Origin of the sequence: Streptomyces sp. MMBL 11-1 (assembly GCF_028622875.1) — a bacterium.
Lineage (GTDB): Bacteria > Actinomycetota > Actinomycetes > Streptomycetales > Streptomycetaceae > Streptomyces.
Window position 1 is genome coordinate 2,219,847 of the sequence record NZ_CP117709.1, and the last position, 230,686, is coordinate 2,450,532.

General features: G+C 71.8%; 177 protein-coding genes, 5 tRNA genes and 2 pseudogenes (2 of these 184 only partly in view). 67 read left to right on the forward strand and 117 right to left on the reverse strand.

What is annotated here, in order from left to right:
- Positions 1 to 772, reverse strand: the 5' portion of a protein-coding gene (gene holA / locus PSQ21_RS09575) for a DNA polymerase III subunit delta (protein ID WP_274030014.1). The gene continues 215 nt to the left of window position 1, outside the view; only the first 772 of its 987 coding nucleotides appear in the window; the start codon lies at positions 770 to 772; its stop codon lies beyond the left edge, outside the window.
- A 101-nt stretch (positions 773 to 873) separates the two neighbouring features.
- Between holA and PSQ21_RS09580 the strand changes: the two genes are divergently transcribed.
- The gene (locus PSQ21_RS09580; protein ID WP_032791316.1) at positions 874 to 1,119 is read left to right on the forward strand and encodes a hypothetical protein; all 246 of its coding nucleotides are present in this window, start codon (positions 874 to 876) and stop codon (positions 1,117 to 1,119) included.
- A 63-nt stretch (positions 1,120 to 1,182) separates the two neighbouring features.
- Here the strand turns inward: PSQ21_RS09580 and PSQ21_RS09585 are convergent, their stop codons facing one another.
- Together PSQ21_RS09585 and PSQ21_RS09590 are read right to left on the reverse strand one after the other, a co-directional pair.
- Positions 1,183 to 2,064, reverse strand: a complete 882-nt coding sequence (locus PSQ21_RS09585) for a YceI family protein (RefSeq protein WP_274030015.1) — start codon at positions 2,062 to 2,064, stop codon at positions 1,183 to 1,185.
- Between the two features lie 294 nt (positions 2,065 to 2,358).
- Positions 2,359 to 3,222, reverse strand: coding sequence for an arylamine N-acetyltransferase family protein (locus PSQ21_RS09590; protein ID WP_274030016.1), 864 nt, complete (start codon positions 3,220 to 3,222; stop codon positions 2,359 to 2,361).
- A 122-nt stretch (positions 3,223 to 3,344) separates the two neighbouring features.
- Between PSQ21_RS09590 and PSQ21_RS09595 the strand changes: the two genes are divergently transcribed.
- Positions 3,345 to 3,803: a pyridoxamine 5'-phosphate oxidase family protein gene (locus PSQ21_RS09595; protein WP_274030017.1), complete on the forward strand. Its 459-nt coding sequence runs from the start codon at positions 3,345 to 3,347 to the stop codon at positions 3,801 to 3,803.
- A gap of 11 nt (positions 3,804 to 3,814) precedes the next feature.
- On the opposite strand, the gene PSQ21_RS09600 is transcribed toward PSQ21_RS09595, so the two are convergent.
- The 15 genes from PSQ21_RS09600 to PSQ21_RS09670 form a co-directional block, all read right to left on the reverse strand.
- Complete coding sequence (locus PSQ21_RS09600) at positions 3,815 to 6,271, reverse strand: ComEC/Rec2 family competence protein (protein ID WP_274035690.1); 2,457 nt, start codon at positions 6,269 to 6,271, stop codon at positions 3,815 to 3,817.
- Positions 6,272 to 6,444: 173 nt separating this feature from the next.
- On the reverse strand, positions 6,445 to 7,134 hold the full coding sequence (locus PSQ21_RS09605; RefSeq protein ID WP_337961669.1) for a ComEA family DNA-binding protein: 690 nt from the start codon (positions 7,132 to 7,134) through the stop codon (positions 6,445 to 6,447).
- Positions 7,135 to 7,987: 853 nt separating this feature from the next.
- On the reverse strand, positions 7,988 to 8,833 hold the full coding sequence (locus PSQ21_RS09610; RefSeq protein WP_274030019.1) for a DegV family protein: 846 nt from the start codon (positions 8,831 to 8,833) through the stop codon (positions 7,988 to 7,990).
- 185 nt (positions 8,834 to 9,018) lie between these two features.
- Positions 9,019 to 9,816, reverse strand: coding sequence for a hypothetical protein (locus PSQ21_RS09615; protein ID WP_274030020.1), 798 nt, complete (start codon positions 9,814 to 9,816; stop codon positions 9,019 to 9,021).
- Between the two features lie 178 nt (positions 9,817 to 9,994).
- Positions 9,995 to 12,868 (reverse strand): leucine--tRNA ligase, encoded by a 2,874-nt coding sequence (gene leuS / locus PSQ21_RS09620; RefSeq protein ID WP_274030021.1) that lies wholly within the window; start codon positions 12,866 to 12,868, stop codon positions 9,995 to 9,997.
- A 396-nt stretch (positions 12,869 to 13,264) separates the two neighbouring features.
- Positions 13,265 to 13,337: transfer RNA gene (locus PSQ21_RS09625), tRNA-Ala, on the reverse strand.
- A gap of 131 nt (positions 13,338 to 13,468) precedes the next feature.
- Positions 13,469 to 13,702, reverse strand: coding sequence for a hypothetical protein (locus tag PSQ21_RS09630; RefSeq protein WP_097866779.1), 234 nt, complete (start codon positions 13,700 to 13,702; stop codon positions 13,469 to 13,471).
- Positions 13,703 to 13,705: 3 nt separating this feature from the next.
- On the reverse strand, positions 13,706 to 13,894 hold the full coding sequence (locus PSQ21_RS09635) for a hypothetical protein (protein WP_274030022.1): 189 nt from the start codon (positions 13,892 to 13,894) through the stop codon (positions 13,706 to 13,708).
- Between the two features lie 132 nt (positions 13,895 to 14,026).
- Positions 14,027 to 14,099: transfer RNA gene (locus PSQ21_RS09640), tRNA-Ala, on the reverse strand.
- Positions 14,100 to 14,260: 161 nt separating this feature from the next.
- A complete protein-coding gene (locus PSQ21_RS09645) occupies positions 14,261 to 14,914 on the reverse strand; it encodes a histidine phosphatase family protein (RefSeq protein WP_274035691.1) in 654 nt (217 codons plus the stop codon).
- Positions 14,911 to 15,342, reverse strand: a complete 432-nt coding sequence (gene rsfS / locus PSQ21_RS09650; RefSeq protein ID WP_007449662.1) for a ribosome silencing factor — start codon at positions 15,340 to 15,342, stop codon at positions 14,911 to 14,913. The genes PSQ21_RS09645 and rsfS overlap by 4 nt, the downstream gene beginning before the upstream one ends.
- Positions 15,343 to 15,545: 203 nt before the next feature.
- Entirely contained in the window at positions 15,546 to 17,324 is a 1,779-nt protein-coding gene (locus PSQ21_RS09655) for an LCP family protein (RefSeq protein ID WP_274030023.1), read from the reverse strand.
- A gap of 19 nt (positions 17,325 to 17,343) precedes the next feature.
- Positions 17,344 to 17,961, reverse strand: a complete 618-nt coding sequence (gene nadD, locus PSQ21_RS09660; protein ID WP_274030024.1) for a nicotinate-nucleotide adenylyltransferase — start codon at positions 17,959 to 17,961, stop codon at positions 17,344 to 17,346.
- Positions 17,962 to 17,999: 38 nt separating this feature from the next.
- Positions 18,000 to 18,161 carry a hypothetical protein gene (locus PSQ21_RS09665; RefSeq protein ID WP_274030025.1) on the reverse strand — a complete coding sequence of 54 codons (162 nt, stop codon included), beginning with the start codon at positions 18,159 to 18,161 and terminating at the stop codon, positions 18,000 to 18,002.
- 84 nt (positions 18,162 to 18,245) lie between these two features.
- On the reverse strand, positions 18,246 to 18,398 hold the full coding sequence (locus PSQ21_RS09670; protein WP_003969217.1) for a hypothetical protein: 153 nt from the start codon (positions 18,396 to 18,398) through the stop codon (positions 18,246 to 18,248).
- A 111-nt stretch (positions 18,399 to 18,509) separates the two neighbouring features.
- On the opposite strand from PSQ21_RS09670, the gene PSQ21_RS09675 reads away from it, so the two are divergent.
- Positions 18,510 to 19,658, forward strand: a complete 1,149-nt coding sequence (locus PSQ21_RS09675; RefSeq protein ID WP_274030026.1) for a M48 family metallopeptidase — start codon at positions 18,510 to 18,512, stop codon at positions 19,656 to 19,658.
- Here the strand turns inward: PSQ21_RS09675 and PSQ21_RS09680 are convergent.
- The 14 genes from PSQ21_RS09680 to PSQ21_RS09745 form a co-directional block, all read right to left on the reverse strand.
- Complete coding sequence (locus tag PSQ21_RS09680) at positions 19,573 to 20,721, reverse strand: SCO2583 family membrane protein (RefSeq protein ID WP_274030027.1); 1,149 nt, start codon at positions 20,719 to 20,721, stop codon at positions 19,573 to 19,575. The genes PSQ21_RS09675 and PSQ21_RS09680 overlap by 86 nt on opposite strands.
- Before the next feature lie 209 nt (positions 20,722 to 20,930).
- Positions 20,931 to 21,536 (reverse strand): SCO2584 family spore wall biosynthesis protein, encoded by a 606-nt coding sequence (locus tag PSQ21_RS09685; protein WP_274030028.1) that lies wholly within the window; start codon positions 21,534 to 21,536, stop codon positions 20,931 to 20,933.
- A 112-nt stretch (positions 21,537 to 21,648) separates the two neighbouring features.
- Entirely contained in the window at positions 21,649 to 22,932 is a 1,284-nt protein-coding gene (locus PSQ21_RS09690; RefSeq protein WP_274030029.1) for a glutamate-5-semialdehyde dehydrogenase, read from the reverse strand.
- Between the two features lie 189 nt (positions 22,933 to 23,121).
- The gene (locus tag PSQ21_RS09695; RefSeq protein WP_274030030.1) at positions 23,122 to 23,613 is read right to left on the reverse strand and encodes a hypothetical protein; all 492 of its coding nucleotides are present in this window, start codon (positions 23,611 to 23,613) and stop codon (positions 23,122 to 23,124) included.
- A gap of 127 nt (positions 23,614 to 23,740) precedes the next feature.
- Positions 23,741 to 24,895, reverse strand: a complete 1,155-nt coding sequence (gene proB, locus PSQ21_RS09700; RefSeq protein ID WP_274030031.1) for a glutamate 5-kinase — start codon at positions 24,893 to 24,895, stop codon at positions 23,741 to 23,743.
- 175 nt (positions 24,896 to 25,070) lie between these two features.
- Entirely contained in the window at positions 25,071 to 27,839 is a 2,769-nt protein-coding gene (locus PSQ21_RS09705) for a CDP-glycerol glycerophosphotransferase family protein (protein WP_274030032.1), read from the reverse strand.
- A gap of 183 nt (positions 27,840 to 28,022) precedes the next feature.
- A complete protein-coding gene (locus PSQ21_RS09710; protein ID WP_274030033.1) occupies positions 28,023 to 29,261 on the reverse strand; it encodes a glycosyltransferase family 2 protein in 1,239 nt (412 codons plus the stop codon).
- Positions 29,262 to 29,503: 242 nt separating this feature from the next.
- Complete coding sequence (locus tag PSQ21_RS09715; protein ID WP_274030034.1) at positions 29,504 to 31,699, reverse strand: hypothetical protein; 2,196 nt, start codon at positions 31,697 to 31,699, stop codon at positions 29,504 to 29,506.
- A 135-nt stretch (positions 31,700 to 31,834) separates the two neighbouring features.
- Positions 31,835 to 33,334: a bifunctional cytidylyltransferase/SDR family oxidoreductase gene (locus tag PSQ21_RS09720; RefSeq protein ID WP_274030035.1), complete on the reverse strand. Its 1,500-nt coding sequence runs from the start codon at positions 33,332 to 33,334 to the stop codon at positions 31,835 to 31,837.
- 320 nt (positions 33,335 to 33,654) lie between these two features.
- On the reverse strand, positions 33,655 to 35,091 hold the full coding sequence (gene obgE, locus PSQ21_RS09725; protein WP_274030036.1) for a GTPase ObgE: 1,437 nt from the start codon (positions 35,089 to 35,091) through the stop codon (positions 33,655 to 33,657).
- Positions 35,092 to 35,236: 145 nt separating this feature from the next.
- Positions 35,237 to 35,494, reverse strand: coding sequence for a 50S ribosomal protein L27 (rpmA, locus tag PSQ21_RS09730; protein WP_026291105.1), 258 nt, complete (start codon positions 35,492 to 35,494; stop codon positions 35,237 to 35,239).
- A gap of 14 nt (positions 35,495 to 35,508) precedes the next feature.
- A complete protein-coding gene (gene rplU / locus PSQ21_RS09735) occupies positions 35,509 to 35,829 on the reverse strand; it encodes a 50S ribosomal protein L21 (RefSeq protein ID WP_097869286.1) in 321 nt (106 codons plus the stop codon).
- Between the two features lie 411 nt (positions 35,830 to 36,240).
- Entirely contained in the window at positions 36,241 to 36,582 is a 342-nt protein-coding gene (locus PSQ21_RS09740) for a hypothetical protein (RefSeq protein ID WP_274030037.1), read from the reverse strand.
- Positions 36,579 to 40,478: a polymorphic toxin-type HINT domain-containing protein gene (locus PSQ21_RS09745; protein WP_274030038.1), complete on the reverse strand. Its 3,900-nt coding sequence runs from the start codon at positions 40,476 to 40,478 to the stop codon at positions 36,579 to 36,581. The genes PSQ21_RS09740 and PSQ21_RS09745 overlap by 4 nt, the downstream gene beginning before the upstream one ends.
- A 506-nt stretch (positions 40,479 to 40,984) precedes the next feature.
- On the opposite strand from PSQ21_RS09745, the gene PSQ21_RS09750 reads away from it, so the two are divergent.
- Together PSQ21_RS09750 and PSQ21_RS09755 are read left to right on the forward strand one after the other, a co-directional pair.
- Positions 40,985 to 41,500, forward strand: coding sequence for a hypothetical protein (locus tag PSQ21_RS09750; protein WP_274030039.1), 516 nt, complete (start codon positions 40,985 to 40,987; stop codon positions 41,498 to 41,500).
- A 128-nt stretch (positions 41,501 to 41,628) separates the two neighbouring features.
- Positions 41,629 to 43,446, forward strand: a complete 1,818-nt coding sequence (locus PSQ21_RS09755) for an FG-GAP-like repeat-containing protein (RefSeq protein ID WP_274030040.1) — start codon at positions 41,629 to 41,631, stop codon at positions 43,444 to 43,446.
- A gap of 118 nt (positions 43,447 to 43,564) precedes the next feature.
- On the opposite strand, the gene PSQ21_RS09760 is transcribed toward PSQ21_RS09755, so the two are convergent.
- Positions 43,565 to 43,939, reverse strand: a complete 375-nt coding sequence (locus PSQ21_RS09760) for a transposase (protein ID WP_337961670.1) — start codon at positions 43,937 to 43,939, stop codon at positions 43,565 to 43,567.
- A gap of 233 nt (positions 43,940 to 44,172) precedes the next feature.
- Here PSQ21_RS09760 and PSQ21_RS09765 point away from each other — a divergent pair, with 233 nt between their 5' ends.
- The 5 genes from PSQ21_RS09765 (at position 44,173) to PSQ21_RS09785 (ending at position 50,788) form a co-directional block, all read left to right on the forward strand.
- Positions 44,173 to 44,775 carry an acyltransferase gene (locus tag PSQ21_RS09765; protein WP_274030041.1) on the forward strand — a complete coding sequence of 201 codons (603 nt, stop codon included), beginning with the start codon at positions 44,173 to 44,175 and terminating at the stop codon, positions 44,773 to 44,775.
- 90 nt (positions 44,776 to 44,865) lie between these two features.
- On the forward strand, positions 44,866 to 46,080 hold the full coding sequence (locus PSQ21_RS09770) for an acyltransferase family protein (RefSeq protein WP_274030042.1): 1,215 nt from the start codon (positions 44,866 to 44,868) through the stop codon (positions 46,078 to 46,080).
- Positions 46,077 to 47,180 carry a non-hydrolyzing UDP-N-acetylglucosamine 2-epimerase gene (wecB, locus tag PSQ21_RS09775; RefSeq protein ID WP_274030043.1) on the forward strand — a complete coding sequence of 368 codons (1,104 nt, stop codon included), beginning with the start codon at positions 46,077 to 46,079 and terminating at the stop codon, positions 47,178 to 47,180. The genes PSQ21_RS09770 and wecB overlap by 4 nt, the downstream gene beginning before the upstream one ends.
- Before the next feature lie 165 nt (positions 47,181 to 47,345).
- On the forward strand, positions 47,346 to 48,671 hold the full coding sequence (locus PSQ21_RS09780; RefSeq protein WP_274030044.1) for a glycosyltransferase: 1,326 nt from the start codon (positions 47,346 to 47,348) through the stop codon (positions 48,669 to 48,671).
- Positions 48,668 to 50,788 carry a glycosyltransferase gene (locus tag PSQ21_RS09785; RefSeq protein ID WP_274030046.1) on the forward strand — a complete coding sequence of 707 codons (2,121 nt, stop codon included), beginning with the start codon at positions 48,668 to 48,670 and terminating at the stop codon, positions 50,786 to 50,788. Before PSQ21_RS09780 ends, PSQ21_RS09785 begins: the two co-directional genes overlap by 4 nt.
- Before the next feature lie 83 nt (positions 50,789 to 50,871).
- On the opposite strand, the gene galE is transcribed toward PSQ21_RS09785, so the two are convergent.
- The 19 genes from galE to PSQ21_RS09880 form a co-directional block, all read right to left on the reverse strand.
- Positions 50,872 to 51,849 (reverse strand): UDP-glucose 4-epimerase GalE, encoded by a 978-nt coding sequence (gene galE, locus PSQ21_RS09790; RefSeq protein WP_274030047.1) that lies wholly within the window; start codon positions 51,847 to 51,849, stop codon positions 50,872 to 50,874.
- A 2-nt stretch (positions 51,850 to 51,851) separates the two neighbouring features.
- Complete coding sequence (locus PSQ21_RS09795) at positions 51,852 to 53,138, reverse strand: nucleotide sugar dehydrogenase (RefSeq protein WP_274030048.1); 1,287 nt, start codon at positions 53,136 to 53,138, stop codon at positions 51,852 to 51,854.
- 4 nt (positions 53,139 to 53,142) lie between these two features.
- The gene (locus tag PSQ21_RS09800; protein ID WP_274030049.1) at positions 53,143 to 54,756 is read right to left on the reverse strand and encodes a glycosyltransferase family 2 protein; all 1,614 of its coding nucleotides are present in this window, start codon (positions 54,754 to 54,756) and stop codon (positions 53,143 to 53,145) included.
- Positions 54,753 to 55,772 carry a Gfo/Idh/MocA family protein gene (locus PSQ21_RS09805; protein WP_274030050.1) on the reverse strand — a complete coding sequence of 340 codons (1,020 nt, stop codon included), beginning with the start codon at positions 55,770 to 55,772 and terminating at the stop codon, positions 54,753 to 54,755. The genes PSQ21_RS09800 and PSQ21_RS09805 overlap by 4 nt, the downstream gene beginning before the upstream one ends.
- Positions 55,769 to 56,887 carry a DegT/DnrJ/EryC1/StrS family aminotransferase gene (locus tag PSQ21_RS09810; protein WP_274030051.1) on the reverse strand — a complete coding sequence of 373 codons (1,119 nt, stop codon included), beginning with the start codon at positions 56,885 to 56,887 and terminating at the stop codon, positions 55,769 to 55,771. The genes PSQ21_RS09805 and PSQ21_RS09810 overlap by 4 nt, the downstream gene beginning before the upstream one ends.
- Before the next feature lie 335 nt (positions 56,888 to 57,222).
- On the reverse strand, positions 57,223 to 61,662 hold the full coding sequence (locus PSQ21_RS09815; protein WP_274030052.1) for an Rne/Rng family ribonuclease: 4,440 nt from the start codon (positions 61,660 to 61,662) through the stop codon (positions 57,223 to 57,225).
- Positions 61,663 to 61,890: 228 nt separating this feature from the next.
- Positions 61,891 to 62,673 carry a TIGR03936 family radical SAM-associated protein gene (locus PSQ21_RS09820; protein WP_274030053.1) on the reverse strand — a complete coding sequence of 261 codons (783 nt, stop codon included), beginning with the start codon at positions 62,671 to 62,673 and terminating at the stop codon, positions 61,891 to 61,893.
- A 122-nt stretch (positions 62,674 to 62,795) separates the two neighbouring features.
- A complete protein-coding gene (locus PSQ21_RS09825; protein WP_274030054.1) occupies positions 62,796 to 63,998 on the reverse strand; it encodes a hypothetical protein in 1,203 nt (400 codons plus the stop codon).
- Between the two features lie 82 nt (positions 63,999 to 64,080).
- Entirely contained in the window at positions 64,081 to 66,009 is a 1,929-nt protein-coding gene (locus tag PSQ21_RS09830) for a TIGR03960 family B12-binding radical SAM protein (RefSeq protein WP_274030055.1), read from the reverse strand.
- Positions 66,010 to 66,061: 52 nt separating this feature from the next.
- Positions 66,062 to 67,588, reverse strand: a complete 1,527-nt coding sequence (locus PSQ21_RS09835; protein WP_274030056.1) for a CYTH and CHAD domain-containing protein — start codon at positions 67,586 to 67,588, stop codon at positions 66,062 to 66,064.
- Positions 67,589 to 67,617: 29 nt separating this feature from the next.
- Entirely contained in the window at positions 67,618 to 68,811 is a 1,194-nt protein-coding gene (rodA, locus tag PSQ21_RS09840) for a rod shape-determining protein RodA (protein ID WP_274030057.1), read from the reverse strand.
- Positions 68,811 to 71,033: a penicillin-binding protein 2 gene (mrdA, locus tag PSQ21_RS09845; RefSeq protein WP_274030058.1), complete on the reverse strand. Its 2,223-nt coding sequence runs from the start codon at positions 71,031 to 71,033 to the stop codon at positions 68,811 to 68,813. The genes rodA and mrdA overlap by 1 nt, the downstream gene beginning before the upstream one ends.
- A gap of 99 nt (positions 71,034 to 71,132) precedes the next feature.
- Positions 71,133 to 71,798 carry a rod shape-determining protein MreD gene (gene mreD / locus PSQ21_RS09850; RefSeq protein WP_274030059.1) on the reverse strand — a complete coding sequence of 222 codons (666 nt, stop codon included), beginning with the start codon at positions 71,796 to 71,798 and terminating at the stop codon, positions 71,133 to 71,135.
- Between the two features lie 11 nt (positions 71,799 to 71,809).
- Positions 71,810 to 72,859 (reverse strand): rod shape-determining protein MreC, encoded by a 1,050-nt coding sequence (mreC, locus tag PSQ21_RS09855; protein ID WP_274030060.1) that lies wholly within the window; start codon positions 72,857 to 72,859, stop codon positions 71,810 to 71,812.
- 195 nt (positions 72,860 to 73,054) lie between these two features.
- Positions 73,055 to 74,074 carry a rod shape-determining protein gene (locus PSQ21_RS09860; RefSeq protein ID WP_018959187.1) on the reverse strand — a complete coding sequence of 340 codons (1,020 nt, stop codon included), beginning with the start codon at positions 74,072 to 74,074 and terminating at the stop codon, positions 73,055 to 73,057.
- A 288-nt stretch (positions 74,075 to 74,362) separates the two neighbouring features.
- On the reverse strand, positions 74,363 to 74,776 hold the full coding sequence (gene ndk / locus PSQ21_RS09865; protein ID WP_097866914.1) for a nucleoside-diphosphate kinase: 414 nt from the start codon (positions 74,774 to 74,776) through the stop codon (positions 74,363 to 74,365).
- Between the two features lie 188 nt (positions 74,777 to 74,964).
- Entirely contained in the window at positions 74,965 to 75,318 is a 354-nt protein-coding gene (locus PSQ21_RS09870) for a DUF4233 domain-containing protein (protein WP_274030061.1), read from the reverse strand.
- 8 nt (positions 75,319 to 75,326) lie between these two features.
- The gene (folC, locus tag PSQ21_RS09875) at positions 75,327 to 76,850 is read right to left on the reverse strand and encodes a bifunctional tetrahydrofolate synthase/dihydrofolate synthase (RefSeq protein ID WP_274030062.1); all 1,524 of its coding nucleotides are present in this window, start codon (positions 76,848 to 76,850) and stop codon (positions 75,327 to 75,329) included.
- A gap of 136 nt (positions 76,851 to 76,986) precedes the next feature.
- Positions 76,987 to 79,608: a valine--tRNA ligase gene (locus PSQ21_RS09880; protein ID WP_274030063.1), complete on the reverse strand. Its 2,622-nt coding sequence runs from the start codon at positions 79,606 to 79,608 to the stop codon at positions 76,987 to 76,989.
- A gap of 299 nt (positions 79,609 to 79,907) precedes the next feature.
- On the opposite strand from PSQ21_RS09880, the gene PSQ21_RS09885 reads away from it, so the two are divergent.
- Entirely contained in the window at positions 79,908 to 80,912 is a 1,005-nt protein-coding gene (locus tag PSQ21_RS09885; protein WP_274030064.1) for a hypothetical protein, read from the forward strand.
- Between the two features lie 73 nt (positions 80,913 to 80,985).
- On the opposite strand, the gene clpX is transcribed toward PSQ21_RS09885, so the two are convergent.
- The 5 genes from clpX to PSQ21_RS09910 form a co-directional block, all read right to left on the reverse strand.
- Complete coding sequence (gene clpX / locus PSQ21_RS09890; protein ID WP_097866919.1) at positions 80,986 to 82,284, reverse strand: ATP-dependent Clp protease ATP-binding subunit ClpX; 1,299 nt, start codon at positions 82,282 to 82,284, stop codon at positions 80,986 to 80,988.
- A 156-nt stretch (positions 82,285 to 82,440) separates the two neighbouring features.
- Positions 82,441 to 83,124, reverse strand: a complete 684-nt coding sequence (locus PSQ21_RS09895; RefSeq protein WP_097866920.1) for an ATP-dependent Clp protease proteolytic subunit — start codon at positions 83,122 to 83,124, stop codon at positions 82,441 to 82,443.
- A gap of 82 nt (positions 83,125 to 83,206) precedes the next feature.
- The gene (locus tag PSQ21_RS09900) at positions 83,207 to 83,812 is read right to left on the reverse strand and encodes an ATP-dependent Clp protease proteolytic subunit (protein ID WP_274035695.1); all 606 of its coding nucleotides are present in this window, start codon (positions 83,810 to 83,812) and stop codon (positions 83,207 to 83,209) included.
- Between the two features lie 300 nt (positions 83,813 to 84,112).
- Positions 84,113 to 85,513, reverse strand: coding sequence for a trigger factor (tig, locus tag PSQ21_RS09905; protein ID WP_274030066.1), 1,401 nt, complete (start codon positions 85,511 to 85,513; stop codon positions 84,113 to 84,115).
- A 150-nt stretch (positions 85,514 to 85,663) separates the two neighbouring features.
- Positions 85,664 to 85,740, reverse strand: a tRNA-Pro gene (locus PSQ21_RS09910).
- Between the two features lie 143 nt (positions 85,741 to 85,883).
- On the opposite strand from PSQ21_RS09910, the gene PSQ21_RS09915 reads away from it, so the two are divergent.
- Positions 85,884 to 85,957: transfer RNA gene (locus tag PSQ21_RS09915), tRNA-Gly, on the forward strand.
- 61 nt (positions 85,958 to 86,018) lie between these two features.
- Here the strand turns inward: PSQ21_RS09915 and PSQ21_RS09920 are convergent.
- Positions 86,019 to 86,213 carry a hypothetical protein gene (locus PSQ21_RS09920; RefSeq protein ID WP_026290750.1) on the reverse strand — a complete coding sequence of 65 codons (195 nt, stop codon included), beginning with the start codon at positions 86,211 to 86,213 and terminating at the stop codon, positions 86,019 to 86,021.
- A gap of 521 nt (positions 86,214 to 86,734) precedes the next feature.
- On the opposite strand from PSQ21_RS09920, the gene PSQ21_RS09925 reads away from it, so the two are divergent.
- Complete coding sequence (locus PSQ21_RS09925) at positions 86,735 to 87,919, forward strand: acyltransferase family protein (RefSeq protein ID WP_274030067.1); 1,185 nt, start codon at positions 86,735 to 86,737, stop codon at positions 87,917 to 87,919.
- Positions 87,920 to 88,022: 103 nt separating this feature from the next.
- On the opposite strand, the gene PSQ21_RS09930 is transcribed toward PSQ21_RS09925, so the two are convergent.
- A complete protein-coding gene (locus PSQ21_RS09930; RefSeq protein WP_274030068.1) occupies positions 88,023 to 88,523 on the reverse strand; it encodes an HD domain-containing protein in 501 nt (166 codons plus the stop codon).
- 293 nt (positions 88,524 to 88,816) lie between these two features.
- Here PSQ21_RS09930 and PSQ21_RS09935 point away from each other — a divergent pair, with 293 nt between their 5' ends.
- Positions 88,817 to 90,001: a cation:proton antiporter gene (locus PSQ21_RS09935; protein ID WP_274030069.1), complete on the forward strand. Its 1,185-nt coding sequence runs from the start codon at positions 88,817 to 88,819 to the stop codon at positions 89,999 to 90,001.
- Between the two features lie 84 nt (positions 90,002 to 90,085).
- Here the strand turns inward: PSQ21_RS09935 and PSQ21_RS09940 are convergent, their stop codons facing one another.
- From PSQ21_RS09940 to PSQ21_RS09950, 3 genes are all read right to left on the reverse strand, one after another.
- Positions 90,086 to 91,231 (reverse strand): PP2C family protein-serine/threonine phosphatase, encoded by a 1,146-nt coding sequence (locus PSQ21_RS09940; RefSeq protein ID WP_274030070.1) that lies wholly within the window; start codon positions 91,229 to 91,231, stop codon positions 90,086 to 90,088.
- Positions 91,232 to 91,479: 248 nt separating this feature from the next.
- Complete coding sequence (locus PSQ21_RS09945; protein ID WP_274030072.1) at positions 91,480 to 92,304, reverse strand: Fpg/Nei family DNA glycosylase; 825 nt, start codon at positions 92,302 to 92,304, stop codon at positions 91,480 to 91,482.
- Positions 92,305 to 92,384: 80 nt separating this feature from the next.
- Positions 92,385 to 92,873 carry a ribose-5-phosphate isomerase gene (locus PSQ21_RS09950; RefSeq protein ID WP_274030073.1) on the reverse strand — a complete coding sequence of 163 codons (489 nt, stop codon included), beginning with the start codon at positions 92,871 to 92,873 and terminating at the stop codon, positions 92,385 to 92,387.
- Positions 92,874 to 93,098: 225 nt separating this feature from the next.
- On the opposite strand from PSQ21_RS09950, the gene PSQ21_RS09955 reads away from it, so the two are divergent.
- Together PSQ21_RS09955 and PSQ21_RS09960 are read left to right on the forward strand one after the other, a co-directional pair.
- Positions 93,099 to 94,541, forward strand: a complete 1,443-nt coding sequence (locus PSQ21_RS09955; RefSeq protein ID WP_274030074.1) for an amino acid permease — start codon at positions 93,099 to 93,101, stop codon at positions 94,539 to 94,541.
- Positions 94,542 to 94,639: 98 nt separating this feature from the next.
- On the forward strand, positions 94,640 to 95,941 hold the full coding sequence (locus PSQ21_RS09960) for an FAD-binding oxidoreductase (RefSeq protein WP_274030075.1): 1,302 nt from the start codon (positions 94,640 to 94,642) through the stop codon (positions 95,939 to 95,941).
- A gap of 1 nt (position 95,942) precedes the next feature.
- Here the strand turns inward: PSQ21_RS09960 and PSQ21_RS09965 are convergent, their stop codons facing one another.
- On the reverse strand, positions 95,943 to 96,536 hold the full coding sequence (locus PSQ21_RS09965) for a biotin transporter BioY (RefSeq protein ID WP_274030076.1): 594 nt from the start codon (positions 96,534 to 96,536) through the stop codon (positions 95,943 to 95,945).
- Positions 96,537 to 96,880: 344 nt separating this feature from the next.
- Here PSQ21_RS09965 and PSQ21_RS09970 point away from each other — a divergent pair, with 344 nt between their 5' ends.
- From PSQ21_RS09970 to PSQ21_RS09980, 3 genes are all read left to right on the forward strand, one after another.
- On the forward strand, positions 96,881 to 98,440 hold the full coding sequence (locus PSQ21_RS09970; protein ID WP_274030077.1) for an amino acid permease: 1,560 nt from the start codon (positions 96,881 to 96,883) through the stop codon (positions 98,438 to 98,440).
- Positions 98,441 to 98,562: 122 nt separating this feature from the next.
- Positions 98,563 to 100,086 carry an amino acid permease gene (locus PSQ21_RS09975; protein WP_274030079.1) on the forward strand — a complete coding sequence of 508 codons (1,524 nt, stop codon included), beginning with the start codon at positions 98,563 to 98,565 and terminating at the stop codon, positions 100,084 to 100,086.
- 280 nt (positions 100,087 to 100,366) lie between these two features.
- Positions 100,367 to 101,434 carry a glycerophosphodiester phosphodiesterase family protein gene (locus tag PSQ21_RS09980; RefSeq protein ID WP_274030080.1) on the forward strand — a complete coding sequence of 356 codons (1,068 nt, stop codon included), beginning with the start codon at positions 100,367 to 100,369 and terminating at the stop codon, positions 101,432 to 101,434.
- Between the two features lie 147 nt (positions 101,435 to 101,581).
- On the opposite strand, the gene PSQ21_RS09985 is transcribed toward PSQ21_RS09980, so the two are convergent.
- A complete protein-coding gene (locus PSQ21_RS09985) occupies positions 101,582 to 102,253 on the reverse strand; it encodes a Dps family protein (RefSeq protein WP_274030081.1) in 672 nt (223 codons plus the stop codon).
- 66 nt (positions 102,254 to 102,319) lie between these two features.
- Positions 102,320 to 104,539, reverse strand: a complete 2,220-nt coding sequence (tkt, locus tag PSQ21_RS09990; RefSeq protein WP_274030082.1) for a transketolase — start codon at positions 104,537 to 104,539, stop codon at positions 102,320 to 102,322.
- Positions 104,540 to 105,027: 488 nt separating this feature from the next.
- On the opposite strand from tkt, the gene PSQ21_RS09995 reads away from it, so the two are divergent.
- From PSQ21_RS09995 to PSQ21_RS10005, 3 genes are all read left to right on the forward strand, one after another.
- Positions 105,028 to 105,669 carry a superoxide dismutase gene (locus PSQ21_RS09995; protein ID WP_274030083.1) on the forward strand — a complete coding sequence of 214 codons (642 nt, stop codon included), beginning with the start codon at positions 105,028 to 105,030 and terminating at the stop codon, positions 105,667 to 105,669.
- A 200-nt stretch (positions 105,670 to 105,869) separates the two neighbouring features.
- Positions 105,870 to 106,211, forward strand: a complete 342-nt coding sequence (locus PSQ21_RS10000; RefSeq protein ID WP_274030084.1) for a metalloregulator ArsR/SmtB family transcription factor — start codon at positions 105,870 to 105,872, stop codon at positions 106,209 to 106,211.
- Positions 106,208 to 106,957, forward strand: coding sequence for a DUF2071 domain-containing protein (locus PSQ21_RS10005; protein WP_274030085.1), 750 nt, complete (start codon positions 106,208 to 106,210; stop codon positions 106,955 to 106,957). Before PSQ21_RS10000 ends, PSQ21_RS10005 begins: the two co-directional genes overlap by 4 nt.
- Positions 106,958 to 107,018: 61 nt before the next feature.
- On the opposite strand, the gene PSQ21_RS10010 is transcribed toward PSQ21_RS10005, so the two are convergent.
- Positions 107,019 to 107,759, reverse strand: a complete 741-nt coding sequence (locus tag PSQ21_RS10010; protein WP_274030086.1) for a hypothetical protein — start codon at positions 107,757 to 107,759, stop codon at positions 107,019 to 107,021.
- Between the two features lie 137 nt (positions 107,760 to 107,896).
- Here PSQ21_RS10010 and PSQ21_RS10015 point away from each other — a divergent pair, with 137 nt between their 5' ends.
- Positions 107,897 to 108,556: a CatB-related O-acetyltransferase gene (locus PSQ21_RS10015; protein ID WP_274030087.1), complete on the forward strand. Its 660-nt coding sequence runs from the start codon at positions 107,897 to 107,899 to the stop codon at positions 108,554 to 108,556.
- A 266-nt stretch (positions 108,557 to 108,822) separates the two neighbouring features.
- Here the strand turns inward: PSQ21_RS10015 and PSQ21_RS10020 are convergent, their stop codons facing one another.
- Both PSQ21_RS10020 and PSQ21_RS10025 read right to left on the reverse strand, forming a co-directional pair.
- Positions 108,823 to 109,512 carry a class I SAM-dependent methyltransferase gene (locus tag PSQ21_RS10020; RefSeq protein WP_274030088.1) on the reverse strand — a complete coding sequence of 230 codons (690 nt, stop codon included), beginning with the start codon at positions 109,510 to 109,512 and terminating at the stop codon, positions 108,823 to 108,825.
- Between the two features lie 122 nt (positions 109,513 to 109,634).
- On the reverse strand, positions 109,635 to 110,099 hold the full coding sequence (locus PSQ21_RS10025) for a glycine-rich domain-containing protein (protein ID WP_274030089.1): 465 nt from the start codon (positions 110,097 to 110,099) through the stop codon (positions 109,635 to 109,637).
- 210 nt (positions 110,100 to 110,309) lie between these two features.
- Between PSQ21_RS10025 and PSQ21_RS10030 the strand changes: the two genes are divergently transcribed.
- Positions 110,310 to 111,572 (forward strand): helix-turn-helix domain-containing protein, encoded by a 1,263-nt coding sequence (locus PSQ21_RS10030; RefSeq protein ID WP_274035696.1) that lies wholly within the window; start codon positions 110,310 to 110,312, stop codon positions 111,570 to 111,572.
- Between the two features lie 64 nt (positions 111,573 to 111,636).
- On the opposite strand, the gene PSQ21_RS10035 is transcribed toward PSQ21_RS10030, so the two are convergent.
- Positions 111,637 to 112,224, reverse strand: a complete 588-nt coding sequence (locus tag PSQ21_RS10035; protein WP_274030090.1) for an SMI1/KNR4 family protein — start codon at positions 112,222 to 112,224, stop codon at positions 111,637 to 111,639.
- A gap of 451 nt (positions 112,225 to 112,675) precedes the next feature.
- On the opposite strand from PSQ21_RS10035, the gene PSQ21_RS10040 reads away from it, so the two are divergent.
- The gene (locus PSQ21_RS10040) at positions 112,676 to 112,870 is read left to right on the forward strand and encodes a hypothetical protein (RefSeq protein WP_274030092.1); all 195 of its coding nucleotides are present in this window, start codon (positions 112,676 to 112,678) and stop codon (positions 112,868 to 112,870) included.
- 243 nt (positions 112,871 to 113,113) lie between these two features.
- Here the strand turns inward: PSQ21_RS10040 and PSQ21_RS10045 are convergent, their stop codons facing one another.
- On the reverse strand, positions 113,114 to 113,740 hold the full coding sequence (locus PSQ21_RS10045; RefSeq protein WP_274030093.1) for an XRE family transcriptional regulator: 627 nt from the start codon (positions 113,738 to 113,740) through the stop codon (positions 113,114 to 113,116).
- 335 nt (positions 113,741 to 114,075) lie between these two features.
- Between PSQ21_RS10045 and PSQ21_RS10050 the strand changes: the two genes are divergently transcribed.
- Positions 114,076 to 115,524, forward strand: coding sequence for an NCS2 family permease (locus tag PSQ21_RS10050; protein ID WP_274030094.1), 1,449 nt, complete (start codon positions 114,076 to 114,078; stop codon positions 115,522 to 115,524).
- A gap of 108 nt (positions 115,525 to 115,632) precedes the next feature.
- Here the strand turns inward: PSQ21_RS10050 and PSQ21_RS10055 are convergent, their stop codons facing one another.
- Together PSQ21_RS10055 and PSQ21_RS10060 are read right to left on the reverse strand one after the other, a co-directional pair.
- Entirely contained in the window at positions 115,633 to 115,980 is a 348-nt protein-coding gene (locus PSQ21_RS10055) for a VOC family protein (RefSeq protein WP_274030095.1), read from the reverse strand.
- 208 nt (positions 115,981 to 116,188) lie between these two features.
- A complete protein-coding gene (locus tag PSQ21_RS10060; RefSeq protein ID WP_274030096.1) occupies positions 116,189 to 116,839 on the reverse strand; it encodes a mycothiol-dependent nitroreductase Rv2466c family protein in 651 nt (216 codons plus the stop codon).
- 145 nt (positions 116,840 to 116,984) lie between these two features.
- Between PSQ21_RS10060 and pepN (PSQ21_RS10065) the strand changes: the two genes are divergently transcribed.
- From pepN (PSQ21_RS10065) to PSQ21_RS10080, 4 genes are all read left to right on the forward strand, one after another.
- Entirely contained in the window at positions 116,985 to 119,591 is a 2,607-nt protein-coding gene (pepN, locus tag PSQ21_RS10065) for an aminopeptidase N (protein ID WP_274030097.1), read from the forward strand.
- 212 nt (positions 119,592 to 119,803) lie between these two features.
- Positions 119,804 to 120,868, forward strand: a complete 1,065-nt coding sequence (locus tag PSQ21_RS10070; protein WP_274030098.1) for a hypothetical protein — start codon at positions 119,804 to 119,806, stop codon at positions 120,866 to 120,868.
- Between the two features lie 406 nt (positions 120,869 to 121,274).
- Positions 121,275 to 124,577: a S8 family serine peptidase gene (locus PSQ21_RS10075; protein ID WP_274030099.1), complete on the forward strand. Its 3,303-nt coding sequence runs from the start codon at positions 121,275 to 121,277 to the stop codon at positions 124,575 to 124,577.
- Positions 124,578 to 124,864: 287 nt separating this feature from the next.
- Complete coding sequence (locus tag PSQ21_RS10080; protein WP_274035698.1) at positions 124,865 to 125,893, forward strand: aspartate-semialdehyde dehydrogenase; 1,029 nt, start codon at positions 124,865 to 124,867, stop codon at positions 125,891 to 125,893.
- Positions 125,894 to 125,963: 70 nt separating this feature from the next.
- On the opposite strand, the gene PSQ21_RS10085 is transcribed toward PSQ21_RS10080, so the two are convergent.
- Both PSQ21_RS10085 and PSQ21_RS10090 read right to left on the reverse strand, forming a co-directional pair.
- Entirely contained in the window at positions 125,964 to 126,287 is a 324-nt protein-coding gene (locus PSQ21_RS10085; RefSeq protein WP_274030100.1) for a type II toxin-antitoxin system PemK/MazF family toxin, read from the reverse strand.
- Positions 126,288 to 126,303: 16 nt separating this feature from the next.
- The gene (locus PSQ21_RS10090; protein WP_274030101.1) at positions 126,304 to 126,528 is read right to left on the reverse strand and encodes a ribbon-helix-helix domain-containing protein; all 225 of its coding nucleotides are present in this window, start codon (positions 126,526 to 126,528) and stop codon (positions 126,304 to 126,306) included.
- Between the two features lie 103 nt (positions 126,529 to 126,631).
- On the opposite strand from PSQ21_RS10090, the gene pepN (PSQ21_RS10095) reads away from it, so the two are divergent.
- A complete protein-coding gene (pepN, locus tag PSQ21_RS10095) occupies positions 126,632 to 129,208 on the forward strand; it encodes an aminopeptidase N (protein ID WP_274030102.1) in 2,577 nt (858 codons plus the stop codon).
- 213 nt (positions 129,209 to 129,421) lie between these two features.
- Positions 129,422 to 129,955 carry a hypothetical protein gene (locus tag PSQ21_RS10100; RefSeq protein ID WP_274030103.1) on the forward strand — a complete coding sequence of 178 codons (534 nt, stop codon included), beginning with the start codon at positions 129,422 to 129,424 and terminating at the stop codon, positions 129,953 to 129,955.
- A 95-nt stretch (positions 129,956 to 130,050) separates the two neighbouring features.
- On the opposite strand, the gene alc is transcribed toward PSQ21_RS10100, so the two are convergent.
- From alc to PSQ21_RS10125, 5 genes are all read right to left on the reverse strand, one after another.
- Positions 130,051 to 131,205 (reverse strand): allantoicase, encoded by a 1,155-nt coding sequence (alc, locus tag PSQ21_RS10105; protein ID WP_274030104.1) that lies wholly within the window; start codon positions 131,203 to 131,205, stop codon positions 130,051 to 130,053.
- Positions 131,206 to 131,270: 65 nt separating this feature from the next.
- Positions 131,271 to 132,179: a LysR family transcriptional regulator gene (locus tag PSQ21_RS10110; RefSeq protein WP_274030105.1), complete on the reverse strand. Its 909-nt coding sequence runs from the start codon at positions 132,177 to 132,179 to the stop codon at positions 131,271 to 131,273.
- A gap of 142 nt (positions 132,180 to 132,321) precedes the next feature.
- Positions 132,322 to 132,534 (reverse strand): hypothetical protein, encoded by a 213-nt coding sequence (locus PSQ21_RS10115; protein ID WP_032793216.1) that lies wholly within the window; start codon positions 132,532 to 132,534, stop codon positions 132,322 to 132,324.
- Positions 132,535 to 132,611: 77 nt separating this feature from the next.
- On the reverse strand, positions 132,612 to 134,858 hold the full coding sequence (malQ, locus tag PSQ21_RS10120; RefSeq protein ID WP_274030106.1) for a 4-alpha-glucanotransferase: 2,247 nt from the start codon (positions 134,856 to 134,858) through the stop codon (positions 132,612 to 132,614).
- Entirely contained in the window at positions 134,859 to 135,170 is a 312-nt protein-coding gene (locus PSQ21_RS10125) for a hypothetical protein (protein WP_274030107.1), read from the reverse strand.
- Between the two features lie 353 nt (positions 135,171 to 135,523).
- Here PSQ21_RS10125 and PSQ21_RS10130 point away from each other — a divergent pair, with 353 nt between their 5' ends.
- Entirely contained in the window at positions 135,524 to 138,514 is a 2,991-nt protein-coding gene (locus PSQ21_RS10130) for a beta-N-acetylglucosaminidase domain-containing protein (RefSeq protein WP_274030108.1), read from the forward strand.
- A 25-nt stretch (positions 138,515 to 138,539) separates the two neighbouring features.
- On the opposite strand, the gene PSQ21_RS10135 is transcribed toward PSQ21_RS10130, so the two are convergent.
- Entirely contained in the window at positions 138,540 to 139,076 is a 537-nt protein-coding gene (locus PSQ21_RS10135; protein WP_003969129.1) for an HNH endonuclease, read from the reverse strand.
- 313 nt (positions 139,077 to 139,389) lie between these two features.
- Between PSQ21_RS10135 and PSQ21_RS10140 the strand changes: the two genes are divergently transcribed.
- From PSQ21_RS10140 to PSQ21_RS10205, 14 genes are all read left to right on the forward strand, one after another.
- Positions 139,390 to 140,451, forward strand: coding sequence for a mechanosensitive ion channel family protein (locus tag PSQ21_RS10140; protein WP_274030109.1), 1,062 nt, complete (start codon positions 139,390 to 139,392; stop codon positions 140,449 to 140,451).
- 213 nt (positions 140,452 to 140,664) lie between these two features.
- Complete coding sequence (locus tag PSQ21_RS10145; RefSeq protein WP_274030110.1) at positions 140,665 to 141,888, forward strand: ROK family transcriptional regulator; 1,224 nt, start codon at positions 140,665 to 140,667, stop codon at positions 141,886 to 141,888.
- 59 nt (positions 141,889 to 141,947) lie between these two features.
- Positions 141,948 to 143,279, forward strand: coding sequence for an ABC transporter substrate-binding protein (locus PSQ21_RS10150; RefSeq protein WP_274030111.1), 1,332 nt, complete (start codon positions 141,948 to 141,950; stop codon positions 143,277 to 143,279).
- 5 nt (positions 143,280 to 143,284) lie between these two features.
- A complete protein-coding gene (locus tag PSQ21_RS10155; RefSeq protein WP_274030112.1) occupies positions 143,285 to 144,226 on the forward strand; it encodes a carbohydrate ABC transporter permease in 942 nt (313 codons plus the stop codon).
- A gap of 3 nt (positions 144,227 to 144,229) precedes the next feature.
- Positions 144,230 to 145,138, forward strand: a complete 909-nt coding sequence (locus PSQ21_RS10160) for a carbohydrate ABC transporter permease (protein WP_274030113.1) — start codon at positions 144,230 to 144,232, stop codon at positions 145,136 to 145,138.
- Between the two features lies 1 nt (position 145,139).
- The gene (locus PSQ21_RS10165) at positions 145,140 to 146,405 is read left to right on the forward strand and encodes a 6-phospho-beta-glucosidase (RefSeq protein ID WP_274030114.1); all 1,266 of its coding nucleotides are present in this window, start codon (positions 145,140 to 145,142) and stop codon (positions 146,403 to 146,405) included.
- On the forward strand, positions 146,396 to 147,379 hold the full coding sequence (locus PSQ21_RS10170; protein ID WP_274030115.1) for an N-acetylglucosamine kinase: 984 nt from the start codon (positions 146,396 to 146,398) through the stop codon (positions 147,377 to 147,379). Before PSQ21_RS10165 ends, PSQ21_RS10170 begins: the two co-directional genes overlap by 10 nt.
- Before the next feature lie 378 nt (positions 147,380 to 147,757).
- Positions 147,758 to 149,146 (forward strand): hypothetical protein, encoded by a 1,389-nt coding sequence (locus tag PSQ21_RS10175; RefSeq protein ID WP_274030116.1) that lies wholly within the window; start codon positions 147,758 to 147,760, stop codon positions 149,144 to 149,146.
- An 11-nt stretch (positions 149,147 to 149,157) separates the two neighbouring features.
- The gene (locus PSQ21_RS10180) at positions 149,158 to 150,195 is read left to right on the forward strand and encodes a glutamate ABC transporter substrate-binding protein (protein ID WP_274030117.1); all 1,038 of its coding nucleotides are present in this window, start codon (positions 149,158 to 149,160) and stop codon (positions 150,193 to 150,195) included.
- Positions 150,196 to 150,309: 114 nt separating this feature from the next.
- A complete protein-coding gene (locus PSQ21_RS10185) occupies positions 150,310 to 151,680 on the forward strand; it encodes a hypothetical protein (protein ID WP_274030118.1) in 1,371 nt (456 codons plus the stop codon).
- Positions 151,677 to 154,523: a serine/threonine-protein kinase gene (locus PSQ21_RS10190; protein WP_274030119.1), complete on the forward strand. Its 2,847-nt coding sequence runs from the start codon at positions 151,677 to 151,679 to the stop codon at positions 154,521 to 154,523. The genes PSQ21_RS10185 and PSQ21_RS10190 overlap by 4 nt, the downstream gene beginning before the upstream one ends.
- A 2-nt stretch (positions 154,524 to 154,525) precedes the next feature.
- Complete coding sequence (locus PSQ21_RS10195) at positions 154,526 to 155,944, forward strand: PP2C family protein-serine/threonine phosphatase (protein WP_274030120.1); 1,419 nt, start codon at positions 154,526 to 154,528, stop codon at positions 155,942 to 155,944.
- A 90-nt stretch (positions 155,945 to 156,034) separates the two neighbouring features.
- Complete coding sequence (locus PSQ21_RS10200; protein WP_274030121.1) at positions 156,035 to 157,396, forward strand: vWA domain-containing protein; 1,362 nt, start codon at positions 156,035 to 156,037, stop codon at positions 157,394 to 157,396.
- 131 nt (positions 157,397 to 157,527) lie between these two features.
- Positions 157,528 to 158,937 carry an FHA domain-containing protein gene (locus tag PSQ21_RS10205; RefSeq protein WP_274030122.1) on the forward strand — a complete coding sequence of 470 codons (1,410 nt, stop codon included), beginning with the start codon at positions 157,528 to 157,530 and terminating at the stop codon, positions 158,935 to 158,937.
- Between the two features lie 15 nt (positions 158,938 to 158,952).
- On the opposite strand, the gene PSQ21_RS10210 is transcribed toward PSQ21_RS10205, so the two are convergent.
- Positions 158,953 to 159,948 (reverse strand): methyltransferase domain-containing protein, encoded by a 996-nt coding sequence (locus tag PSQ21_RS10210; protein WP_274030123.1) that lies wholly within the window; start codon positions 159,946 to 159,948, stop codon positions 158,953 to 158,955.
- A gap of 236 nt (positions 159,949 to 160,184) precedes the next feature.
- On the opposite strand from PSQ21_RS10210, the gene PSQ21_RS10215 reads away from it, so the two are divergent.
- The 4 genes from PSQ21_RS10215 (at position 160,185) to PSQ21_RS10230 (ending at position 168,136) form a co-directional block, all read left to right on the forward strand.
- Positions 160,185 to 160,589 carry a globin gene (locus PSQ21_RS10215; RefSeq protein WP_003969111.1) on the forward strand — a complete coding sequence of 135 codons (405 nt, stop codon included), beginning with the start codon at positions 160,185 to 160,187 and terminating at the stop codon, positions 160,587 to 160,589.
- Positions 160,590 to 160,906: 317 nt separating this feature from the next.
- Positions 160,907 to 164,212 (forward strand): FtsX-like permease family protein, encoded by a 3,306-nt coding sequence (locus PSQ21_RS10220; RefSeq protein ID WP_274030125.1) that lies wholly within the window; start codon positions 160,907 to 160,909, stop codon positions 164,210 to 164,212.
- A gap of 1 nt (position 164,213) precedes the next feature.
- On the forward strand, positions 164,214 to 167,084 hold the full coding sequence (locus tag PSQ21_RS10225) for an ABC transporter permease (protein WP_274030126.1): 2,871 nt from the start codon (positions 164,214 to 164,216) through the stop codon (positions 167,082 to 167,084).
- Positions 167,081 to 168,136 carry an ABC transporter ATP-binding protein gene (locus PSQ21_RS10230; RefSeq protein WP_274030127.1) on the forward strand — a complete coding sequence of 352 codons (1,056 nt, stop codon included), beginning with the start codon at positions 167,081 to 167,083 and terminating at the stop codon, positions 168,134 to 168,136. Before PSQ21_RS10225 ends, PSQ21_RS10230 begins: the two co-directional genes overlap by 4 nt.
- 61 nt (positions 168,137 to 168,197) lie before the next feature.
- Here the strand turns inward: PSQ21_RS10230 and PSQ21_RS10235 are convergent, their stop codons facing one another.
- From PSQ21_RS10235 to PSQ21_RS10265, 7 genes are all read right to left on the reverse strand, one after another.
- On the reverse strand, positions 168,198 to 168,908 hold the full coding sequence (locus tag PSQ21_RS10235; RefSeq protein ID WP_274030128.1) for a hypothetical protein: 711 nt from the start codon (positions 168,906 to 168,908) through the stop codon (positions 168,198 to 168,200).
- Entirely contained in the window at positions 168,905 to 169,327 is a 423-nt protein-coding gene (locus tag PSQ21_RS10240; RefSeq protein WP_097868618.1) for an acyl-CoA thioesterase, read from the reverse strand. Before PSQ21_RS10240 ends, PSQ21_RS10235 begins: the two co-directional genes overlap by 4 nt.
- 5 nt (positions 169,328 to 169,332) lie before the next feature.
- Complete coding sequence (gene ettA, locus PSQ21_RS10245) at positions 169,333 to 170,997, reverse strand: energy-dependent translational throttle protein EttA (RefSeq protein WP_274030129.1); 1,665 nt, start codon at positions 170,995 to 170,997, stop codon at positions 169,333 to 169,335.
- Positions 170,998 to 171,122: 125 nt separating this feature from the next.
- The gene (locus PSQ21_RS10250; RefSeq protein WP_274030130.1) at positions 171,123 to 172,616 is read right to left on the reverse strand and encodes a Cys-Gln thioester bond-forming surface protein; all 1,494 of its coding nucleotides are present in this window, start codon (positions 172,614 to 172,616) and stop codon (positions 171,123 to 171,125) included.
- A gap of 198 nt (positions 172,617 to 172,814) precedes the next feature.
- Positions 172,815 to 173,276 (reverse strand): single-stranded DNA-binding protein, encoded by a 462-nt coding sequence (locus PSQ21_RS10255; RefSeq protein WP_274030131.1) that lies wholly within the window; start codon positions 173,274 to 173,276, stop codon positions 172,815 to 172,817.
- 199 nt (positions 173,277 to 173,475) lie between these two features.
- Positions 173,476 to 175,407 carry a GTPase gene (locus PSQ21_RS10260; RefSeq protein ID WP_274030133.1) on the reverse strand — a complete coding sequence of 644 codons (1,932 nt, stop codon included), beginning with the start codon at positions 175,405 to 175,407 and terminating at the stop codon, positions 173,476 to 173,478.
- A complete protein-coding gene (locus PSQ21_RS10265) occupies positions 175,404 to 177,047 on the reverse strand; it encodes an ATP-binding protein (RefSeq protein WP_274030135.1) in 1,644 nt (547 codons plus the stop codon). The genes PSQ21_RS10260 and PSQ21_RS10265 overlap by 4 nt, the downstream gene beginning before the upstream one ends.
- A 306-nt stretch (positions 177,048 to 177,353) precedes the next feature.
- Between PSQ21_RS10265 and PSQ21_RS10270 the strand changes: the two genes are divergently transcribed.
- Positions 177,354 to 177,426 (forward strand) — tRNA-Arg (locus tag PSQ21_RS10270).
- A gap of 159 nt (positions 177,427 to 177,585) precedes the next feature.
- Here PSQ21_RS10270 and PSQ21_RS10275 read toward each other — a convergent pair.
- The 4 genes from PSQ21_RS10275 to PSQ21_RS10290 form a co-directional block, all read right to left on the reverse strand.
- Complete coding sequence (locus PSQ21_RS10275) at positions 177,586 to 178,362, reverse strand: ABC transporter permease subunit (protein ID WP_337961697.1); 777 nt, start codon at positions 178,360 to 178,362, stop codon at positions 177,586 to 177,588.
- 20 nt (positions 178,363 to 178,382) lie between these two features.
- Positions 178,383 to 179,327: an ATP-binding cassette domain-containing protein gene (locus PSQ21_RS10280; RefSeq protein WP_274030138.1), complete on the reverse strand. Its 945-nt coding sequence runs from the start codon at positions 179,325 to 179,327 to the stop codon at positions 178,383 to 178,385.
- A 74-nt stretch (positions 179,328 to 179,401) separates the two neighbouring features.
- Positions 179,402 to 180,148, reverse strand: a complete 747-nt coding sequence (locus PSQ21_RS10285) for a response regulator (protein ID WP_274030140.1) — start codon at positions 180,146 to 180,148, stop codon at positions 179,402 to 179,404.
- Positions 180,145 to 181,320 (reverse strand): sensor histidine kinase, encoded by a 1,176-nt coding sequence (locus PSQ21_RS10290; RefSeq protein ID WP_274030141.1) that lies wholly within the window; start codon positions 181,318 to 181,320, stop codon positions 180,145 to 180,147. The genes PSQ21_RS10285 and PSQ21_RS10290 overlap by 4 nt, the downstream gene beginning before the upstream one ends.
- A 474-nt stretch (positions 181,321 to 181,794) precedes the next feature.
- On the opposite strand from PSQ21_RS10290, the gene PSQ21_RS10295 reads away from it, so the two are divergent.
- Together PSQ21_RS10295 and PSQ21_RS10300 are read left to right on the forward strand one after the other, a co-directional pair.
- Positions 181,795 to 182,670 (forward strand): peptidoglycan-binding protein, encoded by an 876-nt coding sequence (locus PSQ21_RS10295; protein ID WP_274030142.1) that lies wholly within the window; start codon positions 181,795 to 181,797, stop codon positions 182,668 to 182,670.
- A gap of 214 nt (positions 182,671 to 182,884) precedes the next feature.
- The gene (locus PSQ21_RS10300; RefSeq protein WP_274030144.1) at positions 182,885 to 183,457 is read left to right on the forward strand and encodes a GNAT family N-acetyltransferase; all 573 of its coding nucleotides are present in this window, start codon (positions 182,885 to 182,887) and stop codon (positions 183,455 to 183,457) included.
- 112 nt (positions 183,458 to 183,569) lie between these two features.
- Here the strand turns inward: PSQ21_RS10300 and PSQ21_RS10305 are convergent, their stop codons facing one another.
- The 4 genes from PSQ21_RS10305 to PSQ21_RS10320 all read right to left on the reverse strand — a co-directional run bounded on the left by PSQ21_RS10305 (position 183,570) and on the right by PSQ21_RS10320 (position 189,728).
- Positions 183,570 to 184,037 carry an anthrone oxygenase family protein gene (locus PSQ21_RS10305; protein WP_274030145.1) on the reverse strand — a complete coding sequence of 156 codons (468 nt, stop codon included), beginning with the start codon at positions 184,035 to 184,037 and terminating at the stop codon, positions 183,570 to 183,572.
- 259 nt (positions 184,038 to 184,296) lie between these two features.
- The gene (locus PSQ21_RS10310; protein ID WP_274035699.1) at positions 184,297 to 185,874 is read right to left on the reverse strand and encodes a vWA domain-containing protein; all 1,578 of its coding nucleotides are present in this window, start codon (positions 185,872 to 185,874) and stop codon (positions 184,297 to 184,299) included.
- Positions 185,875 to 186,162: 288 nt separating this feature from the next.
- Positions 186,163 to 187,074: an ABC transporter permease gene (locus tag PSQ21_RS10315; protein WP_274030146.1), complete on the reverse strand. Its 912-nt coding sequence runs from the start codon at positions 187,072 to 187,074 to the stop codon at positions 186,163 to 186,165.
- The gene (locus PSQ21_RS10320) at positions 187,071 to 189,728 is read right to left on the reverse strand and encodes an alpha/beta fold hydrolase (protein WP_274030147.1); all 2,658 of its coding nucleotides are present in this window, start codon (positions 189,726 to 189,728) and stop codon (positions 187,071 to 187,073) included. The genes PSQ21_RS10315 and PSQ21_RS10320 overlap by 4 nt, the downstream gene beginning before the upstream one ends.
- Before the next feature lie 143 nt (positions 189,729 to 189,871).
- Between PSQ21_RS10320 and PSQ21_RS10325 the strand changes: the two genes are divergently transcribed.
- Both PSQ21_RS10325 and PSQ21_RS10330 read left to right on the forward strand, forming a co-directional pair.
- Positions 189,872 to 190,303 carry a GNAT family N-acetyltransferase gene (locus PSQ21_RS10325; RefSeq protein WP_274030148.1) on the forward strand — a complete coding sequence of 144 codons (432 nt, stop codon included), beginning with the start codon at positions 189,872 to 189,874 and terminating at the stop codon, positions 190,301 to 190,303.
- Between the two features lie 182 nt (positions 190,304 to 190,485).
- Positions 190,486 to 190,986 (forward strand): annotated as a pseudogene (locus PSQ21_RS10330) (phosphatase PAP2 family protein); the annotation flags it as partial.
- Between the two features lie 90 nt (positions 190,987 to 191,076).
- Here the strand turns inward: PSQ21_RS10330 and PSQ21_RS10335 are convergent.
- The 9 genes from PSQ21_RS10335 to iolC all read right to left on the reverse strand — a co-directional run bounded on the left by PSQ21_RS10335 (position 191,077) and on the right by iolC (position 202,757).
- Entirely contained in the window at positions 191,077 to 191,796 is a 720-nt protein-coding gene (locus tag PSQ21_RS10335) for a response regulator transcription factor (protein WP_274035700.1), read from the reverse strand.
- Between the two features lie 151 nt (positions 191,797 to 191,947).
- Entirely contained in the window at positions 191,948 to 193,402 is a 1,455-nt protein-coding gene (locus PSQ21_RS10340; protein WP_274030150.1) for a sensor histidine kinase, read from the reverse strand.
- Between the two features lie 64 nt (positions 193,403 to 193,466).
- Positions 193,467 to 194,087 (reverse strand): DUF4291 domain-containing protein, encoded by a 621-nt coding sequence (locus PSQ21_RS10345; RefSeq protein WP_274030151.1) that lies wholly within the window; start codon positions 194,085 to 194,087, stop codon positions 193,467 to 193,469.
- Positions 194,088 to 194,184: 97 nt separating this feature from the next.
- Positions 194,185 to 195,933, reverse strand: a complete 1,749-nt coding sequence (locus PSQ21_RS10350) for an eCIS core domain-containing protein (protein ID WP_443334379.1) — start codon at positions 195,931 to 195,933, stop codon at positions 194,185 to 194,187.
- Positions 195,934 to 196,161: 228 nt separating this feature from the next.
- The gene (locus PSQ21_RS10355) at positions 196,162 to 197,664 is read right to left on the reverse strand and encodes a CoA-acylating methylmalonate-semialdehyde dehydrogenase (protein ID WP_274030154.1); all 1,503 of its coding nucleotides are present in this window, start codon (positions 197,662 to 197,664) and stop codon (positions 196,162 to 196,164) included.
- 68 nt (positions 197,665 to 197,732) lie between these two features.
- Entirely contained in the window at positions 197,733 to 199,712 is a 1,980-nt protein-coding gene (iolD, locus tag PSQ21_RS10360) for a 3D-(3,5/4)-trihydroxycyclohexane-1,2-dione acylhydrolase (decyclizing) (RefSeq protein ID WP_274030155.1), read from the reverse strand.
- On the reverse strand, positions 199,709 to 200,620 hold the full coding sequence (iolB, locus tag PSQ21_RS10365; RefSeq protein WP_274030158.1) for a 5-deoxy-glucuronate isomerase: 912 nt from the start codon (positions 200,618 to 200,620) through the stop codon (positions 199,709 to 199,711). The genes iolD and iolB overlap by 4 nt, the downstream gene beginning before the upstream one ends.
- Positions 200,617 to 201,528 carry a Cgl0159 family (beta/alpha)8-fold protein gene (locus tag PSQ21_RS10370; RefSeq protein WP_274030160.1) on the reverse strand — a complete coding sequence of 304 codons (912 nt, stop codon included), beginning with the start codon at positions 201,526 to 201,528 and terminating at the stop codon, positions 200,617 to 200,619. The genes iolB and PSQ21_RS10370 overlap by 4 nt, the downstream gene beginning before the upstream one ends.
- On the reverse strand, positions 201,525 to 202,757 hold the full coding sequence (gene iolC / locus PSQ21_RS10375; protein WP_274030161.1) for a 5-dehydro-2-deoxygluconokinase: 1,233 nt from the start codon (positions 202,755 to 202,757) through the stop codon (positions 201,525 to 201,527). Before iolC ends, PSQ21_RS10370 begins: the two co-directional genes overlap by 4 nt.
- A 133-nt stretch (positions 202,758 to 202,890) precedes the next feature.
- On the opposite strand from iolC, the gene PSQ21_RS10380 reads away from it, so the two are divergent.
- Positions 202,891 to 203,817 (forward strand): sugar phosphate isomerase/epimerase family protein, encoded by a 927-nt coding sequence (locus PSQ21_RS10380; protein ID WP_274030163.1) that lies wholly within the window; start codon positions 202,891 to 202,893, stop codon positions 203,815 to 203,817.
- 48 nt (positions 203,818 to 203,865) lie between these two features.
- On the opposite strand, the gene PSQ21_RS10385 is transcribed toward PSQ21_RS10380, so the two are convergent.
- The gene (locus PSQ21_RS10385) at positions 203,866 to 204,390 is read right to left on the reverse strand and encodes a DinB family protein (protein ID WP_274030164.1); all 525 of its coding nucleotides are present in this window, start codon (positions 204,388 to 204,390) and stop codon (positions 203,866 to 203,868) included.
- Between the two features lie 247 nt (positions 204,391 to 204,637).
- Here PSQ21_RS10385 and PSQ21_RS10390 point away from each other — a divergent pair, with 247 nt between their 5' ends.
- Positions 204,638 to 204,829: a helix-turn-helix transcriptional regulator gene (locus PSQ21_RS10390; RefSeq protein WP_274030165.1), complete on the forward strand. Its 192-nt coding sequence runs from the start codon at positions 204,638 to 204,640 to the stop codon at positions 204,827 to 204,829.
- A gap of 43 nt (positions 204,830 to 204,872) precedes the next feature.
- On the opposite strand, the gene PSQ21_RS10395 is transcribed toward PSQ21_RS10390, so the two are convergent.
- Both PSQ21_RS10395 and PSQ21_RS10400 read right to left on the reverse strand, forming a co-directional pair.
- Complete coding sequence (locus PSQ21_RS10395) at positions 204,873 to 205,625, reverse strand: class I SAM-dependent methyltransferase (RefSeq protein WP_274030167.1); 753 nt, start codon at positions 205,623 to 205,625, stop codon at positions 204,873 to 204,875.
- Positions 205,626 to 205,894: 269 nt separating this feature from the next.
- Complete coding sequence (locus tag PSQ21_RS10400) at positions 205,895 to 208,195, reverse strand: MMPL family transporter (protein WP_274030169.1); 2,301 nt, start codon at positions 208,193 to 208,195, stop codon at positions 205,895 to 205,897.
- Positions 208,196 to 208,351: 156 nt separating this feature from the next.
- Here PSQ21_RS10400 and PSQ21_RS10405 point away from each other — a divergent pair, with 156 nt between their 5' ends.
- The 3 genes from PSQ21_RS10405 to PSQ21_RS10415 all read left to right on the forward strand — a co-directional run bounded on the left by PSQ21_RS10405 (position 208,352) and on the right by PSQ21_RS10415 (position 212,053).
- Entirely contained in the window at positions 208,352 to 209,074 is a 723-nt protein-coding gene (locus PSQ21_RS10405; RefSeq protein ID WP_274030171.1) for a TetR/AcrR family transcriptional regulator, read from the forward strand.
- A gap of 148 nt (positions 209,075 to 209,222) precedes the next feature.
- Entirely contained in the window at positions 209,223 to 209,540 is a 318-nt protein-coding gene (locus PSQ21_RS10410) for a heavy-metal-associated domain-containing protein (protein WP_274030173.1), read from the forward strand.
- Between the two features lie 101 nt (positions 209,541 to 209,641).
- Positions 209,642 to 212,053: a heavy metal translocating P-type ATPase gene (locus PSQ21_RS10415; protein WP_274030175.1), complete on the forward strand. Its 2,412-nt coding sequence runs from the start codon at positions 209,642 to 209,644 to the stop codon at positions 212,051 to 212,053.
- Positions 212,054 to 212,660: 607 nt separating this feature from the next.
- Here the strand turns inward: PSQ21_RS10415 and PSQ21_RS10420 are convergent.
- Together PSQ21_RS10420 and recD2 are read right to left on the reverse strand one after the other, a co-directional pair.
- Positions 212,661 to 213,959, reverse strand: coding sequence for a citrate synthase (locus PSQ21_RS10420; protein WP_274030177.1), 1,299 nt, complete (start codon positions 213,957 to 213,959; stop codon positions 212,661 to 212,663).
- A gap of 151 nt (positions 213,960 to 214,110) precedes the next feature.
- A pseudogene (gene recD2 / locus PSQ21_RS10425) lies at positions 214,111 to 216,400 on the reverse strand (SF1B family DNA helicase RecD2).
- Between the two features lie 121 nt (positions 216,401 to 216,521).
- Between recD2 and PSQ21_RS10430 the strand changes: the two are divergent.
- The 3 genes from PSQ21_RS10430 to PSQ21_RS10440 all read left to right on the forward strand — a co-directional run bounded on the left by PSQ21_RS10430 (position 216,522) and on the right by PSQ21_RS10440 (position 220,878).
- On the forward strand, positions 216,522 to 217,160 hold the full coding sequence (locus PSQ21_RS10430; protein ID WP_274030180.1) for a hypothetical protein: 639 nt from the start codon (positions 216,522 to 216,524) through the stop codon (positions 217,158 to 217,160).
- A 347-nt stretch (positions 217,161 to 217,507) separates the two neighbouring features.
- Positions 217,508 to 218,338 (forward strand): ABC transporter ATP-binding protein, encoded by an 831-nt coding sequence (locus PSQ21_RS10435; RefSeq protein ID WP_274030181.1) that lies wholly within the window; start codon positions 217,508 to 217,510, stop codon positions 218,336 to 218,338.
- Complete coding sequence (locus tag PSQ21_RS10440; protein WP_274035702.1) at positions 218,338 to 220,878, forward strand: FtsX-like permease family protein; 2,541 nt, start codon at positions 218,338 to 218,340, stop codon at positions 220,876 to 220,878. The genes PSQ21_RS10435 and PSQ21_RS10440 overlap by 1 nt, the downstream gene beginning before the upstream one ends.
- A 164-nt stretch (positions 220,879 to 221,042) precedes the next feature.
- Here the strand turns inward: PSQ21_RS10440 and PSQ21_RS10445 are convergent, their stop codons facing one another.
- Both PSQ21_RS10445 and PSQ21_RS10450 read right to left on the reverse strand, forming a co-directional pair.
- On the reverse strand, positions 221,043 to 221,699 hold the full coding sequence (locus tag PSQ21_RS10445) for a peptidoglycan recognition protein family protein (protein WP_274030183.1): 657 nt from the start codon (positions 221,697 to 221,699) through the stop codon (positions 221,043 to 221,045).
- Between the two features lie 194 nt (positions 221,700 to 221,893).
- Positions 221,894 to 222,775, reverse strand: a complete 882-nt coding sequence (locus PSQ21_RS10450; protein ID WP_274030185.1) for a lysozyme — start codon at positions 222,773 to 222,775, stop codon at positions 221,894 to 221,896.
- A gap of 248 nt (positions 222,776 to 223,023) precedes the next feature.
- Between PSQ21_RS10450 and PSQ21_RS10455 the strand changes: the two genes are divergently transcribed.
- A complete protein-coding gene (locus tag PSQ21_RS10455) occupies positions 223,024 to 223,731 on the forward strand; it encodes a bleomycin resistance protein (protein ID WP_274030186.1) in 708 nt (235 codons plus the stop codon).
- Positions 223,732 to 224,059: 328 nt separating this feature from the next.
- Here PSQ21_RS10455 and PSQ21_RS10460 read toward each other — a convergent pair whose 3' ends face one another.
- From PSQ21_RS10460 to PSQ21_RS10470, 3 genes are read right to left on the reverse strand one after another with little or no spacing between them, the layout of a single operon-like run.
- Positions 224,060 to 224,896, reverse strand: a complete 837-nt coding sequence (locus PSQ21_RS10460) for a sugar phosphate isomerase/epimerase family protein (RefSeq protein ID WP_274030187.1) — start codon at positions 224,894 to 224,896, stop codon at positions 224,060 to 224,062.
- Positions 224,893 to 226,041: a dihydrodipicolinate synthase family protein gene (locus PSQ21_RS10465; RefSeq protein ID WP_274030188.1), complete on the reverse strand. Its 1,149-nt coding sequence runs from the start codon at positions 226,039 to 226,041 to the stop codon at positions 224,893 to 224,895. Before PSQ21_RS10465 ends, PSQ21_RS10460 begins: the two co-directional genes overlap by 4 nt.
- Before the next feature lie 40 nt (positions 226,042 to 226,081).
- Positions 226,082 to 227,233, reverse strand: a complete 1,152-nt coding sequence (locus tag PSQ21_RS10470; protein WP_274030190.1) for a Gfo/Idh/MocA family protein — start codon at positions 227,231 to 227,233, stop codon at positions 226,082 to 226,084.
- Between the two features lie 109 nt (positions 227,234 to 227,342).
- On the opposite strand from PSQ21_RS10470, the gene PSQ21_RS10475 reads away from it, so the two are divergent.
- Positions 227,343 to 228,443 (forward strand): LacI family DNA-binding transcriptional regulator, encoded by a 1,101-nt coding sequence (locus PSQ21_RS10475; RefSeq protein WP_274030191.1) that lies wholly within the window; start codon positions 227,343 to 227,345, stop codon positions 228,441 to 228,443.
- 47 nt (positions 228,444 to 228,490) lie between these two features.
- Here the strand turns inward: PSQ21_RS10475 and PSQ21_RS10480 are convergent, their stop codons facing one another.
- Both PSQ21_RS10480 and PSQ21_RS10485 read right to left on the reverse strand, forming a co-directional pair.
- Positions 228,491 to 228,835: a hypothetical protein gene (locus PSQ21_RS10480; RefSeq protein ID WP_274030192.1), complete on the reverse strand. Its 345-nt coding sequence runs from the start codon at positions 228,833 to 228,835 to the stop codon at positions 228,491 to 228,493.
- A complete protein-coding gene (locus tag PSQ21_RS10485; protein ID WP_274030193.1) occupies positions 228,832 to 229,446 on the reverse strand; it encodes a DUF6232 family protein in 615 nt (204 codons plus the stop codon). The genes PSQ21_RS10480 and PSQ21_RS10485 overlap by 4 nt, the downstream gene beginning before the upstream one ends.
- Positions 229,447 to 229,694: 248 nt before the next feature.
- On the opposite strand from PSQ21_RS10485, the gene PSQ21_RS10490 reads away from it, so the two are divergent.
- Positions 229,695 to 230,686, forward strand: partial view of a type 2 lanthipeptide synthetase LanM family protein gene (locus tag PSQ21_RS10490; RefSeq protein WP_274030194.1) — the 5' portion only. 2,455 nt of this gene lie beyond the right edge of the window; only the first 992 of its 3,447 coding nucleotides appear in the window; the start codon lies at positions 229,695 to 229,697; its stop codon lies off the right edge, out of view.

A 230,686-nucleotide genomic window follows, 5' to 3' on the forward strand; every position in this document is an offset into this window, starting at 1 on the left:
GGCCGCCCCGGGCCGAGGACAGCTTCCCGATCGCCCGCACCCCCTGCGCCAGCGCGCTGGTGATCAGGACGGGCGGGACCCCGGTCGACAGCGACCAGCGCAGCGCCTCCAGCGCCTCCGCCGCCCGCCCCTCGACCGCCCGGTCGGCAACGGTGAACGAAGAGGCCTCCGCCCGCCCGGTGTAATAGCGCCCGACGACCGCCTCGTCGATCGTGCCCTCGACGTCCGCGACCAGCTGGGACACCGCGCTCGCCAGCTCCCGCAGATCGCTGCCGATGGAATCGACCAGCGCCTGGCAGGCCTCCGGCGTCGCGGCCCGCCCGAGCGCCCGGAACTCCGACCGTACGAAGGAGAGCCGCTCGGCGGGCTTGGTGGTCTTCGGGCAGGCGACCTCCCGCGCCCCGGCCTTGCGCGCCGCGTCCAGCAGCCCCTTGCCCTTGGCGCCGCCCGCGTGCAGCAGGACGAGCGTGATCTCCTCGACCGGCGCGCCGAGATACGCCTTGACGTCCTTGACCGTGTCGGCCGAGAGGTCCTGCGCGTTGCGCACGATCACGACCTTGCGCTCGGCGAAGAGCGAGGGGCTGGTGAGCTCGGCGAGCGTGCCGGGCTGCAACTGGTCGGACGCCAGATCACGTACGTCCGTGTCGGCGTCGGCGGCGCGGGCGGCCGCCACCACCTGCTGCACCGCACGGTCCAGGAGGAGGTCCTCCTGGCCCACGGCGAGGGTGAGGGGCGCGAGCGGATCGTCGGTGGAATTCTTCCTGGTGGCCATCGCGGTCCAGCATCCCACGCCCCACTGACAGCCCGGACGGCCCCGACGGCCCGGCCGCCCCGGGGCGCGGGGCACGGATGCCCGTACCGGAGAATGACCGGGTGAGCGATGTGAGACATGTACTGGTGCTGCCCGACCGCGACGCCGCGGAGGAGGTGGCCGGGGAGCTGGCGGACCGCTTCGGCGTCGCCGAGGAGCCTCAGCTCGTACGGGACGCGCTGGCCGGTGAGGACGACGCCGAGGACGCCCAGTGGCTGGTGGTCGTGGAGGACGCGGCCGGACGCCTGGACCCGGCCGCGCTGGACGCGTTCGCGGAGGAGTACGAGGGCTGGCTGGAGAAGCCGTGACGTCCGGCCGCCACCGCCTGGAGGACGGTCGGGCCGGCACGGCCCGGGGAACCTCCGGGCGGCTCAGCTCTTGGGGACGATCTGGATGTCCAGGTCGATGACGATGCTCGGGCCCACCACGGCGATCCCGCGCGCCACCATGGTCTGCCAGGTGAGGGTGAAGTCCTCGCGGTGCAGTTCGGTGGTGGCCCGGCAGGCGGCGCGCGTCTCGCCCTCGAGGCCGCTGCCGATGCCGAGGTACTGGGTGTCCAGCGTCACCGTACGGCTGACGCCGTGCAGGGTCAGCGCACCAGTGACGCCCCACCGGCTGCCGCCCCGGTGGACGAAGCGCTCACTGTAGAACTCCAGCGTCGGGTAGCGGCCGACGTCGAGGAAGTCGCCGGAGCGCAGGTGGTCGTCGCGCATCTGCACGTTGGTGTCGATCGAGGCCGCGTCGATGATCACGTGCATGGCGGAGTCCTCCATGCGGTCGGCGATCCGGACCGCCCCGGCGAAGGTGTTGAACCTGCCGTGGATGCGGGCCAGCCCGATGTGCCGGGCGGTGAAACCGATCTGCGAGTGGTTCGGCTCGATGTCCCAGTCGCCGGGGTCGGGCAGCTGCGGGGGCTGGGCCACCTGAAGGGTCACGTCGCCCAGGGTGGCGTGCGCCCCCTCGGCGACCGTCACCGCCCCGTGGAACGGGGTGAAGCCCTCGGCCGTGATCGCCAGCCGGTAGTCGCCCGCCGGAACCGTGCTGAGAACACTGCCGAAGGGGTCCGTCTCGCCGCCTGTCACCTTGCGGCCCGCGCTGTCGGTCACGACGAACTCGGCGTGCTGAACCGGTTCGTTGACCGGGTCCAGCACCCGGCAGTTGAGCACGCCCGCGGTACGGGGCACCTGGAATCCGGCGAGGCCCCCACCGCGCCCACCCGCCTGGCCTCTGTTTCCCAGCCAACGGCCGAACATCTCTACGTACCCCCAGGGGCGCTTCCTGCTTCGGGCCCCTGACAGGTGGACGTCCTTGTCGGATCAGCGGCCCGCCGACGAGCATGCATTCGATCACTATTGCGGCGTTCGAGGCAAACGGAGGAGCTCGGAGGGTCTTGTACTGAGCTGCTCGAAGGTGTAATGAGGTGTGCGCACGTAGGGCGAGGTGCGACGAACTGTGACGAGCTGTGCACAGGTGTTACCGAAGGTCCGAATCGCTGGTTCCGCTGGTGTGGATCAGTCGGACGCGACGTTCGCGGGTCCCGTCCGGCGTCACGCACCGGGCACGGCGCCCGCCTCCCGGAGCCCGGGAACCCGGGTGAGCCGCATCCCGAAGTGGTCCCGGTAGGCGGCGAGCACCTCCTCGTCCGTGACCAGATCCGTACGGTGCCGATCCCCGCCGACCGTGGTGACCAGGGTCCGTCCGCTCAGCGTCACCCGCCCGGTCTCCGTGTACCGGGAGCACACGAGCGACCGGGTGAAATACGAGTCCGGCGAGGTGCGGTGGTACCAGGCCCCGCCCCGGAACTCCGACAGCGTCCGTGGCCTCGGATCGAGCCGGAACTGCCGTGAGCCGCCGCGCAGCAGATCCAGGTCCCCCTGCGGCGCCCGGCGGAGCCGGAACACGCCCCGGGGGTCCTCCTGTTCCGTCCGGTCGTCGAGCGCCAGCGGCCACAGCGCGTGGTCACCGAACCCGACGTCCGCCAGCCAGGGCCCCGTACCGTCCTCGGTCTCCACCCGCAGCGCCATGTGGTCGTACGGGATGCCGAGCCGGCCGCCGTCGCCGAAGACCCGCGCCTGGAGCAGGGTCACACGGAAGCCGAGGGCACGCAGCAACGCCCCGAACGCGCCGTTCAGTTCATAGCAGAAGCCGCCGCGACCGCCGGTCACCTTGTCCATCAGCGCCCGTTCCTCCAGCACGATGTCCTCACCCAGGTGGATCGAGAGGTTCTCGAAGGGAACAGCGAGGAGGTGCCGGTGCTGCAGGCCGCGCAGCGCTTCGATGTCGGCCCGCACCGGACGGTCGGCGCCGATCCGGGCGAGATAGGCGTCAACCGCGGCGGCGGTGATGCCCTCATCGCCGTTGCCGGGTCCCGGGACGGAGGCACCGGACGCCATGGGTGTCTGCGAGGTCATGGGTCCAGTCTGCGCCCGCTCCCGCCCCCGAGGACCACCGGTCCCCCGACAGGGCCTAGGTCTCCTGGCCGAGGACTGTTGCCCGAGGCCGGGCACGGTGGCCGTCGTCTAGCGTGTCGGGCATGACCGAACACGCTCCCCCGCGCACCCGGGAACAGCGCAAGCAGGATGTCCTTGGCCACCTGCGCCAGGACGAAGACGCGTGGGTGGCCACGGCCTCCCCGGACGGGGTCCCCACTCTGGTGCCGCTGTCGTTCCTCTGGGAGGAGGACACCGGCACCCTGGTCATGGCCACCCGGCGGACCAATCCGACCGCCGTCAACGTGACGCCCGGCGGCCCGATCCGCGTCACCCTCGGCCCCACCCGCGATGTGGTGCTGATCGAGGGGGAGGCGAGGATCCTGGAGGGAAGGGACCTTCCCGCCGCGACGAGGGACGCTTTCGTCGCGAAGCTCCGGTGGGACCCGCGCAGCTCCCCCTGGGTGTTCCTGCGCATCACCCCCCACACCGTGCGCGCCTGGCGCGAGGTCAACGAACTCGCCGACCGCGACCTGATGCTCTCCGGCACCTGGCTGGTCTGACCCGCGCGAAGTCATGACCGGCCCACCGCCCGCAGCTCCTTCCCGGCGCGCGTCACCGCGATCGCGCCGTCGGTGTCGGTGCGCAGGACCCGGGCCCCGGCCGCCCTGAGGGCGCCCACCGTGCGGGCGGAGGGGTGACCGTACGGGTTGTCCGCGCCGCAGGAGATGAGCGCCAGTCCCGGTCGTACGCCGTGGAGCAGCCCGGCGTCCTGGAAGGCCGAGCCGTGGTGGGCCACCTTGAGGACGTCCACCGGGCCCAACGCTCCCGGGACGCGCGACAACTCCCGCTGGGCCAGGGGTTCGAGGTCGCCGAGGAGCAGCAGCGTCAGCCCGCCGGCCGCCCGTACGCGCAGGGTGACGCTGGAGTCGTTCGGCTCCCGCACCGCCGCCGCCCCCGCCGCCCCGGGATCCTGACGCGGCCAGAGGACCCTCCAGTCGACCGGGCCCGACCGGCGGTGCTCACCGGCCACGGCCCGCACCGTCCGGACCCGCGCCGCAGCCGCTGTCCGCCGTACGAACGCGGCCTGGTCCGGCGGCTCTTCGAGGTTCGTCGTCTGGATCGCACCCACCGCCCTGCCCCGGAGCACACCCGGCAGCCCGCGAACGTGGTCGGCGTGGAAGTGGGTGAGCACCACGAGCGGGACCCGGGTCACCGCGAGGTCGCGCAGGCACCGGTCGACCGCACGGGGGTCGGGTCCGGCGTCGACGACCACGCCCGTGCCGTCCCCCGCCCTGAGCACCATCGCGTCCCCCTGCCCCACGTCGCAGAGCGCGAACGCCCAGTCGGGCGGCGGCCATCCGGTCATGATCCGGGTCAGCGGAACCGGCCTCAGCACCGCCAGCACGAGAAGCAGCCCGACGGCCGCGCAGATCCAGGGGCGACCGGCCAGCCTCGGGGCGAGAAGCACGACCGCCACCGTGAGACCGGCCAGCAGTGCCGCGCCGGGCCACCCTCCGGGCCACTGCGCCTCCGCCCCGGGGAGACCCGCCCCCGTGCGGGCGACCGCGGCGATCCACTCGACCGGCCAGGCGGCGACCCTGGCCAGCAGCTCGGCCACCGGCGGGGCGACCGGGGCGACGGCGAGGGCCGCGAACCCGAGCACCGTCGCCGGTGCCACCGCGAACTCCGCCAGCAGATTGCAGGGCACCGCCACCAGGCTGACCCGCGACGCCAGGACCACCACCACGGGTGCGCACACGGCCTGCGCGGCAGCCGCGGCGGCCAGCACCTCGGCGAGCCTGCCCGGCACCCGCCGCGCCCGCAGGACGGCACTCCACCGTGGCGCGAGGGTCAGCAGCGCACCGGTGGCCAGCACCGACAGCAGAAAGCCGTAGCTCCGGGCCAGCCAGGGATCGTAGAGGACCAGGAGGACCACAGCCGCCGCCAGGGCGGGAATGAGCGACCTCCGACGGCCCGTTCCGATCGCGAGGAGCGTGATGAGACCGCAGGCCGCCGCGCGGAGCACGCTCGGTTCGGGACGGCAGACGACGATGAAGGCGAGGGTCAGCCCACCACCGATCAACGCGGTCCCCCGCAGGGACAGTCCCAACAGGGGTGCCAGACCACGCCGTTCGGCGCTCAGCGCCGACCCCGGCGGCCCGACGAGGAGAAAGAGCAGAATCGAGAGATTGGCCCCGGACACGCTCAAGAGGTGCGTCAGATCGGTCGCCTTGAAGGCGTCGTGGAGCTCGGACGGGACCCTGGAGGTGTCACCGACCACCAGCCCCGGCAACAGCGCACGCGCGTCCGCGTCCAGCTCGTCCGTCGCCTGCCGCAGGCCGGCGCGCAGTTCCCCGGCCGCGCGCTGGATCCACGTCGGCGGCCCGGTGATCCGGGGAGCCCGCTCGGCGTCCACCCGCAGGACCGCCGCCAGGCGTTCGCCCTCGTGGGCGGGGGGCGAGAGCCGCCCGCCGAGCCGGAGTCGGGTGGACGGCAGCAGCTTCTGCCAGTCCGCCCGGTGGTCGCCCGGCGCGACCATGAGCAGCACCGGTGTCCGGACCCGGGTGCCCGGGCCGTCCGGTGTCCGAACCTCCATGACCTCGGCGTCGATCAGGAGCAGGGCCGGGGCGCTGTGGTTGCCCCGCACCGCCGGACGGGTCGTCCGGGGATCCGAGGTCACCCGGATGTCGGCGTCGATCCGCGCGTACTCCCCTGCCAGCCCGGGGACAGGGCCGCGCCGCACATCGGCCCCGTGAAGTCCGGCCACGGCCGCGCCCGCCGCCGCGCACAGCAGGACGGCTCCCCCGGCGGCGACGACCCGGGACCACGCGGCGGGCCGCCCCTCCCGAGAGGTGCGCGCCGCCGCCACCAGCAGAACGACCGCCGGGACCAGACAGGCGGCGGCCACGGCGGCCACCCACCTCCCCGGCAGCCCCAGCGTCGACGCCGCAGCCGCCCAGACCGCCAGCGCGGGCGGAACGAGCCGCAGGTCCGCGGGCCCCTCCCCGCGCGAGCCGGCTCCACCCAGCGCACCCGCATCACCCGGAGGACGCGGAGGACCTGGGGCACGCGGGGGCCCCGGAGTGCGCGGCGCACATGTTGAACCGCCCGCGTCGCCGCCGCTCCCGCCGTCGGGCCGGTGGCCGCTTCCGAGGATGTCCGTGCCCGTGGCCCGGGAGTCGAGCCGGGCACCGCGGCTGCTCATGGGCGTACGAGCGGCTGGAGTTCGGCGAAACGGCGGTCGCCGATCCCGCGGACCTGGCGGAGCTCGCCGACGGACCGGAATCCGTTGTTCTCCGCGCGGTAGTCGATCATGTGCCGGGCCAGCACGGGCCCGACCCCGGGCAGCGTCTCAAGCTGCTCCGCGGTCGCCGTGTTCAGGCTCAGCGGCGCCGAGGGCCCGCCCGGTCCGGCACCCGACGCGTCGGCCCCGGGGGGCCCGCTACCGCCCGCCCCGGAGACCGGCGTGCCGGGCGGTAGACCCACGACGACCTGTTCACCGTCCATCAGGACCCGCGCCCGATTGAGCCCCGTCACATCCGTGCCCGCGCGCACACCGCCCGCCGCATCGAGCGCGTCCGCCACCCGAGATCCCGCCGGAAGCCGACGGACCCCCGGCCGACGCACCTTGCCGCTCACATCGACGACGATCTGCCCCCTCCCGCTCCCCTCCCCGACCGTGTCCGGCGCCTCCCCCGCCGCCGGGCGCGGGACCGGTCCGGGGCCCCCGGACCGTAACGGATCCGGTGGCCACGCGGGCGCCGCCGCTTCGTCCGCAACCGGTTCCGGCGCACGCACGGCCTGGGGGCGTACGGACCAGAAGTGGAAAGCGGCGACACCCACGGCGGCGAGCAGTACCAGGCCGAGCACCACCGGGGTGCGCGGTGCCATCCCGCACCGGAGCCGCACCCACAACGGCAGCCGCTCCCGGACGGCAGACAGGAGACGACGCACCCTCGGCGTGCCGCTGGGCACCTCCCCCGCGATATCGGATACGGGCGCGGGTTCGGGTGCGGGTGCCGCCTCGCGTACCGGTACGGGCTCCGGCTCACGTGCGGGTGCAGGCTCCGGCTCACGTGCGCGTACGGACCCCGGCTCGCTCACCGGTACGGGCTCGGCAACGCTCCCCAGCCCGGTGGCACCCGCCATCAGCGCATCCGCCCGGCGCCGCGCGGCCGCCACCGCAAGGGCGGAACGGCCTCGCGCGGACCGCCGTCCTCGGGGGCGTGCTCCTAAACGGGCGCCGGGGCCCGCACCTGCCCGGCCACTCGGGCGAGTGCCCGATCCGTGCCGCGCCCGGACGGGCAACGGGCCGGGCGGAGGCGGGAACGCCGAAACGGAAACGGAAGTGGAGGTAGAAGGGGAAGTGGAAGAGGCAGAGCCTCTGGGGGTGGAGGCTGAGAGGGAGATGGACGGGGAATCGGGCGACGGGGCAGGGGTGGGTGGAGCGTCGGGAGTCGACGCCCGAGGAGATCGAAGGGCCATGCCTCACGACGTTAGGCACATCCGCCCGACCTCGCTGAGCAGCGCCGATTCCTGTGGACAGTCCGGCAGTTGTGGACAACTCGGCCACCCCTCGGGGTGAAGCTCCGCACCTTCAGCCGCTCGACTCGACGCGACCCGCGCCTTCACCGGAGCCCGAGCCGGAGCCCGAGCCGGAGCCGGAGCCGGAGCCCGAGCCGGAGCCGGAGCCCGAGCCCGAGCCGGAGCCGGAGCCCGAGCCGGAGCCGGAGCCGGAGCCGGATCACCGCAGCGAGATCACCGCACCGAGCAGCCCCGGCCCCGTGTGCGCCCCGATGACCGCGCCGACCTCGCTGACGTGGAGGTCGACCAGGCCGGAGACGCGTTCGCGCAGCCGCTCGGCCAGGCGCTCCGCGCGCTCCGGTGCGGCGAGGTGGTGGACGGCGATGTCCACCGGGGCCGTACCCGCCCGCTCAGCGGCGATCTCTTCCAGGCGGGCAATGGCCCTGGACGCCGTCCGCACCTTCTCCAGCATCTCGATCCGTCCCCCGTCGAGCTCCAGGATCGGCTTCACCGCCAACGCCGATCCCAGCAAGGCCCGCGCCGTGCCGATGCGTCCGCCCCGGCGCAGATAGTCGAGAGTGTCGACATAGAAATACGCCGAGGTGCCGGCGGCGCGCTTCTCCGCGGCCGACACCGCTTCGTCCAGGCCGCCGCCCGCCTCGGCGGTCTCCGCCGCCGCCAGAGCGCAGAACCCCAGGGCCATGGCGACCATGCCGGTGTCCACGACGCGTACCGGAACGGGGGCGTCCTTCGCCGCCAGCAGCGCGGCGTCGTACGTGCCGGAGAACTCCGACGACAGGTGCAGCGACACCACCGCGTCCGCACCGCCCTCGGCCGCCGTCCGGTAGGCCGCGGCGAAGACCTCGGGGCTGGGACGGGAGGTGGTCACGGAGTGGCGTTTCTGCAGAGCCAGGGCGAGCGAGCGGGCCGAAATCTCCGTGCCCTCCTCCAGCGCCCGGTCGCCCAGCACGACGGTCAGCGGCACTGCGGTGATGCCGTGCCGTTCCATCGTCGGGCGCGGCAGGTAGGCCGTGGAATCGGTGACGATAGCGACATGGCGGGACATGAGCCGGAGGTTACCTGGCGTGCTGGGAGTGCGGCAGCCCGGCCCCGGCCCTCTGATCATTCATGGCCGCTTCGGAGCGTATCCGGTCGCGTCGCACCCGTTCCGGCGGAGTCGCGCACACAGGATCGCGCGGACGGGTCGCGCCAACGGAGTCAGGCGGACGGAGTCACGCGGACCGGTGTGCGTCAGTTCGTCGTTTCCGGCCGGGTGGACTTCTGCCAGGGGTAGGTCGTGCGCAGCCGGGGATCCGGTGCGGTGATCGCCTGCGGGCTCTCCTCGCGTGCCGGTCCGGACCACGCCTGGTCTGCCGTGCTGCTCTTCCCGGCCGAGGGGTCCACCGAGGGGTCCGCCGAGGCGGCCGGCTCGGGCCAGTCCGTCCCGGGGCCGTGGTCCCGTGTCGAGGCGGGGGCCCCGGCGCCGGATGCCCCCGACGGCTCCTCGACGGTCCAGTGCCGCAGCGCGCCGGCCTCGATGTCGATCTGCGCGTTCAGCGCGTCCAGGTCGTCGTCGGCGAACTGCCGCGCCCGGTCCCGCGCCGCCCAGCGCAGCGACTCCGCCGAGTGCGTGATCCGCTGCGTGCGTTCCTTGAGCTTGGGCAGCAGGCCCGCGACCGTCGCCCGGTCCGGCTCACGCTCCAGCCGCTTCAGCTCGTCGTCCAGTTCGAGACCGTGCTCGCTCAGCCTCCGGAACAGCGCCACCGACTCCGCCAGGGACGCGTCCTCGGCGACACCGGCGTGCAGCGCGTCCTGCGTGGCCCGCATCGAGGTGCGCAGGGCGAGCCGGAGCTGCGCCAGCTCGCCGGCGACACCCGTCTGCCCGAAGCTCTTGGCCCGGAGCGTGGTGTCCTCCACCGTGCGCCGGGCCTGCGTGATCGTGCGGTCCACACCGCGCTTGGCCGCGCCGACGGCCTTCACCGTCGCGTAGACACCCAGCGCGACGAACGCGACCAAGAACAACGTCAGGATCGTGATCGCGGCTTCCATGAATGCCCCTCGATGTCTCGATGCGGCCGCCGGTACCGGACGCCCCCTCCACCGTAAACGGAACGGGCAGGCCGAGGGTTCCTTCGGAACCCCCAACCTGCCCGTAGGGGATGGCCCTCACGACGCCCGGGGCCCGTCACCCGGCCGCCACCGCCCGGCCGTCGTCACGCGGCCGTGGTCACGCGGGGACGATGTTCACCAGCTTCGGCGCACGCACGATCACCTTGCGGATCCCGGCCCCTCCCAGCGCCGCGACGACCGCCTCGTCGGCCAGGGCCAGGGCCTCCAGCTCCGCGTCCGTGATGGCGGGCGAGATCTCCAGGCGGGCCCGGACCTTGCCCTTGATCTGGACGACGCAGGTGACGGTCTCGTCCACGACGTACGCCGGGTCGGCCACCGGGAAGTCCTGGTGCACGACCGACTCGGTGTGGCCCAGCCGCCGCCACAGCTCCTCCGCGATGTGCGGAGCCAGGGGGGCGATCAGCAGGACCAGCCGTTCGGCGACGGAGCGCGGCAGCGGGCCGCCGGCCTTCGTCAGGTGGTTGTTCAGCTCGGTGACCTTGGCGATGGCGGTGTTGAACCGCATCCCCGCCATGTCCTGGCCGACCCCGTCGATGGCCTTGTGCAGGGCGCGCAGCGTCTCCTCGCCGGGCTCCGTGTCGACGACGGTGATCTCACCGGTCACCTCGTCGACCACATTGCGCCACAGGCGCTGCAGCAGCCGGTACTGACCGACCACGGCCCGGGTGTCCCAGGGGCGCGACACGTCCAGGGGGCCCATCGCCATCTCGTACAGGCGCAGGGTGTCCGCACCGTACTCGGCGCAGATCTCGTCCGGCGTGACCGCGTTCTTCAGGGACTTGCCCATCTTGCCCAGGACGCGGCTGACCTTCTCGCCCTCGTAGTAGTACGCGCCGTCGCGCTCCTCCACCTCGGCGGCGGGAACCGCGATGCCCCGGCTGTCGCGGTAGACGAAGGCCTGGATCATGCCCTGGTTGTACAGCTTGTGGAACGGCTCGGCGGAGGAGATGTGCCCCAGGTCGTGCAGCACCTTGGACCAGAAGCGCGCGTACAGCAGGTGCAGTACGGCGTGCTCGGCGCCGCCGACGTACAGGTCGACACCGCCGGTGGGCTGACCTTCGCGCGGGCCCATCCAATACTGCTCGATGGCCGGGTCGACCAGCTGGCGGTCGTTGTTCGGGTCCAGGTAGCGCAGCTCGTACCAGCAGGAACCGGCCCAGTTGGGCATGGTGTTGGTCTCGCGGCGGTACTTACGGGGGCCGGCGCCGTCGCCCAGGTCCAGCGTGACGTTGACCCAGTCGGCGTTGCGCGACAGCGGGGTCTCGGGCTGGGCGCTCGCGTCCTCCGGGTCGAAGGTGCGCGGGGAGTAGTCCTCGACCTCGGGCAGCTCCAGCGGCAGCATCGACTCGGGCAGCGGGTGGGCGATGCCGTCCTCGTCGTACACGATCGGGAACGGCTCGCCCCAGTAGCGCTGCCGGCTGAACAGCCAGTCGCGCAGCCGGAAGTTGACGGTGCCCTCGCCGACGCCGTGCTCCTTCAGCCAGTCGGTGATCCTCGCCTTGGCCTCGACGACGCCCAGGCCGTCCAGCGAGATCTCGTCGTTGGCGGAGTTGACCAGCTTCGCGTCGTACGAGGCGAAGGCGTCGTCCCACGTGGAGGGGTCGGTTCCGCGGTCGTCGGAGGGCTGGACGACACAGCGCATCGGCAGCTCGAAGGCGCGCGCGAAGGCGAAGTCGCGCGCGTCGTGCGCCGGTACGGCCATGATCGCGCCGGTGCCGTAGCCCATCAGGACGTAGTCGGCGATGAAGACGGGGACCTTCTCGCCGCTGACCGGGTTGGTCGCGTACGCACCGGTGAAGACGCCGGTCTTGTCCTTGGCCTCGGCCTGCCGCTCGACGTCGGACTTGGCGGCGGCCTGCTTGCGGTACGCGGTGACGGCCTCGGCCGGGCTCGCGTGCCCGCCGGTCCACACCGGGTGGGTGCCCTCGGGCCAGGCGGCCGGGATGATCCGCTCGACCATGTCGTGTTCGGGCGCCAGCACCATGTACGTCGCGCCGAACAGGGTGTCCTGGCGGGTGGTGAAGACGGTGATGCCGCCGGCGCTGTCCACCGGGAACTCGACCCGGGCGCCCTCGGAGCGTCCGATCCAGTTGCGCTGCTGCAGCTTGATGGCTTCGGGCCAGTCCAGCCCGTCCAGGTCGTTCAGCAGCCGGTCGGCGTAGGCGGTGATGCGCATGTTCCACTGGCGCAGCTTGGCCTTGAAGACGGGGAAGTTGCCGCGCTCGGAGCGGCCGTCGGCCGTGACCTCCTCGTTGGCCAGGACGGTGCCCAGACCGGGCGACCAGTTCACCGGGGCGTCGGAGGCGTACGCCAGGCGGTACTCGCTCAGCAGGTCGGCGCGCTCGGTGGCGCTCAACGCGCTCCACTCACGGCCGTCGGGGGTCGCCCGCGCGGCGCTCTCGAACTGCTCGACCAGCTCGGCGATCGGGCGGGCCCGGTCGGCCTCGGTGTCGTACCAGGAGTTGAAGATCTGCAGGAAGATCCACTGCGTCCACTTGTAGTACTCGGACTCGATCGTCGCGAAGGAGCGGCGGTTGTCGTGGCCCAGCCCCAGCCGGCGCAGCTGGAGCTTCATGTTCTCCATGTTGGCCTCGGTGGAGACCCGGGGGTGGGTGCCCGTCTGGACGGCGTACTGCTCGGCGGGCAGACCGAAGGCGTCGAAGCCCAGGGTGTGCAGCACGTTGTGGCCGGTCATCCGCTGGTGGCGGGCGTAGACATCGGTGGCGATGTAGCCCAGCGGGTGTCCGACGTGCAGGCCCGCACCCGAGGGGTACGGGAACATGTCCATGATGAACTTCTTCGGCTTGGCGGCCAGCTCCGGGTCGCCCGCCAGGTCACCGGTGGGGTTCGGCGCCTCGTACGTCCCCTCGGCGTCCCAGAAGTCCTGCCAGCGTGCCTCGATGTCGGCGGCCATCGCCGCCGTGTAGCGGTGCGGCGCGGCCGTCTCGGCTGCGGAATTCGTCTCGCTCATGATCCTCAAAGCTCCATCGATCGTCATCTGCCGGGAAACGAAAAATCCCCTCGCACAGGAGGGGACGCCGCGCTGACTCCGACCAGGCGTTCTCACCGGTCGGGACTCTTCAGCGCGGCTCGCTAAGCAGAAGGCGTACGGCACGCATGGCGTCAGGGTACCGCACGGGCCCGGAAGGGAGCGGGGAGTAACCAGCGGGCGGGACACCGCGCACGCGAGCCGGAAACGCCACCGAACGTCTGCCGCTCTCCGTGGCCGACGCGTGACACCCCCGCCGACCGCCGAAGGTGCGGCCGAGTCGCTTCCGAGCGGCGAGAAGCTCTCCGGACAGAACCGAACAGAACAGAGAAGCGGGCCACCCGATCCGGGTGACCCGCTTCTTCACTGTCGATCTTGTGGAGCTAAGGAGAATTGAACTCCTGACCTCCTGCATGCCATGCAGGCGCTCTACCAACTGAGCTATAGCCCCTCGCTGTGTGCCGCCCGGTTTCCCTGGCGACATCGAGAACATTACACGGTCCCCCCGGTGCTTCACCAAATCATTGCCGGTCCGCACCGATACGCCCGAATCATCCCGAACGGTGGATCACCCGCCGCAGGTCAGGCGGTCGCGAAGGAGTAGAAGCGCTTGAGGGTGCAGTGCTCCTCCAGGAGCCTCCCGTAGATCGGCTCCCCCTCCAGCTCCCGGTAGGTCTCGATGGGGTCGCCTTTTATGATCAGCGCCCGCGCGCATTCCTCGCACCAGTACTGGTACTCCGCATTGAGCGGGTCCATGTCCCTGACGATGGGCGTACCGCTGCCGCACCAGTCGCACTTACGCCTGTGTGCACCCATCAGTCAGCTCCAGCTGTGGCCGCAGGCCGTGCACACGTAGGAGACCCCTCCGTTGTCACCCAGAACCTGGGCCACATGGGACGAACCGCAGGACGGACAGCCGAGACGGGATCGATCTTCGAACGGTACGGGGTCGGGGGACGGGGCGGTGACGAGGGGCTGGTCGGGGATGTGTTCGCGACTCGCAGACATCGCGCTCCCTCCCGATCGGTACGGCGCCCCCTCCGGCGCTCCGATTCTGCCATGGCCCCGCAAGGGGGTCAGCCCGCTCGGTGCCCTCCATACAGAAGATCCCGCCCCCTGGTGGGGACGGGATCCTGATTGTGGAGCTAAGGAGAATTGAACTCCTGACCTCCTGCATGCCATGCAGGCGCTCTACCAACTGAGCTATAGCCCCGCTGTTCGCTGCTGTTTCCCTGCGTTTCCGCGCTGCGAACAAGAAGAACTTTAGCGTGCGACCGGCCAGAAAGTGAAATCCGGCCCCGGCCTCCCGAGGACTGCCCGCGCACGACCTCTCAACTGCCTCCCGGCGGCGTCCAGTCGTCGTCGCCGCGGCGTCTAGTCGTCGTCTCCGAGGACCGGCTCAGGGAGCGTGCCGGCGTTGTGTTCCAGCAGACGCCAGCCGCGTGCACCCTCGCCGAGGACGGACCAGCAGCAGTTGGACAGCCCGCCGAGCCCTTCCCAGTGGTGCGCCTCCAGGCCCAGCAGCCGGCCGATCGTCGTCCTGATCGTGCCGCCGTGGCTGACCACGACGAGCGTGCCGTTCTCCGGAAGCTTCTCGGCGTGCTCGAGCACGACCGGGGCCGCCCGGTCGGCGACCTCGGTCTCCAGCTCGCCGCCGCCCCGGCGCACGGGCTCTCCGCGCTTCCATGCCGCGTACTGATCGCCGAAGCGCTCGATGATCTCCTGGTGGGTCAGCCCCTGCCAGGCACCGGCGTACGTCTCACGGAGTGCGGCGTCGTGGGCGACGGTGAGGCGGCTGACGGCGGAGAGCTCGGCGGCCGTGGCCGCCGCCCGTCGCAGGTCGGAGGCCACGATGGCGTCCGGCTTCAGCGAGGCGAGCAGCCGGGCGGCGCGGCGGGCCTGCCCGACGCCGGCCTCGGTGAGCTCGATGTCCGTGGAGCCCTGGAAACGGCGCTCCAGGTTCCACGCCGTCTGGCCGTGCCGCCAGAGGACGATCCTGCGGCCCGTGCCGCTGCTGCTGCCGTTCAGCTCTGGTCACCTTCCGTGCCGCCGTTGAGCTGTGCGTGCTCCTCGGCCTTGCCGCGGGTCTTGATCGCGTCCTCGGGGAGGGCGATCTCCGGGCAGTCCTTCCACAGGCGCTCCAGCGCGTAGAAGACACGCTCCTCGCTGTGCTGGACGTGGATGACGATGTCGACGTAGTCGAGGAGGATCCAGCGGGCGTCGCGGTCGCCCTCACGGCGCACCGGCTTGACGCCGAGCTCCTTCTGGAGCCGCTCCTCGATCTCGTCGACGATCGACTTGACCTGGCGGTCGTTGGGGGCCGAGGCCAGCAGGAAGGCGTCGGTGATCGACAGCACATCGCTGACGTCGTAGGCGATGATGTCGTGCGCGAGCCGGTCGGCGGCCGCCTGAGCGGCGGCGTTGATGAGCTCGATGGAGCGGTCCGTGGCGGTCACATGCAGGCTTTCGTCGGCGGTCGGATGCAACCTCTAGGGTCTCACGGACCGCCGACAGAGCCGTACTGCGTTTCACGGGCGGGCTTCGGACACGGAAGCCGGCCGGACCCCAACGGCGGATACCGCCGGGTTTTCACGAAGGTCACCAGCCGCGTCGGGGCCGGCGGCCGACGCCGGAGCGTCGGTCACCGACCCCGCGCGGGCTACGGAACCTCGTAGTCCTGACCGAGGACCGCGGACACGTCGGCGTTGGCGGCCGGCTCGCCCTTCTTCACGTCACCCGCGGAGAGGCCCAGGGTCTTGGCCACCTCGGCGGCCTTCTCCTTGTCCTCGGCGGACCGGTAGAGCACGACGGACGACGACTCGGCCTCTGCCTTGCCGCTGTCCACGAAGGCGTAACCGCCGTTGACCAGCTGGACCCGGGCGGCTTCGGCGGCCTTCTGGTTCCCGGTGGCGTTGCGGACGGCGACCCGGAGCGGAGCGCCCGCCTCCGGGGCCTTCACCGTGCCGCCGAGGACGTCCTTGACGACATCGCGGGTGTCCGCCTCGGTGAGCGTGCCGTCCTCCTGGACCGGCAGCAGGACCGTCTTGTAGTCGCCGACCTTGGCACGCGAGGCCAGCTTGGCGAGCGAGGCCCCGAGGTCCTTCTCGGGCAGTGACGGGTCCAGCACCTGGAGGAGCGTCTCGATGGTGACGGTCGCGGCCTTGGGGTCCTCGGAGATCTTGCGCAGCGTGGCCCGCATGACCTCGCCGAACCGCGTCAGCTGCTTGGCCTCGGGCTCCCCCGGCGCACGGTACGTGGCGTACGCGACGGCCATCGAGCCGCTGAGCGTCTGGCCCTCGCCCTTGTTCACCAGGGGCGACTCGCCCTTCTTCGCGCCGGGCACATCGGTGTCGGTGTCGACCTCGATGTTGCCGACCAGCTCGACGAGGTTCTCCAGGTACGGGGTGTCCAGCCGCCAGGTGCCGGTGATCCGTGTGCCGAGGAGGGTGTCGATCGACTCCCGGGTGCCGGTCCTGCCGTCGTCCTCGACGGACTTGCCGAGTGTGGTGGTGGTTCCGTCGTCGGAGGCGACGGCGAGGGAGTTGGGCAGCAGGACGGTGGTGCCCTGCTTGGTGGTGGCGTTGTCGACGAGCAGCGCCGTCGAGGTGTCGCCCTTCTTCGTGTCGTGCAGGTGCACCACCATCATGTCGCGCTGCTGGGCGCCGGCGGCCACGGTCTTCTTCTCGTCCGATCCGGACAGGCCCGGGATCATGTCGGCGGACCAGAGATAACCGGCCCCGCCGACGACGACGAGAACGGCGACGACTATCAGGGCGACCATGCGGTTGCGGCCCTTGCGCCGGGCCTCCTCGCGCCGCTCACTGCGGCTCTCGGTGAACTTCAGCCAGTCGATGACGTCTTCGGAGTCCTCGTCGGGCTCCTCGATGAACGAGAACTGCTCGGTGCGGTAGTCGGGGGCGGGCTTGCGCTGCCCCGGAAGCGCGGGCTCCGCCTCCGCCGCGTCCGGTGACTGCTGCGGCTGCTGCGGCTGCTGTGCGGGAGCCTGCGGGGCCTGTTCCGGTGCGGGGGCCACGCCCTGCTGCGGCACGCTCCAGTGCTGGTCGGTGTCGACGGCGGCGGGCTGCTGCCCGGTGGCGTAGCCGTAGTCGGTGTAGGAGTCGTAGCCGTACCCCTGGTCGGCGCCCTGGCCCTGTTGCGTCCGGGGCTGCGCGGGCGCCTGCCCCGGGTGTTGCCCGGCGTAGGGGTCGTAACCGCGGGGCTGCTGCTGGGGGGTGCCGTACGCGTCGTAGCCGTAGCTGGTGTCCTGGGTCTGGTGCTGCCCCTGACCCGGCTGGGCGGCGTAGGGGTCGTAACCCTGGCCCTGCTGGTCGTACTGCTGCTGCCCCTGCTGCTGGTAGACCGGCTGCCCGTACGCGTCGTAGCCGACGATCCGCGGCTCCTGGTAGTACGGGTCGTACGGGTTCTGTCGGTCGTTCACCGGTGCCCCTCTCCGTGGCTCATTCGCCGCGGTACAGCTGGCGCTTGTCGATGTAGCGGACCACGCCGTCCGGCACCAGGTACCAGACCGGCTCCCCCTGCGCGACCCTCTCACGGCAGTCCGTGGACGAGATCGCCAGCGCGGGCACCTCCACGAGGGAGACGCCGCCCTCGGGCAGCCCGTCGTCCGTGAGCACGTGACCCGGGCGGGTCACACCGATGAAGTGGGAGAGCGAGAACAGCTCCTCCGCGTCGCGCCAGGTGAGGATCTGGGACAACGCGTCGGCGCCGGTGATGAAGAAGAGGTCCGCGTCGCCGTGGACCTCGCGCAGATCCCGCAGCGTATCGATGGTGTACGTCGGTCCGCCACGGTCGATGTCACTGCGGCTGACGGAGAACTGCGGGTTGGACGCGGTGGCGATGACCGTCATCAGATAGCGGTCCTCGGCCGGGGAGACCTTCTTGTGGCTTTTCTGCCACGGCTGCCCGGTCGGGACGAAGACGACCTCGTCGAGACGGAACTGGGCGGCCACTTCACTGGCCGCCACCAGGTGTCCATGGTGGATCGGGTCGAATGTCCCGCCCATCACGCCGATGCGGCGTTTGCCGGGGCCGGTAGGCACTTCCTGCTCTCCCATGCGTGCAGAGCCTACTGGCACAGCTGTACGCCCCTGACTCAGCGGTCGCGGTTGAAGCGGGTGGTGACCCACAGCAGGAACATCAGCGCGAGGAACGCCCCGGCACCGATCAAGTAGGGGTTGAGGCTTTCGTGGTTGCCGCCCTCGCCGCCCTCGGAGGCGAGAGTGACCAGCTGGTGCGCGGTGCTCGTGAGGCTCATCTTCGGCAGGACCTATCGATCGTGAATCGGAAGGAAGACGTCGGTCCCATCGTATGCGGGCCACCCGGGCACGCTCACGGCGACTCAGTCGTTGTTGTCGTCGTTGCGGTATCCACGCAGCAGGAACCACGCGAGCAGCACCGCTCCGAGGATCGAGACGAGCAGCACGATCCGCAGGGTGTCACCCGGTCCCTGCTCCTCGGACGCGGCGGCGAGCAGTACGGCGGTGTGCGGCATTTCGGGCGCTCCTCAAAGTTATCCACAGCCCCCCGCACACCGTAGCGCCAGCGCATACGCTGGCTTTTGTCCGGGGGACGAGCAACGTCTCGTACGAACAGGGGGCCATCCATGACCGAAAGCAGTCACGAGAACGTGCCGAGCAGGCAGCGCCGGCGATTCCCCGGGATCTCCTCCCGGGCCTACGAGCACCCCGCCGACCGCTCGGCCCTGGTGGCCCTGCGCAAGCTGACCGGGTTCGACACCGTGTTCAAGGCGCTCAGCGGGCTGCTCCCGGAGCGCAGCCTGCGGCTGCTCTTCCTCTCCGACTCCGTCCGGGTGAGCGACGCGCAGTTCACCCACCTCAACGACATGCTGCGGGACGCGTGTTACATCCTGGACCTGGAGAAGGTCCCGCCGATGTACGTGAAGCAGGACCCGCAGCCCAACGCCATGTGCATCGGGCTGGACGAGCCGATCATCGTGGTCACCACCGGTCTGGTCGAGCTGCTCGACGAGGAGGAGATGCGGGCGGTGGTGGGCCACGAGGTGGGCCACGCGCTCTCCGGTCACTCGGTGTACCGGACGATACTGCTCTTCCTGACCAACCTCGCCGTGAAGGTCGCCTGGATCCCGCTGGGCAATGTGGCGATCATGGCGATAGTGACGGCGCTGCGCGAGTGGTTCCGCAAGTCGGAGCTGTCCGCGGACCGGGCCGGACTGCTGGTCGGCCAGGACATCACGGCCTCGATGCGGGGTCTGATGAAGATCGCGGGCGGCAACCACCTCCACGAGATGAACGTGGACGCCTTCCTCGCCCAGGCCGACGAGTACGAGAAGGGCGGCGACCTCCGGGACTCCGTCCTGAAGATCCTCAACGTGCTGCCCCGCACGCACCCGTTCACCACCGTGCGGGCCGCCGAGCTGAAGAAGTGGTCGGAGACCCGCGACTTCCAGCGGATCATGGACGGCCACTACCCGCGGCGCGACGCGGACAAGGACACCTCGGTGACCGACTCCTTCCGGGAGTCCGCCTCGCACTACGCGGACACGGTCCGCACCAGCAAGGACCCGCTGATGAAGCTCGTCGGCGACATCGCCGGCGGCGCGGGAGACCTGGGCGGCAAGCTGCGCGACCGGTTCACCGGGACCGGGGGCGCGAAGGGCGGGGCGCAGTCCCCGTCCGACGGTTCCGCTACGGACGGGGACGGGACGTCCGGTCGGCCGCAGGACCCTGAGGAGGGGAGCCCGGGGACGTCGTCGGGGCCGTCGGGGAGCTGACGGCCTGCAGGGTCCCGCACAGCGCCGCCGCGGGCCGGCCCGTGGCGTACGGGTCGGTGGCGGCGGGCCCGCGGGCGTCCGCCCGTTCCCCGGCGAGCAGCGGGCGGAACATCCCGGTCGCGTCGGCCGAGCAGGACTGCGGCCCGGCCTGGACATGTGCGGTGCGCACCTCCAGGCGGTGGAGTCGCAGGTCCTCCCGGTCGAAGCGGAAGTGCAGCTCACGCCGGACGGTGAACAGGGAGGCGTCGTCGTCCCGGTGGGGCCCGTCCGCCGGGCGCAGGGCGTAGGTGAACGTGTGGTCCGAGACGACGCCGAGGACGCCGGGGGCCTCCTCCTCGTAGCGGAGGGTGCCCTGGACCCGGATCCGCGGGTCCGCGAGTTCCACCCGCTCCGGGTCGAAGCGCACCAGCCATCCGGTGGCGGCGTGGGTCCCGTCGTCCGCCGGCCGGCTCAGGCTCTGTTCGAACTGGGGGCGCTGGTCCGGATCGAGGAGGTGCTCGACGGGCCGGCGGACGGAGCCGCTGAGGACGTCGGGGTTCAGGGAGGACTCCACCAGGTAGTCCTTGGCGGTGGCGAGAGCGGCGGTGATCTGGCTGTCGGAGAAGTTCTGCGTGCGCTCGACGGCGGGGTAGGTGATGCCTGCCGCGCCCACGCGGAATCCGGAGACCGGCTCGGCCCGGTACAGCCGCTCGGGTGACCCGCCCGGTACGGCGCCGCGGGGGGCCAGGGGGACGACGGTGGTCCGCAGGGGTTCGGCGCGTCGGGCGGCCGGTTGGGGGTACGGGCTCCGGAACCCGATGTACACGGCCACGGCGAAGGCCAGGGCGATGAGGACGACCAGGGTTATGGCGGCCCGGGAGCCGCCGCCGCTCCGGACGGAGACCTGGGCGTCGGGCAGCGCCCGCACGGCGCGGGCATGCTCGCCCATCCGTTCCCGCGCCGAGAACTCCTGCATCCGCGCAGCCTGGACGAACGATTCGTCGAAGACGAGCGAGCGGTATTCGTCCTCGCCGCCCGCGGGGTTCTCGGGCGCACCGTCCGGTGGTTCTGAGCGGCCTGTCATGACTTCTCTCCCGATCTCCACACCGGTCGGTTCGGTGCGCAACGGTCTGTTTCGGCCGAGCGGCGTCCGCAGCGAGAAGCCCCCCTGGGAACGAGGGGTCACATCTTGAGGGTAGGTCGATTGCGGCCCGCGTAAACGCCGAGACAGCCGGGAACCGCCGGAGCGTCCGGAGGGGCCGTCGGCGAACGGGTGACGGAGGGGGCGGCGGTTCAGGGCACCCGGGGCTCGGCGGGGACCGTGGGGCGGGAGTAGCCCGCGGAGGCCGATGGGGCGGCCCCGGGCTTGTCCACGCCGCTGGTGACGGGCGGCGGCACCTGGTCCTGGCGGTTGTTCGAGGCGCCCCGGTAGACCGCGGTGAAGGCGAGGGCGACCATGCCGATGCCCATCACCAGGGCGAGCAGCCAGGCGACGGGGCGGTGCCAGCGGGCGGAGTTGCGGTAGGGGCGCAGGGAGCCGCCGTGGCGGCCGTAGGGCCCCACGGCGTAGTCGTCGTCCCCGCCGCCGTGGCCCGCGCCGATGCCGTGGACCGGGTCGTCATCGAGGTCATGGGGGTCGTGGTAGCCCCGGGGGCCGCCGTAGGGGTCGCACACGTCGTCGTCCGGGCGACGGCTCCGGCGGGCGCGGGCGGCGTCGGCCTCGGCGCGGGCCTCGGCGGCGGCGAGCAGGCGCTCCACGGCGGTGGGCTCGTGGACGGGCGCCGACCGGACGAAATCCTCGTCGAACACCACGGAGGCGAGGTCCTCGTCCGCGCCCCCGCGGTCGTCGTCGGGCTCCCCGCCGTCAGGAAACGGCTTGCCCCCCACGTCGTCCGGCACGGATTCAGCGTAGCCCGGCCGGGACCATTTGGGCAGGGATCCCCCCGAACTCCCCGGATCGGCACGGAGTAGCGCGCGGCCGGCCGGGGAGGGGCCGAGGGCGACGCACGCCTCAGCGGGTGTGCCCGTCCCCGGTGACGATGTACTTCGTCGAGGTCAGCTCGGGCAGGCCCATCGGGCCGCGGGCGTGCAGCTTCTGCGTGGAGATGCCGATCTCGGCGCCGAAGCCGAACTGCCCGCCGTCCGTGAAGCGGGTGGAGGCGTTCACGGCGACCGCGGCCGAATCGACCAACTGGGTGAACCGGCGGGCGGCCGCCTGCGAGGTGGTGACGATCGCCTCGGTGTGGCCGGAGGACCAGAGCCGGATGTGGGCGACCGCCGCGTCCAGGGAGTCGACGACCGCCGCCGCGATGTCGTACGACAGGTACTCGGTCTCCCAGTCCTCCGCCGTCGCCGCGACCACGGTGGCCTTGGATCCCTCGGCGCGGGCGAGGACGTGCTCGTCGCCGTGGACGGTCACCCCGGCCTCGGCCAGCGCGTCCAGGGCGAGCGGCAGGAAGGCGTCCGCCACGTCCTTGTGGACGAGGAGGGTCTCGGCCGCGTTGCAGACGCTGGGGCGCTGGGCCTTGGAGTTGATCAGGATGTCGACCGCCATGGCCAGGTCCGTCTGCGCGTCGACGTAGACGTGGCAGTTGCCGGTGCCCGTCTCGATGACGGGCACGGTGGACTCCTCGACGACCGTCCGGATCAGCGAGGCGCCGCCGCGCGGGATGAGGACGTCGACAAGGCCGCGGGCCCGCATCAGTTCCGTCACGGAGTCACGGCTCTCGCCCGGGACGAGCTGCACCGCGTCGGCCGGCAGTCCGGAGCCGCCGACCGCGTCCCGCAGGACGCGGACGAGGGCGGTGTTGGAGGCGTAGGCGGAGGAGGAGCCGCGCAGCAGGACCGCGTTGCCGGACTTCAGGCAGAGAGCGGCGGCGTCGACGGTGACGTTGGGCCGGGCCTCGTAGATGATGCCGACCACGCCGAGCGGGACCCGCACCTGCCGGAGGTCGATGCCGTTGGGCAGGGTCGAGCCGCGCACCACTTCGCCCACGGGGTCGGGGAGGGCCGCGACGTCCCGTACGTCGGCGGCGATGGCACGGACGCGTTCCGGGGTGAGGGTGAGGCGGTCGATGATGCCTTCGCTCGTCCCGGCCTCGCGGGCGCGCTCGACGTCCTTCGCGTTGGCCTCGACGATCTCGCTCGTGCGCACTTCGAGGGCGTCGGCGATGGCCAGCAGCGCGTCGTCCTTGGCCGCGCGCGGAAGCGGCGCGATGTCGGCGGCGGCGGCGCGGGCCCGGTAGGCGGTCTGCGCGACCGGGGAGAGGTTGTCGTAGGGCGAGAGCGTGGTCATGCCCGCAGAGTAATGCGCACTCTGCGGGCATCCGTCACGTATCCCGTGATGCGAGACGGACGACCCGAGGGGCGGACCGCCCCGGACCGCCCCGGATCACTTCGGATCACTTCGGATCACCGCGGATATCCCCCGGGAACCCTCCCGGGTCCCCGCGGGTCGGCGTCGAGTCGGTCCGGAGCCCCTGGGTCAGTAGGGGTGTACGCCCACGGGGGCGGCGGGCGGCGGCCCGTAGCCCTCGGCGATCCGCAGGTGGTAGGTCTCCCGGTCGATGACTTCCAGGCCGACGATCTCCCAGGGCGGAAGCTGGGCGCTGGAGCGGTGCTCGCCCCACAGCCGCAGCGCGACCGCGGCCGCGTCGTGCAGGTCGCGGGCCTCTTCCCAGTAGCGGATCTCCGCGTGATCGCTCGCGTAGCGGCTGGTCAACAGGAAGGGGTGGTCGTGCGCGAGCTGTTCCAGGCCGCGTCTGACCTCCCCCAGCGGAGTCTCGGCGCCCGACACGCTGAGCGTGATGTGCCAGAGTTTGGACTGCGGGGATTCCTCCTTCGCCGTCGTGACCGGCTCCTGTTCGACGGCGTCCGCCGGGGTCGGATTCTGGTCGAAATCCGCCCCCGCTCCGACGCTCGTCAGGGCGCGGTTGGCCGTGCCTCGGGGCGGCGCCCCCGGGCGCGCTCGTCTCACCGGCGGCCTCCTGTGATGTGTTGCTGTGCGGTACCCCTGTTCCCCACTACAAAGTGGACCAGTCCACAGCCGGGCGTGGGGTGCTTTTACGGAAGGTCCCCGCTGGAAGGCGGGACTTTCAGCCGTTTCAGGGGGTGAGGCGCGGCGCGAGGAGGACCAGATCGTCCCTGTGTACGACCTCGCGTTCGTAGGCGGGCCCCAGTTCGCGGGCGAGATCCCGGGTGGAGCGGCCGAGCAGCTGGGGGATCTCCTTCGCGTCGAAGTTGACGAGCCCGCGGGCGACCGGGGTGCCGTGCGGATCGCGCAGTTCGACCGGGTCGCCGGCGCTGAACTCGCCCTCGACGGCGGAGATCCCGGCGGGCAGCAGCGAGGTGCGCCGCTCCACGACGGCCCGTACGGCACCGTCGTCGAGGGTGAGCGCGCCCTGCGGGGTGGAGGCGTGGGCGAGCCACAGGAGCCGGTCGGCGGAGCGGCGTCCGGTGCGGTGGAAGTACGTGCCGGTGTCGCGGCCCGCCAGCGCGTCGGCGACCCGGCTGGCGGAGGTGAGGACGACGGGGATGCCGGCGGCGGCGGCGATGCGGGCGGCCTCGACCTTGGTGACCATGCCGCCGGTGCCCACGCCTGCCTTCCCTGCGCTGCCGATGGTGACGCCGGCCAGGTCCGCGGGGCCGGTGACCTCGGCGATCCGGGAGGCGCCGGGGGTGCCGGGCGGCCCGTCGTAGAGGCCGTCCACGTCGGAGAGCAGGACGAGCAGGTCGGCGTGGACGAGGTGGGCGACGAGGGCGGCGAGCCGGTCGTTGTCGCCGAAGCGGATCTCGTCGGTGGCGACGGTGTCGTTCTCGTTGACGACGGGAACGGCGCCCATCTCCAGGAGCTTGTCCAGGGTGCTGTAGGCGTTGCGGTAGTGGCCGCGGCGGCTGGTGTCGTCGGCGGTGAGGAGCACCTGGCCGACGCGGACGCCGTAACGCGCGAAGGAGGCGGTGTAGCGGGCCACGAGGAGGCCCTGGCCGACGCTGGCGGCGGCCTGCTGCCGGGCCAGGTCCTTGGGCCTGCGGACGAGGCCGAGCGGGGCGAGTCCGGCGGCGATGGCTCCGCTGGAGACGAGGACGACCTCGCGTTCGCCGCCGTCCCTGACCTTGGCCAGGACGTCGACGAGGGCGTCGACCCGGTCGGCGTCGAGGCCGCCGGACGCCGTGGTGAGCGAGGAGGAGCCGACCTTGACGACGACCCTGCGGGCGCCGGTCACCGCCGACGCGCGGCCCGACGGCCTCTGCTCTGCCACGTGCTTCCTCGCTGCCCTGGATCGCCCCGGTGTCCGATGCGGGGCCTGCGTGCCGCCCCGGCACAGCACAGTACGCGAGAGGCCGCCTGTGCCGCCTGCCCGTTCCGCCCGGTGGACATCGAAGGACGGCCTGGGAGCGGGGTGCGGGCGGGCGGCGGGGGCGGCCGCGGTGGGCTCAGCTCCGCTGCTCGTCCTTGACGGCGAGCATCCGGTCCACGACCCGGGCGGCGGCGCGGCCGTCGGAGGGCTCGCAGAAGTCGACCCGGAACTGGGCGTACTTCTCCTTGTACTCCTCGCTCACCGCGTCGATGTTCCGGATCGCGGCGACCAGGTCCTCGGAGGTCTTGATCAGCGGCCCGGGGGCGCGGGAGGTGAAGTCGAAGTAGAAGCCGCGCAGGGTGTCGCGGTAGTGCTCCAGGTCGTACGTGAAGAAGAGCATCGGCCGCCCGGAGTGCGCGAAGTCGAACAGCACCGAGGAGTAGTCCGTGATCAGCACGTCGGCGATCAGGTAGAGGTCGGCGATGTCCGGGTAGTACGTGACGTCGTAGACGAAGCCCTGTCCGGCGCCGGGGATGGAGTCGAGGACCTTGTGGTGCTTGCGGTAGAGCAGCACGTGGTCCTCGCCGAGCTCGCGCTTCGCGGCCTCGACGTCGATCTGGTTGTCGAGCTTGAAGCGGCGGCCGCCGTAGCGCTGGTCGTCGCGCCAGGTGGGCGCGTACAGGACGACCTTCTTGCCCGCGGGGATGCCGAGCTTCTCCCGTACGGCCGCGGCGCGCTTGACGCGGTCGGGGGCGTGGAAGACGTCGTTGCGCGGGTAGCCGGCTTCCAGGACCTCGCACTGGAGGCGGAAGGAGTTGGTCATGATCGGGGTGGTGAAGGCGTTCGGCGTGATGAACAGGCTGTACTGGCGCGAGCGCTGCGGGAGGCTCGCGATGTAGGCCAGGTTCGCCTTCGGGGTGCCGAGCAGGTCGGCGCCGATGCGCTTGAGCGGGGTGCCGTGCCAGGTCTGGACGACGACCTGGCCCTCACGGCGGACGAACCACTCGCGGATGCCGCCGTTGGTGACCACGTACCGGCTGCGGGCCAGCGCCTCGTACCACTCCTTGCTGCCCCATTCGACGCCGCGGACGCCGGGCGGCAGGACGACCTGCTGGTCGTGGACCATCGCGATGTGCTCGACCTCGGTGCCCCGGCGCTTGAGCTCCTCGTAGACCGCGCGGGGCGAGTCGGAGAACTGCTTGCCGCCGAAGCTGTTGTAGAGCACGGCCTCGCGCAGCGGCAGCTTGCGCTGCTCGGGGGTGTAGACGTCGCGCATCAGCCGCTGGCGGTAGGCACCGCGCAGCTCCGGGTCGAGGACGGGGCCGGACTCCACGAAGATCCGGTCGAAGTCGAGCCGCTCGACGGTGTACGTGCGGTGCTCGCCCCGGTGGGCCAGCGGCAGCGTGTTCACGAGGTCGGGGCGGATCGTGACGGGGAGGTCGCGGGTGTGGTCCCACTCGGTGCGCAGGCGCAGGCGGGGCATCCAGCGGCCGGCGCGCAACGGCACGGTGCCCTCGTAGGTGGGCATGGTGTCCGGGCGCAGGCGGGCGGTGAAGCGGCCGTCGGCGAACTCGACGGGCAGCGGGCGGTCCTCGTTGCGGCCGGTGTGGCGCAGGACCATCTTCATCTGCTCGGCGGGGCCGGTGTAGGCCCCGGACAGCACCAGTTCTCCCTCGGCGCTCCACTCGACGCTGTCGACGAGGGGCTGGACCGTGCGGACCTGCGGGGTGAAGTTCCCGGCGCCGTCGGTGAGGATCGCGAACTCGCGTCCTTCGGGCAGCGGGTGGACTCCGGTGACGGGCTTCGCGCCGCCCGTGGCCCGGCGGGTGGTGCCGTCGGCGAAGACGATCAGCGCGCGGTACTTGACGGCCTTGCCGGGGCGTACGCCGTCGACGGGGAGGTCCGCGAAGTCCAGGCGTGCGGTGTGGCGGAGCCAGCCGTCGGTGCCGGTCTCGCCCTGCTGGAGCGGGAGGTCGGTGGCGAAACCGCTCGGCTCGTGGTCGATGCGCAGGGCGGTGGGGTATTTGCCCGCGGGGGTGGTGACGCGGGAGCGCAGGGTGACGGTGAGGGTCTCGCCGTCGGCTTCCTGGGCGACGATCTCGGCGGGGACGACATCCACGGAGAGCTTGAGCCGGTTGCGGTCGAAGCCGGCGACGAGGCGGACACCGTCGTCCAGGATCCGGGTGCAGCTGTGGCCGGCCGCGCCCGCGTTGTTCTTGAGGATGCTGCCCACGGACATGCCGCCGGGGCGCGGGATGCCGATGCCCAGGCGCCAGGTGCCGGGCTGCCACTGGCCGCGTACGCGGAGCCGGGACGGGTCGATGCCGATCTCGAAGCCGGACCAGTCGTAGTTGTGCAGGGCGCCCTTGGCCTCCGCGGTGGCGCGGGGCTCCAGGACGGTGCGCATGCGCAGCGGGAGGGCGGAGCGGCTGCCCTGGCGGCGGAGCACGGCGACGCGCAGCGAGCGCTTGCCGGTGGCCGAGGGGACGTTGGGGATGTAGGCGTAGCCCTTGACGAGGAGCTTGCCGTCCTCCCAGCCGAGGTCGAGGAGCTTGCCGCGTACGGGCAGTTCGCTGCGGTTGAAGTTGCGCACCGAGGAGGGGAGCGAGGAGCTCTCGACGCCGGGCAGCTCGATGCGGGCACGCCGCAGGCCGCGGACGGAGAAGGCTCCCGGGTTCTCGCGCTCGTAATGCAGCAGGTCCACCAGCTCGTCACCGCGGCCGCTGGCCGCCAGGTGCCACTTGACCCGGGCCATCGGGGAGAACTGCCGTACGACCTTGGGCGCGGCACGGTCCAGGAAGTCCTTGGCCGCTCGGTGGAATTCGGGGCGCTCCTCGACCGGAGTCTCCGGGAAGTACTTCATGAGCCGGCTGAGCTCGTCGGGGATCGCTTCGAGGGACGCCACGGGTGGAGGGCCTTTCCGGGGGGACGTGCAGATGATGAACCCCAGGAGGACGGGGCGTTAATGAGACGTCTCCAACCGTCTCATGGTTGCTCCACAGTATGACGTGACACCTCTCACAGGACGAACCCGCCCCGGTCGTGACCGGGGCGGGGAGTAGGGGCCCGCACTCCCCCGCGCACCGGGTCAGACGCGGTGGCCCCGGGGGGCGCGCACGGCGCTGAGCAGCACCCGGCGGGCCTTGCGCACCGCGCGCCGGGCGACGGAGAGGCGGGGCCTGTCGCGCGGCGCCTCGATCCGCCGTCCGCCGACCCATTCCGTGACGGTCACCTCGTAGGCCCGGTCGGGGAGTACGGAGCTCTCACCGAAGTGCGGGTAGGCGAGGTGGAGGCGGGGCGGGTTCCCGCGGCGGACGAGTGCGGGCTCCTTCCTGTCGCGCAGGAAGGCCGCGATGTCCAGGAGCAGGTCGAGCCGGCCCTCGGCGAGGCACATCAGCCGCAGCCGTTCGTTCACCTTGAGGTTGCGGCCGAGCCCCGGCGTCCAGTACGCCTTCATCAGGGGGGCGGCGAGCGCCATCTTCCGCTCGCGGACCTCGGGCTTCTGCTTCACCAGTCCGGGGCCGAACTGGGGCAGCAGCGTGATGACGAAGGGCCGCACCATCAGGGCGTCGCGCCGGGGCCCCGGGGGCACGTACTGGGCGATGAGCCCCATGAGGGCGCGGGCCGAGTCGAAGCGGCGCCGGTAGCCGCCCTTCTTGGTCATCTGGTTGCGGTCCTCGCGGCCCACCAGGTAGTAGCAGGTGTAGTCGGCGACGACGGAGATCCCGTTGCCGCGGATGTACGCCTCCATCGTGAACAGGGCGTCCTCGCCCGTCTTCAGCTTCTCGTCGAAGCTCATGCCGAGGCGCACGAGGAGGTCGCGCCGGAACAGTTTCTGCGCGCTCAACGTGAATTTGACGTTGGAGGAATACAGGTCGGCGCGTTCGACGGTCTCTTTCCACATCGATTTCGCGGCCCCGCGATTGACGCCGACGATCTTCCCGAGCACCACGTCCGTGCCCGCCCGGTCCCCCATGGCGACCATGCGCTCCAGGGCTTCCTCGCCGAAATAGTCGTCCGCGTCGAGAAAGAAGACGTACCGGCCGCGGGCGAGGCCGAGGCCTCGATTGCGCGGCCCGCTGGGCCCGCCGGAATTCGCCTGCCGGACGACCCTCATGGGAATCGCGGTCCGGGCGGCGAACTCCTCCAGGCAGGCGCCGGTGCCGTCGGTGGAGCCGTCGTCGATCGCGACGATCTCCATGCGGTCCGCGCCGATGGTCTGTGCCTCGACGGACTCCAGGCACCGGACCAGGTAGGGCATCGCGTCATAAGCTCCGATGATCACACTGACATCGGGCTCGTCGTTCTTCCTGGGGATGTCGGCCATGTGCACCTGTCGATTCGATCACGAAAGAAGGCAGATTGCCCGACTCTGCACCCTTTGCGCATCCGCATGCCGAACAACCCGTACACCCCTCCCCCAGGAGAGACGTACGGGTCGCGATCGAAGTTGCCTGCTTTTCAGCCATTTCGATCGGATGTGCGGCGATCGGCAGTGTGTAGCCCACGTGGCCGAGCCTCACCCACGTGGGCGTACCTGGTGGCCATGCGTCCGTGGCCGTACGTCGCTCAGCGCACGGACGAGGACCCCTCGGCGAGGGCGGTCTCCGCCTCCGGTGCGTCGGCCTCCGGCGCGTCCGGGTCAGCCGTGGCGTCGGCCTCGGCCACCGCCTGCGGATCGCCGGTTCCGACGCCGCTGGTGACGGCCTCCTCGTCCGGCACCGCCACGGACTGTTCGCCGAGGCGCTGGGCGACGCCCTGGTTGCGGGCCTCGGCCTTGGCGGCCAGCGCCCGTACCGCGGCGTTGAACTGCTCCATGGAGGTCGGCTCGTCCGGCCCCAGGAGGTAGGTCTTCAGCTCACGCCGGGCGTTCGCCAGCGTGTCCGCCGCCGGGTCGGCCACCGCGGCCAGCAGCGCGTCGAGCTCCTCGGCGCTGTTGGACAGGATGACCGCGGCGCGCACCGCGGTGTTCTGCCGCTTGAACTCCTCGGCTCCGAGCGCGGCCGAGTCGGTGACCGCGTACGGCTTGCCGCTCGCGATGAAGTCGGAGACCACACTGGAAATGTCCGAAACCATGGCGTCGGACTCGTTGAAGCAGTCGTACAGCTTGGGCTGCGCGCCGGTCACCGTACGGTGCTCCCACCAGCCGAAGGAGCGCCAGTAGGCGTCGTTCCACTCGGCCCGCAGCCGGGCGGCCTCCGCCTCGCGGGCGGGGTCGGCGAGCGAGAGCCGCGACTCCTCCGCGTCGTCGCCGCCCGCGCGCCCGGTGGCCGCGAGCTGCGCGAGCCGCGCCTCGATCCGGGTCAGCTCGGCCTTGGCCGCGCTCTGCCCGGCGGCGGCCGATGAGGCCTCCTTCGCCCAGCGGGGGTCGGCGGCGCGCTCGGCGGCCGCCTTCTCCAGCATCGCCTGGATACGGACATCGACGGCCTTGGCCTTGCCGCTGCGGATGCCGGTGAAGGGGTGCGGCTTGTAGATGATCCGGACCGGGTCGGCGGCGTTCAGCAGCCGTCGCACGATGTTCTCGCCCGCCAGCAGCAGGGAGGTGTTGCCCGGGTTGTCGTCCCAGCCCTCCCAGGTGGGCGCGTACAGCACGGTCGGGATGGGGTTCTTGACGACGCCCGTCCAGCTCTTGATGGGCTCCAGCTGCGGACGGCCGACCTCGACGATGTCCTGGTCGAGGACGCCCACGTCGGCCAGCGCGTAACGGTCGCGGCCGGCCCGGCCCGCGGTCCAGACCTCGTCGTAGACCTTGGAGTACGGGTTGACACTGGCGAGCTTGTCGCTGTCGCCGTGGCCGATGAAGACGTGCTTCATCGTCGGGACCCGCAGGATGTGGATGTTCTTGCCGACGTTGGCGGGGTACAGGCAGACCCGGACGGTGGAGAGGTCCAGGTTCATCAGGTGGGTGCCCGCGGGGATGCAGATGACCGGGACGGAGGTCTCGGCCAGCTGCGGGACCAGGCCGCGCTCCCGCATGATGATCAGCGGCCGGCCCTCGACCCGCGCCATGGTCTCCAGCCACATGTTGCCCTGGTAGGCGGACTCGTTGGAGCCGGAGAAGTAGAGCACCACGGTCGGCTGGTAGTCGCGCAGCCAGCTGTCGACGGCCTTGAGCACGGCGGGGACCGGGGGCGCCAGCCGGCCGCGGCGGATGTACGGGACGAGCGCCCCGAGGTAGAGCAGGGCCAGCAGCAGCGTCAGGCCGATGCCCGCGTAGCCGATGACGTCCTCACCGGTCCCGGCGGCGATCAGGATGCCCGCCACGGCCGGGATGTCGAGGTGCAGCATCTTCTCGCCGGAGCGCCGCAGCAGCGCCCCGGGCGGGGCGTCGGGGATACGGACCGCGTGCAGGTCCACGTTGCGGGTGACGACCGGCATGGTGCGGCGGAGCCGGATCAGGGTCGTCAGCGCGCCGTGCGGTGCCTGGAGCCCGTAGAAGAGCAGGAAGCAGGCGACCGCCGAGTAGAACAGCGGCTCCTCGGCGAGATCCAGACGGGCCAGCAGCAGGATGACCATCAGCTGCCGCAGCAGGAAGCGGATCGACAGCCCGGCGCGCACCTTGCCCAGGCGGTTGACCAGATAGCTCCCCTTCTGATGCAGATACCAGTCGGCGGCATACGTGACGACGGTGGCCGCCGCGAAGAACCAGATGTGGGGAATGAGCGCGGCGAGCATGACGCAGGGATAGCCCAGCCCCATCAACAACGCTGCCGCCAGTTCCGACCTGCTGCCCACACGGGCCAGGCGAATGGCTGTCGAGATCACGAAGAACCTGCTCCAAGGGGTGCCGGTTGATTCACGTATGGGCGGAAATGTGAAGGTGCGGCTTCACGCATTCGGGCCTCTGCCATCGCGCAAAGCGACAACAGAGGCCCGGAAAAGCACATTTGTCAAGAATTATTACACATCTGCTTGACGGTCCAGCACGGAGGCCAGGGCCTGCTCGAAGCCGGAGGACTCGGCGGCTCCCGCCGTCGGGTCCTGCTGCCGTACGTCGATGACGTGACCGGTCAGGGCGGAGAGCAGGACGTCCAGCGAAGTGCGTGCCACGGCCTCCGAGGAGAGCAGCGAGCCCTCGGGCTCCTGGCCGAACGCCTTGGTGCGCATCGGGGTCGCGGTGCGCTCCGGGTTCACACAGTTGACGCGGATGCCCTCGCCCGCCCACTCGTCGGCGAGCGCCTGGGTGAGGTTGACCATCGCGGCCTTGGTGGAGGAGTAGAGGCTGTACTCGGCACGGCCCCGGGTGTAGCTGCTGGAGGTGTAGAGCAGCAGCTGGCCCCGGGTCTCGGCGAGGTACTTGTACGAGGCGCGGGCGATCTGGACGGGCGCCAGGTAGTTGACGTTGAGCGCTTCCTGGATCGTCGTGTTGTCGGTCTCGGCCAGCTTGCCGATCCGCAGCACGCCCGCGGTGTTGATGACGTAGTCGATACGCCCGGTCTCGCCGTACGCCTTGGAGAGCGCGTCGTCCACGTGCTCCGGGTTCTCCACGTGCGTACCGGTGGTGGAGCGGCCCAGGGCGTAGACCTTCGCGCCGTAGGCCTCGGCCAGGGAGGCGATGTCGGCGCCGATGCCGTACGAACCGCCGAAGACGACGAGGGTCTTGCCGGTGAGGAGCTCCCGGTAGGCGGCCTCGTCGGCCTGGCGGGGGGCGGCGGTGGAGGCCAGCTGGAAGAGCTTGTCGGTGATGAAGACGTCGACCGGCTGGGTCACCTTCATGTTGTACTCGTCGCCCGCGACCACGTAGATCGGCACGTCGGGGAGGTACTTGAGGACCACCGAACAGTCGTCGGTGGCCTGGAAGTTGGGGTCGCCCGCCGCGACCTCGTACGCCCTGCGGATCGTGGAGAGCTTGAAGGCCTGCGGTGTCTGGCCGCGGCGCAGCCGGGAGCGGTCGGGCACCTCGGTGATGAACTCGCCGTCCTCACCGTGCGTGCGGGTCACGATGATCGTGTCCGCGGAGGGGATGGCGACGTCGACGGCCTGGTAGCGGTCCAGCGCGTCGACACAGTCCGTGATCACACGCTGTGACAGCAGGGGGCGCACCGCGTCATGGAAGAGGACGTTGCGGTCCTCGCCCTCGGCGAGGCCCTCGCCGAGGGCCGCGATGGCGCGCTCGGTGGTCTCGTTGCGGGTGCTGCCGCCCTCGATGATCCGGGTGACCTTGGTCAGTCCGGCCTTCGCGACGATCTTCTCGACGTCGGGCACGAAACCGGGCGCCATCAGCACGATGACGTCGTCGATGCTCTCGGCGTTCTCGAAGATGGTCAGCGTGTGCTCGATGACGGCCTTGCCGGCGATCTTCAGCAACTGCTTGGGGATCGACAGGCCCACGCGCTGGCCGGTCCCACCGGCGAGCACGACCGCTGTGGTCCGGGGCTTGGCTTCATGCGGCACAGACACAGACGACCTACCTTGCTATGACGGGGGAACAGTGTGATGGTCGCACTCTCCGTGACCGTCTCGCAAGGTGGACGTCGTCCGCCGATCGTCCTGCGGATACCCGCAGTTCACCCTCTGGCCAGGGAGGTTGGGCGCTCCGGGTCGGTCGCCCGGGGTGACCGACCCCACAGATGTGTTGCTCAATCCGCACATCCGCGACACGTGCACCCGGCGTGACCGGCGCAAACCGCCGGTGCCCGGCCCTGAGGCTACCGGACGGCCCGCCTCCGGGGAGACGGGCCGTCGGCCATGACCGGAGGGAGCCCCCGGCCGGACACTCCTCAGAAGGGGTCGAACTCGTCGTATTCCTTCTCCGCGTCGTCGCGCTCGGCGTCACGGTCCCGGCGGCGCTGCGCGGCGGGGCGCGGCTCCTCCAGGCGGTGGTCCTCGCCGCGGCGGCCGAGCATCTCGGCGCCGGCGCTCACGGTCGGCTCCCAGTCGAAGACGACCGCGTTCTCCTCGGGACCGATCGCGACGCCGTCGCCGGCCCGGGCGCCCGCCTTCATCAAGGAGTCCTCGACGCCGAGGCGGTTGAGCCGGTCGGCGAGGTAGCCGACGGCCTCGTCGTTGTTGAAGTCGGTCTGACGTACCCAGCGCTCGGGCTTCTCGCCGCGCACGCGGTAGATGCCGTCGTCCTCCAGGGTGACCGTGAAGCCGGCGTCGTCGACGGCCCTGGGACGGATGACGATGCGGGTCGCCTCCTCCTTCGGCTTGGTGGCGCGCGCCTCGGCGATGATCCCGGCGAGCGCGAAGGAGAGCTCCTTGAGCCCCTTGTGCGCGATCGCGGAGACCTCAAAGACGCGGTAGCCGCGAGCCTCCAGGTCGGGGCGGATCATGTCGGCGAGGTCCTGGCCGTCCGGGATGTCGACCTTGTTGAGGGCGACGATGCGGGGCCGGTTCTCCAGGCCCCCGTACAGCCGCAGCTCCTCCTCGATCATGTCGAGGTCGGAGACGGGGTCCCGGTCGGACTCCAGGGTCGCGGTGTCCAGGACGTGCACGAGCACCGAGCAGCGCTCGACGTGCCGCAGGAACTCCAGGCCGAGGCCCTTGCCCTGGCTGGCGCCGGGGATGAGCCCGGGGACGTCCGCGATGGTGTAGACGGTCGAGCCGGCGGTGACGACGCCCAGGTTCGGCACGAGGGTGGTGAACGGGTAGTCCGCGATCTTCGGCTTGGCCGCGGAGAGCACCGAGATCAGCGAGGACTTGCCCGCGCTCGGGTAGCCCACGAGGGCCACGTCGGCGACGGTCTTGAGCTCCAGGACGATGTCCCGGCTCTCCCCCGGCTCGCCGAGCAGCGCGAAGCCCGGGGCCTTGCGGCGGGCCGAGGCCAGCGCCGCGTTGCCGAGGCCGCCGCGGCCACCCTGACCGGCCACGAAGGTGGTGCCCTGGCCGACGAGGTCGGCGAGCACGTTCCCGGCCTTGTCGAGTACGACGGTGCCGTCGGGGACGGGCAGGACCAGGTCCTGGCCGTCCTTGCCGGAACGGTTGTCACCGGCGCCGGGCTGGCCGTTGGTGGCCTTGCGGTGGGGGCTGTGGTGGTAGTCCAGCAGCGTGGTCACGGACTGCTCGACGACGAGGATCACATCGCCGCCGCGTCCGCCGTTGCCCCCGTCGGGGCCACCCAGCGGCTTGAACTTCTCACGGTGGACGGAGGCGCAGCCGTGGCCTCCGTTACCCGCGGCGGCATGCAGCTCGACGCGGTCCACGAAGGTGGTCATGGTTGGTGCCTCCAGGTACAGCAGAAAAATGCGGAATGTCTCTGTCGTAACACGCCGAGGGCGGACCCGCTTCCCCGTTCGCCGGGAAAGCTGAGATCCGCCCTCGGAAGGTGCTGTGTGTCGTTCTGCGCGCGCTGAGAGGAAATCAGACGGCGAGCGGAACGATGTTCACGACCTTGCGGCCACGGTGCGTACCGAACTCCACCGCACCGGCGGCCAGCGCGAACAGCGTGTCGTCGCCGCCACGGCCGACGCCCGTGCCCGGGTGGAAGTGGGTGCCGCGCTGGCGGACCAGGATCTCACCGGCGTTGACGGCCTGACCGCCGAAGCGCTTCACGCCGAGCCGCTGAGCATTGGAGTCGCGCCCGTTCCGAGTGGACGATGCGCCCTTCTTGTGTGCCATGTGTTCTCAGTCCCTTACTTCGCAGCCGCGGGGATACCGGTGACCTTGATCGCCGTGTACTGCTGGCGGTGACCCTGGCGACGGCGGTAGCCGGTCTTGTTCTTGTAGCGAAGGATGTCGATCTTCGCGCCCTTGTGGTGGTCGACGATCTCGGCCGTGACCTTGATGCCGTCCAGCACCCACGGGTCGCTGGTGACCGCGTCACCGTCGACAACGAGCAGGGTCGAGAGCTCGACCGTGTCGCCAACCTTGGCGGTGGGAATCTTGTCAACTTCAACGATGTCGCCGACAGCAACCTTGTGCTGGCGACCACCGCTGCGCACGATGGCGTACACGCGGATCTCTCTCTCGCTCGGAACGGATCCCCTGATGCCAGCCGCTCGCACGGGCCGGGGCCCGGGACGATCCGGAAGGATGAGCGGCCTCTCCTGGCGGACGGCGCGAACACCGACCGTGACCGGGAGGGATGTGCTCAGGGGTAGGCGCGTTAAGGAAACACACCGAGGGTCAAGGTTACGGGGCGGGGGTGTGGGGGTCAAACCGGGTCCGCACCTCCGAGGATGAGCCATTTTCACCCTTGCGCCCGCAGGGCCACCCATTACCCCCGGTCGGCAGACTGACACCCTCGCCACGGCCCGGCCGGGCGCCCCGGGTGCGCTCGGAGCCTTCACCTGGGGCCGACGGGTACGCCTGAAGCCCCACCGCCGGGGCTGGTGGGGCTTCAGGATGGGTCAAGGCACAACGCCCTAGGTGTCGATCAGGGACCGTGCGACAGCGTTGCCCGCGTCCGTAGTGGCGATCCAGGCGCGGCTGCCGAGCCTGGGCTCCCAGGAATGGTGTTCAAGGTCTTCGAGCACCATCCGGACGACCTCGTCGACCCCGGCGCTCCACGGCGCGAATCCCTCCGCGGCGAGTTCGCCGATCCGGATGAGATCGTTTTCGAGCAGGAAGCGCAGCAGTTCGGCGAAGAACCCCCTCCACGAGGAATCCTTCACCTCTTCCCTCGCAGCCCAGAGGAGCTGATCGATGGGAACCCAATCATCCAGCCCTTCGATGAGCACGTCGGCGTAAACACGTTCGTCGATCATGGCATGTGCACCTTCAGCGCCTTTCCGCCGCTACCCGGCTGGATGTCTATGGTTGCTCCACCGGAAGCGGAAGCCGTTCTCCACTGGATCACGGTGCCGTCCTCCAGTCGATATACATCAGGAATTTTCGGACCGCGCGCCGGAAGCTTTTCCGCGCCGGCAGTCCAGCGGTCGAAGGCCGTGCGCATCGCCTGTTCATCAGCCATTTCCCGAACGTGCCCCTGCCTCCCCTTCGGCAGGTTGTCGAACTCCCCCACCCATACGCCACACACACCGTTGCTGTTGTGAACGAGTACCGGCGTGGCTCCTGCGAGCACATAGTACGTGTGGAGGTCGTCGACAGTCAGGTTGTACGTGCGTGCCCGTTGGGTGAAGCCCGCGTTGCCGGTGACGATCACCGTTTCGCCGACGTCGGTGAGCAGGGTCATCTCCGGCACGAGGTCGCGTGCTGCGACCCAGCCGCGCTCGGATGGTGACCAGAACGGGTGCTCGTATGTGGCGGTGAGCTGCTCAACACCGTTCGCGGTGGCAATGGAGAGGGTGTTGAAGCGCTTATCGTCGTCCGTCCTGATCAGACGGGTTACTTTTCGGGGGCCGGTCTCACCGATTTCAGGATCGGTGGCGAGCACTGTATCGCCGAGCCGAACATCCTCGATGTCCTTCACGGAACCGTCGCCCATGAGCACACCGGTGCCGGCCAGGAAGCACTTCGTACAACCGAGCCTGAGCATCTTGAGCGCGTCGAAGGCTTTGTCGAGGGCTTTTAGTTTGGCGCCGATGAGGACGTCGGTGCCGAGTTCCCAGCAGTTCTCGAAGTCCTTGTTCTCCATGCATTTTTCGAGGTTGCTGAGTCCGGCGATCTCCTTGCCGAATTGAAGGAGCTCGTCCATGGCTGAGCCGAACTCGTCGCCCTGGGAGAGAATGCCGCAGTAAATCTCGTTGTGCTGGCACCAGCGGGCGAAGCCCTGGGGGTCGCAGGGGATGTATCCCTGGCCGCAGCGGTACATCTCGCGGGCGCGGGCACCTTCGTCGTTCTTGGCCTTCTCCTTGGCCTCGACGGCGGCCTTGCGGCGGGCTTCGGCTTCCTCCTTGTGCTTCCTCACCGCGACGGTGAACGCTTCGGTGGACGCCTTCAGCGCCGCTTCGGCGTCCTTGCCCGCGGCGATCGCCGCGGTGCGGGCCTGGTCCGCGGCATCCCAGGCGCCGGCCGCTTCGACCTGGGCGGTCTCGGAGGAGAGGGTGGCGTCGGTGGCTGATCTGGCGGCGTCGGAGGCGGCGAGGTCGGCGTTGTCGGCGGCGTCGCGGGCGGTTCTGGCTGAGGCGGCGGCACTCGCGGCGGAGGCTTCGGCGTTCTTGGCGTGCTGGGCCGCCTGGTCAGCATAGTTCTGGGCGTTGGTCGCGGATTCTCCGGCCTTCTTGGCCCACAGGTCCGCTTCGGCGGCTGCCTTGCGGGCGAGGGCTGCGACCTTCTGGGCGGTGGCGGCATTCTGCTGGGCAGTGGCCGCGACCTTGGCCGCGTCCGCAATCAGTTTCTGGACCTGCGCGATGTGGGTGGCGTTGAGGTGGTCCTTGCGCTGGGCCTTGAACTGCCCGGAGACGATGAAGGCGTGCAGTGTCTGCGGGGAACCCTCCAGGGCGGCCCGGGCCGCGGACCTCACCTCCGGGCTACCGGAATCGACCAGCTGCGCGGCGCGGACGCGTTCGTCCTGGGTACGTGCGGTGGGTTGGGTGGTCAGGAGGAAGTGGCTGTACTTCTTCGGGTCGTTGGTGCCCAGTGCCTTCTGCCCGGCTTCGGCGAGGACCGGTCCGGCGTCGGAGATGACCTGCGCGATCGCCACCCGCATGCTCTGGGCACCGACCTGGTACTGACCATCGGTGACGAATGCGGTGATCGCGGTGGCATCGCCATTGAGCGCCTCTTCGGCCGCGTCACGTACTTCCTTGGTCTCGCTCTCTTCGGCGAGGCGCTCGACGTAGGAGCGGTCGTCCTGCGCCTGGACGGTGTCCCACCCGTTACGCAGGTAGTCGATCACCACTTCGTCAGGACCTGCCAGAGCGGCCTCGGCCGCGGCCCTTCCCCACGACGTGCCGTTCTTCATCACGAGCACGGCCAGGTGACGGACCTGTGCGGCGACCGCGGCAAGGTCCGCCCCGGGCAGGTCGGCCAGAGCCAGCAGCCGGAGCCGCTCGGCTTCCCGGTCCTTCACCCCTTGATCGAGGTCGGCGCGCCGAGCGAGCCGGTCCGCGTGCTCCTGCTGGTCGTCGCGGGCCACTTCGATGCCGGCGTTGGTGCGGCCGAGAAGTTCCCCGGCCTCTACCTCGCGGGCGATCGTGTAGATCTGCTGTGCCTTGGCAACGGCCGCACTCGCCGCGTTCGCCGCCTCGGTCGCCGCGTTCGCGTGTGCGGTCGATCGTGTGGCCGCCTGCGCGGCCTCACCGGCGTGGTCGGCAGCCTCGTCGGCCGCCTTCGCCGCGTTGTTCGCATGGACCGCAGCCGATCGGGCCGCGTCCCGTGCCTCGCGCGCCGCTTTGGCCGCCTTGCGCGCCAGCGACTCAGCAGCTGCCGCGGCCCGGTTCGCCTCCGCCGCATGCCGCTTCGCCTGCGCAGCAGCGGCCCGCGCCTCGGTGGCCGCCGCCGACGACTGCCCCGCATGATGGCCGGCCTCGATCGCCGCGTCCGCCGCCAGCGTCGCGTTCGACCCGGCGGACGCGGCCGAACTCGCCGCGTCACCGGCCGCGTCAGCAGCGATGGCCGCCTGATCGGAGGCGTCCGCCGCGAGATCGGCGCCCTTCGCCGCGTCGCGCGCGTTCTGCGCGGCCAGACGTGCCGCACCGGCGTTCTTCTGATCCACCGCGGCATCGGCCGCGGCACTACGGGCCCGGGACGCCGCCTGGGCGGCACCGGCCGCGGCCGCGGCCGCCTGGGACGCCGCGTTCGCCGCTACCCGGGCCGAGTTGTTCGCCGCCCGCGAGGCGTCGATCGCCACCTGCGCCGCCGCGGCCGCCTGGGAAGCCGCTTTCGCCGCACGCCCTGCTGCCCGCGCCGCCTTCTGCGTGTCGTCCTTCGCGGCTTCGGCCTCGGCCGCTGCTGTCAGGGCCGCTTCCTTGGCCAGCTCCGCGGCCTCGACAGCCTTCTTGGACTGAGTTTGGGCTGCTTCGGTCTCCTTCGCGGCCTGCCGCCCCGCCTCCTTCGCCTGCGCGGCGAGCTGGGCGACCGTGTCGTGCTCCTGGTCCTTCGCCCGCGCGACGAACTGCCCGACCTCCAGGAACTCCCGGATATCCGCCGCGTTCCCGGACAATGCCAGCCGCCCGGCCGACCGGACGTTCGTCCCACCCACGCTGAGGACCTGGGCGAGCTGAACCCGCTCGTCCTGCTCACGCTGGAAGTACTGCCCCTCCTTCAGGAACGCCGCAACATCCTCCGCCGAACCGGCCAACGCCGCCCGACCGGCCTCCTGCACAACAGGCCCACCCGCATCGACCACCTGAGCCACTCGGATGCGTTGATCCTGCTCCAGGGGGTCTTCCCAGCCGTAGTCCAGGAAGTCGCCGAGCTCCTCCGGGGTTCCGGCCAGCGCCTTGCGGGCGGCGGCCTGCAACTCCGGTCCCGCCATCGAGGCCAGCTGGGCGGCACGCACGCGGTTGTCCTGTACGAAGAGTTCCTCCGCTGCCACGAGAAACGCCCGCAGATCAGCATCACTACCGACCAGAGCCGCTTCGGCAGCGGCCTTGACGCCGGGCCCGCCATCCCTCCAGTAGTTGAGCACACGGCCGCGGTCCGTCGGGGCGGCCTCGGCCAACGCGGACATCTCCGCGCCTGACGCGAGTTGGTCGGCGGTCGCGGGCGGCGCTCCCAGCAGGCCGAGAGTCAGGGCCAGGGGCAGCAAGCCCAGCACCCACAGCCGTATGGCGTGTCTCGCTATTCGCCAAGGGCCGGATCGGCTTGTTCTCTTGTTCACGAAAATTCCGTTCGCATTCTCAGCGATTGTTCCCACTGATTGCCGTATATCGGCTCCGTGATGATAGGTGACCCCATCTGCCGCACGTTCACCCCTCCCTCCCTCCCTCCCTTCCGGGATGGCGAGGAAGGTGAGCGGAAAATGTCCCAGCCTTCCGCTTGCCTCGGTGCGCGAAACGGCCTCATCCCACATCGGCCGAAAGTGAAGGTTGCATGGGCTCGGCACGACCGCGGGCACGGAAGAAGGCAGCTGATTGCGTAGAAGGTTGGCGCAAAAGTACCACTTTGCGGGACGACCGATTAACAACCAAACGGATATTGCGCACAAAAAGGCCATTTGTTGTTCAGGCCCGGACCGGTTACGTTACGCATGCATCTTTACTTCATCTGCACAACTGGCGTCAGGGGTCCTCGGGTGTCGACTTCGCGCCAGAAGGGATTTCCATGGCTTTCCGAACGCGTGGTTTGCTTGTATCCGGAATGGTGAGTGCACTGGTGATGGCGGTCGGCCTCCCGCTCGCACTCGCTTCCACTCCCTCCGTCACCCAGGACGAGAACGAGACGCCCCCATCCCTGGTCGAGGATTATTCATACCCCGGCGCGGACAATATTCTGGCGACCAAGGGGATCAAGTTGAAGAAGGGTGACGGTCGTATTCTGCTGGCCGACTGCGACCTCAGTCAGAACCAGATCCGGGTGATGACGGTCGAGGACTCGGCCAGCGGCCGTGCCGGGCAGTACTGTTTCCGCACCACGGCCAAGACCGGTTACCTCACACTTGAGCTCCCCCGCGTCTTCGTGCTCGAACTCGCGACTTCTGAACGGCCCATCAGCGCCGATCTCACTGCTGGGGGCGAAACCACCACGGTGAACGTCGGAGCAGGCGGCTTCCAGAGTGTCGGCGAGGGCGTGGTGGGCGGCGCCCGCAGCACGCTCGTCGAGATCCGCGTGACCGGCTGACCCACACCCGCCGTCCGTCAGAACATTCGGCTCACGTGCAGCTGTTGCCGGTCTCGTGCCGGTTTTCATCGGTGTCACTCCAGCAAGGAATGCTTGTGTCTCTGAAGTCCTCCCGCACTATGCGGGGCATGGCGTTGTTCGCGGGTATCGCCGCGGTCGGCGCTCTCACTCTCGTTTCTCCCGCCCAGGCCGTAGTAGGTGACGCCGTCGCGAACGGCTCGTACGCCTTCACCGCGAAGCTCGACATCGGCGAGGGCGACGCGAAGCGTGCCTGCACCGGTTCGCTGGTCGACGCCCAGTGGATCCTGACCGCGAGCAGCTGCTTCGCGGCGGCCGGGCAGCCGGCCTTCCCGCTTCCCGCCGGCGCCCCGGCGCAGAAGACCACGGCGACGATCGGGCGCACGGACCTGACCGGTACGGGCGGCAAGGTCGTCGAGGTGACCGAACTGGTCTCGCGCACCGACCGTGACCTGGTGATGGCCAAGCTGGCCCAGCCGGTCACGGACATCGCGCCGGTGCTTCTCGCGGACACCGCCCCGGCGGCGGGCGAAAGTCTGCGGGCTCTGGGCTACGGCCGTACCGCGACGTCCTGGGTCCCCGACCGCCTGCACGCCGGCACGTTCGCCGTGAGTGCGACCGGTGCGACGACGGTGGCCGTCACCCGTGACGGCGGCGCGATCTGCAAGGGCGACGCCGGCGGTCCCGCTCTGCGCGAGCTGGACGGCAAGGTCCTGCTCGCCGCCGTCCACAGCGCCTCCTGGCAGGCCGGCTGTTTCGGCTCGGATGAGACCCGTCCCGGTGCGGTGGAGACCCGCACCGACGACCTCACCGACTGGGTCACCCAGGTTCGCGGACTTCCTCAGGGATCCCAGGTCGCCTCCGGTGACTTCAACGGCGACGGTCGCGAGGACATCGCCGCGTTCTACGACAATGGCACCTCCACGGAGGGTGCGAACCGGTCCTCGCTCTTCGCCTTCTACAGCAATGGCACCGGCTTCGGCGAGCCCAAGAGGGTCTGGAGCACTCCGGGCGGCTTCACCTGGAGCAAGAGCCAGTTGACCTCCGGCGACTTCACCGGCGACGGCAAGGACGACCTCGCGGTCCTCTACGACTCCGGCTCTTCCGACACCGGCGCCGTCACCTCGCTGTACACCTTCACCAGCACCGGCACCGGCTTCAGCTCGCCCAGGAAGACCTGGACCACCCCCGGCGGCTTCACCTGGAGCAAGAGCAAGGTCACCTCGGGCGACTACAACGGGGACGGCAAGGACGACGTCGCCGTCTTCTACGACACCGGATCCTCCGAAACCGGCCAGGTGTCCTCCCTCTACACCTTCACCAGCACCGGCACCGAATTCGCCAACCCGCGCAAGACCTGGACCACCCCCGGCGGCTTCACCTGGTCGGCCGGCCAGGTGACCTCCGGCGACTACGACAAGGACGGCAAGGACGACATCGCCGTTCTCTACAACGGCGGCAAGTCGGCCGACGGGCAGTTCGTCTCCTCGCTCTATACCTTCACCAGCAGCGGGACCGACTTCGCCAACCCGCGCAAGACCTGGACCAGCAGCGGCTCCTTCAACTGGAACGCCACCAAACTGACCTCGGGCGACTACAGCGGAGACGGCCGGGACGACGTCGCCGTCCTCTACAACCGCGGGACCACGGAGGCGGGCGTGCACCAGTCCGCGCTCTTCACCTTCGCGAGCACCGGCACGGCCTTCGCCTCGCCCCGCGAAGTGTGGACCAGCACGGGATCCTTCTCCTGGGCCGCGAGCCAGCCCGTCTCCGGCGACTTCAACAAGGACGGCAAGGCCGACGTCGGCGTCCTCTACCACGCCGGGACCTCCGTCGACGGCCGACGCATCGACTCCCTGTTCACGTTCACCAGCACCGGCACCGACCTCAAGGCACCGGTCAAGCACTGGACCGGCAGCGTCGTCTGACACGCTCCCCGCGTGCCGGACTGTGCCCTGCCCACCGCCCCTCACGCGGGGTGGTGGGCAGGGCACCCTTATGCTTTCCGGGCGCATCAGCTCTCCGAAAGGCTTCCCCATGCTGTTGTCAAGCCACCGCCGTGACCGGTGGTGCAGCTTGGCAGTACGCTCCGTCACGCATCATGGCCCACAGGGCGAGATCGGACATGTGCATCGCGTTGAGCAGGCCGCTGTGGAAGCGCCGGGGACCGCGGAGGTTGTCGCTGACGAAGCCGGAGTCGAGCGGGGCCGGTGCCAGGCCGCCGTGTCCGACGAGCCGGTCGGAGCTGCCGAAGGCATCCATGCCGCCGCCGGTGGCCACGATGAACGTCGCCCCCATCTGCTTGCCCATGCCGGGCAGACTGAGGATCACTTCCGCGTGCGGGTGCCCGCGAAACCGGACCTCGGTCAGGGCATGTTCCTTACCGATGTCCACTTCAGCCCATATCCGGGGCGCGGCCACCTCCGCCGGCCCGTCGCGTGGTCACTGCCCGGCAGACGACCTCGCCGACGTTGCCCCGCACAGCGATCGAGTCGCATCTCCCCATGGGCGGTCGAGTCGTCGCGGGGCGCTGGGCGGCCAGGCCTTTCCAGCCATCTCACGGCGACACCATGACAGCCATACCCAGAGCCCCTGGGGCCCGCTGATCTTACGAGTGACCAGTTCGAACCCACGACAAGAAAGTAGGGCATGCCGTGAATTACAGGGTCCAGCCCACCGCCCAGGTCGACGAGACCGCCGAGATCGGAGCCGGCTCCAGTGTCTGGGAGCTGGCGCAGATCCGCGAGGGAGCCAGGCTGGGCGAAGGCTGTGTCATCGGCCGCGGTGCGTACGTGGGCACCGGTGTGCGTATCGGTGACAACGTGAAGATCCAGAACTACGCGCTCGTGTACGAGCCCGCCGAGCTCGGCGACGGCGTCTTCGTCGGCCCCGCCGTCGTCCTCACCAACGACCACAACCCGCGCTCGGTCGACCCGGACGGCAAGCAGAAGCGCGGCGGCGACTGGGAGGCGGTCGGCGTGAAGGTCGCCGAAGGCGCTTCGCTCGGCGCCCGCTCGGTCTGCGTCGCACCGGTGAGGGTCGGCCGGTGGGCGATGGTCGCGGCCGGCGCCGTGGTCACCAAGGACGTCCCGGACTTCGCGCTGGTCGTCGGCGTGCCGGCCCGGCAGATCGGCTGGGTCGGCCGCAGCGGTGTCCGGCTGGTCGAGCGCGAGGGCGAGCCGGGGGTGTGGGAGTGCCCGCAGAGCGGAGCGCTGTACGAGGAGAAGAACGCGCTCCTCTTTGAGCGGACGGCCTGACGCCGTGACCGATCAGCACCGTTCCCGCACCCCGGACGGGACGATTCCGACCGATTGGTCCATACGTCCGTGCGGCAGAGCGTGAGGCCCGTGGCTGGAGCCACCGCTCCGCAGGCCGCTGCCGGACACTCACGGCTCGACTCCCTCACCGGGCTGCGGTTCTGGGCCGCGCTGGCCGTCGTGCTCTACCACCTGTCCCGGCAGGCCGGGCAGCTTCCGTGGATCAGTGACGTCACCTGGTACGGAAGAAGCGGGGTCACCTTCTTCTTCGTCCTCTCGGGCTTCGTGCTGGCGTGGACGTACGACGGCAAGGTCGTGCCCGCGGTCGTCTTTCTCTGGCGCCGGTTCGCCAGGATCTGGCCTCTGCTGGCCGCCTCGGTCCTGGCCTCCGTGGCCGTCTGGCATGCGCTGGGCACCGACTTCTCGCTGCGCGGTACCGCCGCGACACTGGGCCTCGTGAACGCCTGGGTTCCGGATCACGCCTATCTCTCGGGCGGAAACCCCGCTGCCTGGTCGCTCAGCGACGAGGCCTGGTTCTATCTGCTCTTCCCGCTCCTGCTGGCGATGCCCCTGATGCGGAACGCCCGGGGGCGGATCGTCGTCGCCGTCGCCGTGTGCGCGGCCTCGCTGGCCGCCTGGCTGAGCGGCGCCCTGATCACGGATTCGCTGGTGCGCGTGTGGGCGCTCGACTACTTCCCGCCGACCCGGACCCTCCAGTTCGTCCTCGGGGTCGCCGCCGGGTTGGCGGTGAAGCGGGGCTGGCGTCCGGCGGGCGGCCTGCCTGCCGCCGTCGCGGCGGTCCTGGCCTGGCACCTGGCGCTGATCCCGTGGTCCCACGCCGTGCCTGACAGCCTCTGGTACAGCCCGTACAGTGCGTCCCAGCTGCTGTCCGCGCCGATCTTCGCGCTGCTGGTCGCGGCCGCGGCGGCGGCCGATGTGGAGGGGCGCCGGACGACCCTCGCCGGGCCCGCCATGGTCAGGCTCGGGCAGTGGTCCTTCGCCTGGTACCTCTTCCACGAGATCGTGCTGAGAGCGTTGGTCGGCGTGTACGGCAAGCCGGTGGGCCGGACCGAGACTGCCGGTTTCTGGGCGGCCACGCTGCTGCTGAGCCTGGCGGTGGCCGCCATTGCTTACCATTGCGTGGAACATCCGCTCGAACGCCTGCTTCGCCGTCGAGGCCCGGGCGGGTCCGCCCGGGCCCGAGCGGCAGACGCCGTGACCCCGGAACCCGGTGCGTATCCTCCGGGCGCGTACACCCATTCCTCATCCCAACGTCAAGCGACTCAGAAGAAGAGCGTGCAATGAAAGTCATCAGCATCGTCGGTGCTCGTCCCCAGTTGGTGAAACTGGCTCCTATCGCGGCGGCATTCGCCGGGACAGATCACCAGCACGTCATCGTCCACACCGGACAGCACTACGACGCGGACCTTTCGGACGTCTTCTTCGACGGTCTCGGCATCCCGGACCCCGACGTGCACCTCGGCGTCGGCTCCGGAAGCCACGGCGTACAGACCGGATCAGTGCTCTCGGCGCTCGATCCGGTTCTGGAAGCGGAGAAGCCCGATTGGGTCCTGGTCTACGGCGACACCAACTCGACCATCGCCGGTGCCCTTTCCGCGGTCAAGCAGCACCTGCCGGTGGCTCACCTCGAAGCGGGCCTGCGGTCCTTCAACCGCCGGATGCCCGAAGAGCACAACCGGGTGCTGACCGACCACTGCGCCGATCTGCTGCTCGCGCCGACCGAGGAGGCCGTACGACACCTCGCGTCGGAAGGACTCTCCGAGCGCACGGAGCTGGCCGGCGACGTCATGGTCGACATCTGTCTCCGTATCCGGGACGCCGTGCGCGCGGGTGAGCACGCGGCTCCGGCCCTGCCCGAGGGCATCGACCCCTCGCAGCCGTTCCTGCTGGCCACGCTGCACCGCCCGGACAACACGGACGACCCCGCTCGGCTGTCCGCGATCATCGACGCCCTCGCGGGCCTGCCCGTGCCCGTCGCCCTGCTCGCCCACCCCCGCCTCGTCGCGCGCGCCGAGGCACACGGCATCGAGCTGGCCAAGGGAGCCGTGCGGGTCGGCCGACCGCTGCCGTACGCGGGCCTCGTCGCCGCCGTGCTCGCCTCGTCGGGCGTGGTCACCGACTCCGGAGGCCTTCAGAAAGAGGCCTTCCTCCTGGAGCGGATCACCACGACCATCCGCCCCGAGACCGAGTGGGTGGAAACCGTTCACACCGGCTGGAACGTCTTGGTTCCCGACCCTCACGAGATGGATCCGGCCCGGTGGGCCGCCACCGTCTCGCGCCCTGTACCCACGAGCGACCCCGGTACGCCCTACGGCGACGGGCACGCTGCGGAAAACGTCGTCCGGATCATGGAAGAATGGAAAGGGGGCAGCCGGTCCGCGTGACATGCGCAGCGCCACGTTTGGTGCTAATACGCATATGTCACCGTGCTAGCGTCACCATTTATGTCAGTGTCTCCCAGGTCCGGGTTGCCCGCGAAAGGCACGCGACCTCATGTGATCTATTTCGCCATCGGTTTCCCGCCGGCTGCAAAAAGCTGTGCCTACCGCATGCGCGAAACCGCGAACCAGTTCGTCAACACCGGCTGGGACGTTACCGTCGTCACCATCGCCCAGGAATCGTGGGAACTGGACTCCGGCATCGACCTCACTCTTCTGGAGCAGGTCGACCCGCGTGTGAAGGTGGTCGAGCTGCCGCTCTCGCGCGAGGACCTCGAGACGGACATCCGTCTCTTCGACGAGGAGCGGGCACTCAACCCGGCCAAGTGGGTCACCGAGCTGCGCAAGCGCCAGGCCAAGACCTTCCCGGAAGCCAGCTTCGGCGACTGGCGCGAGGCCCTGGAGCAGGCGGCACTGGGCATCCACCGCGATCACCCGGCGGATCTCCTGCTCGCCAGCTGTGTCCCGTACGTGAATCTGGCCGCTGCCTGGAAGCTGTGGGAAGAGGCGCGCGTTCCGTACGCCGTCGACTTCCGCGACGGTTGGTCCATCGACGTCATCGACGGCACGGAGGCCTTCTCCAAGGACTCCGAGCTGGGCCGCTGGGAACAGAAGATCCTGGAGAACGCGGTCTCCCTCTGGGTGGTCAACGACCCGATCGCGGAGCACTACCGCGCCCGCTACCCGGACTTCGCCGACCGCGTGCGGGTCGTGCGCAACGGCTACGACGCAGACAGCTCCCCGGGCCACGCCCACAAGCCCGACCTCGCCGCGGGTCTCACCTTCGGCTATCTCGGCACGGTGAACTTCACGGCCACGCACCTCGAAACGGTGCTGGACGCCTGGCGTGCGGCGCGCGAGCAGGAACCGCTGCTCGCGAACGCCCGCTTCGAGGTCCGCGGCCACATCGGCAACGGCGCCGGCCGCGGGGCAACCCGGCATGCCGAGATCCTGAAGGAGGCGGAGGCGGACGGGGTCCATTTCGGCGGACCCGCTTCCAAGGCCGAGGTGGCCGAGATCTACGCCCGCTGGGACGCCATGGTCCTCATCCTCATCGGAGGCCGCTTCGTCACCTCCGGCAAGGTATACGAGTACATGGCCACGGGGCTGCCGATCGTCTCCGCCCATGTGGTGGAGCACGACGCGTCGAACGTACTGCGGGGCCACCCGCTGTGGACGGGGGCCGTGGGCCTCGATGTCGAGGCCATGGCCGAGGCGTTCGTCCGCGCCGCGCACCTGGCGATCGACACGAGCGACGAGGCGCATGCCGAGGCGATGGCCCACGCCGACCAGTACACGCGGGAATCGCTCATGACCGTGGCGGTGCGCGAGCTGGTCGACCGGCTGGCCGCGGACGAGCCCGAGCGCGTCAGCGTCGAGGGCGCGCCCGCCCCCCTCCCCCAGAAGTCGATCGTCACCGGAGGACCCGCGTCGTGACCGACGTCCTGTTCATCGCCACCAAAAGACCCCAGCTGGGGGTCCTCACCGACTCCCTGGTGAAGTTCCGGGACCGGGGCGCCAAGCTGTACCTCGCCGGCACCTTCAAGATGGCCTCGGTCGCCGAAGATCTCACCCGCGCCGAACTGGACGGGGTCCACCAGCTGCCGCGCAATCTCAACAAGCGCAGCTCCGCCATGCGTCGCAAGGCCAAGAATTCCCCGACGGGCATGCGCGTGTGGATGCAGTCGCAGCGGGACCGCTGGCTACGTCAGCAGGCCCGCACGGCCCACGTGATCGTGGCTCTCGACCCGGGGGCGGTCTACACCGTCTGGCGGCTCGCCCAGTACAACACCACGGCCGAGGCGCACTTCGGTCTCGCTCCGGCGCTCAGGGCCGTCGACCGCATCGCGGGCGGGGCAATCCGCCCCACGGCGCTGCCTCCGGTCGCCGCCGTCGCCCAAGACGTACGACGCTCCATCAGCGGGCTTCCCGCCGCCGTGATGCGAACCGCGACCTCACGCCCCGTCATGCGCTCGACCGTGGGAGCCCGGCTCTGGCGTTCGGCCGTTACCGCCCCTGGTATGCCGGGGGCTGTTCGGGCCTCGGCCTCGCGCTACGTGGCCGAGGGTATGGAGGAGGCGGGGCGGATCAGCGGGGCGGCCATAGCTCTCAGTTCCGCGGCCGCCAAGATCCCCGATCCCGCGCTCAAGGCGCAACTGCTCCACGAGAGCGCGATGACCGAGGTCTCCAAGGGAATCAGCCCGCGTGATCTCGTCAAGGCCGTCAACGGACACCTCGCGCACGCCGACGACCAGTTCGCCAAGGGCCTGCACGAATCCGCGTCGGTGTCTCTGTACCGGGCGCTTTCTCTCGAGTTCCACCGTGTCCTGCACATCGACCAGCTGAGCTCTCCGCTGGCGCACGACGCGGAGGGCTTCGTCGCCCCGTTGCGGAATTCCCCGGCCCACCGTGCGGTCGCACGGCCCCGCGGCAGGAAGACTCCCCCCAAGAGCCCCCCGTCGGACCGACCGCTGCGGCTGCTGGTGGCCACCAGCACCAATGCCAACTTCCTCCAGCACATCCTCGCCCGGTACGGAGACCACCCCGGGGTCGAACTGCGGTTCCTGGACCTCGCCGCCCAGAAGCCGCTCAAGAGGATCGCCTGGGCCGCGCCCCAGATGCTGGAGGACAGGCTGTCCGGTGGCACGTCGGAATACCAGAGAGATGTGGAGCGGCTGATGCGGCCCCACCTCGACTGGGCGGACACGATGTTCGTCGACTGGTCGGTGGGGCCGGCGGCCATGCTGACCACGATCGATCCCGGTGACACCAGGATCGTCGTGCGGCTGCACAGCTACGAGGCGTTCACCCTCTGGCCGCACATGACCGACTTCTCCAGGGTGGACGATCTCGTCTTCGTCGCCCCGCACGTGCAGCATCTGGTGACATCGCTGGTGCCGCAACTGCGCGAGGCTTCCGCACCCCGGATGCACGTCCTGGACAACGCGATGGAGCTCGAAGGGTTCCGCCGCCCGAAGTCCGCCGATGCGCGCTTCAACCTCGGTCTCATCGGGATCAGCCAGGTCGCCAAGGACCCGCGATGGGCCGTGGACGTACTGAAGCGTGTACGCGAGCACGACGACCGTTACCGGCTTCTCCTGGTCGGCAACGACATGAACCCGAAGACGAGCAAGGCCACCGCTGACTACCTGACGCTGCTCAAGCGGGAACTGAAGCCGCTGGCAGCGTCCGGTGCCGTCGTACGTACGGGTCCCACCGACGACGTTCCGGCCGCGCTCGCCGACATCGGGGTCATTCTCAGCTCGTCGGTGCGCGAGGGGTGCCACGTGGGTCTGATGGAGGGGGCGGCCAGTGCGGCGGTGCCGGTCGTCCGCGACTGGCCCTTTTACGCCGGCAAGCCCCACAGCGCCCGCACTCTCTACCCGGAGGGCTGGGTCGTGGACTCGCCGGAAGAGGCCGCCAAGCGCATCCTCGACGTCACAGCGACCGAGGAATCCTGGCGCGAAGCCGGCAACCAGGCTTCCGAGCACGCGGTCGGGACCTGGGACTGGTCCGTCGTCCAGAAGCGCTTCGACGACCTGTTCCTGGGCTGACCACCGCTCAGCGGAATCGATACTGCGGAGGGCCCGCACCTCATCGGGTGCGGGCCCTCCGCAGTATGCGCGCGCGTTGCCGGTCAGACGAGGGCGCCGGGGTGCCGCAGGCGCCACCCCGCCCAGGCCGACTCGACCATGGTGCGTATACCGTGCCGGGCCGACCAGTCCAGCTCCCCGGCGATACGGTCCACGGAGGCGACCACCCGGGCCGGGTCCCCGGGGCGGCGGGCCTCTGCGATCGGGGGCGGGCCGGTGCGGCCGGTGACGTCGAGGATGATGCCGACCATCTCGGCGACGGAGGCTCCCTCGCCCCGGCCGATGTTCAGGACCAGTTCGGCGGACGGGTCGCCGGCCAGTCGGCGGGCCGCGGCGACGTGTGCGGAGGCGATGTCCTCCACATGGACGTAGTCACGGACGCAGGTGCCGTCCGGGGTCGGGTAGTCGTCGCCGAAGATCCGGGGGGCCTCGTCGGCCTCCAGGCGTTCGAAGACCATCGGGACCAGGTTGAAGACACCCTCGTCGGCCAGTTCCGCCGAAGCGGCCCCGGCCACGTTGAAGTAGCGCAGGGAGGCCGTGGCCATGGAGTGCGCCCGGCCGGCCGCGGCCACCAGCCACTCGCCCGCCAGTTTGGTCTCGCCGTACGGGCTGAGCGGCAGGCAGGGGGTGTCCTCGGTGACCAGGTCGACGTCGGGCATGCCGTAGACCGCCGCCGACGAGGAGAACAGGAAGCTGCGGACACCGGCCGCGGCCGCCGCTTCCAGCAGGGTGCGCAGGCCGTCGACGTTCTCGCGGTAGTAGTACAGCGGTCGTACGACGGACTCCGCCACCTGCTTCTTGCCCGCGATGTGCACGATGCCGGTCACCGCGTGGTCGGCCAGCACCCGGTCGAGCAGTTCCCGGTCCAGGACCGAGCCCACGACGAGCGGAACGCCTTCGGGAAGGCGGTCTGCGCGCCCGGTGCTGAGGTCGTCGAGGACGACGAGGCGCTCCTCGCCCGCCATCTGCGCGACGACGTGGGATCCGATGTAGCCGGCCCCGCCGGTGATCAGCCAGGTCACCGTCAGCCGCCGATGACGACGCGGCGCACGCCGGCCCAGTTCGCCGGGTCCGTGGTGCGTCGGCCGTCGACCAGGACGCGGACGTCCGGGAGGTCGGCGGCGGACAGCTCGCGGTACTCGGCGTGGTCGGCCTGGAGGATCGCGGCGGTGACGGCCTGGTTGGCGTCGTGCGGGACGAGGCCGAGGGCGGTCAGCTCCTCGGGGGTGTACATCGGGTCCGAGACGAAGGGCACCGCGCCCCGCGCCTTCAGGGCCTCGACGACGCCGAAGACGCCGGAGAACGCGGTCTCCTTGACGCCGCCGCGGTAGGCCGCGCCCAGCACCAGGACCCCGGCGCCGTCCAGGTCGCCGTAGGCGGCGGCCAGCAGGTCGACGGCGTACGCGGGCATCGCGGCGTTGGCCTCGCGGGCCGAGCGCACCACGGTCGCCTCCGGGTCGTTCCACAGGTACATCCGCGGGTAGATCGGGATGCAGTGGCCGCCGACGGCGATGCCGGGCTGGTGGATGTGGCTGTAGGGCTGGCTGTTGCAGGCCTCGATGACCTTCTTGACGTCGATGTCGTTCTGGTCGGCGAACCGGGCGAACTGGTTGGCCAGGCCGATGTTGACGTCGCGGTAGGTGGTCTCGGCGAGCTTCGCCAGCTCGGAGGCCTCCGCCGTGCCGAGGTCCCAGACGCCGTTGGGGCGGGGCAGGTCCTCGCGCTCGTCGAAGTCGAGGACGGCCTCGTAGAAGGCGACGCCGCGCTCGGCGGACGCCTCGTCGATGCCGCCGACGAGCTTGGGGTAGCGGCGCAGGTCGGCGAAGACCCGGCCGGTGAGCACCCGCTCCGGGGAGAAGACCAGGTGGAAGTCCTCGCCGGGGGTCAGGCCCGAGCCCTCGGCCAGCATCGGCGCCCAGCGGGTACGGGTGGTGCCGACCGGCAGCGTGGTCTCGTAGCTGACCAGGGTGCCGGGCTTCAGGCCCGCCGCGATGGCCTTGGTGGCGGCGTCCATCCAGCCGAAGTCGGGGGTGCCCTCGGCGTCCACGAAGAGCGGGACGACGACGACCACGGCGTCGGACGCGGCGACCGCGGCCGTGGTGTCCGTCGTGGCGGAGAGCAGGCCGGCGCCGACGGTCTCCTTGAGCAGGCGGTCGAGGTCGTGCTCGCCGGGGAACGGCTCGGTGGCCGCGTTGACGAGTTCGACGACCTTCTCGTTGACATCCGCGCCGATGACCTTGTGGCCCTTGGCGGCGAACTGCACGGCGAGCGGAAGTCCGATCTTGCCGAGCGCGACTACACAGATATTCATCGGGTTACTTCCTCTTCGACCTGGACAGCGTGCGGCGCAGCCGTGCGCCCACGCCGGACTTCGGTTCCCGCAGAGGGGCCGTCGTGATCACGAGCCGGCCCTTGGTGTTGGTGTTCGCCGCCACACGGTGGGGGTCGTTGGTCCCCCAGCGGCGTGCCAGCGGCATCGGCTGCCCTTCGGTGCGGACCGGGATCTCGTACGGGGTGCCCGCCACGTCCACGTAGAGGCGGGCGCCCCTCTTGGTGCGGGTGAGCGCCAGCGGGATACGGGCGGTCAGCAGGGTACCGCCGTCCTTCGCCGCTTCGGCGGTGAGCGTGCCGCGGCGCTCCGGGCGCGGCGCGTCCGGGGGCAGCTTGCGCGCGCCGGACTTGTCCGCGCTCTGGGGCATGGCGCCCTGGGCGAGGGCGACGACAGCCGAGGAGGTGTCGCCGGTGATGCCGGCACGCAGCCGCAGGACGCAGGCGAAGTCCGTGCCCTCCTGTTCCCAGTCGGCCGACTCCAGGCGGGTGCCGGCGGAGAGGCGGCCGGCCACCGACTCGCCGAGCACCTCGTAGTACCGCTCGTCGAGGCCGACGGCCGCGTCGCGGAACCCGGGGTAGGTGGCGAAGGCACGGCCGCCCTCCAGCAGGAAGGGCGGCGCCCCGTGCTCGGTCTCCTCCGCGATGGCGCGGGTGAGCTCGTCGACGGCGCCGCTCCGGGCGAGGCCGAAGCGCACCCGGCGCTTGACCCCGGTGCCGTCGCGCAGGCCGTCGGTGAAGTAGGCGTCCACCAGGGCGCCGACGCCTTCGCACACCTGTCGACGGGTGTCGGCGTCGAGCGTGGGAAAGTCCTTTTGCAGGAGCTTGGTCAGCTCCCAGTCGAAATGCCGCTTGAACACGGCGTCCCGCCGCGGGCCCGCGGGGATCAGGGCGGCCGTGTGCTCCATGATCCGCTGGACGCAGCGGAGCCGGGCCAGGTGGTTCGCCCGGTAGGTGATGTTGCTCGCGTCACCGCGCTTGACCGCGTAGTAGCAGGTGTAGTCGGAGATCACCGAGATCTTCCGGGCCCGGACGCATGCCTCGATGGTGAACGGCTGATCGCTGCCGACCGGCATGTCCTCGGGGAAGCGGAGTCCGTGCGTCTCGACCAGTTCCCGGCGGAAGAGCTTGGTGTTGGCCAGAGTGAAGGGCAGCTCGGAGTCGTCGAGAGTGACGTCACGGTTGCCGGTGTACAGCTTCTGGTGGACGTAGCGCCCGTTCGTGCCGACCATCTTGCCGACGACCACGTCGGACTCGTTGGCGTCGGCGCAGGCGACCATCCGCTCCAGCGCCTCCTCGCCGAGGTGGTCGTCCGAGCCGATGAAGTACACGAAGCGACCGGTCGCCAGGTCGAGGGCGCGGTTGCTCGGAGCGGCCGGGCCACCCGAGTTGGGCTGGTGGACGACGGTGAAGACGTCCGGGTACCGCTGCGCGTAGCGGTCGAGTTCCTTGCCGCTGTCGTCGGTCGAGCCGTCGTCGACCGCCACCACCTGGAGCCGCTCGTGCCCGATGCTCTGGCCCACCAGCGAGTCGAGGCACTCGGTGAGGTAGGGCATCGTGTTGTAGACGGCGACGATCACCGTGACATCGGGTGTGGTCACCTTCTGGGCCCCTCCTCCTGGTCCGTCGGGATCTGCACCGTGGTGCCGCTGGTGGCGGATTCCAGCACCGCCGCGGCCACCTCGACCGTACGAAGCCCCTGCCGCAGCGTGCAGATATCTGCGGGCTCACCCTTCACGGCATCGCGGAACAGCTCGTGCTCGACGAGCAGCGGCTCGCGCTTGGGGATGGCGTAACGGATCATGTCGCCCTCGGAGACCCCGCGGAAGGCACGCAGCGCCTCCCATTCGGTGGTGACCGCGGCGTTGGAGTGGAAGGTGAGGTCGGCGGTGAGGGTGTCGGCGATGAAGCAGCCGCGCTCGCCGGTGACCGAGGTGAAGCGTTCCTTGAGCGGGCTCAGCCAGTTGACCAGGTGGTTGACCATCGTGCCGTCGGACAGCTGGCCCACGGCGGAGACCATGTCCTCGTGCGGGCGGCCGGACTTGGAGACGGTGTGGGCGGCGATCGAGGTGTAGGCCTGGCCGGTGACCCAGCCCGTCAGGTCGATGTCGTGGGTGGCCAGGTCCTTGACCACGCCGACGTCGGCGATCCGGTGCGGGAAGGGGCCCTGGCGGCGGGTGACGACCTGGTAGACGTCGCCCAGCTCGCCGGCCTCCAGGCGGGCGCGGAGCGAGAGCAGGGCCGGGTTGCAGCGTTCGATGTGGCCGACGCCGGCCACCAGGCCGCGCGACTCGAACGCGTCGACGAGGCGGCGGGCGCCCTCGACGGTGTCGGCGAGCGGCTTCTCGATCAGGGCGCTGACACCGGCGTCGGCGAGCTGGAGGCCGACCTCCTCGTGCAGCGCGGTGGGGCAGGCCACGACGGCGTAGTCGATGCCGAGGGCGATGAGCTCCTCGACGGTGGCGAGGACGGGGGCGCCCTGGGCCCAGCCGTTCTTGTCGCCCATCGGGTCGACGACGCCGACCAGCTCGACGCCCTCCAGGCTCGCGAGGACGCGGGCGTGGTGGCGGCCCATGGAGCCGAGGCCGACGAGACCGGCCTTCAGTACGGCGCTCACAGGTTCTCTCCCAGGGAGTTCACGGCGGCGACGATCCGCTCCAGGTCGCCCTCGGTGAGCGAGGGGTGGACCGGCAGCGAGACGACCTCGGCGGCGGCCCGCTCGGTCTCGGGCAGGTCCCAGGTGCGGCCGGCCTTCTGGTCCGGCTCCCAGTAGGGCTTGAGCCGGTGGATCGGCGTCGGGTAGTAGACCGCGTTGCCGATGCCCGCCTCGGTGAGCTTCGCCATCGCGGCGTCCCGGTCGCCGCTGATCCGCACGGTGTACTGGTGGTAGACGTGCCGGGCGCCCTCGGCCACCGGCGGCGTGGTGACGGCCGGCGCGGTGATGTGGGCGTCGAGGTACGCGGCGTTGGCTCGGCGCTGCTCGGTCCACGCCTCCACCTTGCCGAGCTGTACGCGGCCGACGGCGGCGGACACGTCGGTCATCCGCATGTTGGCGCCGACGATCTCGTTGGCGTACCGCTGCTCCATGCCCTGGTTGCGCAGCAGGCGCAGGGTGCGGGCCAGCTCGGCGTCGGCCGTGGTGACCATGCCGCCCTCGAGGGAGTGCATGTTCTTGGTCGGGTAGAAGCTGAAGGTGCCGCCCGCGCCGAACGCGCCGACGGGGGTGCCGTGCAGCGCCGCGGCGTGGGCCTGGCAGGCGTCCTCGACGACGGCGAGCTTGTGCTTGTCGGCGATGGGCATGAGCTTGTCCATCGCGGCGGGGTGGCCGTAGAGGTGCACCGGCATGATCGCGGCGGTGCGCGGCGTGATCGCGGCTTCGACCGCCGCCGGGTCGAGGCCGAAGCTGTCCGGCTCGATGTCGGCGAACACCACGTCGGCGCCGACGAGGCGGACAGCGTTCGCGGAGGCGGCGAAGGAGAACGAGGGAACGATCACCTCGTCGCCGGGGCCGATGCCCAGGGCCAGCAGCAGCAGGTGCAGCGCCGAGGTCCCCGAGTTCACGGCGACGCAGTGCCGGTCGTCGACCAGACGGGAGAAGCCCTCTTCGAAGGCCGCGACCTCCGGACCCTGCACGACGCGACCACTGCGCAGCACGCGTACCGCGGCTTCGATCTCGTCTTCCCCGATGACTGGGCGGGCAGCGGGAATCGGCTGCTCGTTGATGCTCGTCATGAACGTCCTCCTTGAACACCGCAAGAGCTCGTTACCAGGCAGAGCTCCGAGGTGCGGGACGTCTTGCCGAGGCCGCGCGTAACCCCACCGGCGCGATGCCGACGCCCTGCCGAGGAATCCGACCCGGTCGGTATCTTCGCCGGGCCTTGTCACCAACCGTAGTTTTCGTGAAGAACGCTCACACGCATGGCAACCGCCGTCACATTATCAGGGATTTCTCGGCCCATTTCGGGCCCGTTAACCGGCCCCTGCATCAATTGTGAAACAAAGCAGGTGTCCCGCCCCGATGAGCTCGGAGCGGGACACCTGAAGATGAACAACCGGTTACGAATTCATCAGCCGGCCGACGACTCACCCTCCGCGGAGGGCGCGGACGCCGTTACGGACGGCGACGACTGCTCAGCGGCGACGGTCTTCTTCGTCGTCTTCTTGGCGGCCGTCTTGGCCGTCGTCTTGGCTGTCGTCTTCTTGGCGGCGGTCTTCTTCGCGGCGGTCTTCTTGGCGACCGCCTTCTTCGCCGGGGCCTTCTTGGCCGCGGCCTTGCGGGCCGTCTTCTTCGCCGGGGCCGGTTCCACGGGTCCGGACTCGGAATCCGTCATTCCGGATTCCGCCGCTCCGTCCGCTCCCTCGGCGCCCCGGACCTCGGATTCCGCGGCCTTCGGCCCGGGCGCCGAAGCAACCACGACGACCTCCGCGTCGTCCGACCCGGTGGGCGAGCCCGCGGGTGCGGTGACCTTACGGGTCACCCGGCGCCGGGCGCGCGGCGGGGCGGCCACGGGGGCCTCGGCCTCGGGGGCCTTCTCCTCCGGAACCTCCGGAGCCTCCGAGGTCTCGGGCGCCGGGGTCTCGGGCGCCGGGGTCTCGGGCGCCGGGGTCTCCGGGGTCTCGGCGGCGGGCGCCTCGACGACCGGGTCCTCGACCGCGACCGGGTCCGTCGTGGGCTCGGCCGGCCGGACCGGCTCCGCGGCCTCGGCCTGCTTCGGCGAACCCGCCGGGGCGGTCGCCTTACGGGTGGCCCGACGGCGCGGGCGCCCCTGGGGCGCGGCCTCGACCGGAGCCTCGGCGGCCTCGGGGGCCTCAGCGGCCTCCGCTGCCTCCGCGACCTTCGCGGCCGGAGCCTCGGCGGGCGCCGCCTCGACCGGCTCGGGCCGGGTCTCGGCGACGGGGGCCTCGACGGGCGGGGCGGGCGCCTCGGCCCTCGGGGCGCCGGCCGGGGCGGACGCCTTGCGGGAGGCCCGGCGACGGCCACGACCGCGCGTGGCGGCGGCCTCGGCCTCGGCGGGGCTGCCGTAGAACTCCTCGTCGGCGGCCGGTTCCAGGTCCGCCAGGGAGACCGGGGCGGCGACCTCGGCGGCCAGCTCGGCCTCCGACTCGGTCTCGGCGGTCTCGGCTGCGTGCTCGTCGTGACCGTGGCCGTGGCCGTGGTCCTGACCGTGCTCGTGGTCCTGGCCCGCGCCGCCGCGACCGCGCTTCTTGGACTTCTTGCCGCCGCCACCGCCGCCGACGGACGTCGGCTGCTCCATGTGGACGATGACGCCGCGGCCGTTGCAGTGGACGCAGGTCTCGGAGAAGGACTCCAGCAGACCCTGGCCCACCCGCTTGCGGGTCATCTGGACCAGGCCCAGCGAGGTGACCTCGGCGACCTGGTGCTTGGTGCGGTCGCGGCCCAGGCACTCCAGGAGCCGGCGCAGCACCAGGTCCCGGTTGGACTCCAGCACCATGTCGATGAAGTCGACGACGACGATCCCGCCGAGGTCGCGCAGCCGCAGCTGGCGCACGATCTCCTCGGCCGCCTCCAGGTTGTTCCTGGTGACGGTCTCCTCCAGGTTGCCGCCCTGGCCGGTGAACTTGCCGGTGTTGACGTCGACGACGATCATCGCCTCGGTCTTGTCGATCACCAGCGAACCGCCGCTGGGCAGGTAGACCTTGCGGTCCAGCGCCTTCATCAGCTGCTCGTCGATGCGGTACGTCGCGAAGACGTCGACCTCGGAGGTCCAGCGCGACAGCCGCTCCGTCAGGTCGGGCGCGACGTGCGAGACGTAACCGTGGATGGTCTCCCACGCATCGTCACCGCTGACGATGACCTTGGAGAAGTCCTCGTTGAAGATGTCGCGGACGACCCGGACGGTCATGTCCGGCTCGCCGTAGAGCAGCGTCGGCGCGTTAGAGCCGCTGGTGCCCTTCGCCTTCCGCTGGATGTCCTCCCACTGTCCCTGGAGCCGCTCGACGTCACGGCGCAGCTCGTCCTCGCTCGCGCCCTCGGCGGCGGTGCGCACGATGACGCCGGCGTCCTCGGGGACGATCTTCTTGAGGATGGTCTTGAGGCGGGAGCGCTCGGTGTCGGGCAGCTTGCGGCTGATCCCGGTCATCGAGCCCTCGGGCACGTAGACGAGGTAGCGGCCGGGCAGCGAGACCTGGCTCGTCAGACGCGCGCCCTTGTGGCCGATCGGGTCCTTGGTCACCTGGACGAGGACCGACTGGCCGGACTTGAGCGCGGTCTCGATGCGGCGCGGCCCGTGGCCCATGCCGAGCGCCTCGAAGTTGACCTCACCGGCGTAGAGGACGGCGTTGCGGCCCTTGCCGATGTCGACGAAGGCGGCCTCCATGGACGGCAGCACGTTCTGGACCTTGCCCAGGTAGACGTTGCCGACGTAGCTGGTGGCCTGCTCCTTGTTGACGTAGTGCTCGACGAGCACGTTGTCCTCGAGGACGCCGATCTGGGTGCGCTCGCCGCTCTGGCGGACCACCATCACGCGCTCGACGGCCTCGCGGCGGGCGAGGAACTCCGCCTCGGTGATGATCGGGACGCGGCGGCGGCCCTGCTCGCGGCCCTCGCGGCGGCGCTGCTTCTTGGCCTCCATACGGGTCGAGCCCTTGATGGACTGGACCTCGTCGAAGCCGGTGCCCGGCTCGCGCTCCTCCTTCTTGCGGGGCTCGCGGACCTTGACGACCGTACGCTCCGGGTCGTCGGCGGTGCCGTGGTCGGCCTCGGCGACGGCGTCACCGCTGCGGCGACGGCGACGGCGGCGACGGCGGCTGCTGCTCGAACCGGAGGCCGACGCGTCGTCGTCCTCGTCGTTCTCTTCGGCGTCGTCCTGGGCCTGGCTCCGGCCGCGGACCCGCTCGTCCTCGGAGCGGGGCTCCTCGGCGCGGGACGGCGCGGGCGCGTCCTCCTCGGCGGGCTGCTGCTCGTCGTCCGTGTCGTTGACCTCGCCACGGCGGCGGCGGCGGCCGCCACGACGGCGGCGGCGCGAGGGGCGGTCGCCGTACTCGTCGGTGTCCTCGCCCTCGTGCTCGTCCGCCTCGGCCTCGGGGGCCTCATCGGCGGGCTGCTCGGCGGGCGCCTCCACCGGAGCGGCGGGCTCGGCGGCCTGCTCGGTCACGTCGGCCTCGCCGCGGCGGCGGCGACGGCGGCGAGAGCCGCCCTGCGGCGCGGCCTCGGCGGGCGGGGCGCTCTGCTCGGCCCCGGCGGTCCGCTGCTCCTCGACCTCGTCGGCCTCGTCGTACGCCGAGGGGGAACCGGCCGCGGCAGCGGCGGCGGCCGCGGTCTCGGGGGTCTGGAACATCGGCTCGGCGAAGACCGGGGCCTGGAAGACGGCGACGGCGGGGCGCGTCGCGCGACGGCCCTTGCGCGTCGGCTCCTCGGGCTTGGTGGTGAACTCGGGACGACCGGCGGCGGCGGTGGCCCGGCGGCGCTGGCGTCCGCGCGGGGCGGCCTCCTGGACCTCCTCCGCCTCGGCGGCGAGTTCCTCGGCGACGGCGGCGGGCAGGCTCTCGCCCGCCTCGACGGGCTCCGCGGGGGTCTCGACGGGCTCGGCGGCCGGCTGCGGCGTACCGGCGGGCGCGGACGCCTTACGGGACGCGCGGCGGCGGGTACGCGGGGCCGGGGTCTCCTCCACGGCCTCCGCCCCGGCTGCCGGGGTCTCGGCGACGGGGGCCGGCTCGGTCACCGGCTCGGCGACGGGCGCGGCGGCCCCCGGCGTACCGGCCGGGGCCGAAGCGCGGCGGCGGACACGGCCGCGAGGAGCCTGTACGGGCTCCGGCTCGGCGACGGCAGCGGCGGGCTCGGCGGCCTCGACCACGGCGGCGGGCTCGGCGGCGACAGCCGGCTCGACCACGACGGCGGCCTCGGCCGCTGCCGGGGTGCCCGCGGGGGCGGTGGCCTTGCGGGAGGCGCGACGGCGGCGGGGCGCCGGGGCCTCGTCGGGGATCTCCACGGCGACCTCGGTCTCTTCCTCGGGGTCGACGGACTCGGGGTCGACGGACTCGGGGCCGAGGTCGGTGACGGGCTCCGCCGGGGTCTCCACTACCGGGGCGGGGGCCTCCACGGCCTCCGGCGCGCCCGCCGGGGCGGTCGCCTTGCGGACCGCGCGGCGGCGGGTGCGCGGCGCGGGAGCGGCGGGCTCCTCCTCGGCGGCGGCCGGAGCGGGGGTCTCGGCAGCCGGCGCGGGGGCATCGGCGGCCGGGGCGGGCCCGGTGTTCTCCACCGGCTCCGGGGCTCCGGCGGGCGCGGTGGCCTTCCGCACGGCGCGACGGCGCGTACGGGCGGGCGGGGCGGTCTCGGCGACCGTTTCCCCGGGCGTGTCGTCCGCGGCGGGGGCGGCGGCATCGGCGGCCGGTATGGCCGGCGTGACGTCCTCGGCGGGGGCCGCGGTCGCACCGGGCGGGCCCGCCGGGCGGGAAGCGGCGCGGCGCCTGCGGCGCGGCGGCAGCTTGTCCCCGGGGGTGTTCTCTTCGTTGTTCCCGGTCGTGCCGGGTTCGTTCGGCTGAGGCATGCGGGCGGTTCTCCCGTCGTGCTCCCGGGCGCCGCGTCTGATTCCGGTCCGGCACGGTCCGCAGTGGTGCGATACCGCCGTCCGGGGCGCGGGCGCCGCACGGGAGCTGATGTCTGGCTCGCCGGTTCCGTATGCGGTGTGCGTACGGCCTGGCGAAAGTCTTGTGGGTCAGTGCGCGGCCCGACCCAGGTGGCTCCCGGGTCGGAGGGCTGCGCTACAACGACCGTCCTACGCGGAACCTGAACCTTCCGGCGCCGTCGCGACGGCTGCCCCGGCGACCGCGGAACGCGCGGTCGGGGCGGCCTCGCGGTCGGGCGCGAGCGGGTCGGTCACCGTGCCGGACTCCTCGTCGAAGAGCCCCTGCGCCAGCCTCGTCACCGCAGCGGGAACGGGCGGCGCCAGGTCGGCCACAGCTCGGAGACCGGACAGGACGTCGTCGGGTCGCACGGCGGGTGTCACGTGCCGAACAACCAGGCGCAGTATCGCACAGGGCCGCTCGCCCGGCCTATCGGCCGGAGCGTCGACGACCCGCAGGTCGGCGACGGCTCCACGGGCGTCGAACGTCCGGATGCCGTTCTTCGCCTTGCGCTGGACCTCCACGGTCCCGGCGTCGTTGAAGGCGGCCACGGCGGTACGGGCGTCCTCGGGGTCGACGCCGTCCAGGCGCATCTCCCAGACGGACGCGGTGAGCCGCTCGGCCAGGCCCGAGGTCCGGGCCTCCACCGCGTCGATGATGTCGAGGCCGTCCGGCATCGACGCGTCGAGCAGTCCGCGCAGGACCTCGGGGTCCCGCGCCTCGGTGAGGGCGATCTCCAGGAACTCCGCCTCACTGCCCGTGCCGGTGGGTGCGGCATTGGCGTAGGAGACCTTGGGGTGGGGGGTGAAGCCCGCCGAGTACGCCATCGGCACCTCGGAGCGGCGCAGTGCCCGCTCGAAGGCCCGCTGGAAGTCTCGGTGGCTGGTGAACCGGAGGCGGCCGCGCTTGGTGTAGCGCAGGCGGATGCGCTGCACTGCCGGTGCGGGCGGCGGGCCTTCGGGCTGTCGCTTGCCCAGTGGTTCTTCTCCTCGGTGCGGGGCGGGCGCGGTGGCGCGCCGCCCACGAGCTTCGGGTGCCCCCCGGGTGCCGCTCCGGCTCACCCCCGCTTGACGAACTTCTCGCCGAGCGGTGGGGTCTCGGACGCCTGCGCCGCGCTGGGGACAGTCGTTGTACTACCCAGAGTACGCGCAGGGATCCCCACCGGTTCCCCGGACCAAGCGCCGCCCGTGGAGCCGCCCAACGCGCGCCACGCGTCGCGGCGTGCCCGGCGCACGGTTTCCCGGGCGGACGCGAGGGCCGCGCGGGCGGTCCGGCCCGCCTCGGCGGCGGCGCGGCGGGCCGGGGCCCACACGGAGTCGCGCAGGAAGTGGCCGACGGGGGTGCACACAGTGCGGTACGCCCAGGAGACGGGTGCGCCGATCAGGTACCGGGCGATCGTGGCGAGGGCCCGGCCGACGGCCCGGGAGAGGTATCCGGCGATCCGCCAGGCGACCTCGAACGCGGCGGCGGCCTCCCGGCCGACCGGGGCGAGGATCCGGCGGTACGTCCAGGAGGCGGGGGCGACCAGGAGGGTCATGACCAGCCAGACGAGGGCGACGCCCAGCCCGCGCCCGGTGGCCGCGGTCCCCCGCCAGAGCCGGCCCAGCGCCCAGGCGGTGCCCTGCCACAGCCTGCCCAGGACCCAGGCCGCGCCGAGGCCGAGGGGGGTGAGGACCGCCTCGTACAGCCACACCACCGGGACGATCAGTCCGTAGTGGGCGACGGGGACGATCACGTACCGCCACGCAGCCGCGAGAGGCAGGACGAGCAGGGTGATGAACAGCCAGGTCAGGCCGGTTGCAAGACCGCGTGCCGCCGGGGCCAGCAGGGCGGTGCCGATCCATCGCAGGCCGTGGCCCAGCGGGGTGAGGACGGCCCTGTACAGCCATACCGCCGCCGCGGCGATCCCGTAGCGGGCGACGGGGACGACCACGTACCGCCACAGACCGATCCAGGGCCAGAGGAGAAGGGCGACGACCAGCCAGGAGGCGGCCTTGCCCAGCGGGGTGAGGACCCAGGTGTACAGCCAGGTCAGCGGGGTCGTGACGAGGGTGTCGAGGAGCCGTGCCAGCGCCCGGCCCAGCGGGCGCAGCAGAACACGGTCGGCGGCGTGCCAGAGGGCGGTGAGCGCGTCCCAGACCATGCGGACGGGCAGGACGAGCACCACGACCACGATCCGCACCGGGATCCTGATCAGCGTGGTCAGCACGCCTTCGCCGGGCTCGTACCCCTGGGGGGCCTGGTGCTTGCCGTAGTCCATGCCGTCAAGGACGCGTCAGGCCCGGTCCGGGGTTGCCGGCCGGGCCTGACGTCACCGTGTTGTCACACGGAACACGCGAGGGCTATTTGTTGACGACGCTGAGCGGCAGGAGCTTCTTGCCGGTCGGGCCGATCTGGATGTCCAGGTCGAGCTGCGGGCAGACGCCGCAGTCGAAGCAGGGGGTCCAGCGGCAGTCCTCGACCTCGGTCTCGTCGAGCGCGTCCTGCCAGTCCTCCCAGAGCCAGTCCTTGTCCAGGCCGGAGTCGAGGTGGTCCCAGGGCAGGACCTCCTCGTAGGTGCGCTCGCGGGTGGTGTACCAGTCGACGTCGACCCCGAACGCGGGCAGCGTCTTCTCGGCGCAGTTCATCCAGAGGTCGTAGCTGAAGTGCTCGCGCCAGCCGTCGAAACGGCCGCCGGACTCGTAGACCTCGCGGATGACGGAGCCGACGCGGCGGTCGCCGCGCGACAGGAGGCCCTCGACGATACCGGGCTTGCCGTCGTGGTAGCGGAAGCCGATGGAGCGGCCGTACTTCTTGTCGCCGCGGATCTTGTCGCGGAGCTTCTTCAGCCGGGCGTCGGTGTCCTCGGCGCTGAGCTGCGGGGCCCACTGGAAGGGGGTGTGCGGCTTGGGGACGAAACCGCCGATGGAGACCGTGGCGCGGATGTCGTTCTGGCCGGAGACCTCCCGGCCCTTGGCGATGACGTTGACCGCCATGTCGCCGATCTGGAGGACGTCCTCGTCGGTCTCGGTGGGCAGGCCGCACATGAAGTACAGCTTCACCTGACGCCAGCCGTTGCCGTACGCGGTGGCGACCGTCCGGATCAGGTCCTCCTCCGAGACCATCTTGTTGATGACCTTGCGCATGCGCTCGGAGCCGCCCTCGGGGGCGAAGGTGAGGCCGGAGCGGCGGCCGTTGCGGGTCAGCTCGTTGGCCAGGTCGACGTTGAACGCGTCGACCCGGGTCGAGGGCAGCGAGAGGCCGACCTTGTCCTCGGTGTAGCGGTCGGCGAGGCCCTTGGCGATGTCGCCGATCTCGCTGTGGTCGGCGGAGGAGAGCGAGAGCAGACCGACCTCCTCGAAGCCGGTCGCCTTGAGACCCTTCTCGACCATCTCGCCGATGCCGGTGATGCTTCGCTCCCGCACGGGGCGCGTGATCATGCCGGCCTGGCAGAAACGGCAGCCGCGGGTGCAGCCGCGGAAGATCTCCACGGACATCCGTTCGTGCACGGTCTCCGCGAGCGGGACGAGCGGCTGCTTGGGGTAGGGCCACTCGTCGAGGTCCATCACCGTGTGCTTGGAGACCCGCCACGGCACGCCGGACCGGTTGGGCACGACGCGGCCGATCCGGCCGTCGGGGAGGTACTCGACGTCGTAGAAGCGCGGGACGTAGACCCCGCCGGTCTTCGACAGCCGGAAGAGCACCTCGTCACGGCCGCCGGGGCGGCCCTCGGCCTTCCAGGCGCGGATGATCTCGGTGATCTCCAGGACGGCCTGCTCGCCGTCGCCGACGACCGCGCAGTCGATGAAGTCCGCGATCGGCTCGGGGTTGAACGCGGCGTGGCCGCCCGCGAGGACGATCGGGTGGTCGATGTCACGGTCCTTGGACTCCAGCGGGATGCCCGCGAGGTCCAGGGCGGTGAGCATGTTGGTGTAGCCCAGCTCGGTGGAGAAGCTCAGCCCGAAGACGTCGAACGCGCCGACGGGGCGGTGGCTGTCCACGGTGAACTGCGGCACGCCGTGCTCGCGCATCAGCGCTTCGAGGTCGGGCCAGACGCTGTACGTGCGCTCGGCGAGGACGCCCTCGCGCTCGTTGAGCACCTCGTAGAGGATCATGACGCCCTGGTTGGGGAGTCCGACCTCGTAGGCGTCGGGGTACATGAGGGTCCAGCGGACGTCGCAGCTGTCCCACTCCTTGACGGTGGAGTTCAGCTCACCGCCGACGTACTGGATGGGCTTCTGCACATGCGGGAGCAGAGCTTCGAGCTGTGGGAAGACCGATGCGGCAGACATCTCGCGAACCTTCGTGAGCCGGCAGGGGTGACCATCCAGCGTACCCCGGTCCTCACCGCTTCAGATCCGCGCGCAGTCCGGGGGCGCCGGCGCGGGCCCAGACCCCGGGCAGTTCGCGCTCGCGGGCCTCGGCCGCGGCCTCCTCCTGCCCGTACAGCAGTCCCCAGGTGAACGCGGTCTCCCCCGCCGCGTGCGACTGGATCGCGAGCATGCGCAGGGCCTCGCGGGCGACGACGCTGTCCTGATGGTCGCCGAGGACGGACTGCACGGCCTTCACACGCTTGGCGAAGCGCTTGGCGGGCTTGCCGAGTGAGGGGCGGGCCGCCTCGCCCGCGTACCGGGCGCGTTTGGCGGCCTTGCGGGCCTCGTGCATCGCCGTGTCCCGCCCGGGACCCGGGGGTTGCTCCAGAGCGTGGCTCATCCGGCGCGCGAGCTTCTTGTCGTCCTTGAGGACCGCCTTGGGCAGGACCTTGCCGGGTGCGCGGCCGGCGGCCGGGCGCAGGGGCGGGTCGGCGCTCAGCGCGTCGAGGGCGTCCAGGAGGTCCAGATACCGCTTCCCGTCCAGTACGTCGATGATCCTGCGGCGCGATCCGGTGCGGCGGGCGGCCGACCAGACGCGGAGGCGGCCTCGGACCGGGCCGAGCGTCAGGGCGGCGGGCAGGGCCTCGACGCGTGAGCCGAGGCGCTCCTCCAGGACCTCCTGGTCGCGGTCGAGGCCCAGTTCGGCGGCGAGCCACTTGAGCTCCGCGCCGATGGGGTCGGTGACCTCGCGGTCGAGGATCCTCCGGTGGGTCTTGAAGGTGCTGCGCAGTCGGCGGGTGGCGACGCGCATCTTGTGCACGGAGTCGGGCAGGTCGCGGCGGACGGCGGGGTCGAGGCGGACGATCGTGGCGATCTGCTTCCGTACGTAGGCGAGGACGTGGTCGCCCGCGGTGTACGTCGTCGGCTTCGGGGTTCCCGTGTCGTCGGGGTTCAGGTTCGTCTCCGCCAGCGCCCTGGCGAGCTTCGACGAGGATTCCGCAGAACGGATCCCCGCCTTGCGCAACCTCTTCTCGACGGCGTCCAGGATCGCGGGGTCTCCGTCGTCGGCCAGCTCGACCTCGATCTCGGTCCAGGCGGCGGTGGCGCCGCTCCCCTCCCCCGCGAGGCGCTCCGCGAGCACCGCGTCGACGCTGACCTCGGCGAGGAGGGTCCCGTCGGCGGCCAGCAGGTGGTGGACGTCACGGGAGGAGAGCAGCCGGACGACGGGGACGAGCTCCGCGTGGCGGACCCGGGAGCGGAGCAGTGCCGCCAGCGGGGGCGGCACCGCGTCGGAGAGCGGCTCGTGGATCTCGTCCCGTACGCCGACGGCGACGGGGAACTTCGCGTGCCAGCCCTCGTCGGCCCCGCCGGTCCTGCGGCGCAGGGTGAGGGAGTCGGCGGCGAGGCGGAGGTCGTGGGTGTCCCAGTAGACGGCGTCCAGCTCGGTCCGGCCGTGCGGGACGGCCCGGTCGACCCCGGCCGCCCGGGTCAGGTCGGGCAGCCGGGTGTCGTCGGTGGCTTCGTACTTCCGCTCGATCTCGCGCTTGGTGTCCGCCATGTACGGACACCTACCCGCGTGTGCCGGGTTCAGGCGGACATCGGCCGTTGCACCCGGATGGACTGGAGCAGCCCGATCGCCACCCAGACGGCGAACATCGAGGACCCTCCGTAGGAGACGAAGGGCAGCGGCAGCCCGGCGACCGGCATGATGCCGAGCGTCATGCCGATGTTCTCGAAGGACTGGAAGGCGAACCAGGCGATGATCCCGGCGGCGACGACCGTGCCGTACAGCTCGGTGGTCTCGCGGGCGATCCGACAGGCGCGCCACAGGACGACGCCCAGGAGCACGATGATCAGTCCCGCGCCGAGGAAGCCCAGCTCCTCGCCGGCGACGGTGAAGACGAAGTCGGTCTGCTGCTCGGGCACGAACTGACCGGTGGTCTGGGTGCCTTCGAAGAGGCCGGTGCCGGTGAGTCCGCCGGAGCCGATCGCGATGCGGGCCTGGTTGGTGTTGTAGCCGACGCCCGCCGGGTCGAGCGCGGGGTTGGCGAAGGCGGCGAAGCGGGCGATCTGGTAGTCGTCGAGCAGGCCGAGCTGCCAGATGGCGACGGCTCCGGCCACGCCCGCGCCGAGGAGGCCGAAGACCCAGCGGTTGGAGGCGCCGGAGGCCAGCAGGACACCGAGGACGATGACGGCCATGACCATCACCGAGCCGAGGTCCGGCATGAGCATGACGATGGCCATGGGGATGGCCGCGAGGCCCAGCGCCTTCGCGACGGTCCGGTGGTCCGGGTGGGCCTGGTCGCCCGCGTCGACGCGGGCCGCCAGCAGCATCGCCATCACGAGGATGATGGTGATCTTGGTGAACTCGGAGGGCTGGATCGAGAAGCCCGCGGGAAGCTTGATCCACGCGTGGGCGCCGTTGACCGTGGTGCCGAGCGGGGTGAGGACCGCCAGGACCAGCAGCACCGAGATGCCGTAGAGGATGGGGACGGCCCCGCGCAGCGTGCGGTGGCCGAGCCAGATCGTGCCGATCATCAGGGCGAGGCCGATGCCGGTGTTGAGGGCGTGCCTCAGGAGGAAGAAGTACGGGTCGCCCTGGGTGAGGTGGTCCCGGTTGCGGGTCGCGGACCACACGAGCAGCGCGCCGAGGAACGACAGCGCGAGCGCGGCCCCGAGCAGCGGCCAGTCCAGCCGCCGCGCGAGGGAGTCGCGGGCGGTCAGCTTGGCCCAGGAGCCCTCGTCGGGGCCGTAGCGGGAGACGGAGAATCCACCTGCCATCAGGGCTGCCTCCCGTTCGACGCCGGCGATCCGGTGAGTCCGGGCTGCCCTCCGGGCGGCAGGGGCAACTGGGGTTCCTGTCCGCCCGGCTGCTGCTGGGGTTCGGCCGGAGTGGGGTCGTAGGGCTTGACCTTGGGGGCGTAGATCGAGCCGTCGGGCTGGATCTTCGGCAGCGCCTTCTGGGGCTTCGGCAGCAGGGCCTTCTCTTTGTCCTGGTTGCCCTCGGCGTCGAGGCCGTAGAGCGCGTCGTAGATCTTGCGGACGGCGGGCCCGGAGGAGCCGGAGCCGGTGCCGCCCTGGGAGATCGTCATGACGATCGTGTAGTCGTCGGTGTAGGTCGCGAACCATCCGGTGGTCTGCTTGCCGTACACCTGGGCGGTACCGGTCTTGGCACGCATCGGGATCTTGTCCTGCGGCCAGCCGCCGAACCGCCAGGCGGCGGTGCCGCCGGGCTCGACCACCGAGCGCAGCCCCTTGTCGAGGTCCTTGATGGTCTGGGCGCTGACCGGCAGCTTGCCGCTGACCTTGGGCTTGATCTCCCGGACGCTCTTGCCGTCCGGGCTGATCACGGCCTTGCCGACGGTGGGCTCGTGGAGGGTGCCGCCGTTGCTGATGGCGGCGTAGGCGGTGGCCATCTGGATGGGCGTGACGAGCACGTCACCCTGGCCGATCGAGTAGTTGATGCTGTCGTAGGCCTTGAGCTGGTTGCCTTCGAGGCAGCTCTCGTACGCGATCTGCTGGACGTAGGTGCCGCCCTTCTTGCCCTCCTTGCACCAGGCGTCCTTGTTGGCCTCCCAGAAGTCCTGCTTCCACTGGCGGTCCGGGATGCGGCCCTTGACCTCGTTGGGCAGGTCGATGCCGGTCTCGGAGCCGAGGCCGAAGTCACGCGCGGTGCGGTAGAACCAGTCCTTGGCGTCCTTCTTCGGCTTTATGCCGCCGTCCTTCGCCCACTCCTCGTGGCCGAGACGGTAGAAGACGGTGTTGCAGGAGTACTTGAGCGCGTCGCCGAGGGTGATGGGACCGTGCCCCTGGGACTCGAAGTTGGCGAAGGTCTGGTTGCCCAGGCTGTAGGAGCTGCTGCACTGGTAGAGGTCGTCGAAGTCGTGACCGGCGCGCACGGCGGCGCTCGCCGACACCACCTTGAAGATCGAGCCCGCGGGGGCCTGGCCCTGGATGCCCCGGTTGAGCAGCGGGTAGTTGGACTTCTTGCTGGTGAGCTTGGCGTACTGCTTGCCGGAGATGCCGCCGACCCAGTCGTTGGGGTCGTAGTCGGGCTGGGAGGCCATGGACACGATGCGGCCCGTCTTGGACTCCATCACGACGACGGCGCCGGAGTCGGCCTCGTACTTCCGGCCGGTGATCTTGTCGGTCTCCTGGCGGACGGTCTTCATCGCCTGGGCGAGCTCGTACTCGGCCACCGCCTGGACCCGGGCGTCGAGGCTGGTGACGAGGCTGGAGCCGGCCACCGCCGGGTCGCTCTCCGCCTCGCCCATGACGCGGCCGAGGTTGTCGACCTCGTAGCGGGTGACGCCCGCCTTGCCGCGCAGCTCCTTGTCGTACGTGCGCTCCAGGCCGGAGCGGCCGACCTGGTCGGAGCGGAGGTAGGGCGACGGGCCGTCCTGCGCCTTCTGGATCTCCTCGTCGGTGACGGGCGAGAGATAGCCGAGGACCTGCGCGGTCCTCGCCTTGCCGGGAGCGGCGTAGCGGCGTACGGCGGTGGGTTCGGCGGTGATGCCGGGGAAGTCCTCGGCGCGCTCGCGGATCTGGAGGGCCTGCTGGGTGGTGGCCTCGTCGGTGACCGGGATCGGCTGGTAGGGCGATCCGTTCCAGCAGGGCTGGGGGGTCTTGGAGTCGCAGAGGCGGACCTTGTCCCGGACGTCCTGCGCCTTCATGTCCAGGACGTCGGCGAGGCGGGTGAGGACGCCGACGCCGTCGTCCTTCATCTTCAGCAGCTCGGTGCGGCTCGCGGAGACGACGAGACGGGTCTCGTTGTCGGCGAGCGGTACGCCGCGGGCGTCGAGGATCGAGCCGCGCACGGCGGGCTGGACGACCTGCTGCACCCCGTTGCCCGCGGCTTCGGCGGTGTACTCGTCGCCGTTGCGGATCTGGAGGTACCACAGGCGCCCGCCGAGGGTGAGCAGCAGCGAGAAGACGAGGACCTGGATGACGATGAGCCGGATCTGGACCCGCTGGGTCCGCCCGGTCTCGGGAATGTTGCTCACGCGGTGCCCCCTGGGGTGGTCCTGCTGGGGGTGCGGGGGTCGCCCCCCGGGAAGTACAGCCTCACGGAGCGCCCCCGGCCTCCTCGGTCGCGTACGGCTTCACAGTCGCTTGACCCCCTTGATCCTGCCCGCGCGGGCGGCGCGGTTGCGGGCGGCCTTGACGCGCAGCCCGCCGCGCTGGGTGCCGATCCTCAGACCGGTGCCCGAGGCGAGCCAGCCGGCGGCGACGTCGTTTCCGCCGGAGGAGGCCTCGGCGATCGGATCGTTCTCGGTGCGTCTGGCCAGCGCCATGATGAGCGGCACCACGAAGGGCGCCAGCAGCAGGTCGTAGACCGCGGCCGTGAACAGCAGGCTGCCCAGGCCCACATGGCGGGCGGCGGTGTCGCCGACGAGCGCGCCGACGCCCGCGTACAGCAGGGTCGAGCCGATCGCGGCGGCGACGACCACGGCCATCGGGGCGAAGGCCGACTTCAGCTGCCCGTTCTCCGGGCGGATCATGCCCGCGAGGTAGCCGATGACGCAGAGCACCAGGGCGTAGCGCCCGGCGGCGTGGTCGGCGGGCGGGGCGAGGTCCGCGAGGAGGCCCGCGCCGAAGCCGATGAGGGAGCCGCTGACCGGCCCGTACACGAAGGCGAGCCCGAGGACGGTGAGGAGCAGCAGGTCGGGGACGGCCCCGGGGAGCTGGAGGCGGGCGAGGACGGAGACCTGGACGACGAGGGCGATGACGACCAGGACGGTGGAGAGCAGAGTCCGGTTGATGCGCATGGGGATCAGCTCTACTCCTGGTCGTTGGCCGCGTTGTCGGGTTGGGCGTTGCCCTGCTGGTCGCCTGCCGCGTCACCGGCGGCGTCGCCGCCCGGCTCCTCGTTGATGTTGCCGACGACCTTGCCGGATCCGTCCACCAGGTCCCCGTTGGGCTGCACCGTGACGGTGACCGTGGGGGTCGGCTTCGGCTTCTTCTTGACGGGCTGCTTGGGCAGGACCATGTCGCGCGGGTCCTCGCGGGGCGCCTGGACGACGACGCCGACGATGTCGAGCTTGGTGAACCCGACGTACGGCTTCACGTAGACGGTCCGGGTCAGCGCGCCGCCGGAGGGGTCGACGCGGACGACCTCGCCGACCGGAACGCCGGGCACGAAGGGCTTGTCCTTGCTGGAGCCGAAGGTGACCAGCCGGTCGCCGGCCTTCACCTTGGCCTTGCCGTTGAGGAACTGCACCGACAGCGGGCGCGAGCCCTGGCCGGTGGCGAAGCCGAGCTCGTCGGTCTTCTCCATCCGGGTGCCGACGGTGAAGTCGGGGTCGTTGGCGAGCAGGACCGTCGCGGTGCTGGGGCCGACGGTGGTGACCCGGCCGACCAGCCCCTCCCCGTTGAGGACGGTCATGTCGCGGCGGATGCCGTCGTCGGCCCCGGCGTCGATGGTGACCGTCCAGGAGAAGCCCTGGGCCGCTCCTATGGCGATGACCTCGGCGCCCTTGATGCCGTACCGTCCGGTGCCCGCGTTCTTCAGCATCGCGTCGAGCTGGCGGACCCGGCTGTCGGTGCGGTCGTCGCTGCCGAGCTTGGCCTTCAGCTCGGCGTTCTCCAACTCCAGGGTGGAGATCCGGTCGTGCCGGTTGCCGGAGTCCCGTACCGCGCCTATGGCGTTGCCCACCGGGTCGACCGCTGCCGCCACGCCGTTCTCGACCGGTCCGAAGACGGTGGCCGCGGCCTGCCGCGCGCCGTCGACCGGTGACTCCTCGCCGCCTCGGATATCGACCGTGATCAGGGCGAATGCGATGGCGATCAGCAGCACCAGGAGCAGCCGGCTCTCTCGTGTGTCCCTCACGTGCGGCGGCCGTGCCTTCCTCGTCGGAATGTTCGTGCCTGTGTGTACGTGGCTGTACGTGGCTTCCGCCGCGTCGATGTGTCTCCGCGTCGGAACAGGTACAGCAACGATCTATATCAACGATCCGGCGGGCGGAGCGTCAGCGTCCGCTCGCCGGATCGGGTGATGTCCCCGGAGGGCACCTCCCGTAGTGCTCTAGCGGCGGGGCTGGGCGTCCAGCACCTGCTGGAGCGCCTCGAACTCCTCGACGCACTTGCCGGAGCCGAGCGCCACCGAGTCCAGCGGGTCCTCGGCGATGTGGATCGGCATGCCCGTCTCGTGGCGCAGCCGCTCGTCCAGACCGCGCAGCAGCGCGCCGCCGCCGGTGAGGACGATGCCGCGGTCCATGATGTCGCCGGACAGCTCGGGCGGGCACTTGTCGAGCGTCGTCTTCACGGCGTCGACGATCGCGTTGACCGGTTCCTCGATGGCCTTGCGGACCTCGGCGGCCGAGATGACGACCGTCTTGGGCAGCCCGGAGACCAGGTCGCGGCCGCGGATCTCGGTGTGCTCGTCCTTCTCCAGGTCGAAAGCCGAACCGATGGTGATCTTGATCTGTTCGGCGGACCGCTCACCGAGGAGGAGTGAGTACTCCTTCTTGATGTGCTGGATGATCGCGTTGTCCAGCTCGTCACCCGCGGTGCGGATCGACTGGGCGGTGACGATGCCGCCGAGCGAGATCACGGCGACCTCGGTGGTGCCGCCGCCGATGTCCACGACCATGTTCCCGGTGGCCTCGTGGACCGGCAGGCCCGAACCGATGGCCGCGGCCATGGGCTCCTCGATGATGTGCACCTGGCGCGCGCCGGCCTGCGTGGACGCCTCGATGACGGCGCGGCGCTCGACCCCGGTGATACCGGAGGGCACACAGACGACGACGCGGGGGCGGGCCAGGTAGCGACGCTTGTGGATCTTGAGGATGAAGTAGCGGAGCATCCGCTCCGTGATCTCGAAGTCGGCGATCACGCCGTCCTTCAGGGGCCGCACGGCAACGATGTTGCCCGGCGTGCGCCCGATCATCTTCTTGGCCTCGGAGCCGACCGCCAGAATTCCGCCGGTGTTGGTGTTGATGGCCACGACGGACGGCTCGTTCAGAACGATGCCGCGCCCCCTGACGTACACCAGCGTGTTGGCAGTCCCGAGGTCGATAGCCATGTCACGGCCGATGAACGACATTGAGTTCCCCTTGTTCCCCATGAGGATGCGTCGGGCCTTCCCAGGTAGCGAAGATGGCTTGTTCTGGTAGGCGAGGTTGGCGCTGCGGGCGTGGAAGCTTCCATCGTAGTGCCGTATACACGGACACAGCGCGAGGGTCCTTCGCCAGTGTGAGCGGAACGGGTGCCCGTTCTACCCATGGTGACGTTACGTCGGAGGGATGCGTTCCCGCGATACCAAACCCTATGCGGAGGGGCGACCGAATTACTTCGGTCGCCCCTCGCGTACAGCGCTGTTTGGCCGATCGGGTCAGGAGAGTCCCGGGAAGAAAAGCTTCAGTTCCCGCTCCGCGGACTCCTCGGAGTCCGAGGCGTGGATGAGGTTCTCCCGGGTGATCGTGCCGAAGTCACCGCGGATGGACCCGGGCGCGGCGGCGATCGGGTCGGTGGGGCCGGCCAGGGCGCGGACGCCCTCGATGACCCGCTCGCCCTCGGCCACCAGGGCGACGACGGGGCCGGACTTCATGAACTCCATGAGCGGCTCGTAGAACGGGCGGCCCTGGTGCTCGCCGTAGTGCTGCTCCAGCGTCTCGTGGTCCAGCGTGCGCAGCTCCAGCGCGGTGATCCGCCAGTCGGCCTTGCGCTCGATGCGGCCGACGATCTCGCCGATCAGGCCACGGCGGACCGCGTCGGGCTTGAGCAGGACGAGAGTGCGCTGAGTCATGTACGGCTCCTTGCAAGGCCAGGCATACGGGTGCGGTGAGGGCGAGATTACAGGGGTCCGGAGGCGGGTCCGCGCCCGGGTTCACCCAGGGTCACCTTCGGGCCCCGGATTTCCGGGGCCCGGGGGCAAGCGTGCCGGGCGGGCCCGGCACGATCCGGACCTCCGGACAGGAGGCCCGGCCGAGGGGCTCAGGCCGTGGCCTCTCCGGCTTCCTGCTGGGCCGCCCAGTGGGCCTTGGCCTCGTCGACCTTGCGGCCGTAATGGACCGAGGCCCACCACAGGCCGCCGAAGGCCAGGCCCAGGACGAACATCATCGGGACCACGAACCCGCTCAGGACCAGTGCGGCCTGGAGCGCCCAGCCCAGCTGGACGCCGCCGGGCCGGGTGATCATTCCGCACAGCAGCACGGACAGGGCCATGCCGATGCCGCACACCGTCCAGACCAGGGCCATGGAGGCGTCGTCCAGCTTCATCGCGACGAGACCGGCGAAGCCGATCACGAAGAACTCGCCGATCAGCGTCGAGGCGCAGAGCGTCCGCATCCTTCTGTTCAGCCCCTTCCCAGCAGCAGCCGGGCTTCGCCGACCGTGATCACGGATCCGGTCACCAGCACTCCGGCGCCCGCGTACTCGTCTTCCTCCTCGGCCAGCGTGATCGCCGCCTCCAGCGCGTCGTCGAGCCGCGGCTCGACCTGGACCCGGTCGTCGCCGAAGACCTCGACGGCGATCGCGGCCAGCTCGTCCACGTCCATCGCGCGGGCGGTGGAGTTCTGCGTGACGACGATCTCGGCGAAGATCGGCTCGAAGGCCTCCAGGAGCCCGCGGGTGTCCTTGTCGCCACTCGTGCCGACCACGCCGATCAGCCGGGAGAAGCTGAACGCCTCGGAGATGCCGTCCGCCGCCGCCTTGGCCCCCGCCGGGTTGTGCGCGGCGTCCAGCACAACGGTCGGGCTGGAGCGCACGACCTCCAGGCGGCCGGGCGAGAGCACCGAGGCGAACGCCTTGCGGATCGCGTCGATGTCGAGGGAGCGGGCCTGCTCGGCGCCGATGCCGAAGAACGCCTCGACGGCGGAGAGCGCGACGGCCGCGTTGTGCGCCTGGTGGGCCCCGTAGAGCGGGAGGAAGATGTCCGTGTACTCGCCACCGAGGCCACGCAGCGTCAGGAGCTGTCCGCCCACCGCGATCTCGCGGGAGGTGACACCGAACTCCATGCCCTCGCGGGCCACGGTGGCGTCGACCTCGACGGCCTTCTTGAGCATCACCTGCGCGGCGTCCACCGGCTGCTGCGCCAGGATGACCGTGGCGCCCTGCTTGATGACCCCGGCCTTCTCGCCGGCGATCTCGGCCGGAGTGGTGCCGAGCCGGTCTGTGTGGTCGAGCGAGATCGGGGTGACGACGGCGACCGTGGAGTCGATGACGTTGGTGGCGTCCCAGGTGCCGCCCATGCCGACCTCGACGACCGCCACGTCGACGGGCGCGTCGGCGAAGGCCGCGTACGCCATGCCGGTGAGGACCTCGAAGAAGGAGAGCCGGTAGGGCTGCTGGGCGTCGACCATCTCGACGTACGGCTTGACGTCCTCGTACGTCTCGATGAAGCGCTCGGGCGTGATCGGGGAGCCGTCCAGGCTGATCCGCTCGGTGATCGACTGGACGTGCGGGGAGGTGTAGCGGCCGGTGCGCAGCTCGAAGGCGTTGAGCAGGGCCTCGATCATGCGGGCCGTGCTGGTCTTGCCGTTGGTACCGGTGATGTGGATGGAGGGGTAGGCGCGCTGCGGCTCGCCGAGGACGTCCATCAGCGCGGCGATGCGCGTGACGGACGGCTCCAGCTTGGTCTCGCCCCAGCGTCCGGCGAGCTCCTGCTCCACCGCGCGCAGCGCCCGGTCGGTCTCGGGGTCGGCCGGGCGGGCCGGGACCGCTTCGCCCTGGGGCTGACCCGAGTGGGCGCGCAGTGTGCGGCTCCCGGCCTCGATCACCGCCAGGTCGGGGTCGCGCTGGGTCGCCTCGTCGACGATCTCCTCGAAGGTGTCGTCGGGATCGGGCGCGTCGTGCCGGTCTGAAGGGCGGGGCTCACTCACGCGCCCAGTCTACGGATGGGCGCCGACAACGCGCGCAGCGCCCGGCGGAGTGGGGCCGGGCGGGCCACGGAGGGCGTACGGCGAAGCCCCCGCTCCCCCGGTCGGTCGGGGGTGCGGGGGCTTCGGCCTCAGGACATCAGCTCTGCGGGAGGGCCGCCAGCTGGGCGCCGATCCGCTCGATGTCGGCCTCGGCCTTGGAGAGCCGGCCACGGATCTTGTCGACCACGTTGTCCGGGGCCTTGGCGAGGAAGGCCTCGTTGCCGAGCTTGCCCTCCGCCTGGGCCTTCTCCTTCCGCGCGGCCTCCAGGTCCTTCGTGAGGCGCTTGCGCTCGGCCGGCACGTCGATGGTGCCGGACAGGTCCAGGGCGACAGTGGCCCCGGCGACCGGGAGGGAGGCGGTGGCGCTGAAGCCCGTTCCGGCCGCTTCCAGACGCAGCAGCTGGCGGATGGCCGCCTCGTGCGGGACGAGCGAGGTACCGACGAGGGTCAGCTCGGCGGGGACCTTCTGCCCGGGCTTGAGCCCCTGGTCGCCCTTGAAGCGGCGGACCTCGGTGACGACCTGCTGGACCAGCTCGATCTCCTTCTCGGCCGCCTCGTCGCGGAAGCCGGAGTCGGCGGGCCAGTCGGCGACGACCACGGACTCGCCGCCGGTCAGCGTGGTCCACAGCGTCTCCGTGACGAACGGGACGATCGGGTGGAGCAGGCGCAGGGTGACGTCGAGGACCTCGCCGAGGACCCGGCCGGAGACCTTGGCCTGCTCGCCGCCCGCGAAGAACGTCGTCTTGGACAGCTCGACGTACCAGTCGAAGACCTCGTCCCACGCGAAGTGGTACAGCGCGTCGGAGACCTTGGCGAACTGGAAGTCGTCGTAGTACCGGTCGACGTCGGCGACGGTCTGGTTGAGGCGCGACAGGATCCAGCGGTCGGTGGCCGTCATCGCGGAGGGGTCCGGGAGCGGTCCCTCGATCGTCGCACCGTTCATCAGGGCGAAACGGGTGGCGTTCCAGATCTTGTTGGCGAAGTTGCGGGAGGCCTTGACCCAGTCCTCGCCGATCGGGACGTCGGCGCCCGGGTTGGCGCCGTTGGCCAGGGTGAACCGGACGGCGTCGGAGCCGTAGGCGTCCATCCACTCGATCGGGTCGACCGCGTTCGGGTTGGACTTCGACATCTTCTTGCCGAACTCGTCGCGGACCAGGCCGGTGAGGGCGACCGTCTTGAAGGGCACCTCGCCGTCCATCGCGTACAGGCCGAACATCATCATCCGGACGACCCAGAAGAAGATGATGTCGTGGCCGGTGAGCAGGACGTCCGTGGAGTAGAACTTCTGCAGGTCCGGCGTCTGTTCCGGCCAGCCGAGCGTGGAGAAGGGCCACAGGCCCGAGGAGAACCAGGTGTCCAGGACGTCCTCGTCCTGGGTCCAGCCCTCGCCGGTGGGCGCCTCGTCGTCGGGGCCGACACAGACGACCTCGCCGTTCGGCCCGTACCAGACGGGGATGCGGTGGCCCCACCAGAGCTGGCGCGAGATCGTCCAGTCGTGGAGGTTGTCGACCCAGTCGAAGTACCGCTTCTCCATGTCCTTGGGGTGCAGGGTGACCCGCTCGTCGCGGACCGCGTCACCGGCGGCCTTGGCGAGCGTCTCGACCTTGACCCACCACTGGAGGGAGAGCCTCGGCTCGACGGTGGTCTTGCAGCGGGAGCAGTGCCCGACGGAGTGGACGTACGGGCGCTTCTCCGCGACGACACGCCCCTGTTCGCGCAGCGCGGCGACGATGGCCGAGCGGGCCTCGAAGCGGTCGAGCCCCTGGAAGGGACCGGGCACGGTGATGACACCGCGCTCGTCCATGACCGTGAGGGACTCCAGGTCGTGGCGCTGGCCGATCGCGAAGTCGTTCGGGTCGTGCGCCGGGGTCACCTTGACGGCGCCGGTGCCGAACTCCGGGTCGACGTGGGTGTCGGCGACGACCGGGATGGTGCGGTCGGTGAGCGGCAGCTTGACGCGCTTGCCGATGAGGTGGGCGTAGCGCTCGTCGTCGGGGTGGACGGCGACGGCGGTGTCGCCGAGCATCGTCTCGACCCGGGTGGTGGCGACGACCAGGGTCTCGTCGCCCTCGCCGTACTTCAGGGAGACGAGCTCGCCGTCGTCCTCCTGGTAGTCCACCTCGATGTCCGAGATGGCGGTGAGGCAGCGCGGGCACCAGTTGATGATGCGCTCGGCGCGGTAGATGAGACCGTCGTCGTAGAGGTCCTTGAAGATCTTCTGGACGGCGCGGGAGAGGCCCTCGTCCATGGTGAACCGTTCGCGCGACCAGTCGAGGCCCGCGCCCAGGCGGCGCAGCTGGCCGAGGATCCGGCCGCCGTACTCTTCCTTCCACTGCCAGACCCGCTCGACGAAGGCGTCGCGCCCGATGTCGTGGCGGGACTTGCCCTCCTCGCCGAGCTGCTGCTCGACCTTGTTCTGCGTGGCGATGCCCGCGTGGTCCATGCCGGGCAGCCACAGCGTCTCGAAGCCCTGCATCCGCTTGCGGCGGGTGAGGGCGTCCATCAGCGTGACCTGGAAAGCGTGTCCCAGGTGCAGGGCGCCGGTGACGTTGGGCGGGGGGATGACGATGGTGTACGGGGGCTTCTGGCTCTTGGCGTCCGCCTCGAAGTAACCGCGCTCCACCCAGCGCTCGTACAGCTTCCCCTCTACGTCGGCCGGCGTGTACGTGGTCGGCAGTTCGGGGTTGCTGGCTGGCTGCTGCGATGAGTTCTCGGTCACGGGGGACAGTTTAGGGCCGTCACAGGTCTGCACTGAAACGGATTGGTTCAGTAACGGTGTCCGACCCGATCCCCCATGTCAGGACGGCTTCCGTCAGGATGTTCGCAACGCATAAGGTCCGGCCGGCACGTGGAGGGCGGGAGAAGGAGCGGGGCTGGGTGCGTGCAGCTGCAAGGCGGAGGATTGAGTCAACGCGGAGCGTTGGTGATTGACGACAACGCCGCAGATGCGCGTGCCCAGCCCCGCGACGCCGCCCTCCACGTGTCGGTCGGGCCGAGAATTCTGGAGGGGACACCGCAATGAGCTACAACCAGCCGGGCCCGTACGGCGGGCAGCCGCCGCAGGGCCAGCCCGGACCGTACGGACAGCAGCCGGGCCCGTACGGCGCCCCGCCGCCCCAGGGCCCCCCGCAGGGCCAGCCCGGCTACGGCTACCCGCAGCAGGCCCCCCAGGGAGTCCCCCCGCAGCAGCCGAACCCGTACGGGCAGCCGCAGCAGCCGCAGCAGGGCTACGGCTACCCGCAGGCCCAGCAGCCGGGCCCCTACGGCCAGCAGCCGCCGGCGCCTCCGTACGGCGGGCAGCCGGGGTACGACGGACAGCCGCAGCAGCCGAAGAAGAAGACCGGCCTGATCGTCGGCGTGGCCGTGGTGGCCCTCGCGGTCATCGCGGGCGGGGTGTACTTCCTGACCTCCGGCGGCGGCAGCGGTGACGTGGCGGACTCCACGAAGGGGTACAAGCTGACGCCTGCCGCTTCGGTGGACGACTACAAGCAGGACCCGTCCAAGAAGAAGCCCGAGTCGGCGATGACCGGCACGAAGAAGGCCGAGGCCGAGGCGATGGGGATCAAGAACCCTCACACGGTCGCGGCCCAGTACGTGAGCGGTGATCTCAAGACCAACCCGCTCCTCGCGAAGATGCTCATGCTGCAGGGCGCCTGGGGCGAGATCGAGGACCCGGAGAAGGCCATCGACGGCTCCTTCAAGAACGCCGAGAAGGAGGTGGCGGCGAGCGAGAACAGCGAGGGGTCGCTGGTGGGCAGCCCGAAGTCCGCCTCTCCGGACGGCTTCGAGGGCGCGCTGATGAAGTGCCAGGACGTCAAGGTCATCAATGACAAGGCGGACGGCACGGCGCAGAAGGGGCCCAAGGAGATGACCATGCCGGTCTGCATCTGGGCCGACTACAGCACGATGGGCGTGGTGATCGGCCTCGACGTCGGCGGTGCCATGACCAACAAGCCGATGACACAGGACGAGACAGCCGCGCTCACCGCCAAGCTCTACAACACCTCCCGCACCAAGATCTGACCGCTCAACGCCGAAGGGGCGCCCGCCGGTTCATCCGGTGGGCGCCCCTTCGGCGTGGCCAGGTCGTCTGCGGTTACGCGGACTTCTCGTGCCGGCCGCCGTCGTTCTTGCCGATCGTGCGCGGCTCGCGCGGGACCAGCGTCGGGTTGACGTTGTTGCGGACGACGTCCGGGGTGATGACGACGCGGGCGACGTCCTTGCGGGACGGGACCTCGTACATCACGGACTGGAGGACTTCCTCCATGATCGCCCGCAGGCCGCGGGCGCCGGTCTGGCGCAAGATCGCCTGGTCCGCGATGGCCTCCAGCGCTTCGCGCTCGAACTCCAGCTCCACACCGTCGAGTTCGAACAGTCGCTCGTACTGCTTGACCAGGGCGTTGCGCGGCTCGATGAGGATCTGGAGCAGCGCCTCGCGGTCCAGGTTGTGGACCGAGGTCAGCACGGGGAGACGGCCGATGAACTCGGGGATCATCCCGAACTTCACCAGGTCCTCCGGCATGACCTCCTGGAACTGGTCGCTCGCCTGGATCTCCAGCTTGGAGCGGATCGTGGCGCCGAAGCCGATGCCCTTGGCGCCGGCCCGGGACTCGATGATCTTCTCCAGGCCCGAGAACGCGCCGCCCACGATGAACAGGACGTTCGTCGTGTCGATCTGGATGAACTCCTGGTGCGGGTGCTTGCGTCCGCCCTGCGGCGGTACGGAGGCGGTGGTGCCCTCCAGGATCTTCAGGAGGGCCTGCTGCACGCCCTCGCCGGAGACATCGCGGGTGATCGACGGGTTCTCGCTCTTGCGGGCGACCTTGTCGATCTCGTCGATGTAGATGATCCCGGTCTCGGCCTTCTTGACGTCGTAGTCGGCCGCCTGGATCAGCTTGAGCAGGATGTTCTCGACGTCCTCGCCCACATAGCCGGCCTCCGTCAGCGCCGTCGCGTCCGCGATGGCGAACGGGACGTTGAGCATGCGGGCCAGCGTCTGCGCGAGCAGCGTCTTGCCGGAACCCGTGGGGCCCAGCAGGAGGATGTTCGACTTGGCGAGCTCGATCGCGTCCTCACGATGGGCGCCGCCGCCGTTCTCCCCGGCCTGGACCCGCTTGTAGTGGTTGTACACCGCGACCGAGAGGGCCTTCTTCGCGGGCTCCTGCCCGACGACGTACCCCTCCAGGAACTCGTAGATCTCGCGAGGCTTGGGAAGCTCCTCCCAGCGCACCTCACTCGTCTCCGCGAGCTCCTCCTCGATGATCTCGTTGCAGAGATCGATGCACTCGTCGCAGATGTACACACCGGGTCCCGCGATGAGCTTCTTCACCTGCTTCTGGCTCTTTCCGCAGAACGAGCACTTGAGCAGGTCTCCGCCGTCACCGATGCGTGCCACGAGGTGAATCCCCTTCGCCTGGGAGACGCCTGGTTCAGCGGCTCCTGGTGCCTCTATCCGACGGTACCTTGCCTGGGCCCCCGTTCGGGCCCCCCTTGGCACGGTTCGCACGGCCCGAGCCGTGCGAACGGGAGGTGCCAAGGGGAAAGACCGACGTCAGACCGATGCGCCCGCGGTGGTCTTGCGGGTGGAAACGATCTGGTCGACCAGACCGTACGCCAAGGCGTCCTCGGCCGTGAGGATCTTGTCGCGCTCGATGTCCTCGCTGATCTTCTCCAGCGGGGTCGTCGAGTGCCGGGCCAGCATCTCCTCCAGCTGCGTGCGCATGCGGAGGATCTCGTTGGCCGCGATCTCCAGGTCGGAGAGCTGCTCGCGGCCCGTCTGCGAGGACGGCTGGTGGATGAGCACACGGGCGTGCGGGAGCGCCATGCGCTTGCCCGGGGTGCCCGCGGCCAGCAGGACGGCGGCGGCGGAGGCCGCCTGGCCCATGCAGACCGTCTGGATGTCCGGCTTCACGAACTGCATCGTGTCGTAGATCGCGGTGAGCGCGGTGAACGAGCCGCCGGGGCTGTTGATGTAGATCGAGATGTCGCGGTCGGGGTCCATCGACTCCAGGCACAGCAGCTGCGCCATGACGTCGTTGGCCGAGGCGTCGTCGATCTGGACGCCCAGGAAGATCACGCGCTCCTCGAAGAGCTTCGCGTACGGGTCGTACTCACGCACACCCTGCGAGGTGCGCTCCACGAAGCGCGGGACGACATAGCGGTTGTCCACCTGCGGGCCGGTGTAGAGGCCGCTCGCGGAGGCGCCGGAGAAGTTGTTCATGTGGGTGTTCACCATCCTGGTGGCGTTCTGTGGGCTGGAGGTCTCGGCGTACGAGAGGCGTGCGGGAGGCAGTGCGTCCGGTCCGGTGGGAACCGGATCAGGCACCGGTGCCGCCGCCGCCCGGGATGCCCGACGCGACCGTGATGATCTCGTCGATGAGGCCGTAGTCCTTGGCCTCCTCCGCCGTGTACCAGCGGTCGCGGTCGCCGTCGCGGATGATCGTCTCGACGGTCTGGCCGGAGTGGTGGGCGGTGATCTCCGCCATCCGCGTCTTGGTGCGGAGCAGGTACTTGGCCTGGATCTTGATGTCCGAGGCCGTGCCGCCGATGCCGGCCGAACCCTGGTGCATGAGGATGTCGGTGTTCGGGAGCGCGAAGCGCTTGCCCGCGGCGCCGCCGGTGAGCAGGAACTGGCCCATGGAGGCGGCCATGCCCATGCCGATGGTGACGACGTCGTTCGGGATGTACTGCATGGTGTCGTAGACCGCCATGCCGGCCGTCACCGAACCGCCGGGGCTGTTGATGTAGAGGTAGATGTCCTTGTCGGGCTCCGCGGCAAGGAGGAGAAGCTGTGCGGTGATCTTGTTGGCGATGTCATCGTCGACCTGCTGACCGAGGAAGATGATGCGCTCGCCGAGCAGTCGGCTGTAGACCTGGTCACCGAGGCCTCCACCGAGGGACGGCTCTCCGGCGGCGTAGGGCATCAGATTCGTCACGTATCCACCTGCTCGTCTCTGACGGCTCCGGCCGTCTCAGCGTCTTCGTACCGGGCGGGTGAAGTCACTGCCCCACCCTTCCTCTTCATGGACCCTAACGCGCAGGTGGGACAACGCCATCCCGCTTCCGCAACTGTTCGCTGGGAGCGCAAGGTCCGCAGTGGGCACAAGGGTTCCGGGGCTCGCACAGCGATACGGCGCGATACGGCGACGGGCCCCGGACGCGTGGAGCGTCCGGGGCCCGTCGGGCCGGCCGGCCCGGAGGCCGTCCTGGGATCGGGGCGAGGCTCAGGCCTCGTTCTTCTCCTCGGCCTTGTCCTCCGCCTTGTCCTCGGTGACGGCCTCGGCGGCCGCCTCCGTGGTCTCGGCGGCCTCTTCCTCGTCCTCCAGGTCGACGACCTCACCGTTGGTGTCGACGACCTTGGCGGCCTCGACGACGACAGCGAGCGCCTTGCCGCGGGCGACCTCGCCGACGAGCATCGGCACCTGGCCACCCTCGACGACGGCCTGGGCGAACTGGTCGGGGCTCATGCCGGAGGACTGCGCGCGCCGCATGAGGTGCTCGGTGAGCTCCTCCTGGTTGACGTTCAGCTTCTCCTTGTTGACGAGCTCGTCCAGGATGAACTGGGTCTTGATGCCCTTGATGGCCTGCTCGGAGGTCTCGTTCTCGAACTCCTCCAGGGTCTTGCCCTGGATCTCCAGGTACTTCTCCAGGTCGAGACCCATCTGGCCGAGCTGGTGGTGCTCCAGGTTGTGCTTGCGGGTCTGGACTTCGTCCGCGAGCAGCTTCTCCGGGATCGGGACCTCGGCGAGCTTCAGCAGCTCCTCCAGGACGCGCTCCTGGGCCTGGGTGGCCTGGTCGTACTGCTTGGTGGTCTCCAGGCGCTTGCGGCTGTCGGCCTTCAGCTCCTCCAGCGTGTCGAACTCGCTGGCCATCTGGGCGAAGTCGTCGTCCAGCTCGGGGAGCTCACGGGCGGCGACGGCGGTGACCTTGACGGTGACCTCCGCGGCCTTGCCCTCGGCGGAGCCGCCCTTCAGCTCGGAGGTGAAGGTGGCCTCGCCACCGGCCTCCAGGCCGGTCACGGCCTCGTCGATGCCGTCGAGGAGCTCGCCGGAACCGATGGTGTACGAGACACCGTCGGCCACGCCGTCCTCCAGGACCTCGCCGTCGACCTTGGCCTGCAGGTCGATCGTGACGACGTCACCGTCGGCGGCGGCGCGCTCGACCGGGTTGGTGGCGGCGAAGCGCTCGCGGAGCTGCTCCACGGCCTTCTCGACCTCTTCGTCGGTGACCTCAAGGGCGTCGACGGTGACCTCGATGCCGGAGTAGTCCGGGATCTCGATCTCGGGGCGTACGTCAACCTCGGCGGTGAAGGAGAGCAGTTCGCCGTCCTTCAGCTCGGTGATGTCGACCTCGGGCTGGCCGAGGACGTTCAGCTCACCCTCGTTGACCGCCTCGGTGTAGAACTTCGGGAGGGCGTCGTTGACGGCCTCCTCCAGCACCGCACCGCGGCCGAACCGCTGGTCGATGACCCGGGCGGGGATCTTGCCCTTGCGGAAGCCCTTCACCGTGACCTGCTGGTTGATCTTCTTGTACGCCGCGTCGAGGCTGTCCTTGAGCTCCTCGAAGGGCACCTCAATGCTGAGCCGAACCCGAGTCGGGTTCAGGGTCTCCACGGCGCTCTTCACGGTTCGGTCTCCTTGGTGGCTGACTTCTTGGGGTTCTGCTGGGCCGCCGAGTGGCGGCTTCGCGGACCGAGCCCGGTACATCAGACACACGGGCACGCAGTTTGCATAGTAACGGCAAGGGGGATGACTCCCACAATGCGATCTTGCTGGTGGTCGGGGTGGCCGGATTCGAACCGACGACCTTCCGCTCCCAAAGCGGACGCGCTACCAAGCTGCGCCACACCCCGTCGGTGCGACACGTAGGGTACATGCACAGGAGCCGTGGTTCCGCCGCTTCAGGAATGGCCGGCGCAACGGGTGTGCGGGCACCGCCGACGACCCGCTACGATGCTCTTCGTGCCGCGGTCCACGGACCTGCGGTGCGACGCTTGCGGGCGTAGCTCAATGGTAGAGCCCTAGTCTTCCAAACTAGCTACGCGGGTTCGATTCCCGTCGCCCGCTCCACGCAGTCGAGGGCCGGGCCGGAGGATGATCCTCCGGCCCGGCCCTCGTGCGTCGCGGTGCTTCAGAAGCTGATCTGGTTGATGGTGTCGGCTATCGAGTTCATGAACCTGTTGATCGACGGCGCCATGCCGGTCGATGCCAGGAAGAAGCCGAAGAGCACGGCGACGATCGCGGGACCGGCCTTGATGGAGCCACCACGGATCATTACCACCAGGATGACCGCGAACAGCAGCACCATAGACAGTGAAATAGCCACGTCTGATCACACCCTCGGTCGGTCCGCCTTGCCGGCCCGGAAGCGTGCACCACCGCGCGCCCCGTCGCCCCCATCGTGCCACCAACTCCCCGGTGGTTGCTGCCGGGTGACGGAGCGGACTGGCGGGATCCCGCCATCCTTCACGGATCGGCGCCGCCGCGGCCCCAGGTGCGGGACGGCGCCCGCCCCGCGCCACGCCCGGGCAGCCGGCGGGGAGCGGGCGGGAGGCACACGGAAAACGCGCGTCCTCGCACTTCCTGTGTGTCGGCTGTGAAATCCCTGCGGCCGAATATCTGCCGTGTCGATCGTTTCCGCATCCCCACACTTCATTCACAGTCAATTGACCGTGTGGATGCGACGTAATTCACTCCGGTCAACTCCCTGTCGATATGCCCCATTTAAGCGGGATCAAGGGCGTCATAGCGGGCAGTGTTCGACGGTTTCACATTCGAATGAAGGGGAACACGCGATATCTATCGGCAGTTTTACGCGAGGCAATCGACCGGTCTAAGGTGCCTTAGATGTTCCAAGCTCCGAGCGTATTTCAGAGGGCCCCGCTCCCCCCGGCGACCCGGGAGCCGGAGTCCGGACGCGCGCAGACACTCACCGCCGCCGCGCCCCGTCCCGCCCCCGGGCCCAGCGCCGAGGCGGCCCCCGCTCCGGTGCCCTCGGCGGCGAAGAAGCGCGATCCCTACTTCGACAATGTGAAGTATCTGGCCATCGTTCTCGTCGCGGTGGCGCACGCCTGGGAACCCGTGATGGACGGCAGCCGCGCCACCCGGGCGCTGTACATGATCGTGTACGCGTTCCACATGCCGGCCTTCATCCTCATCTCCGGCTATTTCTCCCGCTCGTTCGACATGACGCCGTCCAAGGTGAAGCGGCTGATCACCTCGGTCGCGGTGCCGTACGTGCTGTTCGAGACGGCCTATTCACTCTTCAAGCGGTACGCGGGCGATGCGCCCGACATGGCGATCAGCCTGATCGACCCGTTCTACCTGACCTGGTTCCTGATCGCCCTGTTCATCTGGCGGGTGACCACGCCGATCTGGCGCACGCTGCGCCATCCGCTGCTGGTGGCGCTCGCCATCGCCGTGCTCGCCTCCGTCTCCCCCGAGATCGGCGATGACCTCGACCTCCAGCGGGTGCTGCAGTTCCTGCCGTTCTTCGTGCTCGGCCTGCTGATGAAGCCCGAGCACTTCCAGCTGGTCAGGCGGCGCGAGGTGCGGCTGCTGTCCCTGCCGCTGGTCGCCGGCGCGCTGGTGTTCGCGTACTGGATCGCCCCGCACATGCAGCTCGGCTGGCTCTACCGCGCCAACAGCGCACAGGAGATGGACGCGCCGTGGTGGTCCGGCGCGGTGATGACGCTCGCGATGTTCGGCTGCGCCCTGGCGCTGACGGTCGGCTTCCTGGCCTGGGTGCCCGGCAGGGCGCGGTGGTTCACGGCGCTCGGCGCGGGAACGATCTGTGGCTATCTGCTGCACGGCTTCCTGGTCAAGGGGGCCGAGTACGCGGGCCTGTTCGACCGCTACACCTGGCTCTCGGACCCGGTCGGGCTGGTCGTCGTCTCACTCACGGCGGCGGTGGCCGTGACGCTCATGTGCTCCCCGCCGGTCGGACGCGCCCTGAAGTGGGCCACCGAGCCGGACATGGCATGGGCGTTCCGGACAGCCCCCGCCGACCGGAAGAACCCCGCCGGCCGCTGAGCCTCCGGCGGGCGGGCCGGTCGTTCACGGACCGGTCGGAGTCCTCCCACCACCCTTCTCGCCCCTTCCCCTGATCCACCCGTCGGCCCGGCCGGCGGGTGGATCAGCGCGTCTCCGGGTTGGCCGGATTCTTTCGGTCCGAGGGTGATTCGCCGTCGACCAGCCCCAGCAGCTCGCGTACCTGCGCATACTTCGCCGTCAGCCGGGTACGGGTCGCCGCGTCCAGAACCGCGAGGCGAGCGGGATCCGCGTTGTGGGCGAGGTCCGCCTCCTTGATGAGCAGCGCGCCCGGGGTGGCCAGGATCCGCGCCGCGTACGAGGACAGCTCCTCGCCCGGCCGTCTGGTCACGGCCAGGACCATGTCCTTCACCTCCTGCGGCAGGGCGGCGGCGGCCAGCCACCCGGCCGGGAGCGCGGCGTCCTCGATCGCGTCGTGCAGCCAGGCCGCCGCGATCTGCCCGTCGTCGCCGCCGCGCACCCGTACCCCCCTCGCCACCGCCGCCAGGTGTTCCACGTACGGGCGGCCCGCCTTGTCGGTCTGCCGCGCATGGGCCTCCCGGGCGATGGCCTCCACCTCCGGGACGCTCAGATCGTGTCCGGTCATGGGCCCGACCCTACGGCCGCGCCCGGGACCGCACCCGGGGCCGCGGGCCGCCGGCGGTGTCGCGCGGACCCCGCGCCGAACCCGCCCGAGCCGTCCGGCTGTTGACCCGGCGCGTTCACGGCGTCCACGGCGGAGAACAAACAGACAAAACCTGACAAGTCCCCGGAGGCATAGTTGCAACGTCAATCGTTCGGTAAACTAATTACTGATGGATTCTTAATGCTCCCTTGACCAGCTCTTGACCCCGACCCCGAAGGATCAGGCTCATCGGACACGCAGACACCCTCCTCGCCATGGGCGGCGCCTTCCTGGCCGCTGCCGTCCTCGCCCGCCTCGGCGGCCGCATCGGGCTGCCGACGATCCCCCTGTTCATCCTGGCCGGGATCCTCCTGGGCCCGCACACCCCCGGCTACACGCTCCTGAAGAACCCGCACGACCTGGAGATGCTCTCCGCGCTGGGACTCGTCCTCCTGCTCTTCTATCTGGGGCTCGAGTTCCACATGGACGACCTCAGGACGGGCGGCCGGAAGATGGCCATCGCGGGTGGGACCTATCTCGCCCTGAACGTCGGCGCCGGTCTCGCCTTCGGCTTCGCGCTGGGCTGGGGCACGGCTGAGGCGCTGGTCCTCGCCGGTGTCCTCGGCATCTCCTCGTCCGCGATCGTCACCAAGATCCTGGTGGACCTCGGGCGCATCGGGAATCCGGAGACCCGGCCGATCCTCGGCATCATCGTCGTCGAGGACATCTTCCTCGCCCTGTACCTCGCCGCGCTCCAGCCGATCCTGTCCGGTGCGGACAGTCTCTCGGCCGCGCTGATCGACGGCGGCAAGGCCTTCGGCTTCCTCCTGCTGCTCGCCCTGGCGGCCCGGTTCGGCACGAAGCTCATCGGCAAGCTCATGAACACCAAGGACGACGAACTGCTCGTCATCTCCTTCCTGGGCGTCGCCGTCTTCGTCGCCGGTGTCTCCGAGATGTTCGGCGTCGCCGACGCGATCGGCGCGTTCATGGTCGGTCTGATGCTCGGCTCCACCTCGTCCGCCGACCGCATCCTCAAGCTGGTCCACCCGCTGCGCGACGCGTTCGGCGCGATCTTCTTCTTCGCCTTCGGCCTCTCCATCGACCCGGGCGACCTCCCGAGCGTGCTGTGGCCGGTGCTGGCCGCCGTGGTGCTGACGCTCGCCATGAACATCGCGGCCGGGCTCGCGGCGGCGAAGGTGTACTCCTTCGGCGCCCAGGCCACGTCCAACATCGCCACCACCCTGGTCGCCCGCGGTGAGTTCGCGCTCATCCTGGCCACGATGGCGGCGGCGGCCGGACTGGACGAGCGGCTCTCGCCGTTCATCGCCGGTTACGTCCTCCTGCTCGCCGTACTCGCGCCACTGGCCGCCGGACGCTCCCACTGGCTGACCCGCGTCCTGCCGGGCGGCCGTGAGAAGGACGGCGACCAGGATCAGGAACAGCTACCGGTGTCCGTCTGAGCGGCACCGAACGGCCAGGAGGCTCCCCCGGTACCCGGCCCCCGGGTGGCCGGCGCCTCCTGGCCGTGAAGACGTCCGGGCCGCTCAGGCCCGACGGGAGAGCAGCAGCAGGGCCCGGTCGTCGTTGACGTCCTTGGCGCAGGCCTCGATCAGATGCCAGGCCGCGCCCTCGAAACCGGTGGAGACATAGCGGTCGGCCTCGCCCGTCAGCCGGTCGATGCCGTCGGCCATGTCCCGGTCGGAGGCCTCCACCAGACCATCGGTGAACAGCATCAGTACGTCGCCGGGCGCGAGCGATCCCTTCACCGCGTCGAACTCGGCCCCGTCGTAGACGCCGAGCAGAGGGCCCTCCCCGGACTTCTCCTCCCACTGGCCGGTGCCCGCGTGCAGCTGGAGGGCGGGCGGATGGCCTGCGGAGAAGATCTCGTAGTCGCCCGATTCCAGGTCCAGCACCAGGTGGATCGAGGTGGCGAAGCCCTCGTCCCAGTCCTGGCGCAGCAGATAGCCGTTGGCGGCGGGCAGGAAGGCGTGCGGGGGCAGCGAGCCGAGCAGCCCGCCGAAGGCGCCGGACAGCAGCAGGGCCCGGGAGCCCGCGTCCATGCCCTTGCCGGACACGTCGGTGAGGACGGCCTCCAGGGTGCGGCCCCCGTGGGTGCGGGCCGCGACGACGAAGTCCCCGGAGAACGACTGGCCGCCGGCCGGGCGCAGGGCCATCTCGCGGTGCCAGCCCTGGGGCAGCCGGGGCAGCGCGCTCTGGACCCGGATGCGTTCGCGCAGGTCGAAGAGCATCGTGCCGCCGCGCCGCCAGGGCACGCCGACCCGGGCCCGGAACTGGGCCAGGACCAGCCCGAAGAATCCGCAGGCGGCGACCACGAGCACGGTGCCCGGGGTGACCCGGGCGGGGCCCTCCAGGTACGGGCCGAGGGTGAGTGCCTCGACGATCAGCGCGCCGGCGGCCGTCGCGTAGAGGCCCAGCAGGCTGGCGGGGCGCAGCAGGAGGCCGCCCGCCACGATGGGCAGGGCGAGGGCGGCCGGGTCGATCCAGAGCGGGCTCACGACGGTGGCGAGGGTGATGGCCGGGATCGTCAGCAGCAGCCCGACGAGGGCGATCCAGTCGGAGCCGTCGCCGCGGAAGTAGTCGACCCCGGATTTGCGCAGGCCGATGCGGGCCCGGTGCAGCTTTCTCCGCCACCGGGCCCCGAAGTCGTCTGCTCCTCCGCTACGGGCCACTGTCGGGACCTTATCCACCCGAACGCCTCCGGTGCAGGGGGACCCCGGTGACAATGCGCTCGAAATGGGGTCCTCGGCGCGGCGGGAACCGGTTTCTTCTGGCATATGACAGGGATGCGCGGGGCCGGGGGTGGTGCGAAGACCGCTCGGCGCCCGACCGCGGACGGGCACCGGGGGCGGCCGGGGCCCGGTCTCCGGAGGGTCCCGTGGCCGGCCGGGGCGTCAGTCGCCGGAGGGTCCCGGGGGCGTCAGTCGCCGGAGGGTCCCGGGGGCTGGCACCGGGGGCACCAGAAGAGGTTGCGGGAGACCAGGTCCGCCGTGCGGATCTCCGTACGGCAGATGTGGCAGGGGAGGTTCGCGCGGCGGTAGACGTAGACCTCGCCGCCGTGGTCGTCCTTGCGGGGCGGGCGGCCCATGGCCTCGGGGAGGTGTTCGGGGCGGACGGTGTCGATCCGGTTGTTCCGCACGCCTTCGCGCATCAGCTCCACCAGGTCCGCCCAGATCGTGTCCCACTCGGCGCGGGTGAGGTCCCTGCCCGTGCGGTACGGGTCGATGCCGTGCCGGAAGAGGACCTCGGCGCGGTACACGTTGCCGACGCCCGCGATGACCTTCTGGTCCATCAGCAGGGCGGCGACGGTGGTCCGGCTGCGGGAGACCCGCTGCCAGGCGCGCTCCCCGTCCTCGTCGCCGCGCAGCGGGTCCGGGCCCAGGCGCTGGTGTATCGCGCGCTTCTCGGGCTCGGTGATCAGGGCGCAGGTGGTGGGGCCGCGCAGGTCCGCGTGGTGGGCGGCGTTGACCAGGCGGAGGCGGACGGTGTCGGTGGGCGGCGGGGGCGGGGCGGTGCCGAAGCCGAGCTTGCCGAAGAGGCCGAGGTGGATGTGGACCCAGCCGGTGTCGCCGAAGCCGAGGAAGAGGTGCTTGCCGTGGGCGTCGGCGGCGGTGAGGGTCCGCCCGTCGAGCAGGGCCGCGCTGTCGGAGAACCTGCCCTGCGGGCTGCTCACCCGTACCGGCGCGCCCGCGAACCGTTCGGCGTGGTCGTCGGCGAGGCGGCGGATGGTGTGTCCCTCGGGCACGGCGGGGCTCCTGGGAAGGGTCGGGGCATGGCCGTGCCGCCGGGTCCGGGACCGGGCGGCACGGGAGGGACGGGGGCGGGTCAGCCCTGCTGCGGGTGGTGGGCCGGGACCGGGGGGAGCTCGCCGGTGTTCTCGTACGCGGTGAGCATCTCGATGCGGCGCGTGTGGCGCTCCTCGCCCGAGTACGGCGTGGAGAGGAAGATCTCGACGAACTTCGTGGACTCCTCGACCGTGTGCATCCGGCCGCCGATCGCGACGACGTTGGCGTCGTTGTGCTCGCGGCCGAGGGCGGCGGTCTGCTCGCTCCAGGCCAGTGCGGCGCGGACGCCCTTGACCTTGTTGGCGGCGATCTGCTCGCCGTTGCCGGAGCCCCCGATCACGATGCCGAGACTGTCCGGGTCGGCGGCCGTCTTCTCGGCGGCGCGCAGGCAGAACGGCGGGTAGTCGTCCTGGGCGTCGTAGATGTGGGGGCCGCAGTCGACGGCCTCGTGGCCGTGGGCACCGAGCCACTCGACGAGGTGGTTCTTGAGTTCGTAGCCGGCATGGTCGGATCCGAGGTACACGCGCATGGTGCGAAGTGTGGCACGAACTTCGCGGGGCGGCCGTCAGCGGGGTCGGGGCCTCCCGCCGCGTTCGCCGCGGTCATCGCCGGTCGGGCAACGATCAGGCGAACAATCCGAAAGAGGGGGTTCCGCTTCCGTCTCCGTCCGGGCTTGAATACGTGGCCTTGTCTTCGCGCCACCCCACGGCGGAGCAGGGCATCCCCCCACGCACCACACGTAAGGATTTCCCCCATGACGTCGCAGACGACGCCGGCGAAGCCGGCGAAGCCGGGCCAGGAGCCCGGTGCGCCGGACCGGCCGGACTCGTCGGGCGGGCTTCAGGCAGGTCTGAAGAACCGCCATCTCTCGATGATCGCGATCGGCGGCGTGATCGGCGCCGGGCTCTTCGTGGGTTCCAGCGCGGGCATCGCGGCCGCGGGCCCGGCGATTCTGCTGTCGTACGCGATGGTCGGTCTGATGGTCGTCCTCGTGATGCGGATGCTCGGCGAGATGGCCGCCGCCCGGCCGAGCTCCGGCTCCTTCTCCGCCTACGCCGACCGGGCGCTCGGCCGTTGGGCCGGTTTCTCCATCGGCTGGCTCTACTGGTTCTTCTGGGTCGTGGTGCTCGCCGTCGAGGCGACGGCGGGCGCGAAGATCCTGGAGAGCTGGATCCCGGGGGTGCCCCAGTGGGCCTGGGCGCTGATCGTGATGGTCGTGCTGACCGCCACCAACCTGGTCTCGGTGGGCAGTTACGGCGAGTTCGAGTTCTGGTTCGCCGGGATCAAGGTCGTGGCGATCGGCGCGTTCGTGGTCATCGGCCTCCTCGCGGTCTTCGGGTTCCTGCCCGGGTCGGACCACGCGGGATCGGGTCTGGCGCATCTGACGGACAGCGGCGGGTTCTTCCCCGAGGGTCCGGGCGCGATCCTGACCGGTGTGCTGATGGTCGTCTTCTCGTTCATGGGCAGTGAGATCGTGACGCTGGCCGCCGGCGAGTCGTCGGACCCGCAGCGGGCCGTCTCGAAGGCCACCAACAGCGTGATCTGGCGTATCACCGTCTTCTACCTCGGCTCGATCTTCGTGGTGCTGACGCTGCTGCCGTGGAACGACCCGTCGATCGTCGAGAAGGGCAGCTACGTCGCCGCCCTCGACGTGATCGGGATTCCGCACGCCGGGCAGGTCATGGACTTCATCGTGCTGACCGCCGTGCTGTCCTGCCTCAACTCCGGCCTCTACACCGCCTCCCGGATGGCGTTCTCGCTCGGCGAGCGGGGCGACGCGCCGAAGGCCTTCGCCGAGGTCGACAAGCGCGGTGTGCCGCGGGCGGCGATCCTGTCCTCGGTCGTCTTCGGCTTCGTGGCGGTGTTCTTCAACTACCAGTGGCCCGACACGGTGTTCCAGTTCCTGCTCAACTCCTCCGGCGCGGTCGCGCTCTTCGTGTGGCTGGTCATCTGCTTCACCCAGCTGCGGATGCGCGGGATCATCCTGCGTGAGAACCCCGGCAAGCTGGTCGTACGGATGTGGCTCTTCCCGTACCTCACCTGGGCGACGATCGCGATGATCTCCTTCGTCCTGGTCTACATGCTGACCGACGACGCCGCCCGTGAGCAGGTCGTGCTGTCGTTGCTGGTCGCCGCCCTCGTGGTGGGCATCTCGCTGTTCCGGGAGACGCGCGGCCGCAAGACCGCCGCCGGGTGATCCGCATCGGTCCGACCGCTACCTGACAGAGGGTGTCAGGTATTCCGGGGAGGCTTTTGTTCGCACCGCCGAAACGCGAGCGAAGGAGAGCTACCCCCATGTCGTCCCGGCCCACAGGATCCGCACCCGCCACCTTCCAGACCGGCTTCCCGATCCGGCCCGCCCGGCTGGTCGAGGCCGCCACCCCCGACGACGTGCGGGAGGCCGTGGCGTACGCCGCCGCGCGCGGGCTCCCCGTCGCCGCGCACGCCACCGGGCACGGGCTGCCCGGTGCGGTCGAGGGGGGTGTCCTCGTCTCCACCCGCGGCCTGGACTCCGTCGCCGTGGACCCGGTCCGCCGCACCGCCCGGATCGGCGCGGGCGCGACCTGGGGCGCGGTGGCCGCCGCGGCGATCCCGCACGGGCTGGCCCCGCTCAACGGCTCGTCGCCCTCGGTGGGCGCGGTCTCGTACACGCTGGGCGGCGGACTGGGCATCCTGGCGCGTGAGTTCGGGTACGCCGCCGACCATGTGCGGGCGCTGGAGGTGGTGACCGCCGACGGGGTTCCGCGCCGGGTCACGCCGGAGCGCGAGCCGGAGCTGTTCTGGGGGCTGCGCGGCGGCGGGCACCGGCTGGCGGTGGTGACCTCTCTGGAGATCGGCCTGGTGCCGGTGGAGCGGCTGTACGGGGGCTCGATCGCGTTCGCCGGGGAGCGGGCGGCCGAGGTGGTGGGCCGCTATCGGGAGTGGACCCGGACCGTGCCGGATTCCCTGACGTCGTCGCTGGCGGCACTCGTCCACCCGGACCTGCCGCAGCTGCCCGAGGAGTCGCGCGGGCGGTACGTCGTCTCGGTGCGGGTCGCCTTCACGGGGGACGCGGCCGAGGGCGAGCGGCTGGTGGCCCCGCTGCGGGCGAGCGGTCCGGTGCTCGCGGACTCGTTGCGGGAGATGCCGTACGCCGAGAGCCCCACCATCCACAGCGACCCGCCGTTCCCCCACGCGTACTACGGGGAGGGGCTGGTGCTGCGTGAGCTGGACGCGGGGCGGGCGGCCCGGGTGCTGGAGCTGACCGGGCCGAAGGCCCCGATGATGACGGTGGTGCAGCTCAACCATCTCGGTGGGGCTCTGGCCGGGCGGCCGGACACGGCCGGCGCGGTGCCCTACCGGGACGCGGGCTTCCTCCTGCGGCTGCTGTCGCCGCTGGACGGTACGGACGTGGCGGCGGTGCGGTCGCTGTACGGGGAGGTGGCCGGGGTGCTGGGGCCGCTCGTTCAGGGGCGGTCCCTGAACTTCTCCTTCGGCGGCGGGGACCGTACCGCCGGTTTCCATGAGCCGGAAACGGCGAAGAGGCTCGCCGGTCTGGTCTCCCAGTACGATCCGGCGGGCCTCTTCGGCGGCCCCTACGAGGGCGGGGAAGGGTGAGTCAGCCCCGGCGGCCGAGGACCTTCCAGGCGGCGGGCAGCGCGCCCATGGCCAGCGCCGCCTTGAGGGCGTCACCGATCAGGAAGGGGACGAGTCCGGCGGCGACGGCGGCGCTCAGCGACATCCCGGTGGACAGCGCCAGGTAGGGCACGCCGATGGCGTAGATGATCGCGGAGCCGAGGACCATCGTGCCCGCGGTGCGCAGCACGGAGCGGTCGCCGCCGCGCCGGGCGAGGGCGCCGACGACGGTGGCGGCCAGGAGCATGCCGAAGACGTAGCCCAGGGACGGTATCGACCAGCCGGAGGAGGCCTCGGCGAACCACGGCACACCGGCCATGCCGACGAGCGCGTACAGCGCGAGGGAGAGGAAGCCGCGACGGGCGCCCAGCGCGGTGCCGATGAGGAGCGCGGCGAAGGTCTGGCCGGTGACCGGGACCGGGGAGCCGGGGACCGGGAGGGCGATCTGGGCCGCGATGCCGGTCAGGGCGGCGCCGCCCAGGACGAGGGCCGCGTCCACGGCGTAGCGGTGCCGGGCTGCGGGCAGCAGGTCGGCGAGGACCGCTCCGGAGCGGACGGGGGCGGCAGCAGTGCTCATCGGGACTCCGCGGGTGAGGGCAGGTGGGCCGGGACGGCCCCCGCCGGGCAGGGTGGGGTCGGGCTCCAGCCGACGTTAGCCCACGGGTTAACGCTCGATCACCATCAGCCGCCCACAAAGCGGCGGTTGATGGCTTGGTGGGATTCGCACAAAGTCCGTGCCGCAACCACTCTCGCGCGTGACACGCGTCACGGAGGTGGGGGCGGTGCCGGCGCATTTTGGCGGGGAGGGCGGCGATCGGCGAGACTGTAGCTTCCCCATAAACGATCCAGGTCGCTCCGGTCGCTCCCCGAACGACCCGCTACGACGACCCGACCCGCTGCTCCGAGAGTGACCCCTCCCCCATGCACGAGGCTCCTCCCCCCACCCCGGCTCCCGCTCCCCCGCCCTCCGCCGTTCCGGCCGAGCCGCTGTCGCACGGGCTCAAGCAGCGCCATCTGACGATGCTGGGACTCGGCGGGGTGATCGGGGCGGGGCTGTTCGTGGGCTCTGGCGCCGGGATCGCGGTGGCGGGGCCCGCCATCGTCGTCTCGTATCTGATCGCGGGGGCGCTCGCGATGCTGGTGATGCGGATGCTGGGCGAGATGTCAGCCGCGATGCCCGCCTCCGGTTCGTTCTCCGTGCACGCCGAGCGGGCGCTCGGGCGGTGGGCCGGGTTCAGCGTCGGCTGGCTGTACTGGTTCCTGCTGGTGGTGGTCCTCGCCGTGGAGGCGACGGCGGCCGCGCAGATCGCCCACGGCTGGGTGCCGGGCGTCGAACCGTGGGCGTGGGTGCTGCTGTTCATGGTGGTCTTCACCGCGGCGAACCTGACGGCGGTGAAGAACTTCGGCGAGTTCGAGTTCTGGTTCGCCTCCTTGAAGGTCGGCGCGATCGTGGTCTTCCTGGTGCTCGGGGTGCTGGCCGTCCTCGGATGGCTCCCGGACACCGATCCGGTCGGGATGGCCAACCTGACCGGCCAGGGCGGCTTCCTGCCGAACGGGTGGGGCGGGGTCGTCTCCGGGGTGCTGACCGTGGTCTTCGCCTTCGGCGGCCTTGAGGTCGTCACCATCGCCGCCGCCGAGACGGACGACCCGGCGCGCGCGGTGGGGCGTGCGGTGCGCAGCGCGGTGGTGCGCATCCTCTTCTTCTACGTCGGCTCGATGCTGGTGATCGTGACCGTGCTGCCGTGGACCGCGCAGCAGGCGGGGCTGAGCCCGTACGTGAAGGTGCTGGACGCGATCGGGGTGCCGTCGGCCGGGCAGATCATGAACATCGTGGTGTTCGTGGCGCTGCTCTCCGCGCTCAACGCCAATCTGTACGGCTCCTCCCGCATGATCTTCTCGCTGGCGGAGCGCGGGGAGGCCCCGCGCGGACTGCTGAAGGTCTCGGGCGGCGGCTCCCGGGTCACGGCGGGCGGCGACACGGCGGGCGCGGCAGACGGCGACACGGCAGACGGCGACACGGCGGACGGTGACGCGGCGGACGGTGACGCGGCGGAAACGGCGGGCGGGGCGGGCGGGGTGCCCCGGCGGGCGGTGCTGGCCTCGGTGGCCTTCGGCTTCGTCTCCGTCCTGCTCAACCTGCTGTGGCCGGACACCGTGTTCCTCTACATGCTCAACTCGGTCGGCGCGGTACTGCTGTTCGTATGGGCGCTGATCGCCGCCTCCCAGCTGCGGCTGCGCGCCAGGCTGGAGCAGGAGGCTCCCGAGGCGCTGTCGCTGCGGATGTGGTGGTTCCCGTATCTGACCTGGGTGACGCTGGCCGGGCTGTTCGGGGTGCTGGTGCTGATGCTGACCGACGCGGCGGCACGCCCGCAGGTGCTGTGGTCGGCCGGAGCGACGGCACTGGTGCTGCTGGTGGCGGTGGGACGGCAGTGGCGGGAGCGGCGGGAGCAGCGCAGCGGCCCGGCCGTTACCGACCGGTAGGCGAATGTGCACCTTGTGTGAGCCTGGTGACCGTATAGCGGACACCTGTTCCGTGTGAGCGGTACGGATGTTCAGACTGTGGGTTCATCCCCCTTGTCTCAGCTATCGAACAGAGCCTGTCCATGCCTCGGACCTCCGCGTCGCCCCCCACCGCTGACTCCGCGGCCCCCGCCGGCCCATCGGCGGACTCCGCGCTCACCCACGGCCTCAAACAGCGCCACCTGTCGATGATCGCCCTCGGCGGGGTGATCGGCGCCGGGCTCTTCGTCGGCTCGGGCGCCGGGATCGCCGCGGCGGGGCCCTCGATCATCGTCGCGTACGCCATCTCCGGGCTGCTCGTCATGATGGTGATGCGCATGCTCGGCGAGATGTCGGCCGCCAATCCGGCGTCCGGTTCCTTCTCCGTGCACGCCGAGCGGGCGATCGGGCCGTGGGCCGGGTTCACCGCCGGCTGGTCCTTCTGGTTCCTGCTCTGCGTCGCCGTGGGCCTGGAGGGCATCGGGGCCGCGCAGATCGTCAGCGGCTGGCTGCCCGGGACGCCGGAGTGGGCGTGGGTCGCCCTGTTCATGGTGATCTTCCTCGGGACGAACCTGGCCGCCGTGAAGAACTTCGGCGAGTTCGAGTTCTGGTTCGCCGCGCTCAAGGTCATCGCGATCACGCTGTTCCTGGTGCTCGGCCTGCTGGCGATCCTCGGCGTGCTGCCCGACACGGACGCTCCCGGCCTCTCCAACCTCACCGGGGACGGCGGTTTCCTCCCCCAGGGCATGGACGGGTTCATCATCGGACTCCTCGCCTCCGTCTTCGCGTACGGCGGTCTGGAGACCGTCACCATCGCGGCGGCCGAGTCGGAGAACCCCGTGCGGGGCGTCGCGAAGGCGGTCCGTACGGCGATGTGGCGCATCGCGGTGTTCTACATCGGCTCGATGGCGGTCATCGTCACGCTGGTCCCCTGGGACGACCCGAAGGTCGCCGAGGTCGGCCCGTTCTACGCGATGCTCGACCACCTCGGCATCGGGTCGGCCGCGCAGATCATGAACGTGGTCATCCTCATCGCCCTGCTCTCCGCGATGAACGCCAACATCTACGGCGCGTCCCGCATGGCCCGTTCGCTGGTCGCCCGGGGGCAGGGCCCGGCCGTGCTCGGGAGGATCACCTCCGGGGTGCCGCGCAACGCCGTGCTGTTCTCCTCGGTCTTCGGGTTCGCGTGCGTGCTGCTCAGTTACTGGCGTCCGGACGACGTCTTCCCGTGGCTGCTGAACATGATCGGCGCGGTGATCCTGGTGGTGTGGATCTTCATCGCGGCCTCCCAGCTGATCCTGCGCGGCCGTACCGAGCGGGAGGCGCCCGAGAAGCTGGTCGTGCGGATGTGGTTCTTCCCCGTCGGCACGATCGTCGCCCTGGTGGCCATGGCGGGCATCTTCCTGCTGATGCTGCGCCAGCCGGACACCCGGGACCAGCTGCTGGCCACGGGTGCGCTGACCGTGGTGCTGATCGGCATCGGCCTCGTACGTCAGCGGCGGCGGGGCGACGCCGACGGGAGCGGTGTCAGCGGGAGCGGTGTCAGCGGCGGGAACGACGACAGCGGGAGCGGTGTCAGCGGCGGGAACGGTGACGGCTCGGCCGAGATCCCGGCGCAGCGGAAGTAGCACCGGCTCCCGCACGGCTCGCGGCATCGGTTCCCGCGCGGCTCGTTGCACCGGTTCCCGCACGGCGCGCTGCACCGGTTCCCGCACGGCCTCTACGAACGCCGGACTCCTCCTCGTACGATCGGGGCGGAGCCCGGCGTTTCGGCGTCCGGCGTTCCGGTGTGTGGTTCCGGCGCTGCGTGCACCCGTGACCAACAGGACATCGCAGGGCCGGGCACCGTACGCCGGGCCGTCATCCGCCCTCGCTTCCGTGGTGGCTCCACCCACCCGAGGAGCCGTCATGTCCGTTGCGCCCAGGCGTCGTTCGATCCTCCTGGCGACCGCCGCCGTCACCGCCGCGGCCACCGCCCCGGCCGTCGCCGCCCCGGCGGGCCGGCACCCCCACCGCCCGTCGGGCCCCCTGGTCATCGGGCATCGCGGCGCGGCGGGCTGGCGGCCCGAGCACACCGCCGACGCGTACACCTATGCCGTACGGGCCGGGGCCGACTGGATCGAGCCGGACCTCGTGCCGACGAAGGACCATGTTCTGGTCGTGCGGCACGAGAACGAGATCGGCGGGACGACGGACGTCGCCGACCGGCCCGGGTTCGCGGACCGCCGCACCACGAAGACCGTCGACGGCAAGGCGGTGACCGGCTGGTTCACCGAGGACTTCACGCTGCGCGAGCTGAGGACGCTGCGCACGGTGGAACGGCTTCCGCTGGTCCGGGACCGCAACACGGTCTTCGACGGGCGCGGCTCGGTGATGACCTTCCAGGAAGTGGTCGACCTGGCCCGGCGGCTGTCCCGGGAGTCGGGCCGGCGGATCGCGGTGTTCCCCGAGACGAAGCACCCGACGTACTTCCGCTCGATCGGGCTGCCGCTGGAGGAGGAGCTGATCCGGGTGATCCGCCGGAACCGGCTGACCGGCCGGGACTGCGTCGTCCAGTCCTTCGAGCCCGCGAGCCTGCGCCGGGTGGCCGCGGCCCGCCTCGGGCTCCCGCTGTGGCAGGCGCTGGGCACGAGCGGCGGCCCGTACGGGCACGGGGTTTCCTACCGGGACATGATGACCCCGGCCGGGCTGCGCGAGATCGCCTCGTACGCGGAGTGGATCGGCCCGGACAAGTCCTCGCTCGTTCCGCCGAGCACGCTGCTGGCGGACGCCCACGCGGCGGGCCTGAAGGTCGGCGCGTACACCTTCCGGGCGGAGAACCAGTACCTCCCGGCCGCGTACCGCCGGGGCAGTGCGCCCACCGCCTTCGGCGACGCGTTCGCCGAGTACGCCTTCCACTACGGGCAGGGCGTGGACGCGGTGGTGACGGACTTCCCGGACCTCGCGGCGCAGGCGAGGGACGACCTGCGGGGGTGACTCCCGCCGTGCGGGGGCGGGTTGCCCGGCGGTCCGCGTGTGGGCCGCCGGACCCCTGGGAGAACCCCGACGCGTGGGTGAGCGGCCTGCGCCGCGCCTTCCGCGGCCGAGGCCCTGGACCACCTGGTCCAGGGCCTCGGCCTCTCCTCAGCGCGTGGTGCGCCTGCTCGCCGTGGTCTTCTTGGCCGCCTTCTTGGCGGTCTTCTTCGCCGGGGCGGGCAGCGCCGTCTTCTTGGCGGGGGTGCGCTTGGCGGAGGCCCGCTTCGGGGACGCGGCCTCGGCCGCCGCTTCCTCGGTGTCGGCGCCGGCGTTCGACAGCGTGCCGGAGCTGGACTCCAGGTGGGCCCGGACGAACCACTGGAACTGCTCCAGGCCGCGCAGGTGCTCGATGAGCAGGTCCTCGGTGACGGGGTCGATCTCGCCGGCCTTCTCGACCGCCTCACGGTGGTCCTCGATGACCCCCGTGTAGACGAGGTCCAGGGCACCGAGGTGGGCGATGGCGTCGGCGCGGCCGACGCTGTAATCGTCCCAGGTGCGCTCCCTGACCAGGGCGCCCGGCGTGCCGTTCGGCTCGCCTCCGAGGGCGGAGATGCGCTCGGCGGCGGCGTCGGCCATGTCCCGTACGGCGGCGGTCTGCGGGTCGAGCATCTCGTGGACGGCGATGAAGTGCGGCCCGACGACGTTCCAGTGGATGTGCTTGAGCGTGAGCGCGAGGTCGTTGAGCGCGTGCAGGCGCGTCGTCAGGAGGTCGATGACCTGTCGGCCCTCGTCGACGCCGAGGCCGGGAACGGTGTAGCGGGGGGTGCGTGCGGGGGGCATGGGACTCCTCTGTGGGGGTGAACAGCGGTGATGGTCGAGGGTGGTGGTTATGGGGGGGGAGGTCGCCTAGCCGACGTCCCCTGTGCCGCCTTCGACCGGGGCGGCGCCGGGGCGCTCCCCGCCGGGCCGGACGGGTCCGGCCGCCGCGCGGATGCTCTCCCGTGCGGCGTCGGCGACGGCGCGGGGCGTGATGCCGAACTCCTCGTACAGACGCTCGTAGGCGGCGGACGCGCCGAAGTGCTCCAGGCTCACCATGCGGCCCGCGTCCCCCACCACGTCACGCCAGCCCTGGGCGACGGCCGCCTCGACGCTGACCCGGGCCCGGACCTCGGGCGGCAGGACCGCGTCCTGGTAGGCGTACGGCTGCTCGGCGAACCACTCGCGGCAGGGCAGGGAGACCACCCGCGCGTCGTGCCCTTCGGCGGCCAGCAACTCCCGTGCCTTCAGAGCGATGTGGACCTCCGACCCGGTCGCGACGAGGATGACGTCGGGCGTCCCGCCCCGGCTGTCGGCGAGTACGTAGCCGCCCCGGGCGGCCCCCTCGGCGGGGGCGTGGGCGCCGTCCCCCCGCTCCAGGACGGGCAGCGGCTGCCGGGTCAGGGCGAGGCCGGCGGGCCGGTCGTGGTGCTCCAGGACGGTGCGCCAGCACACGGCCGTCTCGTTCGCGTCGGCGGGCCGTACGACGTCGAGGCCGGGGATCGCGCGGAGGGCGGCGAGCTGCTCGACGGGCTGGTGGGTGGGGCCGTCCTCGCCCAGGCCGATGGAGTCATGGGTCCAGACGTAGGTGACCGGGAGCTTCATCAGGGCGGCGAGCCGGACGGCCGGGCGCATGTAGTCGCTGAAGATCAGGAACGTACCGCCGTAGGGGCGGGTGAGGCTCTGGAGCGCGACGCCGTTGAGGATCGCGCCCATGGCGTGCTCGCGGATGCCGAAGTGGAGCGTACGGCCGTAGGGGTCGCCGGGGAACTCGCCGGTCTGCTTGGACTCCGGGACGAAGGACGGCTCGCCCTCCATGGTGGTGTTGTTGCTCCCCGCGAGGTCGGCCGAACCGCCCCACAGCTCGGGCAGCACGGGCGCCAGCGCGGTGAGCACGTCGCCGGACGCCTTGCGGGTGGCGATGCCCTTGGGGTCGGCGTCGAAGACGGGGAGCCTGTCGGCCCAGCCCTCGGGGAGCTTCCGCTCCCGCAGCCGGTCGAGGAGTGCGGCGCGCTCGGGGTGGGCGGAGCGCCACTCCTGATAGCCGGGCTCCCAGGCGCGATGGGCCTCGGCGCCGCGCTCGACGACCGCGCGGGCGTGCTTCAGCACGTCGTCCTCGACGGCGAAGTCGGCGTCCGGGTCGAAGCCGAGCAGCTTCTTGGTGGCGGCGACCTCGTCGTCGCCGAGCGCGGAGCCGTGCGCCTTGCCGGTGTTCTGCTTGGTGGGCGCGGGCCAGCCGATGATCGTGCGCAGCAGGATCAGGGAGGGCCGGCCACGCTCGCTCTTGGCGGCTTCGACGGCGGCGAGCAGGGCGTCGACGTCCTCGACGTAGTCGCCGGTCCGGGTGAAGTCGACCGTGTGGACGTCCCAGCCGTAGGCGGCGTAGCGGGCGGTGACGTCCTCGCTGAAGGAGATGTCGGTGTCGTCCTCGATGGAGATGTGGTTGGAGTCGTAGAAGACGATCAGGTTCCCCAGCTCCTGGTGTCCCGCCAGGGAGCTGGCCTCGGACGTCACGCCCTCCATCAGGTCGCCGTCGGAGGCGACGACGTACACGTGGTGGTCGAAGGGGCTCGTGCCGGCCGGCGCGTCGGGGTCGAGGAGACCGCGCTCCCGGCGGGCCGCCATGGCCATGCCGACGGCGGAGGCCAGCCCCTGCCCCAGCGGCCCGGTGGTGATCTCGACGCCCCTGGTGTGCCGGTACTCCGGGTGGCCGGGGGTGGTGGAGCCCCAGGTGCGCAGCGCCTTCAGGTCCGCGAGCTCCATGCCGTAGCCGCTCAGGTACAGCTGGATGTAGAGGGTGAGGCTGGAGTGCCCGCAGGACAGCACGAAGCGGTCCCGGCCGAGCCACTGGTCGTCGGCCGGGTCGTGCCGCATCACCTGCTGGAACAGCAGGTACGCCAGCGGGGCCAGGCTCATCGCGGTGCCCGGGTGACCGTGGCCCGCCTTCTGCACGGCGTCGGCGGCCAGCACGCGCACGGTGTCGACGGCGCGGACGTCGAGCGGCCCCCAGCCCGCCGCCTCCGCGAGGGGCGGGGCCAGGCGCGGATCGCGACCGTCGTTCGGGCCGTTCGGCGTTTCGGCGGGTGCCATCAAGTCCTCCTGATCAGCGGGGCGGGCGGGCAGCGGGCGGCGCGACCGTGGTCCCGGCCCCGGGCCGCCCGGCTGCCTGGCCGGGTCCCCCGGAACGACGGGACCAAACGCGCGACGGCGTACGCAGCACGGAACAAGGAGCAAATCACCTTTGTCGCGCAAAGGGGAGGAATGGAAGGGAGAGGAAAGGGTGGTGCCGTTGGTCCTAGGCCCTGTCGTCACACTGCCGTCGTCGCCCGCAGGGCGGCCGCGCGGCCGCCGGTGCGGGCGATCACAAGGCGCCGGAATGGTCTTGCAGCGGAGCTACCAGGGCATTTCGGCAACGCCGCGAGCGTGCGTGCCGGGCGTCGCGCGGCAGACGGCAGTGTGACGACAGGACCTAGGCCGAAGGGCTGATCATTTCGGAGCACTCCTGCTGTTAGCCTGCTGTTGCACATAGGTTGCAATAACAACTGGACGGCATTCCCAGCAGTCGGAGGGCTCGCATCATGGCCACGTACACGCTCCCGGAACTCCCGTACGACTACGCGGCGCTCGAACCGGTCATCAATCCGCAGATCATCGAGCTGCACCACGACAAGCACCACGCCGCGTACGTCAAGGGTGCGAACGACACCCTGGAGCAGCTGGAAGAGGCCCGCGACAAAGAGGCCTGGGGCGCGATCAACGGCCTCCAGAAGAACCTCGCGTTTCATCTCTCCGGCCACATCCTGCACTCGATCTACTGGCACAACATGACCGGCGACGGTGGCGGCGAACCCCTCGCGGCGGACGGCGTGGGCGACCTCGCCGATGCGATCACCGAGTCCTTCGGCTCCTTCGCGGGCTTCAAGTCCCAGCTGACGAAGGCCGCGGCCACCACCCAGGGTTCCGGCTGGGGCGTGCTCGCGTACGAGCCCGTGAGCGGCAAGCTGATCGTCGAGCAGGTCTACGACCACCAGGGCAACGTCGGCCAGGGCTCGGTCCCGGTCCTCGTGTTCGACGCCTGGGAGCACGCCTTCTACCTGCAGTACAAGAACCAGAAGGTGGACTTCATCGAGGCGATGTGGCGCGTCGTCAACTGGCAGGACGTGGCGAAGCGTTACGCCGCCGCCAAGGAGCGCGCGGACGTGCTGCTGCTCGCCCCCTGACCGGGCGCCGGCCCGCCGCCCCGCCACCACAGACGTCCTGCCTCGTGATCGTCTTCTCCACCTTCACCCGGCAGGCGGATGAACGGAGAGCCCCCGCGAGGACGTGACTCGCGGGGGCTCTCCCATGACCACCGTCAGCCCCTTGACCCATTAACCCCTTACCTCATTAGCTCATTAGCTCATGTGCTAAATATATGTTCATGGATTCACCTGCCGAAGCCGAAGAGGAGGCGAGCGCCTTCCGCGCGCTCGCCGATCCCACCCGCCGCCAGATCCTGGAGGACCTGCGGGGCGGTGAGCTGGCCGCCGGGGAGATCGCGAGCCGGTTCCCGATCAGCGCCCCGTCCATCTCGCGCCACCTGGGCGTACTCAAGGGGGCCGGGCTCGTCACGGAGCGCCGGGACGCCAACCGCATCCTCTACTCCCTCGCCGAGGAACGGCTCGCCCTGTGCGTGGGGCGCTTCCTCAGCGCCGTGTGTCCCGAGCAGATCGTGCTCCGCACCACCAAGTGGCGCTCAGCTCCGGAAGGCGACGCCTCGTGATCCGGACCCGGCTCTCCAGCATCATCGAACGCCGCCTCCTGGTGAACTACCGGGTCGACCGGCACGTCGCGGCGGCCCTGCTCCCCGCGCCGCTGCGGCCCCAACTGGTGCGCGGTCAGGCGGTGGCCGGGATCTGCCTGCTGCGGCTCGGCGGCGTACGCCCCGCCTGGGCCCCCGCCGCGACCGGGCTGACCAGCGAGAACGCGGCGCACCGCATCGCCGTCGAGTGGGACGGGCCGGACGGCGTCGAGCGTGGCGTCTACATCCCGCGCCGTGACACCGCCTCCCGCCTCAACGCCTTCGCGGGCGGGCGGATCTACCCGGGCGAGCACGGCCGCGCGGACTTCACGGTCCGGGAGGACACCGGCTCCGTACGGGTGGCCCTCGCGACCCGGGACGGCGAGGTGGAGGTGGACGCGACCGTGGAGCCCGCCGAGGAGCTGCGCGGCAGCGGGCTGTTCACGGACCTGGCGGAGGCGTCGGAGTTCTTCCGCCTCGGCAGCCGGGGCCTCTCCCCCAGCGCCGGCGGGGTCCACCTGGACGTCCTTGAACTGTCCACGGACGCCTGGAAGGTGACGGCGGGCCGGCCCCTTTCCGTACGCTCCTCGTTCTTCGAGGACCCGGACCGCTTCCCGCCGGGCAGCGCGGTGCTGGACAGCGCGCTGGTGATGCGGGGCGTGGCGGCGGACTGGTCGCAGGGGGAGCCGTTCCGGCTGGGGTGCGGGGCGGGGACGCCGGCGGTGTAGGGGGTTACGGGGTCGTCGGACCACGGGCCCGGCGGCGCGCGGCGCGCACCGCGCCAGAGCCTCAGAGCGCTCGCCGGGCCAGGGCCCCAGGGCCGCACCGGGCCGGGAACAGGACGGCGGGCGGGACAAGTTCGTCGGAGCGAACGCCGTCGACGCGCAGGCTCGCGTCAGGGCTGACGCCCGCCTCCGGCGGGTGGAGAAGGATTACACGTTCGAGCGCGACGACACGATCGGCGCGGTGGAGCTCCGCCGCCTGGCACCCGTCCGGGAAGCGACCCGCGAGAGTCCCGAAAACCGCGATGCCGTCTCCCTCGGCGATGACCTCCTGGGCATCGAACCGCCAGTGCCCGGCAGCGTCGGCGAGCAGCCGCTTGCCCTCGCGCCCGCGTGCGGCAAGGAGGCTGGAGCCGCCTCTGAGGTGGTCCGCGAGGGCGCAGCAGATCGGGGCGGCCTCGGCGTACGGGGTCGCCACCCGGGTGTACTGGTCCCGGACGGCGAACGCCAGGGCGTCGTCGAGCAGCCCCAGGGCGGTCGCCCCGGCCGCCGGGTGCCCGTGGCGGACGACGGCGAGGAGGAGAGGAGCAGCGGCGACGGCGGCGGGAAACACCGCCCCGCTGTGATCGTGCCCGAGTCCGCCGCCCGCCAGGAGCGAGCCGGCGTCGGCGGCCCGGACGAGGCCCGCCGCCGTGGCGAGGGCGCGCAGGCCGGTCGCGGCGCGGGCGGGCTCGTACAGGCCGGCGGGGCCCGGCAGGCTTCCCCAGTCCACCGCCTCGATCGCCTCCAGCAGTTCCAGCACCGCCATATCGTCCCACCTCGGCCGGCCGGGAAAATACCCGCGCCCCGCTGGGCCCGGATGCCACGATGATCTACGCCCGCCCCTACCTTCCCCCTATCCCCCTGCCCTTCCCTCTCCCCCTCTCCCTCCCCGGAAGCGACCCCATGACTTCGGCCCCCGCGCCCGTCCCTGCCGACCCCACCGTCCTGCACCCGATGCCCGGCCAGCCGCGCGTGGTGCAGCTGAAGCCCCTGGTCACCTCACCGCTGATCGAGGCCGGGGACTACTCGTACTACGACGACCCCGAGCACGCCACGGAGTTCGAGACCCGCAACGTGCTCTACCACTACGGGCCGGAGCGCCTGGTGATCGGAAAGTTCTGCGCGTTCGGCACCGGGGTGCGGTTCATCATGAACGGCTCCAACCACCGCATGGACGGGCCGTCCACGTTCCCGTTCCCGACCTTGGGCGGCTCCTGGTCCGACCACTTCGACCTGCTGACGGGCCTGCCCAACCGGGGCGACACCGTGATCGGCAACGACGTCTGGATCGGCTACGAGGCCGTGATCATGCCGGGTGTCCGCGTCGGGCACGGCGCGATCATCAGCTCGCGTTCCGTGGTGGTCTCGGACGTCCCGGACTACGGCATCGTCGGCGGCAACCCGGCCCGCCTGATCCGCACCCGGTACGAGGAGGCGGACGTCGCGCGCCTGTTGGCGGTGGCCTGGTGGGACTGGCCTGCGGACCACCTGACGCACCATATCCGTACGGTGATGTCGGGCACGGTGGCGGAGCTGGAGGCGGCGGCGCCGCGGGGCGCGTAAGGGCGGAGCGGGTGGCCTCGAGTCCCCGGCCCTCGGCAACCGGTCAGCGCGTGCAGGTGCCCGGCTCGCTACGCATCGCGGAGTGGGAGACCAACACCTGGTTGCTGGGGGCAGAGGACGAGGACCAGCAGTCGTTCGGCACCTCCGCACAAAGGCCGCCTGCCCGGCCGGAGCACCGAAAACCGCCCGGCCGGGACCAGGACGCCCACCCGGCACCATCGCCACGGCTGCCGACTACGGTCGCGTGCTGCCGATCCGGGTCTCTGTCAAGCCTGCCGGATGGCGGTCACGAGCAGTGTGTCCGCGCTGCGCGGCGCGTCGGTGGTCGAGGGCAGTCTGTCGATGCAGATTCGGGTGAACCCGGCCTCGTCCAGCACCTTCGTCCAGACCTGCTCCTGAAGTACCCAGCGGCGCATCGTGGTCGGCTCACCGCCAGGGGTCCTTGCCGGGACGTCAGCGGGCGAAACGTCCGCTGACGCAGGTGCGCCGCCGAGGTAGTGGGCGAGCGTGGAGAACACCAGCCGGCCGCCGGGACGCAGTGCGGCGGCCACGGACGGCAGAAGTTCGTGCGGGTCGGTGAAGTCGACTGCGCCGAAGACGCTGTACAGCACGTCGTACGAGTCGGGCGCCGCCTGCGCGTGCTCCACGACATCGGACCCGATGATGCGCAGGCGCGGCGCGAGGTGGCCGAACAGATCGGTGGCCATGGCGTACTGCGCGGGTGAGGCATCGACGGCATCAACTCGGGCGGGGGAATGATGGGTCGCGAGGTGGGCGGCCTGCTTGGCAGCGCCTGCGCCGAGGTCTCCGACGACCTTGTCCGTCAGGTCGCCCAGCAGCTCGGGGCCGGGGCCGCCGTCTTGACTCCAGATCCAGTGGAAGGTGTCAGGGACGGCGCGGTTGTGCTCGGCGTGGTTGCGGCCGTAGTGGTGCCAGAGGTCTGTGGTGGTGGTCACCCGCATCATCCTGGCGGGCTCCGCCCGCCGCCGTGTCAGCTCCGGCGAATCTCACCCACGCGTGAGCCGGGCCCCGGCCAGAGGAGGCGCGGGGCCCGGCTTGGCGTGCAGCCCGGTGTGAGTCAGTGCGAGTCGTTGCCGGGGTGGCACGGGCCGCAGTCGGCGGCGTCCGCCCACAGCGGCTGGTCGACCTCCCAGCCGTCAGTCGCGATCAGGTCCGCCGTCCGCAGCACGGAGCCGTCGTTCTTGAAGGCGACGTCCGGAACGTGGTGCAGGAAGTGTCCGCCGTTGAAGCGTTCGCACAGCGTGGCGTAGGCCACGGTGTCCAGGATGATCGTGTGGACACCGATGTCGACGATCTTGCTGGGGGCGAGTCCCAGCGCCTGGCCCTGGTGGTTCATCGCGGTCAGGAGGTAGGCGTAGCCCTGTCCGAGGACCCGGGCCGCCATGATCGAGTCGTAGGGGTAATCGCGCATGAGGAGTCCGACCTGCTTGTCCCACAGGTCGGCCGGCACGACGTCCCGCGCAGAGCGGATCGGGCCGGTCGTCGGGTCGATGGCCAGAGGGGTTGCGACAGCCGTTGCCATGATGCCTCCGAGGACGAGGCCCCGCGGTCGGGGGCGCTGCACCCAGGACACCGCGCCGACTCGCCCGGTGGAGGTCAACGGTCCTGTTGTGCCAGGGCTTTGCACGTTGTGCAAGCGGGCTCGACGGGCCCGTGTGACGACCGTACGGTGAGGGCCCCGGTCGTGCGGCGTGGGAGGGGACCTGTGCCTGTTGACCTTTGGAACAGCCCCATGGTGCGCGAGTTGGCGGCGCAGCGGCGCCCCGGCGCGCTCATCCGTCTCGGCCGCGAACACCGTGCCTGGACTCTCGCCGCCCTCGGGGACCGGATCGGCTGCTCAGCCGCCACGGTGTCCCGGTTGGAGCGTCGCAACAGGGTGGCCGATCTGGCCCTGGTGCACCGCGCAGCACTGGAAGTCGGGGTCCCCCGACACGTCTTGGTGCATTCCCTGGCGCCACCCGCCCTGACCGCGTCGGCGGCCACTAGAGTGACGGCCAGTCCGTACGCCGAGGAGGACCCGATGCGCCGCCGCACGCTGATCACCGCCACGGCGGCTGCCGGACCGGCCGCCCTGCTGCTGGGGTTGGACGAGGCCTTGGCCGACACTCCCGGCCCGACCGGCGGCGGTTCGCTCGACACCCGGCTGGCCACCGCCCGCGAGTTGTACGACAAGGGGGCGCACGGCCGTCTCCTCACCGCGCTGCCCGGCCTCATCGGTGACGGCCACGCCGCCGCGTCGTCGCGCCGGGCACTCGATCAGGCCCGGCTCTCGTCCGTCTACAGTCTGACCGCCTCGGTGCTGAGCAAGCTCGGCTCGTACGAGCAGGCCCGGCTCACCGCGGACCGCGCCGGCACCTGGGCCGAGGTATCCGGCTCACCGCTCGCGTCCGCAGCCGCAGCCCGAGAACTGGCGATCGTGCTGCGCCACCAGGACCGCTCCGAGGAGGCCCAGCGCCTCATGAGGGCGGCGGCCACCGGAGTGGAGGCCACGGGCCTGCGTACCGACGCTTCGGCGTCCGCGTACGCGCAGATGCTCTGCACTCTGGCGTACACCGCCGCTCGTGGAGGGCACCGGACAGATGCGCTGGCAATGACCGAGGAAGCCCGCCGTGCCGCCCGCCGGCTGCCACCGCACCCCCCGTCCGGCCGTCTGTTTCCCATCACCCCCGCAGCCGTTGACCTGTACGCCGTCGGCGTCCACTGGGCGCTCGGCGACGCGGGGGCCGCACTGGAGGCCGGGAAGGACCTGCGACCCGAACAGTTCCCGACAGCTGAGCGGAAGGCGCGGTTGGGCACCGACATGGCGCGGGCCTGGTGGGCATGGCAGCGCCCCGCGCAGACCGCCCATGCGCTGCTCACCGCGTACCGCTCCAGCCCGGGAGAAGTCCGAGACCGGCCCGCCATCCGCCGCATCGTTGCCGAGCTCGCCGAGCGGCACCGGCGCACCACCGGGGTCCGGGAATTGCAGGCCGCCGTGGTTCTGCGGTCGCTCTAGCAGGCTGGCTGCATGTGGGCAAAAAGTCACCCTGCGGACGCTCACGCGAGGGGTATGCGTACCGCTAGGGCGTGAACCAGGAGCGGCCCTGGGCCCAGGTGGTCACCCACCCCGCGAAGCCGGGCACGCCCGGCATCAGGGAGGCGTCCGACCGGGTGCCGAAAGGTATCGCGCCGTTCTCGTCGATCAGCCAGACATGACCGCGCTGCGGGCCAGTGACGATCAGGTGCCAGTACATGCCGCAGCCGTCGGTGCCCAGCACCAGTGAGCCGTGGCCGAACACGGGCTCCACCCGGTCGTCGAACTCTCGCTCCGACAGCGCCGTCTCATCCCCGTCCGCTTCCCACAACCATGCCTCCGTGAGCGGAAAAGGCTCGGCAAGCCGGCGTTCGGGGCGGTCCGAGCCCCAGTCCGAGGGCGTCTTCGCGAAGGGCAGGAGACCGTAGTAGGGCGGACCCGCGCGCAGCCCGTCGCAGATTTCCGCCACAAAGGTGCGGTACGGCTCCGGGAGCACGATGCCGTGCTCGGTCTCGAAGGACCGCACCGCATCGGGGCCGGCCGGTGGCACCGCATCGGGCCGGGACGCGAAGATCTCGCGGAGGGCCGCCGCTTCGGCCGGGTCGCAGGCTTCCGTGTTCATGCCGGTCATCATGCAAGATCCGCAAGCGACTGCCCAGCACCCCGAACACAGACCGCGAGGTTATGGGCATGGCTGAGATCCGGCCCCTGCATCGATACCGGATCGCGGGAGGTGGCTGCCCGCCGGGGCGCTGCCCCCGTCTCCGCGCTGTTCCCGTCAGCCGCCGAAGGTACCGGCCTTCACTCCGTCGATGAACAAGGCCCAGTGCTCCGGGCCGTAGAACTGGAGCCCGGGGGCGGGACCCTTACTGTCCCGTGAAGACACCCCTGCGCCACCCACCTGCGTCACGTTCACTTTCGTCCGAGGTGGACGCTCCGGTACGGCGGCTGGGGTCGCCACCGTAGGGCCCGGGTCCCGGATGTCAGCAGGAGAGCAACCGGCCGGCACCAGCACCTCCCGGAGGCCACGGGCGGAGCTTCGTACCGCCCGTGGCCTCCGAGAAGAGAACCGAAAGGTCCTGCCCGTGCTGCAATGCGCCGCCGTCACCGGCGTACCGTTCGCCGAGGCGCTCCTGGCGCTCGCCACCATGGAAGGCGGCCCCGAGCACCCGCCCGATGTCCTCGCCCAGGACGACTACCTCCTCCGCGACCTGACCACTCGCGCGGCACCTCGTGCGCGTACTTCGACCACCATCCCGGCCCGCGCTCCTTCTCGGTGAGCGACCCGCTCGGCGACCTCGTCACCCTGCACATCCACGGCGAGATCCAGCGGCTCGGCACAGACGACGACAACGCCATTGACCGCGACAGCTCCTGACGTGACCACGGATTCGACGCCGCACTCGGCCACCGCCGTCCAGGCTGAATCGCTCCCGAGCAGCTTGGTCAACCTCAACTCCGGCCGGACGCGCGGTAGCGGCGGCGGGCCCGGCGGGCTACCGGCTACGGGCTGACGGCGGGCCCTACGGCTGGGAGGACCCCGGCAGCCGGGTCCAGAAGTGGTCGACGATGTTCTCGATGTAGCGGCGCCCGTCCTCGCCGGATGCCGTGGCGCCGCCGGCCCGGCTCAAGGTGGCCGCCATGAGGCCCTGGTACTCCTGGTGCATGGCGGCCAGGGGGCTCTTCAGATCGCGGCGCTCCATGGAGACGAGCCGTGCGATGTCGCGGATGTGCGCCTGCCAGCGCGTGGAGACCGCCTCGGCGAGGAGACGGGCGAGCTCCTCCTCCAGCCGGGTGATGGCGATGAAATCGCGCGGGGGCAGGCTGAGGACCTCACCGAGCTTGGCGGACTGCCGTTTGTCGCCGGCCCACAGACCGGCTTCCTCCATGGACAGGTATGCGTCGAGGGTGAGGCCGGTGGCGCGCGCGACCTCCTCGGCCGAGACGCCGCGCGCGATGCGGTGTTCGAGCAAGGTGCGGGGATGGCCCATGAGTTCGGCGGGCTGACACCACAAAGCGCCCGCCAGAGCCGTGAACTCCGTCGCATCCGGCACATGGGTTCCGCGCTCCCATGCGATCACATGCTCGGGACCGACGTGTGACGTGCCGAAGGACGCGCGCATGCCGTAGGCGACATGACCGGGTGCCATCCCGAGTTTCTCGCGCAAGGCGCGCGCTGCCCGCGCGTTGAAGGGGAGTGGTGGGTGCACATACGGAGCGTAGGGGAGCTGTCACCGGCACTTCCATACCCACTGTCGGCTGCCTGCCGGTTTGGCGGAAAGGTCACCCCTGATTCCGTAGGAAGCCACAGGGCGAAAAGGGGGCCAAGTAGACGCTCTACGCGGGTAGTTGCCATTCCGCTGTTGGCGCGTATGATCCGCTCGCACGGTGCCGCATGTGTGTTCGCACAGCGCCTGCCACTCACTTCGGGCAGCACCGGCGAAACCCCCCTTCCCCATCATTCGCAGGCTCAGGAGACTCCGTCATGCACCCCAGTACGACCAGCCCGCCTACCGACGCGAAGCCCAACGGGTCGGGGGGCGCCGTCGACCGGTTCTTCCGCATCAGCGAACGCGGTTCGACCTACCTCCAGGAGATACGCGGCGGATTCGCCACGTTCTTCACGATGGCGTACATCCTTGTGCTCAACCCGATCATTCTCGGCGGGGCGGAGGACAAGTTCGGAAAGCAGCTGGACAACGTGCAGTTGGTCACCGCCACCGCCCTGGTCGCCGCGGTGATGACGCTGATCATGGGTGTGGGCGGCAATCTGCCGCTGGCCCTGGCGGCGGGTCTGGGCATCAACGCCGTCGTCGCCTACCAGATCGCTCCCCTGATGAGCTGGGACGACGCGATGGGCCTCATCGTGCTGGAAGGGCTGCTGATCTGCGTTCTGGTGGTGACCGGGCTGCGCGAGGCGATCATGCACGCCATTCCGCAGCCCCTCAAACAGGCCATCAGCGTCGGCATCGGTCTGTTCATCGCCTTCATCGGCTTCGTGGACGCCGGGTTCGTCACCCGCATCCCCGACGCCGCCAACTCCACCGTGCCCGTCCAGCTCGGCACCGGCACGCTCACCGGCTGGCCGATGCTCGTCTTCTGCCTCGGCGTGCTCCTGACGATCGTGCTGGTCGCCCGGAAGGTCAAGGGCGCGATCCTCATCAGCATCGTCCTCATGACCGTCGTCGCCATCGTCATCAACGAGGTCGCCCGTATCAAGTCCTGGGGCCTGACCTCGCCCTCGATGCCCGAAAACCCGGTCGCCGCACCCGACTTCGGGCTGCTGGGCCAGTTCGACCTGTTCGGATCGTTCGGCCAGGTCAGCGTGTTGACGGTCGTCCTGCTCGTCTTCACCCTCATCCTGTCCGACTTCTTCGACACGATGGGCACGGTCGTGGGCGTCACGGCGGAGGCCGGGCTCCTCGACGAGCGGGGTCAGGTGCCCGGACTCGGCCGCGTCCTGCTCATCGACGGTGCGGCAGCCGTCGCCGGTGGCGCCGCGTCCTCGTCGTCGGCCACCACCTACATCGAGTCGGCGGCGGGTGTCGGCGAAGGGGCCCGCACCGGCTTCGCCAACATGGTCACCGGCGGCCTGTTCGCGCTCGCCCTCTTCCTCACGCCCGTCCTGACGATCGTGCCTCTCCAGGCGGCGGCGCCCGCCCTCGTCGTGGTCGGGTTCCTGATGATGACCCAGGTCAAGCACATCGACTGGGACCGCTACGACGTCGCCATCCCGGCCTTCCTCACCATCGTCGTCATGCCGTTCACCTACTCCATCACCAACGGCATCGGCGCCGGCTTCGTCTCCTACGTGGTGATCAAGGCCTGCCTGGGCAAGGCACGCGAAGTCCACTGGCTGCTGTGGGGCACCGCCGCGCTCTTCCTGGTCTACTTCGTCATCGACCCGCTGGAGCAGATCCTCGGTCTCAAGTAGCGGGACCCTGGGCCCTGCTTCACCGGTCGAAGGCCCCCGGGGGCAGTGACTCCCGGGGCCCTCGGCCCCTGGAGCCCAGGGGCTCCCGGAAGTCAGGGGCTCTTGGGGTCAGTGGCTCCCGGCGTCGGAGAGGCAGAACTCGTTGCCCTCCGGGTCCCTGAGCACCGTCCAGGACATCCCCTCCATCGACTGCTCGCCGACGACGGTCGCGCCCAGCTTCGCCAGGCGCTCCACGTCGGCCGAGCGGTCGGGCGACGCGAAGTCGACGTGCACCCGGTTCTTGGCGGCCTTGGGCTCGGGCACCCGCTGGAAGCCGAGGACCAGCGGGGTCGCCGCGAGGACGACGAACGCGTCGTAATCCTGCGTCTCCTGGACCCCCAGCGCCTCGGCCCACCAGGCGGCCAGGGTCTGGGGGTCGGCACAGTCGATCGTGATCATTTCCGGTGAGATCCGCATGCCCTTCACCGTACGGCGCACCACTGACAACGGGCCGGATTGTCCGACCGGCCCGTTGTCGGCTGTCCTCGTCAGACCGGCACGATCTCCAGCCGGATACGCGCGGCCACCGGCTCGCGCGGACCCGCGCCGCCACGGTCCCCTGCCGCCGCGGTCCCCCGCGGCCACGGTCCTGTGCGGACGCGCGCGGATACCGCGTCGACCGGCGTCAGTCGAAGATCGGGCCCTGCGTCCGGGTCCGCTTGATCTCGTAGAAGCCCGGGATGGAGGCGACCAGCAGCGTGCCGTCCCAGAGCTTCGCCGCCTCCTCGCCCTTGGGGGCGGGGGTGACGACCGGGCCGAAGAAGGCGATCTGCTCGCCGTCCGCGCCGGGAACGGCGATGACCGGGGTGCCGACGTCCTGGCCGACCTTGTCGATGCCTTCCTTGTGGGAGGCGCGCAGCTCGGTGTCGTACCGGTCGGAGTCGGCGTGGTCCGCCAGGCCGGCGGGCAGGCCGACGTCCTCCAGCGCGGCGGCCATGGCCTCGCGGGTGGGGCCCTCGCCGTTGTTGTGGAAGCGGGTGCCGAGCGCGGTGTAGAGGGGGCCGAGGACCGCGTCGCCGTGCTCCTGCTGGGCGGCGATGACGACCCGGGCCGGGCCCCACGCCTGCTTCTCCAGCATCTCGCGGTACTCCTCGGGCAGCTCGTCCAGCTTGTTCTCGTTCAGGACGGCCAGGCTCATCACGTGCCAGCGGACCTCGACGTCACGAACCTTCTCCACTTCCAGCATCCAGCGCGAGGTCATCCACGCCCAGGGGCAGAGCGGGTCGAACCAGAAGTCGACCGGGGTCTTGCCGTTGGCCGGAGTGTTCTCGGGCATGTCTCTCCTCAGAAGTGCGTGTTCCACCTGCGGGCGAGAACGCCCCCGGAGAGGCTCCCATTCCCTGGATGAAGCCGCGCGCAGACGCGTGCAAGGATCAATGGGTTCGAACACGACACATGACGCGCGTCACGAAGGAGTGCCCGTGCCCGGTGAAAACCTGTCCCGCGACGAGGCCCAGAAGAGGGCCGAGCTGCTGACCGTCGACGGATACGAGGTCGAGCTCGACCTGCGGTCCGCCGTCGGCGAGCCCGAGGGGGCCGACGGGGGCGACGGGGGGTCCGGCCCCCGGACCTTCCGTTCGCTGACCACGATCCGGTTCCGCTCAGCCCGCGCGGGCGCCTCGACCTTCGCCGACCTGGTGGCCCCGGGTGTGGACGCGGTCACGCTGAACGGGACGGCACTCGACCCGGCCGTCGTGTTCGACGGGACGCGGGTGGCGCTGGACGGGCTCGTCGAGGGCGAGAACACGCTCGTGGTCGACGCCCGCTGCGCGTACAGCAGGACCGGCGAGGGCATGCACCGCTTCGTCGACCCGGAGGACGGCGAGGTCTACCTCTACACGCAGTACGAGCCCGCCGACGCCCGCCGCGTCTTCGCCAACTTCGAGCAGCCCGACCTCAAGGCCCCCTACCGCTTCCGGGTGACCGCCCCCGCCGACTGGCGGGTCTGGTCCAACGGGGCCGAGGAGTCGCAGAAGGACGGGGTGTGGACCTTCGCCGAGACGAAGCCGATCTCCACGTACATCACGGCCGTCGTCGCCGGCCCGTACCACTACGTGAGTGACCACTACAGCCGTACGTTCGACGACGGCACCACGCTGGAGATCCCGCTCGGCGCGATGTGCCGCAAGGGGCTCGCCAAGCACTTCGACGCGGACGACGTCTTCCTGGTCACCAAGCAGGGCCTCGACTTCTTCCACGACCACTTCGACTACCCGTACCCCTTCGGCAAGTACGACCAGGCGTTCGTGCCCGAGTACAACCTCGGAGCCATGGAGAACCCGGGCATGGTCACCTTCCGCGAGGAGTACATCTACCGCGGCAAGGTCACCTCGGCGGCCTACGAGCGGCGTGCCAACGTCATCCTGCACGAGATGGCGCACATGTGGTTCGGCGACCTGGTCACCATGGAGTGGTGGGACGACCTGTGGCTGAAGGAGTCCTTCGCGGACTTCATGGGCTCCTTCTCGATGGTCGAGGCGACCCGCTTCACCAACGGCTGGATCACCTTCGCCAACAACCGCAAGGCGTGGGCCTACCGCGCCGACCAGCTGCCCTCCACGCACCCCATCACGGCGGACATCCGTGACCTGGAGGACGCCAAGCTGAACTTCGACGGGATCACGTACGCCAAGGGCGCCTCCGTGCTCAAGCAGCTGGTGGCGTACGTGGGGCGCGACGCGTTCCTCGAAGGCGCCCGGCGCTACTTCAAGAGCCACGCCTACGGCAACACGCGCCTGGGCGACCTGCTGTCGGTGCTGGCCGAGACGTCCGGCCGCGACATGACGGCCTGGTCGCGCTCCTGGCTCCAGACGGCGGGCGTCAACGTGCTCACCCCCGTGCCGGCGTACGACGCGGACGGGAGGCTGGCCGAGCTGGCCGTCGTCCAGGAGGCCGCCGCCTCGCACCCGGAGCTGCGCCCGCACCGCGTCGCGGTCGGCCTGTACCGGCGTACGCCGGAGGGCGAGCTGACGCGTTACGCGCGCGCCGAGGTGGACGTGGCCGGTGAACGGAGTGTGGTGGAGGCCCTGGCCGGCGCCGAGCGGCCCGATCTGATCCTGGTCAACGACGACGACCTCACGTACTGCAAGGTCCGCTTCGACGAGGGCTCGCTGGCGACGCTGCGCGACCACCTGGGCGAGATCACGGACCCGCTGGCCCGCGCCCTGTGCTGGTCGGCCCTGTGGAACCTGACCCGGGACGCGCTGATGCCGGCCCGCGACTTCGTCGCGCTGGTGCTGGCGCACGCCGGGCGCGAGAGCGACATCGGCGTCCTCCAGATGCTGCACTCCTGGGCGCAGTCGGCGCTGGTCAACTACGCCGCCCCCGGCTGGCGCGAGGAGGGTGGCCGGGCGCTGGCCGACGGCGCGCTGCGCGAGCTGCGGGCCGCCGAGCCGGGCAGCCAGCACCAGCTGACCTGGGCCCGCTTCTTCGCGGCGGTCGCCTCGTCCGAGGCGGACTTCCAGCTGCTGGGCGGGCTGCTGGAGGGCACGGCCCGGATCGACGGTCTCGACGTCGACCAGGAGCTGCGCTGGTCCTTCCTCTCCCCGCTGGCCTCGCACGGGGTGGCGAACGAGGCTGCGATCGACGCCGAACTCGCCCGCGACGACACGGCCTCCGGCAAGCGCCACCACGTACGCTGCCTGGCCTCCCGTCCCTCGGAGGCGGTCAAGGCGCAGGCGTGGGCGGCGGTCGTGGAGTCGGACAAGCTGTCCAACGCGCTGGTCGAGGCGACGATCACCGGATTCGGGCAGCCCTCCCAGCGGGAGCTGCTCTCCCCGTACGCGAGCCGCTACTTCGAGGTGATCGAGCGGATCTGGGCGGAGCGGTCCATCCAGATCGGCATGCACGTGGTGCGGGGCATGTTCCCCGGACTCCAGGACAGTCCCGCGACCCTCGCGGCGACCGACACGTGGCTGGGCGAGCACGAGGACGCCGCCCCGGCGCTGCGGCGACTGGTGCTGGAGGCCCGGGACGATCTCGCGCGGGCGCTGCGCGGCCAGGAGTGCGACCGGGCCGCCGGGGCCTGAGCGGGTACGCATGAGGGGGCGCTCGGGTGAGGCGTGCGTGCGGCGTGAAAGCAGCGCTCGTACACCTGCCCGAGGCGCCCCTCCCCCGATTCCCGGCGCGACGGCCCTTTTCGGTTGTCGAACGTCCGTGCTTGAGGACGGCGTTGTCCGGGATTGTCGACGGGCGTGTAACAGGGGTTAGGGCGCCCTCCACGGGCGGGAAACCCCGGGACATGACCCAGAACACCCCGCTCTCACCCCGTCTCCCCCGCCTCCCCCTCCACTCCGGGGACGTGACACTCCGTGTCCTGTCCGCCGCCCAGTTGCGGGCGCGGGGCGTGTCCGCGGCGCAGACGTCCGCGCAGTGCCTGCCCGGCGGCCCCTGGCAGCACCTGCTGCCGGGGGTCTGTCTGCTGCACCCGGGCCCGCCCACCGGCCGGGAGCGGCTGCTCGGAGCGCTGCTCTACGCGGGGCGTCCGCCGGCCTCCGCGCGGCGCGCTCCGGCGGGCCCTCCGGACGCGGGGTTCGGCGAGGCGATGGTCACCGGGGTGGCCGCGCTCGCGCTGTACGGCTTCGCCGCGGCCGGGGACGTGGAGGCGCTGCACCGGATCGACGTGCTGGTGCCGCGCACCCGGCGGTTGCGGTCCACCCGGTTCGTGGAGGTGCTGCGGACCGCCTCGATGCCGAGCCCGGTGCGGGTGGGCGAGGTGCCCGTCGCACCGGTGGAACGGGCCCTGGCGGACGCGGTCGCGGGCACGGCCGACGCGGCCGCCGTCCGGCGGTTGCTGACCGAGGCGGTGCGCGACGGGCACTGCGAACCGGCCGCCGTGGTACGGGAGCTGAGCGAGGCGAAGCTGCTGGGGCGGCCCGCCGTGGTGGGCGCGGTCGACGCGCTGCTGGCGGAGGGGCGGGCGGCGGCGGAGGCCCGGCTGTACGCGATGGTGCGCGAGCACGGGCTGCCGGAGCCGCTGTGGAACGTGGAACTGCGCCTGCCGGGCGGGCCCTGCCTCGGCGGGTTCGACGCCTACTGGCCGGATCACGCCGTGGCGGTGGAGCTGGACGTCCGGGCGCCCCGGTACGGCGTGCCGGGGCGGAGGGGCCGGGCGGAGGAGGACCCGCAGTGGTCCGCGTACACCGCGAAGCGGGAGCGTCTGGAGCGGCTCGGGGTCACGGTCGTCCGCCTCGCACCGGGGAAGCTGCGCGAGGCGCCGGACCAGCAGGCGACGGTGGTGCGGACGGCGCTGATGGCGGCGGCCGACCGGGAGCCGGCCGCGTACGTGATGGTGCTGCCGCGCTGAGCGGGCGGGGCGGGGCGGATCGCGCACGCGGGCCTACGGCGAGCGGGCCCACGGCGAGCGGCCCGGCGGATGGCGGAGGACGGCCCGACGGGTGGCGGAGGGCGGAGGACGGCCCGACGGGTGGCGGATGGCGGAGGACGGCCCGGCGGCACTCACTGGTCCGGACCACGCACCGCAGGTCTGGACCGCTGGACGTCGCCCGGACGTCGCCCGGACGTCACCAGACGCCACGAGCGCACTGTTTGACCCCGTTCATCCCTCGTGGCACATCGCGCCCCGTGGCGGATCTATGCCATGTCCCCAACTCGTCTCCGTCAACTCTCCACAAACCCCTGTCATTTACGACAGGGTAAGCGGTCATCCGGTACCGCATTCCGGACTCTCTCTTTCCATAACAGGGACACAGATGACCAAGGAATCCCCCAGTTCCATACCCGGGGCAAGACGCGCCGCCCGTATCGCGGCCGCGGCCGGACTGGCGGCCGCACTGGCCGCCTCCGGCGCCGCACCGGCCTTCGCCACCGACGACCCGGCTCCGGCGCCCGTCAAGCCCGCCGCCACGAGCGACCGGGGCGACAAGCTCGGCAAGGCCGACGCCGACGTCCTGGCGAAGGCCGAGGCCAAGGGCGAGAAGAACGTCACCATGATGGTCGCCACCACCCCGGGGGCGACCGAGCAGGTCAGCAAGCAGCTGGACGCCGTCGAGGGCTCCGTGCTCGGCCAGACCTACGACAAGCTCGGCTACGTCCGGGCGACGGTTCCGACGAAGAGCGCCGAGGCCACCATCACGGCGGCCTCCAAGCTCTCCTCCGTCCTCGGCATCGATCTCAAGCAGGAGATCAAGCTGGACGACCCGACGCCCGCGGGCGACCGGGCGGCCAAGGCCAAGCAGCCGAAGGCCACGGGTAGTTACCCGGCGCCGGGCAAGAAGACCCCGGCGAAGAACCCGTACAACCCGTCCCACGAGACGGGTGCGGTGAAGTTCGTCGAGAAGAACCCGAAGGCCGACGGCCGCGGGATCACCATCGGCGTCCTGGACTCCGGCGTGGACCTCGGTCACCCGGCCCTGAAGAAGACCACCACCGGCGAGCGCAAGATCGTCGACTGGGTGACCGCGACCGACCCGGTGAGCGACGGCGACGGCACCTGGCTGCGGATGTCCCAGTCGGTCTCGGGCCCGACGTTCACGTCCGGCGGGAAGACCTATGCGGCGCCGACGGGCAACTACAAGTTCGCCACGTTCGCCGAGTCGGCCACCACCGGCGGCGACATGCAGGGCGACCTGAACCGCGACGGTGACACCACCGACGTCTGGGGCGTGCTGTACGACCCGGTCACCGGCACCACGCGGGTCGACCTGAACGAGAACGCGGACTTCTCCGACGACAAGGTCCTCAAGCCGTACAAGGAGAAGTTCCAGGTCTCCTACTTCGGTGAGGACGACCCGCGCACCCCGGTCGTCGAGCGCATCCCGTTCGTCGTCGAGAACCGCAAGAACGTCGTCTACAACGCCGCGGGCGCCAAGGCCGACTACGTCAACATCGGTGTCATCGAGGGCTCGCACGGCACGCACGTCGCGGGCATCACCGCGGCCAACGGGCTGTTCGGCGGCGAGATGAACGGTGCCGCTCCCGGTGCCAAGATCGTCTCCTCGCGTGCCTGCACCTGGTCCGGCGGCTGCACCAACATCGCGCTGACCGAGGGCATGATCGACCTCGTCGTCAACCGCGGTGTCGACATCGTCAACATGTCGATCGGCGGCCTGCCGCCGCTGAACGACGGCAACAACGCGCGCGCCGAGCTGTACAAGCGGCTCGTCGACATCTACGGCGTCCAGCTGGTCATCTCGGCCGGCAACAGCGGACCCGGGCTCAACACCATCGGCGACCCGTCGCTCGCCGACCACGTGATCTCGGTCGGCGCGTCGATCTCCAAGGAGACGTGGGCGGCCAACTACGGCTCCAACGTCACCAAGAAGTACGACATGCTGCCCTTCTCCTCGCGCGGTCCGCGTGAGGACGGCGGCTTCACGCCGATCATCTCGGCGCCGGGCGCGTCCATCAACACCACCCAGACCTGGTCGCCGGGCGGTCCGGTCAAGGAGGCGGGTTACGACCTGCCCGCCGGCTACTCCATGCTCCAGGGCACCTCGATGGCCTCGCCGCAGGCGGCGGGCGCGGCAGCGCTGCTGCTGTCGGCCGCGAAGCAGAAGAACATCGAGCTTCCCCCGGCCGACCTGCGCTCGGCGCTGACCAGCACCGCGAGCCACATCAAGGACGTGCCCGCGCACGTCCAGGGCTCCGGTCTGATCAACATCGTCAAGGCGTGGAAGCAGATCGCCAAGCAGGGCAAGCCCGCGCACGAGTTCTCGGTGAAGGCCCCGGTCGACACCGCGATCGACTTCGCGCTCAAGGACCCGGGCTTCGGCACCGGCCTCTACGACCGCGAGGGCGGCCTGAAGGTCGGCGAGTCCAAGGTCTACGACGTCGTCGTCACCCGCACCACGGGCCCGGACCGCGACGTCCAGCACAAGCTGTCCTGGAAGAACAACGACGGCACCTTCGAGCTCAGCAGCCCCCGGTACGTCACGCTGCCGCTCGACACGCCGGTCAAGCTCAAGGTCAGGGCGAAGGCGAAGACCGCCGGAGTCCACAGCGCCATCCTGCGGGTCGACGACAAGAAGACCTCCGGCGTCGACCACCAGATCATGACCACGGTCGTCATCGCCCACGAGCTGCAGCAGCCCGGTTACGCCTACAAGGCGTCCGGCTCGGTCCAGCGCAACGGCACGACGTCGTACTTCGTCAACGTGCCGGAGGGCGCGAAGACCCTTGAGGTCGCCCTCAGCGCCCTGCGCTCGGGCAGCCAGACCCGGTTCGTCGCCCTGCACCCGTACGGGACGCCGGTCGACCCGACCTCCACGATCAACTGCTACCCGAACTACGAGAACCCGGCCAACACCTGCCGCCCGGACGCGCGTTCCTACAAGGACCCGCAGCCCGGCGTGTGGGAGATCGAGGTCGAGTCGCGTCGTACGTCGCCGCTGCTGGACAACCCGTACAAGCTGGATGTCTCGCTGCTCGGCGTGACCTTCGACCCGGCGGTGCGGACCATCGCCGAGGCGAAGATCGGCGCTCCCGCCGCGGTGGACTGGAAGGTCACCAACGGCGCCGCCGCTCTCCAGGGCAAGCTCCAGGGCGGCTCGCTGGGCTCGGCCAAGGTGGCCAAGCCGTCGATCTCGACGGGCGAGACCCGTGAGACCACGGTCACCATCGGCGCGGGTGTCGAGAAGCTCGACTTCGCCATCGGCGGCACGTCGGACGCCAACGCCGACCTCGACCTGTACGTCTTCCGGGGCGCCACGCAGGTCGGCAGCGCGACCAGCGCCGGCTCCGAAGAGGCGGTCAGCCTGGTGAAGCCCGCCGCGGGCACGTACACGGTCGTCGTCGACGGCTACTCGGTCCCGGCCGGGACCACCACGTACGACTACCGCGACGTCTTCTACTCGGCCGCGCTCGGCACGATCAAGGTCGACTCCGCCAAGGCCGTGAACCTGGCCAACGGTGCGTCGGCCCAGGTCGGCGCCGAGGTCGTCGTCGCCGGAGCGGCTCCCGAGGGCCGTCAGTTCTTCGGCGAGGTCCAGCTGGTCAACAACCGCGGCACCGCCGCGGGCACCGGCAGCGTCGTGATCGAGAAGGTCACGCCGTAGCGAATCCCACGGGTCCGTGACGGATCCCATCGGTACGACGGCGGGGCGGGCGCTCTCACGAGCACCCGCCCCGCCCGCGTGTTCCTCGTCACACCCCCGGGCGTCGCCGCGGATGTTTCCCCCGTACACACGGACGTCGCGCGATCCGCGGTCCTCGCGCGGGGAGTCCGCAGGTCGGACAATGGATTGGACAAGGCGGGCCAGGACATACGCATCATGGAGCGGCAAACGGGCCGCACAGACGCACGGCCGGACAGACTCCGGACGTGCAGAACAGAGGAGTCCTCGTGAAGGTCGGAATCGTCGGCGCCACCGGTCAGGTCGGCACAGTCATGCTCAGGATCCTGGCCGACCGGGACTTCCCGGTCGACGAGCTGCGGCTGTTCGCCTCCGCCCGGTCCGCGGGCTCCACGATCGACTTCAAGGGCTCCGGCGTCACCGTCGAGGACGCCTCCGCGGCCGACTACACGGGCCTGGACATCGTGCTGTTCTCCGCCGGCGGCGCGACCTCGAAGGCGCTGGCCGAGAAGGTCGCCTCCCAGGGCGCCGTGGTGATCGACAACTCCTCCGCCTGGCGCAAGGACCCCGAGGTCCCCCTCGTCGTCTCCGAGGTCAACCCGCACGCGGCGAAGGTCCGCCCGAAGGGGATCATCGCCAACCCGAACTGCACGACGATGGCCGCGATGCCCGTGCTGCGCCCGCTGCACGACGAGGCCGGTCTCGAAGCGCTGACCGTCGCCTCCTACCAGGCCGTGTCCGGTTCCGGGGTCGCCGGGGTCGCCGAGCTGCACGGCCAGGCGGTCAAGGTCGTCGCCGACGCCGAGAAGCTGGCCCACGACGGGGAGGCCGTGGACTTCCCCGAGCCGACCGTCTACAAGCGTCCGATCGCCTTCAACGTGCTGCCGCTGGCGGGCTCCATCGTCGACGACGGTTCGTTCGAGACGGACGAGGAGCAGAAGCTCCGCAACGAGTCCCGCAAGATCCTGGAGATCCCGGAGCTGAAGGTGTCCGGCACCTGCGTCCGGGTCCCGGTCTTCTCCGGCCACTCGCTCCAGATCAACGCCCGCTTCGCCCGCCCGATCGGCGTCGAGCGCGCCTACGAGCTGCTGAAGGACGCCGAGGGCGTCGAGCTCTCGGAGATCCCGACCCCGCTCCAGGCGGCCGGCAAGGACGCCTCCTTCGTGGGCCGCATCCGGGTCGACGAGACGGTCGAGCACGGTCTCGCGCTGTTCGTCTCCAGCGACAACCTCCGCAAGGGCGCGGCGCTGAACGCCGTGCAGATCGCGGAGCTGGTGGCGGCCGAGCTGAAGGGCTGAGGCGCGGCGTCACGCGTACGGGAAGGGGCGGCCACCGGTGACCGGTGGCCGCCCCTTCGCCTGCGTGGGGTCAGAGCGCGAGATGGCGGCGGAGGGCCGCGTCGATCTCGGCCATGCGCTGGCGGGGGACCTCACCGATTCGCTTCAGTACCCGATCGGGGAAGACGGCCCGGATCTGTTCGCACTGGACCTTGGAGTTCTGCGGAAGTTGGCTCTCTTTCGCTGCGAGAAGCACCTGAAAGCTGAGGACTCTTGAGGTGTTCGAGGTCAGGGGCACCACGGCGACGACGCCCCTGCCGGTCAGCTCGACCGACCGGTTGGCGGCGTTGTTGGAAACGATCACTGCAGGGCGCACCTTGTTGGCTTCGCTCCCCCGCGCGGGCTCCAGGTCCACGAGGTGGATGTCGCCCCTACGCATCGGTGAGCCCATCGGCCACGGTGCGGTCCCAGAGAGCGGCGTCCTCGCTCGCGTCCCACTCCTGGAACGCCTCTGTGTACTCGGCTTCCAGACCCGCGGTACGCAACAGCTCGATGGCGGCGTGTATGACGGCGGACCGGGAATCCGCGTCGGTCTTCCTCGCGTACTCGTCGACGAAGGCGACATCCTCCTGCGGCAGACTCACACTGATCTTCATACCACCGATGCTACCGGGGTAGGAACATGGGTGCTACCCATCGTCGGGCCGGGCCGGACATGGAAGGATGATCCGAAACGTCACCATCGAAGGAGATGACCGCGTGCCTGGCACGAATCTGACCCGCGAAGAGGCACAGGAGCGGGCGCGCCTGCTGACCGTGGACGCGTACGAGATCGATCTCGACCTCTCCGGAGCGCAGGAGGGCGGCACCTACCGGTCCGTGACCACCGTGCGCTTCGACTGCGCGGAGGCGGGGGCCCAGTCGTTCATCGACCTGGTCGCCCCGGCCGTCCACGATGTGGTGCTGAACGGCAAGGACCTGGACGTGGCCGCCGTGTTCCGCGACGCGCGGATCGCCCTGCCGCATCTGCGTGAGGGCGCCAACGAGCTGAAGGTCGTCGCCGACTGCGCGTACACCAACACCGGTGAGGGCCTGCACCGGTTCGTGGACCCGGTCGACGAACAGGCTTATCTGTACACACAGTTCGAGGTCCCGGACGCGCGCCGCGTCTTCGCCTCGTTCGAGCAGCCCGACCTGAAGGCGACCTTCGCGTTCACCGTGAAGGCCCCGTCCGGCTGGACGGTCATCTCGAACTCCCCGACGCCGGAGCCCGCGGGCGACGTCTGGACCTTCGAGCCGACGCCGCGCATCTCCACGTACATCACGGCGCTCATCGTGGGCCCGTACCACGCGGTGCACAGCAGCTACGAGAAGGACGGCCAGTCCGTCCCGCTCGGCATCTACTGCCGCCCCTCGCTCGCGGAGTACCTGGACGCGGACGACATCTTCGCCGTCACCCGGCAGGGCTTCGAGTGGTTCCAGGAGAAGTTCGACTACGCGTACCCGTTCGCCAAGTACGACCAGCTCTTCGTCCCGGAGTTCAACGCGGGCGCGATGGAGAACGCGGGCGCGGTCACCATCCGCGACCAGTACGTCTTCCGCTCCAAGGTGACGGACGCGGCGTACGAGGTGCGGGCCGAGACCATCCTGCACGAGCTGGCCCACATGTGGTTCGGCGACCTCGTGACGATGGAGTGGTGGAACGACCTCTGGCTGAACGAGTCGTTCGCCACCTACACCTCGATCGCCTGCCAGGCGGACGCCGCGGGATCGAAGTGGCCGCACTCCTGGACCACGTTCGCCAACTCCATGAAGACCTGGGCGTACCGGCAGGACCAGCTGCCCTCCACGCACCCGATCATGGCGGACATCCAGGACCTGGACGACGTCCTCGTCAACTTCGACGGGATCACGTACGCCAAGGGCGCCTCGGTGCTCAAGCAGCTCGTGGCGTACGTCGGCAAGGACGCGTTCTTCCAGGGCGTGCAGGCGTACTTCAAGGCGCACGCCTTCGGCAACACCCGCCTCTCCGACCTGCTGGGCGCCCTGGAGAAGACCTCCGGCCGCGACCTGAAGACCTGGTCGAAGGCGTGGCTGGAGACGGCGGGCATCAACATCCTGCGCCCGGAGATCGAGACCGACGCCGACGGTCACGTCACCTCGTTCACCGTGCTCCAGGAGGCGCCCGCGCTGCCCGCCGGTGCGAAGGGCGAGCCGACGCTGCGCCCGCACCGCATCGCCATCGGCTGTTACGACCTCGACGCGGACGGCAAGCTCGTGCGCACCGACCGGATCGAGCTGGACGTCGACGGCGAGCGCACCGACGTGCCCGCCCTGGTGGGCAAGGCCCGCCCGGCGGTCGTCCTGCTCAACGACGACGACCTCTCGTACGCGAAGGTGCGCCTCGACGCCGAGTCGCTGCGGGTCGTCACCGAGCACCTGGGCGACTTCACCGAGTCGCTGCCGCGCGCCTTGAGCTGGGCCTCGGCCTGGGACATGACGCGCGACGGCGAGCTGGCGACCCGCGACTACCTCGCGCTGGTGCTCTCCGGCATCGGCAAGGAGTCGGACATCGGCGTCGTGCAGTCGCTGCACCGCCAGGTGAAGCTGGCACTCGACCTGTACGCGGCGCCGGAGACCCGTGAGGGCGCGCTCAACCAGTGGACCGACGCGACGCTGGCGCACCTGCGCGCGGCGGAGCCGGGCAGCGACCACCAGCTCGCCTGGGCCCGTGCCTTCGCGGCGACGGCCCGCAACCCGCAGCAGCTGGACCTGCTCCAGTCGCTGCTGGACGGCACGGAGACCATCGAGGGCCTGGCCGTCGACACCGAGCTGCGGTGGGCGTTCGTGCAGCGGCTGGCGGCCACCGGGCTGCTGGACGAGGAGGAGATCGCCGCCGAGTACGAGCGCGACAGGACAGCGGCGGGCGAGCGCCACGCGGCCTCCGCGCGGGCGGCCATGCCGTCGGAGGAGGCCAAGGCCGAGGCGTGGGCCTCGGTCGTGGAGTCCGACAAGCTGCCCAACTCGCTCCAGGAAGCGGTCATCAGCGGCTTCGTCCAGACGGACCAGCGCGAGCTGCTGGCCCCGTACACGGAGAAGTTCTTCGCCGCGGTGAAGGACGTCTGGGACTCGCGCAGCCACGAGATGGCCCAGCAGATCGCGGTGGGCCTCTACCCGGCGCTCCAGGTCTCCCAGAAGACGCTGGACGCCACGGACGCCTGGCTGGCCTCGGCGGAGCCGAGCGCGGCCCTGCGCCGGCTGATGTCGGAGTCGCGGTCCGGTGTGGAGCGCGCGCTGAAGGCGCAGGCGGCGGACGCGGCGGCGGCCACGGCCTGACCTTTCGCACAGGACCACGAGGGGCGCCCTCTTCGCCGCGGCGGAGGGGGCGCCCCTTCGGTTCCGGCGGCCCGTCACTCCGGTCGCGGCGCCAGGGCGAGCGGCCGGTCCTCACGCGTTCGGGGGCCGTCCGCGCGCGGCGGGGGCTCCCGTGGCCTACGGTCCGAAGGGTCGTCGCAGGAAACTTCGGCCGCAGGCCACGGGAGGGTCCGGATGCCCGGCTTCGCCTCCGTACCGGTCGCGCTGGCGCTCTGCGCGGGACTGCTGGCGGGCCCCGCCGCCCCGGTGGCCGCCCGGCCGGACTGCCGGGCGGGCCCGGCGGGCTGCTACGGCCTTTACACGTACGGCTACAGCCTGGGGCTGCATCCGTTCACCGGCGCGGACGACGTCCGGAAGCAGCTGACCGACCACTTCTGGCTGTTCCCGGTGAGCGGCGGCTGCGCGGGGCGGATCCGGGCGGGGGCACGGTGCGAGCTGCTGGGCGGCAATCCTGTCGAGGTGGAGTACATCGGGGACGCCTTCTTCCAGATCAACACGCTGCCGGGGCACCAGCTGGGCCGGGACATGCACATCCGCTTCGCCTTCTCGCGGACCCTCGGCTTCCACTCCCTGACGGTCCGGGCCTGGCAGGACCGGCCCACCGACTGCACGGGCGAGGCCTTCTGCAACGGGGTGAACCGGGTGTTCGCGTGGGGGACCTGGCAGGTGCTGGCGAAGACGCTGCGCTTCACGGCGTACGCCGCCTGAGCCGCCCGGACCGGTTGGAAACCGCCCGGCGGGCGGGCGCGGGAGCGCAGCCGTCCGCCGGGCGGGAGCTCAAGGGGTGCCGCGGGGTTACGCGCTCACGCGCCGGACTCCTCGTAACGGCGGGTGAGCTCGGCCGCGCCCGACTCCGTGAGCGTGCCGTGCAGCCGCATCCGGGCCACCCCGCCGTCGGGGAAGGCGTCGAGGCGGACGTGGGTGACGACGGCCTGGGCGCGCAGCACGAAGCGGTGGAGGGTGTCGGGCTGGAGGCGGGTGCGCGGGAGGATCTCGAACCATTCGCCGGTGTCGCCGTTGCGGCCCTGGAGGGCGATCCAGCCGGCGGAGTTGCCCTTGAGGTAGGCGGTGTCGATCTCTATCGCGCGGACCGCGCCCTGGGCGGGGAGGCGGAAGCGGACCCAGTCGTTGGTGCCGCGGACCCGGCGGCGGCGGTTCTCCCAGCCGTCGTCCATCTTGCGGGAGGTGCCCGGCAGGATGATCTGGGTGGGCGAGGAGTAGAAGCGGTCGGAGGCGTCCTCGTACGTACCGCCGTTGAGAACCGAGATCAGGTCGACGGTGCCGAGCGCGGCGAGCCAGGCCGGGTCCGGGACGACCTCGCCGTGCACGCGGAGGCGGGCGATGCCGCCGTCGGGGTGCTGGCAGAGGCGCAGGTGGGTGTAGCGGCGGCCGCCGGTGATCTCGAAGGCGTTGGCGGCGTGGCCGCGCACGGGGGTGGGCGGGAGGATCTCCTCCCACTTCACGTCGTCGGCGAGCAGCTGCTCGGGGCTCGGGGCGCCTTCGACGGAGGTGGCCTGCACCGATACGCGCTGCGGGTAGTTGCCGCGGAAGTGGGCGGTGTCGACGATCAGGCCGCGGACGATTCCGGCGGCGCCGAGGCGGACGATGGCCCAGTCGTGGTCCTCGGGGGCGGGGAAGGGGGTCCCGGCGTCCGCTCCCCTGCGGCGGCGGGTCTCCCAGCCGTCCATGATCTTGCCCTTGTGCCCGAAGTGCTCGGGGTCGAAGACGGCGCGCTCGCGGATCAGGAGGTTCTCGCGCTCGGCGAAGAACTCGTCGTTGGCGGCGATCACGCCCGCGCCCAGGCGGCGGTCGGCGAGGTCGACCAGCTCGGTGAAGGGGAGGTCCCCGGCTTCGCGGTAGTCGGCGTAGGGGTCGCCGCCGCCGTAGGGCGCGGCGTCGTTGGCGTGGGGGTCGGTGTCGGGGTCCTGGAATGTGGTCTCGCTCGCGTCGAAGGTCATGGCTCCTACCTTCGCGCCACCGGACCCGTCAGGTCCATCGAAAGTTTTCGCAGATATCTTTCAGCTCAGCTGAATGATCTGGCCACGTCGGTGAGTGCCGCGAGGACCCGGGCCACCGCCGGTCCGCTCGAAGCGCCGTGCCGGACCGCCGCCACCACGTGGCGGCGCGGCCGGTCCGCCTCCAGCACCCGCATCACCACGCCCTCGCGACGCTCCCGGGCGGCCATCCGGGGGACCAGCGCGACGCCCATGCCCGCCTCGACCAGGGCGAGGATCGCGGTCCACCCGGCGGCGCTGTGGGCCTGCTCGGGGACGAAGCCCGCCGCCTCGCAGGCGGCGGTGGTGATCTCGGACCAGGGTCCGGAGCCGCCGAAGATCCAGCGGTCGGCGGCCAGGTCGGCGAGGCGCAGGGCGGGGGCGCCGGCCAGCGGGTGGTCGGCGGGGAGCGCCACGTCCAGCGGGTCGGCGAGCAGCGGGAAGAGGCTGAAGCGGGGGTCCCGGGCGGTGGGGGCGTGGGCGGCCAGCGACAGGGCCAGGTCCACCTCGCCCGCGGTGAGCAGCTCGTAGGCCTGGGCGGCCTCGGCCTCCCGTACGCGTACGTCGGGCCCCGGGCGGTCCCCGGCGCGCAGCAGCCGGACGGCGGGGACGACGAGGGCGGGCACGGCGGTGGAGAACGCGGCGACCCTGACCTCACCCGCCTCGCCCTGCAGATAGCCGGTCAGTTCGGCCTCCGCCCGCTCCAACTGGGCGAAGACGGCCTCCGCGTGGCGCAGGACGAGGTGGGCGGCGTCGGTGAGGCGGACCCGGCGGCCCTGGGCCTCCAGGAGGTCCACGCCGAGCTGCTTGGCCAGGTTGGTGAGCTGCTGGGAGACCGCCGAGGGGGTCATCAGGAGCGCTTCGGCGGCTGCCGTCACCGTGCCCCGGTCGCGCAGGGTGCGCAGGATGCGGAGCTTCTTGACGTCCCACTCGGTCATGGGCGCAACCTACCGGCCCGGCGCGGGCCGTGCTCCTGCCCCGGGCCGTACGCCCGTCGATGTCCGGGGCCGGACGCGCAGATGCGCCGCGCGGTGGTTCCCACCGGCGGCGCACCCTTCGCGCATGGCGTACGTGTGCGGGTCAGACCTGCTTCTTGGACTTGTCCAGGACCATGACCAGGCCCGTGATCACCACGAACAGGGCGATGGGCGCGACGACGTAGAGACCGATGGTCTCGATCGCGCTCAGGCGCGGAGCGGGGTCGTCACCGTCGTCGGGCGTGAGCGCGAGCGCCGGGCTCGACATGAGCAGCATCATCAGCGTCGTCCCGGCCGCAACGACGCCGGCGCGCATAGCGTTCATCTTTTCCACGGTGCCAACGTAGCGAACGCCTGGGGGCGGCGCTCGCCCGGGGGTGCCGTACGGGGCCTTCAGGTCCGCAGGACGTCCATCAGCGCGTGCAGCCGGGGTGAGACGGTGATCTCCTCCAGGGTGACCGGACGGCCCTCGGCGTCGGCGACCGGGAGGCGCCAGTTGGGGTACTGGTCCCAGGTGCCGGGGAGGTTCTGCGGGCGGCGGTCGCCCACGGTGTCGGGGAGCCAGACGCCGGTCATCCGGGCGGGGGTGCGCCGCAGGAAGCGGTGGACGGCGCGGACGGCGGCCTCCTCGTCGCCGTCGCCCTCGGGGAGCATCCGCAGCCGGGCCAGGAGGGCGAGCCACTCGGCGGTGTCGGTGGCGTCCTCGGTCAGCTCCTCCTCCAGGGAGCGGGTGAGCAGGCCGAGGCGGTGGCGCAGCGTCACATGGTCGCCGGTCAGCCGGGCGGCGGTGGACGGCAGGTCGTGGGTGGTGGCGGTGGCCAGGCAGCCCCGGCGCCATTTCTCCGGGGCGAGCGGGCGTCCGTCGCCGTCCCAGTCGCGCTCGAACCAGAGCACCGAGGTGCCGAGCACGCCGCGCCGGGCGAGCGCCTCGCGGACGCCGGGCTCGACGGTGCCGAGGTCCTCGCCGACGACGACGGCCCCGGCCCGGTGGGCCTCCAGCACGAGGACGGCGAGCATCGCCTCGGCGTCGTACGCGACGTACGTGCCGTCGGTGGGAGGGCGCCCCTCGGGCACCCACCAGAGCCGGAACAGGCCCATCACATGGTCGATGCGCAGGGCCCCGGCGTGGGCCAGCAGCCCGCGCAGCAGGCCCCGGTAGGCGGCGTGACCGGTGGCGGCGAGGACGTCGGGGCGCCAGGGCGGCAGGCCCCAGTCCTGGCCGCGCGCGTTGAAGGCGTCGGGGGGCGCGCCGACGGACATGCCGTGGGCGAAGGCCTCTTGCCGGGCCCAGGTGTCGGCGCCGGCCGGGTGTACGCCGACGGCGAGGTCGTGGACGATCCCGACGCCCATCCCGGCGTCCTCGGCGGCCCGCTGGGCTTCGGCGAGCTGGGTGGCGGTCAGCCAGGCGAGGCGGCAGTGGAAGTCGACCCGGTCCAGCAGCTCGGTGCGGGCGCGGGCGGTCCCCGGGGAGCGGGGGTCGCGCAGGGCCTCGGGCCAGGCGTGCCAGTCGGGGCCGTGCACCTCGGCGAGCGCGCACCACAGGGCGTGGTCCTCCAGCGCCTGCCCCTGCTCGGCCAGGAAGTCGCAGTAGGCGGCGCGGCGGCCGGGGGTGAGCGGCACCGCGACGACCAGCTCCAGGGCCTGCCGCTTCAGCTCCCAGACGGCGTCCCGGTCGATCAGCGCGCCCTTGTTCAGCACGGCCTCGCTGAGGGCCGCGGCGTCCTGCCGGAGGTCGTCCAGGGCGGCCCGGTCGCGGACGAGGCCGTATTCGGGGATCGACTCGACGCGCAGGTGCACCGGGTCGGGGAAGCGGCGCGAGGAGGGGCGGTACGGGGACGGGTCGGTGGGGCGTCCGGGGACGGCCGCGTGCAACGGGTTGACCTGGACGAACCCGGAGCCGACGGTCCGCCCGGACCAGGCGGCGAGGTCCGCCAGGTCGCCGAGGTCGCCCATGCCCCAGGATCGGGCGGAGAGCAGGGAGTAGAGCTGGACCAGGAAGCCGTGGGACCGCTCGGGCGGCTGCGGGACGCGGGCCGGGGCGACGACGAGGGTGGCCGTGGCACGGAGGTGGTCCGGCGTACGGACGTGGAGGCGGTGGACGCCGGGGGGCGGCGGAGTCCACCAGGTGGGGACGGCGGCCGGAGCGTTGGGCTTCCCGTCGGCGCGCTGCGGGTGCGGCGCGGACGCGGTGGCGGCACTCCCCCGGGGCGGCACGGGCGCGGCGGCTCCCGGGGGCGTCCCCGCCGTCACCGGTGTCGCGGAGGCGCCCGGAGGCGTCGTGGACGCGGCGGGAGCCGCCGCGCGGGTCCGCATGCTCAGCGGCGCGGACGGGCGGCCCGAGGGGTCTCCCGGGGCCTCGGCCGGTTCCGGCTCGACCGTGACGGTCGAGCCGGGCGGCAGCCCGGACAGGGCGGGCGGCAGGGGCTCGCCGGCCCAGACCACCACGGTCGGCGGCAGCAGGCGTGAGCGGGACTCCGCGGCGACGAGGCACTTCCGTACGTCCGCCGGAGTGCCGGCGTCGACGCCCAGCGCGGCGAGCACGGCGATGACCGTGTCGTCGGGGACGGACACCGTGACATCCGGCGACGGGGAGTAGGAGGTGGCGACACCGTGCAGTGCGGCGAGCCGGGACAAGCCCATTCAGACTCCTGGGAACTCCATGCCCCCTGCGGTGCCGGGGGCGGTCGGCTCGCTGGTCAGAGGGGCGACGGCGGCGAGCGGCGGCTCGCTCGTGAGGGGGGTGGCATCGGCGAGCGGCGGCTCGCTGGTCAGCGGCGCGGAATCGGCGAACGAGGATTCACCGAGCAGGAGGGAGACATCGGCGAGCGGCGGCCCGCTGATCAGGTGGGCGACCTCGGCGAGGGGAAGTTCGCTGGTCAGGGGTGCGGATGCGGACTGCGTGGGTACCTGTTTGGAGAGGGCGGAGAGCAGAAGCTGCGCGGCAGCGGGCATGGTGGCCTCCTGGCCATGGAGAACAGGACACAGCAGACCTACCCAAGCCTCGCCGTGGCAGACGTGGACGTGATGCAGGCGTTATGACAACGAGCCCAACGTGCTCTGGGTCACATCTCGTTCCCCCGGACGGCAGGAATAGGCCGTTTTCAGCCACTCCCGGCCGCCACACGAGCCCCACAGGGCTCGAAGGCATCGCTATTCCCGGCAAATGCGGCGGAACGGCCATGCGCATTGACACCCTCGCGCCCGGGTGGTGGGCTCGGACCCCGTCGGGGCCACCGCCCGCGGTCCGAGGCGTTCGGCACGGCGGTCCATCGCCGGCGGTTGGTCGTTACGAAGGAGAGCGCGACGTGCGGATCGGGCGCAGAAGGCAGGCGACGGCCGTGGCGGCCGCCGTGATCGGCGGACTCCTCGGGTCCGTCTCCGTCGCTCCGGCCGCGACAGCCGCTCCCGCCGATCCGGGCAGGCCCGTCGCCGGAGCCGCCGACCGCGCCGACAGCGCGCGGACCCCGTCCGTGTGGCCCCGCCCGCAGAGCATGAAGGCCACCGGGCCCGCCGTGGAGCTGGGCACCGAGGCCACCCTCGTCGCCGCGCCGGACGCCGACCCGTACGCCGTCGGGCAGACGCGCTCACTGCTGCGCGGGGCGGGCGTCCGGACCCTGCACGAGAGCCTGCCGGGCGGCGGGCCCGTGGTCCGGATCGGCGGCAGCGGAGCCGGCGAGGCACTGCGGGCGCTGCGCGCTCCCGACCGGGCCGATCTGCCCTCGGGCGGTTACCGGATCGCGGTCGGCCAGGTCTCCGGACGCGCCACCGTCGCGGTGGACGGGCTCGGCGCGGACGGCCTCTTCCACGCCGTCCAGACCCTGCGCCAGCTGATCGTCGACGGCTCGGTGGCCGGCGTGACGGTACGGGACTGGCCGGGAACCGCCGTACGCGGCATGGCCGAGGGGTTCTACGGAGAGCCGTGGACCCGCGAGGAGCGGCTCGCCCAGATCTCCTTCATGGGCCGCACCAAGCAGAACCGCTACCTCTACGCGGCGGGCGACGACCCCTACCGGCTGGCGCGCTGGCGCGAGCCGTACCCGGCCGACAGGCGGGACGACTTCCGGGCGCTGGCCGAGCGGGCGCGCGCCGAGCACGTCACGCTCGGCTGGGCGGTCTCTCCCGGTCAGGCGATGTGCATGGCCTCGGACCAGGACCTCCGGGCGCTGACGAAGAAGACCGACGCCATGTGGGCGCTGGGCATCCGGGTCTTCCAGCTCCAGTTCCAGGACGTCAGCTACAGCGAGTGGCACTGCGACCTGGACGGGGAGACCTTCGGCAGCGGCCCGAAGGCGGCGGCCCACGCCCAGGCCCGGGTCGCGAACGCCCTCGCCCGGCATCTGGAGGAACGGCACCCGGACGCCGCCCCGCTGTCGGTGCTGCCGACGGAGTTCTACCAGGACGGGGCCACCGACTACCGCACCGCGCTGGCGGCCGAGCTGGACGACCGGGTGCAGGTGGCCTGGACCGGTGTCGGGGTGGTGCCGAAGAAGATCACCGGCGGTGAACTGGCCGGGGCCCGCACCGCGTTCCGCCATCCGCTGGTGACGATGGACAACTACCCGGTCAACGACTACGCCCAGGACCGCATCTTCCTCGGCCCGTACACCGGCCGGGACCCGGCGGTGGCGAGCGGGTCGGCGGCGCTGCTGGCCAACGCGATGGAGCAGGCGTCCGCCTCGCGGATCCCGCTGTTCACCGCCGCCGACTTCGCCTGGAACCCGAGGGGGTACCGCCCGGACGAGTCGTGGCGGGCGGCCATCGAGGATCTGGCGGGCGGGGACGCGGGCGCCCGGGAGGCGCTGCTGGCGCTGGCCGGGAACAGCGCGGGCTCGGTGCTCGGCGCCCAGGAGTCGGCCTACCTCAAGCCCCTGTTCGACGCGTTCTGGAGCTCCCGCGCCGACGCCTCCCGCCGCGACCGGGCGGCGGCGGAGCTGCGGGCCGCCTTCTCCGTGATGCGCGGGGCCCCCGAGCGGCTGAAGACCCCCGCGGAGGGCCGGCTGACCGACGAGGTGCGCCCCTGGACGGAGCAGCTGGCCCGCTACGGCCGGGCCGGTGAGCTGGCGGTGGACCTGCTCCAGGCCCAGGCCGCCGGCGACGGTGCCGCCGCCTGGCGCGTCCAACTGGCCCTGGAGCCGCTGCGCGAGGAGATCGGGGCGAGCCGGGCCACGGTCGGCGAGGGCGTGCTGGACCCGTTCCTGGACAAGGTGGCGAAGGTGTCCGCCGGGTGGAACGGCACCGACCGCGCGTCGGGCCGGGTCGCGAAGGACGCGCACAGCTATACGGTCCGGCTGGCCGGGCCGCGCCCGGTGGAGGCCGTCACGGCGCTCGCCGAGCCCGGGGCCGCGCTCACCGACGCGGTCGTGGAGGCCCACGTGCCGGGTGAGGGGTGGCGGGCCCTCGGGAAGCTCTCGCCGAGCGGGTGGACCCAGACCGCCGCGAAGGGGCTGCGCGCGGACGCCGTACGGGTCACCGTGCCGGAGGCCGCCCGGACCTCCCCGCCCTCCTACCTGAGTCCCACCCTGCCCCCCGCCCCCGCCGTCGTGGCGGGGTCCCCGCAGGTGCGCGCCCTGGTGCCGTGGTTCGGCGACGAGCCCGCCGCCACGCTCGACCTGAAGCACGGCGAGACGGACGCGGAGATCGGCGGCGAGCCCCAGCGGGTCGCGGCGCGGCTGGCCGGGCGGCGCCCGGTCGAGGTGAAGGGCAAGCTCACCGCGAAGGCCCCCGAGGGCATCGAGGTGCGGGTCCCGAAGCAGACGACCGTGCCGCGCGGGTCACGTACGGAGGTGCCCGTGGACATCACCGTCCCGGCGGACACCCCGGCGGGCGAGTACGAGGTTCCGCTGACCTTCGGCGGCCAGGAGTCCACGCTGACCGTGCGGGCCTTCCCGCGTACGGCGGGCCCGGATCTGGCGCGTACGGCGAAGGCCTCGTCGTCCGGGGACGAGACCCCGGACTTCCCCGCGTCGGCCGCCTCCGACGGCGATCCGGAGACCCGGTGGTCCTCGCCGGTGGAGGACGGGGCCTGGTGGGGGGCCGAGCTGCCGGCGCCGGTGCGCCTGGGACAGGTGGTGCTGAACTGGCAGGACGCGTACGCCTCCCGCTACCGCGTCCAGGTCTCCGCCGACGGCCGCGTCTGGCGCACCGCCGCGACCGTGACGGAGGGCCGGGGCGGGCGCGAGTCGGTCCGGATGGACGCGAAGGACACCCGGTTCATCCGGATCCAGGGCGAGCGCCGGGCGACGGAGTACGGCTACTCGCTCTGGTCGGTGGAGGCGTACGCGGTCGCCGACGACTGACGCGGAGGACGGCGAAGGCCCGGTCTCAGGCGGACACGCCGTCGATCCGGGCCATCACGTCGTCCGCGCCGAACGGTTGCAGATACGGCAGCCAGCGCGGGTCGCGGTGTCCGGTCCCGATGATCCGCCAGGCCAGGCCGGTCGGCGGGGCGGGCTGGTGGCGCAGCCGCCAGCCCAGCTCGGGCAGATGGCGGTCGGCCTTGACGTGGTTGCAGCGGCGGCAGGCCGCCACCACGTTGTCCCAGGCGTGCTGTCCGCCGCGACTGCGCGGGATGACGTGGTCGACGCTGGTCGCGGCGGCCCCGCAGTACATGCAGCGCCCGCCGTCCCGGGCGAACAGCGCCCGCCGCGTCAGCGGGACGGGCCCCCGGTAGGGGACCCGGACGAAGCGCTTGAGCCGGACCACACTGGGTGCGGGCACGGCACGGGTGGCACTGTGCAGAAAGGAGCCGGACTCTTCAAGGCAGATGGCCTTGTTCTCCAGGACGAGGACGAGCGCGCGGCGGAGCGGTACGACGCCGAGCGGCTCGTACGACGCGTTGAGAACCAGGACGTGCGGCACGGTGGATGCCTCCTTGTACGCCGGCGGCGCGTGGCTCGCGCCGGGACGATCCGATCTCAGTCTCTCCTCATGCCTGGTCGAAGCGCCACCACGTACGGGTAACGGGCCGGGAGGATTTTTCTCACCCGGGCTCCACGAGCCGTCCGGCGGCGCCGAACGGGTGTTTCACCTGGGCGGCCGTCCGCGCTGTGCGATCGGCCACAGCGGAGGGGTTCCCGGTGAGACCTGTCTCTCCTCCCGCGACGGCAACGATCCACTCCCCCGGCTTCGTTAGTGTTGTCGACCAGCCGTCGCCCTCCTGGAGGTCCCTGTCGTGTCCCTGTCCGTCCTTTTGGCCGCGGCCCCGTCTCCCGAGCCGGGGGGCTCGCTGGGCGAAGCCGCCGAGCAGGCCGGGAACGCCGCGGGGTGGGTCGAGGAGAACTGGTCCACCTGGCTGAGCACCGGGTTGCGCATCCTGCTGATCGTGGCGGTCGCGGTCACGCTGCGTTATCTGATCCGGCGCGCCCTGACCAATCTGATCGAGCGGATGAACCGCAGTGCCCAGGCGGTGGAGGGCACGGCACTGGGCGGGCTGCTGGTGAACGCCGAGCGCAGACGCCAGCGCTCGGAGGCGATCGGCTCGGTGCTGCGGTCGGTGGCCTCGTTCGTGATCATGGGGACGGCCGCCCTGATGGTGCTGGGCGCCTTCAAGATCAACCTGGCGCCGCTCCTCGCCTCCGCCGGTGTCGCGGGTGTGGCCCTGGGGTTCGGCGCCCGCAACCTGGTCACGGACTTCCTCTCCGGCGTCTTCATGATCCTGGAGGACCAGTACGGGGTCGGGGACAGCATCGACGCGGGGGTGGCCTCCGGCGAGGTCATCGAGGTGGGACTGCGCGTCACCAAGCTGCGCGGCGAGAACGGCGCGATCTGGTACGTCCGCAACGGTGAGGTGAAGCGGATAGGCAACCTCAGCCAGGGCTGGTCCACCGCCGGGATCGACGTCACGGTGCGTCCGACGGAGAACCTGGAGCACGTCCGGGAGGCGATCGCCACCGCCGCCGCCACGATGACGAAGGAAGAGCCCTGGTCGGAGCGGCTGTGGGGCCCGGTCGAGGTGCTCGGCCTGGACGAGGTGCTGCTGGACTCCATGACGATCCGGGTGACCGCGAAGACGATGCCGGGCAAGGCGCTCGGCGTGGAGCGTGAGCTGCGCTGGCGGATCAAGGAGGCGCTGGACGCGGCGGGCATCCGGATGGTCGGCACGATCCCGCTCCAGACGGAGGGCGAGGGCCCCGACCCGACGGCCGGGATGGCCGCCCCTTCCGCCTACGCCTCGGCCGTCTCCCCGCAGTCGCTGGCGGCGACGCCGATACCGCCGGCGAACCTGAGCAAGTAGCCCTTCCGCAGCGCCCCCGGCCGCCCCTGGACCCCAGGACGGCGGCCGGGGGCGTCGCCCTGTCGGATAACACTTTGATTGCCGGACTGGGGTCACCCATTGACGCCCCGGTGACCTGCCCTCTACCGTCCTCTCAACCAAATAGGAAACTTTCCTAACAGAGTCTCCGGATCCGCTCCGGAGGTCCTGAGGACAGAGGGCGGTGCATCCACGATGGCGGGACCCACTCCCGGCGCACCCGGCACCCCGGGCACACCACGGGTGCTGCGGGCCATGAACGACCGGGCCGCCCTCGATCTGCTGCTGGAGCACGGGCCGCTCTCCCGGACCCGGATCGGGAAGCTGACCGGCCTCTCCAAGCCCACCGCGTCCCAGCTGCTGGCCCGGCTGGAGGCGGCCGGTCTGGTCGTCGCCACCGGGACCAGCGAGGGGCGCCCCGGGCCCAACGCGCAGCTCTACACGGTGAACGCGCGGGCCGCCCATGTGGCCGGGCTCGACGTGAACGGCCGGCGCATCGTCGCCGCCGTCGCGGACGTGACCGGCCGGACCGTCGGGGAGTTCGAGCTGGCGACCCCGGGCCGGCGCGCCGACAGCGTGGTGCGCCAGGTCGCCGACGCGCTGGACGGGGCGGTGAAGGAGGCCGGGCTCACCCGCGCCGATGTCCACCGGGTCGTCATCGGCACGCCGGGCGCCTTCGACCCGGGCACCGGACGGCTGCGGTACGCCTCGCACCTGCCCGGCTGGCACTCCCCCACCCTGCTGGACGAGCTGGCCGCGTTCCTGCCGATGCCGGTGGAGTACGAGAACGACGTCAACCTGGTCGCCGTCGCCGAGCAGCGCCTCGGCGCGGCCCGCGGCCACGAGGACTTCGTCCTGCTGTGGAACGAGGAGGGCCTCGGCGCCGCCCTCGTCATCAACGGCCGGCTGCACCGCGGCTTCACCGGCGGCGCGGGCGAGGTCGGCTTCCTGCCGGTGCCGGGCACCCCGCTCGTGCGCCAGGTCGTCAAGGCCAACAGCGGCGGCTTCCAGGAGCTGGCGGGCGCCCAGGCGGTCCCCCGGCTCGCGAAGGCCCTGGGCATCGACACCCCGCAGCAGCCGTACGCGAAGGTCGCGGCCGACCTGCTGGCGCGGGCGGCCGACGCGTACGAGCGGGACGAGGCGCTCACCGAGCTGCTGTGCCAGTACGCCCAGCGGCTCGCCACCGGCCTCGCCTCCGTCACCGCCGTGCTGGACCCCGGGCTGATCGTGCTCTCCGGCCGAGCGGTCGCGGCGGGCGGCGAGATCCTGCGCTCCCTGATCCAGTCCGAGCTGGCCGAGCTCGCCGCCTCCCGGCCCCGGCTGGTGGTCGGCGAGATCGACCGCACCCCCGTACTGCGGGGCGCCCTGGAGAGGGCGCTCGCCGACACCCGAGACGAAGTGTTCGACACCTCGCGCTGAACCACGCCCGTCCCCCGCCCCCCGTCGTCCGCCTCTGCCCCGTCCCTGGGAGTTCTGTCATGCGCACAAGCCGTCTCACCACCACCGCTGTCGCCGTGGCCGCGATATCGGTGCTCGCCACCGCGTGTACGGGCCAGTCCGAGTCCGGCGCCTCCGACGACCCGAACGCGAAGACCACGATCAACTTCTGGCACGGCTGGAGCGCGCCCGCCGAGGTGAAGGCGGTCCAGGACAACATCGACCGGTTCGAGAAGGCCCACCCGAACATCACGGTGAAGGTCTCGGGCAACATCAACGACGACAAGCTCAACCAGGCACTGCGCGCGGGCGGTTCGAACGGGCCCGACGTGGTCTCCTCCTTCACCACCGCCAACGTCGGCAAGTTCTGCTCGTCCGGCGCGTTCGCGGACCTGAAGCCGTTCATCGAGAAGTCGAAGCTCGACCTGGAGAAGACCTTCCCGAAGGTGCTCCTCGACTACACCCAGTTCGAGGGCAAGCGCTGCGCCCTGCCGCTGCTCACCGACGCCTATGGCCTCTACTACAACAAGGACGCCTTCGAGAAGGCCGGCATCACCGCGCCGCCGAAGACCATGTCGGAGCTGGCGAGCGTCGCGAAGAAGCTGACGGTCGAGAAGGGCGACAGCTACGAGCAGCTCGGCTTCATGCCGACCTTCCACGGTTACGAGACCGTCGCCGACCACTACATGTCCTCGTGGGAGCACTCGTACTTCGACGAGAACGGCAAGTCCAACATCGCCAAGGACCCGGCGTTCGCGGAGATGTTCACGTACCAGAAGAAGCTCGTCGAGGACCTCGGCGGCTACGACAAGCTGGAGAAGTACCGGGGCACCTTCGGTGACGAGTGGGGCGCCAAGCACCCGTTCCACACCGGGCAGGTGGCCATGCAGCTGGACGGTGAGTGGCGGCTCGGCATGGCCGAGGACACCAAGCCCGGCTTCGAGATCGGCGTCGCGCCGATGCCCGTCGCCGACGACGAGGCCGACAGCTACGGCAAGGGCTTCCTCTCCGGCACCATCGTGGGCATCGCCCCGGCCAGCAAGAAGCAGAACGCCGCCTGGGAGCTGGTCAAGTTCATGACCAGCGACACGAAGGCGGTCGTCGCCTTCGCCAACGGCATCCGCAACGTGCCCTCCACCTTCGAGGCGCTGAAGTCCCCCGACCTGAAGTTCGACCCGCGCTTCAAGACCTTCCTGGACATCGCCCAGCACCCGAAGTCCAACACCCCCGACGGGGCCGTCAACGGCTCGACGTACCAGCAGACGATCCAGGACTTCGGCTACCAGTACGAGAAGGGCGCGGTGAAGGACCTCAAGGCCGGTCTGGAGAAGACGGCGCGGCAGATCGACACCGACATCGCCAAGGCCAAGTAGCCCTCATGACGACGCACACACTCCGCTCGAAGCGCCGCAGGTCGGCGCTGCGCACAGCGGCTTTCATGTCGCCGTGGCTGATCGGGTTCTCGGTCTTCTTCGTCTACCCGATGATCTCGACCGTCTACTTCTCCTTCACCCGGTACGACGGTTTCGGGGCGCCGGCCTTCAACGGGCTGACCAACTGGACCTACGTCTTCAGCGACTACCCGATGTTCTGGCCGTCGCTGCGCAACACCCTGTGGCTGGTCCTCGTCGTGGTCACCTGCCGGGTCGTCTTCGGCCTCGGCATCGGCATGCTGATCACGAAGATCAAGACGGGCACCGGGCTCTTCCGGACCCTGTTCTACCTGCCCTATCTGGCGCCGCCGGTCGCCGCCACGCTCGCCTTCGTCTTCCTGCTCAACCCCGGCACCGGGCCCGTCAACGCGATCCTCGGGGACCTGGGGCTGCCGACGCCGGGCTGGTTCAACGACGCCTCCTGGTCCAAGCCGGCGCTCACCATGCTCGCGGTGTGGGGCATCGGGGACCTGATGGTCATCTTCATGGCCTCGCTGCTGGACGTGCCGACCGAGCAGTACGAGGCGGCCGAGCTGGACGGCGCGTCCGCCTGGCAGAAGTTCCGCTTCGTGACCCTGCCGAACATCTCGCCGATCGTGCTGTTCGCCGTGGTGACGGGCGTCATCCAGGCGATGCAGTACTACACGCAGCCACTCGTCGCCGGGAAGGTCGCCTCCGGGGTCATCGGCGGCTCCGGCCAGTCCTTCGAACCCGGCTATCCCGACAAGTCGACACTGACGCTCCCGCAGCTCGTCTACAACCTGGGCTTCCAGCGCTTCGACTACGGCGCCGCCTGTGTCGTCGCGCTCGTCCTGTTCGCCCTGGCCATGGCCTTCACCGCGCTGCTGATGCGGGGCCGCAACAACCTGATCCAGGCCGGTGACTGAGCCATGACCCACCTCCTCGACACCGTCGACAAGACCGCCGCCGCCCCGGAGAACTCCCCGCGGACGCCCGCCGCGCGCACCGCCCGCCGCAAGGCGCTGCTGCACTGGATCGCCGTGCACTCGCTCGGGATCGCCGCCGCGCTCTTCTTCGTGCTGCCGTTCGTCTTCGTGGCGCTCACCTCGCTGATGAGCGACCAGCAGGCGCTGACCCGCGACCTCACCCCGAACTCCTGGGAGTGGGGCAACTACGAACGGGTCTTCAACACCCCGGGCTTTCTGACCTGGTGGCGCAACACCCTGCTGTACGCGGGCGTCGGCACCGTCCTCACCGTCGTCTCGTCCGTCCCGGTGGCGTACGCGCTGGCGAAGTTCCGCTTCCGGGGCCGCAAGCTGTCGCTGATGCTCGTCATCTCGATGATGATGCTGCCGCCGCAGGTCGTCATCATCCCGATGTACCTGTTCTGGGCGAAGCAGATGGACCTGTCCGGCACCCTGTGGCCGCTGATCATCCCGATGGCCTTCGGCGACGCGTTCTCCATCTTCCTGCTGCGGCAGTTCCTGCTGACCATCCCGAACGAGTACCTGGACGCCGCCAAGGTCGACGGCTGCGGTGAGTTCCGCACGCTGATGAAGGTCGTCCTGCCGATGGCCAGGCCCGGCATCGCGGCCATCGCCCTCTTCCAGTTCTTCGCCGCCTGGAACGACTACTTCGGACCGCAGATCTACGCCTCCGAGAACCCGGCCGCCTGGACGCTCAGTTACGGCCTCGAATCCTTCAAGGGTGCACACCACACCGACTGGAACCTGACCATGGCCGCGACCGTTCTGGTCATGGCCCCCGTGATCGCCGTCTTCTTCTTTGCCCAGAAGGCATTCGTCGAGGGCGTCACACTGACCGGAGTAAAGGGCTGACATGAAGCTCGCAGTAGTGGGTGGCGGGTCCACCTACACCCCCGAACTGATCGACGGATTCGCCCGGCTGCGGGACACGCTGCCGATCGAGGAGCTGGTGCTCGTCGATCCGGCGGCCGACCGCCTGGAGCTGGTGGGAGGTCTCGCCCGGCGGATCTTCGCCAAGCAGGACCACGCCGGGAGGATCACGACCACCACCGACATCGACGCGGGCGTCGCCGACGCCGACGCGGTCCTGCTCCAGCTGCGCGTCGGCGGACAGGCCGCGCGCAACCAGGACGAGACCTGGCCGCTGGAGTGCGGCTGCGTCGGCCAGGAGACCACCGGCGCCGGCGGCCTCGCCAAGGCGCTGCGCACCGTGCCGGTCGTCCTGGACATCGCCGAGCGGGTCCGCCGCGCCAACCCGGACGCCTGGATCATCGACTTCACCAACCCGGTCGGCATCGTCACCCGCGCCCTGCTCCAGGCCGGGCACAAGGCCGTCGGCCTGTGCAACGTGGCGATCGGCTTCCAGCGGAAGTTCGCCCGGCTGCTGGACGTGAACCCCTCCGAGGTGCACCTGGACCACGTCGGGCTCAACCACCTGACCTGGGAGCTGGGCGTGCGCCTGGGCGGTCCGGACGGCGAGAACGTCCTGCCGAAGCTGCTCGCCGAGCACGGCGACGCCATCGCCGACGACCTCCACATGGACCGGCAGGTCGTCGACCGGCTCGGCGTCGTCCCCTCCTACTACCTGCGTTACTTCTACTCCCACGACGAGGTGGTCCGGGAGCTCGGCACCAAGCCGTCCCGGGCCGCCGAGGTCGCGGCGATGGAGAAGGAACTGCTCGCGATGTACGGCGACCCGACGCTGGACGAGAAGCCGGAGCTGCTCGCCAAGCGCGGCGGCGCGTTCTACTCGGAGGCGGCCGTGGACCTGGCGGCCTCCCTGCTGGGCAGCGGCGGCTCCCCGGTCCAGGTGGTCAACACGTACAACAACGGGACGCTGCCGTTCCTCCCGGACGACGCGGTGATCGAGGTGCAGGCCCGGGTCGGGCACGACGGCGCGACACCGCTGGCCGTGCCGGCGCTGGACCCGCTGTACGCCGGTCTCATCGCCAACGTGACGGCGTACGAGGACCTCGCCCTGGAGGCCGCGCTGCGGGGCGGCCGGGACCGGGTCTTCAAGGCGCTCCTCGCCCACCCGCTGATCGGCCAGTACGCGTACGCCGAGGGGCTCACCGACCGGCTGATCGCGCACAACCGGGAGCACCTTCCGTGGGCGTGAACGTGTCGGTCGTCGCCATCGACGCGGGCAACAGCAAGACCGACGTGGCGCTGATCGGCGAGGACGGCACGGTCCTGTCCACGGCGCGCGGCGGTGGTTTCCAGCCGCCCGTGGTCGGGGTGGAGGCCGCGGTCGACGTGCTGGCCGCCGTGCTGGAGCGGGCGACCGCGGAGCTGCCGGACGGCGGCCTCCCGCCCGGCTCGTCCGCCCATGTCTCCGCGTGCCTGGCCAACGCCGATCTGCCGGTGGAGGAGGCCGAGCTGGCCGGGGCCCTGGAGGCCCGGGGGTGGGGCGGCTCGGTGGAGGTGCGCAACGACACCTTCGCGATCCTGCGCGCCGGGGTGGACGAGCCCCGGGGCGTCGCGGTGGTGTGCGGGGCCGGGATCAACTGCGTGGGCATGACCCCGGACGGGCGGACCGCCCGCTTCCCCGCGATCGGGCGGCTGTCCGGTGACTGGGGCGGCGGTTCCGGGCTCGCGGAGGAGGCGCTGTGGTTCGCCGCGCGCGCCGAGGACGGTCGCGGCGAACCCTCCGAGCTGGCCCGGGTGCTGCCCGGCCACTTCGGGCTCGACTCGATGTACGCGCTCATCGAGGCGCTGCACCGGGGCGCGATCCCGTCGGCGCGGCGGCACGAGCTGACGCCGGTGCTGTTCGCGTCGGCCGCGGGCGGGGACCCGGTGGCCCTCGCGCTGGTGGAGCGGCTGGCCGAGGAGGTGGTGGCGATGGCCACCGTCGCGCTGAGGCGGCTCGGTCTGCTGGAGGAGGAGGTTCCGGTGCTGCTGGGCGGCAGTGTGCTGGCCGCACGCCATCCGCAGCTCGACGACCGGATCGCCGGACTCCTCGCGGCACGCGCCCCGAAGGCCGAGGTGCGCGTCGTGTCCGAGCCGCCGGTGCTGGGTGCGGCGCTGCTGGGCCTGGACCGTACGGGCGCGACGCCGGAGGTCCGCCGCAGACTGCGCGCGCAGTACGTCTGAGGACCGGAGCACGTCGTACGTCACGGGACGTCCCCTCACGCGGTTCGCGTGGGGGGACGTTCCTCGTACGGGTGAACGCCGGTCATGCGGGGGGCCGGAGGGAACCGATCGGACTCCTGGAACGTGTACCTGATGGGGAGTCCGTTCGCTTATGGGGATGTTTCAGGGCACGTTGCGCCACTTGCCTTGATCGGCCGCGTCCGCCCTGATCGAATGCGGGGGCCGAGGTGGGGACCGAGGTGGGGGCCGACGCGGCGGCTGATGCGGGAAACAGGCGTTCCTGGTGTGGACGCCCGTCCCCGCGGCCATACTTCTGGCCGGGCGCGCGTCCCCGGGCCGGGGACGGGGCCCGCCGTCAGTGACCGAGGGGGAGGTCGAGTGACACACCCGCCGAGCGGCGGCACGCAGACGCTGCGCCCGCCGGACCCGGTGTCCGCGCACGCCGGCGTGGACGCACCGGACCGCACCACGTGGGCCGCGCGGGCGGAGCGCCTGCGCGCCGTCGCGACGACCGAGCCCGGCCGGCTCCAGATCATCGGTGCCGTCCTGGCCCTGCTGGTCGTGGCGTTCGGCGCGGTGACCACCCTGGAGATCTCGTCGCGGTCCTCTTCCGCCGACGACGTGGTCGGCCGCAGTCAGCCGCTCAGCGCCGACGCGGCGGACATCTACCGCTTCCTGGCGGACGCGGACACGACGGCGGCCAGTGGGTTCCTCGCGGGCGCGCAGGAGCCCGAGGCCGTGCACGAGCGGTACCGGAAGGACATCGAGGAGGCGGCCCGGCTGCTGGTGAAGGCGTCGGGGAACACCGGCTCCGACAGCGCGTCCAGCCGTGAGACCGCCACCCTCAACAAGCTGCTCCCGGTCTACACGGGGCTGATCGAGCGCGCCCGCGCCAACAACCGCCAGGGCCTGCCGCTGGGCGGCGCCTATCTCCGGTACGCGAACCAGAAGATGACCGGCGAGATGCTGCCGGCCGCCGAGCGGCTGTACGCGGCGGAGACCGGCCGCCTGGAGACGGACTCCGCGGACGCCCGGCAGTGGCCCCTCCTGTCGCTCGGCGCAGGGATCCTGGTGCTCGGCGCGCTGGTGTGGATGCAGCGGCGCACCTACCGCCGGACGAACCGGGTACTGAACCACGGGCTGCTGGTGGCGACGGCCGCCGTCTCGGTGGTGATGCTCTGGCTGGCCGTGGGGCACACGGTGGCCCGTGCGGAGCTGCGGTCGGCGATGGTGCACGGCCAGGCGTCACTGGACGTGCTCAACGACGCGCGGATCAACTCTCTGAAGGCGCGCGCCAACGAGAACCTCACCCTGGTGGCGCGCGGCGCGGTGCTGACCCCCGACGGCTCCGCCGACCAGTACGAGGCGGACTACGGCACGGGGATGAAGACGTTGAAAGCCCGGTTGGATACGGCCGACCGGCTCGCGGACGACGAGCGCGGGAGCACGCCGGTCCTCGACGCGACCAAGGGCGTGGCCGAGTGGCAGGCCCGCCACCGCGAGGCCCGTGCCACGGACGACCACGGCGACTACGACGGCGCCCTGAAGCAGATCATCGGGACCGAGGAGTCCACCGGGAAGTCGTTCGAGCGGGTGGACGCCGCGCTGGAGAAGGCGCTCGCCCATGAGCAGGGCGAGTTCACCTCGGCGGCGAAGGACGGGCGGGGCGCCCTGCGGGGCCTGCCGGTCGGCGCTGCGGCGCTGGCGGTCCTGGGGGCCGCCGCCGTGATCGTCGGGGTCAACCGCAGGCTCGCGGAGTACCGGTGAGAGGGGCAGCGATGAGCAGGTCGAAGGAGCGGCCGGCACGCGGCGGCCTGCGCGGCTGGGGCGGCGTGGCGGGGATGGCGGCGGCGTGCGCGGTCACCGCGGCGGTCACCCTGCTGCCGCTTGCCCACCACGGCGACGGGGCGGCCGGAGCGCCCCTCTCGGACGGCGGGGCGGTGACGGCCGACCTGGCGCGGGCCGAGGAGTGCACCGAGCCGGAGGCGAGCCTGCCCGCGTCGAGCGCCGACGGGCCCAGCATCGAGAAGATCAAGGAGCGCGGCAAGCTCATCGCGGGCGTCGACCAGAACAGCTTCCGCTGGGGCTACCGCAATCCGGCGGCCCGGGAGCTGGAAGGATTCGACATCGATCTGGTGCGGGCCATCGCCAGGGACGTTCTGGGCGACCCGGACGCGGTGATCTTCCGCGCGATCCCCACGAACCAGCGCATCGCCGCCCTGCAGAACGACCGGGTCGACGTCGTCGTGCGGACGATGACGATCAACTGCAAGCGGCTGGAGCAGGTCTCCTTCTCGACCGCCTACTTCCAGGCCGGACAGCAGGTGCTCGCCCCGAAGGGGTCGACGATCACCGGCTACGACGCGTCGCTGAAGGGCAAGCGGGTCTGCTCGGCCGAGGGCTCCACGGCGTACGAGGCGCTGGAGAGGAAGTCCTTCGGGGCGCTCTACCGGGACGACTTCGACGGCACCGAGCGCGACCGGGACCTGCTGACCGTGCCCAACCAGCTGGACTGTCTGGTGCGGCTCCAGCTCGGCGAGGTCGACGCGATCGTCACGGACAACGCCCTGGCCGCCGGTCAGGCGGCGCAGGACCCTGCGGTGGAGCTCAAGGGGAAGGCCCCGTTCACCACGGAGTTCTACGGCGTCGCGACGAAGAAGGGCGCCGACGACCTGGTGGCCCGGGTGAACAAGGTCCTCGTCGACTACCGGGCGGGCGGCGGGAACAGCCCCTGGATGAAGTCGTACCGCAAGTGGCTGGCGGCCGGACTGCCCGGCATAGCGGGCCCGCCCGCCCCCAAGTACCGCGGCGACTGACCCGGAGCGCCCCCACGCGCACGGACGGGGGGCGGGGCGAGCGGACCGGAGCAGACCGAGACAGACGGATCCCGCCGGGCCACCGGCCCGGCGGGAAGAGCGGAGAGGTGATCGATGGGCGTCGCGGGATCCTTCCCCGGCTTCGCGGGGAGGCCCCCCGTCCCGGTCATGGACCGGGAGGAGGCGGACCGTGCGCTGGCGCGGCTCGGGGCGGAGCACGAGGCCATCGAGACCTCGCTCCTCGCGCTCCAGGACCATGCCGGCCGCCGGCTCCTGGAGGGCGCCGAGCTGACCGGCGTCACCCGGGAGCGCTGGGCCGTGACCGAGCAGTCGATCACCCTGCTGTGGGGCTATTTCGACGCGTACGCCGGGGCCCTGTCAGAGGCCCGGGAGATCCGTGCGCGGCGGCGCCACCCGAACCGGGAGGACCTCGCCGCGCTGACGGAACTGCTGCGCGGCGAGTCCGTCACCGTCGCCAACCCGGGTGCCGTGCCGCCGCCTTCGGTCACGGGCCCGGCCAGGCTCTCCGAGCGGTTCTCCCTCCAGGAACTGGTCGCCCGGATGAACGAGCTGTACGCCGGTTCCCTGGACATGGTCGTCTCCTCCGACTCCGTGTGGTCGGCGCTGCCCGCCCGGATCGACCTGCTCGCCGCCGAGCTGCACCGGACGCGTTCGCTGGCGCACTCCGTGGGGGTCCGGCCCGGTGAGCATCCGGCCGGGGACGACCTGGCGGAGATCACCGAGGAGCTGGCCACGCTGCGGGTGCAGGTGATCTCCGATCCGCTGGCGTTCTGGCTGCCGGGGCCCGGCAGCGCCGCGCCGGGCGGCGGCCGGCCCGACACCTCGCGCTACGACCGGGCGGCCCGCGCCCTGGAGGACGTACGGCGGGAGATCGAGGCGGTGCTGGCGGTCCGGCAGGACGCCGAGGCGCGGCTGGTGCGGCTGCGGGACGTGCTCTCGCGGGCCGACCGCACCCTGACGGAGGCGCGGGCGGCGCGCGGCGAGGTGCTGGCCAAGATCGCCGCCTCCGAGGTGCCCGCGGTCAGTGGGCCTCCGACCGCCCTCCAGGAGCGGCTGGCGGCGGCGGCGGACCACCGCAGGTACGCCCAGTGGCACCGGCTGTCTCCGCTCCTGGAGTCGCTGGAGCGGGAGGCCGAGGACGAACTGCTGCGCGCCCGGGAGTCGCTGACCTCGGTGACGGCCCCGCTGGCGATCCGTGCGGAGCTGCGCGGCCGGCTCGACGCGTACAAGGCGAAGGTGGCCCGGCACGGTCTGGCGGAGGACCCGGTGCTGATCGAGCGGTACGACGCGGCGCGCCGCATGCTGTGGAGCGCGCCGTGCGACCTGCGGGTGGCCGAGCAGGCCGTCCTGCGGTACCAGCAAGCGGTCGCGGACACGCTGACGCCTCACCGGCCCGACGGACCGCAGGACCGGTGGGGCACGGGCACCGGCACCGGCCTCGGCGACAAGGGGGAGACACGATGAGTACGCAGTGCCAGCGCCCCGGGTGCGAGGGGAACTACGAGGACATGGGCGGCGGTGAGCTGTACTGCGACACCTGCGGTCTGGCTCCGGTCGTCTCGCCGACGGGCATGGTCTCCTCGCCGCCGACCGGGATCGCCGGGGGCGGCCGGGCGAGCAGCCGGGACAGCTCGTCGGGGCGCTCCGGCTCCCGTGCCTCCGCGCGCTCCTCGTCGCGTTCGTCGACCTCGCGCCGCTCGGTCTCCGGCCGGCTGTCGCGCTCGTTGTCCGGGGCGGCCACATCCCGTTCGGTCTCGGTGCGTTCCTCGGGCTCGACGTCGGCGGCCTCGGCCCGGGGGCGGCTCGGCGTCGGTCTGGTGGAGGTCCCGGTCGTGCCGCGGCCCGATCCGCGCACGGCGGTGATGAGGAACCCGGAGGTTCCCGAGCGCAAGCGGTTCTGCTCCCGCTCGGACTGCGGTGCGCCGGTGGGCCGTTCGCGCGGTGAACGGCAGGGCCGCACCGAGGGGTTCTGCACCAAGTGCGGCCACCCGTACTCCTTCGTGCCGAAGCTGGGCGGCGGCGACATCGTGCACGGCCAGTACGAGGTCGTGGGCTGTCTGGCGCACGGCGGGCTCGGGTGGGTGTATCTGGCGGTGGACCGGGCCGTGTCGGATCGCTGGGTGGTCCTCAAGGGCCTGCTGGACACCGGCGACCAGGACGCGATGGCCGCCGCGATCTCCGAGCGCCGCTTCCTCGCCGAGATCGAGCACTCCAACATCGTGCGGATCTACAACTTCGTCGAGCACCTCGACCAGCGGACCGGCTCGCTCGACGGCTACATCGTGATGGAGTACGTCGGCGGCAAGTCGCTCAAGGAGATCGCCAACGAGCGCCGCACCCCCACCGGGGAGCGCGACCCGCTGCCGGTCGAGCAGGCCTGCGCGTACGGGATCGAGGCGCTGGAGGCGCTCGGCCACCTGCACAGCCGCAACCTCCTCTACTGCGACTTCAAGGTCGACAACGCGATCCAGACCGAGGACCAGCTCAAGCTGATCGACATGGGCGCGGTGCGCCGCATGGACGACGACGAGTCGGCCATCTACGGGACGGTCGGCTACCAGGCCCCCGAGGTCGCGGAGCTGGGTCCGTCCGTCGCCTCCGACCTGTACACGGTGGCCCGGACGCTGGCGGTCCTCACCTTCGACTTCCAGGGGTACACGAACGTCTTCGTGGACTCGCTGCCGGACCCGGACACCGTCGAGGTGCTCCGGACCTACGAGTCGTTCTACCGGCTGCTGGTGCGGGCCACGGACCCGGACCCGGCCCGCCGGTTCGCCTCCGCCGCGGAGATGGCCGAGCAGTTGACGGGGGTGCTGCGGGAGGTCGTGGCACTCCGGACGGGCCGGCCGCGTCCCGCTCTGTCGACGCTGTTCGGCGCGGAACTACGCGTGACCGACACCGAGTTGTTCGCCCGGCAGACGGACGACGTCTCGCGGCTGGGCGGCCGGGAAACCGGCTCGGGGCGCGGCGGGCTCCGGGGCCGCCGCAAGGGCAGCGGCCGTTCGCCGTCCGGCGTTCCCGCGCAGGGCGGTACGTGGCAGGCCCACGGCGGCACGCCGGCGGCGGCGCCGGGGGCCGTGACGTCCGCGGTGGCCGGGGCGCTGCCGGTGGGCGCCCAGCCGCCCGGACCCGCTGGGGCACCCTCGTCGTCTCCGGCGGGGGCCTCTGCGCTGGCGGTGCCGCCGACCCATGTCCGGGGCTCGGCGCAGGGCGGCGCCCCGCTCGCGTACGCTCCCCCGGCGCAGGCTCCGCTCCCGGCGCCCCGGGCCGCCGAGCCGGCCCCGGACCCGTCCGTCGGGCCGTACGTGGCGACCGGACCGTACGGCCCCTTCGGGACGACCTCCGGGGGCGTTCTGCTCGCCCTGTTCGACACGCGGGCCACGGCACTGGCGCTGCCGGTCCCCCGGGTCGACGCGAGGGATCCGAACGCCGGTTTCCTCGCCGGTCTCATGGCCTCCGCCCCGGCCGAGCTGATCACGGCCCTGCACACGGTGCCGGCCCCCTCGCTGGAGACCCGGCTGCGGGAGCTGCGGGCCCGGCTGGAGATGCGGGAGCTGGAGTCGGCCGCCCGTGCGCTGACCACTCTGGAGGGTGAACACCCGGACGACTGGCGGGTCGTCTGGTATCGCGGCGTGACCTCGCTGGTGACCGGTGACCACGAGACGGCGGCACTCTCCTTCGACGCGGTCTACGACGCCTTCCCCGGGGAGATGGCGCCCAAGCTGGCGCTCGGGATCTGCGCGGAGGTGCTGGGCCAGCTGGACAACGCCGCCGAGTACTACGGCCTGGTGTGGGCGACGGATCCGGGGTTCGTCAGCGCCGCGTTCGGCCTGGCCCGGGTACAGATCGCCGCCGGTGAGCGGGCCGGGGCGGTGCGCACCCTGGAGTCGGTGCCGGAGGCCTCGATCCACTACACGGCGGCGCGGGTCGCCGCCGTCCGGGCGCGGCTGCGCGAGCGCTCGCACGGGGAGCCGCTGCTGGCCGACCTGACGGCCGCCGGTATCCAGGTGGCGGCGCTGGCCGCCTTCGGCCTGGACCCGGTGCGTCACGAGCAGTTGTCGACCGAGGTGCTGGGCAAGGCGCTGGACTGGGTACTCTCCGGTAGTCCCGGTGTTCCGGGACCGGTCGGGCCGGTTGCCGGTCCGCCGGGTGCACGCAAGCTGCTCGGCGCCGAACTGAACGAGCGGGGACTGCGGTTCGGGCTGGAACGCTCGTACCGGATGCTCGCCCGGCTCGCGCAGCGGGGCGACGAGAGGATCGAACTGGTGGAGCGGGCCAACCGTTTCCGCCCCCGAACGTGGGTGTGAAGATGTCACAGAGCCACCAGCAGCCCGCCCTGTCGAAGTGCCCGGGCTGCGAGGAGCCGCCGGCTGCGGGCGACCTGTTCTGCGGGGCGTGCGGCTACGACTTCTCGGCCGTACCGGCGCGCCCCGCCGACCGGCCCACGATGGCCATCACCGTGCCTCCTGGCGCCCCGGCGGAAGGCACCCGGTGGCCCGCCGCCGAGGAGACCGACAGCTCCGACATGCCCGCGCCCGTGGTCCGCCCGGCGGACGTGCCGGGGACGGACTCGGCCGGCAGGCCGCTCACGGAGCCGGACGCGCCGGACACGGTGTCCGGGCCGGACTCCCCGCCGCCCGGGCCGGTGCGGGCGGGCGGGCCGGAGCCCGCGGCGGCCCGGGTACGGCACGACGACCGGGCGGCCCCGGGCGGAACGGAGGCCTCCGGGGACTTCGCGCCGGCCGCGCCCGACCCCCGTACGGCGGAACACACCGCCGCGCCCGCCGCTCCCGGGGCGAAGGTCTGTGTGGCCTGCCGCTCCGGCCGGGTGGACCCCGACGGCTACTGCGAGAACTGCGGGCACGCCCAGCCCCGTGAGCGCGACCACATGGAGCAGGAGCTCGACGCGGTGGCCGCCGTCAGCGACCGGGGCCTGCGCCACCACCGCAACGAGGACTCCTTCGCGGTGTCCTCGACCGCCCTGCCGGACGGCTCGCCCGCCGTCGTCGCGATCGTCTGCGACGGCGTCTCCTCGGCGAGCCGGCCCGACGAGGCGTCGGCGGCCGCCGCGAGCGCCGCCAACGAGGCGCTGCTGGAGTCCCTGCCGCGCGGCACGCACCCGCAGCAGGCGATGCACGAGGCGATCGTCGCCGCGTCCGAGGCGGTCAACGCCCTGGCGCGGGAACCCGCCGGGGCGAGGGAGCACGACGCGCACAGCCACCAGAACGCCCCGGCCTGCACCCTGGTCGGCGCGATCACGGCGGGCGGCCTGCTGGTCGTCGGCTGGGTCGGCGACAGCCGGGTCTACTGGGTGCCGGAGGACCGGACCCAGCCGACCGCCCGGCTCACCGAGGACGATTCCTGGGCCGCGCAGATGGTCGCGGCCGGCCTGATGAACGAGGCGGAGGCGTACGCCGACGAGCGCGCGCACGCCATCACCGGCTGGCTCGGCGCCGACGCGTACGAACTGGAGCCCCACACCGCCGCGTTCAAGCCGGACCGGCCGGGCCTGGTGGTCGTGTGCACGGACGGCCTGTGGAACTACGCGGAATCCGCCGGGGAGATGGCCGCCGCCGTCCCGGCCGACGCCCAGCAACAGCCGCTGCGCGCGGCGCAGGTACTCGTCGGGCACGCCCTCGACGGCGGGGGCCACGACAACGTAACAGTGGCGCTACTGCCGTTCGCCGTACGGCCGGACGGGGCAGGATCGGCCTGCGAAAGCGTTTGAGCCGGTTCTCCGCCCCTGCCCCGGCCTTGTGTCAGCCGCCCGCGTCCTTCCATCACGTGATTCCCCGTGGAGCCTCAAGGAGCCGACCAGATGGCCAACTTCTCCAAGTCGAACGTGCCCCAGTTCTCCGTCGAGGTGTACCAGAACGCGTTCCTGCCCGAGGGCGGCCGTGAGGTCAACGCGATCGTCACCGTGACCTCGACCGGCGGCGGCACCACCGGCGGCGTACCGCTGGCGGGTTCGGCGCCCGCGCCCGCGTACGGGCCGGGGCAGGGTCCCGACGCGGCCGTGGTGCTGATGGTCGACTGCTCGGGCTCGATGGACTACCCGCCGACGAAGATGCGCAACGCGCGCGACGCGACGGCGGCGGCCATCGACGCCCTGCGCGAGGGCACCCGGTTCGCGGTGGTCGCCGGGACACATGTGGCCAAGGACGTCTACCCGGGCAACGGGCGGCTCGCGGTCGCCGACCGGCAGACGAAGGGCCAGGCCAAGGAAGCCCTGCGGAAGCTGAGCGCGGGCGGGGGCACCGCGATCGGCACCTGGCTGCGGCTGGCCGACCGGCTGCTGGGCGCGGCCGAGGTGGACATCCGGCACGGCATCCTGCTGACCGACGGCCGCAACGAGCACGAGGCGCCCGAGGACCTGCGGGCGGCCCTGGACTCCTGCGCCGGCCGGTTCACCTGCGACGCCCGCGGGGTGGGCACCGACTGGGAGGTGAAGGAGGTCACCGGCATCGCCGGCGCCCTCCTCGGCACGGCCGACATCGTGGCCGATCCGGCGGGCCTGGCGGCGGACTTCACGCGGATGATGGAGAACGTCATGGGCAAGGAGGTCGCGGACGTGGCGCTGCGGCTCTGGACGCCGGTGGGGGTGGAGATCCGGTTCGTGAAGCAGGTCGCGCCCACGGTCGCGGATCTGACCGGGCGGCGGACCGAGGCGGGCCCGCGCGCCGGTGACTACCCGACCGGCTCCTGGGGCGACGAGTCCCGCGACTACCACGTGTGCGTCCTGGTGCCGGAGGCCGGGATCGGCCAGGAGATGCTGGCCGCCCGGGTCTCGCTGATCCTGCCCGACCCCTCGGGCGCGGGTGCTCCGCAGACGCTCTCGCAGGGGCTCGTACGGGCGGTGTGGACGGACGACATGGTGGCGTCGACCTCGATCAATCCGCAGGTCGCGCACTACACGGGCCAGGCGGAGCTGGCACAGGTCATCCAGCAGGGCCTGGACGCACGCAAGTCGGGTGACCTCGACGGCGCGACGGCGAAACTGGGCCGCGCGGTGCAGCTGGCGTCGGCGTCCGGTAACCAGGACACAGCGAAGCTGCTTTCGAAGGTGGTCGACGTCGTCGATGCCGCGACAGGTACTGTGCGACTGAAGGCGAAGGTTGCGGAAGCGGACGAGATGACCCTCGAAACGCGCTCCACCAAGACCGTTCGCGTCAAGAAGTAACACGGCACGGTCATCGAACGATCACCGGGCCGTGAGCACAGAGCAACCCTGCGTACGCGTCGGGCGAGGACGCCCGCGATCGACAAGCATGACGGCCTTGGGGCCGGAAGAGGAGAGGGGGAAGCGCCGACATGCCGACCTGCCCGAACGGACACCAGTCGGGTTCCGAGGACTGGTGCGAGGTCTGCGGACACCGCATGGCCAACGGTGGTGCGCCCTCGGGCGCGGTGCCCCCGCCTCCTCCGCCGCCGCCCGCGCCCGGTTACGGCTACCCGCAGCAGGATTCCGGCGGTGGCCAGCCCACCATGCAGGCGGAGCTGTGCCCGCAGTGCCGCACGCCGCGTGAGGCGATGGCGCCGTACTGCGAGGAGTGCCGCTGGAACTTCCTCACCAACACGGCGACCTCCTACACCCCGCTGGCCCCGCAGCACGGCACGCCCGGCGGACCTCCGCCCGGCCTCAACCTGCCGCCCGGATTCCAGGCGCAGAGCCCCGGCGGCCCCGGCGGACAGCCTGGCCCCGGCGGCCCGGGCGGACAGCCTGGGCCCGGTGCTCCCGGCGGCCCCGGTGCTCCCGGTGGCCAGGGCGGTCCGCCCGGCGCACCTCAGCCGCGCGACCCGTTCGACTACCAGGGCTCACGTCCCTCGCAGATGAACCGCCCCGCCGAACCGCTCGCCCCCGAGCAGAACGGCCCGCAGGGGAACGGCGGTCAGCAAGGGAGCGGCATCCAGGGCGGGCCTCCCCCGCAGGCGTTCCAGCAGGCGCCCCCGTCGCCGCCGCAGCAGTCCGGACCCTCGCCGTTCGAACCCCGGCAGCCGGCTCCCTCGACGCCCTCGCCGTTCGAACCGCAGCCATCAGCCCCCTCTCCGTTCGAGCCCCAGCAGGCCTCGCCGTTCGCGCCGCCGCAACAGCAGCAGCAGTCGGCGCCGCCCGGGCCGCCGCAGCCGCCGGGGCACACCGGCGGCGGGGACGACTGGATGCTGCCGCCGCCCTCCCGGGCGCAACAGGCCCCACAGCCGCCGCAGGCGTTCCAGCAGCCGGGCCCCCACCAGGGGCAGGACCAGAACCAGGACCAGGGATACGACCAGGGCCGGCAGCACGGCGGGGCGCCGGGCCAGGGCCGGCCCCAGGAGTCCGCCTCATGGACCGCCGTGATCGCTCCCGACCGTGCGTACTTCCTCGCGATGATGCAGCGCAGCGGCCCCGAGGCGACCGGGCTGAACCTGCCCGCGTACTCCCCGGAGCAGCGCCTTCCGCTCACCGGGAGCCAGATCACCATCGGGCGTCGCCGCCACAGCACCGGCGAGTCCCCCGACCTCGATCTGTCGGTGCCCCCGGAGGACCCGGGCGTCTCGCACCAGCACGCGGTACTGGTGCAGCAGCCCGACGGCGGTTGGGCGGTCGTGGACCAGAACTCCACCAACGGCACCACGCTGAACGGCGCCGAGGACCCGATCCAGCCCTACGTCCCCGTACCGCTCCAGGACGGCGACCAGGTGCACGTCGGGGCGTGGACGACGATCACGGTGCGCCGGGACTGAGGCGGGCGCGGCGCCTCATCCGGCGGCGAGCGGCCAGGTGTACGGGCCCTGCGGGTCGTCGAGCCAGGCCCACTGGCCGCCCTGGCCGACCGTGATGCCGTACCTCTCCCGCTGCGGGCGCTCCTCGCGCTCCCAGAGGGAGAGGGCCTCATGGGGATCGAGGGTGCCCGCGGTCAGCGTCAGGAGGAACCGGAAGAGATCGTCCCCGGCGACCCGGCGCGGCAGCCCGCCGAGGTGCGGCAGCTCGCCGGGGCCCGGGAGCGCCCCGCGCAGGGGCACGAAGTACGCCGGGGTGTGCAGGAAGTGCCCTTCGGCGCGCGGGCCGTGCGCCGTCGTGCGGACCTGGAGCAGAACGAGGCCGGTAGCGAGCGGCGCGAGGATGCGCGCCCCCGGACGGCACTGTTCCGGCCAGGCCTCCGGCACGGACGGCAGGGTGCAGGTCGCGATGATCCGGTCGTAGGGGGCGCGTCGCGGGCAGCCCCGGGCCCCGTCGCCGGTGACCACCGTCGGGTGGTACCCGGCCGCAGCGAGATGGCTCCGGGCCGACTCCGTGATCTCCGGGTCCAGGTCGACGCTGGTCACCGCGGAGTCGCCGAGCCGGTGGGCGAGCAGCGCCGCGTTGTAGCCGGGGCCGGTGCCGATCTCCAGGACCGTGTGTCCGTCCCGTACGTCGAGGGCGTCGAGCATCAGGGCCATCAGGGACGGCTGGCTGGAGGACGAGACGAGTTCGCCGTCCTTGAGCCGGGTGGCCAGCGCCTCGTCCGCGTACACGCCGCGGAGCCAGCGGGAACGCCGTTCGGGGTCGGGGTCCTCGCCCCAGAGGCGCTCGAAGCCCCGGATTCCGTGCACGTAGTAGAACGGCACGAACAGATGGCGGGGCACCTCGGCGAAGGCGGTGCGCCACGCGGGATCGGTGAACGCGCCCCGCGCGGCGATCTCCCGCACGAGGGCTTCCCGCGCCGCGTCGGTCTCGGCGTCGGTCGGGGAGGGGCCTTGCCGGTGTGCACCCATGTCTCCACTGTCCTGCGCCGGAGCCGCGCGTGCGAACGGCGACGGGCCGGAGGGGCGGGAGGCGGAGCGGATACGGCGGGGCGGTATGCGGCCGGTGGTCCCCGTCGGGCGGTATCCGGCGGCGGGCTCCCCGTCCGACGGTATGCGGACACCCCGTCCGGCGGTATTCGGCCGGGCTCCCGGTCCTTGGTCCTAGGACCCCCGTTCCCGGTCGGTGCGTCTGCGACCATGGACGGGTGACTGAGATTCCGCGCGACACGCTTCAGGAGCAGACCTTCTACGAGCAGGTCGGCGGCGAGGCGACCTTCCGGCGCCTGGTGCACCGCTTCTACGAGGGCGTGGCGGGCGACGAGCTGCTGCGGCCGATGTATCCGGAGGAGGACCTGGGGCCGGCCGAGGAGCGGTTCGCGCTGTTCCTGATGCAGTACTGGGGCGGCCCGCGCACCTACAGCGACCACCGGGGCCACCCGCGGCTGCGGATGCGGCACGCGCCGTTCCGGGTGGACCGGGCGGCCCATGACGCCTGGCTCGCCCATATGCGGGTCGCGCTGGACGAACTGGGGCTCGCGCCCGAGCACGAGCGGCAGCTGTGGGACTACCTGACGTACGCCGCCGCCTCGATGGTCAACACCGCCGACTGATCACCGTCGGCCGGTACCAGCCGGCTGGTAACCGCCGACTGACAACCGGGCAACCGGGCAGCCGTCGACTGGTAACCGGGCAACCGTCGGCTGGTCACCCGGTAACCATCGGCTGATCACCGCCACCAGCGCCCACGGGCCCCATCGGCACGTTCTGTAACCGGGCGCCTCCGGAATTCGACACCGCGCCTCCGCATAACGATCACGATCGCATCAAGGTGCACCTGCGAGCGGTTACCAGAACCTGTCGCCTCTGAAAGCATCACCCGTACGTCGGGGGGCGTGCGCACGCGGTGTTTCCGGGGCTGGGGGATCAGGTGACGGGTTTCGTCCTTCTGCGGGTGAGGGCTCATCGCCTCCTGCTGTCCGCGGCCGTCCTGGCCGTCCTGCTGACCACCTCCGTCCTGGCGGCGCTCACCGCGCTCGTAGGTTCCGTGGGCGACGCGGCCCTGCGCCACACGCTCACCCACGGATCGGCCGCCTCCGCCGCCCTCGTCGTCTCCGCGTCCGTCGACCACGACCAGCGCGCGGAAGCCGACGAAGCCGTCCGCACGGCTTCCCGCGACGCGTTCGACGGCCTGCCCGTGACCGTGGGGAAGCTGGAGAGTTCGGGGTCGTACGCGCTGCCGCGGAGCCTCCAGGACCCGGCCGCCCGGCGCGGCGAGCCGGACCTCACCCACTTCGCCGCCCTCGACCCGAGCCGGGTGCGGATCACCGGGGGCAAGGCGCCCGAAGCCCCCGACGGCGCCGGCCCCGTCCAGGTCGCGCTGCCCGTCGTCGCCGCCGAGGCGCTGAAGCTGAAGCCGGGCGCGCGGCTCACCGTCACCGACCGGCTGCACGACAAGAAGCAGCAGCGGGTCCTGGTCACCGGCGTCTATGAGGCCGCCGACCGGTCCGACCCGTACTGGCAGCTGGACCCGCTCGGCGGGCGCGGGGTGCGCAAGCTCGCCTTCACGACGTACGGCCCCCTGCTCACCGACCCCTCGGTTCTCGCCGCCGGCGTGCTCAGTGAGGGCGAGACGTCCTGGCTGGCGTCCGCCGACTTCGCCGAGCTGACCACCGGCTCCATGGAAGGGCTGCGCGAGACGTCGGCCGCCGCCCCGAAGGCCCTCGCGGCAGCACCGGTGTTCGCGTCCGGGCTCACCGTGCGGACGTCGCTGCCCACCGTGCTCGACCAGCTCGACCGGGCGCTGCTGGTCTCCCGTTCCACGCTGATGATCGTCGCGGTGCAGCTGGTGCTGCTCGCCGCGTACGCCCTGCTGCTCGTGGCCCGGCTGCTGAACAGCGAGCGCGACGGGGAGCGCGAACTGCTGCGGGCCCGGGGCGGTTCGCGGGGCCGGATCACCTCGTTCGCCGCGATCGAGGCGCTGATGCTCGCCGTGCCCGCCGCCGTGATCGCCCCCCTGCTCGCGGGGCCGCTGACCGGACTGCTGGCCGAGCGCGGCGCCCTGGCCCGGATCGGGCTGAAGGTCCAGGAAGCCTCGACCGGCACCGTGTGGCTGGTCTCCGCTGCCGTCGCGCTGGCCTGCGCCCTGGCCGTGGTGGCTCCGTCGCTGGCGGCCGGGGCGGGTGGGCGCAGGACCCGGGCCGCGTCGCTGCCCGGCCCGGTGCGGGCGGGCGCGGACCTCGGGCTGCTCCTCATAGCGGCGGTGGCGTACTGGCAGTTGGACCGGCAGGCCGGCAGCGGGGCGCTCAGCGGCGACCAGGCGGGCAACCTCGGGATCGACCCCCTGCTGGTCACCGCTCCGGCCCTGGCGCTGCTCGCCGGGACGGTGCTCACGCTGCGTCTCCTGCCGCCCGCGGCGAAGCTCGCCGAACGGCGTGCGGCCAAGGGCCGGGGGCTTCCCGCGGCCCTGGCGGGCTGGCAGTTCAGCCGGCGCCCGTTGCGCGGCGCGGGGCCGGTGCTGCTGCTGGTCCTGTCGGTCGCGATGGGCATGCTGGCGATCGGACAGAGCGCTTCCTGGAACCGCTCGCAGTCCGACCAGGCCGACTTCGGCTCCGGCGCCTCGGTCCGGCTCGTGGGCGGGCACGGGAGCGGTCCGGCGACGGCCGGCGCCTACAGCGCCCTGGAGGGGGTGCGGCAGGCGGCGCCCGCGTACCGGGCGACGGTCGAGGCCTCCGGCGGGCGGACCGCGGAGGTCCTCGCCCTGGACACGGCCCACGCGGACGAGCGGATGCTGTTGCGTTCCGACCTCGCCGACGGGAGCCCCCGCGAGCTGTTCGCGGCCATCGCTCCGGAGCGGGCGCCGCGCCCCGGGCTCGTACTCCCGAAGGACAGCACCCGGCTGAAGCTGGATCTGCGGATCACCACGGTGTCGCCGAAGCGCTCCGGGTCCGCCGCGCCCACGGACGAGGCACCGCCGGTGGTCACCGTGCTCCTGGAGGACCGCTACGGGCTCCCCTACCGGGCCCTGGCCGGTCCGGTGCCCGTGGACGGCCGCCCGGTCCCCGTGTCCGTACCGGTGTCGGCGGCGGGCGGTCTGGCCGTGACGGGCCTGGAGGTGGACGCCGTGCCGCCGTCCGACCACGCGCAGAAGCGGAGGATCTCGGTGAGCGACGTACGGGTGGTCACCGGCTCCGGCTCCGGTTCCGGCTCCGAACGCCAGGTGGCGGCTACGGAAGCGGTGCGCTGGGACGCGTCCATGACGCTCACCGAGTTCGGTGAGGACCGGCCGGGCAAACCGCCGGTGCGCAACGGGACGTCGGGCGTGCCGGACTTCACGTACGACACCGGGGTGGGCAGCCAGAACACCTGGGAGCAGGCCTCCAGCACCTTGCGGATCACCGCCGCCCGGCCGAAGGCCGCGGCGCTCAAGGCGATCGCGACGGACGCCTATCTGAAGAGCACAAGCTCGAAGCTGGGCGACGAGATCGACGTCACCCTGGCCGGGAACACCGTCCGGGTGACCCTGGCGGAGGCGGTGCGGCGGCTGCCGACCACCGGGGCCGCCGAGGCGTCCGGCGCCCCGGACCCGGTGGCGAGCGGCGGCGCGCTGCTGCTGGACCTGAAGGCCGTCACCGAGGTCCTGGCCCACCGGCCCACCGCCACGATCGAGGCGAACGAATGGTGGCTGAGCGCCGACCCGGGCGACGCCGCGAAGACGGCCGCCGCCCTGCGCGCCCTGCCGGACACCGATCCGGCCCAGGTACTGGTCCGGGCGGAGGCCGCCCAGCGGCTGGTGGACGACCCGCTGGGGGCGGGGCCGCAGTCGGCGCTGCCGGCCGTGGCGGTGGTCGCCGCCGCGCTGGCGGCGGTCGGCTTCGCGGTCAGCGCCTCGGGCTCCCGGCGCGAACGCTCCGCCGAGCTGGGCGTGTTGCGGGCGCTCGGCGCGCCGCGCCGCCAGCTGGCCCGCATGATCGCCGCCGAGCAGGGCGTGCTGATCGCGCTCGCCCTGCTCATCGGGCTCGGCATCGGCACGGTGCTGACCCGGGCCGTCGTCCCGCTCATCGTGCTGACCGGGCAGGCGGACCGGCCCGTTCCACCGGTGCTGGTCGAGCTGCCCGCCGGGCAGGTCGCGGCGCTGCTGGCCGGGGTCGCCGCCCTGCCTCTCGTGATCGTCGCGACGATGGCGCTCCGCCGCGGAGACCCGGCGGTCACGCTGCGCCACCAGGGGGACCACTGACATGCGTCACAACGACCGGGCGGCCACCGCCCCGTGGATCCGTACCCGGCTGCGTACCGCTCCCGGCGCCGCGGCGGCGCTCACGGTGCTGGTGCTGGTGACGGCGTTCCTCGCCGCGGCGTTCCCGCGGGCGGTGGACGCGTACGAGACCAAGGGGCTGCGCCACGACATCCTGACCGCGGACGCGGGCCGCAGCACCCTGGAGGTCACCCGCCCGCAGCCCGGACTGGAACTGCCGCGGGCGCAGCGGGACGCCGAGGTGCGGAGCCCGGAGCTGGAGCGGGTCGGGGCCGAGCTCCTGAAGGCCCTGCCCGCGCCGCTGCGGGCCGACACGGCGTCGGTCGCGTACGGCGTGCGCACCACGAAGCCGGCCGTCGCGAACGAGCCCTGGCTGCCGAGGCCCGAAGCGCTTCCACCGCAGCTCACGTATGTGGCGCAGACAGGGCTGAAGAAGCACGCCACCCTGGCCTCGGGCGCCTGGCCGACGACGCCGCGGGAGGTGACCTCGGACTCCCGTGCGGTGCAGGGCGCGGTCACCAAGGACACGGCGGCCGAGCTGAAGGTGAAGGTCGGCGCGACCATCACGCTGCTCACCGCGGCCCAGGAGCCCATCACGGTGACGATCACGGGCATCGTGGCTCCGCGTGACCCGCACGGCCGCTACTGGTCGGCCGATCCGCTGCTGCGCACCCCGTCCCTGGTCCTGGACCCCCAGAGCCCCTTCCCGCAGCACTACTGGACCGGCACCGTGCTGCTGGCCGAGGACGCCGGTCCCGCGCTCCTGAGCACGGCCGCCGAGCCCTCCCTCTTCTGGCGGATGCCGCCCGACCCCGCCCGGCTGACCGGCACCGACGGCGCCCGGCTGACGTCCGTCATCGCCTCGCTGGAGAGCGGCCCCGGGCTGCTGAAGGTGCGGGAGATCGCCGAGGACACCGCGGTGTTCTCCACCGGCCTGGGTCACATCGTGGACGCCAACGCGCGGATGCGCGACGCGATCAGTCCCGTGATCGCGGTCGCCGCCCTCGGTATCGGCTCCGTGGCCGCGGTCGTCCTGCTGATGACGGGGGCCCTGATCGCCGCCCGCCGCCGCGGCGAACTGTCGCTGATGCGCTCACGCGGCGGCTCGCTGCGCGGCATCGGCGGCCGGCTGCTCGCGGAGACCGCCGTGACCGTGCTGCCCGCGAGCGCGCTCGGGCTGCTGCTCGCGGTGCTGGCCGTGGGCGAGGGCCGATGGTGGCCGGGAGCCTTGGCAGCGGCCGGGGTCGGCCTCCTGGTGTGCGTCGCCCTGCCCCTGCGGACGACGCTCCAGCACATCCGGCCCACGCTGGGCACGGCCCGCGAGGACATGGTGAGCGCCCGGCCCTCGCGTCGGCGGACCGTCGTCGAACTGACCCTGCTCGTGCTGGCGGTCGGCGCGGTGACGGCGCTGCGCCGTCGCGGCACGTCGGCCGAGGGCGGCGCCGACCTGCTGGTCAGCGCCGCGCCGGTGTTGGTCGCGCTGATCGCCGCGCTGGTGCTGGTTCGGCTCTACCCGCTGCCCCTGCGGCTCGCCATGCGCCCGATGGCCCGGCTGCGCGGGGCGATCGGCTTCCTCTCGCTGGCCCGCGCCGGGCGTTCCTCGGCCGGTGGGGCGCTGCCGCTGCTGGCCCTGCTGCTGGCGCTGGCCACGGCGGCGTTCGGCGGCTCGGTGATCGCCGGCATCGGGGACGCGCGGGACGACGCGGCGCTGGCGTCCGTCGGCGCGGACGCCCGGGTCAGCGGCGTGGGCGAGCGGGCGACGCTGCCCGACGAGCTGGTCCGCACGGTCCGCGGTCTGGACGGCGTACGGAGTGCCGCGCCGATGCGGGTCGAGTACGGCGTGGCCATGCCGGAGGCCGTGGCCGGTGGCGGCGACGGTGGGGCGAAGGGCGGCGGCGTCGGTTCGGATGACGCGGCTACGGGCACGGGGAGCGGCAGCGCGGGCGATCTGAGGGCCGCGGCCCTGGTGGGCGTCGAACCCGGCTCGTACGCCCGGCTGGCCCGCTCCCACGGGCTGCCGGCCTTCCCGGCCGCGCGGCTGAAGGCCACCGGCCCCTCCGCGCCGCCGCCCGACGGCGCGAAGCCCGACCCCGAGCGGGTCCTGCCGGCCATCGCCTCCCCGGCGGTGGCGGCCCGGTTGGGCAAGGAGCCGCGCGCGATCGTGACCCTGTCCGGGGACTTCAAGGTCCAGGTCGTGGGGACCACCGCGCGCGCCGCCGCGGTCTCTCCCACGGACTTCCTGATCGTGAACGCCGCCTCCCTGGAGCAGAAGGCGCCCACCACGCTGCTCCTCACGGGCGCACCGGACCCCGGGAAGCTGCGCGCGGCGGTCGGCGAGAGCGGCAAGAAGTTCGTCGTCCAGCTGCGTTCCGAGGAGCGCGCGCGGTATGTGAACACCCCGATGCAGGCGGGGGCCGAGCGGATCTACCTCGCGGCCGTCGCGGCGGGCGCCGGCTACGCGCTGCTGGCCGTCCTGCTGTCGCTGCTCCAGACCGCGCCGGAGCGCAGGACGCTGCTGGCGCGGCTGCGCACGATGGGGCTCACCACCGGGCAGGGCAGGCGGCTGCTGGCCTTCGAGGCGACACCGCAGGCGCTGCTGGCGGCGGGCGGCGGCCTGTTCACCGGCTGGGCGACCATCGCCCTGCTCTCCCCCGGCGTCGATCTGGGCCCGCTGGCGCTCGCGGGCGTCGCCGGGTCCGACCCGAGCCCCGTCATGCTGCGCACCGACCTCTGGTCGCTGGGGCTGCCGGCCGCCGGGGTGGTGGCGCTCGCCGCCGCCGTCGCGGGCGTCCAGGCGTGGTGGGCGAGCCGCCGCGGATCGATCACCGAACTCAGGGCAGGAGACTCCCGATGACCTCGTCCACCGAGACGGCAGGCACGGCCCGCGCGGCCGAAACGACGCTGGCGGAGCTGGAGCAGCGGGCCACGGCCCGGCGGGACCGCCCTTCCTACGGGCATGACGCGCTGATCGCCTGCGACCGCGTGGTGCGGATCTTCACCACGGACGGGGTCGAGGTGCAGGCTCTCCAGGGCCTCGATCTGCTGGTCACCGAGGGCGAGTTGATGGCTCTGGTGGGGGCGTCGGGCAGCGGCAAGTCGACGCTGATGAACATTCTGGCGGGCCTGGACGTGCCGACGGCGGGGTCGGCGAAGGTCGCGGGCTGCGATCTGCTGTCGATGGGCCCGAAGGAACGGCTGCGCTACCGCCGGGACGTGGTGGGGTTCGTCTGGCAGCAGACCGCCCGCAATCTGCTCCCGTATCTCACCGCGATCCAGAACATCACCCTGCCCATGCAGTTGCGCGGTGGCGGCGGCAAGCGTGACCGGGCGGCCCGCGCCGAGTCGTTGCTCAGCATGCTCGACATCGCGGACTGCCGCGACCGGCGCCCCCAGCAGCTGTCCGGCGGGCAGCAGCAGCGGGTGGCCATCGCGGTGGCGCTGGCCAACTCCCCGTCCGTGCTGCTCGCGGACGAGCCGACCGGGGAGCTGGATTCGGCCACCGGCGAGCAGGTCTTCGCCGCGTTCCGGCGCGCCAATGAGGAGTTGGGCACCTCGATCGTGATCGTCACCCATGACCAGGCGGTCGCGAACGAGGTGCGGCGTACGGTCGCCATCCGCGACGGCCGTACGTCCTCCGAGGTGCTGCGCCGCACGGAGGTGGACGCGGCGACGGGCCAGGAGTCGCAGGTGGCCCGGGAGTACGCGATGCTCGACCGGGCGGGACGGCTCCAGCTGCCCGCGGACTACACGCAGGCGCTGGGCATGGAACACCGGGTGCTGCTGGAGCTGGAGCAGGACCACATCGGCGTCTGGCCGGACGCGCACGGGTCACCGGAGAAGCCGGACACGCTCGCGCGGGAGCCGGAGAAGCCCGGCGCACTCGCGCGGGAGCCGGAGGAGAAGTAGCTGCGCCACCGGTCCGCCGGGTCGGCCCTGCGCGCCCTACGCGCCCTGCGTCCTGCCCGACCTATCCGACCGAGAGGCCGAGCCCGCCCAGGCCGCCGGCCGGGTCGCGGCGCAGCGCGATCGAGCCGAAGGGCGTCCGCAGCCGGAGCCAGCCGCCCGCGGAGAGCAGCGTGACGGGGAAGTCCGGGGCGGCCCGGAGGAAACCGAGGGACTGGGCCGCGTGGACGGCCCGGAGCGGAAGTTCCGTGGCGCCGACCGGCCGGGACCAGATCTCGCGGCCGATACCGTCCCGCTCGGCACGGGTGCGCCGCTCCTCGGGCAGCGCCTCGTCCCGGGTGCGGAACTCGGTGACGGCGGCCTCCAGCGCGGCGCGCAGGGCGTCCGGCCCCGGCAGTCCCGGCTGCTCCCGCCACGGCCCCCGGGGCGGCAGGACACCGGTCCAGGGCGGCCCGGTGACGGGGGCGGGCAGCGCACCGGCGCCCGGCCCCGGCCCGCCCTCGGGGTCGCCGGGGCGGGGAACGTCGAGGGTCTCCAGCAGCTCCCCGGCCGACACCGTGACGTCGAGCGTCTCGGGGCGGGCCAGGCGGGCGGCGCGGATGGCGAGGACCTCGAAGGAGGGCGGGCGGCCGAACACGGCCAGCGCGTCGCCGCCGCCCGCCTGCAACCGGACCGCGGCGGCCCGGTCGTAGTGGAGCAGCCGGCCGAGGAAGGCGGCGAGATCCGCCGCCTCCCTCGCGTCGGCGAAACGCAGCGACTGCACGGGCACGGTCATGCCGCGGCGGGCTCCTCCGTGAGGTACTGCTGGAGGAAGAGCTTCTCCTCGGCGGAGATCCGCCGGGGCCGCCCGGCCGCCAGGTCGTACGGCACGACGACGGTCGAGGCGCGTACGTACACCTGGTCGGGGTCCTTGATCTCATAGGCGATCGTCAGGGACGCGGCGCCTATCTTCGTGACCCACGACTCGACGGTCACCGGCTCGTGCCGGTGGACCAGCGGCCGTACGTAGTCGATCTCGTGACGGGCCACGACGGACCCGCCCGAGAACGACGGCGAGCCGTCCCCGGGCGCCAGCCGGAACATGAAGTCGATGCGCGCCTCCTCCAGGTAGCGGAGGAAGACCACGTTGTTGACGTGGCCGAAGGCATCCATGTCCGACCAGCGCAGGGCGCAGCTGTAGAGGTGACGAGCCAAGACGATCAGCCTCGCGTGAGCTTCTTGTACGTGGCACGGTGCGGGCGGGCCGCGTCCGCGCCGAGCCGCTCGATCTTGTTCTTCTCGTAGGACTCGAAGTTGCCCTCGAACCAGTACCACTTGGAGTCACCCTCGTAGGCGAGGATGTGCGTGGCGACGCGGTCCAGGAACCAGCGGTCGTGGGAGATGACCACGGCCGCGCCGGGGAACTCCAGCAGCGCGTTCTCGAGCGAGGAGAGGGTCTCCACGTCGAGGTCGTTGGTGGGCTCGTCGAGGAGCAGCAGGTTGCCGCCCTCCTTGAGCGTCAGCGCCAGGTTGAGGCGGTTGCGCTCACCACCGGAGAGGACGCCGGCCGGCTTCTGCTGGTCCGGGCCCTTGAAACCGAACGCGGAGACGTAGGCGCGCGAGGGCATCTCGACCTGGCCGACGTTGATGTAGTCCAGCTCGTCCGAGACGACGGCCCAGAGGGTCTTCTTCGGGTCGATGTTGGCGCGGGACTGGTCGACGTAGGAGATCTTGACCGTGTCGCCGATCTTGACCGTGCCGCTGTCGGGGGTCTCCAGGCCCTGGATCATCTTGAACAGCGTGGTCTTGCCCGCGCCGTTCGGACCGATGACGCCGACGATGCCGTTACGGGGCAGCGTGAACGACAGGTCGTCGATGAGTACCTTGTCGCCGAAGGCCTTCGAGAGGTGCTCGACCTCGACGACGATGGAACCGAGCCGCGGGCCCGGCGGGATCTGGATCTCCTCGAAGTCCAGCTTCCGCATCTTGTCGGCCTCGGCCGCCATCTCCTCGTACCGGGCGAGACGGGCCTTGGACTTGGTCTGGCGCCCCTTGGCGTTCGACCGCACCCACTCCAGCTCCTCCTTGAGGCGCTTCTGGCGCTTCTCGTCCTTGCGGCCCTCGACCTTGAGGCGGGCGGCCTTCTTGTCGAGGTACGTGGAGTAGTTGCCCTCGTAGGGGATCGCGCGGCCGCGGTCGAGCTCCAGGATCCACTCGGCGACGTTGTTCAGGAAGTACCGGTCGTGGGTGACGGCGACGACGGCACCCGAGTATTTCGAGAGGTGCTGCTCCAGCCAGTTCACCGACTCGGCGTCCAGGTGGTTGGTGGGCTCGTCGAGGAGGAGCAGGTCCGGGGCCTCGATGAGCAGCTTGCAGAGCGCCACGCGGCGCTTCTCGCCACCGGAGAGGTTGGTGACGGGCCAGTCGCCGGGCGGGCAGCCCAGGGCGTCCATGGCCTGCTCCAGCTGCGCGTCCAGGTCCCAGGCGTTGGCGTGGTCCAGGTCTTCCTGGAGCTTGCCCATCTCGTCCATGAGCGCGTCGGAGTAGTCGGTCGCCATCAGCTCGGCGACCTCGTTGAAGCGCTTGAGCTTGCCCATGGTCTCGGCGGCGCCGTCCTGGACGTTCTCCAGGACGGTCTTGCTCTCGTCCAGCTTCGGCTCCTGCATGAGGATGCCGACGCTGAAACCGGGCGAGATGAAGGCGTCACCGTTGGAGGGCTGCTCCAGGCCCGCCATGATCTTCAGCACCGTGGACTTACCGGCGCCGTTGGGCCCCACGACACCGATCTTCGCGCCGGGCAGGAAGTTCAGATTGACGTCATCGAGAATCACCTTGTCGCCGTGCGCTTTGCGCGTCTTGCGCATGGTGTAGATGTACTCAGCCAAGAGAAACCGTCCGGCAGCAATAGAGGTGTGGGCAGATACACCCCATCTTGCCTGACGGCCCTCCCCGGACGGAAACCCGTCCGGGGATCGACACACGAGCAGCGTCACTCCCCACGCACGGCCGCTCACCCACCGTCGGTGTGCGGACCGTTCCGGCGGAGGAGGAAGACCACGCCTCCGCCCACGACGAGCAGTCCGATGGCGACGGCGGCGAGCATCGGGGTGGCGCTGGAGCCGCCGGTCTCGGCGAGGTCGCCCGCCGGCCCCGAGACGGCGGAGCCGGTCGTGGCCGGGACGGACTGCTGGGCGCTGCGCGTGCCGATGTCGTTGCCGGCCTCGCCCTCGCTCTCGCCCTCGCGGTCCAGGACGCTGCCGCTGGTGGCGCAGTCCAGCATCCCGGTGAAGGTCCTGGCGAAGCCTGCCGGCCCCGTGATGGTGAAGTCGTACGCCTGGTCCTCGGCGACGGGGACCGTCACCGTGCGGGTGGCCCCGGCGGCGATGGTGTGCTCGGTTCCGGCCAGCTCGAAGGTGAACGGTTCGTCGCCCCGGTTGACGGCCGTGACGTCCACGCCGCCCGCGGCGCAGTTCTTCCGCGCGGTCACGGCGGGGGCGGCGCCCTTCTCGGCCCAGGTGGCGGTGGCTCGCGCGGAGACCGTGGACTCGCTGGAACCGGCCAGGATCTGGGTCTGGGTGCGGCCGGTCCCGGCGAAGGCCCGGCCGACCGGCACGGAGGTGGTGGCCTGGACGGCCAGGGAGGCGGTGCCGTCGGCGGTGTCCTTCGGCACGGCGAAGTAGAGCCGGTCCCCGTCGGCCGCGGCGGTGACGGGAACGCCCTTCTCGTCCGTGACCGTGATGCCGCTGGCCGCCGCGTCCACCGGGGGCGACACCGAGACCTGGTCCGCGGCGGTGCGGACCGTCACGGGGCCGAGGCGCTCACCGGCCCGGCCGGAGACGGCGGCGGGCTCCAGGGTCAGCGAGGCCCGGGGCTCCTTCGCCTCGCGCGCGTTGCGGTGCAGCCAGTCGGCGAGCTTCTCCGCCTGCTTGTCCGACGCGGTGACGTCGGCGTTGTCCGAGTAGCGCCAGATGGCGACCTGGGTGCCGGCGGCGGCGGTCCGCTCGGTCAGCGGGCCGGTGCCGGCCGCGTCGGCGAGCGCGGCCAGGTCGTCGACCTGGGGGTAGGAGTGCTGGAGGATCCAGCGGATCTTCCCCGCGTTCCGGTTGCCGCCCAGCGAGGTCTCGGCCCAGGGGGTCTCCAGGTACTTCGCCTGGTCCTGGGTGGGGTTGTGGAGGTCGATGCAGTAGGTCTTGAGCTTGCCGCCGCCGTCCACGGTCATCTCGAAGAGCCCGGCGGGCAGTTCCTGGGTCCGGTCGGGCGCGTCGTTCTTCCCCGGGATGCGGAGCACGGCGCTGTCGAAGGTCTTCAGCCCGTCGAGCACCGCGGCCGCGCCGCCGTGGTGCCGGCCCGGGTCGTCGGCCGCCGCCGGTCCGGCGCCGACGAGCGCGGCAGCCGCGACGAGACCGGAGAGCAGCAGCGCGGCGACCGGGCGGAGGATCCCGCGGCCGGGGGGCGCCCCTGTCGTGCCGGACGACGCAGCGGACGCTGAAGACGCAGAAAACACAGAATTCCCCTCCGGGCGAGACCCTCGCGCTTGGTGCGCGTGTGGGGAATGCCTCGCCAGCAGACCCAAGTGACCCGTGAGCACTGGGAATCCTAAAGAACGGGCGAAGGGCAGTCCCCCGTACTGCCCTTGCACAACCATTCCGAATCGGAATCGTTATCGCACGATGGCTGGCGCCGTTGTCGCCGATCAGCCTTTTCAGGACACCGCCGCCGCCGCGGCGGCGTGTTCCCGTGGTTGCGGCGACTCCCGCACATCGCCTTCCGTGACGCGCTCCGGACGCTCCGTCAATACGGCTTCCGCTCTGGCCGCCCGGCGGAAGGCGGCCGTTCCCCGGCTCAGGTCGTGGCCGACGGCGACGGCCTCGACATCGACGAACGTCCGGCGCTGACCGGCCTGTTCCTCCTCACGGACCTTCAACCGGCCGTGCACGACCAGGGGTTCTCCGACCGAAACGGAACCGGCCAGATTCGCCGCGAGCGTCCGCCAGGACCAGACGGTGTAGAAGCTGGTGCGGCCGTCGGCCCAGAGCTGTTTCTCACGGTCCCAGCGCCGCGGAGTCACGGCGAAACGGAATCGCGCCATTCCGCCCGTGGCCGTCTCCCGGAACTCCACCGCCGTCGCGGCGTTGCCCACCAGTGTCACCAAGGTCTCGTTCATTTCCCGCCCCGCTTTCCCGTCGTACCGGATCGCACCGCTCGAACCGCACCGCACCGCTGGTACCGCTCGTACATCTCCGTACCGCGGGCTTCTGTCCGCACCGCGGACTTCTCTCCGTACCGCGGGCTTCTCTCCGTACCGCGGTGAGGTGCGGACTCCATGGTGGACGCCGGACAGGAATCGCGTCGGGGCCTGTGGACTACCGGCCGGTTGTGGAAAACTCCGTCACCGTCACGTACCGCTCGCGCACTTCCCGGTAGCGCACCAGCTCGGCCGCGACCGGATCCAGGACCCTGGCCCGGCCGCACCCGGCCGCCGCCTCGCGCAGCCGCCGCTCGGCGTCCTGCCCGTACCGTCTGGCCGGTCCCCGGATGGCCGCGGCGCAGGACCACTCCACCAGCGGGCCGCCGACGACTCCGGCCAGCATGATCAGCGCGGGTGTGACGAGTCCCGGCTCCAGGACGCCGATGATCTGGCCGACCAGCCACAGGCCGCCGAAGATCTGCAGGAGCGTCATCGACACCTGAGCGAGCACCGCGGCCGGCCACCACTTCGGCCGGGGCGGCTTGGCCGGGCGGCCGCCGAGCGGGGCCCCGGTCGGGCCGCCGAGCGAGGCTCCGGCGACGGCGCCCCGCCCCGCCTCCGTTCCACCGCCCCGCTTGGACGCGCCGGGGGCCCCGGCCTTGACCGCCAGTTCGTCCAGCGCCTCGGGCAGCCCCTTCGCCCCGTTGAACGCGGCCTCGCGCACCGCCTGCGCCCAGGGGCCCGGCAGCCCGTCGGCGGCGCCGTCCGCGACGATCCGCACCGCCTGCTCGACCCGCTGTCGGGCCGTCAGCTCCTCCTCCGGCGGGGTGAGCGCCTGGCCCATCCGGTCCAGGCTGCCGGGCAGGCCCCGGTTCTCGTACCAGCGCCAGAGCCGCAGCCACGGCGTCCCGCAGGCCCGCCCGGCGTTCCTGCGCCACTCCCGCTCGGCTGCCTGCCCGGCGGCCGCCGCGCCGACGGCCTCGGCCAGCCGGTCGGTGAACTCCTCGCGGGCCCGCTCGCCGAGTCCGGGCCGCCCCTCGGCCACGTACACCGGGCGCAGCCGCGCCGCCGTCGCGTCGACATCGGCCCAGAGTCGGCGGGTGGCGGCCGTGCGGTCCTGGACGAAGCGGCCGATCATCTCGCGGAGTTCGGGCACCCCGTCGCCGGTGAGCGCGGACAGGGACATGACGGTGGCGCCGGGTTCGCCGTGCTCGCCGAGCGCGATGCCGTCCTCGTCGAGGAGGCGGCGCAGATCGTCGAGCACGAGATCGGCCGCCTCGCCGGGCAGCCGGTCGGTCTGGTTGAGGACGACGAAGGTGACCTCCGCGTGTCCGGCGAGCGGGCGCAGATAGCGCTCGTGGAGGGCGGCGTCGGCGTACTTCTCCGGGTCGACGACCCAGATCACCGCGTCGACCAGGGCCAGGACCCGGTCCACCTGGTCGCGGTGTTCGGTGGCCGCCGAGTCGTGGTCGGGCAGATCGACCAGGACGAGTCCCTGGAGCGCCTCGTCGAAGGCGGCGGGCCCGGGGTGGGGCCTGCGCCGGAGCCGGCCGGGGACAGCGAGACGGTCCAGCAGCCCGGCGGCCCCGTCGGTCCAGCTGCACGCGATGGGCTGGGAGGTGGTGGGCCGGCGCAGCCCGGTGTCCGAGATCGGTGCCCCGGCGAGCGCGTTGAAGAGGGTGGACTTCCCGCTCCCGGTGGCTCCCGCGACGGCGATGACCGTGTGCCGCGAGGAGAGCCGCTGCCGGGCGGCGGCCTCGTCCAGCACGCGTCCGGCCTCGGCGAGGGTGTCCCGGTCGAGCCGGGCGCGGGAGAGCCCGACGAGTTCGCGCAGGGCGTCGAGCCGGGGTGGCAGCGGCCCGCCGGAGGGGACGTACGCCTCGACCTGGGGCTCCGCGTCGTCCTCGGCGGGCGCCCGGGGCGTGGCTTCCCCGGGCTCGCGGGCCTCGGCCGCCGCCGCACGCCGGGCGATGAGCCCGTCGTCCCAGCGCCCGTCCCTGCCCCTGCCCCGTCCTGACGTGTCCCCGTCCGGTGCCCCGCTGCTTTCACCGTGGATACCGCTGCCGTGGCCGTTGTCGCTGTTGTCCTGGTCCGTGACGGCGGTCATCGCTGCCACCTCTCCTTCTGCAGTACGGAAAGCGCGGCGATCAGTTCGGCCTGGGGCTCGGGAGCGATATCGAGCGCGTCGAGCGGGGCGAGGCGGCGGTCGCGTTCGCCGCCGAGTACCCGGTCGAGGTAGGTCGTCAGCAGCTCACCGCCCTTGTCGCGGAGGCGCAGCGCGCCCTGGGCGCCGATGCGTTCGGCGAGCTGCTCCCCCGCGGCCCGGGCACGTCGCCCGCCGAGCAGGGCGGCCGCGAGCAGCGCGGCGACGGTCTCGGGGGCGGGCGCCACGTTCCGCTCCAGCTGGCGCGCCTCCTCCTCGGCCAGTTCCTCCAGGACCCGCCGCCACCGGCGTACGGCGACGGAGATCCGCCCTTCGATGTCTTCCGCCGGCCCCCAGCCCCCGGCCTCCCGCCCGGCGTCCTCGTAGCGGAACAGGCCCCCGGCGGGCTCTCGGCGCCACTGGGCGCGGATCTGTTCGTCGGCGGCGGATACCGAGCACTGGAGCAGGGCCACCAGGCTGTCGACGAGGGCTTCGAGCAGTTCCTCGGGCGAGCTGTAGAGCGGGTAGCCGCGCCACCGGGTCCGCGCGTCCCCGGAGAGCACCGCCCCGCTCTGGAGGCGGCGCCGGATCCGGGCGGCCTCCTTCCCGTACGCGTCGTGGACCACCCCGGTCAGGCGTACGGAGGCGGCGTACTGGGCGGCGACGGCGGAGGCCAGTGAGGGCATCCGCACGTTGAGCGACTGGATGACGCCGGAGGCGGTGCGTCCTACCGCCTGCTGCCGGGCGGCGGGGTCCTGGGCCCGGTGTGCGAGCCAGGCGCGCAGCGGGGCGACCGCGGTGGTGGGAAGCAGTCCGCTGCCGCCGCCCGCGGACTCGGGCAGCTCCGGGATGGTGAACCGGGGCACGTCGCCGAGTCCGGCCCGGGTCAGCAGTGCCGCGTACTGCCGGGACACCTCGGCGATCACCTGGTGGGGCACCCGGTCGAGGACGGTGACGAGCGCCGCGTCGTACTCCTTCGCGGTACGCAGCAGGTGCCAGGGCACGGCGTCGGCGTAGCGCGAGGCGGTGGTGACCATCACCCAGATGTCGGCGGCGCAGATGAGTTCGGCGGCGAGGACCCGGTTCCGCACGACGAGCGAGTCGATGTCCGGGGCGTCCAGGAGCGCGAGCCCCCGGGGCAGGCTCACGGCGGTCTCCACCCGCAGCGCGGTCTCCCCGTCCTCTCCCCGGGCGGCGAGGTCGTCGAGCCCGTCCGGGTCGGGCGCCTGCCCCGGCGGCAGCCAGATCCGGGTCAGCTGGGGCAGCACCCGCGCCCCGGCGAACCAGTGGTGGTCGTCCGGGTGACAGACCAGCACCGGGGTCCGTGTGGTGGGCCGCAGCACCCCGGCCTCGCTGACCCGGCATCCCACCAGTGAGTTGACGAGGGTCGACTTCCCGGCCCCGGTGGATCCGCCGATCACGGCGAGCAGCGGCGCCTCGGGGTCCTTGAGGCGCGGCAGGAGGTAGTCGTCGAGCTGGGCGAGGAGTTCGACCCTGGTCTGCCGGGCGCGTTCGGCCCCCGGCAGAGGCAGTGGAAGACGCACGGCGGCGACACGGTCGCGCAGGGCGGAAAGTGCGTCGATGAGCTGAGGCCGTACGTCCATGGTCACCACATGCGAAGAATGCCCAATTTTGGCGCCTTTTTGAAGCGTATAGCCCTCTCTGCGCGGCGGTTCCACCCTCTGGACAGAGTCAGGACAGAGGGGACGAGTGGGGCGGGGGCATAACGAGTGCACAACACCCGGCGCGAGGGGAGCGAAAACCGATGCAGGAATCGCACCTACCTGCGATTATCGGTTCGCTTCACCGAACCTCCACATCGTGCCACGCAGGTGAAGCAACCGGGTCCAGGGGATCGGAGCCCTATCCTTGTCCCGGCACGGCCACGGAACCACCGATCAGGACTCCCGGCCCCCGTAGCTCAGTGGATAGAGCAGGCGCCTTCTAAGCGCTTGGCCGCAGGTTCGAGTCCTGCCGGGGGCGCACCGACCGCACGACCGTGAGGCCCTCCGCACCGGAGGGCCTTTTCGTCGGTCAGGGGCACGTTAGCGAGCACCGCGTCACGTCGGCATAAGCGGCCCTTCGCGCCTCCACGCAGGCCGCCCGCCGCGTCCGTCCCGCCGGGCACAACCGCCCCTCCCCTCACGCGTCCCGTCGCCGGAGCAGCAGCAGGGCCCCGAGCGTGAGCGCCGTCGTGCAGGCGGCGACCAGGAGCAGCGAGGGCCAGGGGCCCAGGCTGCCCACCGTGTCGGCGGCTGCGTCCGAGGTCTGGGTGAGCTTCTCCAGGGCGGCCGTCGGGGAGAGTCCGGCGACCCAGCGTTCGGCGTCGCCGAAGAGGGGGCCGAACAGGGACGGCAGGAGCAGCAGGCCGACCACCGTGGTGACCGCACCGGCGGAGTGGCGTACGAGGGTGCCGACGGCGAGGCCGAGCACGGCGGCCACCGCGAAGGACGCGGCGATACCGAACAGGGCGGGCAGCGGCTCGCCCTGGGCGTACCGGCCCTCCGGCAGCATGGCGTCCCCGACGAGGTAGGCGGCCGTGCAGGAGGCCAGGGCGAGGAGGTACATCACGCCCGCCACCAGTGTCGCCTTGGCGGCGAGGACCCTGCCCCGGCGGGGGCAGGCGGCGAACGTCCAACGGATGGTGCCGCTGCTGTACTCCCCCGAGGCGACGAGCGCCCCGACGACCGCGGCCAGCATCTGGGCGACGACGGTGAGCGTGAGGCTGCCGCCGAGGACGGTGTCGTCGGGTTGCAGGCTGCCGGTGGCGGCGATGAACACCGCACCGATGACGGGCAGTACGGCGGTGGCCGCGGTCGTCCACACCGTGGAGCGCACGCTGCGGAACTTGATCCATTCGTGGGCGAGCGCCTCCCGGAAGCCGGTCCGTCGCGTGCGGGTGGCGGGAAGGGGGAGCATGGTCGTGGTCGTGGTCGTGGTCATCGGACTGTCTCCTCACGGAACGCCGACGGGCTCCTGTCCTCGGCCCGGTATTCCACCGAGGACCGCGACAGCGCCGTGTAGACCTCCTCCAAGGAGGAGTGGGCGGGGGTGAGTTCGTGGACGGCGACCCCGTGGTCGCGGGCCAGGTCGCCGATGGCCGGAGCGTCGGGGCCGTCGACCCGCCAGCCGCCCCGGGCGTCCAGCCGTACGTGTGCTCCGGCCGCTTCCAGCAGGGTGCGCAGCCGTTCCGGTTCGGGGGACCTGACCAGGGTGTGCGCGCGGGAGTTGGTCTCGATGAAGTCGCGCATGGCCGTGTCCGCGATGAGCCGGCCCTGTCCGATCACGATGAGGTGGTCGGCCGTCAGTTCCATCTCGCTCATGAAGTGGCTGGAGAGGAAGACCGTGCGGCCCTCCGCCGCCAGGGACTTCATGAGTGCGCGGATCCAGCGGATGCCCTCGGTGTCGAGGCCGTTGACCGGCTCGTCGAGGATCAGCACCTCCGGGTCCCCGATCAGGGCGGCCGCGATGCCCAGCCGCTGGCCCATGCCGAGCGAGAAGCCCTTGGTGCGCCCGCGGGCCGTCTCCACGGGGAGGCCGACCAGCTCCAGCACCTCCTCGACCCGGCGGCGCGGGATGCCGTTGCTCGCGGCGAGGCCGGCCAGGTGGTGGTAGGCGGAGCGGCCTCCGTGGACGTCCTTGGCGTCGAGCAGCGAGCCGACCGCCCGCAGCGGTACGGGAAGGTCCGCGTAGGCCCGACCGCCCACGGTGACGCGTCCCGCGCTCGGGGAGTCGAGGCCCAGGATCAGGCGCATGGTGGTCGATTTCCCGGCGCCGTTCGGGCCGAGGAAGCCGGTCACCCGGCCCGGCCGGACCGTGAACGACAGCCGGTCGACGGCGGTTCGTCCGCCGTAGCGTTTGGTGAGTTCCGTTGCTTCGATCATGCGGCCGACGCTAGGAGCGGGGAGCCGGTCCCGAATCCTCCGGCGGGAGTCGCCTCCTGCTCCCCCGGGAGGACCTAGTGTTCTCCCGCCCTGACCAGGCCCGTCTCATAGGCGAGGACCACCAGCTGGGCCCGGTCGCGGGCGCCGAGCTTCGTCATGGTCCGGCTGACATGGGTCTTCGCGGTCAGCGGGCTCATGATCAGCGCCTTGCCGATCTCCTCGTTGGACAGTCCGGCGGCGACGAGCGCCATCACCTCGCGCTCCCGACCGGTCAGCACCGCTAGCCGTTCGGCGCCCGCCGCCTCGGGGGCCTTCAGCCGGGCGAACTCCTCGATCACCCGGCGGGTGACGGCGGGGGCGAGCAGGCTCCGGCCCGCCGCGACCGTGCGGATCGCGGCGCGCAGGTCGTCCGGCTCGATGTCCTTCAGCAGAAAGCCCGCGGCGCCGTACCGGAGGGCCTCGAAGACGTACGCGTCGACCTGGTACGTGGTGAGCATGACCACGCGGACCCGGTCCAGGGAGCGGTCCGCGGCGATCCGGCGGGTGGCCTCCAGGCCGTCGACGCCGGGCATTCGGATGTCCATCAGCACGACGTCCGGGCGGGTCGTGCGGACCGCCTCGACGGCCCGGGCCCCGTCGGCGGCCTCCGCGACGACGACCAGGTCGTCGGTGAGGTCGAGCAGGGCGCGGAATCCGGCCCGTACGACCGTCTGGTCGTCGGCGAGGACCACACGGACGGTCGCCGCGGCCCCCGCCGTGCCGTCCCCCGTCCGCCCGGTCACGGGGCCGCTCCCCCGGTTCCGTGCGGCGTCCCCGTTCATGAGGCCGCTCCTTCCGTCGGCAGTTCGGCGCGGACGCGGAATCCGCCGCCCGGCACCGGACCGTACGTGACGCCGCCACCCACCGCGACCGCCCGCTCCCGCATGCCGATCAGGCCGAAACCCCGGCCGGCGGGCGGGACGGCGGACGGCGGCGCCGGGGGGCCGTCGTCCACGACCTCGACGGTCAGCCGGGTGCCGTCGCGGGTCACCGACACCGCGGCGTGGCGCGCCGCGGAGTGCTTCACCACGTTGGTCAGCGCCTCCTGCACGATCCGGTACGCCGTGGCCTCGACGACCGCGGGCAGGGCGGCGCCCTCCGTGTCCCGCCGCAGGCTGACCCGGACCCCGCCCGCCTCGATCCCCGCGACCAGCTCGTCCAGCTGGCCGAGGCGGGGGGCCGGCGCCGTGGACTCCGCCGCGCGCAGGACGGACAGCGTGGCGCGCAGTTCCCGTACGGCTTCCTTGCCGGAGGCGCGCACCTGGGCCATCGCCTGCCGCGACACCTCCGGCGCGGTGTCCAGCGCGTCGAGGGCCACCCCGGCCTGCACCGTCATCGCGCTCACCGTGTGGGCGAGGATGTCGTGGATCTCCCGGGCGACCCGCGCCCGCTCCTGGCGGACCCGGCGGGCGGCCTCCCGCTCACGGTCCTCCTCGGCCCGCGCGGCGCGCGCCGCGTACTCCGCCAGCAGCTCCCGGCGGGTGCGCACCACCTCGCCCAGGAGGAGCGGGACGAGCGGCCAGACCATCTCCAGGACGGGCAGCCCCTGCGGGTTGACCACGTCCCGGCCGACCTTCAGCGCCACCGCCCCCGAGACCGTCGCGGCGATCACCCCGGTCCACAGGGTGCGCCGGCGGTCGCCCAGCACCGCGACCGTGTACAGCGCCACCATCACCGGGAGGTTCAGCAGTTCACCGATGTGCCCGTGCAGCGCCCACCCGGCGCAGGCCGCGCCGGTCACGCAGACCACCGCGACGGGCCGCTGGCGGCGGCAGGCGAGCGCCGCCAGCGAGACCACGAGGAGAGCCCAGGTCAGCGCGTCGGCCTGCCGGTAGCCGGGCTCGTTGACGGCCACGTCGGCGGTGGTGAACACCCCCACCACCGCCACCACCACCAGATCCGTGACGATCGGCGGCAGAGCCTGCGCACGGGCGGCCAGGCGGTCGAAGGTCATCACCCCCTCACGGTAGGAGGCCGGGCGCCCGGCCGCATACGCCGGCGGGAGTACACCGCTCCGCACCCGGCCGTACGGAGGAGGGCCGGGGCCCGTCCGCTGTTACGGACGGAAGGGGCGTGGTGCCGGCGTACGGAGGGGGCGCGGCGGGGTCACGGCGTCAGCACGGCCGGGGTCCGCGGGCGCCGTGTCGCGGGCCTCGGCGCAGCGCCATCGGACAGGAGTTCGTACACACCCGGACGGGAGTTCGGGCACGGCGCAACCTTCCGTCCGGCAGGACGTTCGGCAGGGCGTGGGAACGGGCAAATCGCAGGTGAGCCCGAAGGCGGAACCACCGCCGCAGGGCGCTCCCGACTATCCCCCCGCCCGGCGGGCGCACGCGGTTTCATGCCGTCGTCCGCCCGCCGGTCCCGCCGACCCCGCACACCGAAGCACCCGCGTGAACTACGCACCATCAGGGAAAGGAGCGCCGCGATGGCGACGCCGCTGTCTGCAGCCAGGCTGCTCAAAGCCCTCCGCGACGAAGGCCTCCACGTCGTCGAGCACCGGAGCTGGCGTACCAACAACCGCAACCACAAGGGACCCTGGGGCCCGACGCACGGGGTGATGATCCATCACACCGTCACCTCGGGCACCGCGGCCTCGGTCGAACTCTGCTACAACGGCCACTCCGCCCTGCCAGGCCCGCTGTGCCACGGGGTCATCGCCAAGGACGGGACCGTCCACCTCGTGGGGAACGGGCGGGCCAACCATGCCGGGCTCGGCGACGACGACGTCCTGCGCGCCGTCGTCGCGGAGAAGGCACTGCCGCCGGACAACGAGGCCAACACCGACGGCAACCGCCACTTCTACGGCTTCGAGTGCGTCAACCTCGGCGACGGCAAGGACCCCTGGCCGGCCGCGCAACTGCTGGCGATCGAGCGGGCGGCCGCCGCCGTCTGCCGTGCGCACGGCTGGTCGCAGCGGTCGGTGATCGGCCACCTGGAGTGGCAGCCGGGCAAGGTCGATCCACGCGGGTTCACCATGAACTCGATGCGCTCGCGGATCGGCAAGCGGCTGGGCGGCTCCCCTGACGGCCCCTCCGATCCGCCGCCGAAGCCCACGTACGAGCCGTTCCCGGGTGCCGCGTTCTTCAGGGTCGGCCGCAAGAGCGCGGTCATCACGGCGATGGGCAAGCGTCTGGTGTCCGAGGGCTGCGGCAGGTACACGGTGGGCCCCGGCCCGTCCTGGTCCGAGGCCGACCGGAAGTCGTACGCCGCCTGGCAGCGCAAGCTGGGCTATTCGGGCGGCGACGCGGACGGCATCCCCGGCAAGACCAGTTGGGACCGGCTCAAGGTGCCGAACGTGTGAGGGCGGCGCGTCCGGCTCCCCCTCGCCGCCGCAGGCGAAGGAGCCGGACGACGCGGAGCATGCGGACGACGCGATGCGGAAGATGACGCGATGCGGAGGATGGGGAGGAGGATGGGGAGGACCGCGGCAGCGGTTCACCCGGGGTTCCTCGCCGTGCCGGTGGCGTCCCGGTGATCCGCCGATGGTCCGCCGACGAACCACGAGGGACGGTGCGATGACGGCCGACGTACGAACGGTGGAGGCCGGGGAGCTGAACCGGTACGCCGACGGGATCCGCGATGTCTACGCGCGGGCGTTCGCCGCCCCGCCCTGGAACGAGGATCCGGCGCAGGCCGACAGCTACGTGGAACGGCTCGCGCGGGACGCGCTCCGGCCCGGGTTCACGGCGGCGGTGGCGACGGCCGGGGGGAAGGTGACCGGTTTCGCCACGGCCTGGATCACCCCGGAGGTCTTTCCCGCCGACCGCAGTTACGGACAGGTCGCCGAGGCCCTCGGCCCCGGGCGGACCCGGGCGTGGCTCTGCGGTGCGCTGGAAGTGAACGAACTGGCGGTGGTACCGGAGGCGCACGGTACGGGGCTGGGCGCGGCGCTGCTGCACGCGGTGACGGGGCCTGCCCCGGACGGCCGTTGCTGGCTGCTGACCTCCGTGCGGGCCGAGGCGGCGTTGCGCCTGTACGAGCGGGCCGGCTGGCGGCGGGCCGACGCGCCCGTGCCCGGAGCGGCCGCTCTCGTGGTGCTGCTCGGCCCGCGTCATCCGCGGCGGGCCGAGGCGGGAGGCCGCCGGTAGCCGCCCCGCGATCCGCCGCTCCGGCATCGTCGCCTCCGCCCGCGCGCGGAGGGAGCCCCCCCCCGCCCCGCCCCGCCCCACCCCGCCTCGCGTACGGAGAGGGCGTCCCGCCCTACAGCGCGATGGCCAGCAGGGCGCACGCCACGAGCGAGAACGCGGTACGCACCTGGTGGAGCGTGTTCCAGCGGGATTCGAAGGCCGCGCGGGCCGCGCTGTCGTCGCCGCCCTCGGAGGCGGCGAGGGCGTTGTTGAGCGGGATGTTCCCGACCACGGTCACCAGGTGACCGGCCACCCCGCAGAGCAGGGCCCCCAGGATGGCGGGGCCCGCCGACTCGCCGTGCTCACCGAGGCCGGTGAAGAACGCGGCGGCCGGCAGCGCTACGGCGCCGAGGAACAGGAGCAGGAAGACCGGGCCGGGAACTTTCTCGTTGAACCGGCGCATGGCCGCCGTGAACTGCTCGTCCGTCAGGTCGGCGAGGCCGGGCATGATCGCGATCAGGAAGGTCAGCATGAAGCCCGCGTAGAGGCCGTTGACGATCGTGGCGAGCACCAGGAGGAGGGAGGTCATGGCGGACATCATGACCCGGAACGGTGTTCCGCAGGGCACAATTTCGAATGACCGTGCGAACTGATTCGGCCGGGTGACACGCCCGCCGCCCCTCCCGCCCCGAGCGGCTCGCCTGGCCGAGACGGCCCGAGCGGCCGGAAGGGCCGGGGTGGCCGGAAGGGCCCGAACGGAACCCCCGGCCACCCCAGCCGCTCCAGCCGCTCCAGCCGCTCCAGCCGCTCCAGCCGCCCAGGCTGCTACGGCCGCCCCGGGCCGCTCCGGCCGCTCCGCCTCAGCCGATCTCGCCCTCGCCCGGTTCCGGCTCGCCGTCCGTTGTGGAGCCGCCCTCGATGCGGTCCGCCTGTCCGATGGCCTTGGCCAGCTTCGCGACCGAGCTGTCCTCGGTCGCCTCGGCCAGCCCGGCGGCCCGGGAGGCGAGTTCACCGAGGCCGGGCGCGCCCGGCAGGTCGCCGCCTCGCAGACGGTCGGCGAAGTAGGCGGCGACCGCCGCTACTTGGAGACGGTCGTCCGCGCCGCCCCACAGCGGCCCGCCGATCGCCCCGGTCGTCGCGGTTCCGGTCTCCTCCTGGGCCTCGCGGGTCTTGGGGTCGAGCCAGCGCACGGTGGCCTTGGCCACGGTGCCGGACGCACCCTCGCGCAGCCGTACGGCGTACAGAGCGGTCACCGTGTGGCCGGGGCCGACCTCGCCGCCGTCGACGCTGTCGTCGCGGAAGTCCTCGTCGGCCACCTTGCGGTTCTCGTAGCCGATCAGCCGGAAACTCTTCACGTTCTTCCGGTCGAACGCCACCTGGGCCTTCGCGTCGCGGGCCCGGATCTCCAGGTGGGCGGGGAGCTGGTCGACGAAGACCTTGCGGGCCTGCGCCTCGTCACCGACGTACGTGGTGTTCCCGTCGCCCTTGTTGGTGAGCCGCTCCATGAACGCGTCGCCGTAGTCGCTGCCGACGCCGACGCCGAAGAGGGTGATGCCGTGCTCGCGGCGGGCGGAGTCGATCTTCTCCAGGATGCCGTCGGCGTTGGTGTCACCGGTGTTGGCCAGCGCGTCGGAGAGAAGCACGACCCGGTTGGTGGCGTTCTTGCGGTGGCCGTCGACGGACTCCTCGTAACCGAGGGTGATGCCCGCCTCGACGTTGGTGGACTGCGCCGGCCGCATTTCCTCCACCACGTCCTTGATGCGGTTCCGGTTGCCCTTGAGCCGGGTCATCGGCAGCCGGGTCTCGGCCTCGTCGCTGAAGGTGACCAGGGAGATGGAGTCGTCGTCGCGCAGTTCGTCGGTGAGGACGGTCAGGGACTTCCTGACCAGGTCGAGGCGGCCGGTCTCGGCCATGGACCCCGAGATGTCGACGACGAACGTGAGGGCCGCGGGCGGCCGCTCGGCGGCCGGCGGGGCGGCCTCGGTGGCCAGGCCGACGCGGAGCAGCGACCAGTCGGAGGCTCCGGTTCCACCGCCCCCGCCCTTCCGGGAGCCGATGCGCGCCCCGTCGACGTTCACCGAGAAGCCGGAGCCCTTCGGCCGCTCGTACCCCTGACGGAAGCTGTTGACGAACTCCTCGGGGCGCACCTCCTCGGGAGAGGGCAGCCTGCCGTCGCCGAGGGTGCGGCGCGCGTAGCCGTAGCTGGCGGTGTCCACGTCCAGGGCGAAGGTGGAGAGGTAGTCGGGCGGCGGGACATCGAGCCTGGCCACGTCCCCGGCCTCGCCCGCCGGTGCTGCCGACGCGCCCCTCTCGGCCGCGGCCCCGTCCGGCGCGGGCTGTCCGCCGCCGGTCGATCCCTGACCGTTGCGGGTGTCCGAACTCAGTGCGCGCTCGCCGCTCGAGTCGCTGTCGCCGCTGCCGCACGCGGTGAGGGCCATGGCGCCCGCCAGCAGGAGCGCCACGGCTCCCGCCCGGCCCCCTGCCCGGCCTCCCGCCCGGTTTCCTGCCCAGCCCGCCGCCCGGACTCCTGCCCGGACGTTCGCCCGGCCTTCCGCCCGCTTCTCGTGTCGCCGGCTTACCTGCCGCATGTGTAACCCCCCACGTCGTCACGATGTCCTCGACATCTGTGAATGTGACGTACGAGGTCGCCGACCGGAGTCGACGAAAGCGTTGCGGAACCATCTCGATGCGGCAACAGCGGGCAGGAAACCGGCGGAACATCAGGTTCAGGACACGATGTCCTTACGACTGAACCCGCGGAAGGCCAGCGCGAACAGGATCAGGGCATAGGTCACTGATACGGCCGTCCCCTTGATCATGCCGCCCCACTCCAGTTGGGGCTGGAGGGCGTCGGCCCAGGCGAACTGCCAGTGCGCGGGCAGGAAGTCGCGCCAGGAGCCGAGCGCGGTGACCGCGTCGAGCACATTGCCGACGATGGTGAGGCCCACCGCGCCGCCGACCGCGCCGAGCGGGGCGTCCGTCTTCGTGGACAGCCAGAACGCCAGGCCCGCGGTGACCAGTTGGGAGACGAAGATGAACGCCACGACGATCGCGAGACGCGGCACCGTGTCCCCGGCGGACAGCGCTCCCCCGGTGGGAAGTTTCAGCGGCCCCCAGCCGTAGGCCGCCGTGCCCGCCGCCAGCGCGACGAGCGGCAGCAGCACCATCGCGGCCAGGCTGAAGCCGAGCGCGACGACGAGCTTGGACCACAGCAGCCGCACGCGCGGCACGGGCGCCGCGAGCAGATAGCGCAGCGAGGACCAGCTCGCCTCGGAGGCGACGGTGTCCCCGCAGAACAGGGCCACCGGCACCACCAGCAGGAATCCGGCCGAGAGGAACAGCGAGGTGGCGGCGAAGTTCGCGGCGGACTCGGTCGCCACGTCCATCAGGTTCAGCCGCCCGCCGCCCCTGCCGCCCCCGCCGCCGTCCTCGCCGTCCGGCGTGCCGCCGATCGCGAAGGCGATGATCAGGATGAAGGGGAGGGCGGCGAGGATGCCGCCCATCAGCAGGGTGCGCCGTCTGCGCAACTGCCGCATGGCCTCGACGCGGAGGGGAAGGGTGCGCCCGGCGTGGTAGCCGGGGGCCTCCGGGTGTTCGGCCTTCACCCGGACCTCGGAGGGCTGGACGGGGGCGCTCATGCTGCTCCTCCGGAGATGAGGGTGAGGAAGGCGTCCTCCAGGCGGCGGTACGGTCCGACGCCGGTGACCGGGACGTCGAGCCGGACGAGATCGGAGACGAGCCGGGTGGTGGTGGCCCCGTCGAGGCGGACGAGGAGTCCGCGCCCGTCGTCGGTGCGGACGGCGGAGCCGATGCCGGGCAGGGACGCCACCTTCTCCGCCAGCGGCTCGGACACCTCGTCCGCCGTGGTCACCAGGATCATGTCGCCGGATCCGGTGATCTCGGCGACCGGTCCGGCCTGGACGAGCCGGCCCCGGTCCATGACGACCAGGTGCGTGCAGGACTGCTCGACCTCGGAGAGGAGGTGGCTGGAGACGATGACGGTCCGGCCGCCGGCCGCGTACCGGATCATCACGTCCCGCATCTCGCGGATCTGCGGCGGGTCGAGCCCGTTGGTCGGCTCGTCGAGGATCAGCAGGTCCGGCATGCCGAGCATGGCCTGGGCGATGGCGAGCCGCTGCCGCATGCCCTGGGAGTACGTGCGTACGGCACGGGCGAGCGCGTCGCCGAGGCCGGCGATCTCCAGGGCCTCCTCGATGTGCGCGTCCTCGGCGGGGCGGCCGGTGGCCTGCCAGTACAGGTCGAGGTTGGCGCGCCCCGACAGGTGCGGCAGGAACCCGGCCCCCTCCACGAACGCCCCGACCCGGGACAGCACCGGCGCACCCGGCCTGATGGCCTGTCCGAAGACGCGGATCTCGCCCTCGTCGGGGGTGATGAGCCCCATGAGCATGCGCAGGGTGGTCGTCTTGCCCGCGCCGTTGGGCCCCAGCAGCCCGAGGACCTGGCCCTTCTCGACGTGGAAGGACAGCTCGCGCACGGCGTACCGGTCGACCGCCTTCGCGTACTTCTTCGACAGGCCGGTGATCTGGAGCGGTACGTCGGTGAGCGCGGGGTCCGGTGCGGGTGTCGCGGTCCGGCGGCGGGCCGTGAGCAGCAGAGCGGCCGCGATGACGAGGGCGGCGGCCGGGAGGCCCCACGTCCACCACGGGAGGGCCGCCGCCGCGGTCTTCACGGCGGGTGCGGTGGGGACGGTCAGCGGTCCGTCGGCGGTGACGGTGTACGTGGCGGGCTCGGCCGGGGACGCGTAGCCGAGGTCGGTCGCGGAGAACACGAGCCGCAGCCGGTGTCCGGCGTCGAACGCGTGGTCCACGGCGGGCAGGGCCAGCTCGATGGGCTTGCCCTGCTGGTCGGGGGTGATCCGGTAGGGGGCGACGAGCTGGTGGGGCAGCACCTGCTGCCTGCCGTCCGGCGACACGTCGTACACCTTGCCGAAGAGCACCGCGTCCCGGTCGCCGCCGGAGGCCTTCACGTTCACCGTGACGGTGGGGGTGCCGGTGACGCGTACGGAGGTGTCCAGCGGGGCGGACTCGAAGCGGGCGAACTGTCCGGGGAAGTCGAGCGAGAGCCCGACGCCGAGGGAGGAGAGCTGGGCGAGTCCGCCGCCGACGCCGGGCACCGCGGAGATGGCGGGCGGTGCGGCGCCGGCCGGGTTGCGGAAGGTCTTCGTCCCGCCGTCGAGCGCGATGTCCCGGCCGCCGCCGCGCAGCCCCGGGTAGGTGTCGCCGCTCGCGCCGCGCAGGAGGGCGGCGCCGTCGGTGGAGTCGACGCCTCCGGTACGGGTGACGCGGAAGGCGGGCCCGGTGTCGGCGCCGGTGTCCTCCTTGAGATAGCGGTCGAACCAGTCCCCGACGCGCCCCTCGACGCGTCCGGTCTCGCTGTCGCCGCCGTCGTGCCCGCCGGAGATCCAGTCGACGGAGACGGGTGCGCCGTTGGCGCTGATGGCCTTCTGCATGGCGTCGGCCTGGCCGAGCGGGAAGAGGGAGTCGGACTGCCCCTGGAGGAGGAGCGAGGGGACCTTGATGCGGTCGGCGACGGCGGACGGCGAACGTGCGGTGAGGAGGTCGACGGCTTCGGCGTCGGGCTTGCCGCTGACGGCGACCCGCTCGTACATCTCGCAGAGCCGCTTCTCGAACTTCTCGCAGCCGCCGCCGGTGGTGATGAAGATCCCGGCCCAGAGCTTCTTGAAGACCCCGTCGGGGAAGAGGGCGTCGGCGAGGTTCCAGTAGGTGATCACGGGCGCGATGGCGTCGACCCGCTCGTCGTGCCCGGCGGCGAGCAGGGAGACGGCCCCGCCGTAGGAGGCCCCGGTGAGCCCGACGCGGGGGTCGCCCTTCTCGTCGAGCTCCACCTCGGGCCGCTCCGCGAGCCAGTCGATGAGCCGCGAGACGTCCCTGACCTCGTGGGCGGGGTCGTTGAGGGTGATCTGCCCGCCGGACTTGCCGAAGCCGCGCGCCGACCAGGTCAGCACGGCGTATCCGTCGGCGGCCAGCTTCTCGGCCTGGGCCCGTACGTCGTTCTTGCTGCCGCCGAAGCCGTGTCCGATGAGCACGGCGGGCCGCTTGCCGGAGCCTTCGGCATGGAAGTACGAGGTGTCGATCGGCACACCGTCCATGCGCAGCGTCCGGTCCTCGCGCTGCACGGCGGGCGTGCCGTCGTCGGCGACGGCGGTCCAGGTGCCGCCGCCCACGAGCACGGCGAGCACGGCCGCGGCCGCGGCCCACCGGGCGGGGGTACGGGGCAGCAGGCGCCACCGTCGAGCAGTAGAGGTCTCCATCCCTCGACCCTAAGCGGAGGGTGCAAGCCGGACGCGTGCCGCCAGGGGGAGGTGGGCGGCCTCCCTGAGAGGTACGGAAAGCCTCCCCCGTACTCCGGACGCGGTACAGAATGCCCGCAGAACCTTTGCCTCGGGAGGCCATTGTGGACATTCGCCGCGCCACGACCGTCACGGAACTCCTGGCCGCCGGCCACCTCTACGACGCACCGCCCCGTGCGGAATGGGCCGCCCGCTTCCTCGCGGCGGACGGTCACGTCATGCTGATCGCGTACGTGGACGGCGCCCCGGCGGGCTTCGTCTCGGGCATCGAGATGCTGCACCCGGACAAGGGCACGGAGATGTGCCTGTACGAACTCGCCGTCGACGAACCGTTCCGCCGCCGGGGTATCGGCAAGGCCCTGACCCTGGCGCTGGTGGACCTCGCCCGGGAGCGGGGGTGCTACGACCAGTGGGTCGGAGTGGAGGAGGGCAACGAGGCGGCGCTCGCGACGTACCGGTCGGCGGGGGCGGGGGACGACGGCGGCTTCACGATGCTGACGTGGGAGTTCGGGGAGGCCGAAGGGGCGTCGGACTGAGCCGCAGGAGGGAGCGTCAACCCTGACGTTCGTCGGGGGGCGCTCCTGCCGTTCGGCCCCCGCGCCGGGCCGGCGTGGCTTCGTACGTTCGCCCCATGGCAAAGCACACACATCAACACCTCTGGCCTGTCCGGCTGTTCGGATCGGCCGCTCTGCTGGGGGCGGCGGCGGCCGTCATCGGGATGCTGTCGCCCGGAGGCCTGGGGCAGCCCGGCCCGACCGAGGTCACCCGGGGGACCTCCGTATCCCTCTACCGGTCGCTGACGGGAGCGGTCGGGGACGGGCCGGGGTGGCTGGGGCACCTTCTGGAGCTGTCCTCCGAGGCCACGCTGGTCGTTCTCGGCCTGCTGCTGCTCGGGGTCTGCTGGACGGCGCTACGCCGCAAGGACGCGGGCGCGGTGGCGGGTGCCGTGCTCATCGGCGTCGGGACGGTCGTGGCGTACGTCGTCAGCGAGGCGCTGAAGCTGGTCGTCGACGAGGAGCGTCCGTGCCGGGCGCTGGACGGTGCCCGAGCGGTCGCCGCGTGCCCCGAGCCGGGCGACTGGTCGTTCCCGAGCAACCACGCCACCCTGGCCGCCGCCCTCGCGGTCGGTCTGGCGCTGCGGCGGCCCCGGCTGGCGGCCGTGACAATGCCGTTGGCCGTGGCGGCGGCGCTGCTGCGGGTCCTGGTGGGGGTCCACTACCCGCACGACGTGATCGCCGGCGTCGTGCTCGGCGGGGCGGTCGTCGCCTCGGTGCTGCTGGTGCTGGGCCGCCCGGCCGGGCGGCTCGTCTCAGCGCTGCTCCGGCGGTGGTGGGGATGGGGGCAGGATGCCGGCCTCGTGGGCGACGACGGCGGCCGCGGCCCGGTTGTCGACGCCGAGGCGGGCCAGGACAGAGCTGACGTGCGCCTTGACCGTGCCTTCGACCAGGTGCAGCCGCCGGGCGATCTGCCCGTTGGACAGCCCGCCGCCGAGGTACGACAGCACTTCGCGCTCCCGGGGCGTCAGCCCGGCGACCCGTTCCCGGGCCGCGTCCCGCCGGCCCGCCAGGGCCCCGGCCCCGGTGGACGCGAGGTGCGCGACCACGCGGGCGGCGACCTTCGGTGACAGATAGGCGGCGCCCTCGGCCACGGCCCGCACCCCGGCGACGAGTTCCTCGGGCTCCCCGGACTTGATCAGGAACCCGGCGGCCCCGGAGCTCAGCGCCCGCAGGATGTAGTCGTCCTCGCCGAACGTGGTCAGCATGACGACGCCGGTGGCGGGCAGGGTGCGACGGATCTCGGCGGCGGCGTCGATGCCGTTGGCCCTCGGCATCCGCACGTCGAGGACGGCCACGTGCGGGCGGTGGGCCCGGACCCGCTCGACGGCTTCGTGCCCGTCGGCCGCCTCGGCGACGACCTCGATGTCCGGATCGGTGGCGAGCACGGCGCGCACGCCGGCCCGGATCATGGGCTCGTCGTCGGCGACCAGGACCCGGATCGTCCCGGCCGGGGCCGTGTGCGCCGAGGTCACGTGCGCCGGGTCCGGCCCGGTAGCGTCCGCCCAGGCCGTGTCCGCCGCCCGGGCCGTGTGCGCCGAGCCCGTACCTGTACATGCCGGGGCCGTGTGCGCAGCGTCGGTCCTGTCCACCGGCGGGGTGGCGTCCGGCCGGCTCATCGGGCGCTCACGGTGTCAGCGCGTCGCGGGAGACCAGCCTGCCGCCCCGGAAGCAGAGCCGGTACGCGTCCCCGGACCGGTCGTCGAAGCGGTCGGCCGTCATGGCGTAGAACTCGCACGTCACCCCTCGTTTCTCCGGCCCGGCACCCGCCGGCCGCTCCACCGCCTGCCGGTCCGGCAGCACCTTTCGCAGGTCGGACCGATCCTGCCCCACCCGCAGCCGGGCGTAGTCGCGCGGGTCGAGGACGGACCGGGACGCGGCCACCGTCTCCCACATCCCCACCCCGGCGAGCAGCACCGCGCCCGCGGCCAGCGGCACCGCCAGCGCGGAGAGCAGAGTGCGGCGGACCCGCCGCCGCGCCCGCCGGTATCCCGCGGGCGCGGAACTCGCCCCCCGGCCGGCGGGCCGGGGCGCGGGCTGGGCGGCGGCGTGGTGGGGCAGCCGGGCGGCGACGGTGAAGCCGCCGTCCCGGGGGCCGTGGTCGAGGGTGCCGCCGACGAGCCGGACGCGCTCGTCCAGCCCGATGAGGCCGCGCCCCCCGTGCCCGGCGCGTCCACGTTCCCCGGGCCCGGCCTGCGGTTCGCCCGGGGTCCCGGTCGGTGTCGCCGGATCTCCGTTGCGTACCGCCACCCGGGTCTCGGTCGCCGTGTGCGAGAGCTCGACACTCACCGACGCGCCGGGCGCGTGCTTGGCCGCGTTGGTCAGGCCTTCCTGCACGACCCGGTGCGCGGCCCGTTCGACGGCGGGCGGAAGGGCCGCCGCCTCTCCGGCCACCGTCAGTTCGACGTCGAGCCCGGAGGCTGCCGCGTCGCCGACGAGCCGGGCGATGTCGGGGTCGCGCGGCCCCTCCGGCGGACCCTCGCTCTCCTCGCGGAGGACGCCGATCACTTCGCCCAGCCGCTCCACCGCCGCGCCGGCCCTGCCCCGGATGTCCTGGGCGGCCTGCCGGTGACGCTCGTCCAGGCCGGGTGCCAGCTTCAGGGCCCCGGCCGACAGGGCGATCAGGCTGAGGTCGTGGCCCAGCACGTCGTGCATGTCCCGGGCGATCCGGGCCCGCTCCAGCAGCCTCGCCTGCTCGGCGATCAACTGCCGCTCCCGCTCCAGCTGTTCGGCCCTCTCCCAGCCCGCCCTGACCAACTCGCGGTACTGACGCGAGAACCGCCCCACGAACCAGGGCACCAGGACGGCGAGGACGACCACCGCCACGAACTGCGTCCCGAGCGTGAGCAGCGACGGCATCACGGCCACCGCCACCGCCGCGGTCGCGAGCACCGCGGCCAGGACCAGGACGAGTGTTCTGCCGCGCCCGGGCCCCCTCCCCGCGACGAACGCGACGACCGCGGTCGGCAGGCCCCACCACCACCCGACCAGGCTCAGCGCGCCGAAGGCCGCCGCCGCGGGCACCAGCAGGCCTCCCGGGTCCGCCCACCGGGGGCCGGGTCCGCGCGGGGTCCTGTTCATAAGGGAAAGGCTGTTCACGTGGGAGAGGCTACGGAGACCGGGAGCCTTCCGGCACTGCCGAAAGTCACCTGTCCGGCGTCGGGGAGGCGTCCCGCTCGGGCCGGGGTACGGCAAGGTCGAGCGGGGTCTCCACGGGCAGCAGGTCCGCGGCCCTCTCCCGCTCCCCCGCGCGGACCGCCGCGTGCACCTCGCGGGCCAGCGGGGTGACGTCGCGGACGGACACGGTCCACTCGTCGGCGTACCGCCGGGCGGCCTCGCCGCTCAGCCCGAGCTGGAGGGAGCGGTACGGGAGCGGGTTCAGGTCGAGGTCGCGTTCCGGGTCCCACTGGACCCGGGCGGGCGCGGCCCGCAGACTCCGCTGCCAGGCCGCCCGGTCGGCGTGCACGCCGCGTACGTAGTGGGAGAGTTCGGCGTGCGCGAGGGCCCATTCCAGGCCGGCCCGGTCGATCTCGACGGCGAGGACGACCTCCTGGCCTTCCTTCGTGCCCCATCCGCAGCGGTACATCATCCACAGGAAGCTGGGCTTGATCCAGGTCATCCGGTCCCGCTTCCACTCCTCGGGGAACCGTCCGTCGCGTGCGGCGGGCAGCCCGATGGCGGGGCGGTACGCCTGGTAGACGGTGACGGTGGCGGCTGTCTGCCGGGCGCGGATCTCGTAACGGGGCTGGAGGGCCGTGGTGTTCATGGGTCACAGGATGCGGGGCGGGGCGGTGGACCGGCATCCGCTTTTCGCGGAGCGGCGGCCCCGCACGCACGCACGCCGGTGCGGGCGGGGCCCCGGTTCACTTCTTGGACTTCGCCTTGTTGTACTGGCTCACGCCGTCCTGGTAGCCGACCGCGGGGAGGCCCGGGTCGGACGCCATCGCGACGTCGTCGGCGTTGCGGACCAGCTTGATGCTCCCGAACAGCACGTCGGGGATGACCAGTTCGTCCGAGCCGTGGTAGACCATCGCAGACTCGGAACCGGACGCGGAGCCGGAATCACTGTCGCTCTCGAACGCGAAGCCGGCCTCGGATCCGCCTCCGGCTGCCACCAGCTCGACGTCGTCCTTCACGTAGACGGCGACCAGGAACTTGCCCCAGGTCCTCGCGTCCTTCTTCGCGGCGGTCGTGCCGGGTGCCTTCATCGAGCCGGGGGCCAGGACGGGGGCGACGTAGAACCCGCGCCCCTTGCCGATGCCGTTCGCCGCGCCGACCATGTCCGCGTCCGGGCCGTGGGTGACCAGGCTGCCGACGCTCTCGACGTGGGTGCCGTGGAACCCGACCAGGCGGTAGCCGCTCAGGCTCGCGTTCAGCGCCTTCTGTCGCTCCGCGCGCTCGGCCTCGGACATCTCGCGCCGGAACTCCAGCGGCTCCTCGAGGATGCCGATCTCGTCCGCGCCCCAGTCGCCCTCCGCCCAGTCGGCTCCCGAACGGGATCCGGACGAGGCGACGCTGGAACGCTCCGACTCCTCGTCGCTGCTGCTCTCCTCCTCGCTGCTGCTGTCGTCGGACCGGCGATTGCCCTGCCGGAAGAAGCCGCCCCCACCGTCGCTGTCGCTACTGCTACTGCTGCTGTCACTGTCACTGCTGTCACCGGCCTCCTGCTGGGCGAGGACCTCGCCCAGGGCCCGCCAGACCGCGGCGTGGTCGATCGGGCCGCCCGACCGTTCCAGGTTCGCCAGAACCCTCTGCAGGGTGGCGGGCCTGGCGTAGTTCCTGGGGGCGGGGCGCACGGGGTGGCCGATCATCCACACGAGCAGGTCCGACGCGGACCGGACCGTCGTGGGGCCTTCCGCCCCGCCGTCGATGACGAGTTGTTTGTCGCTCGCCACACGCTGTACGTCCACAACCCGCTGGACGGCCCCGTCGCCACCGGACGCCGCGCGGTCCGCCGAACGGGCGGTGTCCGTCTGCGGGCGGGGCCCGCTCATGACCCGCGTCGCGTTGGCCTCGGCCTCGCGCTCGAACCGGTCGGACGGGTCGGACACCCGCAGCCCCGATCCGTTGTCCGTGCCGGCGACGGGCCCCTGGCGCTGCTGGATGACATGGGTCAGCTCGTGGGCGAGGGTGTGTTTGTCCGCTCCGCCGTCACCGATGACGATGTGGTTGCCGGAGGTGTAGGCACGGGCGCCCACCTCCGCGGCGGAGGCCTTCGCCGCGGCGTCCGTGTGGACGCGGACGTCGGAGAAGTCCGCGCCGAGCCTGGCCTCCATGTCGGCGCGTTCCGCGCCGCCGAGAGCCCGCCCGCCGGTACGCAGAACATCGTGGACGGCGGAGCGGCGTTGCACGGGCGCGTCCGCGCGGCGTTGCACGGGTGTGTCGGCGGAGGGCGCGGTGTCCTCCTGGTGGCCGCATCCGTCGCCGTGCTCGTGGTCCAGCGCCGGGGGGTGCCCGGCCCTGCGGAGCATCTGGACGACGGCCGCGTTCCCGGCCGTGCCCTGGAGGGCCATGCCTCCGGCGAGCGGCGCTTCGGTCGGCTCCACCGGCCTGCGGGCCTGCTCCCGGACGTTCTCGGCGTCGCCCTTTCGGGCGTTGTCCTGTGCGCGCACGGGGAGCTTCACTTCCTACGGAGGGACGGCGTCCTCTCCTGGATACCCGGCGGGTAGCGCCGGTGCCAGGTTCTCCGGGGCAGGGAAGGCGGGCCCGAGGGGCAGTGTCGGGTGCCGTCGGAGCCATCACGGCCGGTGGGGCGTCTCGGGCTCACAGGCGTCGGACGCACCGGTCCCCGCCGGCACCGGGGTGCGGGCGGGGACCGGTGAGAACGGCGGGGGCGGCCCTCAGTGGTTGCGCGGGAAGCCGAGGTCGACGCCGGCGGGGGCGTCGGCCGGGTCGGGCCAGCGGGTGGTGACGACCTTGCCGCGCGTGTAGAAGTGCACGCCGTCGTTGCCGTAGATGTGGTGGTCGCCGAAGAGCGAGTCCTTCCAGCCGCCGAAGGAGTGGTAGCCCACGGGGACCGGGATCGGGACGTTGACGCCGACCATGCCGGCCTCGACCTCCAGCTGGAAGCGGCGTGCCGCGCCTCCGTCGCGGGTGAAGATCGCGGTGCCGTTGCCGAACGGCGAGGCGTTCATGAGGGCGACGCCGTCCTCGTACGTGTCGACGCGGAGGACGCACAGCACCGGGCCGAAGATCTCGTCCCGGTACGCGTCGGAGTCGGTGGAGACCTTGTCCAGGAGGGAGAGGCCGATCCAGTGGCCGTCCTCGAAGCCCTCGACCGTGTGGCCCGTGCCGTCCAGGACGACCTCCGCGCCCTGGGCGGCGGCGCCCGTGACGTAGGAGGCGACCTTGTCGCGGTGGGCGGCGGTGATCAGGGGGCCCATCTCGGAGGCGGGGTCGTTGCCGGGGCCGATCGTGATCTTCTCGGCACGCTCGCGGATCTTGGCGACCAGTTCGTCGCCGATCGCGCCGACCGCGACGACCGCGGAGATCGCCATGCAGCGCTCACCTGCGGAGCCGTACGCCGCGGAGACCGCCGCGTCGGCGGCAGCGTCCAGGTCGGCGTCCGGGAGGACGAGCATGTGGTTCTTCGCGCCGCCGAGGGCCTGGACGCGCTTGCCGTTGGCGGAGGCGGTGGCGTGGATGTGGCGGGCGATGGGGGTGGAGCCGACGAAAGAGACGGCGGCCACGTCGGGGTGGTTGAGCAGGCCGTCGACGGCGACCTTGTCGCCGTGCAGGACGTTGAGGACACCGTCCGGAAGACCGGCCTCGGAGGCCAGCTCGGCCAGCAGGTTGGCGGCCGAGGGGTCCTTCTCGCTGGGCTTCAGCACGAACGTGTTGCCGCAGGCGATGGCCAGCGGGAACATCCACATCGGCACCATGGCCGGGAAGTTGAACGGCGTGATGCCCGCGACGACGCCCAGGGACTGGCGGATCGAGGAGACGTCGACCCGGTTGGACACCTGGGTGGACAGCTCGCCCTTGAGCTGGGTGGTGATCCCGCACGCCAGCTCGACGATCTCCAGACCCCGGGCGACCTCGCCGAGCGCGTCGGAGTGCACCTTGCCGTGCTCGGCGGTGATCAGCGCGGCGATGTCGTCGCGGTGGGCGTCGAGCAGCGCGCGGTAACGGAAGAGGACGGTGGTGCGCTGGGCGAGCGAGGAGGTGCCCCACGTCGCGTACGCGGCCTTCGCCGCCGCCACGGCCGCGTCGACCTCCTCCACGGAGGCGAGCGCGACCTGCGTGGTGACGGCGCCGGTGGCCGGGTCCGTGACGGGACCGTACTGGCCCGACGTGCCCTCCACGGTCTTGCCGCCGATCCAGTGGTTGACGGTCTTCGTCATGACGTACTCCTTCAGGCTTCCGGCCGCTCGGGCGGGTGCACGTGGCTTCGAGCGGGTTCAGGCGGGCTTCACAGATGGCGGCGTCGGGCGGCGACCTGCCGGTCGTACTCCTCCCGGGCCTTGACCGCCGCCGGTCGGCTCGCGGTCTCGGCTACCGGAACATCCCACCACGCCTGTGCCGGAGGGGGGCCCGACACTGTGTCGGGCGTTTCGGTCTCGACGTAGACACAAGTGGGGCCCTCCGCGTCCCGGGCCTCGAAGAGCGCTTCGCGCAGGTCGTCGACGGTGGTGGCGCGCAGGACGCGCATGCCGAGGGAGGCCGCGTTGGCCGCCAGGTCGACGGGGAGCGGCGGGCCGGTGAAGCCGCCGTCGGCGTCCCGGTGGCGGTAGGCGGTGCCGAAGCGTTCGGCGCCGACCGACTCGGAGAGGCCGCCGATGGAGGCGTACCCGTGGTTCTGGAGGATCAGCAGCTTCAGCGGCAGGTTCTCCTGGACGGCGGTGACGATCTCGGTGGGGTTCATCAAGTACGTGCCGTCGCCGACGAGCGCCCAGACGGGGCGGCGCGGCCGGTCCGGGCCGGGCCGGGCTCCGTCGGCGAGCAGGACGCCGATCGCGGCCGGGATCTCGTAGCCCATGCAGGAGTAGCCGTACTCGACGTGGTACTGGTCGCGGGAGCGGGTGCGCCAGAGCTTGTGGAGGTCGCCGGGGAGGGAGCCGGCTGCGTTGATGAGGATGTCGTCCTCGGTGACCAGGGCGTCCAGCAGGCCGAGGACCTGGGTCTGGGTGGGGCGCCCGGTGGGGTCGGGGGTGGCGAAGGATGCCTCGACCCGTGCCTCCCACGCTTCCTTCGCGCCGGTGTACTCCGTCTCGTACGCCGGGTCGACCCGGTAGCCGCGTCCGGCGAGCGCCGCCGTGAGCGCCTCAAGCCCCGCGCGGGCGTCCGCGACCAGCGGAAGGGCGGCCAGTTTGTGGGCGTCGAAGCCGCTGATGTTGAGGTGGAGGAAGCGGACGGCGGGATCGGCGAAGAGCGTGCCGGAGGCGGTGGTGAAGTCGGAGAAGCGGGTGCCGATACCGATCACCAGGTCGGCGGTGCGGGCCAGTTCGTCGGCGGTGGCGGTGCCGGTGTGGCCGATGCCGCCGACGTCGGCCGGGTGGTCGTGGCGGAGCGCGCCCTTGCCCGCCTGGGTGGAGGCGACCGGGATGCGGGTCGCGGCGGTGAACGCGGCGAGCGTCTCCTCGGCGGCGCTGTGCCGGACCCCGCCACCGGCGACGATCAGGGGGCGGCGGGCGGAACGCACCGCGCGTACCGCGGCTTCCAGTTCGTGGGCGTCGGGGCCGGGCCGGCGGACGTGCCAGTCGCGCTCGGCGAAGAACTCCTGCGGCCAGTCGTACGCCTCCGCCTGCACGTCCTGCGGCAACGCGAGCGTGACGGCCCCGGTCTCGGCGGGGTCGGCGAGGACCCGCATCGCCTGGAGGGCCGCCGGAATCAGCGCCTCCGGCCGGGTGATCCGGTCGAAGTAGCGCGAGACCGGGCGCAGGCAGTCGTTGACCGAGACATCACCCGCGTACGGCACTTCGAGCTGTTGCAGTACGGGGTCGGCGGGCCGGGTCGCGAAGGTGTCGCCGGGCAGGAGGAGGACGGGCAGGCGGTTGATCGTCGCGAGGGCCGCCCCGGTGACGAGGTTGGTGGCCCCCGGGCCGATGGACGTGGTCACCGCGTGCGCGGAGAGCCGCCCCGACTGGCGGGCGTACCCGACGGCCGCGTGCACCATGGCCTGTTCGTTGCGGCCCTGGAGGTAGGGCATGCGGTGCGCGGACCCGTTCCCGCCGCTGCCGCCGCCCGCCTCGACGAGTGCCTGGCCGATGCCGGCGACGTTGCCGTGTCCGAAGATGCCCCAGGTGGCGCTGATGAGCCGCTGACGGCGGCCGTCGCGCTCGGTGTACTGCCGGGCCAGGAAGGCGACCAGGGCCTGAGCGGTGGTCAGCCGGCGGGTCGGACCGTGGGGGGCCGCGGGACTGGTGGGGCCGGCGGGACTCGTCGGGCTCAAGGCGTTACCTCCGGGCCGGGCGCCGGATGCGCCGTGTACAGCGGGAGTCTGGCGTCGATCGGCTCCTCCCGCCAGGTGTCGCGGATCCATCGGTGGTCGGGATGGTCGCGGATCAGCCAGGCGCGCTCCTCCCCCGGCCCGGCCATCACGTTCAGGTAGTACAGCGTCCGGCCGGGCGGGGCGATGGACGGACCGTGCCAGCCGTCGGGGATGAGCACGGTGTCGCCGCCGCGCACTTCGGCGAGGACGTCCGTACCGCCGTCGCGCGAGGGGGAGACCCGGTGGTAGCCGATCCCGCCGTCCGCCACCTCGAAGTAGTAGATCTCCTCCAGTTCGCACTCCTCGCCCGGCACGTGCTCGTCGTGCTTGTGGGGCGGGTACGAGGACCAGTTGCCGCCGGGGGTGAGCACCTCGACGGCGATCAGCCGGTCGCAGTCGAAGGTGTCGGCGGCGGCGAAATTGTTCACCTGGCGCGAGCAGGTCCCGGAGCCGCGCAGCTCGACGGGTACCTCCGGCGCGGGGCCGTAGCGAGCGGGGAGTCGTCGCTCGCACTTCGCTCCTGCCAGGGCGAAGCGGCCACCTGCGCCGGAGGCGATCTGTGCGTGGGAGTCGCGCGGAACGTAGGCGAAGTCGGAGACCCCGCTGAACACGCTCTCCCGGCCCAGCAGTTCAAAGGTCTCGCCTGCCGTACGCACCGTACAGGCACCGGCCAACGGCAGGACGATCCATTCACTGCCGCCGGTGTCGAGCGTGTGAACACCGCCCGGTGCCAGCTCCAGCACCCGCAGTGCCGAACGGTCCCAGCCGGCCCGCTCGGGATCGATGTCAACGGCGTACGCCCCGCGCGCGGCGCTGCCGGCCGGCAGGTGGTTCGGGTGGTCCCGCTCCGGCGGGTGATGCGTCGTCATGGCCCTTCCCTACCCGTCCCGAGCAGCGATACGGCGGTGTCGACGGCACACGTCACGTCCCCGTCGACCGGGTAGAGCAACGAGCGCCCCACGACCAGCCCCCGCACGGTGGGCAGCCGCAGCGCGTCCCGCCATTTCCCGTACGCGGCGTCCTGGTCGTCGCCGACCTCGCCGCCGAGCAGGACGGCGGGCAGGGTGGAGGCCTCCATCGCCCGGGCCATGGCGTCGGGGTCGTCGGTGACGGGGACCTTCAGCCAGGTGTACGCGGACGTACCGGCGAGGCCCGACGCGATGGCGATGGAGGTCGCCACGGCGGCGGCGCCAAGATCGTTGCGGAGGCGGCCGTCGACGCGTCGGCAGAGGAACGGTTCGACGAAGACGGGCAGCCGGTGTGCCGCCATCGCGTCGACGGTCCGGGCGGCGGTGTGCAGGGTCTCCAGCGAACCGGGGTCGTCGTGGTCGATGCGCAGCAGCAGCTTCCCCGCGTCGAACCCGTGGCGGACCAGGTCGTCCGGGCGGTAGCCGGTGAACCGGTCGTCGAGCTCGAACGCGGCGCCGGCCAGCCCGCCGCGGTTCATCGAGCCCATCACGACCTTGTCCTCCAGCGCGCCCAGCAGGAGGAGGTCGTCCAGGACGTCGGCGGAGGCGAGCACTCCGTCGACCCCGGGGCGGGAGAGGGCGAGGCAGAGCCGTTCCAGCAGCTCGAAACGGTTGGCCATGGCGAGGGTCCGGTCCCCCACGGCGAGCGCGCCGCGCGCGGGGTGGTCCGCCGCGATGACCATCAACCGGTCTCCGGGGTGCCGGATCAGCCGTCGCCGCTTCCGTCGCGCGGCGGCCTCGGCGACGGCTTCGGGTCGCTCGGCGCGCAGCCGCACGAGTTCGGAGAGGGAGGGCGCGAGAGGCGTCATGAACCCGCTCCGGCCGCAGGGTTCGCCGGACCGCCGGGGCCGACGCGAGCGGCTGGATCGGCCGGAGCGGCGGGAGCGGCAGGAACGGCTCCTCGGTCGGCGGGAACGGCCGGAGCGGCTGGAGCGGCTCGGTCGGCGGGAGCGGCTCCGTCGCCCGGAGCGTGCGGACCGGCGGCAGCGGGAGGGGCGGCAGCGGCCGGAGCGGCCCGGTCGGCCGCCCCAGGGGTGTCGGCCGTGACGGCTCCGGCGGCCAGGGCCCCATCGACCTCGTCCGGGAACGGCATCGCCGACGAGCAGGCGAGCCGGGAGGCGACGATGGCGCCGGCCGCGTTCGCGTACCGCACGATGCGGTCCAGCGGCCACCCGGCGAGCAGTCCGTGGCAGAGCGCGCCCCCGAACGCGTCGCCCGCCCCGAGGCCGTTGACCACCTCCACCGGCAGGGGCGGGCAGTCGGCGGTGGTGCCGTCACGGTGGACGGCGAGCACGCCCTTCGGGCCCTGTTTGACGACCGCGAGCTCCACCCCGGCCGCGAGCAGGGCCCGGGCGGCGGCGTACGGTTCGCGTTCGCCGGTCGCGATCGCGCACTCGTCGATGTTGCCCACGGCGACCGTGACCTGGGCCAGCGCCTCGCGGTACCGCGCCGGAGCCTCGGTGCTGTCGTCGCCGCCGTCCCAGAACATGGGCCGCCAGTCGAGGTCGAAGACGGTCGCCGTACGCGGCGCGCCGGCGGGGCGGGAGCCGGCCTGGCGGGCGTCGCGCGCCGCGAGGGCGGCCAGGGTCGCGGAGCGGCTCGGCTCGGCGCTGAGTCCGGTGCCCGTCATCCAGAAGATCCGGGCGTCGCGCACCGCGTCCAGGTCGAGGTCCGGCGCGTGGATCTCCAGGTCGGGGGCCTTGGGCCGCCGGTAGAAGTAGAGCGGGAAGTCGTCCGGCGGGAAGATCTCGCAGAAGGTGACCGGGGTCGGATACTCCTCCACGGCCGTCGCCCAACGGGCGTCCACGCCGAACCGTTCCAGTTCCTGGTGGAGATACGCGCCGAAGGCGTCCTGTCCGGTCCGGGTGATCACGGCCGTCCGCCGCCCCAGCCGGGCCGCCGCCACCGCCACGTTCGTCGGGGAGCCGCCGAGGAACTTGCCGAACGTCTCGACCCGGGCGAGCGGTACCCCGACCTCCAGCGGGTAGAGGTCCACCCCGATCCGCCCCATGGTGATCACGTCGTACGGCTCAGGCATGCCCATCCCTTCGACCCACCGGTGGCCGGCTGGTCCCAGGTCTAGTCCCCTCCCGGGAGCCCTGTCAACATTTTGTCCGGACATTCGGACGAACCCTTGACACTCTTCCGCACGGGCCCCGAGGCTGGGCGTTATGACCCCCTCCGTCCGCTCCTCGGACCGCATCCGTATCGGCTCGGCCCCCGACTCCTGGGGTGTGTGGTTCCCCGACGACCCGCGGCAGGTGCCGTGGCAGCGCTTCCTCGACGAGGTGGCCGAGGCCGGGTACGCGTGGATCGAACTCGGCCCGTACGGCTATCTGCCCACCGACCCGTCCCGGCTGGCGGACGAGACCCGGGGCCGGGGGCTCACGGTCTCCGCCGGGACCGTGTTCACCGGATTGCACCACGGTCCGGAGGTCTGGGACCGGACGTGGGCGCATGTCGCGGACATCGCCGGGCTGACCCGGGCCATGGGCGCCGAACACCTGGTCGTCATCCCCTCCTTCTGGCGCGACGACAAGACGGGCGAGGTGCTGGAGGACCGGGTGCTCACCCCCGCGCAGTGGCGTGATCTGACCGCACAGACGGAGCGGCTGGGCCGGGAGGTCCGGGAGCGGTTCGGGCTGCGGATCGTCGTCCACCCGCACGCGGACACCCACATCGACACCGAGGAGAACGTCAACCGCTTCCTCGACGCCACCGATCCGGATCTCGTCTCGCTCTGCCTGGACACCGGGCACTACGCCTACTGCGGCGGCGACAGCGTCAAGCTCATCGAGACGTACGGGGAACGCATCGGCTACCTCCATCTCAAGCAGGTCGATCCGGAGGTCCTGGCGACGGTGGTGGCGGACGAGGTGCCGTTCGGCCCGGCGGTGGCCAGGGGCGTGATGTGCGAGCCGCCCGGCGGGGTCCCCGCCCTGGAGCCGGTCCTGGACGCGGCACGGGCCCTGGACGTCGACCTGTTCGCGATCGTGGAGCAGGACATGTATCCGTGTCCGCCGGACAAGCCGTTGCCCATCGCCCGCCGCACCCGGGAGTTCCTCCGCTCCTGCGGAAGGCCCGGCGCCACGGACTGAGAGCGCCGTGTCCCTCCGTGGCCCCGGGCCCCTCCCGGCCGCGCGGGGTCAGACTCCCGTGCGCCCGTCGACGCGTTCGCGGACCAGGTCGGCATGGCCGCAGTGCCGGGCGTACTCGCCGATCATGTGGGTGTAGATCCACCGGAGCGTGACCTGCGCGCCCATGAACGGGCTGGTGTCGTCGAGCGCCCGGACCGCGCAGTTCTGCCGGGCCCTTGCCACCTCGCCCTCCCATCGCGCGAGCGCCTGCCCGTAGGTGGAGTCCTCGGCGAGATCCCAGCCGCCGTCACGGCCCTCGGCTCCGTCCCCGCCGCCGGCCGGAGGGGCGAAGAGCGGCGGGGCGTCCTCCTGCGCGAGCACGCGGCGGAACCAGTTCCGCTCGACCTCCGCCAGGTGCTGGAGCAGTCCGAGCAGGGTGATCGGCGAGGGTGTCGCGGACGCCTCGCGCAGGTCCTCATCGGACAGGTCCGCGCACTTCTGGGCGAGGGTGGCGCGGTAGAAGTCGAGCCAGCTCTCCAGAGAGGTGCGTTCGTCGGCGACCAGCGGGGGCATCGGGCGTTCGGAAGTGCTCATGGTCTCCATCGTGGCAGCCGGGTCGGACAACGCCCGTGCCCCGCATCACCGGACCCGGTTCATCCCTTCTGCCACAGCGGTAACCGTTTCGGCACACATATCTCGGTTACGTGGGATTTCTGTCACAGTCGGTCGACAGCCCCAGGTCGCCTGCCGTCCGGGGTCGTTCAACCGAGCACAGGCTGAGTGATCGTCCGCCTGTGCTCCGGAGCGCAGCGGAGCAGCGAAGCGCTGAGAGGTGTCACTGATGACTGACGGAACGCTCTGGTCCTACAAGGACATCGCCGCGCACATCCAGGTCCAGCCGGACACCGTCCGCTCCTATCGCAAGCACGGGCTCCTGCCCCCGCCCGACCGGGTGGAGAACGGGAAGCCGTACTGGTACGGAGACACCGTCCGCGCCTGGGTCGCCTCCCGCCCCCGCAACCGGGGCCGCTGACCCCTCCGCGCACCACCAGCCCCGCCCGCACGGCCCGGGCCCGTCATTTCCGGGCGGGCGCCCGGAAGAGGGCCGTCCAGAGGAACGACTCCCCGAAGAGCGGGGCTTGGGGCCCCTCGTCGTTCATACGGCGCAGCTCGATCTCCGTCAGGCCGGAGAAGATCTGCCGCAGCGCCTCGGGCGAGTAGGCGAGTCCGCCCTGCAGACCGCCCGTCCGGTAGAGCTCGGCGTCCGGCAGCTCCGAACCCATCCCGCCCTCCCCGGCGGCGAAGCAGGTGAGCGCGAAGTGGCCGCCTGGTGCGAGGCAGCGCTCCAGCAGGGCGAGATAGCTGATACGCCGGTGGGGCGGCAGGTGGTGGAAGCAGCCGGAGTCGTAGATCAGGTCGTAGGGGCCGGCCAGGGCGGCCCCCGGCGCCGTCAGGGCGAACGCGTCACCGTGGTGGAACCGGATGTCGCGGACCCCCGCCCCCTCGGCCCGCTCCCGGGCCCAGGCGAGCGCACCCGGGGAGAGGTCGACCGCGTCGACGTCGAAGCCGAGCGAGGCCAGGTGCAGGGCGTTACGGCCGGGTCCGCAGCCGAGTTCGAGCGCTTTGCCCGGGGCGATCAGCCCGTGTCGGAGATACGCGTCGAGGTTCTCGTCGGGCTTGTCCACGAAGAACGGCACCGGCTTCGAACGGTCCGCGTAGAAGTCGTCCCACCAGGACGCCCCGCCCGCCGTCCACCGGTCCGCTCCTGGGGCGAACAGCCCGTCCATCAGCGCCAGCACATCGTCCGTCGTGGTCACGTTCCGGTCCATCCGGGCCCCCTTTTCCGATGGGGTAATTTTAGGCAATACGAGCACGAAATCCCAGGTCAGCGACCTTTCGCCGATGCCGCCGGTCAGCTTGTGACGCCTTCCGGGGCGGGCCGGGGGGCCATGCCCCGACTTCCACCCGTTCGGTGTCCGGCAGGCCCGCCAGGGCCCGCTCCGGGGGTGTTTCCGGCCTCCCCGAGGGCTGTTTCCGAACGGCTTTCCCGCCCTGACGAGCTCGTGCGTGGTTGGCGGTAGCGCCCCGGGGACGCCTGTCAGCGTCCCGCAGGTTCGGCGAGCTTCGCCGCATCCGACCCGGCGGCGGCATCCGCCCTGGGCTCCGCCACCACCGGCGCGCCCCGGTCGCCCGGAGCCTCCGGAGCGGCGGCGCCGGCCGGGGCGGTGTCCCCTTCGCTGAGGCCGAACCTGCGGTGGAATGCGCGCAGGGGCGCGGGGGCCCACCAGGTGGAGCGGCCCATCAGCTTCATCACCGCCGGGACCAGCAGACCGCGCACCACCATGGCGTCCATCAGGACGGCGAGGGCGATGCCGAGGCCCAGCATCTTGGTGTTGGTGACCCGGGAGGTGCCGATGGCCACCATCACGACCGCGAGGATCACAGCGGCGGCGGTGATCAGTCCGCCGGTGTGCCGGAGCCCGAAGGTGACGGAGTGCTCGTGGTCGCCCGTGCGGTCGTGCTCCTCCTTGATCCGGGATATCAGGAAGACCCCGTAGTCCATGGAGAGTCCGAAGGCGACGCAGAACATCAGGACGGGCAGCGTGGTCTCGATGTCGCCCGTGCTGGTGAAGGCGAGCAGCCCGGAGAGATTCCCGTCCTGGAAGACCCAGACCACCGCTCCGAACATCGCGGTCAGGCTGAGGGCGTTGAGCACGACCGCCTGGAGCGGGATGAGCACACTGCCGGTGAGCAGGAATACCAGGAGCAGGGTGACCACCACGATGATCGCCACCGCCCAGGGCAGCCGGTCGGCTATGGCTCCCTTGGAGTCGACGAGGACTGCCGCCGCGCCCGTCACCGAGGTGTCCAGGGAGGGGGCGGCGGGCACAGCCCTCAGATCCCGTACGAGCTGCTGGGTCTCCTCGCCGACGGCTTCCCCCTCGGGCAGCACGCTGTAGTAGGCGACGGAGTCCCCGGTGACCGGGCCGTCGACCCGCAGGACGCCGGGGAGCTGCTCGATCCGGCTTTTCAGGGTCGCGTACTCGGCGGGGGACCCCTGGCCCTCGGCCAGCACCTCCAGGCCACCGCCGGGGCTGCCGGGGAACCCGTCGCGGATGTGTTCCTGGACCACCCGGGACTGCGCCGAGGCCGGCAGCTGACGGGCGTCCGCCGTGCCGAACTCGACGCCCAGGAAGGGCAGTCCGAGCAGCAGGAGCCCGACGGTGGTGACGACGGCGAAGACGGGTGCCCTGCGCATCACCAGCGCGGCCAGCCGCGCCCATCCCCGGCCGGGCGGTGTGACGGCACCGCCGGCGGCGGGCGCCTTCTTCCGGCGGAACACCCGGCGCAGGTCCAGCGCGTTGATCCGGTGGCCGAGCAGCACGAGGGCCGCGGGCAGCAGGATCAGCGCGGCGGCCGCGGCCAGGAGGACCACGGCGATCCCCGCGTAGGCGAAGGACCGCAGGAAGTACTGCGGGAAGACGAGCATGGCCGACAGGGACACCGCCACGGTCAGCGCCGAGAACAGCACCGTACGCCCGGCGGTCCGCAGGGTCGTGCCCACCGCGGCCCGGGGGTCCGCGCCGCCTGCCAGCTCCTCGCGGAAGCGGCGGACGATGAACAGGGCGTAGTCGATGGCGAGTCCGAGGCCGAGCGCGGTGGTGAGGTTCATGGCGAAGACCGAGACGTCGGTGAACTCCGTCAGCCCCCGCAGGACCGCGTTGGTGCCGAGGATGGCGACGATGCCGACACCGAGCGGCAGCATCGCGGCGACGGCGCTGCCGAAGACCATGACCAGCAGGACGAGCGTCACCGGCAGGGCGATCAGCTCGGCCCGCAGCAGATCCTCCTGGATGATCGTCTGCATCTCGTGCTGCACCGCGGCGGGCCCGCCGAGGGAGACCGTCACCGGCCCCCGCTCCCCGGCGAAGGCGGGCGCTATCCGGTCGAGGGTCTCGCCCGCGGTCTTCTCGTCGCCCAGGATCCGGGCGGCGATGACCGCCTCGTGGCCGTCCTCGGAGCGAAGGGCGGGTGACGCGGTCTCCCAGTAGGACCCGATGCCCGAGATCCCCGGCTCCGCCCTCAGCCGCTCGACCAGGCGGGCGGCCTCGGCGGTCACCGCCGGGTCGTCGACGGTCACGGGACCACTGTCGACCAGGAGAAGCAGGTTGGGCTGGGACGCGGGGAACTCCCGCGCCAGCACCTCGGTCGCGTAGGTCGACTCGGCGTCGGGGGCCTGCCAGCCGCCGCTGCCCATCCGGTCCGCGACCCCGCTCCCCGCGAACACCGCGAGCGCGGTGATCACCAGCGCGGCCAGCAGCGCGAGCCGCGGCCGGGCGGTGACGAACCGGGTCCAGCCGCCGACCGGCGGCGGGGCGGAACGGTTGACTTCGGACATGGTGCGGTGTCCCCTTCACCGAGACCCGGGCGGCACAAGGCAGCATGGGTCGATCGTTGCCACTTACCGGCAAACACGAGTAGTCGCTCGCGTTTCACTAGAATGCGAGCGACCACTCGCGTTTGTCAACCGCATCACGAGAGCTGGGGATTGACCGTGTCGGAGGCCAAAGCCACCAAAGGCGCCGCGGCGGGCGGAGCGGACGGCGGACCCACCGCCGACGCGACCGACAGAGCGCCGGGCCCCAACCGTCCGCGCCGCCGTCAGGCCCGCGGCGAGGCCCGCATCGCCCAACTGCTCCAGGCCGCCGCCAGCGTCTTCTGCACCAGCGGCTACACCGCGTCGAGCACCAACGCCATCGCCCGCGAGGCAGGGGTGTCGCCGGGCACGCTCTACCAGTTCTTCCCGAACAAGGAGGCCATCGCCGTCGAGCTGGGCGAACAGCTGCTCAACCGCTGGCGGGACACCTACGGCGCCGCCTTCGCGCAGAGCCATATCGAGCTGCCGCTCGACCGCATGCTGGACGCCATCCTCGACCCGTTGATCGCCTTCAACTGCGAGAACCCGGCCTTCTCCGTCCTGATGCACGGCTCGGAGATCCCCGGCCGCATCACCGAGGAGCACGACACGCTGCACGCCACGATGCTGACCAGGGTCGAATCGGTGCTCGCCGGCTACCTCCCGGACGTACCGGCCGCCCAGGTCCACCGCATCGCCGACATGACCTTCATGCTCTTCAAGTCCGGCCTGGACCTGATCATGGCCCACGAGGGCGAGGAGCGCGCGGCCTACATCCAGGAGCTGAAGACGATCATGTTCCGCTACCTGGACCCCCTGGTCGGCGACGAGGCGCCGCACCGGGCCCCGCGCACGCCGTAAGCGACCACCGGACCGACACGCGGCACCGCCGAGTCGCATCGATACCCCCTAGGGGTATAGTATGAGAGTGACGGGACGCCGGGGAGCCCTCCGCGGCCCCCTGCGCCCCGCCACGCCGCCGAAACGTGTTCGCGAAGAGGAGAACGTCATGACCGCCGAGACCGAGACCCCCCAGGCCACCGGTTCCTGCTGCACGCCCACCGGTTCCTGCCACAACGGTGCGGCCGACGTGCAGATCGAGCAGCCCGGCCCGGTCACCACCGTCTACCAGGTCAAGGGCATGACCTGCGGCCACTGCGAGGGCTCCGTGTCGGAGGAGATCTCCGGGATCGCGGGCGTGACCTCGGTCGCCGCCGTCGCCGCCACCGGCCTGGTCACCGTCACGTCCGAGGCCCCGCTGGCCGAGGACGCCGTCCGTGCCGCCGTCGACGAGGCCGGGTACGAGCTCCTCGGCCCGGCCGCCTGAAGGCCGGTCCGCGGCAGCACCCCGCTGACCATCGGGCCGTACTCCACCCAGTCGATACTGGTGGGGTACGGCCCGATCTGCGTTTCTCAGGAGTTCCGGACATGGCCACCACAGCAGCGGGCGGTCTCCCGGCCGCCGACGCCTCCCACGCCGAGCTGGTGATCGGCGGGATGACCTGCGCCTCGTGCGCGGCCCGCGTCGAGAAGAAGCTGAACCGGATGGACGGCGTCACCGCCACGGTGAACTACGCGACCGAGAAGGCCCGCGTCACCTTCGGCGAGGGGCTGAAGCTGGGCGACCTGGTCGCCACGGTCGAGCGGACCGGCTACACGGCCCGACCCGTCGCACAGCCGGAACGGAAGGCACCGGCGGAAGCCGAGGCCCTCGCTCCCCCGGCCGCCGCCCCGGACACGCACGCCGACGAGGCACGCCGTACGGACACCGCCCCGGACACCGCCCCCGGCCCGGGCGTCGCGGCCGCCGCGGGCCCGGGCCCGGAGACCGCCCCGGACTCCGCCGCCCGGGACGCCTCGGCGGAGCAGGACGCCTCCGTCGGCGCGCTCCGGCAGCGCCTCGTCGTCTGCGCCGTGCTCGCCGCCCCCGTCGTCCTGCTCGCGATGGTCCCGGCCCTCCAGTTCGACTTCTGGCAGTGGCTGAGCCTCACCCTCGCCGCGCCCGTCGTCGTCTGGGGCGGGCTGCCCTTCCACCGCGCCGCCTGGACCAACCTCCGGCACGGCGCGGCCACGATGGACACACTGGTCTCGCTCGGCACGCTCGCCGCGTTCGGCTGGTCGCTGTGGGCCCTGTTCCTCGGCGGCGCGGGCATGCCCGGCATGCGCCACGGCTTCGACCTCACCGTCCCGCGCGCCGACGCCGGCTCGACGATCTACCTGGAGGTGGCGGCCGGGGTCATCACGTTCCTCCTGCTCGGCCGCTTCCTGGAGGCCCGCGCCAAGCGGAGGTCCGGGGCTGCGCTGCGGGCGCTGATGGACCTGGGAGCCAAGGACGTCGCGGTGCTCAGGGGCGGCAGGGAGGTCCGCGTCCCGGCGAACACGCTCGTCGTCGGTGATCGCTTCGCCGTGCGTCCCGGGGAGAAGATCGCGACGGACGGGACCGTGGTCGAGGGCTCCTCCGCCGTCGACGCCTCCATGCTGACGGGTGAGTCCGTGCCCGTCGAGGTCACCACCGGCGACTCCGTCACCGGAGCCACCCTCAACGCCGGAGGCCGCCTCGTCGTCGAAGCCACCCGCGTCGGCTCCGACACCCAGCTCGCCCGCATGGCCCGACTCGTCGAGGACGCCCAGAACGGCAAAGCCTCCGCCCAACGCCTCGCCGACCGCATCTCCGCCGTCTTCGTCCCCATCGTCATCGCCCTCGCCCTGGGCACCCTCGGCTTCTGGCTCGGCAACGACGCCGGACTCACCGCCGCCTTCACCGCCGCCGTCGCCGTCCTCATCATCGCCTGCCCCTGCGCCCTCGGCCTCGCCACACCCACCGCCCTCATGGTCGGCACCGGCCGCGGCGCCCAGCTCGGCATCCTCATCAAGGGCCCCGAAGTCCTGGAAACCACCCGCCGCGCCGACACCATCGTCCTCGACAAGACCGGCACCGTCACCACCGGCCGCATGACCCTCCAGACCACCCACACCACCCCCACCACCACCGAAACCGAAGCCCTCCGCCTCGCCGGAGCCCTGGAGAACGCCTCCGAACACCCCATCGCCCAAGCCGTCGCCACCGCCGCCGCCGACACCACCGGCCCCCTCCCCACCCCCGAGGACTTCCAGAACATCCCCGGACTCGGCGTCCAGGGCGTCGTCGAGGGCCACGCCGTCCTCGTCGGGCGCGAACAGCTCCTCGCCGACGCGGCGATCCCCCTCCCGCCCGCGCTGTCGGACGCCCTGGCGGAGGCCGGGGAGCACGGCCGTACGGCGGTCGTCGTGGCCTGGGACGGCGAGGCGCGGGGCGTGTTCGGGGTGGCGGACGCGGTCAAGGACAGCAGTGCGGCGGCCGTGAGCGAGCTGCGCGCCCTGGGGCTGAGGCCCGTGCTGCTGACCGGCGACAACCGGGCGGTGGCGGAGGCCGTGGCGCGCGAGGTGGGCATCGACGAGGTCCACGCGGAGGTGCTTCCCGAGGACAAGGTGGAGGTCGTGCGGCGCCTTCAGGCCGAGGGCCGGGTCGTCGCCATGGCCGGCGACGGGGTCAACGACGCCGCCGCCCTCGCCACGGCGGACCTGGGGCTGGCGATGGGAACCGGTACGGACGCCGCCATCGAGGCGAGCGACCTCACGCTGGTTCGTGGAGATCTCAAGGTGACCGCTGACGCAATCCGCCTCTCCAGGCGTACCCTGGCCACCATCAGGGGCAACCTCTTCTGGGCCTTCGGGTACAACGTCGCGGCCTTGCCCCTGGCTGCAAGTGGCCTGCTCAACCCGATGATCGCGGGAGCCGCCATGGCGTTTTCGTCCGTGTTCGTCGTCACGAACAGCCTACGGTTGCGTGCCTTCACGTAACTTCCACAAAGAGATGTAGATCACACCGGTTTCAGGGTAACCATCCGGTGGGTTCGTAGGTCTTAAGGTGCGAGCCAAGGATGTCTTGGGGGACGTCCGATGGAGTGTCTTGGGGGACGCTCCTGTGGCAAGCGTTGGCCGGGGCACGTGCACCGGGGAGCTTTGAGCGGCCCTCCCGTGCGTACGTACCCCGGCGGACCGCGGCACAACAGAACAACGGGAGCTTCGGCTCCCCTCAGACGCCCGGCCGGATCCCGTGGGGGGAATCCGCTCCGGGATATGGGAAACGCCCCGACCGTCGACCCGTGGGGGGATCGGCGGCGGGGCGTTTCTCGCTTTCCGGCCCGCTCACGCCCGCACAGGCCGGCTCACGCCCGCGCGAGCCGGCGCACGAGCCCCGTGAACGCCGAATCGCCCCGGACACCGCGCTCTGTGCGAAGCGCGGTACGCGGGGCGAAGGCAGTCGGCCGAAGAGGCCGGGCACTACGGGGGGTGCGGGATCCGGCGGTGCGGAATTCCGCGGTACGGGATCCAGCGGTGCGAGATCCGGCGGTGCGGGATCGCGCGGTACGAGGCCGGGGTCAGCGGCCTCGACACGAGGTCCTGGTCAGCGGCCCTCGGCCGGGACGAAGTCGCGCAGGACCTCGCCGGTGTAGATCTGACGCGGGCGGCCGATGCGGGAACCCGGCTCCTTGATCATCTCGTGCCACTGGGCGATCCAGCCGGGAAGGCGGCCGAGCGCGAAGAGCACGGTGAACATCTCGGTCGGGAAGCCCATGGCCCGGTAGATCAGACCGGTGTAGAAGTCCACGTTGGGGTAGAGGTTGCGCGAGACGAAGTAGTCGTCGGAGAGCGCGTGCTCCTCCAGCTTGAGCGCGATGTCGAGCAGCTCGTCGGACTTGCCGAGCGCGGACAGCACGTCGTGTGCGGCAGCCTTGATGATCTTGGCGCGCGGGTCGAAGGACTTGTACACCCGGTGGCCGAAGCCCATCAGGCGGACGCCGTCCTCCTTGTTCTTCACCTTGCGGATGAAGGAGTCGACGTCGCCACCGTTGGCCTGGATGCCTTCCAGCATCTCCAGCACCGACTGGTTGGCGCCACCGTGCAGGGGGCCCCAGAGCGCCGAGATACCGGCGGAGATCGAGGCGAACATGTTCGCCTGCGAGGAGCCGACCAGACGCACGGTGGAGGTCGAACAGTTCTGCTCGTGGTCCGCGTGCAGGATGAGCAGCTTGTCCAGCGCCGAGACGACGACCGGGTCCAGCTCGTACTCCTGGGCGGGGACCGAGAAGGTCATCCGCAGGAAGTTCTCGACGTACCCGAGGTCGTTGCGCGGGTAGACGAAGGGGTGCCCGATCGACTTCTTGTAGGCGTACGCCGCGATCGTCGGGAGCTTCGCCAGGAGGCGGATCGTCGAGAGGTGACGCTGCTGCTCGTCGAACGGGTTGTGGCTGTCCTGGTAGAACGTGGACAGCGCGCTGACGACCGAGGACAGCATGGCCATCGGGTGGGCGTCGCGCGGGAAGCCGTCGAAGAACCGCTTGACGTCCTCGTGCAGCAGCGTGTGCTGGGTGATCTCGTTCTTGAAGGCCGCCAGCTCGTCGACCTTCGGCAGATCGCCGTTGATCAGCGTGTACGCGACCTCGAGGAACGACGAGCGCTCGGCGAGCTGCTCGATCGGGTATCCGCGGTAGCGCAGAATGCCCTGCTCACCGTCGAGGTACGTGACGGCGGATTTATAGGCGGCGGTGTTGCCGTATCCGCTGTCCAGCGTCACCAGGCCGGTATTGGCCCGGAGCTTCCCGATGTCGAAGCCCTTGTCGCCGACGGTGCTGTCGATCACCGGGTAGGTGTACTCGTCATCGCCGTACCGCAGTACGACAGCGTTGTTGGTGTGCTCGCTCACGTCATCCCTCACCGACGTAGTGCCTCTTCTTCGAGGTGCCCTGACTGTCTTCCACCCTCCCCCATTCGGCTCAGGAGAGTGCACTCGGGGTCGTCCATTGGACTCATTGGCGGCACTGAGTGCCGCCAACTTACTCATCCTGCCCCCTGGGCTACGGTTCCGGAAGACCCGCGTGATGTTTCCCACCGATTTGATCGATCATTTTCGTCCAGGGGTCTCATGAAGTCTTCTCCCGAGCCGCCCCGGAGCCGGAAATCCAGCGCCGTACAGCGTCTGCCTGCGGAAACCGTGCGGACCGCCTGGCCGATCGCCTTCCGGGACCCGACCAGGACGACGAGCTTCTTGGCCCTCGTCACGGCCGTGTAGAGCAGATTGCGCTGGAGCATCATCCAGGCGCTGGTGGTGACGGGGATGACGACGGCCGGATACTCGCTGCCCTGGGAGCGGTGGATGGTCATGGCGTACGCGTGGGCCAGCTCGTCCAGCTCGTCGAAGTCGTAGCCGATCTCCTCGTCCTCGTCGGTGTGGACGGTGAGCTTCTGTTCGTCCACGTCCAGGCCGGTGACGACGCCGACCGTGCCGTTGAAGACGCCGTTCTCGCCCTTGTCGTAGTTGTTCCGGATCTGGGTGACCTTGTCACCGACCCGGAAGACCCGGCCGCCGAACCGCTTCTCGGGGAGGTCGGGACGGCCCGGGGTGATGGCCTGCTGGAGCAGTCCGTTCAGGTGCCCCGCACCGGCGGGCCCCCGGTGCATCGGGGCGAGCACCTGCACGTCACGGCGTGGATCGAGGCCGAACTTGGCCGGAATGCGACGGGCCGCCACATCGACGGCGAGCTTGCCCGCGTCCTCCGTCTCGTCCTCCACGAAGAGGAAGAAGTCGTCCAGCCCTTCCGTGAGCGGCGGCTGCCCGGCGTTGATCCGGTGGGCGTTCGTCACGACGCCGGACTGCTGGGCCTGGCGGAAGATCCGGGTGAGCCGGACGGCGGGGACCGGGCCGCCCTCCGTGAGCAGGTCGCTCAGCACCTCCCCCGCGCCGACGGAGGGCAGTTGGTCGACGTCACCCACGAGAAGGAGGTGGGCACCGGGTGCCACCGCCTTCACGAGCTTGTTGGCGAGCAGCAGATCGAGCATCGACGCCTCGTCCACGACGACCAGATCCGCGTCCAGCGGGCGGTCCCGGTCGTAGGCCGCGTCCCCGCCCGGCTTCAGCTCCAGGAGCCGGTGCACGGTGGACGCCTCGGCCCCGGCCAGCTCGGCGAGCCGCTTGGCGGCCCGGCCGGTGGGCGCGGCCAGCACGACCTTGGCCCGCTTCGCCCGGGCCAGCTCGACGATGGACCGTACGGTGAACGACTTCCCGCAGCCGGGGCCGCCGGTCAGGACGGCCACCTTCCGGCTGAGCGCGAGCCGTACGGCCTGCTCCTGCTCGGGCGCGAGAACAGCCCCCGTACGGGTGGCGAGCCAGGCCAGGGCCTTCTCCCAGTCCACGTCCCTGAAGGCGGGCAGCCGGTCCTCGGCGGTGTTCAGCAGGCGGCGCACCTGCCCGGCCAGGGACAGCTCGGCCCGGTGGAAGGGGACGAGGTAGACCGCCGTGACCGGCTCGCCGCCCTCGGGGGACGGCACCTTCTCCCGTACGACGCCCTCCGGGTCGGCGGCCAGCTCGGCCAGGCACTCGATGACCAGCCCGGTGTCGACCTGGAGCAGCTTGACGCCGTCCGCGATGAGCCGCTCCTCGGGGAGGTAGCAGTGCCCCTGGTCGGAGGACTGGGACAGGGCGTACTGGAGGCCGGCCTTGACCCGCTCGGGGCTGTCGTGCGGAATGCCGACGGCCTGGGCGATCTTGTCGGCGGTGAGGAAGCCGATGCCCCAGACGTCGGCGGCCAGCCGGTAGGGCTGGTTCTTCACGACGGAGATCGAGGCGTCCTCGTACTTCTTGTAGATGCGGACGGCGATGGAGGTGGAGACGCCGACGCCCTGGAGGAAGACCATGACCTCCTTGATCGCCTTCTGCTCCTCCCAGGCGGCCGCGATCATCTTCGTGCGTTTGGGGCCGAGGCCGGGGACCTCGACGAGGCGCTTCGGCTCCTGCTCGATGATGTCGAGGGTGTCGACGCCGAAGTGGGTGGTGATCCGGTCGGCCATCACCGGCCCGATCCCCTTGATCAGCCCGGAGCCGAGGTAGCGGCGGATGCCTTGGATGGTGGCGGGCAGCACGGTGGTGTAGTTCTCCACGGTGAACTGCTTGCCGTACTGGGAGTGCGAGCCCCAACGGCCCTCCATCCGCAGCGATTCGCCGACCTGCGCGCCGAGCAGCGCGCCGACGACGGTGAGGAGGTCCCCGGCTCCGCGTCCGGTGTCGACGCGGGCGACCGTGTACCCGTTCTCCTCGTTGGCGTAGGTGATCCGCTCCAGGACACCCTCGAGGACGGCCATGTTGGACATGGTCCGACGCTACCGGGTGGCGCTGACAGCGCGGTTCGCGGCCGGGGCTCGGCCTGGCGCCCCTCCGTCCGGTACGGGTACGTCGCCGAGGGGCGTCAGTGCCGGATGCGACGATGCGGGCATGAGCACATGCCAGGACTGGTCCCTTGTTCCCCCGCCCGGCCGCATCGTCGCGGGCCTCGCCTTCACCATGGCGCTCCACGCCGTGGCGGGGCTCACGCCGCGGCACGCCCCCGAGCCGGAGAGGGTCGCGTACGACGACGGCGGAGGCAGCACCTTTGTGCTGGACCTCGGCGGGGCCTCGCCCGTACTGGTGGTGGACGACCACGACGAGCGCGACGCCCCGATGAGCCGCAAGGACGTCACCTCGGCCCTCGGACTGGCAGACCTGCCGGGCCACCTCGCCCAGGAGGACCGGACGTTCAGCGGCGCGGCCCGGTGGGACGGCCGGTCCTGGACGCCCGACCTCGGCGTGCCGGGCCAGGTGGTCGCCAATCTCGTCGACCGACCGCACCTTCTGGGCGAGGCCGGCATTGTGCTGGCCGATGTCGCTGAGGGAGAAGCCGACCGCGCCGCGCTGGCCGTCCTCCTGGACGCGGTCAGCGCGGGCGCCTGGACCCTGAGCGCCGTCGAGGCGGCCCTGCGCCTCACCCCGAACGAGGAGGACGAGGAGCTGGAGGCCGAGCCGGACGTGGGCGCCGCCGCCGAGACTCTGGAGCTGTACCGGCCGGTGCTGCGGCGGGCTTCTCAGGAGGGGTGAGCACCGACCGCGCATGCCCGGCTTCCGGCCGCTTCAGGCCCAGCCACAGCGGTGGAGACCAGGACGGGCACCCCGTGACCGGGTCCGCTCACGTAGCGACAGGTTGCAGCGCATCGCTCTTGCCCATCACCACGGTGACTTCCTGGACAAAGGGCTGGAACAGCAGGCGGCTGCCCACCCCGTCCACCCCGTCCACCCCGTCCACCCTGCCCGCCCCACCGCACCTCCTACCTCAGTAGCACGTCCGTTTTGGCTCCCCGGTATGACGCCCCGCGCACGGCCGGCCCCGCACGCTGCACCCCGTCGGTACATCGCTACGAGCGGATCGCGAGAGGGCGGAACGGGACATGAGACTACGCAAGGACAAGCGGCACACAGCGGGCGACCGGCCCGGGCCCGGGACCGCCGCCACTCCCGGGCTCGCCGTCGAACTGCGCGGTGTCCGGCGGCAGTACGGGCGCGGCGCGAGCGCCGTGCACGCCCTCGCGGGCGTCGACCTCGCCCTGCCGCGCGGGACGTTCACCGCGATCATGGGGCCGTCCGGCTCCGGCAAGTCCACCTTCCTCCAGTGCGCCGCCGGGCTCGACCGGCCCTCGGCGGGATCCGTGCGCCTCGGTGGTACGGAGATCACCGGGATGAACGAGAACCAGCTCACCGAACTGCGCCGCAGCCGCCTCGGCTTCGTCTTCCAGGCCTTCAACCTGCTGCCCTCGCTGACCGTGGAGCAGAACGTCCTGCTGCCTCTGCGCCTCGCCGGAAAGCGCCAGGACCGCCGCCGGGCGGACGCCGTGCTCGCGCGGGTCGGGCTCGCCGACAAGGCGCGGCGGCGGCCCGGCGAGCTGTCCGGTGGCCAGCAGCAGCGGGTGGCCGTGGCCCGCGCCCTGGTGACCGCCCCCGATGTGGTGTTCGCCGACGAACCCACCGGAGCCCTGGACTCCGGCACCGCCGCCGAGGTCCTCGGGTTGCTCCGGCACGCCGTCGACTCCGCCGGGGCCACCGTCGTCATGGTCACCCACGACCCGACCGCCGCCGCCTGGGCGGACCGGGTGCTGTTCCTCGCGGACGGGACGTTCGCCGGAGGTCTGGAGCGCGGATCGGCGGAGCAGATCGCGGAGCGGATGCGGGTGCTCACCGCCCGTACCGCCGGTGCGGGCGCGGTGGCGGGTGTGGCGGCGTGATGCGTCCCAACGGACTCGCCCGCGCGGCCGTCCGCTTCCGGCCCGCGTCGTTCGCCGGGACCTTCGTGGCGCTGATGATGTCCGCGCTGATCGTCGCGGCCTGCGGAATCCTGCTGGAGACCGGGCTGCGCGCGTCGGTGCCGCCGGAGCGGTACGCCGCCGCGCCGGTCGTCGCGGCGGCGGACCAGTACAGATACGTCGTCACGGGCAGCGGGGAGGACCGCGAGGAGGAGGCGGTCCCGCTGCCGGACACCGCGCGGGTGGACGCCGGGCTCGCGGCGAAGGCCGCCGAGGCGACGGGGGCGGCCGGCACCGTACCGGACTTCACCTTTACCGTACGGGCGGCGGCCCGGGAAGCCGACGCGGACGCCCAGGAACCGCCCGTCCCCGGGGGCGCGTTCACCGCACACGGTTGGGGCTCGCACGCGTTCACCGGTACCGCGCTGTCCGCCGGTTCCGCGCCCCGTACGGGGGAGGTGGTGCTCGACGCGGGTACGGCCGATGTGGCGAAGGTCGCCGTCGGCGACACCATCGCCCTGCACACCGCCGCCGGGCAGCGGGACTTCCGCGTCGCGGGCGTCGCGGAGGCAGGACCTGCGGAGAGCGCCCGGAACTCCGGTCCCGCCCAGGCGCTCGCCTGGTTCTCCGACGCCGAGGCCGCCACGCTCGCCGGGCATCCCGGCACCGCGGACGCCATCGTCGTCCTGGCGGAACCCGGCACCGGCACCGACGCCCTCGCCGCCTCCGTGCGGCAGGCCCTGGCCGGCTCCGGGGCCGAGGTGCGCACCGGCGACGACCGGGGTGCCGTCGAGGACCCGGGCCTCGGCCACGCCAGGGAGACGCTCTTCGGGCTCGGCGGCTCCTTCGGCGGGATCGCCACCATCGTCGCGGTCTTCACGGCGGCCGGGACGGTGGCCCTGTCCGTGTCCCAGCGGTCGCGTGAGTTCGCGTTGCTGCGCGCGGTCGGGGCCACCCCGCGCCAGATCCGCCGCGCGGTCGCCTCCGAAGCGCTGCTCGTCGCGCCCCTCGCCGGGATCGTCGGCTGCCTGCCCGGCGTCGGGCTCGCGTACTGGTGGTTCGGGCAGTTGCAGGACCGGGGTGCGATCCCGGAGGCGGTGCGGGTGCACGTCTCCTGGATCCCCCTCCTCGTCGCCGTCACCGTCGGGCTGCTCACCGCGCTCGGAGCGGGCTGGGCGGCCGGGCGCGGGCCCGCGAGGATCAGGCCGGGACAGGCGCTGAGCGAGGCGTCGGTGGAGCGGCTGCGACCGGGCGTCGTCGTCACGGTGCTCGGCATCGGCGCGCTCGTCGGCGGCGCGTTCCTCACCGGTCTCTCCGCCCGTTCGACGGGGGACGACGCGGCCGGGGCCGCCCTCGGCGTCGTCATGTGCTTCATGCTCGCCGTCGCGCTGCTCGGCCCCCTGGTGGCCCGGATCTGCGCGGGCCTCTTCGGTCTCCCGCTGCGCGCGGCGGGTCCGGCCGGCGAGCTGGCCGCCGCCAACTCCCGTACCAACGCCCGTCGTCTCGCCTCCGCGATCACGCCGATCGCGCTCGCCGTGGCCTTCGCCTCGACGCTCGTCTTCATGCACACGAGCCAGAACCACATCGCGGACGCGCAGTTGCGGGCGGGCCTCACCGCGGATCACGTGGTGACGGACCCGGCCGGGCTCCCCGTGGACGCGCCGGAGCGCGCCGCCCGTGCGCCGGGTGTGGACGCGGCCGTGGGCCTGCTGAACACCCAGGTGCTCGTGCCGGGCGGCTCCGGCGAGTTCGCCTCACTCCAGGGGGCGACGGCACAGGGGGTCACCGGCTCCGGTGCCGAGCTGGCGAAGGTGCAGGACCTGGACGTACGCGAAGGAAGCCTCGACCGGCTCGGCAAGGGCCGTATCGCCATCGACCGGACCCTGGCGACCTCGGCGGGCGTCGGCGTGGGCGACCGGCTGCCGCTCCATCTCCCCGACGGCGTCGAGGCCGCACCCGAGGTCGTCGCGGTGTACGGGCGCGGTCTCGGCCTGGCCTCGGTGACCATGGACCGGGCGTCCCTGGCCGGGCACGTCTCGTCCGGCTTCGACAGCGCGCTGCTGGTGCGCGGCGGCTCGGCGCGGTCACTCACGGCCCTGGGCGAGGTCACCGACGCCTCCGGCTTCGCCACCGAGCAGAGTCTCGACGCCCGGCTCGGCGCCTGGTCCAACACCACCATGGCCGCGGTCCTCGGCGGCTTCGCCGCGATCGCCGCGGTCAACACCCTGGTGATGACGGTGCTCGACCGCCGCCGCGAGCTGGGCACGTTGCGCCTGGTCGGCTCGGTCCGGCGCCAGGTGCTGCGGATGCTCCGCTGGGAGAGCCTGCTGGTGTCCTCGGCGGGCGTGGTCCTCGGCTCCGCCATCGCCGCGGCCACCCTGGTGCCGATGGTGCGCGGCATGACCGGCGAGGCACCGTACGTGCCGCCGCTGCTCTACGGCTCGTTCGTGGCCGCCGCCGGTGGACTGGCCCTGCTCGCGGTCGAGCTGCCGGGCCGGGTGGCGCTGCGGCGGTGGTCGTAGGGCGGGCGTACGGGCGGGGGGCCGGGCTCCCCGCCCGTCGTGAGCACGGCCCGGGGCAGGGCCGGCGCCCCGGGGAGTCCGCGCGGCGATGGCGCCGGGTCCACGGCGGCGGCCCTTCGCGGGCCCCGCGTCCCCTCCGCGTTGCCTCCGAGTTCGCCCCGCGCTCAGCGCATGCTCGCCGCGACCTCGTTGCGCAGTTGCGGCAGCTTGTCGTGGAGTACGCCCGGGCAGAGGGTGTCGCCGAAGTCCTTGTGCCCGTAGATCCGGCTCGGCGCGATGCCGTACTGGCTGCAGGTGTACGCGCAGAGCGCCACCAGGACCTCCCACTGGGCACGCGGCGGCTGGGCTCCGTCGTGGTACGCGCCCTCGTTGGCGATGCCGATGCCCGCCCCGTTCTGGCCGGAGGTGTGCGCGCCCAGGACGAAGTCGCTGCCGCCCCACAGCGTGCTGAGGCTGCGGTGGCGGCCCTCGGTGATCCAGCCGCCCCGGCTGACGAGGAAGTGGTAACCCGTGTCGGTCCAGCCGTTCTTGTCCATGTGCAGGTCCTGGACCCAGTGGGCGTGCCGGTGGGCCTGGGCGCGGGAGACGTCGGAGGTGTTGGCGCTGACCGTGTGGTGCACGACGATCATGGTCGGCCGCCTTCCCACCAGCTCGACCGGGCTCCGCGGCGGACGGGCTTGCCACCGGGTCGTGCTGTCGATGTCCGGTTCGATGGCGTCGAGGGCGTCGGCGGCGTGGGCCGTACCCGGCAGGGCGACGGCGGCCAGGCCACCGGCGCCGGCGAGGAGGACGTGGCGGCGGGACGGCTGCGGGAGGTTCACGGCGAGCTCCTGGGGTGGGGGCGGCGGCGGGCGCGCGGCGGCACAGGACGAGGGCCGGTGGGGGCGGTGGCCAGCGGGGGCGGTCGCCGTGGGGCCGGGGGCGTTGAGAGGCGGGGCGGCGCGGGCGGTCGTGCGGCGGCGGCCGGGTGAGCCGCTGACGGGCTCACCCGGCCGCCGCGCATACGCCGGTGCCGCTAAGCCGTGTTGTTGGCGAGCGCCTGGAGCCGGGTCATGGAACCGTTGAACTTGTTGCGGTCCACGTCGCCGGAGACTCCGGAGACCCGGCCGGTGGCCGAGTACTGCCAGATCGTCCAGGTCGGGAAGCCGCTGGGTATGTTGGGGCTGCTGGTTCCCCAGTGCGCCACCCAGAGCGGGGACTTGGTGGCCATGCCGGTCCAGTTCCCGGTGCAGGTGTTCCACCAGCTGGCCGTCGTGTAGATGACGACGTCGCGGGTGGTGCGCGCCTTGTACGTGTTGTAGAAGTCGTTGATCCACGTGCGCATCTGGGTCGTGGAGAGGCCGTAGCACATGGCGCCGTAGGGGTTGTGCTCGATGTCCAGCACCCCGGGGAGGGTCTTGCCGTCCCTGGACCAGCCTCCGCCGCTGCTCGCGAAGTAGTTGGCCTGGGTCGCCCCGTTGGAGATGTTGGGGCGGGCGAAGTGGTAGGCGCCCCGGATCAGGCCGGCGTTGTAGGAGCCGGTGTAGTTGGCGTTGAAGCTGCTGTCCTTGAAGGACGTGCCCTCGGTGGCCTTCATGTAGGCGAAGTCGATGCCGGCGGCCTTCACCGAGCCCCAGTTGATCGACCCCTGCCAGTGGGAGACGTCGATGCCCTGGACGCCACTGGTGTCCATCGGCGTCACATCGTCCGCCGCCGAGGAGGCGGGACCCTGCTCGATACGGGTGCCCGCACCCATCCACGCCTGCCCGGACCGGACCGGCTTGTCGGGACCGGGCGGCGCGGCGACGGCCGGGCCCGTACCGGTCAGGATCAGCGTCGCGGCACTGACCAGAGCTCCTGCCAGCAGAGCCCCTCTGGATCTCTTGAGTCGGCGGGACGGAGAACGGTACGCGGGCATAGCCACCTCCGGGCACGTTGACGGGGAAGAGACCCATGGCATCCGATAATCGGATGCCATGGACATGCCATGAGTAACGCACGGACAAGGAAGGGCGTAAAGAGGCCATTCGGTCTAGACCTGTGTCGCACGCCCCCACCTGCGCGAACGCGTCGACATGGCGAGAATTTTCATTTCTGAAGGCTGCGACCGCAGATGACCGCCACCCAGCCCTGGTCGGGGTACTCAAATTTGACTACTCTCGGCGGATGACCGAAACGACCATCCCGATGCTGCCCTGCCGCACCTCGTTGATCGAGGCCACCGTCGACTTCTACACCGCTCTCGGCTTCGAGACGACGCACCTCCAGAAGAGCCCGTACGCGTACGCCGTCGTCGAGCGCGGGTCGGTCGAACTCCAGCTCTACGGCATGAAGGAGTACGACCCGGTGTCCTCCCACTCCGGGTGCTACGTCCTGACCGATGACGTCGACGGCCTGCACACGGCGTTCCGCGCCGGTCTCAAAGCGGCCTATGGCCGCGTCCCGGCGAGGGGGTTGCCGCGCATCGGCCCACTGAAGGCCATGTCGTACGGGGTGCGGCAGTTCCTCATGACCGACCCGACCGGGAACACGATCCGGATCGGACAGCCGATCAGCGAGGACCAGAACCACCGGCCCGCGCCGAAGGAGACGTTCGCCCGCGCGCTGCACATGGCGGATCTCTTCGCGGACTCCAAGCAGGACCTGCCGGGCGCGGCGAAGATCATCGACCGCGTACTGGGGCTGACGGACGAACACCCCACCCCGGTGCAGAGGCTGCGCCTTCTCGTCCTGCGCGGGGACATCGCGCAGCGGATGGGGGAGGCGGAGCGGGCGGCGGGGCTGCTGGACGAGGCGGCGGCGGTCCACCTCGACGCCGAGGAACGGGACGCCGCGGCCGACGCCCTGTCCAGGCTCGCCGAGCTGCGGAGCTGACGCCCCACGGCGAAGTCCTCGCGCAGGTGACGCGGGTCGGAGGGCTCCACCGGATCTGCTGGTGGCCGCCCCACCGCGCCCGAGGCGGCGCCGGCCGGGGTGCCGAGCCACAGCCGGCGGGAGCCGGAAAGGCGAAATGCTAAGCCCGTAAAGGCGAAACGGGGCCCGGCCTCGCGGCCGGACCCCCCTCGCTTTCCCCTCCCGTCGGGCCTTCCCGTTCCCCCCGGACCCCTCCCCGGAAGTACCCGACGCCATGTGTGACACGGGAAGGTACGCGAAGGTTGCAGCCCTTTACGATCTCTTTGCCAACAGGGTCGCGCAGGGGCTCTCAGCAGGCGTGTTGCACATAGCGCTCCGCCACTTCCGCCAGGGCTTCGGCCCCGTCGCGGGCCCACAGCGCCTCGTTGAAGATCTCCACCTCGATCGGGCCGTCGAAGCCGGCGGCCTCCACGTGACGGCGGAACGCGCGGAAGTCCACACATCCGTCGCCCAGTTGGCCCCGGCCCAGCAGGACGCCCGCCGGGAGCGGGGTGATCCAGTCGGCCAGCTGGAAGGAGTGGATGCGGCCGCCCGCACCCGCGCGGGCGATCTGGGCGGGCGCCCGGTCGTCCCACCAGAGGTGGTAGGTGTCGACGACCACGCCGACCTGTTCGGCCGGGAAGCGTTCCGCGAGGTCCAGCGCCTGGCCGAGCGTGGAGACGACGCAGCGGTCGGAGGCGTACATCGGGTGCAGTGGCTCGATCGCCAGGCGTACGCCGCGCGTGGCCGCGTACGGGGCCAGTTCCGCCAGCGCGTCGGCCACCCGCTCCCGGGCCCCGTACAGGTCGCGGCTGCCGGGCGGGAGGCCGCCGGAGACCAGGACCAGGGTGTCGGTGGACAGGGCCGCCGCCTCGTCGATCGCCGCACGGTTGTCGTCCAGGGCGCGGGCGCGCTCCGCCGGGTCGAGCGCGGTGAAGAAGCCGCCCCGGCAGAGGCTGGTGACGCTGAGCCCGGCATCCGCGAGGAGCCTGGCCGCGCGTTCGACGCCGTACGCCTGCACCGGGGCCCGCCACAGGCCCACCATGCCGATGCCCGCCTCGACGCAGCCCTCGGTCAGCTCCTCCAGCGACCACTGCTTGACGGTCTCCTGGTTGAGCGAGAGGCGGGAGAGCCGGTCGTCGCTCATCGCGCGCCTCCGTGGACCGCGAGCAGGGAGCGCATCCGGTGTTCGGCCAGGCCCGGGTCCGGGAACAGGCCCAGACCGTCGGCCAGTTCGTACGCCTTCGCCAGGTGCGGGAGGGAGCGCGCCGACTGGAGTCCGCCCACCATCGTGAAGTGGTCCTGGTGGCCGGAGAGCCAGGCCAGGAAGACCACGCCCGTCTTGTAGAAGCGGGTCGGCGGCCGGAAGAGGTGGCGGGAGAGTCCGACCGTGGGGTCCAGGAGCGCCCGGAAGCCGTCCACGTCTCCCGTGTCCAGCACGCCTACCGCGTGCGCCGCCAGCGGACCCAGCGGGTCGAAGATGCCCAACAGGGCGTGGCTGAAGCCGCGTTCGTCGCCCGCGATGAGTTCCGGGTAGTTGAAGTCGTCGCCCGTGTAGCAGCGCACCCCGCCCGGCAGACGGCGGCGGACGCCGATCTCGCGGGCCGCGTCCAGGAGGGAGATCTTGACGCCGTCGACCTTGTCCGGGTGCTCGGCGATGACCTTGAGGAACGTCTCCGTGGCGTCGTCGAGGCCGGCGCTGCCCCAGTAGCCCTCCAGGGCCGGGTCGAACATCGGGCCCAGCCAGTGCAGGATCACCGGCTCCGACGCCTGGCGCAGGAGGTGGGCGTACGTGGCGAGGTAGTCCTCCGGGCCCCGGGCGGCGCGGACCAGCGCGCGGGAGGCCATGAGGATCGGCTGGACACCGTTCTCCTCGGCCAGGGCCAGTTGCTCCTCGTACGCCGCCGTGACCTCGGCCAGGGTGGGCGCCGGGCCGTCGGGCAGCTGGTCGGTGCCCACGCCGCAGGCGATCCTGCCGCCCACCGCCTTCGCCTCGGCGGCCGAGCGGCGGATCAGTTCGGCGGCGCCCGCCCAGTCCAGGCCCATGCCGCGCTGCGCGGTGTCCATGGCCTCCGCGACGCCCAGGCCGTGCGACCACAGGTGGCGGCGGAAGGCGAGCGTGGACTCCCAGTCGACGGCCGCCGGGCCGTCCGGGCCGATGTCCGCGTACGGGTCGGCGACCACGTGTGCCGCCGAGAAGACCGTACGGGAGGTGGGGGTCGCCGCTTGCGGGGTGAGGTCGAGCGGTGTGGCGCGGGGCGTGTAGGGACCCTGCGGGAGGTGGACCGTCATGTCAGCGGCCTCCGGCGCCGCCGCGGACCGGTCGCGCGGGTCACAGGGTCAGCTCCGGAACGTCGAAGCGGCGGCCCTCGGCGGACGACTTGAGCCCCAGCTCGGCCAGTTGGACGCCCCGGGCGCCGGCCAGCAGGTCCCAGCCGTACGGCTCGTCCAGGACCACATGGCGCAGGAACAGCTCCCACTGCGCCTTGAAGCCGTTGTCGAACTCCTGGTTGTCCGGCACCTCCTGCCACTGGTCGCGGAACGACTCGGTGACCGGGAGGTCCGGGTTCCAGACCGGCTTGGGGGTCGCCGAGCGGTGCTGGACACGGCAGTTGCGCAGGCCCGCGACGGCGGAGCCGAGGGTGCCGTCGACCTGGAACTCCACCAGCTCGTCGCGGTTGACCCGGACCGCCCAGGAGGAGTTGATCTGCGCGACGGCTCCGCCCGCGAGTTGGAAGATGCCGTACGCGGCGTCGTCGGCGGTCGCCTCGTACGGCTCGCCCCGCTCGTCCCAGCGTCGCGGAACGTGCGTCCGCACGTGGGCCGTTACGGAGGTGACCTGGCCGAACAGCTCGTGGAGCACGTACTCCCAGTGCGGGAACATGTCGACGACGATGCCGCCGCCGTCCTCCGCGCGGTAGTTCCACGAGGGGCGCTGGGCCTCCTGCCAGTCGCCCTCGAAGACCCAGTAGCCGAACTCCCCGCGCACGGAGAGGATCTCGCCGAAGAAGCCGCCGTCGATCAGGCGCTTCAGCTTCAGCAGGCCCGGCAGGAAGATCTTGTCCTGGACGACGCCGTGCTTGATGCCCGCGTCCCGGGCGAGCCGGGCCAGGTCGAGGGCCCCCGCGACGTCCGTGGCGGTCGGCTTCTCGGTGTAGACGTGCTTGCCCGCCGCGATCGCCTTCTTGATCGCCTCCACCCGGGCGGAGGTGACCTGGGCGTCGAAGTAGATGTCGACCGTGTCGTCCGCGAGGACCGCGTCCAGGTCGGTCGACCACTCGGTCAGACCGTGGCGCTCGGCGAGCTCCTCCAGGGCGTGGGCGCGCCGGCCGACGAGCACGGGCTCGGGCCACAGCACCTCGCCGTCGCCGAGATCCAGGCCGCCCTGCTCGCGGATCGCGAGGATCGAGCGCACCAGGTGCTGCCGGTACCCCATGCGCCCCGTGACGCCGTTCATGGCGATGCGCACTGTCCTGCGTGTCACGAAGGTCCCTCCATACAGTGGTAGCAAGCGCTTTCTATGTGAGATGACGCTAGCCTGCCGACAGCGGCCGGACAAGAGGGGGCCGGACGTGATCTCACGGAGGACAGCGATGACAGTCACCCTGGCGGATGTGGCGGCCCGCGCCCGGGTGTCCCCGGCCACCGTTTCGCGTGTGCTGAACGGCAACTACCCGGTGGCGGCGTCGACCCGGGAGCGGGTCCTGCGCGCGGTGGACGACCTCGACTACGTGCTCAACGGGCCCGCCAGCTCGCTCGCGGCGGCCACCTCGGACCTGGTCGGCATCCTGGTCAACGACATCGCCGACCCGTTCTTCGGGATCATGGCGGGGGCGGCCCAGACGCAGATCGGCGGCCCCGGCGACGGCTCCGGACGGGCGGGCGGCGAGAAGCTGGCCGTCATCTGCAACACGGGCGGCTCCCCGGAGCGCGAACTCACCTACCTCACCCTCCTCCAGCGCCAGCGCGCCGCCGCCGTCGTCCTCACCGGCGGCGCGGTCGAGAACCCGGCGCACCGGGCCGCGATGTCCGCGAAGCTGACGAAGCTCGCGGACGCGGGCACCCGGATCGTCTTCTGCGGGCGGCCCCCGCTGCCCGAGGGGGACGCGCTCGTCGCCGCGCTCGCGTTCGACAACCGGGGCGGCGGACGCCGGCTCGCCGAGCACCTGATCTCGCTCGGCCACCGCAGGATCGGTTACGTCGCCGGCCCCCCGGAGCGCACCACCACCCGGCACCGGCTGGAGGGCCACCGCGAGGCGCTGCGCGCCGCCGGACTGGACGCGGGTCCGGCCGGGCCGGGCGGGGGCCGGGGCTCCATCGATCAGGACCTGCTCACCGTGCACGGCCCCTACGACCGGCGCTCCGGCTACGAAGCCACCCTCGAACTCCTGCGCAGGGCACCGGACGTGACCGCGATCGTGGCCGCCAACGACACCGTGGCGCTGGGTGCCTGCGCGGCCGTCCGGGACCAGGGGATGCGGATCCCCCAGGACATCTCGGTCGCGGGCTTCGACGACCTGCCGTTCTCGGTGGACGCCGTGCCGGCCCTCACGACGGTACGACTGCCGCTCTTCGAGGCGGGCGCCCGGGCCGGCCGGCTCGCGATGGGCAAGGAGGACCCGCCGCCCGGCGGCATCGCGACCATCGCGGCCGAGCTGATGATCCGGGGGTCGACGGCGGCGCCGCGCGGGTGAGCCGGCCCGGGGACGCCCCTCCGGGCCCGTCGGCCCGGAGGAGACCTCTAGCCCAGCAGCCCCAGCAGCCGCCCCAGCGCGTCCGCGACGGGCTGGGCCACCGGGCCGACCGCGGTGGTGAGCTGCCCGAGCCGTGCGAGGGTGAGACCACGCCCGGTCATCGCCTCGCGGTCCAGGGCGAGCACGGGGAGGGTCTCCTCGACCGTGCGGGCCTGGTCCGGGGTGAGATGAGCGCTGAGGTCGCGCAGCCGGGCGGTCAACTCCTGCACAGCGGCACGGAGTTCGGGGTCCTGGGCGGCGCCCACGTAACCGTTGTTGATCCCGATGTTCTGGGCGCCGGTCTGGTTGATGACGGGGCCGTTGTAGATCGAGTGGTGCGTCGGTTCGGTCATAGCCTGATCCCCGTGTTCTGACCGCCGTTCTGGTTGAAGACGGGGCCGTTGTAGTTGTTGAGCTGGTGCACGTAGGCCGTGAACTCGGCCTCCGGGTGGTCGATCGCGTGGACCACCCGCCCGGCGATGGTCCGCAGCTCGTCCACGCTCGGCAGCGTCACGAGGACGCGGGAGCCGCCGGCCGTCTCCACGACCAGGACCGGCTTCTCCGGTGCGACCATCATCTTGATGAAGTAGACGACCAGAACGATCAGCAGGACGAGAACCGGTGCCCAGCCGGTCACCGAATAGACGACGGCCACCAACGCCATGCCCAGCAGGAAGCGGAGGACGTTCCGCTCCGGTTTGATCTTGATGGCCTCGACCCGGGTGAGGTTGTGCAGCGGCAGGGCCGCCGAGCCGATCCAGAGCATCCGGCGCTTGACCGCGATCTCCAGGACGCCTCCCGGACTCGGCAGCGGCGGTAGCGGCGGCGGCTGCGAGGGAGGTCCGGCCGGATCCGGCGGTGGCGAGGACGGCGGCCCGGAGGGCGGTCCGGGTGGTGGTGAGGTCGGCGGTCCGGACGGTGGCGCAGATGCCGACGGCTGCCCGGCGTTACCCGTGGTGTCCATGCGCGTTCCCCCGTGAACTCGTCACACCCGCCCCGCATGCGCGGGAGCCCTATTAAGCACCCGCCCCGGCTCCGGGCGGCAGGCGAGAACCCGCCAATCCTCGCTCCACGGACACGCGTTACCGGCGTCTGCGTGCCGGGGCGCGAAAGATGGGGGCGACTCCCCCATGCGCCCGCACCCGCTCCCCCGCCACGATGGACGCGGGCGGCCCGACCGGGGCCGGGCCAGGACCGGGGAGGTGCGGAGCGATGACGGAGAAGGATCTGATCGACAGAGGGACGGCCCGCCGGCCCTCCCCCTCCCTCTCCCCCGCTGTCTCCGTCGCGTCCGCCGCGTCCGCCCCCGCTCCTGACGCCCCCGCTCCTGACGCCTCCGCCCCTGACGCCTCCGCCCCTGACACGTCCGTCGCGTCCGGCGACAGCGCTTCCGGCACGCCCGGCGCTGCCCCGTCCGCGCGCTCACTCCCCTCCCCCTCCCCCTTCGAGGGTGCGGCCGGAGAGCCGTGGTGGCTGCCCGGCGTCGTCGGGAGCAGCACCTCCGGCGAACCCGGCTGGGCGGTCTTCGCCCGGGAGGCCGTCGCCGCGGCGCCGGGCGACGTGGTGGTCGCCGACCGGGCGTACCCCGGACTCAGCGGCTTCGCGCCGGTCGTCGCGCCCTTCGCGGAGGCGGCGGCGCTGCGGCTCCGGGACGCGCTCGCGGAGGACGGCCCGGCGGTCGACGGCGCGGTGGGCGGCCGGGCGACGGACAGCGCCGTGGGCGGCCGGGCGGCGGCCGGCCCGGCGGCGGACGGCTCCTCGGCCCTCCTCGCGGACTTCCGGCGGCAGCTGACGCGCCGGCTGTCCCGGATCGCGGCCCGCACTCTCGTCACGGAACTGCACGAGGCCCGGCGGCTGGGCCGGCTGAGCGGCGAGGGGTCCGAGGAGCGCTTCCGGGACTTCGTACGGCGGACCGCCCGCCGCGACGGTCTCGCCCTGCTCGTCACCGGCTACCCCGTGCTGGCCCGGCTCCTCGCGACGGCCTGCCTGAACGCGGGGGACGCGTTCGCGGAGATGGCCGCGCGGCTCGCCGCCGACCGGCACCTGCTGGCCCCGTCGGGGGTGCTCGGCGACCGTGCCGGTTCACCGGAGCGCGGGCTCGGCGGGAGCGCGGGGCCTGGGGCCCTGGCCGGGGTCGAGGCCGGGGCGGGCGACAGTCATCGCGGGGGCCGCTCGGTGATGCTGCTGCGGTTCGCCGACGGCGC

Bases quoted from the DNA above. Each gene is read 5' to 3' on its own strand.
- PSQ21_RS09585 (WP_274030015.1), bottom strand. From the start codon at position 2,064: ATGTTCGGCCGTTGGCTGGGAAACAGAGGCCAGGCGGGTGGGCGCGGT.
- PSQ21_RS09590 (WP_274030016.1), bottom strand. From the start codon at position 3,222: ATGACCTCGCAGACACCCATGGCGTCCGGTGCCTCCGTCCCGGGACCC.
- PSQ21_RS09595 (WP_274030017.1), top strand. From the start codon at position 3,345: ATGACCGAACACGCTCCCCCGCGCACCCGGGAACAGCGCAAGCAGGAT.
- PSQ21_RS09605 (WP_337961669.1), bottom strand. From the start codon at position 7,134: ATGGCACCGCGCACCCCGGTGGTGCTCGGCCTGGTACTGCTCGCCGCC.
- PSQ21_RS09610 (WP_274030019.1), bottom strand. From the start codon at position 8,833: ATGTCCCGCCATGTCGCTATCGTCACCGATTCCACGGCCTACCTGCCG.
- PSQ21_RS09615 (WP_274030020.1), bottom strand. From the start codon at position 9,816: ATGGAAGCCGCGATCACGATCCTGACGTTGTTCTTGGTCGCGTTCGTC.
- leuS (WP_274030021.1), bottom strand. From the start codon at position 12,868: ATGAGCGAGACGAATTCCGCAGCCGAGACGGCCGCGCCGCACCGCTAC.
- PSQ21_RS09630 (WP_097866779.1), bottom strand. From the start codon at position 13,702: ATGGGTGCACACAGGCGTAAGTGCGACTGGTGCGGCAGCGGTACGCCC.
- PSQ21_RS09635 (WP_274030022.1), bottom strand. From the start codon at position 13,894: ATGTCTGCGAGTCGCGAACACATCCCCGACCAGCCCCTCGTCACCGCC.
- nadD (WP_274030024.1), bottom strand. From the start codon at position 17,961: ATGGGAGAGCAGGAAGTGCCTACCGGCCCCGGCAAACGCCGCATCGGC.
- PSQ21_RS09665 (WP_274030025.1), bottom strand. From the start codon at position 18,161: ATGAGCCTCACGAGCACCGCGCACCAGCTGGTCACTCTCGCCTCCGAG.
- PSQ21_RS09670 (WP_003969217.1), bottom strand. From the start codon at position 18,398: ATGCCGCACACCGCCGTACTGCTCGCCGCCGCGTCCGAGGAGCAGGGA.
- PSQ21_RS09675 (WP_274030026.1), top strand. From the start codon at position 18,510: ATGACCGAAAGCAGTCACGAGAACGTGCCGAGCAGGCAGCGCCGGCGA.
- PSQ21_RS09680 (WP_274030027.1), bottom strand. From the start codon at position 20,721: ATGACAGGCCGCTCAGAACCACCGGACGGTGCGCCCGAGAACCCCGCG.
- PSQ21_RS09690 (WP_274030029.1), bottom strand. From the start codon at position 22,932: ATGACCACGCTCTCGCCCTACGACAACCTCTCCCCGGTCGCGCAGACC.
- PSQ21_RS09710 (WP_274030033.1), bottom strand. From the start codon at position 29,261: ATGGCCGACATCCCCAGGAAGAACGACGAGCCCGATGTCAGTGTGATC.
- obgE (WP_274030036.1), bottom strand. From the start codon at position 35,091: ATGACCACCTTCGTGGACCGCGTCGAGCTGCATGCCGCCGCGGGTAAC.
- rpmA (WP_026291105.1), bottom strand. From the start codon at position 35,494: ATGGCACACAAGAAGGGCGCATCGTCCACTCGGAACGGGCGCGACTCC.
- PSQ21_RS09740 (WP_274030037.1), bottom strand. From the start codon at position 36,582: ATGATCGACGAACGTGTTTACGCCGACGTGCTCATCGAAGGGCTGGAT.
- PSQ21_RS09750 (WP_274030039.1), top strand. From the start codon at position 40,985: ATGGCTTTCCGAACGCGTGGTTTGCTTGTATCCGGAATGGTGAGTGCA.
- PSQ21_RS09755 (WP_274030040.1), top strand. From the start codon at position 41,629: ATGGCGTTGTTCGCGGGTATCGCCGCGGTCGGCGCTCTCACTCTCGTT.
- wecB (WP_274030043.1), top strand. From the start codon at position 46,077: ATGAAAGTCATCAGCATCGTCGGTGCTCGTCCCCAGTTGGTGAAACTG.
- PSQ21_RS09780 (WP_274030044.1), top strand. From the start codon at position 47,346: ATGCGCGAAACCGCGAACCAGTTCGTCAACACCGGCTGGGACGTTACC.
- PSQ21_RS09795 (WP_274030048.1), bottom strand. From the start codon at position 53,138: ATGAATATCTGTGTAGTCGCGCTCGGCAAGATCGGACTTCCGCTCGCC.
- PSQ21_RS09810 (WP_274030051.1), bottom strand. From the start codon at position 56,887: ATGACGAGCATCAACGAGCAGCCGATTCCCGCTGCCCGCCCAGTCATC.
- PSQ21_RS09815 (WP_274030052.1), bottom strand. From the start codon at position 61,662: ATGCCTCAGCCGAACGAACCCGGCACGACCGGGAACAACGAAGAGAAC.
- PSQ21_RS09825 (WP_274030054.1), bottom strand. From the start codon at position 63,998: ATGGACTACGGCAAGCACCAGGCCCCCCAGGGGTACGAGCCCGGCGAA.
- PSQ21_RS09830 (WP_274030055.1), bottom strand. From the start codon at position 66,009: ATGTCTGCCGCATCGGTCTTCCCACAGCTCGAAGCTCTGCTCCCGCAT.
- PSQ21_RS09835 (WP_274030056.1), bottom strand. From the start codon at position 67,588: ATGGCGGACACCAAGCGCGAGATCGAGCGGAAGTACGAAGCCACCGAC.
- rodA (WP_274030057.1), bottom strand. From the start codon at position 68,811: ATGGCAGGTGGATTCTCCGTCTCCCGCTACGGCCCCGACGAGGGCTCC.
- mreD (WP_274030059.1), bottom strand. From the start codon at position 71,798: ATGCGCATCAACCGGACTCTGCTCTCCACCGTCCTGGTCGTCATCGCC.
- PSQ21_RS09860 (WP_018959187.1), bottom strand. From the start codon at position 74,074: ATGTCGTTCATCGGCCGTGACATGGCTATCGACCTCGGGACTGCCAAC.
- ndk (WP_097866914.1), bottom strand. From the start codon at position 74,776: ATGACTCAGCGCACTCTCGTCCTGCTCAAGCCCGACGCGGTCCGCCGT.
- PSQ21_RS09870 (WP_274030061.1), bottom strand. From the start codon at position 75,318: ATGCGGACGCTCTGCGCCTCGACGCTGATCGGCGAGTTCTTCGTGATC.
- PSQ21_RS09885 (WP_274030064.1), top strand. From the start codon at position 79,908: ATGAGCTACAACCAGCCGGGCCCGTACGGCGGGCAGCCGCCGCAGGGC.
- PSQ21_RS09895 (WP_097866920.1), bottom strand. From the start codon at position 83,124: ATGGTGAACACCCACATGAACAACTTCTCCGGCGCCTCCGCGAGCGGC.
- PSQ21_RS09900 (WP_274035695.1), bottom strand. From the start codon at position 83,812: ATGCCCTACGCCGCCGGAGAGCCGTCCCTCGGTGGAGGCCTCGGTGAC.
- PSQ21_RS09925 (WP_274030067.1), top strand. From the start codon at position 86,735: ATGTTCCAAGCTCCGAGCGTATTTCAGAGGGCCCCGCTCCCCCCGGCG.
- PSQ21_RS09930 (WP_274030068.1), bottom strand. From the start codon at position 88,523: ATGACCGGACACGATCTGAGCGTCCCGGAGGTGGAGGCCATCGCCCGG.
- PSQ21_RS09935 (WP_274030069.1), top strand. From the start codon at position 88,817: ATGGGCGGCGCCTTCCTGGCCGCTGCCGTCCTCGCCCGCCTCGGCGGC.
- PSQ21_RS09950 (WP_274030073.1), bottom strand. From the start codon at position 92,873: ATGCGCGTGTACCTCGGATCCGACCATGCCGGCTACGAACTCAAGAAC.
- PSQ21_RS09955 (WP_274030074.1), top strand. From the start codon at position 93,099: ATGACGTCGCAGACGACGCCGGCGAAGCCGGCGAAGCCGGGCCAGGAG.
- PSQ21_RS09960 (WP_274030075.1), top strand. From the start codon at position 94,640: ATGTCGTCCCGGCCCACAGGATCCGCACCCGCCACCTTCCAGACCGGC.
- PSQ21_RS09965 (WP_274030076.1), bottom strand. From the start codon at position 96,536: ATGAGCACTGCTGCCGCCCCCGTCCGCTCCGGAGCGGTCCTCGCCGAC.
- PSQ21_RS09970 (WP_274030077.1), top strand. From the start codon at position 96,881: ATGCACGAGGCTCCTCCCCCCACCCCGGCTCCCGCTCCCCCGCCCTCC.
- PSQ21_RS09975 (WP_274030079.1), top strand. From the start codon at position 98,563: ATGCCTCGGACCTCCGCGTCGCCCCCCACCGCTGACTCCGCGGCCCCC.
- PSQ21_RS09980 (WP_274030080.1), top strand. From the start codon at position 100,367: ATGTCCGTTGCGCCCAGGCGTCGTTCGATCCTCCTGGCGACCGCCGCC.
- PSQ21_RS09985 (WP_274030081.1), bottom strand. From the start codon at position 102,253: ATGCCCCCCGCACGCACCCCCCGCTACACCGTTCCCGGCCTCGGCGTC.
- tkt (WP_274030082.1), bottom strand. From the start codon at position 104,539: ATGGCACCCGCCGAAACGCCGAACGGCCCGAACGACGGTCGCGATCCG.
- PSQ21_RS09995 (WP_274030083.1), top strand. From the start codon at position 105,028: ATGGCCACGTACACGCTCCCGGAACTCCCGTACGACTACGCGGCGCTC.
- PSQ21_RS10000 (WP_274030084.1), top strand. From the start codon at position 105,870: ATGGATTCACCTGCCGAAGCCGAAGAGGAGGCGAGCGCCTTCCGCGCG.
- PSQ21_RS10010 (WP_274030086.1), bottom strand. From the start codon at position 107,759: ATGGCGGTGCTGGAACTGCTGGAGGCGATCGAGGCGGTGGACTGGGGA.
- PSQ21_RS10015 (WP_274030087.1), top strand. From the start codon at position 107,897: ATGACTTCGGCCCCCGCGCCCGTCCCTGCCGACCCCACCGTCCTGCAC.
- PSQ21_RS10025 (WP_274030089.1), bottom strand. From the start codon at position 110,099: ATGGCAACGGCTGTCGCAACCCCTCTGGCCATCGACCCGACGACCGGC.
- PSQ21_RS10030 (WP_274035696.1), top strand. From the start codon at position 110,310: ATGGTGCGCGAGTTGGCGGCGCAGCGGCGCCCCGGCGCGCTCATCCGT.
- PSQ21_RS10035 (WP_274030090.1), bottom strand. From the start codon at position 112,224: ATGATGACCGGCATGAACACGGAAGCCTGCGACCCGGCCGAAGCGGCG.
- PSQ21_RS10045 (WP_274030093.1), bottom strand. From the start codon at position 113,740: ATGGCACCCGGTCATGTCGCCTACGGCATGCGCGCGTCCTTCGGCACG.
- PSQ21_RS10050 (WP_274030094.1), top strand. From the start codon at position 114,076: ATGCACCCCAGTACGACCAGCCCGCCTACCGACGCGAAGCCCAACGGG.
- PSQ21_RS10055 (WP_274030095.1), bottom strand. From the start codon at position 115,980: ATGCGGATCTCACCGGAAATGATCACGATCGACTGTGCCGACCCCCAG.
- PSQ21_RS10060 (WP_274030096.1), bottom strand. From the start codon at position 116,839: ATGCCCGAGAACACTCCGGCCAACGGCAAGACCCCGGTCGACTTCTGG.
- PSQ21_RS10070 (WP_274030098.1), top strand. From the start codon at position 119,804: ATGACCCAGAACACCCCGCTCTCACCCCGTCTCCCCCGCCTCCCCCTC.
- PSQ21_RS10075 (WP_274030099.1), top strand. From the start codon at position 121,275: ATGACCAAGGAATCCCCCAGTTCCATACCCGGGGCAAGACGCGCCGCC.
- PSQ21_RS10090 (WP_274030101.1), bottom strand. From the start codon at position 126,528: ATGAAGATCAGTGTGAGTCTGCCGCAGGAGGATGTCGCCTTCGTCGAC.
- PSQ21_RS10100 (WP_274030103.1), top strand. From the start codon at position 129,422: ATGCCCGGCTTCGCCTCCGTACCGGTCGCGCTGGCGCTCTGCGCGGGA.
- alc (WP_274030104.1), bottom strand. From the start codon at position 131,205: ATGACCTTCGACGCGAGCGAGACCACATTCCAGGACCCCGACACCGAC.
- PSQ21_RS10110 (WP_274030105.1), bottom strand. From the start codon at position 132,179: ATGACCGAGTGGGACGTCAAGAAGCTCCGCATCCTGCGCACCCTGCGC.
- PSQ21_RS10115 (WP_032793216.1), bottom strand. From the start codon at position 132,534: ATGCGCGCCGGCGTCGTTGCGGCCGGGACGACGCTGATGATGCTGCTC.
- malQ (WP_274030106.1), bottom strand. From the start codon at position 134,858: ATGGGCTTGTCCCGGCTCGCCGCACTGCACGGTGTCGCCACCTCCTAC.
- PSQ21_RS10125 (WP_274030107.1), bottom strand. From the start codon at position 135,170: ATGCCCGCTGCCGCGCAGCTTCTGCTCTCCGCCCTCTCCAAACAGGTA.
- PSQ21_RS10145 (WP_274030110.1), top strand. From the start codon at position 140,665: ATGGCGGGACCCACTCCCGGCGCACCCGGCACCCCGGGCACACCACGG.
- PSQ21_RS10150 (WP_274030111.1), top strand. From the start codon at position 141,948: ATGCGCACAAGCCGTCTCACCACCACCGCTGTCGCCGTGGCCGCGATA.
- PSQ21_RS10155 (WP_274030112.1), top strand. From the start codon at position 143,285: ATGACGACGCACACACTCCGCTCGAAGCGCCGCAGGTCGGCGCTGCGC.
- PSQ21_RS10160 (WP_274030113.1), top strand. From the start codon at position 144,230: ATGACCCACCTCCTCGACACCGTCGACAAGACCGCCGCCGCCCCGGAG.
- PSQ21_RS10165 (WP_274030114.1), top strand. From the start codon at position 145,140: ATGAAGCTCGCAGTAGTGGGTGGCGGGTCCACCTACACCCCCGAACTG.
- PSQ21_RS10180 (WP_274030117.1), top strand. From the start codon at position 149,158: ATGAGCAGGTCGAAGGAGCGGCCGGCACGCGGCGGCCTGCGCGGCTGG.
- PSQ21_RS10185 (WP_274030118.1), top strand. From the start codon at position 150,310: ATGGGCGTCGCGGGATCCTTCCCCGGCTTCGCGGGGAGGCCCCCCGTC.
- PSQ21_RS10190 (WP_274030119.1), top strand. From the start codon at position 151,677: ATGAGTACGCAGTGCCAGCGCCCCGGGTGCGAGGGGAACTACGAGGAC.
- PSQ21_RS10195 (WP_274030120.1), top strand. From the start codon at position 154,526: ATGTCACAGAGCCACCAGCAGCCCGCCCTGTCGAAGTGCCCGGGCTGC.
- PSQ21_RS10200 (WP_274030121.1), top strand. From the start codon at position 156,035: ATGGCCAACTTCTCCAAGTCGAACGTGCCCCAGTTCTCCGTCGAGGTG.
- PSQ21_RS10205 (WP_274030122.1), top strand. From the start codon at position 157,528: ATGCCGACCTGCCCGAACGGACACCAGTCGGGTTCCGAGGACTGGTGC.
- PSQ21_RS10210 (WP_274030123.1), bottom strand. From the start codon at position 159,948: ATGGGTGCACACCGGCAAGGCCCCTCCCCGACCGACGCCGAGACCGAC.
- PSQ21_RS10225 (WP_274030126.1), top strand. From the start codon at position 164,214: ATGCGTCACAACGACCGGGCGGCCACCGCCCCGTGGATCCGTACCCGG.
- PSQ21_RS10230 (WP_274030127.1), top strand. From the start codon at position 167,081: ATGACCTCGTCCACCGAGACGGCAGGCACGGCCCGCGCGGCCGAAACG.
- PSQ21_RS10235 (WP_274030128.1), bottom strand. From the start codon at position 168,908: ATGACCGTGCCCGTGCAGTCGCTGCGTTTCGCCGACGCGAGGGAGGCG.
- PSQ21_RS10255 (WP_274030131.1), bottom strand. From the start codon at position 173,276: ATGAACGAGACCTTGGTGACACTGGTGGGCAACGCCGCGACGGCGGTG.
- PSQ21_RS10260 (WP_274030133.1), bottom strand. From the start codon at position 175,407: ATGACCGCCGTCACGGACCAGGACAACAGCGACAACGGCCACGGCAGC.
- PSQ21_RS10265 (WP_274030135.1), bottom strand. From the start codon at position 177,047: ATGGACGTACGGCCTCAGCTCATCGACGCACTTTCCGCCCTGCGCGAC.
- PSQ21_RS10275 (WP_337961697.1), bottom strand. From the start codon at position 178,362: ATGCTCCCCCTTCCCGCCACCCGCACGCGACGGACCGGCTTCCGGGAG.
- PSQ21_RS10280 (WP_274030138.1), bottom strand. From the start codon at position 179,327: ATGATCGAAGCAACGGAACTCACCAAACGCTACGGCGGACGAACCGCC.
- PSQ21_RS10285 (WP_274030140.1), bottom strand. From the start codon at position 180,148: ATGAACGGGGACGCCGCACGGAACCGGGGGAGCGGCCCCGTGACCGGG.
- PSQ21_RS10290 (WP_274030141.1), bottom strand. From the start codon at position 181,320: ATGACCTTCGACCGCCTGGCCGCCCGTGCGCAGGCTCTGCCGCCGATC.
- PSQ21_RS10295 (WP_274030142.1), top strand. From the start codon at position 181,795: ATGGCGACGCCGCTGTCTGCAGCCAGGCTGCTCAAAGCCCTCCGCGAC.
- PSQ21_RS10300 (WP_274030144.1), top strand. From the start codon at position 182,885: ATGACGGCCGACGTACGAACGGTGGAGGCCGGGGAGCTGAACCGGTAC.
- PSQ21_RS10305 (WP_274030145.1), bottom strand. From the start codon at position 184,037: ATGATGTCCGCCATGACCTCCCTCCTCCTGGTGCTCGCCACGATCGTC.
- PSQ21_RS10310 (WP_274035699.1), bottom strand. From the start codon at position 185,874: ATGGCCCTCACCGCGTGCGGCAGCGGCGACAGCGACTCGAGCGGCGAG.
- PSQ21_RS10315 (WP_274030146.1), bottom strand. From the start codon at position 187,074: ATGAGCGCCCCCGTCCAGCCCTCCGAGGTCCGGGTGAAGGCCGAACAC.
- PSQ21_RS10320 (WP_274030147.1), bottom strand. From the start codon at position 189,728: ATGGAGACCTCTACTGCTCGACGGTGGCGCCTGCTGCCCCGTACCCCC.
- PSQ21_RS10340 (WP_274030150.1), bottom strand. From the start codon at position 193,402: ATGAACAGGACCCCGCGCGGACCCGGCCCCCGGTGGGCGGACCCGGGA.
- PSQ21_RS10345 (WP_274030151.1), bottom strand. From the start codon at position 194,087: ATGAACACCACGGCCCTCCAGCCCCGTTACGAGATCCGCGCCCGGCAG.
- PSQ21_RS10355 (WP_274030154.1), bottom strand. From the start codon at position 197,664: ATGACGAAGACCGTCAACCACTGGATCGGCGGCAAGACCGTGGAGGGC.
- iolB (WP_274030158.1), bottom strand. From the start codon at position 200,620: ATGACGACGCATCACCCGCCGGAGCGGGACCACCCGAACCACCTGCCG.
- PSQ21_RS10370 (WP_274030160.1), bottom strand. From the start codon at position 201,528: ATGACGCCTCTCGCGCCCTCCCTCTCCGAACTCGTGCGGCTGCGCGCC.
- iolC (WP_274030161.1), bottom strand. From the start codon at position 202,757: ATGCCTGAGCCGTACGACGTGATCACCATGGGGCGGATCGGGGTGGAC.
- PSQ21_RS10380 (WP_274030163.1), top strand. From the start codon at position 202,891: ATGACCCCCTCCGTCCGCTCCTCGGACCGCATCCGTATCGGCTCGGCC.
- PSQ21_RS10385 (WP_274030164.1), bottom strand. From the start codon at position 204,390: ATGAGCACTTCCGAACGCCCGATGCCCCCGCTGGTCGCCGACGAACGC.
- PSQ21_RS10390 (WP_274030165.1), top strand. From the start codon at position 204,638: ATGACTGACGGAACGCTCTGGTCCTACAAGGACATCGCCGCGCACATC.
- PSQ21_RS10395 (WP_274030167.1), bottom strand. From the start codon at position 205,625: ATGGACCGGAACGTGACCACGACGGACGATGTGCTGGCGCTGATGGAC.
- PSQ21_RS10400 (WP_274030169.1), bottom strand. From the start codon at position 208,195: ATGTCCGAAGTCAACCGTTCCGCCCCGCCGCCGGTCGGCGGCTGGACC.
- PSQ21_RS10410 (WP_274030173.1), top strand. From the start codon at position 209,223: ATGACCGCCGAGACCGAGACCCCCCAGGCCACCGGTTCCTGCTGCACG.
- PSQ21_RS10415 (WP_274030175.1), top strand. From the start codon at position 209,642: ATGGCCACCACAGCAGCGGGCGGTCTCCCGGCCGCCGACGCCTCCCAC.
- PSQ21_RS10430 (WP_274030180.1), top strand. From the start codon at position 216,522: ATGAGCACATGCCAGGACTGGTCCCTTGTTCCCCCGCCCGGCCGCATC.
- PSQ21_RS10435 (WP_274030181.1), top strand. From the start codon at position 217,508: ATGAGACTACGCAAGGACAAGCGGCACACAGCGGGCGACCGGCCCGGG.
- PSQ21_RS10440 (WP_274035702.1), top strand. From the start codon at position 218,338: ATGCGTCCCAACGGACTCGCCCGCGCGGCCGTCCGCTTCCGGCCCGCG.
- PSQ21_RS10450 (WP_274030185.1), bottom strand. From the start codon at position 222,775: ATGCCCGCGTACCGTTCTCCGTCCCGCCGACTCAAGAGATCCAGAGGG.
- PSQ21_RS10455 (WP_274030186.1), top strand. From the start codon at position 223,024: ATGACCGAAACGACCATCCCGATGCTGCCCTGCCGCACCTCGTTGATC.
- PSQ21_RS10460 (WP_274030187.1), bottom strand. From the start codon at position 224,896: ATGAGCGACGACCGGCTCTCCCGCCTCTCGCTCAACCAGGAGACCGTC.
- PSQ21_RS10465 (WP_274030188.1), bottom strand. From the start codon at position 226,041: ATGACGGTCCACCTCCCGCAGGGTCCCTACACGCCCCGCGCCACACCG.
- PSQ21_RS10475 (WP_274030191.1), top strand. From the start codon at position 227,343: ATGACAGTCACCCTGGCGGATGTGGCGGCCCGCGCCCGGGTGTCCCCG.
- PSQ21_RS10480 (WP_274030192.1), bottom strand. From the start codon at position 228,835: ATGACCGAACCGACGCACCACTCGATCTACAACGGCCCCGTCATCAAC.
- PSQ21_RS10485 (WP_274030193.1), bottom strand. From the start codon at position 229,446: ATGGACACCACGGGTAACGCCGGGCAGCCGTCGGCATCTGCGCCACCG.